The sequence below is a fragment of the Verrucosispora sp. WMMC514 genome (genome assembly GCF_027497295.1).
GTDB lineage: Bacteria > Actinomycetota > Actinomycetes > Mycobacteriales > Micromonosporaceae > Micromonospora > Micromonospora palythoicola.
This window is the reverse complement of the sequence record NZ_CP114906.1, coordinates 2,975,250-3,205,935: the sequence shown is the minus strand read 5'-3', so window position 1 is coordinate 3,205,935 and position 230,686 is coordinate 2,975,250. Positions and strand designations below refer to the sequence as shown.

Here is a 230,686-nt window from a genome sequence, read left to right as displayed (position 1 = left end):
GTCCGGCATGGCGACCACGGCGCACTCCCGTACGGCCGGATGAGCCAGCAGATGGTCCTCCACCTCGTCCGCGGCCACCTTGTCGCCACCCCGGTTGATCTGGTCCTTCACCCGGCCCTCCACCACCAGGTGCCCGCTGGGCAGCAGCCGGACCAGGTCGCCGGTGCGGAAGAACCCGTCGGCGGTGAAGGCGGTGGCGTTGTGTTCCTCCGCCTGGTAGTAGCCGCGCGGGGTGTACGGCCCACGGGTGAGCAGCTCCCCCACCTCGCCGTCGGGCACCACGGCACCGCTGGCGTCGACGACCCGGATCTCGTCGTCGGGAGAGAGCGGCCGGCCCTGGGTGGTGGCCACGGTCTCCGGTGGGTCGTCCAGGGCGGTCTGGCAGAGCAGCCCTTCGGCCATGCCGAACGACTGCTGCACCGCGCAACCGAGGGCCGGGCCGAACCGTCGGGCGGCGTCGGCACCGAACTTCGCGCCGCCCACCTGGACCAGCCGCAGGCTGGACAGATCCGACCCCGCGACCCCGGCCATCTCCAGCCAGAGCAGGGCCAGCGGCGGGACCAGCCCGGTCACCGTCACCCGCTCCCGTTCGATCAGGGGGAAGACGTCCTCGACGCTCGGCGACGGAGCGAGCACCACCCGGCCGCCGACGTGCAGGGTACCGAGCACGCCCGGGCAGGCCAGCGCGTAGTTGTGCCCTACCGGCAGCACCGCCAGATAGCTGTCGGCGGCGGTCAGGCCGGCGTTCTCGGCGCTGATCCGAACGTTGTAGCCGTAGTCCTGGTGGGTTCGGGGAATCAGCTTCGGCAGTCCGGTCGTCCCGCCGGAGAGCAGGAACAGCGCCACGTCCGCCGGGTCGGGGGCGGGCAGCGGCTCGGGCTCGGCGTCCACCGTGTCGAGGGCCACGAACTCCGCCGGCTCACCCACGACGAAGACGTGCTCCGGCCCGGCCACCCGACGGGCGAGTTCGCGGTGGTCGAAGCCGAGGTAGCTGTCCGGAATCACCAGCGCGGTCGCGTCACTCATGGCGCAGAGGTGGGCGAGTTCGCTCTCCCGGTGGGCGGGCAGCGCGAAGACCGGCAGCGCGCCGAGCCGGAACAGGGCATGGCACAGCGTCACGAACTCGATCACGTTGGGCAGTTGGACCACGACCCGGTCCCCGGGGGACAGGCCGGCCCGGCGCAGGCCCGCGGCCAACCGGTCGGCACGCCGGTCCAGCTCCCCGTAGGTCATCCGGCGGGCCGGCTCGACAAGTGCGACCCGGTCGGCGTCGGCCCTGGCCAGGGTCCGCAGCCGGGTGCCGAGCGGCTCCGGCCGCCAGTAGCCCCGCTCGGTGTACCGCCGGGCCAATTCCGGCGGCCAGGGTACGCACCCGGCCAGCATGTTCAGCTCCCTCCGGTCGTGGAGACGTGCCGGTCCAGCCAGTCGACAAGCGGTCCGAGCGCGTCCCAGCCGTCCCGGACGAGGCGTACCGCCGCCTCGCCGTCGATCCCGTCGGACACCCGGTGCACCCGGTCGGCGGCCAGCGACCGGTACCGCAGCAGCTCCACCCGCGGATGATCGGCCGGACAGCCGCGCGGTCTGGTCTTGAGCCGTTCCCCGATCAGGTCCCAGTCGTCGGCGGTGAGGTCGTCGACGATCCGTTGCAGCGCGGCGCCGGAGCGGGCGTCGTCAACCGCCTCGCGGTAGCGCTCGACCTGTTCGGCGGAGAGGCCGTGGTAGCCGCCGCCCAGTCGCAGCCCTTCGGCGTCGAGCTGCAGGTAGTAACCGACGCTGTCGGCCGAGCCGGCGGTCAACCCCTGGTACGTCTTGTACGGCGACTTGTCCTTCGCGAACCGGACGTCGCGCTGCGGTCGCCACACCTTGACCGCGCCGTACTTGTCGCCGAGCTCGGCGGCGAGCGCCTCCATCGGCTCACGAACGCACGAGTCGTACGTGTCCTTGTGCCGGTGCCAGTGGTCGCGGGTGTTGTGCTTCTCCAGGTCCTGGTAGAAGCGGAACGCCTCGGCCGGGAAGCCGCCGAACGTCTTGACGTCCGCGCTGCCCTGCTGTCGTCTGCTCATCGCTGGTTCACCTCCGTCGGGTCAGGCCCGCGAAATGGGCCACGAGTTCGTCCGCCTGTTTCCGGTTGAGCCGCGGGTCGCAGGCGCTTGTGTACCGGGGCTGCGCGACCCGCGCCGGTGACACCGGCGTGTCGACCGGAGCGGCGACGCACTCGGTCACGTCCTCCGGGGTCACCTCCAGGTGCAGCCCGGCCGGGTGCAGCCGGTGGGCGGCGAGGATCCGGACGAAGGCGGTCACCTCGTCGTGGATCGCCTCCACCGGGCGGGTCTTTCCGCCGGAGCGCAGCCGGTACGTGTTGCCGTGCATCGGATCGCACAGCCACACCACCGGTACCCCGTGCCGACGGACCGCCAGCACCACCTCGGGCAGGATGCGCCGGATCCGCTGTGAGCCGAGCCGGACGATGAACGACACCTTGCCGGGTCGACCCTGCGGGTTCAGTACCCGGCTCAGCCGGACCGCCTCGCCGGCGGTGATGGATGGTCCGATCTTGACACCGACCGGGTTGCTCAGCTCCGCCGCCCAGCGCACGTGCCAGCCGTGCGGTGCCCGGGTCCGGTCGCCGATCCACAGCAGATGCCCGGAGGAGGCGTACCGACCGGCCCTTCCGGGTCGCTCCAGCGCGGTCTCGTAGTCGCGCAGCAGCGCTTCGTGCGAGGTGAAGACCGGGGCGGGCACCTGACCCACGGCACCGGCCGGGTCCGGCCACTCCAGGTCGGGCACGGCCCGTCGCCGGAGCTGGCGCAGCACGACGGCAGCGCAGTCGTACCCGGTCAGCATCCGGTTCGGGTCCGGGGTACGGGCCACCCGGGTCGCCTCCGGCCGGTTGACCAGATCCCCCCGGTACGCGGGCAGCACCGTACCGTCGGGCAGCCGCTCCCACGCCGACGAACGCGGTTTCGCGTACTGACCGGCGATCCGCCCGACCGCCACCACCGGCAACCCGGAGCCTCGGTGCAGCAGCGCGGCGAGACTGGTCAACTGGGTCAGCCGGGCGGCGACCGGCTCCGGGGCGGCCTCGGTGAACCGCTCCGCGCAGTCGCCGGCCTGCAACACCATCGCCTCGCCCCGGGCCGCCCGGTCGAGCCGGCCGGCGAGGAGCTCGCACTCGGCTTCGGTGACCAGGCCGGACCGGCTGGCGAGGATCTCCCGGACGCCTGCCACCGCCGCCGGATCCGGCCACTGCGGCTGTTGCAACGCCTCCGGCTCGACGAGGGATCCGGTCACGGCGCGATCCGTTCGCCGGCCCAGCCGTCCCCGGTGCGCCGGTACCGCAGCCGTTCCGGGGCACCGGCCGGGCCTCCCTGCCAGAACTCGATCTGCTCCGGTAGCAGTCGTAGCCCGCCCCACTGCGTAGGCCTAGGTATCTCCTGTCCCGCGAAGCGCCGCTCGGTGGCCACGATCCGGTCGGTCAACGGCTCGTCGAGCACCGACCGTTGGTCGGTCGACCAGGCCAGCAGCTGCACCGGTCGGGGCAGCCGGCTGTAGTACTCGTCGCTGGCCAGCGGGTCCAGCCGCTCCACCGGCCCGTTGACCCGGACCTGCCGGGACGTCTCCAACCAGCCGAAGCAGAGTTCGGCGTACGGGTGGACGGCGAGATCGGTCGCCTTGCGGCTGCGGTAGCTGGTGAAGAAGACGAAGCCGGTGTCGACCCGGGCCAGGTCGACGTACCGCGCGGTGGGGCGTCCGTCCGGCCCGACCGTGGCCAGCACCACGGCTGCCGGGTCGGCGGGACATCGGGCAACCCAATCCGCGCGCCAGTCCTGGAACCGTCGCAGCGGGTCGATTCCGATCCACTGGGGATTGTCCGCCTGTTGCCTGGGTACTCGCCGTTCGACTCGCACCGTACCGTCCTCCTGTGTTTATGCTCCCGGTACCGGAAAGGGGGCAGATACTTGGATTCCCGGAATCAAGACCTGGTCCTGCGCCTGCGGGACCGGCATCAGGACATCGTCGAGCCCCAGACCTTCGAACTGCTGGGGCAGGAATGGGATCTCCTTCCCGGGGTCTACGCGCCACACCTGACCCCCTCCGCCGCCCTGTACGCCGAATGGCTCAGCTATCCCATCGGCGGATCGTTCTGTGAGATGGGCTGCGGTACCGGCTATCTCTCCGTCATCGCCGCGCAGCGCGGCTGCGCGGCGGTCACCGCGCTCGACATCAGTGCCGCGGCCGTGGAGAACACCCGGCGCAACGCCGAGCGACACGGCGTCGCCGACCGGGTGACCGCGCGGTGCGGCGACATGTTCCAGCCGCTGACCGAGGACGAACGCTTCGACCTGATCTTCTGGAACTCCAACTTCGTCGGTACCTCCCCCGGCGGATCGCCGGACGACCTGCTGGACCGGGCCTTCTTCGACCCGGGGTACGCGGCCCACACGGCGTTTCTGGGTACCGTCGGGCGGCATCTGGCACCCGGCGGGCGGGTCCTGCTCGGCTTCGCCGACCTGGGTGATCCGGCGATGCTCGGCCGAATCGCCGCCGAACACGGCTGGCGGCCGGTGACCCGCCGGTGTGCCGTCGGCGAGTACCCGGACGGCGAGCTGCGGTACGAGCTGATCGAGCTGCTCCGCTCGTGAGACCGCCGGCGCTGAGCCACCCGTCCACACGGGTGGCTCGGCGCGGTCGGCGGTCATCGCCGGCTGAGCCGCAGCGCCAACGGACCCAGCAGCAGCGTGGCGCCGAGCACCCAGGCCAGGGTCTGCAGCACCGGCACCAGGACCGGCCCTCCCGAGGAGAGACCGACCAACGCGGCGTGCGCGCAGCTCAACGGATTGGCCCGGATCACCGGCTGGGCCCACCCCGGGAACGCCGACAACGGCACCAGACAGGTGGAGACCAGCAGGAGCAGGGTGACCGGCGCGTTCAGGGCACTCGCCGCCGCCTCCGCGCTGCGGGCGGTCAGGGCCACCACCAGCGCCAACCAGAGAAAGATCAGCGCGAACAGCAGCACCACCAGCAGGAAGCCGACCGCCGCCGCGACGCCCTGCTCGAACCGGAACCCGAGGAGGTAGCCCGCCGCGACGGTCACCACGGTGACCAGCACGAACTTGACCACGTCGCCGGCCATCCGGCCGAGCAGTGGGGACATCCGAGCGATCGGCATGGTCCGCAGCCGCCCCTGGAATCCGCCGTGCACGTCGGCGTGGAAACCGACGGCCGTGCCCACGCAGCTGTAGGCGACGCTGAACAGCACGATCCCCGGGGCCAGCCGCGCGATGTACGGCTCGTCGGTCGCCCCACCGACCACCTCGCCGAACATCACCAGCAGCAACACCAGCAGGATCAGCGGAAAGGTGATGGCGTCACCGAGCAGCCGTGGGCTGCGCAGGAACCGGCGCAGGTTCCGACCGGCCAGGACCGACGCTTCGTACCCGACACTCATCGAGCCCTCCTGAATGCACGCGCGGCGGCCCACGAGAAGATCACCAGCAGTCCCGCCAGCCAGGCGACCGCCGGCCAGATCTGGCCCCAGGACGGCGTCGCCGAGGCGAGCGACCGCAGGGCCTCGATGACCACCGAGACCGGGGAGTACCTGATCACCGGCTCCAGCCAACCGGGGAAGGCGTCGGCCGGCACGAACGCGGTGGAGAGCATGATCAGGGCCAGGTACGGCAGGTTCAGCGTCGCCGCCACCGCCTCCGGATCGGTCGAGGAGAGGCCCACCGCGGTCGTCGCCGCGGTCAAGGTCAACGCGAACGCCACCGCGAGCAGCACGAAGCCGAGTACGGCCAAGGCTCCACCCTGGAACCGGAACCCCGCGACGTACCCGGTGGCACTGATCACCACCACCGCGAGCACCGCCCAGACCGCGTCCGAGGCGAGCCGGCCGACCACCACCGCCGCCCGGTTGACCGGCATCGACAGGCAGCGGGTGAGCATCCCCGAGGCCCGGTCGGCGGCGGAGGCGGCACCCGACGTGTTCGCCACCGTGAACATCCACTGCGCGACGATCGCCGGCGGCAGGAACTGGGCGTAGTCCAGCCCACGCTCGGCGAAGAGCCGGCCGAAGAGCAGCAGGAACCCGAAGACGAAGATCACCGGGAACACGCCGAACACGACGAGCATCTCGGCGTTGGCCCGCTGCCGCAGGTTCCGGCCGGCGAGTGCGGAGCCCTGGGCGACCAGGTTTCCGATGCCGTGCTCGGTGCCGGTCGCCGCCGTCATACCCCGGACCTCTCCGCGCTCGGCCGCTGCGTCCCGTCCGAGGTGAAGGCGAAGAAGACCTCGTCCATCGTGGGTTTGCGCAGGGCCACGTTCTCGGCCTCGATGCCCGCCTCCTCCAGCAGCCGGACCACGTCGGCGAGCGTCCGGGCACGAGGCGCCGGCACGACGAGCGCGCCGTCGCGCTCGGCGACCTCGCCCAGGCCGGAACGGAGTGCGGCGGCGGCAGCCTCCTTCTCAGGAACCGGCACCTCGATCTCGCACACCTGGCCGCCGACCCGCTCCTTGAGTTCGTCGGTGGTCCCCTCGGCGATCACCTTCCCGTCGTCGAGCACCACGACCCGATCGGCCAGGCGGTCGATCTCTTCGAGGTACTGAGAGGTCAGCAGGACGGTGCTGCCGCCGTCACGGAGCTGGCGGATGAGCTGCCACATCTCCTCCCGGCTGCGCGGGTCGAGCCCGGTGGTGGGCTCGTCGAGGAAGAGCACCGGCCGCTCGACCACCAGGCTGGCGGCCAGGTCCAGGCGACGGCGCATCCCTCCCGAGTAGCTCTTGACCGGCTTGTCGGCCGCCTCGGTGAGGCGGAACCGGTCGAGGAGTTCCTCGGCGCGCTGGCGGGCCCGGGTTCGGCCGAGCCGGAGCAGGCGACCGAACAGGACGAGGTTCTCCCGTCCGGTCAGCACCTCGTCGAGGGCGGCGAACTGGCCGGTCAGGGCGATCGACTCGCGGACCTGCCGGGGCTCTGCCACCACGTCGTGGCCGGCGACGGCCGCCCGGCCGCCGTCCGGCTCGACGAGTGTGGTGAGGCAGTTGATGACCGTGGTCTTGCCGGCTCCGTTCGAGCCGAGCAGGCCGAGCAGGGTTCCGCCGGGCACCGTGAAGGAGATGTCCGCCACGGCGACCTTGTCGCCGAACTCCTTGCGGAGGTGTTCGACCTCGATGCCGGGTTGTGTCACCGCTTCGTCCTCTCCGGGGCCGCCGGCCAGCGCGAGGGCCGGCACCGTCGTTGGTCTCAGCTCTCCTGGTTGGACATCGGCGTCTGCTGGTGGAACAGCAGCTTCCAGCCGTCCGCCTGGCGCTGCCAGAGGCTGGACATGTAGAGCCGGAAGGTGCCTCGGCCGCTCACCTCGGCGATCGCCCGATAGGTGATCACGGCGGTGTCGTCACTGACCGGCACGATCCGCTGCTCGTCGAGGGTGAAGCCGGTGAACGGCGAGGTGTTCCCGTCGATCTCGGCGACCAGGTCGTCACCGGTGGAGATCCCGTCGTGCTCCACCACGAGGGTCTGCGCGGTGACCAGTTGGCGGTAGAAGTCGCCGTTGGCCGACGAGATGGCCCGCCACCCCTCCTGCTCCAGGGCGAAGAGTTCCTTCTCCAGATCCTGCGTGATCGTTGTCATGATTTATCCTTTCGATAGTGTTTCCTCATCTATTTCACCGAATGTAGCCGGCGAAACCCAAAGAGCCGTTTTGATCTAAGTTGATCACGGCGTCGACGGCCACGCCGTCGCCAACGGAAAACGTGGTCGCACGTCCGCCAGGACCGCCCGGACCGCCGCGACCGGCCGTTCGGTGACGTAGAAGTGGTCACCGTCGAGCACCTGGGCGCGGAAGTCGCCACTGGTCTGCTCCCGCCAGGCGGCCGCCTCCTCGGGGCTCACCTCCGGATCACGGTCGCCGCAGAGCGCGGTGATCGGGGTCCGCAGCGGTGCCGCCGTGGCGGGCCGGTACCGCTCGATCAACCGGTAGTCGGCGCGCAGGCTCGGCAACACCATCTCCCGCAGCCCCGGCTGGGCGAGCAGGGACTCGTCGGTCCCCCCGAGCCGGCGCAGGTCCGCCAGGAGCGCGTCGTCGCCACCGGAGTGGACGGCGGTGGGATGCTGCCGATGCGGAGCGGGGCGGCCGGAGACGAAGAGCCGCAGCAGGGGACGCCCGGTTCGCTCCTCCAGCCGTCGGGTGACCTCGACGGCGACCGCCGCCCCCATGCTGTGTCCGAAGACGGCCATCGTCGGCCCGGCCATCGACGTCAGGGCAGCCGCGATCGGGTCGGCCAGTTCCGGCATGGTCACCGCGCACGGCTCGTCGGCGCGGTCCTGCCGGCCCGGGTACTGGACCGCCATCAGCTCCACATCCCTCGGCAGCAGCCGTGCCCACCTATGGTAAAAGCTCGCGGCCCCGCCGGCATGGGGAAGCGCCACCAGTCGTACCCGCGGCCGCCCGCCCGGCGCGTCCGCAGTGGTGAGCCGGCGCAACCAGCGCTGACCACTTGTGATCATCACGGGACTTCGACCTCCTTCGCGGACAGCGGTCGGGGCGCGGGCCCGTCGAGCGACTCCGGCGGGCCGAGACGGCGGCTCGCGTCCCGCCAGGCTCCCGCGACGGCGAGTTGGGGCTGCCCGATCGGGAGCGGGTCGGCACCGTCCCGGGCCGCGCGGTGCAACCCGGCCAACGCCCGGCCGGCCGCCGCCGGCCACAGCTCCCCCACGATGCTCCGGTAGCTGGGCGCCTCGGCCGGTCCGAGCGGGCTGGCACTGGGGTAGTCCAGGTGCTCACCCGGACTCTCGTCCAGCCGACTGCCGGCCTGTCCCTGCTCCGGAAAGTGCGGACGTGGGCTCCAGATGAGCGGGCCGTGGGTGTTCACCAGGGTCAGGTTCCCGCCCGACGCGCCGACACTGATCCGGTGCAGCAGGTGGGCGTGGTTGTCCGGGTCCCTCAGGTGCAGCTGGTTCTGCACCCGCAGGGTCACCGGCACCCCGTGCACCTCACCGACCAGGGTGGCGAACCCGCCGGCTGACGGCACCGGCTCCTCGAACGACCACGGACGAAGCCCGCCCAGCGCCAGCCGCAGGATGTCGAACAGGTGATAGAAGACCTGGAGCCCACAGGTCGCGTCGAGATGAAGCAGCGGCTGCTTGGCGGCGAGCGCCCGGGTCACGGCGATGAACCGCCGGACCGGCTCCACCTCCACGTAGTGGGTGCTGACCTGGTACATCACCCCGGCCCGGCGGGCGGTACGCAGCGCGCCGGTCAGCTCGTCCTGATGCACCGGCCCCTCCTGGAGAACATGGATGCCGCGCCCCATCAGCCGCTGCGCGAGTTCGGTGCCGGCACCGCCGTTCACCCCGGCGTAGACCGCGACCACCGCGAGGTCGACCTCCGGGGGGAGATCGTCCGGATCGGTGTAGAGCGGCACCCCGGACCGCTCGGCGCAGGCCACCGAGCGGGCGCTGCCACGGGCCAGCACACCGGCCAACCGCAGCGACGGCTCGGCACGTTCCAGGGCCCGCAGGTAGACCCGGCCGAAGCCGGTTCCGCAGACCACCACGTTCCCGGTCACAGCGCACCCTCCTCGACCGCCGCCGGCCGGTCGACAACCTCCAGCTGACGTACGCTCGGCGCGGCCGCCAGCCGCTCCATCACCCGGGCCGGATCGAGCACCTCGCCCGCGTGGTGCGAACCGGGCGGCACCTCACCGGCCAGGACCGCCCGGACGGCGAGGACCGCCGCCTCCGCGGTCAACCGGTAGCTGTCCGCCGCCCGCAGCGCCAGCGTCCGGGTCACCGGACGACCCTGCGCGGCCCCGTCGAGTTGCAGGACGATGAGCTGGTACGTCGACCTGCCGAAGGTCTCCAACTCGGCCGCCCGCACCAGTCGGTCCGCGGCCGGGTCGATGTCTGCGGGGTCCGCGGTGCTCAGTGCCCGCAGCGCCTGCTCCCCGTCGAAGACGTGGTACCAGCTCACCTCGGCGAGCCCGAGCGTGGCCGCCAGCCGCTCGGCCTCGGTACTGAGGAACGGATGCGCGGTGACCCGGCCCGGGAAGTACGGCAGCTCGACCCGGTCCAGCGGGGTCAGCGCACCCGGCACCCGGCGACCGCCCCGCCACGCGGCCAGCGACCGACCGGCACCTCCGACCATCCCGGCCACGTAGTCCCGCGCGGCGCCGGGAGTGAACCGGTCGCGCCCGCCGGTGTAGGCGGTCAGCCGGTCGAGCCGGTCGAATCCCGCGGCGGCCAGCGCCCGGGGCAGCACGAAGGTCAACCCCGGTGTCATCCCCGCGCCGACCACGACGCGGCGGCCGGTGGGCAGGCCGGGGTACCGGTGTTCGCCGGCCGCACCGACGTAGTCGGCCCCGGCGGCCACCGCCGCCCGCACCACACCGGCCTCGGCGCGGTACGCCGGGGCGGTGCAGTCGACGACGACCGCGCAGCCGGCCGCGAACTCGGCGAGGCGGTACCGGTCGGCGGCGTCCACTATGGCGGTAGCCTCCCGGGGTACGCCGGTTTCCCGGGCGACCTCGGTCAGCGGCCCGGGCCGCCGGCCGCCGAGGCGCAGCCGGACATCCGCCGCCGCCAGCAGCTCGACCACCGCCGACCCGACCGCGCCGTAACAGCCGAGCACCCCGACCACCGGGCTCGTCACCGCGCCTCCCGGTGTACCTCGGCCAACACGTCGGCGACCCGCTCGACGTGCGGTGGGCGCAGGCAGGAGAAGTGGTCGCCGGGGACATCCACCACGGAGAGATCGCCCAGACAGACGTCCCGCCAGTAGTCGGTCATGTCCCGCCGCAGCCAGGGCAGGAACCCGGTGTCCTCCCGCTCCCGCAGGAACGTGATGTCCCCGGCGTACGGCGTGGCCTCGTGTCGGGTCACCGCGCTCATGCTGTGCCGGTAGAGGTCGTAGAGACCGCCCAGTTCCACCGGGACGCTCGCCGCCTCGGACCGACCGGCCAACAGCCGCTCCACGGCGGCCAGTCGGCCCGGCTGCGGCGTCTGCCGCAGCGCCGCGAACTTCGCCGCGGCCCCGGTCAGGACCGGGTCACCGGTCAGCCCGTCCAGCGCCCCGGTCGGGACCCGGCCGGGGGTACGCGCCAGGACCTCCTGGAAGGCACGGGCGGTCGCCTCGTCATCCGGGTAGCCCAGCGCCTCGGTGTCCAGGTCGAGCAGCCGGGCGAAGACGTACTCCAGCACCAGCTCGTCCTCGATGGTGTGCGGCAGGCTGTAGCTGCTGATGATGGTGAGACTGGCTACCGTGGCACCGGACTCGGTGAGCTGCCGGGCGACCTCCAGGGCGAGCAGGCCGCCCATGCAGTAGCCGACGACGTGGAAGCGGGACGCGCCGGTCTCCAGCAGTCTGCGGGTGTAGTCGCCGGCCCGGCGCTCGACCAGCCCGACCGGATCCTCGCTCTGGTACGGGTCGTCGCCGGTCACCGCCAATCCGACCACCGGTCCAGAACCGCCCAGCAGGGGCACCAGGCTCCGGTACGCGGCCAGCGTCCCGACCCCGTCGTGCACCAGCACCCGCACCGCGTCACCTGGCGTGTCGACCAGCGGCAGCAGTGGAGAACGCCGCTGCGCCGGAGCGCCCGGATCGTCGACCGGGTGTCGTCTGTCCCGCAGGTACTCGGCGAGGGCGGCCACCGTGGGTCGGTTGAGGACCACCCGGAGCAGGGTGTCGTAGGGAACCTCGCCCGCCTCGGGCACCTCCTCGCGGAGCCGGCCGGCCAGCCGCGCGGTCAGCAGGGAGTCGCCGCCCAGCTGATAGAAGTCCTGGTCCCGGCCGACCCGGGGCACCTGGAGCAGGTCCGCCCAGACCGCCGCGATCCGCTGCTCCAACTCGTCGGACGGGGCGGCGTCCGCCGGCTGGGCGGCGGTGCCGTCCCGGACCACCCAGCTGGCCAGCGCCGCCGGGTCGACCTTGCCGTTGCCGGTCAGCGGCAGCGCGTCGACGACCTGCACCTGCGCGGGGAGCATGTATTCGGGTACCCGCTCGGCGCAGTGGCGCAGCAGGTCGGCCGGGCGGACGTCCGCCCGGTCCGCCTTGAACCGGGCGGCGAAGACGTGCTGGCCGAGCGGTTCGGTCACGTCGCCGGCACCGGGCAGGTCGAGCAGTAGGTCCGCGCCGGCCCCGGTGAGCAGTCCCCGCCACTGTGCCACGTCCAGGAAGGTCTGGTCCCGGCCGCGCCGCAGGTCGTCGTAGTCCCACTTGGCCGGATCCTTCTCCGGCATCATGAACTCCATCGACGTCATGATCTGCACGTTCTCCCGGGTGGTCTCGATGAAGACCAGCCATCCACCGGCAGCGAGCAGCTCACGGAGCCGGCCCAGCACCAGCGCCGCGTCCCGGGAGTTGTGCAGCACGTTGGCGCAGAGCACGACGTCGAAGCTGTTCGGCAGGTAACCCTGGGCCCTCGGATCGGTGTTGATGTCCAGCAGCCCGTACGACGCCCGGTCACCGAAGCGCTGCTGCGCCTCGGTGAGGAAGAACTGGGACACGTCGGTGAAGAGGTAGTCCACATCGGCGTCGGCGAGAGCCGGGATCAGCACCGTGCTGGTGCCGCCCACACCCGCGCCGACCTCCAGCACCCGCAGCGTCTCCGGCCGGCTCTCGGCCAGCTCGCGCAGCAGGCCCACCACCGCGTGGTTGACGTACCGACTGATCACGTTGTCGCGGTAGGCGGCGTAGGAGATGTCGAGGCGGCCCTCGGGGAAGAGCAGCGGCAGCGGGTCCAGTTCGTCGCGCAGCAGCCGCGGCAGCGACTCGGTGCTGGTCCGGAAGTAGTCGATCAGCTTCGCCGGATACTGGTCCTCCCGCTGCAACTCGTCCACAGCCGCCCAGGCGTCCCGCAGATCGTCCGCGCCGATCCGGCGGCAGGCGGCGTACCGGCCGTCGCGTTCGGTCAGCAACCCGGCCCGGACCAGGGCGTTGAGCCAGCGCCGGACCAGCCGGTGGTGCCGGGGAGCGGTCCCGGTCCGGTCGAGGATCTCCGCCGTGTCGTGGGTCTCCGCCGGCGACCGGAAGAGGCCCCGCTCCGCGAGCGCACGCAGCATCCCGAGCAGACCGGCCCGGTCCAGCCGGCGCATGAACTCGGCCAGCTCGGCCGCGTCGACGTCGTCGGTGGTCGCCTCGCCGGCGGTGGCCGCGGCGGCGAGCAGCCGGTGCCGCTCGTCGTCCGCACGGTCCGCGACTCCGGCCGCGGTCTGCACGAAGGCGACGAGCCGTCGACGCATCGCCTCCGCCCCGTCCACCAGCACATGCGCCGCCGCGACCCCCTCGGCGGTGGCCAGCGCCGCCTCGACCTCGGCCAGCTCGATCCGATGCCCCCTGATCTTGACCTGGCGATCCTGTCGACCGAGGAACTCCAGCGTCCCGTCGGGGTGGTAGGTCCCGACGTCTCCCGTGCGGTAGAGCCGGCCGTGCCGCGGATGGTCGACGAACCGCTCGTCGGTCCGCTCCGGGTCGCCGAGGTAGCCCAGGGCCAGGCCCGCCCCGCCGATGTGCAGCTCGCCCGGGACGTGATCCGGGCTGGGACGCTGCCAACGGTCCAGGACGTGGAAGCTCTGGTTGGTCAGGGGCCGGCCGTACGGGATACTCCGCCAGCCCGGGTCCACCTCGCCGATCGGGTGGAAGATCGACCAGATCGCCGCCTCGGTCGCACCACCGAGGCTGACCAGGCGCAGTCCGGGCAGCAGCTCCCGGGTCCGGTCGGGGAGGCCGACCGGAATCCAGTCCCCGCTGAGCAGGGCGAGCCGCAACGCGTCGAGGTCCGCCCGGGGCTCCACCGCCAGGTAGTCAGCGAGTAGCTGCAGCTGCGCGGGTACCGAGTTCCAGACGGTGACCCGGTGTTCGGCGAGCAGCTCCGCCCACTGCGCCGGGTCGCCCCGGCGGTCGGCCGCCGGCAGCACCAGTTGTCCGCCGAGGCCGAGAAGTCCGAAGAGGTCGTACACCGAGAGGTCGAAGCCGAGCCCCGCGAGGGCGAGCACCCGGTCGTCGGCGGTGACGGCGAAGCGGCGGTTGACATCGTGGACGGTGTTCAACGCCGCCCGGTGCGAGATCATCACGCCCTTCGGCGTACCGGTGGAGCCCGAGGTGTAGATCACGTAGGCCAGGTCGTCCGGGTGGCGGCCGGGATTCGGGACGTCAGCCGGGCCGGGGTCGACAGAGTCGACGAAGAGCGTGCCCGGCGGTGGCGGCGTCGGCGACCAGGACTGGCCCAGCACCCGCCGGACCCCGGCGTCGGCGAGGATCCGGTCCCGCCGGGCCGGCGGTTGGGCGGCGTCCAGGGGCAGGTAGGCGCCGCCGGCGAGCAGCACGCCGAGCACCCCCACCACCTGCTCCCAGCCCTTCTCCATCGCCAGGGCCACGATCTCCCCCGGCTGACAGCCGTCGGACCGGAGCGCGGCGGCCACTCCCGAGGCCCGACCGAGCAGCTCCCGGTAGGTCATGCCGCCGCCGGGTCCGGCCACCGCGACCCGGTCCGGGTACCGCCGGGCCGCCGCGACCACGTCGTCGGTCAGCAGCCCCTCGGGCAGTGGCCCGGCGGTGTCGTTGGCGGCGGCCCTGGACCGGTGCTGCGTGGACGGCAGGTCGACCGGGGACGGCAGCTGCCAGGCCTCCGGTTCGGTGGCGAGCCGGTGCAGCAACGCGGAAAGCTCGCCGAACATGTCGTCGACCACGCCATCGGGGAAGATCCCCTCGCGGACGTCCCACCGGACGGTCAGGGCACCCCGCTCGACCAGGGCCTGGGCGTCGATCCAGACCTGGGGGGTCTGGCTGCGGCCGTAGCCGACCCGGCCGCTCAACCCGGCCGCGGGTTCCGATTCGGACTCCTCGCCGAGGCCGAGGGTACTGGTGAAGACGACCGGCATCAGCGCCGCCGACCGGCCGCGTTCGCGGGCCAGTTCCCGCATCACCGACACGCCACTGAACTGACGATGGTCCATGTCTGCCCAGAGCCGGTCCTGTACCGCGCGGGCCCGCTCGGCGAAGCCGTGCTCCGGCGCGGTCTCCACCGCCAGGAGGCTGACCGTGGTGAAGTCACCGACCAGCCGCCCGATCTGCGGATGCACCGGCTCCCGGTTGAGCAGGGTCAGGTTGAGACAGAACCGGGGGTTGCTGCTCCACCGGCCGATCACCTCGGCGACCGCCGCGAGCACCACGGTCGAGGGGGTCAGCCGCTGCTCCCGGGCCGCCCGCTGCAGTGCCGTCCAGCGCTGCGCGGCAACGGTGGTCGACAGCCGACGGAACCGGCCCGGTGTCCGCTGATCCGGCCGGCCGGCAGGATCGGCGTCGCCGCGCTGCCGGACCGGCAGCTCCGGCGCCCCCGGTAGCTCAGGCAGGCGGTCCAGCCAGTAGGCCCGGTCCCGCTCGTACCGGCTCCCCTCCCGGCTGCCGCGCTCGGCGAGCAGGTAGTCCCGGAAGGTGATCTCCAGCTCCGGCAGCTCCACCCCGTCGTACGCCTGGTGCAGCTCGTCGAGGAGCACCTGGATGCTCAGGTAGTCGGCGATCAGGAAGTCCACCGACACGTGCAGGATGGTTCGATCGTCGGTACGGGTCAGTCGCAGCTCGAACAGCGGCCACTGGCGCGGGTCGTACGCCCGGTGGTCCAACTCGTCCCGGGTGGCGCGCAGCGCGGAACTCACCTCACCGGCTGCGGCACCCCGCAGGTCGGTCACCGCGATCCGGTACCGGGGCACCTCCGGCCGTACCTGCTGGTACCCGTCGAGGTCGAAGCCGGCGCGCAGCATGCCGTGGCGGCGTACCAACAGGTTCCACGCCTCCTCCAGCCGCGCCGGGTCGAGCGACTGGTACTCCATCTCGGCGTAGACCTGGCAGGGCACGTCGCCGTAGTCGAACGCGTCCCGCCGGCCGAGCAGGTACGCCAACTGCACGTCGGTGAGCGGGAACGGATCGTGCTGGTGCTCCGGATCGGGGGTCACGGTGGCGGTCTCCGCGTCCAGGCACGCCAGGACAGCCTCCCGGTTGGCGGTGAGCTGTTCCCGACGCTCCGGGGTGAGTACCCCTCTGGGCGCCCGGAAGCGGAGCTGTCCGTCGTCCGCCCAGAGCTGCATGCCGAGATCGCGCAGGTCGGCGATCAGCTCGGCGGGCGTCGGTGTGGTCGTCGAGCGGGTCATAGCGCGCCTTCCTCAAAACCATCGATCAGCCGTGCCGTCCCGGCGACGGTGGGAGCGGCGAAGAGCTGCCGCAACGAGATGTCCACCCCGAACCGATCGCGCAGCGCCGCGGCGAGCCGGGCGGCGAGTTGACTGTCGCCGCCGAGGGCGATGAAGTTCTCCTCCCGGCCCACGCCGGGCAGGTCCAGCAGGCGGGCCCAGATCGCCGCGACCGCCTCCTCGACCTGGCCCCGGGGCGGCTCGCCGGGCTCGACCGGTGCACCGTCCTCCTCGGCCAGCCTCTCCAGAGCGGACCGGTCGACCTTGCCGTTGGCCGTCAGCGGCAGCTCGTCCAGCAGGAGGCAGACGCCCGGCACCGCGTAGCTCGGCAGCCGAGCGGCGACGAACTCCTCAAGTCCGGCGAGGTCCTCGTCGCCCCGACCGGCCTCGGGTACGCCGAAGGCGACCAGTCGGGGCGGCCGGCCGACCGCGACGGCGGCGGCCGCGCTCAGCGCGGGGTAGGCGGCCAGCGCCGAGGTCACCTCACCCAGCTCGATCCGGTGCCCACGAACCTTCACCTGGTGGTCGGTTCGACCGAGGAACTCGAGCGTGCCGTCGGGCCAGTAGCGGCCCAGATCCCCGGTGCGGTACCAGCGCTCCCCGGCGTAGTCGACGAAACGTTCCCGGGTGCGTTCCGGGTCGTTGCGGTACCCGGTGGCCACTCCGGTGCCCCCGATCCACAGCTCACCCGGGACCCAGTCGGGGCAGTCCCGGCCCCGGTCGTCGACCACCCGGTACCGCTGGTTGCGCAGCGGCAGGCCGTACGGGACGGCGGTCCACGTCTGCGGCACCTCGGTCACCTCGATGGCGTTGGACCAGATGGCGGCCTCGGTGGCACCGCCGAGCGCCACGAACCGGCAGCCGTCGAACGCCGCCGCCACCCGGCCCGGCAGGTCGACCCCCACCCAGTCGCCGGAGACCAGCACCAGCCGCAGCCCCGGTGGCGGGGCCGGTGCGTCGCCGGAGAGCGCCACCAGCAGCATGTCCAGCAGCGCCGGGACGCTGTTCCACAGCGTCACCCGGTGCTCGCGGCACAGTCGCAGCCAGGCCCGGGGTTCCCGCCGCTCCCGTTCGGCGGGGAGCACCACGGCACCACCGGCGGCGAGCGGTCCGAAGATGTCGTACACCGACAGGTCGAAGTCGAGCGCCGAGACGGCGAGGACCCGATCCGTCTCCCGCACCCCGAACCGCTCGTTGACATCGTCGACGGTGTTCCCGGCCGCGCGGTGGGTGAGTTCCACGCCCTTCGGCTGGCCGGTCGAGCCGGAGGTGAAGATCACGTACGCCGGGGAGCCCGGGTCCAGCGGCACCGGACCGGCCGTCGCGGTGGCCCCGACCGCATCGGTGAGCGGCAGCGCCCGCACGGTCTCCGGCCAGTCCCGGGCGGCGGTGTCGGTGAGGACCAGGCGCACCCCGGCGTCGGCGAAGATCCGATCCCGGCGCAGCGGTGGCTGCTCCACCCCGCACGGCACGTACACCGCCCCGGCGGCCAGTACGCCGAGGACCGCGACCACCTGCTCCGGCCCTTTGGGCAGCGTGATCCCGACCGGGTCACCAGGGCGGACACCGTGCCCGACCAGCGCACCGGCCACCCGGAGCGCCTGTCCGGCCAGTTCGCCGTAGGAAAGCTCACCGCCCGCGCTGAGCAGCGCGACCCGCTCCGGGGCCTCGGCGGCCCGCCGGAAGAACGCGCTGTGCAGCAAGCCGTCGGGTACCGGTCCAGCCGTCGCGTTCACGTCGGCCCGCACGATCCGCTGCTCGGGCGGGATCAGCGCCGGCACCGGCACCTCCCAGCGGCCCTCGGCGAGCCACTCCAACAGGCGCATGTAGGCCGAGAACATCGCGTCCAGCACGCCCGCGGGGAACAGCTCCTCGACGGCGTCCCAGACCAGCAGCAGGCCACCGGCCCGCTCCACCACCTGGTGGTCCAGCCAGACCTGCGGGGTCTGCGAGATCCCCCAGACCCGTTCGGCGAACGAGGGCTCGACGACGACGTCGTCGGTGACCCCGAGCGTGCTGGTGAAGACCACCGGCATGCTGACGTCGAGGTTGCCCCGGCGCCGGGCCAGCTCCCGCATCACCCACACCGCCGAGACGTCGCTGTGCGCCAGGTCCTCGCCCATCCTCCGCTGCATCCGGCGGGCGGCGTCGAGCCAGCTCTCGCCCGGTTCGGGCTGGTAGCCCACGAGCAGCAACGAGGTGAAGTCACCGAGCACGGCATCGATGTCCGGGTGCACGTCCCGACGGTCGAAGAGGGTCACGTTGACGGTGAGGTCGCCCCGGGCGCTCCAGGCGCCGAGCACCTCGGCGAAGGCGGTGGCCAGCAGGGTCGAGCCGGTCAGCCCGTACCGCTGCGCCAGCTCCCGCAGCCGGCGCCACCGCGACTGTGGAAGCTGCTGCTCCCGCCGCAGGAAGCGGGGGCGCTGGACGGTGGCGGGGTCCCGGGCCAGCGGCAGGGCCGGCCCCTCGGGCAGGTCGTCGACCCGGCCCGACCAGTACGACTCGGACTCGGTCCGGCTGGTCTCGTCCGGCCCGGCGGTGAGCACGTAGTCGCGGAACGAGACGCCGACCGGCGGCAGCTCGGCGTCGGGCCGGCGGTAGAAGGTGTCCACCTCACGCATCAGGATCATCGCGCTGAGCGCGTCGATGAGGATGCTGTCGATGCTCACCGCGAGCCGGGTCCGGTCGCCGTAGCGCACCGCCCGGACATCGAACAGCGGCCAGCGGCCGGCGTCGAGGACCTGGTGCGACATCGCGTCCCGCTGCCGCGCGAGCACCTCCTCGGCGTCGCCGGGCCCGACCTCGACGACCGGGATCTCGAACCTCGGCACGCTGGGGAGGATCCGTTGCTCGCCGCTGGGCAGGAAGACCGCCCGGAGCATCTCGTGCCGCTCGATGACCCGGTTCCAGGCGTCGGTGAGCCGGTCCAGGTCGATCCCGGCGCCGTCGTACTCGGTGTAGAAGTGGCAGCCGACACCACCCAGGGCGAAGGTGTCCGTACGGCCGATCCAGTAGGCCCGCTGCACGTCGGTCGGGGGGAACGGGTCGTGCCGGTGCTCCGGATCGGACCGCAACGTCGGCGTCGGCCGCTGCGGGCCGCCGTGCCGGAGGTCGGCGGCGAAGCTGGCCAGCTCCGCGGTGCGGAAGAGCCGGCCGAGTTCGGCGCCGGCGAAGCCCGCGGCATGCAGCTTGGAGATCATCCGGGTGGCGAGCAGGCTGTCCCCGCCGAGCGAGAAGAAGTTGTCCCACCGGCTCACGGCGGGCGTGTCGAGCAGTTCCGCCCAGATCCTGGCTACCGTCTCCTCGATTCCGCCCCGGGGCGGCTCCACCGGCACCGGTGCGGTGACGTCCTCGACCCGGGCCGCGAGAGCCCGACGGTCCACCTTTCCGTTGCTGGTCAACGGCAGTTCGGTGACGCTGGTGACGCTGGCCGGGACCGAGTGGGCGGGAAGCCGCTCCCGGAGGAAGGCGAACAGCCCCTCCTCGCTCGCGGACGGCCAACCCTCCTCGGCATCGTCCACCGCCGCCTCCGGACGCGGAACGATGGTCGCGGCCAGGCGGGTCGGCTGGCCGACCGCGAGCACCACGGCGGCGGCCACCGCCGGATGGGCCAGCAGCGCGGCCTCGACCTCGCCCAGCTCGATCCGGTGGCCGCGGATCTTCACCTGGTGGTCGGTCCGGCCGAGGAACTCGAGCGTGCCGTCGGGCCAGTACCGGCCCAGGTCACCGGTGCGGTACCAGCGGGTGCCGGCAACGGTCACGAAGGAGCGCCCGGTCGCCTCCGGGTCCCCCCGGTAGCCGGTGGCGACCCCCAGGCCGCCGATCCACAGCTCGCCGGGGACCCAGTCGGGCCGGTCCCGGCCCTGCGCGTCGACGACCCGGTACCGCTGGTTCCTCAGCGGGCGGCCGTAGGGAATGCTCGGCCAGTGGGCGGGCACCTCGGTCACCTCGACGTGGTTCGACCAGATCGCCGCCTCGGTGGCGCCGCCGAGGGCGACGAACCGGCAGTCACCGGTGGCGGTGACGGTGCGTCCCGGCAGGTCGAGACCGACCCAGTCGCCCGAGACCAGCACCAGGCGCAGCTCCGGCAACGTCCGGGCCGGCCGGTCGGGGTCGCCGGCGGCCAGCAGCAGCATGTCCAGCAGCGCGGGGACGGTGTTCCAGACGGTCACCCGGTGGGTGCGGCACAGCTCGACCCAGCGGTACGCGTCCCGCCGCTCGTCCTCCGCCACCAGCACCAGCGCCCCGCCGACCGAGAGCAGTCCGAAGATGTCGTACACCGACAGGTCGAAGTCGAGCGCCGAGACGGCCAGCACCCGGTCACTCCGGTCCACGCCGAACCGCTCGTTGACATCGTCGACGGTGTTCCGAGCCGCGATGTGGGTGATCTCCACCCCCTTGGGCTCGCCGGTCGAGCCGGACGTGAAGATCACGTACGCCGGGTCGGTCACCGGCACCGGGAGGCAGCCGGCGAGGGGTTCCCGGGTCGCCGTCGTCGCGACCGGCACCAGCTCGGTCCCGTCGGGCCAACCGGCCACGTCGCCGTCGGTGAGCACCACCCGTACCGACGCCCGCCGCAGCATCCGGGCCCGGCGGGCCGGCGGTTGCTCCGGTCCGGCCGGCAGGTACGCCGCCCCGGTGGCCAGCACCCCGAACACCGCCGCGATCTGCTCCGGGCTCTTCGGCAGGGTCACGCCCACCACGTCGCCCCGACCGATGCCCCGGTCACGCAGGGCAGCGGCGATCCGCAGCGCGCGGTCGGCCAGCTCGCCGTAGCTGACCACGTGGTCCGCCGCGATCAGCGCGGCCCGACCCGGGTCGGCCGCCGCCCGGTCGAAGAAGTCCGCGTGCAGCGGGCGGTCCGGCACCCTCCCGTCGGTGGCGTTCGCCGCGTCGCGCACGGCGGACTGCGCCGCGGGCAGGAGCGCGGGGGCCGGTCCGTCCCACTCGTCGCGGGCCAGCCAGTCCAGCAACCGCAGGTAGCCGGCGAACATGTCGTCTAGTACGCCGGGCGGGAAGAGCTCCGCCACCGCGTCCCACACCAGGTAAAGGCCACCGTCGCGCTCGGTGACCTGGTGGTCCAGCCAGGCCTGCGGGGTCTGCGACAGCATCCAGCCGAGCCGGCCGAAGGTCCGTTGCACATCCTCGCCCACCAGGTCGCCCATGCCGATCGCGCTGGTGAAGACCACCGGCGCCGGAATGCGGTCGTCGGTCCGGGTACGCGCGAGATCCCGGAGCACCTCGACCCCGGTGTACGAGCTGTGTCCGATCCCGGCTCGCAGCTGTTCCTGCAGTCCGCGTACCCGCTGCCGGAACGAGCTGGGTTCGCGCAGGTCGACCTCGATCGGGAGCAGGTTGGTGAAGTCGGCGACGATCCACGCCACGTGGGGGTCGACGACCTCCCGGTCGAAGAGCGGCAGATTGAGCAGGAACCGCTGCTCGGCGCTCCAGGCGCCGAGCACCTCGGCGTAGGCGGTGGCGAGAACCATCGGCAGGGTGACCCCGTGCTGCCGGGCCAGCTGCTCCAGCCGCCCCCGCGCGGCCGGATCCAGCAGGTGGTCGCGTCGCTGGAACCGGGTCGTCTCGACCAGCGCCGGCTCGACGGCGAGCGGCAGTTGCGGACCGTCCGGCAGGTCGGGCAGGCGCTTGCGCCAGTACTCCCGGTCCCGCTCACGGGCCGGCCGGCGACGGCTCTCCTGGTGCGCCAGGTACGTCGGGAAGCCGTACGGCAGCGGCGGCAGGTCCGCCTGCGGGCCCGCCCGGTAGAGACGGGTCAGGTCGGCCAGGATGAGCTGGATGCTCAGGACGTCGGCGACGAGCAGGTCGAAGTTCAGATGCAGTCGGTGGCGCCCGCCGGGCAGCAGGCTGAGGCGCAGGTCGAACACCTCACCCAGGTCGACCGCGAGGCGCCGGTGCGCCAGTTGGTCCCGTTCCGCGGCCAGCGCCGCGTCGACCTCGGCCGCACCGGCGGTACGCAGGTCGTGCACCAGCAGACCGAGCCAGGCCGGTTCGCGCTGGATCTGCTGGGTGCCGTCGTCGAGGAACCGGGCCCGCAGCAGGCCGTGCCGGCGCAACAGGGCGCGGACGGCTTCCGCCAGCCGGTCCGGGTCGACGGGCGCGGTGCCGGCGGCTGCGCCGCCGTCGAACTCGACGTAGAAGTGGCAGCCGACCCCGCCGAGGACCTGGTCGTCGCGGCGGCCGATCCAGTAGGCGTGCTGCACCGGGGTCAACGGGAACGGCTCGGTCTCGTCGACCGGGTCGCCGCCGGCTGGCTCGGCCGATCCGGTCCCGGTCGCCGGCCCGGCTGCCGCGAGCAGCTCCCACCATCGGTTCAGTACCGGCTTCTCGACCAGCTCCGCGAAGGTCAGCTCGGTGCCGGCGCGCCGCCACTGGTTCACCAGTTGCATCGTGCGCAGCGAGTCGAGGCCGAACTCGACCAGGTCGACGTCCGGGTCGATGTCGGTCGGTTCGACCCCCAACAGGCGGGCCACGTCGGTGCGCATCGCCTCGGCGGTCAGGCCGGGACCGGCCTGCGTCGGGGCGGTCTCCGACCCCGGTCCGCCGCCGGCCACGGCGACGGACGGCGGCTCGCCGGTGCCGCTCGACGCGGATCGGTCGCCGCCGGGCCCGGCCTCGTGCCGGTAGGCCACGGTGAGCTCGCCGGCCCGGAGCCGCCGCAGCACCTCGTGGCGCCAGGAAGCGGTGCCATCGCTCGTACCGGCCGGCGGACCCGATCCGTCCAACTCGCCACCGGGCACCAGGCAGACGGTGCCGGGGGCCAGTCCGTGCCGATCCACCACCGCGCCCATGACCCGGCGTGCCAGCTCCGGTCCGCCGGCGCCGGCCGTTTCCAGAATGAGCGTCAGCTCCCCGCCGTACTCCGGCTGGACGGCGCAGACGTTTCCGGCGGCGGCCACGCACTCACGCACCGAAGCTTCGATCTCCCGTGCGTCATATCGCACACCGTGCAGCTCGATTGCGTAATCGCTGAAATTGACCTCGTGGTATCTGTACGACACCCGGCCCACGGTGCCACGGGATCGCACGCCACTCAACTCGAACAAGTGCGCGGAATCGCCTGTCTGCTACCACGCGAGGTACCCGAACGGGTACCAAGGAACACCTAAGTTCTCGACGCCGCGCGCCCTGCCGCGGAACGCTGGCACGGTTTCGAACAGGACACCTGCCGGCTCATAGCATATTCCTCGGGAGCGCACATCCCGATGGCAGATAAAAATTTGTCCCGACCACCGGGGTATCGCATCAGACACTTGCCGCCCATCTTCGGGGCGATCTACCGTCGAGATCGAATTGCATTCTTCTACGGATTTCCGCGCTCGTCGGCATTCCTCGGACTTCCGCACCCGCCAGCAGCAGAAAGGGCTCTCGCCATGAATCTCGCGGCCACCCTGGCACGGCGCTGCGCGGAACGCGGCTGGGCCGACCGCCCCGCCGTCCGCGAACCGGGCCGGACCTGGTCCCACGGGGCGATCCACGATCTGGCCGGCCGAGCCGCGCGGGTGCTGACCACCGAAGGGATCAGACCGGGTGACCGGGTGCTTCTGGCGCTGCCCGACAGCGCCGCCTGGGTGGTCTCGTTCCTGGCCGTGGCCCGGGCCGGGGCGGTCGCTGTCCTGGTCAACCCGGCGCTGGCCGCTCCAGAGCACACGGCGCTCGTCGCCGACTGCGCTCCGGCCCTCGTGCTCTGCCCCGAGTCGCTGGCGGACCGGTTCACCGTCCGTACGCTCTCCCCGAACCAGCTGCTCGATCGGGCCGGTCGGGTGAGTCGTGCCCCGGCGGTGCCGGTGGCCGGCAGCGATCCCCTGTACGTGCAGTACACCTCCGGCACCACCGGTGACCCGAAGGGAGCCGTCCATCGGCACACCGACCCGGAGGCGTACTACCGGTCCGCCGGGCTCGGAGTGGTATGCAGCAACGCCGACGACGTCACCCTCTCGATCTCCAAGCTGCACTTCGCCTACGGCTTCGGTAACGCCTTCGTCTTCCCACTGTTCTCCGGATCGTCGGCGGTGCTGCTGCCGGAGCGACCGAGTCCCGAGGCGGTCGCGGAGCTGGTCACCGAGCACCGGGTCACCCTGCTCTACGGGGTGCCCACGTCCTACGCCCAGCTCGTGGCGGCCCGTGACCGAGCCGCCTTCGGCAGTGTGCGGGCCGCGGTCTCCGCCGGTGAGGCGCTGCGACCGGACCTCGCGGTGCGGGCCGAGGAACTGCTCGGCGTCCCGCTGCTCAACCAGGTCGGCTCCACCGAGGCCGGGCACGCCTTCTGTGCGAACACGGTCGACGAGCACCGGATCGGCACGGTCGGACGCCCGGTCCCGGGCTATCGCCTCCGGCTGCTCGACAGCGACGGGGTGGCGGTGCCCGACGAGGTCGAGGGGGAACTCTGGGTCACCGGGGAGACCGTCATGACCGGGTACCTCAACCGGCCGCAGGAGACCGCCCGCACCCTGGTGGGCGGCTGGCTGCGTACCCGGGATCTGGCGGTCCGGCACGGCGACGGGACGTACGCCCTGCACGGCCGGGTGGACGACCTGGAGATGGTCGGTGGGATCACGCTGGCACCTCAGCCGGTGGAGCACCTCATCGAGGAGCATCCGACGGTCGCCGAGGCCGCGGTGGTCGCCCGGACGGACCGGACCGGTGCCTCCCGGCTGCACGCCTTCGTCGTGCCGGTGCCCGGCGCCGCCACCCCCACCGTGGACGAACTCGCTCGCTGGCTGGACGGCCGGGTGGCGCCGTTCAAGGTCCCCCGGGGCGTCACCCGCCTCGCCGCCCTGCCCCGCACGCCGACGGGGAAGCTCCGCCGCTTCGCCCTGCGGGAGCAGGACACTCGGGAGCAACGCGGCGCTGGTACGGCCACGCGGGAGCGCACCGGCGTCGAGCGGCCGGACGCACGCACCGCCGGTCGGGCAGGGGTGGCGTGACGGTGCGGACCCTGCTGATCGACAACTACGACTCGTACACCTTCAACCTCTATCAGTTGATCGCCCAGACCTACGGCGTCGAGCCCCACGTGCTGCGCAACGACAGCCCGCGGTTGACTTCGGAGTTCGCGCGGCAGTTCGATGGGGTGATCATCTCGCCCGGTCCCGGCCGGCCGCAGGTGCCGGAGGACATCGGCCGCTGCCTGGACGTCATCCGCCACAGCGGCCGGCCGGTGCTCGGCGTCTGCCTCGGCCACCAGGCCCTGGGCCACCTCTGCGGGGCCGCCGTCGGGCCGGCACCTCAGCCGCGTCACGGCCACCTGAGCCGGATACGGCATGACGGCGGGCTCTTCACCGGCCTGCCACAGAATTTCGTGGCCGTCCGTTACCACTCGCTCTGCGTCGCCGAACCGCTACCGGCCGACCTGGTCGCCGACGCCTGGGCCGAGGACGGGGTGGTGATGGGCCTGCGGCACCGCAGCCGTCCCTGGTTCGGGGTGCAGTTCCATCCCGAGTCGGTGAGCACCGAGCACGGCAGCCGGCTACTGCTGAACTTCCGCCGGCTGGTGGGCAGGGACGCCACAAACGGTTCGCGGCCGGTCGACACCGCCGGGCTGGGCACGGCGTCGAGCGACACCGACGGTCCGGCCAGCGGGTGGCTGCTGCGCCACCGACGGCTGCCCGCCGTCGCCCGGCGGAACGCGCCGCCACCGCAGCCCGCGACGGTCGACCCGGAGTGGGTCTTCCAGCGGATCGTCGGCGACCGGCAGTACGCCTTCTGGCTGGACAGCAGCCGGATCGTGCCCGGCGTGTCGCGGTTCTCGTTCCTGGGGCACCCGGGCGGACCGGACGGGGAGGTGCTGCGGTACGTCAGCACCACCGGCACCGTCGAGGTGCTCGACCCGACCGGCGTCCGGATCGGCGTCGAGCCGGGGGACATCTTCACCGTGTTGCAGCGCCGCCTCGACGAGCGCCGGATCGCGGATCGCGGTGAGTTTCCGTTCGACCTGCCGAGCGGCTACGTCGGTTACTTCGGTTACGAGGTGAAGGCCGACTGCGGCGCACCGAACCGACACGAAGCCGAGACCCCGGACGCGGTCTGGATGGCCGCGACCCGGATGGTGGCCCTGGACCATCAGACCGGTGAGATGTGGCTGCTGGCGCTCTGCCGCGCCACTGACGCCCAGATCGCGGCGGCGGACGGCTGGCTGGACAGCACGGCGGCCCTGCTGTGCACCGGACCCGTCGGCCACCACCCGGTCGACGACCGCGACGGACGCACCCGCCGGCCGGAGGAGCCGGACCGAGCCCGACCGAACGGCGGGCGGGCGGAGCCGGAAAGAACGACCGACCCGGAGCGCTGGCTGTCCCGGGGACGTGAGAGCTACCTGGCGGATATCCGTACCTGCCTGGATCTGCTCCGGGCCGGAGAGAGCTACGAGATCTGCCTGACCAACGAACTCCGGGCCCCGTACGACGGGTGCGGCATCGAACTCTATCTGCGGCAGCGCCGCCACAACCCGGCACCGTACGCCGCCTATCTCCGCCTGGGAGAGACGCAGGTCCTCTGCTCCTCGCCAGAGCGCTTCCTCAAGATCGATCCGTCCGGGACGGTCGAGGCCAAGCCGATCAAGGGGACCGCTCCTCGGGCCGCCGACCCGGAGCGGGACCATGCCCTGCGGGCCGAGCTGCGCGACTCTCCGAAGACCCGGGCGGAGAACCTGATGATCGTCGATCTGCTCCGAAACGACCTCGGGCAGGTCTGCGAGGTCGGCAGCGTCCATGTGCCCTCGTTCATGGTGGTCGAGTCGTACGCGACCGTGCATCAGCTGGTTTCCACGGTGCGCGGCCACCGCCTCCGGTCGGTCTCGCCGACCCGCGTCGTGCGGGCCTGCTTCCCCGGTGGCTCGATGACCGGAGCACCGAAGCCGCGGACGATGCGGCTGCTCGGTGAGATCGAGGATCGAGCGCGGGGGGTCTACTCCGGAGCGCTGGGATTCTTCGGCCTGACCGGCGGGGTGGACCTCAACATCGTCATCCGGACCGCGGTACTGCACCGGGGGATCCTGCGGGTCGGCGCCGGCGGCGCCATCGTGCTCGGCTCCGACCCGGACGCCGAGTACGACGAGATGCGGCTGAAGCTGAGCGCACCGCTGCCCGGCTGGACGGGCGAAGGAGAACAGCGCCTCGGAGGGAAGTGGCGTACCGCGAGTCAGCGCTTGGCGGGCAGCAAGCCCAGCTGGTAGGCCGCCGTGACCGCCTCCGTCCGGTTGGTGCAGTTCAACTTCGCGAGGATGTGACAGACGTGCCGCTTCGCCCCGTGCTCGGTGATCCCCATCGTCCCGGCGATCTGACGGTTGCTCAGCCCTCGGGCCAGCAGTTGCAGCGTCTCGGCCTCCCGGGGAGTCAACGCCACAGTGGCGGCGGGGCGCTGGTCCTCCCGCAACACCGAGAGCGCGACCCGGCCGAGCGCGAGCGGCATCGGCATCTCACCTCGCCACAGTTCGGCCAGGGCGTGGTTCAGCGACCGCCGATCAAGCTCTCCGGCCAGGATGAAACCGTCTGCCGCCAGCGGTACGGCCCGGTCGCGGAGCGCGTCACCGGCTCGGTTCAGGACCGCCAGGGTCGGAATGCCGGCGCCTCGGGCGGCGAGCACCAATTGGTCAACCGGGACGTCGTCCTCGACGACCAGGATCAGCAGGTCGGGCCGGTACCGCCGGAGCAGCACCAGCGCCTCATTCACCGTCGGCGTGACCCGGACACCGGTGACCACGTGCAGTTCACCGAGCAGCGCCTCCAGCCCTTTGCGCAGCACCTCCGGCCCCAGAGTGACGAGAACCCGTAGCCCGATCGGCGATGTCTTTGATCGCCGCTTGGCCTGCGCCATGCTGCCTCCTCCGCTGCGGTGCCCAGCCGCGGCCGCACGTCCGGCCTCTCAACCAGGATCGATGCCCACCGACGCAGCGTGCGGTGACCTCCAGACCCACACCCACCTCCGGTCGCCACGCCGACCGGCGCCGGTCAACCCGGCGCGCGGGAAACCGTTACCCCAAATCGGCGTCGCTGAATCATTCTCGACTGGCGACCATGCATCTTAGCTAAGCCTTCGGCAGATGCCGAAAAACGTCATTGGTGGCACTCAGGCGGGTTCTCGCATTCTTGGAGGAATCCGCCTTTGGCGACGTATGGAGCATCTGCTGGATTCGGATTGAGGATCGGCAGGTTGCCGCGTCCGAGTCGAATGCAAGGGACGAGCCGAGGTGGGGAAACACGCGAAGCCACCGGGCCCGCGCAACCGCCGCCGGCCGGCGTCAGGTGCGCAGCACGTTGGCGTAGATCAGCCAGGCCAGCGCGGACTTGGCCCCGAGGCTGAGCAGGATGTACGAGATCTCGCCGTAGCGGTAGTCACGCCATCGACCGCGCTGGTGGTACTGCAGTGCCATGTTGAGCGCGAAGCTGGCGAAGAGCAGGAACTGGACGATGATGATCGCCCACACGAAACCGGGGATCTCCGGCGGTTGCGCGACGTACACGGCGATCGCCAGCCAGGGTGCCAAGCCGACAAGTGTGCCGAACCAGAAGGCGCTCCAGTCGGCGCGTCCCGGTGTCTGCTGCCGCTCCATCAGCAGCCCGAAGAGAATCATCGCGGTGTTCGCGGCGAAGATTCCGATGACCGCCGCGAGATCGCGGATCCCGACGAACAGGCCGATCAGGACGATCATGATGGAGGCGCTGACCGAGTACTCGATCCAGCGGGCGTAGTTGGTCCGCCGGTCGAGGTTGCGCTCGTACCAGCGGTGCACGACCGGGGCGGCGGTGACGAGGTGGTCGAGCGCGGCGAGGAGCAGGAAGACCGCCACCGCCGGGCCGATGGCGATCCGGAAGGCCACCTCCGGGAGCGTGGCGTCCCGTAGCGTCACCGGGTCCGCCGTGAGGTACGACGCGGTGACCGGCAGCGACAGGTCGTTGCCGGCCACCCACATCCAGCCGCCTTCGGCGGCCAGGAGCAGGCCGACCAGCACGTTGAACCAACGTAGCCGCAGGTAGCGGTCGCGGCCGGCGGCGGCGTGGTGTCCCATGGGCGTCACCCCCTCAGCCGGAGGTGACGGAGGTCAGGCCACCGCGCGGCCGGGCCACGTCCTCCTCGATCGCGGCCTGGCAGTTCTCGGCGACGCTGATCTTGCGGGCGATCACCCCGATCAGCACCCCGTAGATCACCTTCGAGGTGATGTCGGCAAGCGTGTAGGTGATCTGCCGGGCCACCACCCCGTCGGCGGAGTCCCACATCGCCGGCATGAGATACGCCCCGGGGTAGAGCATCCAGGAGACGAGGATCAGCCACCACACGGCCCGGGCCGGCCCCCGGGCGGCGTGGGGCAGCCGACGCAGGTTGCCGAAGATCAGGCGGGCCACCAGGACGAGCAGGAACAGGAAGAAGACGGTGCTGACCAGACCCCAGATCCAGAACGGCCAGGCCCTGTCGACCTCGTGGAACTGACCCGCGTAACCCGTGTAGATCATGGCCAGGCCGGCGGCGACGAACATCGCCCAGGTGCGGTGGAAGCGCCGGCCGGTGACGCCGAGTACCACCAGCAACTGGATCAGCAGCACCGGGACGTCGATGGACCAGTTCATGTACCGGTAGCCGTTGGAGAACAGGGTGCCGGTACCCACGAACGCGCTCCCGTCCCAGGTGAACGCCGCCGACCACCGCTGTGACAGCACCCAGAGTTCGAAGAACGCGGAGATCATGACCACTGCGGAGAGCACCGAGGCGAGCCGGTACCGCGCAGCGATCCCGGACATGGTCAGCAGGAAATAGACGAGCCCGGCGGCCATGACGGCGTAACCGAGCGTCAGTACGTGCGACACCAGCGTGTACTGGATGACGTTGTAGCCGAACTCGTTCTCGAAGTTCATGCCGCTGACCCGCCTGTTCCGACCCGGATCGTCTCCGATCGCGGAGCCTGGCTGCCGCGTCGCCGGCGATCGGGGAGCGATTCCTCCTTTATGCCCTTAAATAGGCTGATAGTCATCCTAAGCTGACAGCAAGGGGGCGGTCCCTCGTTCCCGGAGAGCCGGGATTGGCCAGGGAGGTGCCGTGGGGTTCTGGCTGTGGTTCTACGTCGTCGCCATGGCGGCCGGCGTCGCGCTCTTCCGCTACTGGCGGGCCAACCCCAAGGGCGTCCCGCCGGTGGAGTACTCGATCGCCACGGCGATTCCGCTCTGGTCGGGGTTCTGGTACGTGGTGATGGCGGTGGGCGGCGGTCGGATCGAGGTCTCCGACCAGACGACCTTCTGGGCCCGGTACGCCGACTGGGTGGTCACCACCCCGCTGCTGCTGGTGGCCCTCTCCCTCACCGCGATGCACGCGTTGCCCCGCAAGCGTTGGGGCCTGGTCCGCGCGCTCGTCGCCGCCGACATCATCATGATCACAAGCGGGTTCCTGGCCGACCTGATGGAGAGCCGGGCCGGGCGGTACGGGCTCTACGCCGTCGGGGTGGTGGCGCTACTTGTGGTCTTCGGGCTGATCTGGGGACCGTTGCGGGCCACCGCCGCCCGTCAGCCGGCCCCCATGTCGCGGGTCTTCACCCAGGTGGCCCTGCTGCTCAGTGTGCTCTGGGTCGGCTATCCGCTGATCTGGATCCTGGGGCCGTCCGGGATCGGGCAGTTCGGGGAGACCACCGACACCGCCCTGTTCGTGATCCTGCCGATCCTGTCCAAGGTGGTGTGGAGCGCGGTCGACCTGGGTCTCCTGCGGCGCCTGTCCGACCGCCGCCTGCTCACCGTCGCGTGACACCGGCCGCCCGTCAGGTCGGTCGGTGGGTCCGCCGTCCGCCCGGCGACTGGCTGCTGCGCCGGGTCGGTCACACGGGCCCGATCGTCCTGGCCGGCCTCGCCTGCCTGGACCTGCTGGTACCGGAGGCGGGAGCCTGGGCGGGGACCGTCCCACTGCTCGTGGGCCTGCTGATCGGGCTGCCGCACGGCGCCGTCGACCACCTGGTACCGGCCTGGATCTCCGCACAGGCCCGCTCCCTGCGGATCACCGTGGGGCTGCTGCTCGGGTACGCCGGGACGGCCGCCGCCACGGTCGCGCTGTTCCTCTGGGCACCGGTACCCGCCCTGACCGGCTTCCTGATCCTCGCGGTGCTGCACTTCGGCACCGGTGACGTGGCGTACCGGGCCGAGCGGGAGGGGCCGGCACCGGCCCGTCCCGTCCTCGCCGTCCTGGCCTACGGCGGACCTCCGGTGGTGTTGCCGATCGCGCTGTGGCCAGGGACGGTCGACCCGCTGTTGGACGCGGTCGCGCCAGGGGCCGCCACCGCGTTCACGCCGGCCGGGCGGCTGATCGGGTTGTCCGTCGTACTCCTGGCGGTCGTGGTGACCGGACTACGCGAGCTGGCCGCCCGTCGTGGTGCGGATGTGACGGAACTCGGGATCCTCGTCGCGGCCTTCGCCCTGGTGCCACCGCCGCTGGCGTTCGGTGGGTACTTCGCGGCCTGGCACTCCGCCCGACATGTCGCCCGGTTGCTGCGCGCCGACCCCGCCAACAGCCACCACCTCGCCGCGGGGCGGCTGGGCGGTCCGGTCCGCCGGTTCGCCCGGCAGGCCACCCTGCCCACCGTCGCCGCCCTCGCCGGCCTGCTCGTCCTGGTGCACGTCAGCGCGTCGCCGACCGTCGGCCCCGCGACCGCCGGCGCCTCCCAGGAAGCGCCGTTCCAGCTGGTCTTCGCGGTGCTCGCCGGGCTCACCGTGCCGCACGCGGCAGTGGTCAACCGGCTCGACGCACGGGTGGCCGCCCGATGAACCGAACCGGTTGGCCGCGGCCCGATTCGGCGCGCCGGCTCGGGCCTCGACCCCGCGTCGAAGCCCGGGCATCTCGTCGCAGCCGGGCCATCATCCGGCGAGGCGGTCCCGGAGGAACGCGACGATCTCGGTCCGCGCCGATCTGGCCTGCGGTACCACGCCCGGCATGCTGAGGAACGCGTGTGTCGCTCCGGGGTGTTCGGTGAGCTGTGCGGGCGTCCCGGCCTCACGCAGCCGTCGCGCGTACGTGCGTCCGTGATCGGCCAACGGGTCGAGGGTCGGCACCACCACCAGTGCCGGAGCCAACCCGCTCAGGTCGTCGGCGAACAACGGTGACACCGCGCGAGGATCCGTTCCTTCCGGAGCGGCCAGCCGGCGGAACAGTTCCAGCTGCGGCACGGTGAGGGTCGGGCTGGTGGCGTGCTCACTCATCGAGGCGTAGTCGAACGCCGTCGAGGTCAGATCGACACAGGGATTGACCAGCACCTGTGCCCGTACCGTCAGGTCGGACTCCCGGGCGCGGATCGCGGCCAGCGCGGCCACCACCGATCCGGCGCTCTCGCCGAAGACGGCCACCCGGGTCGGGTCGATTCGCCACCGCGCGGCGTGCCGCACGACGTGGTTCAGCACGTCCCAGCCGTCGTCGACAGCAGCGGCCAGCGAGATTCCCGGTGCGACGAGGCGGTGTTCGACCGACACGACCACCGCGGGCAGTCGACAAGCGAGGTGGCTGTTGACCCAGTCGCTCTGCACGGCTGTACCCACGAATCCACCGCCGTGGACGTGGAGCACGAGCGGCAGGCCGGCCGGGTGGTCGGGTACGGACGACGACCGGTAGACCCGAACCTGGAGCGCCCGGTCGGGCAGCGTCAGCTGCTGCCAGTCGATCCCGGCCCTGCGGTCCGGAAAACCGGTGACCAACCGCGCCAGGCTGGAGGCCCGCCGGCGGTTCTCCGCGTCGCGGAAAGCGGCCAAGGCCTCGGCCGGCATCGTCGACCAGTCCGGCTCCTTCCGCAGGGCGTGCAGCAGCCGGACGCCCAGCGGCGGCCGCCGCATCTCGACCGTGTCGCTCATGGCTCCTCCTCGATCACGATTACGATACTTCGAGTATCGATACTAGGAGTAGCATAACTGGTTATCGTGTGACCATGGACCGAGCGACCACACCCCCCAGACCGGCCGGCCGTCCCCGCTCCAGCGTCGACGCCACGGTCTTCGCCGCCACGCTCGACACGGTCCACCAGCTCGGCTACGCACACGCCACCGTCGATCGCATCGCCGCCGCGGCAGGCGTCGCGAAGACCACGATCTACCGCCGCTGGCCGTCGAAGGGAGCGCTGATCACCGCCTGCCTCGTCGACGCGTTCGGCCCGGCGCCACTGACCGGCGCCAGCCGGAAGGAGATCATGTCGACGGCGATCCGCTGGGTCGCGGCGAAGATCGGTGAGCCCGGGATCGGCGCGGCGTTCGCGGGCGTGTTCACCGATGCCGTGAACGATCCCGCCCTGCGCCAGCTTCTTTCCGCACAGTTGCAGGACCCCTACCGGCTCGCGCTTCAGGAGACCCTCGGCGAGCCGGAGAACCGGGTGCTCTTCCTCATCGACGTGGTCGTCGGAACCCTGCTGCACCGGATGGGCATGACCGGCGAGCCGATGGTCGACGCCGACGTCGACGCCCTGGTCGAGATGGTCCTACGCACGCTTCGCTAGTGCGGTGGTGCTGGCGCGTCGCGGCCCGGCAGGGTGGTTCGCCAGGCCGCGACGAGGGCCGCCACGTCGGGGTACCGGTCGGCGGGTGTCGTGGCGGCGGCGCGTGCGGCTACCTGCCGCTGGAGTTGGGAGCCACGCCAGCCGACCGGGGAGTCGAGCAGGTGGTGGATGGTACGGCCCAGGGTGTGGACGGTGGTGCGCTGGTCGATGACGGCGCCGCGGACGAATTCCTCGGGTGCCATGTACCGGCGGGATCCGGGGAGCCGGTCGGCGTCGAGGGTGAACGGACCGGGACGGTACTCGTCGAGATCGATCAGGCGTATTCGACGGGCCTGGAAGTCGTAGTGGAAGCAGCCGTCGTAGAGGTCGACCGCGACGTAGCCGGCGGCCGTCACGGCCAGATGCGCGTCGAGGACGGTGTCGATCGCCGTTTCGACGTCGCGCCGGGGTAGCTGCTGGAACCGGTGCAGGGCGCTGCGGTCCGAGCCGCGGGTGGTGGCATGGTTCAAGACGTTGCCCTCGTGCCACGAATAGACCAGCACCGGCCCGTCGAGAACGTGCTCGGGGCGCACGATCGCCGGGTGGCGCACCGCGGCGTGGAACCGGACGGCCCGCAGCAGAGACTGCCGACTCCGGGCGCTGGTGGCTGTCTTGACGAACCACCGGCGTCCGGACGCCTCGACGCCGTAGGAGACGCACCCGGAATCCTGGGCGTCGAAGACAGCGAACGCGGACGCCAGCGGTAACTCCATCACGTACCGGGAGAGTAGGGCAGGTCCGCCACGATTGCCGGCCGGCTGGACCGCGGCTCACCCGGTCTCCGGGTCGCCGACCTGCGACGTCCCGCCCCCGTCGCGCAGCAGCGCGGCCAGAGCTGCCCGCGAGCTGACCCCCAGCTTGCGGTACACCCTGGTCAGGTGAGCCTCGACGGTCCGTTCGGTCACGTAGAGCCGCATCGCGGCGGCGCGGTTGGTATGGCCCTCGGCGACCAGGGCAGCGACCCGGCGCTCGGCCTGGGTGAGCTCAGGTCCGGCGATCAGGGCCCACCGCCGCTGTCCGGCTCCGTGCCGGCGCTGGGCGTTCACCACCTGCTGGCGTAACCACTCGGAGGGCGTGCGTTCGGCGATCACCCGGGCGAGGTTGATGTGTTCCCGGGCGGAACCGGTTTCGCGTAGCGCATCGAGACAGCCGGCCACCGCGAGATGGGCCTCGCCGAGCGACAGGTCAGCCTGCCGATCGGCGAAGAGCCGGACGGCTTCCCGGGCGGCGGTCAGTGCGCTGACCGGGTCCCGGCGCGCGAGCAGCACCTGCGCGGTGGCCAGGCGTGCCTCGGCCCGCCGGATCTCCAGACCGAGCGCGGCGGCGGCGACCTCCGCCCGCTGCGACCAGGCGTACGCCTCGTCGAGCAGGCCGCCGGCCAGCAGGAACTCGGCGTGCCCGGCGAGCCACTTGGGCTGCAGGTCCCGCCGGCTGAGTCGGCCCCGGCCCGGCTGCACGAGCGTGCCGGTCAGGTGTCGCGCCTCGGTGTGCCGCCCCTGAGCGAACCGGATGTGGGACAGCACGGCCAGTGCGGTGTCGCGCAGGGTCTGGTCGTGCCGGGCCTCCCGGACGGCTTCCTCACCGACCGCAGCGGCGGCCTGCGGTCCGGCCCGCCAGAGCAGCGCCATCGCCCGGTAGGTGAGTGCGATCGCCACCGCCGGCCGCGCGCCGACCGACCGACCGGCCCGTTCCGCCTCGATCGCCACGCTGATCGCCTCGTCCAGTCGCCCGCTACCGGCGGCGATCCGCGCCTGGCCGGCGAGGAGCCCGGGCAGCAGGTGCGCCTGGCCGTGTTCCCGGGCCAGTGCCACCGCCCGGGTGACGTGTCGCAGTGCGCCCTCCTTCTCCAGGACGACCCCCTGCACCCAGGCCAGCCATTCCGGGACGTCGAGGCAGCCGGCGAGGGCACGGTCGGACATGGCGTCGACGAGTGCCTCGGCCACGCGCAACTCGCCGGCGGCGACGTCGGTGGACCCGTGTTCGGCGGCTCGGGCGGCGAGGGTGGTCCGGGCCACCGCCGCCAACGGTGGGTCCGTTTCCGCTCCGGTCGCCGCCCGGATCTCGGTGACCAGCGGGTTCAGGTCGCCCCACCGGCCGCTTCGGGCGGCGAGTCGCCCCTGCGCCACGGACAGCCGGGGCCGTAGTCGCGGCAGCGTCGTGGTGTGCTCCCGCGCCAGCCTGGCCAGCGCCGGGGCACTGGGGCCGAGCCGATCCGCCAGGTCCGCCCGCAGGACTGCGGCGGCGAGCCGGGTCTCGGGGCCGGGCGACGCGTCGAGCGCCGTCTGCGTGAGGCGGAGTGCGCCGGTGAGATCGCCGGCCGCGGCCGTTGCCCGGGCCCTGGTCAGCAGCGCGTCACCGAACGCCACCGGATCGTCCGGAGGGGCCAGGGTGACCGCGAGGCGACTCACTCGGGCGGCCAAGGGCGGGTCGACGGTCACCAGCTCCCGGGCCACCTCGTGGACCCGGGTGAACCGGGAGGCGGCCGCGCCGGCCCGCAACAGGTGCCAAGCGCAGGTACGCGGGTCGGCACGGCGCTGGCGCAGTGCCGCGTCGGCACGCAGGTGCGCTTCGGACCGCCAGCCGGTGGGAGCATCCTGGTAGGCCGCCGCCCGGACCAGGGCGTGCCGCGGACGCAGGATGGCGTCGTCGGCCGCGTACCGGAGCAGGTCCATGCGGACGAGCCGGTCCAGCGCCTCGACGGTCGTCGTACGGCCGTGCTGCCCGACCTCCGCCACCAGGGCGGGGTCGGCCGCCTCGCCGAGAACGGCCACGGTGTGCAGGATCCGCCGGGTCGGCTGGTCCGCCAGGTCGATCTCGGGGCCGAGGAGCCCTGCCAGGCAGCGGGACGGGCCGAGTTCCACGACCCGTTCGAGCACGACTGTGCCGTCTGCGTCGACCAGTTCGGGGTGCGCGTCGAGGACCGCGAGCAGCCCGGGCAGTCGTGCACCGGCTGCCGCCAGCGTCGCGCGCCGGGTCGCCGGCAGCACGCGCGAAAGCAACGCCTCCGCCGCTGCCTCGGGGAGCGCGCCCAGTGGCACGGCCAGTTGTCGTATCCCCGCGCCGGTGCCCGTGACCAGGCGGAGCAGGCTTCGGGGTGCCTGTCGCGGCCGGTAGGCGCAGAGCACGGCCAGCCGTCCGGGGGGTGGTGTGTCCACCAGCAGGTGCCGCAGGGCGGCCAGCGCCGGCTCGGCCCGGTGGGCGTCGTCGAGGACGGCGACGACGGGACGGGCCCGACTGAGCCGGCCGAGGCGGGCGAGAGCCGCGGGCGTCCACCGGTGGGCGGTCAGGTCGACATGGAACACGCTCGGCAGTTGCCGGAGCAGGTGGGTCAGGAAGGCCGTCTTTCCGGCACCGGGATCACCGGTGATCTCGACGATCGTCGGCTGCCCCGGCACGAGCCCGGCCAGACCGGCACGGACCGCAGCGAAGTCGTCGTCCCGTCCCACCAACATGGACATTCGCTCACGATAGGTGACCCGGACGGGTGATCTACGTAAGGGCTTTCCCCAATGCTCCTGCCGGTACCTGCCCGCCACCATGTGCCGGGTTCCGCCGCCCCGGCGGAACTCCCAGCAACAGGCGAGGGTGAGGAGAACTGAGTGCCCAGAAATCGATGGCGCCGACTGATGGCGCCGGCGCTCGTGATGTCGTTGGTGGTGTCCGGGATCGCGGGGCAGGGCGTGGCCAACGCCCGCCCGACCGAGGACCGGGCCTCGGCAGGCGCTGCGGCGACGCCGACCGTGGGTACGACGGCGGACGGCGCGGCGCTGATGCGTGGTGTCTTCTTCCTGCAGGGCGAGGTGGGCCAGAAACTGGAGCGCCTGCCGTACGTCTCCATGGACGCCGAGAACCTGCGCAAGAACCGGTCTGCCGAGGCGGTGCAGGCGGTGACCCGGCTGATCGAGCAGGCCGAGGCGGCCCAGCCCGGACTGCTCGCCAGCTTCTCCACCGGCATGCGCAGCGGCGATCCGTACCAGGTCGAGGCCGCGCTGACCGAAGCCGGCTCGGCGTTGGAGGCGGCGTTGGGAGATCGGCCGATCCTGTTCAGCGATGACGACGAAGAGGACACCGACACGGCGTTCATGGTGGAAACCGCCGTCGCGGTGGTGAACGTCGGAACCGTCGCGGTGTCCCTGGCCGTGGCGGTCACGGTGGCCGCCGTACTCGTCGTGGTGGCGTTCCTCGACAGCCGGGAGCGGCCCCTGGGCGGCCGCGACCTGGAGACCGAACGGCTCATGGCCCTGTTCGCCACCGAGCTGCGCACCATCTGAACCGGTGCGGGTGGGACTCCCGTGCCCACCCGCGCCCCTTCTTCCGCGAGGAGATGACATGGCGGACAACCGGAACCAGGTGGTCGTACCCCGCCGCCCGGTGGTCTGGATCGGGCTGCTGGTGGGCCTGGTCGCTCTGTTCGACCTGCAGACGTTCCTACCGGGCAACGCGGTCACGCTGCCCGGCCAGCAGCAGGCCGCCCCGGCGTTCCGGGCGCTCCTGCCGCAGGGGTGGGCGTTCTTCACCAAGTCGCCCCGCTCCCCCGACCTCTCCGTCCACGCGATCCGGCCCGACGGCCGGTTGGACGACATCACCACCGCCGCGTACGCCGAGCCACGCTACGCCTTCGGGCTCGACCGGTCCGCCCGAGCGCAGGCCACCGAACTGGCCATTGTGGTCTCCCGGATCCCCGGATCGGTCTGGCAGCAGTGCCGGCAACCGACAGCCGCCTGCCTCGTCGAGGCGATGTCGACACCGGCCGCACCGGTCCGCAGCGGCGACGACACGCCCTCGGTCTGCGGCCCGGTCGTCATCGCCCGTACCGAGCCGGTGCCGTGGGCGTACCGGGACCTGGTCGCCGGCGAGTTCCGGTACACCCACGTCGTTCGCCTGGAGGTGTCATGCTGACCAGCCGCCCGTCGAGCATTTCCGTCGCGGTGCCCTGGGGGTCCTGGCTGGGGCTCGCCCGTACGCTGCTCGCCACCGCGACCGCCGCGACGCTTGTGTTCACTGACGCCGACGCGCTGTTCACGCCACTTCTCAGCCGGGGACCGGGGCCGCACTGCACCGGCCTGTCCGACATCGGCGCCTTCTGTCTGGCCGGGCCGGAGCACGCGAACCTGGTGCGGTGGGCGTGTGTGGCGGTACTGCTGGTGGTGGCGAGCGGGTGGCGACCCCGGTTCACCGCTCTGCCGCACTGGTGGATCGCCTTCAGCGTGAGCACCAGTGTGTCCATCCCGGACGGCGGCGAGCAGGTCAACCAGGTACTCACCCTGCTGCTGGTACCGGTCCTGCTGGCCGACCCGCGCCAGTGGCACTGGCAGCCGGCGCCCCCGGCGGACCGGGTGGTGCGCCCCGGCGGTCGGGGCGTGGTGCTGGTCGCCACGGCGGTGGTCCTGCTCTTCGCGATCCGTCTCCAGGTCGCCGGCATCTACTTCCAGGCGTCGGTGGCCAAGCTCAGCAAGCCGGAGTGGGCCGACGGCACGGTGATGTACTACTGGCTCAACCATCACAGCTTCGGCGCCCCCGGCTGGTTGCAACCGGTGACGGACGCGCTGGTGACCCGGCCGGTGCCGGTCGCTCTGCTGACCTGGACTCCGCTGGTGATCGAGTTCGCCCTGGCCGTCAGCCTGCTGCTGCGTCCGGCCGTACGGTGGTGGCTGCTGCCGTTCGGTGTGCTGCTGCACGTCGGCATCGCGGTGTTGATGGGATTGTGGAGCTTCTCGCTGGCCATGCTGGCGGCGCAGGTGCTGTTGCTCGTGCCGATGGGGGCGAACCTGCCTGGCTCCTGGCGGGCGGTGCGGAACCTGGTCGGTCACCGGGGCGCCCAGCAGCCGGGCGAGGATGCCCCGGACGTGGTTGTGGAGTCGACCAAGCGGCCGAAGAAGGACGAACCGGTCCTGGTGGGCCAGCCGACGCACTGAACACGGTTCCCGTACGAGGTCCTGATGCAGCTCCGCGCAGGCCGCATCGACTGCCGGTACGCTGCATCGGCGACCTCGGACCGGTCACCGTTCCCGACGGGTGCACACCGACGTTCCTCGGCACTGGCAGATGAAAGGCGACCCGACATCATGACGGCGCTACCAGGTGAACTGCCCGTTGCCGCGGATCCGCCGGGCACCGGCCAGGCAGCGGAGGATCTGCGGACGCTGTTCGGGGAGTCCATTGCCGTCTTCGCGGCGCTCGCGGGGCCGGAGCACCGGGTGGAGGCGGCCAATCCGGCGTTCGTCGCCGCTGTCGGCGAACAACGGGCCCGCACCGGCGTACCGCTCGTGGAGGTGCTGCCCGAACTGGCCGCGCAGGGCTTCGTCGACCTGCTCGACGAGGTCTACCGCACGGGTGAGCCCTACACCGGCCGGGACGCCCGGGTCGTGCTGGGCACCGGGCCGCACGCGCGGGAGGCGTACTTCGACTTCACCTACGAGCCGCGCCGGGACGCCGACGGCACCGTGTTCGGCATCCGCGTGATCGGTGTGGAGACCACCCAGGTCAAGCAGGCTCAGCGGCTGATGGCCGAGCACCGGGCCATGTTGGAGCAGATCGCCCGACAGGCACCGCTGACCGAGGTGCTCGACGGGATGGCGCGCTGCATCGAGAAGCTCGCGCCGCAGGAGATGCTCGTTTCCGTGCTGCTCGCCGACCCCGACGGTCGGCACCTGCGTCATGGTGCCGCGCCCAGCCTCCCCGACTTCTACAACGAGGCCATCGACGGGATCGCCACCGGTGAGGGCGTCGGATCCTGCGGCACCGCCGCGCACCGGCGGGAATCGGTGATCGTCACCGACATCGCCGTCGATCCCTTCTGGGCCGACTTCCGCGACCTGGCCGGGCGGGCCGGACTGGCCGCCTGCTGGTCCACCCCGATCCTGGCTCGCGACGGCAGCCTGCTGGGCACCTTCGCCATGTACCACCGCACTCCGCGCGTGCCGCAGGACACCGACTTGGCCCTCGCCCGGGTCTTCGCTGGCACTGCCGCACTTGCCATCGAGCGGCACCACATCGAGCAGGCGAAACTCGCCGCCGAGACGCGCGCGAAGGCAGCCCGTGACGACCTCGCCAAGGCGGTACGCGCGGAGCGGGAGCTTCGTGCCGAGGCCGAGCAGCGCGCCAGCGCCGCCGCTGAACTGAATACGCAGATGCGTGCCGCCGCGGCTGCGCAGGCCACCACCCCACACCCGGAGACCTGTCAACTCGGCGGCACCCAGGAGTGCACCGCACCGGCCGAGATCAAGATCGCCGATTCGTGGGGCGACTCGGCGTGGGGCTGTCCCCGCCATGTCGAGGAAGCCATCCTCAACGTGCGGACGGTCTTCATCGCCAGCGAGGAACTCGGCGGCCTGGCCGCGTACCTCAACCGCTGACCGCCGGGTATCAGGCCGCACGGCCAGGACTCGAACTACTCTGAGTCACCATTTCGACACACCCCTACCCGACCGGGTTCCGGGTCGCCAACACTCCTTTCATGGAGAGCAGTGGGCGTGAGCGCAGCGACGAGCGTTTCGAGAAGGTGGCCGAGGAGACCTCCGAGACGGTGACCCATGCGGCCAGCGTGCTGGAGGAGGAACTCGCGGCGGGCATTGCCAGCGCGCGGCGGCTGGAAGAGAAGCTGAGCGCCGACCGCCGGGTGGACCCGGAGGCGTTCGACGAGTTGGTGACGCGGGTCCGCACCGACGGGCACGCGCTCATCGACACCGTGGTCGCGCAGTTGAAGACCTCCGACGACCGGCGTGGTGAGGTGATCCGCCGGTACACGTCGGACGCGCACGACGCCCTCGACGGCGTGCTCAACCTCGCGCGGTTGGTGCCGGACATGGCGAACGGTCTGGTCGACCGGCTCACGCCGGAGGCCAGGCAGCAGCCCAGGCCCTCGGACAGGTAGCCGGACCACCGGCGTGACCGGCGGTCATGTCACCCAGATGCTGGAGCGCTATCGCGTCCTCGCGATCGACGCGCTCCTCGCGGGTGTGCCGTCGGGCGGACCGCACTACCTCTATGACCTGGTCAGCGAGTATCCGCGGCGGTGGGGCAAGGGGCTGCGGGCCGCCCTCTGCCTCGCCGCCTGCCGGGCCTTCGGTGGCGCTCCGTCGGTGGGGCTCAACGCGGCGGTGACGGTGGAACTGTTCCACAACGCGTTCCTGATCCATGACGACATCCAGGACGAGAGCGAGCAGCGGCGCGGAGCGCAGACCCTGCACGGCGAGTACGGGGTCGGTGTCGCCCTCAACGTGGGCAACATGACGAACCTGCTCGCGTTGCAACGGCTCGCCGCCAACCGTCGGGCCCTCGGCTCGGGGATCGCGTGGCGGCTGTTCGAGGAGACCCAGCTCATGCTGCGTCACTCGTTGGAGGGGCAGGCCATCGAGGTCGGCTGGATCCGGGACAACGTGTGCGACCTCGACGCGGACGACTACTACCGGATGTGCCTGAAGAAGACCTCCTGGTACACCTGCATCTACCCGTGCCGTACCGGCATCCTCGTCGCCACCGGTCAGCAGGACGCGATCGACGTGCTCGACCGCTACGGCTGGTATCTGGGTGCCGCGTTCCAGATCCAGGACGACGCGCTCAACCTCGTGGGGGACTTCGCCCGCTACGGCAAGGAGATCGCTGGCGATCTCTGGGAGGGCAAGCGGACGCTGATCCTCATCGACTTCATGCGGCGCTGCACCGGCGCCGAACGCGAGCGGCTGCTGGAGTTCCTGCGCCGGACCCGGACGCAGCGCACGGCCGCCGAGGTTCGGTGGTTGCACGGGCGGCTGCTCGCCTACGACTGCGTCGAGTCCGCCCGCCGCAGCGCCCGCGACCTGGCCGCCGCCGCTTATCGGGAAGGACGGCGGGCGTTGGGGCCGGCGGCCGAGACCGAGGACGGACGGTTCCTGCTCGGCCTACCCGAGTACGTCGTGGAACGCAGCCGGTAGCGAACGGATACTCAATCTGACGTCCCGGGCGGTGCCGTGCTCTGCCGGACCGTGAGGGACGTACCCAACTCCAGGCCGACCTGCGGTGCCCGCTCCCCGCGACCGAGCGCCAGTGCCAGCTCGGTGGCGGTGACGGCCATCTCGGTCAGTGGCTGGTGAACGGTGGTCAGCGGCGGATCGACCAGGTCCGCCAGGGGCAGATCGTCGAAGCCGACCACGCTCAGATCGGTCGGGATCCGCAGTCCCAGCTGCCGTGCCGCCTGGTAGACGCCGAACGCCTGCAGGTCGTTGGCCGCGAAGATCGCCGTCGGACGATCGGGCCGGTTCAGCAGGTCGAACGTGGCCGCCTCGCCACCCGCTCGGGACAGTTCGGCACGGACGATCAAGGACTGCTCCCCGCTCAGGCCGGCGGCGTCGCACGCGGAGCGGTATCCGTCCAGCCGGGCCCGGCAGCACAGGATCGGTTCCGGCGCGGCGATCATCGCGATCCGTCGGTGGCCCAGTCCGATCAGGTGACGGGCCGCGGACCGGCCACCGGCCCAGTTCGTCGCCCCCACGAACGGAACATCGTCCGGCAGTTCGACGGTGGGGTCGAAGACCACGAACGGGATGCCCCGAGCGCGCAGTTGGTGACGCTGCTCCTCGTCCAACTGCGCCACAGTCACCAGGCAGTCCGGGCGGCGGGAAAGAGTGTCGTCGATCCAGTACCGGATCGCGCTGCGGTGCGGCCCGAACTCGGTCAGGATGACTCCCACACCGTGCTGCCGGGCGACGCGCTCCACCCCACGGATGATCTGCACGCCCCACATGTCCTCGATCTCGTCGAAGACCAGTTCCATCATGTTGGATCGGGCGGACGGCGACGACCGGCGGTAGCCGTGCCGGCTGATCGCGGCCTCGACGCGGGCCCGGGTCTGTGCCGCCACGCCGGACCGGCCATTTATGACCTTGGAAACGGTCGGTACCGAGACGCCGGCGGACTCCGCGATCGCGGCGATCGTCACCGGCCGCAACGGATCGCCGAGCTGCGGCTTCAGGTCAGCGGGCTCGCTCGGCTCGGCGCGCGTCAACCTGGCCACCTTCTCACCGGTCCCTGGCGGCCGTGCCGGACCGCGTCGGCCATCGCCGGACGGCCGGGGCCGCCTCCTCGTTTCCGGGCGCAAGGATAACCGTTCAGTGCGATGCCGGGGGTGGCGCCGCCAGGCATACGGCGCCGTGATCGCCCCGATCCCGGGCCGCGGCGACAGGCATTCTCATTGACGGCGATCGAAGAAAGTTGTAACGTTTCGCGCGGAAACTTTCCAGGCCATGAGGCCGAAAGTTTCCGCGCGGGAGTTCCAGGGCTCGTCGCGGACGTCAGGGCAGCGTCCGCATGTCTCTCACCCTTCGTTGCGCGCGGCCGGGCAACCCATCGGTACGTCAATCGCCGCGCATTCCCGGCCGTGACGGCTCGAAGGCCCATGTCTTCGTACGCCATGCCCTGTGCTGGCAGCCCGTCCGCCGACAAGCACGAACCGGCGGAGCGGCCGGTCCACGACACGGGCGCCACTATGGCGAGGAGTTGCTGATGAGCTCGAAGAACAGACGAAGGACCCCCTGGCGTGCCGGCATGGTCGCCGGGGCGGTGACCGCGCTGATGATGGCAGGGACGATGGTGACCGGCAGCGCCCAGGCGGCGGCCGGCTGCCGGGTGGCGTACGAGGTCTCGTCCCAGTGGCCGGGCGGCTTCACCGCGAACGTGAACGTGACGAATCTCGGCGATCCGATCAACGGCTGGAAGCTGGCGTGGACGTTCCCCTCCGGCCAGCGGGTCACCCAGGCCTGGAACGCGACGGTCACCGCGTCGGGTAGCCAGGTCACCGCGACGAACATGAGCTACAACGCCGCCATCGGCACGAACGCCGCGGTCTCCTTCGGCTTCAACGGGTCCTGGACCGGGAGCAACACCGCACCGACCTCGTTCACGTTGAACGATGTCGCCTGCACCGGAGGCGTCGGTCCCTCGCCGACGCCCAGCCTCTCCCCCACCACGTCACCGTCGGTCACGCCGACGGCCACCCCACCGCCGGGGAACCGGATGGAGATGGTGGCGGCGATGCAGCCTGGCTGGAACCTGGGCAACACCCTCGACGCCATCCCGGACGAGACCGCCTGGGGCAACCCGTTGACCACCCGGGAGATGCTGCGCCACATCCGTGCACAGGGGTACCGGAGCATCCGCCTCCCGATCACCTGGAGCAACCACCACGGGCCGGCGCCGGACTACACCATCGACCCGACCTGGCTGAACCGGGTCCGCGAGATCGTCGACTGGTCCCTCGCGGAGGACCTCTACGTGATGATCAACCTGCATCACGACTCGTGGCAGTGGATCAACAGCTATCCGACCGACCACACGAACGTGATGAGCCGCTACCAGGCGCTGTGGAGCCAGCTCGCCACCGCGTTCCGCGACCACTCGGCGAAGCTGGTGTTCGAGAGCATCAACGAGCCGCAGTTCGCCGGCACATCGGGTGACGCCGAGAGCGACCAGGTGCTGCACGAGTTGAACCTGGAATTCGTCCGCCTGGTACGCCGGTCCGGCGGAGCCAACGCCACCCGCCTGCTGGTGCTGCCCACCCTGCACACCAGCGGCGAGCAGGCCCGGATGGACGCGTTGCTGGCCACGTTCGACGAACTCGACGACCCCAACCTCGTCGCCACCATCCACTTCTACGGCTGGTGGCCGTTCAGCGTCAACATCGCCGGCGGTACCCGCTACGACAGCAACGTCGAGCAGGACATCATCGGCAGCTTCGACCGGGCGTACAACACGTTCGTGTCCCGGGGCATCCCGGTCATCATCGGTGAGTGGGCCCTGCTCAGCTACGACTACACCCGGCCCGGGATCATCCAACGGGGTGAGCTGCTGAAGTTCTTCGAGGCGGTCGGCCATCACGCCCGCATCCGGCAGCTCACCACCATGCTGTGGGACGCGGGTTCGTTCCTGCACCGGCCGGAGCTGCGCTGGCGGGACCAGGGCATCTACGAACTGATGAAGGCGAGCCTGACGACCCGCTCCGCCACCGCGTCCACCGATCAGATCTACGTACCCCGCACGGGCGGCATCACCAGCAGGTCACTCACCCTCAACCTGAACGGCACCTCGTTCCAGAGCCTCTGGCACGGCGGCACCCGACTGACGAACGGCACCGACTACACCGTCTCCGGCAGCACGCTCACGCTGACCCGGACGGCCGTCACCCGGTTGGTCGGCAACCGGGCCACCGGCGTCAACGCCACCATCGAGGCCCGCTTCACCAGCGGCGTGCCGTGGCAGATCAGCATCATCAGCTACGACCCGCCGACCCAGACCGCAGCCAACGGTACGACCAGCGGCCTCACCATCCCCACCCAGTTCCGCGGTGACCAGCTCGCCACCATGGAGGCCGAGTACGCCGACGGCAGCGCCGCCGGACCGGCCAACTGGACCACCTACAAGGAGTTCTGGAGCAGCTTCCGGCCCGACTACGGCGCCAACACCATCTTCCTGACACCCGAATTCTTCGCCGAGGTCAACGACGGCGCCGTGACGCTCACCTTCCACTTCTGGAGCGGCACTCAGATCACCTACCGCCTGACGAAGTCCGGCAGCACGATCACCGGCAGTCCGGCCTGACCATGATGCGACGTGGCCGGTGCGGGTACGTCCGCACCGGCCACGACGGGCACCGCCGGGTTCAGCCGCCGAGGGTGGCAAGTTCCGAGACGACCACGTTCGTCAGTGCCCGGCCGTCGCGGCGGACCTGGCGCAGATACCACTTCTGGATCGGCGCGTGGGTGGACTTCGCGAACTGCCAGGGCCCACGGGGGCTGTTGAGCTGCCCGAGGCCGGCGATCGCGGCGTTGATCTGCTCCGGGGTGGGGTTCACACCCGCTGCGGCGATGGCCCGGTCCAGTACGGCCGCCGCGTCGTACGACGCCATCACGATCGAGGTGGGTACCCGCCCCGGGTAGGCCGCGTTCCAGGCGGCGACGAATTCCCGGTTGGCCGCGTTGTCGAGGTCGGGCGAGTAGTTCAGGCCGTTGTAGATACCCTCGGCCGCGTCGCCCTGCTCGACCAGGCTCGCCGGCTCGGTCACGAAGCCCGCCGCGTAGAGCGGCAGGTCGGCGACGGGGGATGCGGCGAACTGCTTGACGAAGGTGATGGCGTTCTGCGCGTCGAAGAAGCAGTAGACCGCGTCGGCGCCGGACTCGGCGATCTCGTCCAGGTACGGCCCGAAGTCCTCGGTGACCGGGAACGGGCTGAAGACGGCCTTGCCGCCGGGGTTGGCCAGCCGGCCACCGAGGTCGGTGAACGTGTCGACGAAGCCGCGCAACTCGTCGCGACCGCTCTGGAAGTCCGGCCCGATGGCATAGACCCGGCCCTGCCCCACCTCCTGCTTGACGAACGGCGCCATGGCCACGCCCGGCTCCACGGAGATCAGGTTGGTGTGCCAGATGTACGTCACGTCGGTCAGCGCCGGCCGCCCCAGGGCACCGACGAGCGGAACCTGGTGCTTGTCGATGAGCGGCAGGATGGCCGCCACGCTGCCGCCGTTGATGATGCCGGTGATAGCCGAGACGCGATCCTGCTCCAGCAGTTTCGTGGCGGACTCGACCGTCACGTCGCGTTCGTATCCCTCGTCGGCGACGATCAGCTCGGCCGGGTGGCCGCCCAACTGCCGGCCGCGCATGTCCAGATAGAGCTGGAAGCCGTCGCGCAGCTCGGAGCCGGGTGCCTCGAGCGACCCGGCCAGGGCGGTGATCATCCCGATCCGGATGGTCTGACGTTGCGGCTCCGATCCGCCGTCACAGGCGGTGGTGGCGGCGACCAGCACGCCGGTCAGCAGGGCCGCGACGAGCCGACGGGTGGGGTGGCTGGCGTTCACAGCATCCCCAGCAACTGGGACCGCACCGCCGGGGTCAGCACCTCACCCATCCGGTTCGCCAGGTCGGTCATCTCGTACGAGACCTGACCCACGTCGCAGACCGGGGACGCCAGCACGAGCAGCGAGGCCCCGTCGCTGAACGACATGCAGAACATGAAGCCGCCGTCCATCTGGGTCACATTGGAGATCACCGAGCCCGCCTGGAAGAACCGGGCAGCCCCGACGAGCAGGGCTATCAGTCCGCTGCCGGTGGCGGCGAGCTGATCCGCCCGGTCCCGGGGCAGGCTGTGGTTGTGCGCCAGGACCAGCCCGTCGGTGGAGATGGCGAGGGCATGACTGACCTCAGGAGTACGGTTCACGAAGTTCTGCAACAGCCAGCTCAGGTCGTTCGGGCTTGTCACGACGTCGCTCCAGATCGGGGAGGGGTGGACGGTCAGCGTCAGAAGGAGGTGGTGGACCGGCGTCCGGCGACGCCCTTGGCGTAGGCCGACATCGCCGCCGACACGGCGGCCGGGTCCAGCTTCCGCCGCGGGTCCGCGCTTGGTTGCTGTGCCTCGGGTACGAGGTGCGGCTGCGGGACCCGGCGCGGCAGACCGACCTGCGTGGCGGGCGCTGGAGTGGCGGTCGCCCACTTCTCACCGTCGTCGACCGGCCAGATGACGGCCACCGAGTCGCCGTCGAAAGCGGTCTTGAACCAGCCGTTCACCGTCGGCCCGGTCGGCGACCCGACCCCGATGGGCTGTGGCTGGGCTGCTGGCTGGAACAGCGGTGCGGGCACCGGTGGGGCGACCGAGCCGTTCGGTGCCGGCGCGCTCGCCCGTACCGCGCCCGCCGTGCCGACACCGGCCGGGATCCGCCCGGCGCTCGGCACCTGGTTGTCGGGACCGGCCACCGGGACGGTGGCGCGGCTCGTCGAGGCCACGGCCGGACGTCTCCCGGCGGCGGAGGGTCGGCCTCGGCCCAGTTCGGGCTCCGCCGGCGGCAGCTGCTGCGCCGGCCGGCGTACCACGATCGGTGCCGGCAGCGTGATCTCGGCTACCGTGCCGCCCGTCGGTCCGGGCCGCAGCTCGACCCGCACCCCATGCCGGGCGGCGAGCCGGGCGACCACGGACAGACCCATGGCCCGCACTCCCGACACGTCGACCGACGCCGGGTTGGCGAGCGCCGCGTTCAACTGCGCGCACCGCTGCGGGGACAGCCCGACACCCTGGTCCACCACCTGCACGATGGCCCGGTCCGAGAGCGCGTGCCCGGTGACCAGCACCTCCGCCTCCGGCGGGGAGTACCCGGTCGCGTTGTCCAGCAGTTCGGCGACCAGGTGCACGATCTCGTCAACCGCGTTGCCGGCGATCGCCAGCTCCTTGTCCACCGTGCCGATCCGGACCCGGGTGTAGTGCTCGATCTGGGACAGCGCGGCCTGGATCACGTGGTCGAGCGGGACCGGTTCCTGACGTACCCGGGAGATGCCGGAACCACCGAGCACCAGCAGGCTCTGGTTGATCCGGGCCATCCGGGTCGCGAGATGGTCCAGTTGGTACAGCTGCTGGAGACGTTCGGGGTCGGCCTCGTCGCGTTCCACGTCGTCGACCTGGGCGAGCATCGCGTCCACCAGCCGCTGCTCACGTCGGGACAGGTGGACGAAGATCTCCGCGATGTTGGCTCGCATCACCGCCTGCTCGCCGGCGATCCGGACCGCCTCCCGGTGCAGGGCCCGGGTCGCGGTGGCGACCTCGGCGATCTCGTCGGAACCGGTGATCCGGAACTCCGAGACGGATCGGTCCGCCACCTCGTTGGGCTGCACGCTGCCCGGTGGGGCCGCGCTGAGTTCCCGGACGACGGCCGGAAGCCGGTCGTACGCCACCTTGGTCACCGTGTTGCGCAGGGACCGCAGCCGGCGGGTGATCCGGCGCGCCACCACACCGGTGAGGACGGCGGTGAGCGCCAGGACCAGGAAGATGCCGACGCCCTGGAGCAGCGCGTCACGCAGCAGTTGCCCCCGCTCGGTCGACACCCGGTCGGCGACGGCGGCATCCACGTCGCTCTGGATCCGGAACATCTGGCTGACCCAGCCGTCCGTGGCCTCGACCCAGTCCTCCGCGTCGACGGTGAGCCGTCCGCCGGGAAGCGTCCGGCCCACCTGATCCTGGAGCCGTTGTGCGGCGACGACCTGAGGATCGGTGCCGATCTGCTCCCAGCTGGCCGCCCACCCTGGTTCGGCGAGGGCCAGGAAGGCGTTGGTGGCCTCGGCATACCGGGCCTGGGCACCGACGATCTCCTGCTGCCCGGCCGGGGTCAGTTCGCCTCCGGCGAGGCTGCGCAGCACGATCACCTGAAGCTGACCGATCGCCTCACCCGCCTCGGAGACCGCCACCGCGGCCCGGACGTCGTCGGCGATGTTTGTCGAGGTGTCGGTGGCCACCGACGCGCGGAAGGTGAGCAGGTCCGCGACGAGGATCCGGTAGCTGAAGGCGATCGCGGACAGGGTGGCCCGCGGGCTCGACCGGACCTGCTCGCGTACCGAGCCGAGCGCCGTCAGACCGGCGTCGATCCGTTGCAGGGCCGAGTTCTCGGCCGACACCTCGGCCCGGCGTCGTTGGAACTCGACGATCTCGGCGTCGGTCTTCGCCACCTGGTCGTCGAAGGTGGCGCTGGCGGCCTGACTCTGGGTGGTCACTTCGACCGCCGCGACCACCCGTTCGGCCTGCAGGGCGCGGGCCAGCGCACCAGCCTGGGTGGACAGTGTGACGACGTCGTGCACGGTGCCCGCGTTGAGCACCTGCCGGACGGTGCCCTCAAGGGCCAGGCCGGCGAACGCCACCACGGCGATCAGGGGTACGGCGACCAGCAGCCGTAGTAGGCGGACGATGCTGCCCCGGGCCAGCCACCCCCGGCGCGCTTCGGCATGGGTACGCACCGCGGCTGCCGCTGTAGCACGTGTCACCGGCGTACTCCGCCCCCTTGCCTCATCGACGTTGATCTCAGCAGGAACCGGCGTCCACGCCGGCTACATGGTGGAGGGTGGGCATGCCTGCCCACGTCAGAGCGCCATTCCTACCACGATGTATCGGTTCACCTCTAGATCCCTTATCGCCCGCCGACGGGTTGACTGACGTCTCGGACATGAACCGGAAGCACGACAGCGAAACTTGTTCGGCCAATCGTCGTGGACCAATGGAGGAAAGGGCGAGGCCAGATCTGTATTGATCTTGTTATAGAGGTGGCAAATACCCCCAGGGGGTATATGGTGAGGGTCGGGAGGCGATGACATGTCCCACGGCGACACCCAGCACCACCCGAAACAGCACGGGCACGGCGGGCACGACAAGCACGCCGGGCACGATCCGGCGGCGTTCCGCCGCAAGTTCTGGCTCAGCCTGGCGCTGACCGTGCCGATCGTGGCCACCAGCCACATGGTGATGGACTGGCTCGGCTACGAACTCGACTTTTCCGGAATCGGTCTGGTCGGGCCGGTGCTCGGCACGGTGGTCTTCGGCTACGGCGGCTGGCCCTTCCTCCAAGGGGCGGTGCGCGAGGTCCGGGACCGGGCGCCGGGCATGATGCTGCTGATCGCGATGGCGATCACGGTCGCCTACGTGGCGTCGCTGGCCACCTCGTTCGGCGCCTTCGACCTGGACTTCTGGTGGGAACTCGCGGCGCTGGTGACCATCATGCTGCTCGGTCACTGGCAGGAGATGAAGGCGATCGGCCAGGCCCGGGGTGCCCTGTCGGCGCTCGCCGCGCTGCTGCCAGACGACGCCGAGCGGCTCGACTCGGACGGGGCACCGCAACGGGTGCCGGTGACCGAACTGGGCGTCGGTGACGTGGTCCTGGTCCGTCCGGGTGCTCGGGTGCCGGCCGACGGCACCGTGGTCGACGGTCGCGCCGAGATGGACGAGTCGATGATCACGGGTGAGTCCCGGCCGGTGGCCCGCTCCACCGGCGACCGGGTGGTGGCCGGCACGGTGGCCACCGACGCGGCGCTACGGGTGCGCATCGAGGCGGTCGGGGAGGACACCGCGCTGGCCGGCATCCAACGGCTGGTGAGCGAGGCCCAGCAGTCCAGCGGCCGGGCGCAGGTGCTGGCCGACCGGTTCGCCGCCTGGCTGTTCTACATCGCCACCGCGACCGCCGTGCTCACCCTCGCGGTCTGGTCGCTGCTCGGCAATGTGGACCAAGCGGTCGTACGGACGGTGACCGTGCTGGTCATCGCCTGCCCGCACGCGCTCGGGCTGGCCATTCCGCTGGTCATCGCGCTGTCCACGGCGGTCGCCACGAAGGGCGGAATCCTGGTCAAGGACCGGTTGGCCCTGGAGCGGATGCGCACGGTCGACACGGTGCTGTTCGACAAGACCGGCACCCTGACCCGGGGCGAGCACGTCCTCACCGACGTCGCCGCCACCAGTGGCTCGACCGAACGGGAGGTACTCGCCATCGCGGCGGCGGTGGAGGCCGACAGCGAGCACCCCCTCGCCCGGGCGATCGTGACCGCCGCCGCCGACCAGGACCACCGGCGGGTGGCCACCGGCTTCCACTCGATGACCGGCCGTGGGGTACGCGCCGAGGTGGACGGGGTGACCTACGCCGTCGGCGGCCCGGCGCTGCTACGGGAACTCGACGTCGCCGTGCCGGACGACCTCGACGAGCAGCGGCACGACTGGTCACGTCGCGGCGCGGCAGTGCTCTACCTGCTGCGGCTCCACGACGACCACGCTGGCGTCCTCGGTGCCCTCGCGTTGGCCGACCAGGTTCGACCGGAGGCCCGGCAGGCCATCGCCGACCTTCGGGAGCAGGGCATCCGGAAGATCGTGATGATCACCGGGGACGCGCGGCCGGTCGCCGAGGCGGTCGCCGCCGACCTCGGATTCCGTACCGGGGAGGACGAGGTCTTCGCCGAGGTGCTACCGGCGGAGAAGGACGACACCGTGACGGGACTGCAGCGGCGCGGGCTGCGGGTCGCCATGGTGGGCGACGGGGTCAACGACGCACCTGCCCTGGCCCGGGCGAACGTGGGCATCGCGATCGGCGCCGGCACCGACGTGGCCATCGAGTCCGCCGGAGTGGTGCTCGCCTCCTCCGACCCGCGCGGCGTGAGCGGCGTGATCCGGTTGTCCCGGGCCACCTACCGGAAGATGCTCCAGAACCTGGCCTGGGCCGCCGGCTACAACGTGGTCGCGCTGCCACTCGCCGCCGGGGTCCTGGCCTGGGCCGGCGTGGCGCTGAGCCCGGCGGTCGCCGCCGTGTTGATGTCGGCCTCCACCATCGTGGTCGCGCTCAACGCCCAACTGCTGCGCCGGGTCGAGTTGCGCGCAGCGGATTGAACACCGAACAGGGCAGCTTCGTACAAGACCCCGGCACGGCGGCCGGCCCAGACTCGGCAACATGGAAACCACCACCGAGCCCGTACGCTTCGACACCAGGATCGCAGTCCTGCTCCGCGACGACCTGCCGACCTGGCAGCGACTGAACATGACCGCGTTCCTGGTCAGCGGCATCGGTCAGGCCGTGCCCGAGGTGATCGGCCAGCCGTACGCCGACGCCGACGACACGCCCTACCTGCCCATGTTCCGGCAGCCGGTGCTGGTGTTCGCCGGTACGAAGGAGACGGTGACCGCCGCCCACCAGCGCGCCGTGGCCCGTGGGCTGCCGCTGGCCGTCTTCACCTCGGACCTGTTCCGGACCGGCAACGACCGGGACAACCGGGCGGCCGTGCGCGCCGTCGGCCGCGACCACCTCGACCTCACCGGGCTGGCCGTGTACGGCCCGAAGAACGTGGTGGACAAGATCTTCAAGGGTGCCCGGATGCACCCGTGACCCCGCGATTGCGGGTGTACTGACCGGGATTGAAGCCGAGGATCCGCTTGAAGTGCCGACTCAGATGCGGCTGGTCGTGGAAGCCGGCCGTGGCGGCCGCCTCCCGGGGCGGTACCCCCTCGCGCAGCAGTCGACGGGCCAGGTCCACCCGTCGGGAGATCAGATACTGGTGCGGACCGATACCGAAGGCCGTGGAGAAGGCCCGCACGAGGTGGGTCGGATGGGCGTGTAGCAGACCGGCGGCCTCCGCCAGGGTCAGTCCCACCACGAAGCGCTCGTCGAGCAGGTCACGTAGCCGCCGGGCGATCCGTGGATCCCGCAGCGCCGTGACCACGGGCGTGCGGCGGGCAAGTCGCACCCGCAGCCGCTCGACAACGAGTGCGAGATGCACCTCGGCGGCGAACTCGTCACCCGCCTCGGCCAGCCGCGCGTGCAGCAGATCGATCCGCCGCCGCAGGGCTTCGTCGTCGAAGGTCGGCCGGTCCACCGCCCGACCGGCCAGGCGATCGTCGAACTGCCCGGGGTCGAGATAGAGCACCCGCTTGCGGAACCCCTGCGCGGTGGCCGGTGAGCCGTTGTGCGGCACGTTCGGCGGCAACAGCGTGACCACCCGCCGGAATGCGCCGTGCTCGTGGCGATCCAGGTCGTACCGGACGACTCCCTCGTCGACCACGAGCAGCGCCCAGCTGTCATGGGTGTGCATCGGGTAGGCGTGGTCGGTGAACCGCGCGTGCAGCACCTCGGTGATCCCGTCGATCGCGGGGGACCACGCCCGTACCTGCTGTCGCCGGGACACGGCGAAACTGTAGCCGCTCCGCCACCGGCCACCACCAGAGCGCAAGTGACCAGGGCAACTGCCGCTGGCGGAACTTCCGGGCCGCACCGGACGACAAACCTCATGACATCGATCTTCGAGGGGAACGTCATGCCCATCGTCCTGTCCCGTCGGGCCCTGCGCCCAGCTGTCCTGTTCACCGGGGCCGCACTCATCGTTTCCCTGGCCGCCTGCGCGTCGTCCGGGGAGTCGTCGACCACCCCGACGCCGTCCGCCAGCGCGTCCACCGTCGAGGCCGGCGCGCTGGGCGTACGCGATCCGTGGGTGAAGGCCGCCGACGAGGGGATGACGGCGGCGTTCGCCACGCTCGTCAACGACAGCGACACCGACGTCACGATCACCGGTGCCGCCAGCGAGGTGTCGCCGATGGAGCTGCACGAGATGGCGATGGCGGACGGGAAGATGGTGATGCGGGCCAAGCAGGATGGCGTGGTAATCAAGGCGAAGAGCGAGTACAAGCTGGAACCGGGCGGCGACCACCTGATGTTGATGGACCTCGCCAAGCCGGTCCGGGCCGGTGACGAGCTGACCTTCACGCTCACCTTCGCCGACGGGCGGACCCAGACGTTCCGCGCGGTCGCCAAGCCGTTCACCGGAGCGCAGGAGAGCTACGCCCCTGGGCATGGCGAGCCGATGCCGGACATGCCGACGAGCCACAGCCCGGCACCGTGAGGCCCATCAGCCGGCCGGTGAGCCGGCGCGGCCTGCTCACCGGCGGCGCGCTGGCGGCCGGTGGCACGGTGGTCGGGGCCGCCGCGGTGGCCGCCGCCCGCGGCGAGCCGGCGGGACGTCCGCCGGAGCGGACGCCGGTGGCGGAGGTCGGCGAGGCGGTCGAACCGTTCCACGGCGTACGGCAGGCGGGGATCGTCGACGAGCCGCAGGCACATGCCGCGTTCGTCGCCTTCACCCTGCGCCCCGGCACCGACCGGGCCGGCCTCGGGCGGCTGTTGCGACTGCTCTCCGACGACGCCGCCCGTCTCACCCAGGGCCGACCCGCGCTCGCCGACACCGAACCCGAGCTGGGGCTGCTGCCGGCCCGACTCACGGTCACCTTCGGTTTCGGCCCGGGCCTGTACGCCGCCGCCGGTCTCGACGACCGCCGCCCGCCCTCGGTGGTCGACCTGCCCGCGTTCCGCATCGACCGGCTGCAACCCCGCTGGTCCGGTGGGGACCTGCTGGTGCAGATCTGCGCCGACGACCCGATCACCGTGGCACACGCCCAGCGGGTCCTGGTCAAGGACAGCCGGCCCTTCGCCACCGTGCGCTGGGTCCAGCAGGGCTTCCGGCGGGCGGCCGGCGCCGAGCCGGGCCGGACCCAACGCAACCTCTTCGGCCAACTCGACGGCACCGCCAACCCGAAGCCCGGCGTACCGGTGGAGACGGCGGTCTGGGTCGCCGACGGGCCGGACTGGCTGCGTGACAGCACCACCCTGGTGGTGCGGCGGATCAGCATGAACCTGGAGACGTGGGACCTGCTCGGTCGCACCGACCGGGAACTGGCCGTGGGGCGGCGGCTGGACACCGGTGCCCCGCTGACCGGCACACGCGAACACGACGAGCCCGACTTCGCCGCCCTCGGCGCCGACGGGCTCACGGTCATCCCGGACTTCTCCCACCTCACCCGGGCGCACGTCACCGACGACCGGTTCCGGATCCTGCGCCGTCCCTACAACTACGACGGCGTGCCCGCCGCCGACGGAACGGCGGACAGTGGGCTGATCTTCGCGGCGTACCAGGCCGACATCGCCACCCAGTTCCTGCCCATCCAGCGGCGGCTCGCCGAGCGTGATCTGCTCAACGAGTGGACCACCCCGATCGGCTCCGCCGTCTTCGCCGTCCCGCCCGGCTGCCCGGAAGGTGGTTGGGTCGGTCAGCAACTGCTCGACTGACGAGGAGAATGACCGTCATGTCCCGCCACCCGCATCGGCCCCTCGCCGCCGCCCTCGCCGCCGCGCTGGCCGCCACCGCTCTGCTGCTCGGGCCGGTCTCCCCGGCGTACGCCCACAACGTGCTGCGCAAGGCCACTCCCGCACAGGACGCCACGCTGAAGAAGGCACCGACCAGGATCACCCTGGAGTTCCTGCAGAAGCTGAACCCGTCGTTCACCACGATCACCCTCAGCGACGCCGACAAGCAGCAGGTGACCACCGGCGAGCCGGAGGTCAGCGGCACCAAGGGCACGGTCACCATCGAGCCGCCGCTGGCCAACGGCGTCTACACCGTCGCGTACCGGGTGGTCTCCAGAGACGGACATCCGGTGCAGGGGTCGTACACATTCACCGTCGCCGACCCGACGGCCACCGCCGAACCGAGCCCCAGCCCGCCGACGAGCGAGCCGGCACCGACCCCGTCGGCGACCCCGAGCGCCGAACCGACCGCCTCGACCAGTCCGGTCGCGAGTGACTCCTCCGACGGTCCCGGCACGACGGCACTGCTGGCCGGCGGCGGGATCGTGCTGGCCCTGGTGGCCGCCGCGGCGGTGCTCCTGCTGCGACGCCGGTCCGCCGCCGGAGGCGACCCGGCGCGGTGAGCCCTACCGGAGGCGACCCGGCACGGTGAGGCCGCACCGGGCCTATCGGAGGCGACCCGGGCGGGCTCAGCGCAGCAGCACCGGTCCGGCGTCGATCCGGGTCCGGAACAGCGCGTACGGCTTGCGGCGTAGATCCCGGCCCCGCTGGAAACTCGGCTGCCGGTGCAACTGGTTCGCGGTGACGTAGAGGTGCCCGTCCACCGCCACCGACAGGGTGTCCGGCCAGAGCAGCCGAGGGTCGTGGACGACCGTCTCGTACTCGCCGTCCGGACGTCGCCGCAGCACCGCGTTGTGCTCGTACGCGGTGAGGTAGATCCGCCCGGCGTCGTCGGCCTCCAGGCCGTCGGAGCCGGTGCCCTTGTCGCCCTCGTGGATCACCGTCGCGGCGACCTCGTCCGCGCTGGCCGAGACGTCGGCGAGCCCGTCGGTGGCGATGCTGTACCACTGGCGCGAGGCCAACGGACAGTAGTGCAGCCGGGCACCGTCGGCGGAGATGGCTATCCCGTCCGCGCCGATCGTCAACGGACCCGGCGGCCCGTCGGCCGGTCGTTGCAGCAGCGGCCTGCCCTCCACCACCGGCCGGAAACGGGACAGTGGCTCCGCCTTGGTCGACCGATGGTCGTGCAGCCGTCGCCAGGAGGTCCCGGTGGCCAGGTCGACCACGATGATCCCGTTCGGCCCGGCGACCGCGGAGTCGGTGAGGTACGCGAGGCCCGCCGCGCCGCGCCGCAGGTCGAAGCGCACGTCGTTGAGGTACGTGGTGGGCAGCGCCACGTCCGGCGGAAAGGTGATCACCTGGGCGACGGTGTCGCTGCCCAGGTCGATCCGGACCAGTTTGGGGCCGCCCGGTCGCGTCGGTTGGAACATCGGGCTGCCGGTGTCGAGCACCCAGAGCCGGTCGACGGGGTCCACCACGACGCTCTGCACCGAGACGAAGGCACCCGGGTCGTCGTCGCCGGCCGGCCGGTTCCACCGCTCGTCCGGGTACGGCACCTCGGCGCCGTCGCGCAGCTCGACCACGGTGGCGGGCACCTCGTCGCCCCAGCGGGGAAAGTTGACGAAGATCCGGCCGGTGTGCGACACGCTGACGCCGGTGGGCATGGGCCCGGTGAAGGCGTGCACCAGTTCCAGCTCGCCGACGGGCTCGTCGGACACGGGCTCGCTCATCCGCTGCTCCTGCCGTCGGGTCACGTTTCGCCCGACCCGTGCCCGGGTCTCACCGGACGCGACCGGTGCAATCCCCGTTCCCGTCGTCGGACGAGGCAAACGTGACCGTGCGGCTGCTCCGCCCGGCCTGCGGGGCCGGGGGTCAGCCGGCGGCCGGGTGCGGACGTTGCCGGGGCGCGGGTGGGCGGTCCGTGTCCGCGTAGCCGGCGGCCTGGAGGGTGAACAGGTCGGCGTACCGACCACCGGCGGCGACGAGTTCGTCGTGGGTGCCCTGCTCGATCAGACGACCGTGATGCAGCACGAAGATCCGGTCGGCGTGCCGGACGTTGGCCAGCCGGTGCGTGATCAGGATGGTGGTGGCCCGGCCGCGCCGGTCGCGGATGGCCTGGAACAGCGCGTCCTCGGCCCGCGGATCGAGTGCCGAGGACGGCTCGTCCATCACCAGCAGCTCGGCGTCGCGGAGGAAACCACGAGCAGCGGTGATCCGCTGCCACTGGCCGCCGGAGAGGTCCTGCCCCTTGGCGAACGTGCGGTCGAGCAGCGTCTCGTACCCGTGCGGCAGCTCGCGGATCATCTCGTCGGCGACCGCCCGGGCGGCGGCGGCCTCGATCCGGTCCTGCCGGGCCTCGGTGTCGATGTCCCCGATGGCGATGTTCGTGGCGGCGGTGAACGGCCACTTGTGGTACTCCTGGGTGACCACGGCGATGCGACCACGCAGCTCGTCGCGGTCCAGCTCGGACAGGGGCCGCCCGTTCCAACGGATCACCCCGTCGCTGGGCGTGCGCAGGGCCGCGATCATCGCGGCCAGGCTGCTCTTGCCGGAACCGTTCTCCCCGACGAAGGCCACCGTCTGCCCCGCCTCCACGGTCAACGTCACACGATCCACCGCCGGGACGTCGCGATCCGGGTAACGCAGGCTCACCGCCTCCACGGTCAGCACCCGCAGCCGGTCGGGTGCCGTCACCACCGCCTGCTCCGGCAGGTAGGTGGCGGCGCGGGTCATGAACCCCGTGTAGTCGCGGAAGTGCTGGCCCTCGGTGTAGACGCGGTCCATCTGGAAGGTCACCACGCCCAGCGAACGTTGCGCCGCCTGCACCGCGATCACACAGGTCGCCGCCGCCGCGAGCGGGATCTGCCCGTCGATGAGCAGCAGGCCGAGCAGCACGTAGACCACGGCGGTGGCGACGCCCCCGATCATCGAGCCCACCGTGACCGTCGTGGTCACCCGACGCGCCAGGGCCAGCTCGATGTCGGTCTCCACCGCCATCACCCGGTCGTACTGGTCCAGCAGGAACCGGCGCAGTCCGTACGAGCGCAGTTCCGGTGCCGACGCCCGTTCGGCCATCAGCCGGTGCAGCAACCACATCCGACGTCGCCGCACCGAGCCGGCGATGTAGGTCTGGTACCGCAGGTGCCCTGCCCGCAGCGACGCCCACGCGTTCGGCACGGTCGCGACCAGCAGCGCCGGCAGCAGCAGCGGATGGATCACCACGACGGCCACGGTCACCGCGACCACCCCCACCAGACCAGCGAGCAGGTTCATCGAGGCGGGCACCAGATCCACGGCGGAGTCGGTGCCCCGGGAGGCCCGCTCCATGTCGTCGGCGAAGGCGTCCGCGTCGAAGGCCTCCAGTCGCACGGCCGTGGTCACCTCGAACAGCCCGCGCTCCACCTCCCGGCTGACCCTGGGCGTCAACCCGTTCAGCGCGTAACCGGTGGCGATCGCCATGCCGGAGCGCGTCGCCGTCGCGGCGGCCAGCACCGCGAGCGCCGGCAGCGCGGCCACCACCTTCTCCCCGGTCGGCCCACCGGCGAACAACTCGACCAGCACCCGCTGCGTCGCGAGCAGCCCGAACGCCGACATCACGCCGGCACCGACCGTCGCCACGGCGACCACCGAGGTGCGCAGCCGGTCGGCCCGCCAGCTGATCCGCAGGGCCGCCCAGATCAGCCGGGGCAGTTCGGCGAAGACGGCGAGCAGACCGGCCTGCGTCCGCGCCCGCATGCCCGTCTCCCACCACATTGCCCGCATCTCGGGGAGCACCGACTCCCCGGCCGTCGACCCGGCCTGCTCCGCTCGGTCACGACGCCGGGTCGACGTGGCGGCCATGGCACACCTCCTGGTCGGGGACACGTGGCCGCCGTCTTCCGGCCGGACGGTGGCACCGTGGCACGGAGCGGGACGGCCGCCAGTCGTAGCCGGGAGCATTCGACCAGCTACCTATAGTCACCGTCGATGCGACCGAGGTCCAGCCCTGTCGGCGCGCCGACCCGCCCGGCCGGTCCGGCCACCGTCCCTCGGCGAACTCCGGCAGTCGGCGGACATGCTCCGCGACGTCAGGCACCGCGCGGGGCGTACATGATGACGGCGACGCCGAGCAGGCAGATCGCGGCGCCGGTGAGGTCCCAGCGGTCCGGACGGAAGCCGTCGAAGATCATCCCCCAGGCCAGCGAGCCGGCGACGAAGACCCCGCCGTACGCGGCCAGGATGCGGCCGAAGTTCGGGTCGGGCTGGAAGGTGGCGACGAAGCCGTACGCGCCGAGGGCGAGCACCCCGGCGGCGACGAACCACAGCCCCCGGTGCTCCCGCCAACCCTGCCACACCAGCCAGGCTCCGCCGATCTCGGCGATCGCGGCCAGGGCGAACAGCAGGACGGAACGCAGCACGGTCACCCGCCGCACCCTACCGCCGCCGGCCGGCCACACCCCGGGTGACGTGCGGCGAGCGGCGTTATCCTCGGCACAAGGTGCCCGTTGAAGGCGCCCGGTGACGGTGGGGCCCGCCACCGGACCGTGCGGGACAACCGCGGCACCCGCCGCCAACGGTCCCTGCCAGGGTCCACGCGTACTGGTAGGGGGTGACCGTGGGAGCGCAGCGTCCACCCGTCGATCCGGATGTCGATCTCAGTGTTCCGCGTCAACGCGCGGAACTGCGGGGCGGGACGACCAGCCTGCTCGCCGCGATCGCCGTCGGCGGGATGGTCGGCGCGCTGGCACGATACGGGCTGACGGTGACCTTCCCGCACGCGCCGCGCGGCTTTCCCTGGGCCACCTTCGCCGTCAACGTCTCCGGCTGTCTGCTCATCGGGGCGCTGATGGTGCTGATCACCGAGGCTTGGACCGCGCACCGACTGGTCCGGCCCTTCCTCGGCGTCGGCGTGCTCGGTGGCTTCACGACCTTCTCGACGTACGCGGTCGAGGTGCAGCAGGCGGTGGCGGCCGGCGCGGCGCGCACCGGCCTGCTGTATCTCGCCGGTACCCTCGTCGCCGCCCTCGTGGCCGTCCGGCTGGGCGTGACCCTGACCCGGCTCGCGACCGGCGTGGACCGGAACCGGAGCGCCGGATGACCGTCCTCCTGGTGGCGCTCGGCGCCGCTGTCGGCGCGCCACTGCGCTACCTCGTGGACCGGGCGGTGCAGGCACGTCACGACTCCGTCTTTCCGTGGGGCACCTTCGTGGTCAACGTGGTCGGCTCGCTGCTGCTGGGTGTCCTGATCGGTGGGGCGGGCGCGGTGCCCGGTTCCCTGGTCGCCCTGCTCGGCGTCGGGCTGTGCGGTGCGCTGACCACCTACTCGACCTTCGGCTACGAGACGGTCCGGCTCTTCGAGGACGGCGCCCGTCTCCCCGCGCTGCTCAACGCCGTCGTCAGCGTCGTCGCCGCGCTCGGTGCCGCGTTCCTCGGGGTCACCCTCGCCGAGGCGATGTGGGCCTGACCCGGGGCGGTCTCGCGATGGCGGGGAGCGTGCCGGTGAACCGTTCAGCCGAGATTGTGGCGCAGTCGCTTGTCGACGGCGACCACGACCGCGGAGACCGCCCCGACGGCCAGGATGCGCAACCACACGTCAGGCCCGATCGGTGCCGTGCCGAAGATCGCGTTCATCGGTGGCAGGTACGTGATGGCGAGTTGACAGAGAGCCTGCGCGGCGACGCCGAGCAACAGCAGGCGGTTGGTGAAGAAGCCGAGCCGCCAGGCCGAACGGGTCAGTGACCGGCAGCTGAACAGGTAGAACGTCTCGACCACGACGAAGACGTTCATGGCAGCGGTGCGCGCTTGCGCGACGTCGGCGCCGTTGGACCGCTCCCACTGGAACACCCACCACGCGCCGGCCACCAGCAGCGCGGCCACCAGCAGGATCCGCAGCACCAGCGCACCGGTCAGCAGCGGCCGGGCCGGGTCGCGGGGCGGCCGACGCATGATGCCGCGTTCCTTCGGCTCGAAGGCCAGCATCAGGCCGAGCAGGACGGCGGTGGTCATGTTGATCCAGAGGATCTGGGTGGGCAGCAGCGGCAGGGTGGCCCCCAACACGATGGCGACCAGCACCACCAGCCCTTCGCCGAGATTCGTCGGCAGCGTCCAGACGATGAACTTGGTGATGTTGTCGAAGACCCCCCGACCCTCCTCCACCGCGGCCTCGATGGTGGCGAAGTCATCATCGGTCAGGACCATGTCGGCCGCCTCCTTGGCCACCTCGGTCCCGGAGCGGGCCATGGCGATGCCGATGTTCGCCTGCCGCAACGCGGGGGCGTCGTTGACCCCGTCGCCGGTCACCGCGACCACGTGGCCGCGTTGCTGCAGCGTCTCGACCAGCCGGAGTTTCTGTTCCGGGGAGACCCGGGCGAAGACGGCGGCCCGGTCCACCGCCTCGGCGAACCTCTCGGCGGGCAACTCGTCGAGATCCGTGCCGGTGACCACCCGGTCCGGCCGGTCGGCGTCGAGCAGCCCGAGCTGGCCGGCGATGGCGCCGGCCGTCGCCGCATGATCCCCTGTGATCATCTTGACGTCGATGCCCGCCGAGTGGCAGGCCCGTACCGCCGGGGCCGCCGCGCGGCGGGGCGGGTCGAGCATCGCCTGCAACCCGGTGAGGACCAGGGTGCCGGGCAGCGCCACCTCGTCGAAGCCGTCGTCCGGGCCGTCCGGGGGTCGTACGGCGGTGGCCAGCACCCGTAGCCCCTGGCCAGCCAGCTCCTCGGCGGCCCGCAGGGCGGCCCCGGCGCGGAGCGGCCGGATCTGCCCGTCGGCGCCCATCTCACCCCGACACATCGACACGATGCGCTCGACGCCGCCCTTGGCCAGGATCACCGTACGGCCCGTGGCGCGCTCGTCGTGCAACGTCGCCATGTACTGCCGCTTCGAGTCGAAGGGGATGGTGTCCCGGCGCGGATAGTCCGCCGACAGCCGACCGTGATCGATCCCGACCTTGGCCGCGACCACCTGCATCGCGCCCTCGGTCGGATCGCCGGCCAGCAGCCACTCGCCGTCCTGCTCGCGTACCCGTGCGTCGTTGCATCCGGCACCGGCCAGCAGGGACCAGCGCAGTGCCTCGCCGCCCCGGCCGTCGTCGCGGACCTCCCCGTCCGGCCGGTAGCCGGACCCGGTCACCTCGAATCCGGCGTCCGGGGTCCACAGCGCGCGGACCGTCATCTGGTTCTCGGTGAGGGTTCCGGTCTTGTCGGAGCACACGACGGTCGTGCTGCCGAGCGTCTCGATCGCCGGCAGCCGACGGAGCACCGCCCGCCGACGGGCCATCCGGGTCACCCCGATGGCCAGGGTGATGGTGACCGCCGCCGGCAGTCCCTCCGGGATCGCACCGACGGCGAGCGCCACGGCCGCCGTGAAGGTCTCGACCGCGTCCTGACCACGGAGCAGGCCGACCGCGAACGTCACCGCCGCGAGCACCAGGATGATCACGGTCAGCACCTTGCTGAACCGGGCCAGCTTGCGGGTCAGCGGGGTGGCGAGCGCCTCCGCGGTGCCGACCAGACGGTGGATCTGGCCGAGCTCGGTCTCGGCTCCGGTGGCCACCGCGATACCGGCACCGCCGCCCGCCGCGATGAGCGTGCCCGACCAGACCATGTTGCGCCGGTCGGCCACCGGGGTGCCCACCGGCAGTTCCGCCTCCAGCTTGTCCACCGGAACGGACTCACCGGTAAGCGCCGACTCGTCGACCCGCAGTTCGGCCAGCCGGACCAACCGCAGATCCACCGGCACCTTGTCGCCCGCCTCCAGCACCACCAGGTCACCGGGGACCAGGTCGTCGGAGGAGATCGCCCGCAGCTCACCGTCGCGGATCACGCGCGCCTCGGTACGCACCATCGAGCGCAGACTGTCCAGGGCCGCCTCGGCCCGCGACTCCTGGGCGTACCCGATCGCGGCGTTGATCAGCACCACCGCGAAGATCACCGCGGAGTCGACGTACTCCCCGAGGACCGCGGTGACCACGCCGGCCGCGATCAACACGTAGATCAGCGGGTTGTGGAACTGCCGCAGGATCCGGCGCAGCAGCCCGTCACCGCCGGCGGCGGGCAGCACGTTGGGCCCGTAGCGTTCCAGCCGCCGGGCGGCCTCGGCATCGCTGAGGCCACGCTGCGGATCCGTCTCCAGCAGCAGCACCACCTCGTGGGTGGACATGCCGTGGTGTTCGTTGGACCGCGACGTCCCCGCTGGCTGTTCGAGCGTCACCGTCACCCCGCCGACGATCAGAAGACCGGATCCGCGACCGCCGGCCCGGGTCGCCGCCCGCGTACCGACGGCCGGCCGGACGCCGCGCCCACCATCTTCCGGGACGGACTCCGTCCGGCAGGCCGGAACGCCCGATCACGCACCGCCGGCCGGCGTCGTTCAGTCGGCGGACCGCTCGGCCGGCTCGGGGCGCCCTCCGGTGTGCTCGGCCACGTCGGGCTCGAGAAGCCGTCGCAGGGCGGCGATCTCGGCGCGCAGGGCCGCCACGTCGTCGCCGGTGACCTCCGCCGGCTTGTCGGCGGAGGCCGACACGCGGTCGACGATCCAGGTCGCCAGCGACCCCGTGACGAAACCGATCAGGCCGATCCCACCGATCATCAGACCGAGGGCGACGAATCGGCCCGCGGTGGTCACCGGATAGAAGTCGCCGTAGCCGACGGTGGTGATGGTGACCGTCGACCACCACAGCGCGTCGTCGAAGGCGGTGATGTTGGCGTCCGGTGCGAGTCGTTCGGCGTCCAGCACGGCCAGCGCGGAGACCAGCACCAGCAGCGCCGTGGTGGCGGCGACGTAGACGGCCAGCCGGCCGCGCGCCCACACCTCGGTGCGGCGGTTGATGGTCAGCACCACCATGACCAGCCGTACCGCGCGTAGTGGTCGCAGCATCGGCAACGTCAGCACCACCAGGTCGAACAGGTGCTCCCGGAGGAACCTCCGCCGGTCCGGGGCCAGCCGCAGCCGCACGAGGATGTCGGCCCAGAACAGCACCCAGACGACGACCGTCGTGGCGGCGCAGGCCGTCCGCCACTGCGGACTGAGGCCCGGGTCGAGGATCGGTACCGCGTACACCACCAGGAACACCACCGACAGTACGGTGAGCGGTGCGGCGCTGACCCGCTCCCACGCCTGCAGTCGATCGGTCTGCGGTGCTGTCCCGCCGCTCATGAGCCGGCTCCCGTCTGCTCCGTCGTCGTACGCGTGACCGGGCCATGGTCGCGTAGTCGAGCACCGGTCCCCACAGGTGGTCCGCGGATCGTCCGGGCAGTGCGTCACCGTCACGCTCGGCATTCGTTGGCTGGTCACCCGGTAACGTGAGCGCGGGGACACACCGTGGCACGGGTTGCCGCCCGGCTGGTAGAGCCGGGCGTGCCGGCTGTGCGACCCGTGGGGGCGGGTGTCGGCGTCGTACCCCGCACCGGGCGCGAGCGTGAGGGAGCGGAAGCATGGGTCGACTGTGGCTGGGACGGGTTCCGGGATGACCCTGCAACAGGTCTACCTGCTGATGATCGCCGCAGCGGCGACGGTGCTGGTCAGCGTCACGGCCGCCCGGCTGGCCACCCGGGTCGGCGTGCCGATGCTGCTGGCGTACCTCGGCATCGGGCTGCTGCTCGGCGAGAACGGGCTCGGTCTTCGCTTCGACGACGCCGCCATGGCGCAGGCCCTGGGCACGGCGGCGCTCGCGGTGATCCTGGTGGAGGGTGGCCTGACCACCCGGTTCTCCGACATCCGGCCGGTGCTGGCGCCGGCGACCGCGCTCGCCACCGCCGGGGTGCTGATAAGCGTCGGGGTCACCGCCCTCGGCGCGCACCTGCTGCTCGACGTCTCGTGGCAGTTGGCCCTGCTGCTCGGCGCCGTGGTGTCGTCCACGGACGCGGCGGCGGTCTTCTCGGTGCTGCGTACCCTGCCGCTGCCCCGGCGGCTGGCCGGGCTGGTCGAGGCCGAGTCGGGGCTCAACGACGCGCCCACCGTCATCCTGGTCCTCGCCCTGAGCGCCACCGGGCTGACCGTCACCAGTCCGCTGGAACTGCTGGTCCAGATGATCTATCAGCTCGGCGTCGGTGGCGCGATCGGCATCGTGATCGGCATCGCCGGAGTGTGGTTCCTGCGCCGGCTCACCCTGCCCGCCTCCGGCCTCTACCCGATCGCCACCTTCTCCTGCGGCATCCTGGCCTTCGCCGCCGCGGGGCTCGCCCAGGCCAGTGGTTTCCTCGCCGCGTACCTGGCCGCGTTGCTCCTGGGCAACGCCCGGCTGGCGCACCGCCGGGCCACCGTGTCGGTGGCCGAGGGACTCGGCTGGATCGCGCAGATCGGCCTGTTCGTCATGCTCGGCCTGTTGGCCAACCCCAGCGAGCTGCCCGCCGCGATCCTGCCCGCCCTCGCCGTCGGCCTGGTGCTGCTGCTGCTCGCCCGGCCGATGTCGGTGCTGATCACCCTGCTGCCGTTCCGGATCCCGCTCCGCGAACAGGTGCTGCTGTCCTGGGCCGGCCTGCGCGGTGCCGTACCCATCGTGCTGGCCACCATCCCCGTCGTGGCCGGGGTCGGTGGCAGCGGGCAGCTGTTCAACATCGTGTTCGTGCTGGTGGTGGTGTTCACGCTGGTCCAGGCTCCGACGCTGCCGTGGCTGGCCAAGCGACTGCGGCTCAGCTCGGCCGGGATCGGCCCGGACCTTCAGGTCGAGTCCGCACCGCTGGACGCCATCGACGCGGACCTGCTGCACCTCACCGTCGAGGCCGAATCCCGGATGCACGGCGTGCACATCCGCGAACTGCGGCTGCCGCCGCCGGCCGCGATCACCCTGGTGGTCCGCGACGGCACCGCCTTCGTACCCGAGCCGGACACCCGACTACGCCGTGGTGACCAGTTGCTCGTGGTCACCACGCCACATGTCCGGGACCGTGCGGAACGTCGGCTGCGGGCGGTCGCCCGGGCCGGCCGGCTGGCCCACTGGCGCGGCGAGACCGGTGACCCGGAGCGGCCGGCCAGGACTCGGCGCCACCCGGACGTCCCCACGGCTCCCCTGCCTCCGGCACCACCGCCGGACACCGGTGACGAAGCACCGCCGGTCCTCGTCCGGTCGGCCGGCTGATCGGCCGCCGGCCGTCCGGTCAGGGCATTGACACAGGCCCTACGGTGAGGCTGGTGTGCCGGGAAGCCTGGTCGGCGGTCGTGTCCCTCATCCCACGGAGGCCGCCGTGCAGCCGCCCGCCATCCGCACCGAGCACCTGACCAAGCGCTACGGTTCGCTGCTCGCCCTCGACGATCTGAACCTGACGGTCACCGCCGGTGAGGTGTTCGGATTCCTGGGCCCCAACGGTGCGGGCAAGTCCACCACCATCCGGCTGCTGCTCGGCCTGGCTCGTCCGACCGCCGGTCAGGCGCAGATCTTCGGAACTCCCGCCGCCGCGGTGGCCCCGGCACACCAGCGGATCGCGTACGTGCCAGCCGATGTGACGCTGTGGCCGCAGCTGACCGGCGCGGAGATCCTGGAGCTGCTCGGTGCTACCGGCCCCGGCGTCGACGTCGCCTACCGCGACGAACTGGTGGCGCGCTTCGCGCTCGACCTGTCGAAGCCGGGGCGGGCCTACTCCACCGGCAACCGGCAGAAGGTGGCGCTGGTCGCCGCGTTCGCCACCCGCGCGCCGCTGCTCGTGCTGGACGAACCGACCGCTGGTCTGGACCCGCTGATGGAGCGCGAGTTCCGCCGCGCCGTGGTCGAGGCCCGCGACGCCGGAAGCACGGTGTTCCTCTCCTCCCACCAACTTGCGGAGGTGGAGGCCGTCTGTGACCGGGTGGGCATCCTGCGGGCCGGGCGCCTCGTCGAGGTCGCCACCATGCCCGAGTTGCGTCGACTGCACCGCACCGAGGTGCTGGTGCGGTTCGCCGGTCCGGTGCCCGAGTTGACCGACGTGGCAGGGGTCGACGGCGTTCAGGTCGACGGGGCCGCGCTGCGGTTCACCCTCACCGGGCCGCCCGGCCCGGCCCTGCGGGCCCTGGCGGCGGCGGACGTCACCACGCTCACCATGCGCGAGCCCACGCTGGAGGAGATCTTCCTCGACTACTACGGCGAGGAGGGCCGATGAGCGCCGTCGGAGCCGGCGACGCGGGTGCCGCCGTCACCCGGCTCGCGCTGCGTCAGATCCGCCGACCCGCGCTCGTCGTGTCCGCGGTGGCGGCCGGCGTCACCGCCGTCGTCGTCGCCGGGTACGAGAGCACGGCCGGCACCGCGCTCGACGCCGCCGCGTTGGCCACCCTCGCCGAGAACCCGGCGGTCCGCACTCTCTTCGGCGAACCGTTCGCGCTGGACACCCCCGGCGGGTTCACCGTCTGGCGGACCGGCACCGTACTGGCCGTCCTGCTCTCGGTGTGGGGGGTGCTCGCCACCACCCGGGTCACCCGGGGCGAGGAGGAGAGCGGCCGGTGGGACCTCCTGCTGGCCGGCCGGTTGGCGGTGCCGACCGTGCTCGGTCGACACCTCACCGTCCTGGCCGCCGCCGTGGTGACCGCCGGCGGCGCGGCCGGCGTCGTGCTCGTCGCCGCCGGCACACCACCGGGTGGCGCTCTCCGGTACGCGGCCGGTCTCGTGCTGGTCGCCCTCTTCGCCGTGTCGACCGCGTTGGTGAGTGCGCAGGTGATGCCGACCCGGGCCGGGGCGAGTGGGTCGGCCCTGGCCGTGCTCGGCCTCGGGCTGCTGGCCCGGATGGTCGGCGACGGCGTCGCCGCGCTGGGGTGGTTGCGCTGGCTGTCGCCGTACGGGCTGCTCGCCCTCGTCCGCCCCTATCACGACGACCGGCTGCTGCCGCTGCTCGTGCTCGCCGGGGCCGCGCTCCTGGTCGGTGCGGCGGCGATGACGCTGGCCGGACGTCGCGACGTCCGGGCCGGGCTGGTCGCCGCGCCGGCCGGCAGGCCGCCCCGCACCTGGCTGCTCGGCACGGTCGACGGTTTCGCGGTACGCCGGATGGTCCGCCCGCTGGCCGGCTGGTCCGCCGGGATCGGCGCGTACTTCCTGCTGATCGGCCTGCTGGCGACGTCGATGACCCGCTTCCTGGCGGACAATCCGCGCTTCGCCGAACTGGCCGCCCAGGCCGGCTTCACCGAGTTGAGCAGCGTACGCGGCTACACCGCGTCCCTGTTCGTCCTGCTCGCCGTGCCGGTCGGGGTCTTCGCCGCGTCCCGCCTCGCCGAGTTCGTGGCCGCCGAGACGGACGGCCGGTTGACGTCGCTGTACGCACAGCCGGTCCGCCGCAACCGGCTGCTGACCGCCGAGACGCTGGCCACCTTCGCCGGGGTGGCCGTCCTCGTCACCGTGGCGGCGACGGCGACCTGGCTCGGTGCCGCTCTGGTGAACGCCCCGCTGCCGCTGACCGCGGCCCTGGCCGGCACCTGGAACGTGCTGCCGGTCGTGCTGCTCTGCCTCGGTGCGGCGACACTCGCGCTCGGTTGGCTGCCCCGGGCCGCCGCGGCCGTCGGCGTGCTACCCGCGGTCGGCGGCTTCCTGCTCCACGTGCTCGCCGACAGCGTCGACCTGCCCGGATGGGTGGCCGCCGGCTCACCGTTCGCCCACCTGGCGGCGGTTCCGGCCGAGTCCCCCGGCTGGACGGCGGCGGGCGTCATGATCGTGGTCGCGATCGCCGCCGCCGCCCTCGGCCGGCTCGGCAACCGCCGCCGCGACCTGCTGGGATGACCACTGACCGGCGGCGGCCCGGCGGACCAACCGGCGAGCCTCGTCGCCTGGCACACCGGTGGCCCGCAGCATGTCGTTGGCGACGGTCCGCAACTGGGAGACCACGATCGTGCCGGAGAAGCCGATCTCCTGGCGGCATGCCTCACCGGCGTCGTGGACGGCCCGCAGCACCCGCTCCCGCGTCCGCACCGGCTCCCGCATCGACAGGAACTCCTCGTGCATCAGGCGCACGCCCTGCCCCACCTGCTCGACGGCGGTGGACAGGCCGGCCGGCACCGGTTCATGGTCACGCAGCGCGGTGAGAATGCGTCGGACCATCGTCCGGCTGTTGCGGAACGCCCGGTCCAGGTGCTCGGCCCCGGCGCCGTACGCGGCCAGCGCGCGGCGCCGCCGCCACCGCAGCGGGGAGAAGCGGACCACCTCCTCGGCCGCGGTCACCACGTCACCGACCTCCCGCAGTTGCCCCTCGGCGGACCGCATCTCGTCCAGTACCTCCCGCGCCCGGCGCGCGTCCCCTCGGGCCAGCGCCTCCGCGGCCGAGGTCAACTGCCGCGCGAAGGTGTCAAGCGCCGGCCCGGCTATCCGGCGCACGCTGCGGGTCGGGTTCATCGGGACGAGGACCAGCACCACCAGCAGCCCGGTCGCGCCGCCGACCAGGGCGTTCACCGTCCGGGGCAGGACGATGTCGGGCGTGCCCGGTGCGAGGGTGGCGATCAGTGCCGCCGCGCCGCCGGCCTGGGTCACCAGGGCACCGGTGCCGCGTACCGCCACCGCGACGAGCAGCGCACCGAACACGATCACGAACGTCTGCCAGGCGCCGGTGCCGACCGTCCCCACCAGCAGGTCGCCGATCAGGACCCCGACGATCACGCCGACGATCAGTTCGACGGCCCGCCGGGCCCGCCGGCCGATCGAGGTGGCGATGACAGCCACCGCGGCGATCGGGGCGAAGGTCGGGTCCGGGTTGCCGAGCACCCGCTCGGCGACCACCCAGGCGAGCGACGCGGCCAGACCGCCCTGGAAGGCCAGCAGCAGGTGCTGTCGCAGCCGGCCGTAGCTGCCCCTGCCGACGGCCGCGACGCGTCCCCGCAGGCTGCTCATCGAGTCAGCCGACGGGGTGGGCCATGGTTCCGGTGAGGGCCACCGTGCCCGGCAAGCGGGTGTCCTGCCGGAGGAACTGCACCACCACCGGCACCGGTGAGCTGAGCACGCAGCCGTACGGGCGATCGAGGCGGACGGCCTCCGGGTCGATCAGGTCGTTGATCCGTACGTGCCGGATCCGTCGGGCACCGACGGCGAACCGGTACGGCCCGACCGGTTCGGCGTCCTCGTAGTAGAAGGTGAGCGTCACCTCCGCCTCGGAGTCGGCGGTGTTCAGCACGCACAGCTTGTCGAAGCTGGTGAACTGCGGCTCGCCGCCGCTTCCGCCGAACGGCACGTGCCCTCCCGGCACCGCCCACACCTGGGACATCACGCCTCCTCCAGCAGTCGGGCCAGGTCGGGGGTGAGGAACACCCCGTCCGGGTCGAGGCGACGGCGGGCCACCTGGAAGTCGTCCCATCGGGGAAAGAGTGGGCGCAGGTCGCCAGCGGTCATCCAGTGCTTCTTGCCCCAGTGCGGTCGTCCGCCGTACTGCCGGAAGACGTCCTCCATGTCCCGGAAGTACTCCTCGTACGGCAGCGCGGCGTTGTGCAGGCAGGCGATGGTGGTGGTGGTGCGACCGTACGCGTTGCTGAGCCAGATGTCGTCGGCGGCGATGCTGCGGACCAGTACCCGCCAGCCGACGGTGCGTCGGTGTCGGCTCAGGATCCGGCGCCGGACTTCCGCGAAGCAGGCCGGAAAAGCCTCCGACGGAAGCATGTACTCGATCTCCTCGAAGCGCAGATCCCGGTGCTGCGGGATGGTGTCGTGGGTCGGCCCGACCTCCAGTTCCCGGGGCTCCTGCCACCCGTTCCACTCCGGCACCCGACGGGCCGCCCACGTCGACCGCGCGGCCACCCCGTCGACCCGGTTCATGGTGCGGATCTGGGTCAGGTCGCTGCGCGGGTACCAGTAGAAGTCGATGTTGCGGTTGGTGTGCTGCAACTCGGCCAGGTGGTCGAGGGTCCACTCGATCGGGGCGCACCAGGACCGTCGGCGCAACTCGTAGCTGGCCTCCAGGTTCAGGGTGAGCTGGGTCACCACGCCCAGGACGCCGAGGGAGAGCCGGGCGGCGGGCAGCAGCTCGGTGTTGCTGGTCGCCGAGACGTTCAGCACCTCGCCGGTGCCGGTGACGAGGCGTACCTCCGCCACCTGGGTGGAGAGGTTGCCGAAGCCGATTCCGGTGCCGTGGGTACCGGTGGCGGTGGCCCCCGCGATGGACTGGTAGTCCACGTCACCGAGGTTCTCCATCGCCAACCCGGCCTTGTAGAGCCCCTCACCCAGCTCCTTGAGCCGGCTGCCGCCCCGGACCGTGGCCTGGTCGCCGGCCTTGTCGATCACACCGGTCATCCGGTGCAGGCTGACCAGGGTGCCGTCGGTACGCACCAGCGGGCTCGACGAGTGGCCCGAGCCGACCGGGCGCAGCGTGTCTCCCGACTCACGGGCCCGCAACACCAGTTCACGTACCTCGTCCTCGTCGGCCGGCTCCGCGTAGCCGGACGGGGTGAAGGTCAGACTGCCGGACCAGTTGACGAACGGACGCGGCACCCCGGCAACCTCCTCACGACGGACGAACCGTGCGCTTACCCCTGGTCTGGTGGGGTAGTCCTGGGTATGGCGGCACTCGTTCTGACCGCGTCCACGCCCCGAATCGCCGGCGAGGTGCGCCGTGTCTGAGTGGTGGTATCTGGGGCTGGTGGCGGTGTTGTGGCTGGCCGTCGGTCTGGGCACGGCGGCGCTCTTCGTCACTCGTGGCGGGCACCGCAGCCCGCTCTGGTATCTGGTGGGTGCGCTGCTCGGGCCGCTGTTCGTACCGATCGCCGTCGAGCGGGGCCGGGCCCGTCCGCAAGTGGTCGACGTACGCCACCGACCGTCCGAGGCGGTCGGCACCGGGCTGCGCGTGCTGGTCGGCGTGGACGGTTCCGAACACTCCGACCGGGCGCTGCGTGCCATCGCCCGCGCCCTCACCGGAAGCACCAGTGAACTCGTGCTGGTCACCGTCACCAGCCCCGACCTGTCCGACGCCGAGTCCCGGCGGGAGCACGAGCGGGCCCGCCGCATGATCGACGAGCGGGCCGCCGGGCTGCCCGAGGGGCTGCCCCGGCCCACCACCGTGATCGTCACCGGCCATCCCGTCGACGCCCTGCTCACGGTCGCCGACGACCGAGAGGTGGACCTGCTGGTGGTCGGCCGACACGGACACGGGATCGGTGACCGCCTGCTCGGCAGCGTCGCCGAGGGCCTCAGCCACCGGTCGACGCGGGCCGTGCTACTCGGCAGCCTGCCCGGTCGGTGACGTCGACGAACGACCTCGCGCCGCACCGAGCAGCACCTGGGCGGCGCTGACCTCGGCGTCGGCCGGTTCCGTCGGTCCCGGCCGGGAACCATGCCGGCCCGGGGAGCGACTATTGGTACATGCGGTGTGAGCAGTGGCGGGAGATTCTGTCGGCGCAGTTGGACGGTGAGGTCACGGCGGACGAGCAGCGCAGGGTCGGCGAGCACCTGGAGACGTGCGCCGGTTGCCGGACCTGGCTGGACTCGGCGGCGAGGGTGACCCGCCGGGCGCGTACCCGGGTGGTGACCGCACAGCCGGATCTGACCGAGGCGATCCTCGCCGCCGCGCCGCCGCCAGAGCGAGGCCGACGCAGGCTCGCCCCCATCGGGATGCCGGGACGCCTGTGGCCGGCAGCCAGCCGGCGGCTCACCCTGGTCAACGCGCTGCGCGCCGCGCTAGGGCTGCTCGGCGCCGTGCAACTGGTGCTCGGGCTGGCGCAGATCGGCCGGACCGGGACCGCCGAGCACCTGCACTCCACCGGCCAGCACCTGTGGCACGAGTCCGCCGCCTGGAACGTCGCGGTGGGCGCGGGGTTCCTCTTCGTCGCGTTGCGCCGCACCTCGCCGTCGGGGCTGCTGCCGATGCTCGGCGCCTTCGTGGTGACCCTGGTGCTGCTGTCGGTCAACGACCTCGTCGCCTCGCAGGTCGAGGTGCAACGGCTGGTGAGCCACGGTTTCCTGGTGGTCGGCTACCTGATCACGGTGCTGCTGGCGCGTAGCTCCCGCCAGCCTGGCGAACCGGGCGACCGACACCAACCGGAGCGGTCCCGCTGGCGACTACGCCTCGACGAGGTCGACGAACCCGCCCCGCTGCGGCTGCTGCCGCCGTACTCGGCTCAGGCGCACCACGGGCCGGCCCGGGCCGGTAGCGGCGCCGGCAGCCGTGAACAGCGGCGGGTCGCCTGACGACGAACTACTCAACCGGCGGCACCAGGGCGGGCGGGCGGCGGCTCGACCGACCGGATCGCCGCGACCAGGTCCTCCCGGGCCCGGGCCACGCGGGACCGGATGGTGCCGACCGGCACGTCACACACCTTCGCGGCCTCGGCGTACGACAGGCCGAGCAGTTGGGTCGCCACGAACGCCTCCCGACGCTCGGGCGCGAGGCCGTCGAGCAGCCGACGCAGCACCACCTGCTCGTCCACCCCGGCGCGTACTCCGGTCGGCGTGCTCTCGGCGGCGGCCTGCCAGTCGCCGAGGTTCGCGGTCCGTGGCCGGCAGGTGGCGGCGCGCACCTGGTCCACCGCGACCCGGCGGGCGATGGCCAGCAGCCAGGTCCGTGCCGTGGACCGACCCGCGAACGACGGTAGTGCCCGCCAGGCCCGCAGGTACGTCTCCTGGACCAGGTCGTCGACCTCCCGGACGCCGGGCAGGTGGGACAGGAACCGCCGTACGTCGTGCTGGGTGGCCCGCACGAAAGCCGCCGCGGCGGCGTGGTCGCCCCGGCCCGCGGCAAGCGCATGTTCGCTGATGTCGTCGGTCACGGCTGTCATCGCCGTATTGGTCGGTCGAAACCGCCGGTTGGTTCCCGGCCGGGCCGACAACCGGAGGACCTGCGTCTGGGGCCTGCCCCGGACGACGCCGTAGACTGCACTGATGGGGCACCTCACGTGAGCGAGCGGAGTGCCGTGCTGACTGACCAACCGCCGCGATACCGGCACCTGTGCTGGGCCTACGACGACCCGGCCGGGTTCATGACCCATGCCGTGGAGTTCCTACGCGACGGGTTGGCGGCCGGCGAGCGGGTTTGGTTCGTCGTCTCCGGTCCCGCCGAGCCGGTCCGGGACCAGTTGCTCGGTACCCGGGACTTCGCCGACGCACTGCTGACGGGTGCCGCCCAGGTCCGCTCCCTCGACGGCGCGTACGGCCGCACGGCGACGATCGATCCGGCGAGCCAGGTGGCGGCCTACCGCAGCGCCACCCGGGAGGCGGTGGCCGACGGATACACCGGCCTGCGGGTGGCCGCCGACGCCACTGAACTGGTCCGCACCCCCGCTCAGCGCGACGCGTTCGCCCGTTACGAGCATCGGGTGAACGAGATGATGCGCACCGAGGCGTTCCGGGCCATGTGCGCGTACGACCGCTCGCGGCTGGGCGAGTCGGCGGTCGCCGAGCTGGCCTGCCTGCACCCGGAACACAACCTCGGCCAGCTGCTGTTCCGGTTGTACGCCGTACCGCTGAGCCAGGGACAGACCGCTCTCGCCGGTGAGCTGGACCCGTCCAACCATGACCTGTTCCGCACCGCGCTGGACCGCGCGGATCTGCGACCCGTCGAGGACGAACTGGTGCTGGACGCCCACGGGCTCCGCTTCCTCGACCACCGGGCGCTCATCCACCTGAGCGAGTACGCCCGGGACCGGCACGCGACCGTCGTGCTGCGGGCCGCCCGCCCCGGGGTGGCCCGGCTCGCCGCCCTGCTGGACCTGCCCGACGTGCGGGTGGAGGTGGCTAGGTGAGGACCGGCGCGGCCGCCGGGCGCACCGGCTACTTCCATGAGGCTGTCTGTTACGGCTCCGACGAGGAACTGCTGGCCGTCGTGGTGCCGTTCCTGGTCGGCGGCGTCGAGGCGAGCGAGCCCACGTTCGTCGCGCTCGGCGAACGCACCGGCAACCTGGTCCGCGCCGCGTTGCCCGCCGACACGAAGGTCGAGTTCCTGTCCGGCGGTGACGTCTACGGCCGGCCCACCGCCGCCATCCGGATGTACCGCCAGCTCCTCGCCGACCTGGTCGCCGACGGCGCCACCCAGATCCGGATCATCGGCGAGGTGCCGCCGCTCGGTCTCGGCCCCACCTGGGACTGGTGGGCCCGGTACGAGTCGGCGATCAACCGCGCGTACGACGACTGGCCGTTGTGGAGCATGTGCGCGTACGACACCCGGACCACCGCACCCGGCGTGCTGGCCGACGTCGCCGCCACCCACCCGTGCTTCGCCACCCCCGACGGGCGGCACGTGCCGAGTGGCGACTACCTCGCCCCGGAGACGTTCCTCCGCCAGGTGCGCCCGATGCCACCCGACCCGATCCAGGCGGCCCCGCCTCTTGTCGATCTGCTCGGCCCGACGGCGGCGCAGGCTCGCGCGGCCGTGCACCAGGCCGGCCAGGGCGGGCTACCGGACGACGAGTTCGACGACTTCGTCGTCGCCGTCAGCGAAACCGTCACCAATGGGCTGCGGCACGGTCGTCCCCCGGTCCGGTTCCGGCTGTGGGTGGGCGCGGACCGGATCGTGGCCACCGTCAGCGATGCCGGTACCGGGCCGCAGGATCCGTACGCCGGGCTGCTGCCGTCGGTCAACGGGACGCCGGGCGGGTTGGGCCTGTGGATCACCCACCAGTCCTGCAACCACGTCACCTACCATCGCGACGCCGAGGGGTTCACCCTGCGACTCACCGGCGGCCGGCCGTTGGGCGCCTGAGCACAGCGGAACGCCGGGCCGGCGTGAGCCGACCCGGCGTCCGTGCCGCGTACCTGACTACTTGCGGAACGCGTCCTTGATCTTCTCGCCGGCCTGCTTGAGGTTGGCGCTCATCTGGTCGCCACGACCCTCGGCCTCCAGCTGCTCGTCGTCGGTGGCGCGACCCACGCCTTCCTTGATCTTGCCACCGGTGTTCTCGGCAGTGTTGTTGAACTTGTCCTCGACGCCCATGTCAGCCTCCCGGGGGTGCCTGTCGCTACGTACAGTCAGGTACCCAGCAGGACGGCAACCAACCGGAAATTCAGGAAACCGCGCGGAACCGGCGCAGCCGGAGGCTGTTGGCCACCACGAACACCGACGAGAACGCCATCGCCGCCCCCGCGATCATCGGGTTGAGCAGCCCGGCGGCGGCCAGCGGCAAAGCCGCCACGTTGTAGGCGAACGCCCAGAACAGGTTGCCCTTGATGGTGCCGAGGGTGTTGCGGGCCAGCCGGATGGCGTCCACCGCGGCCAGCAGGTCGTCCCGGACGAGAGTCAGGTCCGACGCCTCGATCGCGACGTCGGTGCCGGTGCCCATCGCCAGGCCGAGATCCGCCCGGGCCAGCGCGGCGGCGTCGTTGACCCCGTCGCCGACCATCGCCACCACCCGGCCCTCGCCCTGCAACCGGGCGACCACCTCGACCTTCTCCGTCGGCAGCACCTCCGCGATCACCTCGTCGACGCCCACCTCGGCGGCCACCGCCCGGGCGACCGTGACGTTGTCACCGGTGAGCAGCACGGGTTTCAGGCCGAGCGCCCGCAGCCGCCGTACCGCCTCCGGGCTGGTCGGCTTCACCTGGTCGGCGACGGCGAGCAGGCCCCGGGCCCGGCCGTCCCAGCCCACCAGCACCGCCGTACGCCCCGCCGCCTCCGCGTCGGTCGCCGCCCCGGCAAGGTCGTCCGGTACGACCAGACCCCGCTCGCGCAGCAGCCGGCCCCGGCCGAGCAGCACCTGACGGCCGTCCACGGTGCCGGAGACGCCCAGTCCGGCCACGTTGGTGAAGTCGGTGACCGGCGGCAGCGCGCCGACCTCGGCGGCCCCGGCCACCACCGCCCGGGCGACCGGGTGCTCCGAGCCGCTCTCCAGGGCGGCGGCCAACCGCAGCACCTCGTCGCGTCGCTCGCCGCCGGCGGGGGTCACCGCGAGCAGACTCATCCGGCCGGTGGTCACGGTGCCGGTCTTGTCGAGCACCACGGTGTCCACCCGCCGGGTGGACTCCAGCGCCGCTGGCCCCTTGATCAGTACGCCGAGCTGTGCGCCACGGCCGGTGCCGACCAGCAACGCGGTCGGTGTGGCCAGACCGAGGGCGCACGGACAGGCGATGATCAGCACTGCCACGGCGGCGGTGAACGCGGCGGCCGGTCCGGCACCGGCGCCCAGCCACCAGCCGAGTGTGCCGGCGGCCAGCGCGATCACGATCGGCACGAAGACCCCGGAGATGCGGTCGGCGAGCCGCTGGGCGGCGGCCTTGCCGCTCTGCGCCTGCTCGACCAGGCGGGCCATCTGGGCGAGCTGGGTGTCGGCACCGACCCGGGTCGCGGTGACCACCAGTCGCCCACCGGCGTTGACGCAGCCGCCGATCACCGCGTCACCCGTTGCCACCTCGACCGGTACCGACTCGCCGGTGACCAGGCTGGCGTCGACCGCCGAGGAACCCTCCTCCACCGTCCCGTCGGTGGCGATCTTCTCGCCGGGCCGCACCACGAAGCGGTCGCCCACCACGAGCTGGTCCACCGGTATCCGGGTCTGCACGCCGTCACGGAGCACGGACACGTCCCGGGCGCCCAGTTCCAGCAGCGCCCGCAGAGCCGCCCCGGCGGTTCGCTTCGCCCGCGCCTCGAAGTAACGGCCGGCGAGGATGAAGGTGGTCACCCCGGCGGCGGCCTCCAGATAGATGTTGCCGGAGCCGTCGGTGCGGCCGATGTCGAAACTGAACGGATGGGTCATTCCCGGGGTGCCGGCGGTGCCGAGGAACAGCGCCCACACCGACCAGCCCAGGGCGGCCAGCGTGCCCAGCGACACCAGGGTGTCCATGGTCGCGGCGCCGTGCCGCAGGTTGACCAGCGCGGCCCGGTGGAAGGGCAGCCCGCCGTAGACCACCACCGGGGCGGCCAGGGTCAGCGACAGCCACTGCCAGTAGGTGAACTGCCAGGCCGGCACCATGGCCAACACGATCACCGGGACGCTCAGCGCCACCGAGACCCACAACCGGGTACGCAGGGCGGGCAGCGGGTCCACCGGTTCGGCGGCTGCCGGCCCGGCCGGGGTGGGCGGTGGCGGCAGGCTGGCCTGGTAGCCGGTCTTCTCGACCGTGGCGACCAGGTCGTCCGGGGTGACCGGGTCGGCGTAGGAGACCGTCGCCTTCTCGGTGGCGTAGTTGACGGTGGCCTGCACGCCGTCCATCCGGTTGAGCTTCTTCTCGATCCGGGCGGCGCAGGACGCGCAGGTCATCCCGCCGATGGCCAGCTCGATCAGGTGCGGCGCGGCGGTCAGGGGTCGGCTCGTGCTCATGGTTGGTCCCGTCAGTCGTGCCCGTGCCCGGGGCTGCCGTGCCCGTCCTCGGGTCCGGGGGTCGCGAGCCCGTCGGTCGGCGCGGCGGCACCGCCCGGGTCACCGACCCGCACCGTGAACTCGGCGGTACGCACCACGCCTCGGTGCCGGAAGTCGAGGTAGAGCCGGTACGTGCCGGCCGAGGGGAACTCGGTGGCGAAGCTGACCTGCGGTCCGGGGGCGGTCCGCCCGTCGCCCGGGGCACCCTCGGGGTGTACGTGCAGGTAGGCGAGGTCGCCCCGGCGCAGCGCGACCAGGTGACCGTACGCGCCGAGGTACGGCTCCAGATCGGTCACCGGCGCGCCGTCGCGGTTGACGGTCAACGTCAGCGTGGTGGAGTGCCCGGGCCGTGGGGTGCCGGCCAGGGTGACCGTGTAACCGTCGACGGTGGCGCTGCTCGCCGGAGCGGGCAGCTCTCGCTCGGTCAGCGCGCCGGGGACGGTCACGTCGACGCCGAGCGTCATGGGGTCACCGCCGGTCGGGGTGAAGTCCGCGAAGGCCCGCCACACCCCCGGGGAGTCCAGCGGCGAGGCGATCCGCCAGGTGCCGTCGGCGGCCAGCTCCGGATGGACGTGCCGGAAGCCGGACAGGTCGCGGCGGGCCACGATGAGGTGCATCCGTTCGTCGTGGCTGACGTCGTATCCGGTCACGGGGCGGCCGTCGGGGCCGGTGATCCGGAACGCGAATTCACCCGGCGGCGCGTCGACCGGCACCAGGGAGTAGCCGCGGTCTGAGACGAGCAGGCCGCCGGGCAGCTGCCCGGCCTCCCCTTCACCGTGCCCGACCGGCCCCGCCGCTCGGCCGGTGTCGCCCTCGGCGCGGACGTCACCCCCGTGACCGGCGCCCGCACTGTCGTGGTCGGCGGCGAGCACGTTCACCGGGCCGGTCAGCTGCCCCACCCCGTACGCCGCGCCGAAGACCGCCGCCAGGCCGAGCACGAAACCGCTCAGCCTCGTCGCCGTGTTCATGCTCGACTCCTCGGTTTCCGCCTGCCGGCCGGCTCAGGCGCCGACCAGCTCGTATCCGGCCTCGTCCACCGCGGCACGCACCGCGTCACCGGAGAGCGGTTGGTCACTGGTGACGGTCACCTGACCGGTGGCCAGGTCCACCTGGACGTCGCTGACTCCCTCGATCGCACCGATCTCGGTGCTGACCGCGTTGACGCAGTGCCCGCAGGTCATGCCCTGCACCTGGTACGTCGTGCTGACCATGCGACTCTCCTCACCAGCTCGCCAGGGTGGCCGAGCACCACCCGATACCCGTAGGGGGTATCTACGACATCGACCGTACCATACCCCCTGGGGGTAGGCTATCCTTGTCGGCATGAGCACACCCGCGCCGATCCGTGGTTACACCGCCAGCAAGGACCAACTCCTGGCCCGGCTGCGCCGCGTGGAGGGCCAGGTGCGCGGCATCGAGAAGATGGTCGACGACGATCGCTACTGCATCGACGTGCTCACCCAGATCTCCGCCATCCAGGCCGCGCTGGACAAGGTCGCCCTCGGTCTGCTCGACGGGCACGCCCGGCACTGCATGCACGAAGGTGCCGCCGAGGGACGCGCCGACGAGATGGCGACCGAGATGATGGCCGCCGTGGGCCGGCTCATGAAGCGCGGCTGATCCGACCCGCCGACATACCCTCGCGAACGGCGTCGCGAGTTCGGGCTGGTTACCATTCGCACACGATGGCCAGCCGAAATCCGTGCCGCGCGGCCCGAGGTCGCCGGCGGGCACCCGCCCCTGCCGCCGTCGCGAACCCCTCCACAGCTCACGGTACGCAGCCGCCCCGCCACCTTCCGGCCATTCGGGCTGCCCTTCGACACGGTCGTCCGGCGGCACTGAACCGTCTCGCCCATCGACACGTACTCAGCCCTGAAATCGTTGGGAGACACTGAATGGGCGCCGACCACACCCGTTCCGCTCCGCCCACCCCGCCCCGGGTGCGGCGGATCCTCGTCGTGACGGTGGTCCCCCTCTTCCTCGCCACCCTGGTCGCCGCGATCGTGCTCTGGCCCCGGGACGCCCCGCGTCCCGAGGCCACCGACGACGCCCCCCGCTACCACGGCACGGTCACCCGGGTGGTGAGCGAGCCCTGCCCGCCCAACCCGGTGGTGCCCGAGGGCACCCCGACGACCGCGGCGGGCCCCTGCGGCACGGTCACCGTGCGAGTGCAGACCGGCCCGGACGCCGGACAGGACGTGCAGACGCCCATCCCGGCCGGGCCGGGGGCACCCCGCGTCGACGTCGGCGACGACATCATCCTGGTCTCGCTCGTCGACCCGGAGGATCCGTCGGTCAGCACCTACAACATCGCCGAACACCAGCGCGGCAAGCCGCTGGTGTGGCTGGCCGTGCTCTTCGCCGCCGCCATCGTCGCCTTCGGGCGGCTACGGGGCCTGGCGGCGCTGGGCGGCCTGGCGGCCAGCTTCGCGATCCTGCTGACCTTCGTGCTGCCCGGCATCAGCGCCGGCCAGCCGCCGCTCGCGGTCGCCATCGTCGGCGCCTCGTTGATCATGTTCGTGGTGCTGTACCTGACCCACGGCATCTCCGCGCAGACCTCGGTGGCCGTGCTCGGCACGCTCGCCAGTCTGGTCCTCACCGGGCTGCTCGGGCTGGCCGCCACCGGGGCCACCCACCTGACCGGATTCGGCAGCGAGGACGCCACCACCCTGTCCATGTTCCGGGGGGATGTCGACCTGCACGGCCTGCTGCTGGCCGGCATCATCATCGGCTCGCTGGGCGTGCTCGACGACGTCACGGTCACCCAGGCCGCCGCGGTCAACGAGCTACGCCACGCCAACCCGAACCTCTCCCGCCGGGAGCTGTACCGCTCGGCCACCCGGGTCGGCCGAGCCCACATCGCGTCGGTGGTGAACACCATCGTGCTGGCGTACGCCGGCGCCTCGCTGCCACTGCTGCTCCTGCTGACCGCGGACTCCCGCGCGTTGGGCCAGATCGTGACCAGCGAGTTCCTCACCACGGAGATCGTCCGGAGCGTGGTGGCCACGCTCGGGCTGATCGCCGCGGTGCCGCTGACCACGGCGCTGGCGGCGGTCGTCACCACCGCCGGACGCGGCGAGGCTGGTGCCCGCACCGGCGAACCCACCCCCCTGGTCCCCCGGCCGGCGACGGACCGGGCCGAGGCGCTCCGCGCCCTGAGCACCCCACCCACCCGAAACACGTCCCCCGCCACCCCCTCGGGGTGGCCCGACCCGGACAGGAGCACGGACACCACATGGTGACACTCCTCAACGTGACCGCCCCTGCCGATGCGGCTCGAAACCGTGTCGCTGGTCACTCAAAGCGATTACGAAATGACGCATCTAGTCGGGTTCGGGGCGTAGAAGCACAGATGGACTGTCGGGTAACCTCACTGCCGGTCACCGCCGAAGGCGCGCAGCGGCGCCTGCGGTGCCACCGCCCAATCGCCCTCAGGCGAGCCGGGGACCCAGGTAGGTGGGGTGAATCCGCGAAAGCGGTAGGGGCCACTTCCGTCCCGAACCCGTCAGCTAACCCGGTCGGCGGTCGATGGAAGGGAAAACAGTGACGGCACCCCTACGCCGCTGGTTGACACCCGTGGTGGCCGTGTTCGCCGCGTTCGCCGTGTTCGCCGGCCCGATGCCGGCCACGGCCGCACCGAACGACCCCAAACCGGCGGAGCACGACGACGACCCGCCGATGCTCAACGATCTGATCGAGGCGACCACCCGGGACTACTCAAAGGCCAAGGCCAAGCTGGAGAAGTCCAAGAAACGCCAGCTCCAGCTGGCGGTCGAGGTCCGTGCCGCGCAGGCCGACCTGGACGCGCTCGCTCCGCAGGTCGCCGAGATCGCCACCCAGTCCTACCGGACCGGCCGGGTCGGCGCGATCGCCATGTTGTTGCAGAGCGGCGCACCGGACTCGTTCATCAACCGGGCCTCGGCACTCGACGAGCTGAACCTGGTGAACGACAAGAAGCTGGGCGAGGTCAACGCGATAAAGCTCCGCGCCGAGCAGGCCAAGCTCGCGCTCGACGCCGAGGTGCGCGAGCAGAAGAAGCTGACCAACGACATGGCGCGCAAGAAGAGCGAGGCGGAGAAGTCCCTCCGGCTGGTCGGCGGTGTCGGCCTGACCGGCGGACTGGTGGACGCCACCTCGCCGGTGGCCCGGATCGGGCCGAACCGGTCCTCGGACGGCGGGTGGAAGCCCGAGTCGTGCAGCCAGAACGACCCCACCACGTCGGGCTGCATCACGCCCCGGACGCTGCACATGTACAAGGAGGTCAAGCGGGCCGGGTTCAACCGGTTCGTCGGCTGCTTCCGACCGGGTGACAAGTTCGAGCACCCCAAGGGTCGGGCCTGTGACTGGTCGTTGCAGAACAGCGGCTTCAGCCCGTGGCACAACAACGACACCCGGATCTACGGCAACAACCTGGCGGCCTTCCTGGTCCGCAACGCCGACCGGCTGGGCGTCTACTACGTGATCTGGAACCGCCAGATCTGGTTCGCGGCGACGGAACGCTGGAGTTCCTACAGCGGCCCGTCCAACCACACCGACCACGTGCACGTGTCACTGCTCTGACCCCCCACGCGACGCACCGAGGGCCGTCCCGCCGACCGTGGCGGGACGGCCCTCGTCGTTCCGGACGTCGTCGGTCGCGGATCAGGGCGTGGTCGCCATCACGCCGGCCAGTTCGGCGGGTTCCGCGGCGACCGCCCGCACCTCACCGGCGGCCAGCCGGTACGACATGCCGACCACCGCGCACCGCCCGGCAGCCACCTCCGCCGCGAGGGTCGCCGAGGAGTCCAGCATCGTCTCGACGGTTCGCGCGATGTGGATGTCCACGATCTCGTCCAGCTCGTGCACCCCGGCGTCCTGCGCTCGGCGCAGGCTCGGCACCACCGCGTCGACCACGGCGCCCAAGTGCCCGGGGGGCGTGGTGTCGGTGGCCAATGCGTCGCGGGCCGCCTGGACGGCGCCGCACGAGTCGTGGCCCAGCACCACCACCAGCGGCGTACCCAGCACGGCCACCGCGTACTCCACGCTGCCCAGCACCTCCGGCCCGACGGTGTGCCCGGCGGTGCGGACCACGAAGAGGTCGCCCAGCCCGCGATCGAAGATGATCTCGGCGGCGAGCCGGGAGTCGGAGCAGCCGACGATCACCGCGAAGGGATGCTGCCCGGTCGCGACGGCAGCCCGACGCCCGGCGTCCTGATTGGGATGCCGCAGCGCGTCGGTGACGAATCGGCGGTTGCCGGCGAGCAGTTCGGCGAGGGCGCCCTGCGGGGCACCGGCATGATCCGCGCCGAGCGCCTCGCGGTCCGGACCGGGTTGCGTACCGGGCGTTCCGGGTCGACTCATCCAGCTGCACCTCATCTCTGGGAGGAATGCCTGGTCATCCCGGCCGGCGCTGGTCACGGGCTGCCATCACGGTCACACGCGGCATAACGCACGTCAAGCTATACGTGATATGTGTTTCATGCATCAGTCGACGCTTGCGCTCGGCCGGGCCGGTATCGGCGACGGCGCGAGCCGAGGTAGCCGAACGGCAGGTCATACGATGGCGGACATGGCGAGCACTGACGCACGGGAAAACGCGCGGAACTGGACGTTTCTCACGAACCACGCGCACGTCCTGCTCGCCATCGCCCGTAACCCCACCGCCCGGCTACGGGACGTCGCGACCGAGGTCGGCGTCACGGAGCGTGCCGCCCAGGCGATCGTCGCCGACCTGGAGGCCGGCGGCTACCTGCACCGCACCCGGGTGGGTCGGCGCAACGAGTACACCCTGAACCCCGCCGGACGGTTCCGGCACCCGGCGGAGGCCGACCACGAGGTCGGCGACCTGCTGGCCCTCTTCACCAAGGAGCAGGTCACCGGCACCGCCGAGGGGTGAGTCGACGGACCTCCTGATCGGACGACGTGGCGCGCTTCACCCACCCCGGACGAACGCGGCGCTGCGATCCCGCCGAAGGCGGGATAGGTTGGGTTCCGTGCCGTCTCCCGCGTTCGCCCGTCCACTGTGGCCGGCGACGCTGCGCGCACTGCGCGAGCTGACCCGACTGGCGCTGGCGTCGCTGGTGCTCGCCGTCGGTCTCGGCGGGGCCGTCGCGGCCGATCCGCCGGCCCGGTCCACCGCCGTGTCACCACCGACCGCCACCGTCGCCCTCGGCTCGCCGTCCACCGCGGTGCCGGCCGTCCGGCCCGCCGTCGAGCCCGCGCGGGCGGTCGACGCCGGCCAGTGGGGCGAGCCGACCACCAGTGCGCCGGCCCGGCCCGCAGGCACCGACGGCACATCGGCCGGGGCTGCCCAGGTCGACCACCGCGTCGCCCCGGTGCCCGCCGTCCGCGCGGGCGAGCCGACCCGGCGCGGCCCACCCGTCGGCTGACCGACGGCGGTCCGGCCGACCGATCGAGTCAGGTGACGCCGCCGCGCTGGCACGGACGCCAGGCGGACCAAGGCGGCCAGCCGACTCGCCGCGTCACTGCCACGGTGATCCCGGGACCATCCCGGCGAGCCCGATCCGGCCGGCCTGGAACGGCATCAGCCGCGCCCCGGGCACCTACCCCGCCGCCACGACCCGCGTCCACCACAGTCGACGACTCATCCCGACCGCGAGGTGTTGATGATGCCTACCGCCCTGTCCTCCGTCCTGCTCGACGCGCCCCGGGCCGCGGCCATCTGGCTGGGCCTGCTCGGCCTGGTGACCCTCGCCGTCACCGGCCTGCTGCTACGACCCCGACTCTTCCGCTTCGACGCCGGCGTCCGCATCCGCGAGGCCGCTCTGCCGATTGGGTCCGACCACGCCGAGCACCGACGTGACCAGGAGCGCTGGGCCGAGGAGGTCACGATCGCGGCGGACCGGGCCGACGCCACCGCCCGGCACCGGCGCGACGAGTGGCTCGCCGCACAGGACGAGGCCGAGCAGGCGTGGCGGTCGTACGAGGCGGCCGAGGCGGACGTACGCCGGCTCTCCCGCGCCGCCGGCATGCCGTTGCCGCAGACCGCCCGCACCCCCGCCGAGTACGCCGACCGGGAGCGCTGGCTGCACCGGGCCGCCCTGGACGCGTACTGGCGGCGGGAACTGTCGGTGGAGCAGCTCAGCGACGTCTTCGCGCATCGCGGCTGGGATCCCCGGTTGCACCCGGTGGAGCAGGAGTTGATGCTGCGCCGGGCGGTACGCGACCACCTCCTGGCCCGGCAGCGGGCGGCCCGGGAACGGGAGCAGGCCACCTGGCGGGCCGCGGAACTCGCCGCTGCGGCGGCCCGCAGCCTGCGCGAGGAAGCGGCCGCCGCCCTGGTGCCGGTGGTGGAGGAGCGCGAGTCGGTCCTGCCGCTGACCACACCCGGCGCCGCCGAGCAGACCCGGGAGATCCCGGCGGTCGTCGGCCGGGCACCGGTCGCCGCGTACTGAGTCGGGTCTCGCGAGCCGAACGCCCTCCGGGCCGGTCGTCGGCAACTAGTGTCGGAAGGACGTCGACCGGGTACCGACCACGCCGGACACTGAGGAGGGCCGACGTGGTCGCAAGCGATGACGGGAACCAGCCCGACAGGACGGCGGTGCGGGGCGCCGGACCACGCCAGACCTGGGCCGCCCTGCCCTGGCTGGTCCGATCCGCGGTGGTGTGGAGCGCCTGCCTGGTAGTGATCTCCGCCGGGCTCTACCTGCTGGCCCGGATCACGCTGCTGGTCACCCCGCTGGCCATCGCCGTGGCCGCGACCCTCTTCCTCGCCGCACTGCTCGATCCGGTGCAACTGGCGTTGCGTCGCCTGCGGCTGCCAGCCGCGCTCGCCGCCCTGCTCAGCGTCCTGCTCCTGCTCGGCATCCTGGGCGGCGTCGGCGCGCTGGTGTGGAGTCTGACCGCCGACCAGTTCAGCGAGTTGGGGGAGGAACTGCGTCAGGGGCTGGAGCGCACCCGGGACTTCGTCACCTCCACCCTGCCGGTCAGTGACCAACAGTTGGACAGCCTGCTCGCCCAGTTGCGCCAGGCGATCAGCCAGCAGCAGGTGGACCCGGTCGCCAGCGCCCGCACGGTGGCCGAGGTGGTCGGCTCGATCCTGCTCGCTCTGGTGCTGCTGTTCTTCCTGCTCAAGGACGGCCGGGAGATGTGGCGCTGGACGTTGCGCCGGGCCGCCGGGCCCAACCGGGACATCGCCGCCGAGGCGGGTCGCACCGGCTGGCACACCCTGGGCTCGTACAGCCGGGGCACCATGCTGATCGCGGCCATCGACGCCATCGGTATCGGCTTGGCGCTGGTACTGCTCAGGGTGCCGCTGGCGTTCCCGCTGGCGCTGATCACGTTCATCGGCGGGTTCGTGCCGATCGTCGGTGCCACCGTGGCCGGCGCGGTCGCGGTGCTGGTGGCCCTGGCCGCCAACGGGCCCACCACCGCCCTGCTCACCCTGGCCGCCGTGATCGCCGTCCAGCAGATCGAAGGCAACCTGCTGGAGCCGCTGGTGATGAAGCGCCAGGTACGGCTGCACCCGGTGGTGATCCTGGTCGCGGTGACCGCCGGCACCCTCATCGCCGGCATCGCGGGTGCCTTCGTCGCGGTTCCGATCGTTGCGGTCGCCTGGCGGGTCGTCGACAGCGTCCAGCGTCAACGGCAGGCTGCGGCGGACGGGTCCGATTCGGCGTCCGGCCCACCGGCGCCCGGCTCGCCGCCTTCGAAGAAGCCACCGGCCCGCCCGTCGACCGCCCCCTCGGGATCGTCGCCGGCCGGAGGCGATCCCGAACCTGCCTGAGGGTGTTTCAGGCGGAGGCGGGTTGCGGGTGCAGGTGGTCGTGGAACCAGTCGGCTGCCGCCTCGGCGACCTGGTCCAGCGTGCCCGGCTCCTCGAACAGGTGCGTCGCACCCGGAATCACGCGCAGCTCGGATCGGGACGTCAGTTGACCGAGCGCATGTTCGTTGAGCGTGATCACCTGCTCGTCGAGACCGCCGACAAGCAGCAGGGTGGCGGCGTGCACCTGGCCCAGCGCCGAGCCGGCCAGGTCGGGACGACCACCGCGGGACACCACCGCGCGTACCAGATCCGGTCGTCGCGCGGCGGCGACGAGCGCGGCGGCGGCTCCCGTGCTCGCGCCGAAGAGACCTACCGGGGCCGCCCCGAACGGCCGCTCGGTGGCCAGCCAGTCCACGATCCCGGCGAGACGGTCGGCCAGCAGGCCGATGTCGAAGCGCAGCTCGGCGGTGACCGCGTCCAGTTCGTCCTCGGCCGGAGTCAGTAGATCCACCAGGACGGTGCCGAGCCCCGCCCCGGTGAGCTGGTGCGCCACCGTCGCGTTGCGCGGACTGTGCCGGGAGCTGCCGCTGCCGTGCGCGAACAGCACCGCACCGGCGGGCTCCGCCGGCACCAGCAGGTCCGCTGGGAGCAGGACCCCGCCCGCCGGGATCGTCACCGCTTCGCCGCGCACGTCCATCTCGCCTCCCCCTGAGCTGTCTCGCCCGCCCGGATACCCGGCCCGACCGACAACAAGCCCCGGGCACGCGGCGAGTGGGTTTGCGCCGGAGGGCGGCGGGTAGCCGACGGGTGACCAGAGACGGACCGGCGTCACCGGCGCCGCCGACAGATCGCGAGGACCGTCATGGCGCATCACCAGCGCGAGCCCGTGCAGTCCGCCGCCGAACGTGACCGGCGGGAACAGGACGACCGGCGTGGACGGGACTGGGCGGACGACGCGGCCCAGGCGCGTTCGGCCGACGATCCCCGGGCGAGGACGCCCCACGACGCCACCGGTCGCCCTTCCCAGGGCGAGCCCATCTGACGACGCGGTAGCGGGTCAGGCCGGGTTCTCCGGCAGCCGGAGCAGGGGTGCCCGACCGGGCGCCTGCTCCGGCGTCGGTAGATCCGTACGCGGCGGCGGATTCGGTACGGTCACCGGCTCGTCGCAAGTGACGCGCACCGATTCACCGTGGTGACGCAGCTCGATGACCGCGTCCGGGGCGGCGTGGTGCAGGGCGTACGTCGTGTCGTGGCCGCGTACGTCGACCCGCAGCCGCATGCCGCACCACTGGAGCGAGAAGGACAGGGCGTTGAGCCGGCTGGACAGGCACGGCGCGAACGACAGCGTCCCGTCATGGTCCCGCAGGCCGCCGAATCCGGCGACCAGTGCGATCCAGGCACCCGCGAGCGAGGCCATGTGCACCCCGTCCCGGGTGTTCTCGTTCAGGTCGTGCAGGTCCATCAGCGCGGCCTCACGCAGGTAGCTGTGCGCCAGATCGGCGTAGCCGACCTCGGCCGCCAGCACCGCCTGGGTGCAGGCCGACAGTGACGAGTCGCGGACCGTACGGCGCTCGTAGTAGAGAAAGTTGCGCAGCTTCTCCTCGCTGGTGAAGGCGTCGCCCCGCCAGTGCATGGCCAACTCCAGGTCGGCCTGCTTGATCACCTGCTTGCGGTACAGGTCGAAGTACGGATAGTGCAACAGCAACGGGTACTTGTCCGGTGGGGTCTGCTCGAAGTCCCACTCCTGCAACCGGGTGAAACCCTCCACTTGCTGGTGGACGCGCAGCTCCTCGTCGTACGGGATGTGCATGGCCGCGGCGGCGTCCCGCCACGCGGCGGCCTCCTCGTCGGTCACCCGGAGGTGGAACGCCTCGTCGCGGTACCGCGACGCCGCCTCGGCGGCGGTCAGCAGGTTCCGCTGGGCCATCAGGTTCGTGTAGATGTTGTCGTTCTTGACGGCGGTGTACTCGTCGGGACCGGTGACCCCGTCGACGTGGAAGTTGCCGGCGCGGTCGTGGTGCCCGAGCGAGCGCCACAGCCGCGCGGTCTCCACCAGCAGCTCCAGCCCGATCTCCCGCTCCAGCTGCCGATCGCCGGTCACCAGCACGTAGCGCCGCAGCGCGTCGGCGATGCCCGCCGCGATGTGGAACGCGGCGGTGCCCGCCGGCCAGTACCCCGACGACTCCGGCCCCTCGATGGTGCGCCACGGAAAGGCGGCACCGGCCAGATTGAGCGTGCGCGCCCGTTCCCGGGCCTGCTCCAGCGTGGAGAAACGCCAGTACAGCGCGTCCCGGACGGCGGCCGGGTGGGTGTATGTCAGCACCGGCAGGACGAACATCTCGGTGTCCCAGAAGGCGTGCCCGTCGTACCCCGGGCCGGTGAGCCCCTTGGCCGAGATGGGCCGGCGCTCCGCCCGTGCGCCTGCCTGGAGCACGTGGAACAGGCCGAACCGGACCGCCTGCTGCACCTCCGGATCCCCGTCCACCACGACGTCGGCGGCGTCCCAGAACTCGTCCAGGTACTCCCGCTGCTCACGAACCAGTCCGTCCCAGCCGTCCAGCTTCGCCGCGGCCAACGCGGCGCCGACCTGGTCGCGCAGCGCCGGCAGGGAACGCCGACTGGACCAACCGTAGGTCAGGTACTTGACCACCTGGAGCTTCTGCCCTGGCTCCAGTACGCAGGCCACGGTGGTGCGGACCCAGTCCTCGTAGCCTTCGGAGCCGACGGACGTCCGGGCCGGCGAGGCCACCTCGTGGTCCATCGCGGCGGCGACCCGCAGCCCGGAGACCTTGGTCTGGTGGATGAGCAGCCCACCGGCGGGAGTGGTCAGCTCCTCCTCCGCCTGCAACGGCGACTCGAGCACGGCGGCGACCCGCGGGTCGCGGCTCTGCGGCGGCAACGTCTCGTTGGCCACCAGTTCCGACTGGATGATCAACCGCAGCGGCTCGTCGTCGGCCACCTCCACCTCGTAGCGGATCGCGGCCACCGAGCGCTGCCGGAAGGAGACCAGCCGGGTGGTGTTCACCCGGACCTCGCGTCCGGCCGGCGAACGCCAGTGCAGCGACCGGTGCAGGGTGCCGGCGCGCATGTCGAGGATCCGCTCGTGGGCGAGCACCTCGCCGTAGCGCACGTCGAGCGGCTCGTCGTCGACCATCAGTCGGATGAGCTTGCCGTTCGTGACGTTGACGATGGTCTGGCCGGACTCGGGGAAGCCGAACCCGGCCTCCGCGTACGGCAGCGGCCGCAACTCGTAGAACGAGTTGAGGTAGGTGCCGGGCAACCCGTGCGGCTCACCCTCGTCCAGGTTTCCGCGCAGGCCGACGTGTCCGTTGGACAGCGCGAACACCGATTCGGACTGGGCGAGCACGTCCATGTCCAGCCGGGTCTCCCGGACGTGCCACGGTTCGACCGGGTACGCCCGTTCCCGGATCACTCGGGCCGCCCGGTGTCGAGCAGGTCGGCGAGGTCGTCGACGACCACGTCGGCACCGTGCGCGCGCAGCTCGTCGGCGTGGCCGGCCCGGTCCACGCCGATCACGTACCCGAAGCCGCCGGCCCGGCCGGCTTCGACGCCGGCCAACGCGTCCTCGACCACGGCTGCCTTCTCCGGCACCACGTCGAGCAGTTTCGCTCCGGCGAGGAAGGTGTCCGGATACGGCTTGCCGCGCAGCCCCTCGGCTCGGGCGGTGAGGCCGTCCACCCGGGCCTCCAACAGCGGCTCGAGGCCGGCGGCGGCGACCACCTCGCGGCCGTTGGCGCTGGCCGTGACGACCGCCCGCCGCAGCCCCGCCGCGGCCACCGCCTTGAGGTACGCGACCGAGCCGGGGTAGACGTCCACCCCGATCGTGCGGATCCGCTCCAGCACCATGGTGTTCTTCTGGTTGCCGAGGCCGTACACGGTCTGGGCGCCCGGTGGATCCTCCGGTGCCCCCTCCGGCAGCGTGATGCCACGGGAGGCGAGGAAGGTCCGCACCCCGTCGAGACGCGGGCGACCATCGACGTACCGGTGATAGTCCGGCCCCGGATCGAACGGCCGGTACGGCTCACCGGTGGTGGCCGAGCGCCGGCGCAGGTAGTCGTCGAAGGTCTCGGTCCAGGCGGCATTGTGCACCCGGGCGGTCTGCGTGAGCACACCGTCGAGGTCGAACAGAACAGCGGTCACATGATCAGGCAGGCCGAGCATCGTATCAATCTATCCGCGGACGCGGACCGGCAAACACACTTCCGCTGATACCGGCGCGGCCCCGGGGTTGATCAGAGTCCGGCCGCGGAGTCGTACCGGCGGCGTAGATCGGCCATCTCGGACGGCTCCAGCGCCTCCTTCTCCGCCAGCTCCGCGTACTTGGCCGGGAACATCTGCCGCAGCCGGTCGATGAACCTGGTGTCCTCGGTCGCCTCGACCACCTGGATGTCCGCGGGTTCGGTGGACATGTCGATGATCACCGGGCCGGCCAGTTTGACCGCCCAGTCCCACGGGCGCCCCTGCTCGGCGACCCCGCAGAGGTGGAAGCCGTAGACCGTCCGCACGTCGGCGAGCACGGTGACCTCGGCCGGCTCGTAGCCGTAGACGTGCACTCCGCAGATCACCGCGGGCTTGGTCTCTTCCCCGTTCGCCACCTGCTGGATGTCGTGCCCGGCGTGGTTGTGCTGCTCCGGGTCCGCCTCCTCCAGCGTGGTACGCATCCAGTTCGTGATCTGCCCGTGCAGGTCCGGCGGCTCCGATTTCGACGTGGCCGAGTTGACCAGCACGACGGCACCTGTCGACACCACCAGCAGGATCGCCGCCGCCCACACGTAGCGGTGCCGGAACCACCTTGCGAAACTCTCCCGGGAAATCATGATCGTTTCTCACCTCGTCGCCGGTTCTGTGCGTTGCGGACCGCTGGGACGCCTCCGGCGCGTCGACGCTCGACCATCTCGGTCGACGCGAAGACAGCAGCCGGTGATACGACCGGTGGACCACCGTGCCCGGGTAGGTGTGACCGGTGAAGTTGGCCCAGGTGAGCGGCGCGCAGGCAGGTGCCCGAGCGATGCGCAACCGGCACTGGGTTGCTCCCGTGCTGGCCGTGCTCAGCGCGTTTGCCCCCGCGCTGCGGCGATATGAGTCATTCCAACACGCTTGGGCCCCATCCGGCAACATCGACGACCCTCGACGGTCTCGGCGCGGGACAGGCCCCAGCTTGCGGCATGTCGGGCGATCCTCGGGACAGCAGGGCCCGACATGCCGCATGTCGGGCCAGCTTGGCAGTCAGTTCGGGCGCAGGGTCCAGATGACGGTCATCTCCGAGGTCGGTTTGCCCTCCTCGGTGGCGATCTCCACGCGTACCGGAAACTCGGGTCGCTCGCCGGCCTCCAACTCCGCGACCACCTCGGCCGGCGCGCGGCCGAGCCGCGCCGTCGCCCGCACCGGGCCCAGGGCGAGCTTGCGGTACGCGATCTCCGCCCGCACCGCCAGCGGCGTGGCCCGGTCGAGCAGGTGACCGAAGGCAGCGAGCACGACCGCACCGGAGGCGGTCTCCCCGAGGGTGAACATGGCCCCGGCGTGCGGGCCACCGATGTGGTTGTGGGTGGCCGGCGAGTCGGGCAGCCGGACCACCGCCCGCACCGAACCCTCCGCCTCCGGGGCCACCTCGACGAATTCGAAGCCGAGCGTACGGGCGAAGGGCACCGCCTCGAGCATGCCGGCCGCCACCTGCCGCGAGTCGATAGTCATCCCATCAAGCTACCCGCCAGTAACTTCGTCCGGCAAGGAGCGATCCGTGGCAGCGCAGGCGGCCGACACGCCGACCCCGGCGCATCTGCACTGCCACGAATCGGGTCAGCTCCGTTTGGCGTACGCCAGGAAGGAGCGCCAGGCGTCGGGGGTGAGGGTGAGGGTCGGGCCGTGGGGGTGCTTGCTGTCGCGCACGCCAACCACACCGGGCAGGTTGTCGGCGACCTCGACGCAGTTGCCCTGGTTGCCGCTGCTGCGGCTGCTCTTGCGCCAGATCGCGCCGGTCAGGTCCATGATTCCGCCGCCTCCGAGATCATCTTGAGGGTGGCCCCGTGCGGCAGCGCCTCGGCCCGGACGGACTCCCAGTGCTGCCGCAGGGAGTTTACGTCCACAGTGCGCTCCACGATGGTGCCCTTCAACTGGTTGTCGAGGTAGGCGAGGTCGTCGCCCTCGGGCGGCGTGGCGATCACGAAGGCGCCGTTGAGCCCGGGATAGGCACCGACACCCCGGGGCACCACGTGCAGGTGCACCCGCGTCCGGTCGCCCACCGCCACCAGGTGCCGCAACTGCTCCCGCATCACCTTCGGGCCGCCGACCGGGCGCTCCAGCACCGTGTAGTCGAGCACCGCCACCAGCAGCGGCGGTCTCGGCCGGTCGAGCACCTTCTGCCGGTCGAGCCGGGCGGCCAGCGGCTGCTCGACCTGGTCGCCGACCAGGTGGCTGGCGCCCTCGTAGAGCGCGCGGGTGTAGTCCTCGGTCTGGAGCAGGCCGGGCACCACCAGCGGCTCGAAGCTGCACAGCGCGGTGGCCTCCTGCTCGATCGTCACCCACTCCCGGAACCACGGCATCAGGCTCTCCTTGAGGATCGCCTCCCGGATGCGCAGCAGCAGCCCTTCGCCGTGCAGCGCGTCGTCGCAGCGCTGGGTGAACTCCTCCCGGGGCGCGCGGCGGCACTGTTCGACCGAGGCGACCAGCGAGGCCGAATAACAGATCTGCTCGCCGAGCGCCTCCTGGGAGAGGCCGGCCTTCGTCCGCAGCCGGCGCAGCTCACCGGCGAACAGATCGAGCAAGGGCATCCGATCCATCTGCACACCTCTGCACGTGGGTGCCCGCCGTGTCGTACGGCTGGGCTGGTCGGGGGCGATCGCCTTCCGACGCTAGCGGTGTTCTCACCAGACTGTCACGTAGCGGATACCCCGAGTTGCGGCAGGCTGTGGGGTTTCCATAACCGGGGTCCGTCCGGCCTCCCCCGCCGAGACGGACCCCGGACCCAATAAGCGGCGAGTGGAGACAGTGGATCGGAGCGAGCGGACATGACCAGCCCTGTGCCGAACCGACCGGTGATCAGCCATCAACTACCGCAGCCAGGCGGCGGACCAGCCCCCGACCGCCCTCGGGCGTACCCGGTGCACGAGACGCCGCACACCCCGCTGCGTCCGCTGTGGTGTTGCCGGGCCTGCGGCCATCCGTGGCCCTGCTCGATGGCCCGCCTACTGCTCAAGGTCGAGTACGGCCGCAACGAGATCGGCCTCTCGATCTACCTCTCCGGCCTCTTCTACGAGGCCACCCGCGACCTCTACCGGCTCAACCCCCACGACGGCCCCACCCCACGGCAACTGTTCACCCGCTTCGTGGCCTGGTCCCCGTACCGCCGCCCGCTCCCCGCACCGCGCTGATCATGCAGTTGTGGCACGTGACAAAGGGCGTTTCTGCCGCATATCGAGTGCCCCAACTGCATGATCGACGGAGCGGGGGATCCGCGGAGCAGGGCGGGGGTCAGCGCCAGCCGACGTCGATGCGGTCGCCGCGCTCGTCGAAGAAGTGCAGGGCGTCCATGCGTACCTGGACCGCGAGCGGGTGGCCGGCGGTGACGGCGGGGTACGGGGCGAGCCGGACCGCGAGTTCGGCCGGGCGGCGGTGGTGCCGGCCCGGGTCGTGCAGCACGCTGGCCCGGGTGCCGTTCGTCGCCGGTGTCGTCGACTCGCCGGCCCGGCCGGTTATCCGCTGCATCACCTGGCCGAACCGGCGCAGGCCGCGCTGGCCGGGCGGCGCGTCCGCGTCCGCCGGGGCGCCGATGTCGTCCACCATGATGGCGGTCGCGCCGATGTCGAGGAAGGCGAGCGACTCGTGACCGTGGTGCTCCAGGTAGCGGATGCGGCCCTGGAGCACGTCGCCTGGGGTGTCCGGGGCGACCGGGGTGAGCGCCTCGGCCCGCATCCCGACCACGATCCGCTCGCCGTGGTAGTGCGCCACGGCCCGGCTGCGGATGTCGTCCCAGGGCAGGTAGAGCGCCTGTTCCCCGAGGGTGAGCGTGACGTAACGATCGAGGTGGACGTAGACCGACGCCTCCAGCAGGTTCATCCGGGGGCTGCCCAGGAAGGCGGCCACGTAGAGGGTCGCCGGTCGGCCGTACACCTGGGTCGGGGTGCCCACGTCCTGGAGCACGCCCTTGCGCATGATGGCGACCCGGTCGGCCATGGTCAGCGCCTCGGCCTGGTCGTGCGTCACGTAGATGGTGGTGACCCCCAGCTCGCGGGTCAGGCCGGAGATCTCCGCCCGCAGCTCCGCCCGCAGGCCGCTGTCCAGGTTGGACAGCGGCTCGTCCATCAGGAACAGCCCCGGCCGGCGGACGATCGCCCGGCCCATCGCGACCCGCTGCCGCTGGCCACCGGAGAGCTGGCTGGGACGTCGGGCCAGCACGTCACCGATGCCCAGTGCGCTGGCCACGTCGGTGACCCGCTCGCCGCGCGGGGTCGGCTCGACCCCGGCCAGCTTGAGCGGGAAGGCGATGTTGTCGTTGACGCTCATGTGCGGGTAGAGCGCGAAGTCCTGGAAGACCATGGCGATCTTCCGCTCCCGGGGCGGCAGGTCGTTGGCCAGTTCCCCGTTGAGCATCACCGCGCCGGAGGTCGGGTCCTCCAGGCCCGCGACCATCCGCAGCACCGTCGACTTCCCACAGCCGGACGGCCCGAGCAGCACCATGAACTCACCGTCCTTCACGTCCAGGTTGATGCTGTCGACCGCGACCGTGCCGTCGCGGAAAACCTTCGTGACGTCCTTGAGTGCGACGGTGGTCACCGTCTCCTCCCCACCTCGTCCACGGAATCCCGAATGACTGTGGCCAGGATCATGCGGATGGCACATCGGGTAAACGTGCCATGTTTGAATCGTGACAGACCTATTACGTTCCATCGATTAGCGGCGATTGTGCGGAACTTCCAACTCAGGCCGGGTTCTCCCCGAGGAACACCCGGCGCACCACCCGCTCGGCGGCGCGCCCGTCCTCCAGGGCGCAGAACCGCTCCCGGAAGCGGGCCCGGGCCCGCTCGGCGTCGGGTGCGCGCAGCGCACCCGAGCGGAACACGTCGAGCAGCTCGGTGAAGGTCCGGGCCACCGGTCCGGGCGGCTCGGCGACGATGTCCAGGTAGACGCCCCGGGTCAACCGGTAGGCGTCCCAGTCGGGCGCGTAGAGGACGATCGGCCGGTCCAGGACGGCGTAGTCGAACATCGCCGACGAGTAGTCGGTGACCAGCACGTCGGCGGCGAGGTACAGGTCCTCGACCCGGGGATGGGCACTGACGTCCAGGACGCGACCACGGGCCGCCGCAGGCGGTCGTTGCCGGTTCCGGTCCTGGAAGTAGTGACTGCGCATCAGCAGCAGGCCGGCGGGGCCGAGCGCGTCCAGGAAGCGCTCCGGGTCGAACGGCGGCCGGTACCGGGGCAGATGCTCCCGGTGGGTGGGCGCGTACAACACGACCTGCTCACCGAGGCCGGCGTCGAACTCCGCGCGCAGCCGCAGCACCTCCTCGGCGGTCGCGGTGACCAGCCGGTCGTTGCGCGGGTAGCCCACCTCCAGTGTGGTGTACCCGGCCGGATAGGCGCGTTCCCACATCTGGGTGGAGAAGCTGTTCGAGGTGACGCTGTAGTCCCACCGGTCCACCCGGCGCAGCAGGCCGGCGAAGTCCATCCCGCCCGCGCCCAGCGGATAGCGCTGCTGGTCCAGCCCCATCACCTTGACCGGGGTGCCGTGGTGGGTCTGCACGTGCACCGTGCCGGGTCGCTTGCGTACCGAGTCCGGGAAGTTGACGTTGTTTATCAGCCATCGGGCCCGCGCCAGCGTCCGGTGGTACGCGGGCGTGCCCGCGACCACGTACTCGACCCCCTCGGGCAGGGTGTGCACCCGGTCCCGCCGGACGATCCACACGCCCCGGATCTGCGGTGCCAGCCGGCGGGCCGCTTCGTAGATCGCGGCGGGATTGCAGGCGTAGCCGCGGTACCAGTACGCGGCGTAGACGGCCAGGTTGTCCTCGACCGGCCGGCGTCGCTCGGCCCGCTGGTACTGGCGCAGCGCCGCGTCGCGGGCCCGCCGCACGCCGAGCCGGGCCGGTGGCAGCACCCGTCGGCGGGTCCGGCCGGCCAGCCGACGGGCGGTTTCCCCCGCCCGACTCGCGGCTCGCAACGCGCTGAACGTTCGCCATCGGCCGGCCGCCACCAGCCGGTGCTTGAGCCCTTCGACCCCGCTCGGCACCCGGTGCCCGTCGAGCGGTCGGAACCGGGCGTGCTCGATGGCGACCCGGGCGAAGAAGGTCGGCCGTAGCTCCGGCCCGATCCGGTCACCGTTGCCGAGCACCACCAGGTAGTGCCACATCATCCGCTCGAAGATCGCCGGCCGCAGCTCCTCGGCCCCGAGCCGGTCGAGTTCCCGGAACACCCGGTGCCACTGCTCGAACACGTCGAAGTGACGCTCGCCGCGGGTTTTCGTGATCGCCCCGGCCCGCCGCTGCCGGTAGTTCACGCAGACCTGGTCCAGCACGCCGATCCGGTCGGCGGCCAGCAGCACCGGATAGCTGAACGAGACGTCCTCGTACCAGCCGGGTGCGAAGCGCAGCCCCACGTCGGCCAGGAACCGCCGGCGGACCAGCCGATTCCACGCGGTGTGCAGCAGGTTCACCGTCTCCGGCCGCTCGACCAGCCGGAACGTCACCGGCCCCGGCGGTACGGGGAAGACCTCGGCCATCGCGCTGCGGGTCACCGTGTCGTCCCAGTGCGCGCGTACGTGGTCGACCAGCAGCACGTCCGGCCGGGTCTGACGCAGTCGGGCGGCCACCTCGACCAGGCAGTCCGCCGCCAGCCAGTCGTCGCCGTCGACGAACCAGACGTATTCGCCGGTGGCCCGGTCCAGCCCGACGTTGCGCGCCGGTCCCAGCCCGACGTTGCGCTCCAGTCGTACGGCGGTCACCCGCTCGTCGCGTTCGGCGTACTCGGCGAGGATGTCACCGCTGCCGTCGGGCGAGCAGTCGTCGATCCCGATCACCTCGATGTCGGCGACCGGTTGGGCGAGGATCGAGTCCAGGCATTCCCGCAGGTAGCCCTGCACCCGATAGGCCGGGACGACGAAGCTGACAAGCGTCATCGTCCCGGCCCCTCCTCAGTGCGTCGCGCGACCTCCGGCACCCGCCGGCACCCGCGTGGCCCGGGCCGGCCGGACGAACCAGGCCAGCACCACGCTCGCCACGAAGAGCACCAGAAGGTAAGAACCGAGTGTAGTCAGACCAATACTCACGATTCCGGCGATCGTCGCCACTGCCAGCACCACCGATCGCCCCTCCCAGCCCAGGGTGGCCGCGTGCAGCGGCGGCGCCGGTTGCCGTTTCTCCAGCCGGGCGACCAGATCGTAGTGGTGCAGGGTGAGCACGAAGAGGTACCCGAAGATCAGCCAGAGGGGTGCTCCGCCGATCAGCCCGACCGCGATGGCGAACAGGAACTCGGCCGCCCGCAGCGCCGCCGGCACCAGCCAGTCCAGCGGCCCGTTGTGTGCCGCCCGCGCCCCGGCCGCGCCGACCAGCAGCACCACCAGCGCCACCGGCACCGCGACCGACGACACCGCCGGCAGGGCCGTCCACCGCCACCAGTCCGCCGAATCGATCTCCCCGGCCGCGTCGCCGGCCCCGAACAGGTCCACGGCCGGCGCCGGCAGGCGGAGCACCAGCCCGAGCAGGAGCAGGATCGCCGCGCCGAGCGCCGCCACCACCGCGAGCGCCAGCGGCCCCGGCCGCCGCAGCACCGGTAGCCGGGCGGCCAGCGGACCGTCGTCGCGGTGCAGGGTCGCGTCCAGCGTGTCCAGCACCGGCACCCACATCCAGCGGGCCCGCAGCGTACGCAGCCCACCGGTGTACGCGAACGCCAGCGCGCCCCAGGTCAGCACCGCCAACAGCGCGATCCGCTGGTCGAAGAGCGCCACGGCCAGCGAGATCAACGCCCACCGCTCTCCGATCGGGAAGACCACCGTGCGCTTGAGCCAGTACGACAACGAGCCGGTGTCCGCCTGCACCCGGGTCGACGCCGCGTTCAGCCGGTCGCCGATGCCACCGCCACCTCCACCGACGCTCTTCGGCCGGCGCGCCGCCTCGTCGTGCAGCACGCCGTACCACGCGTCGGTCAGGTGCCGCACGGTCTGCATGGTCATCGCGGCGATCGCGAGGGCCCAGCCGTACCGGAACCCGGCCTGGGTCGCGCCGAGGCCGAGCCCGGCGTAGACGAGGTACTCCTTCGCCCGGTCGGCCATGGTGTCCAGCCAGCCGCCCCAGGCGCTGAAGTTGCGGGTGTACCGCGCCAGCTGACCGTCCACGCAGTCCAGCACGAACCCGAGGTAGAGCAGCACCGCGCCGACCACCAGCAGCGGCCGGCCACCGGCGGCGAAGAGCGCCGCCGCGGCCACCGCGAAGGCCACCGACACCATGGTCACCGCCGTCGGGCTCAACCCCAACCGGGCACAGACCTTCGTGACGTACGGCGACCAGGTGCTGACGAAGTAGGTGGTGAAGAAGTCGTCCTTCTCCTTCACCGACAGCCGCAGCTCGGCCCGGTCCTCGTCGACGGCGGCCACCGCCGCCTCCGCCCGGCTCAGGCCGGCGGCCTCGTCGACCCGGTGCGCGACGAGCAGGCGTACCCGGTGCGCGAAGACCAGCGCACCCTGCCCGGTGAGGGCGGCGAAGAGCCGGTCCACGGCGGGCCCGGCCGCCCCGTCCGGCCGGTCGACCGGCCGGGCCGGTTCGAACAGGTCGACCGGGACGGCTCCGGCCGGTAGCCGACCGGCGGCAACCGCACGGGCGGCGGCCACCAGCGCGGGCACGTCCTCCCGGCCCACCCGGACCGCGCCGCCGAACGTGCCGGTGGCCGCGCCGCCCACCAACTGCTCGGCGCGGCCCGCCTCGACCACCTGACCGCGCTCCTCGCGCAGCACCGTCCGACCCTCGGTGGGCGGATCGGTGAGCACCAGCGCCACGGTCGGCCCGACCGGGCTGGTCAGCAGGTGCCGCAGGACGGCCGTGTGCGCGACCAGGTCGGCCCCGCTGACCACCACCGGGCCGTCGGCCGAGCCCGCCAGATCGGCCAGCTCGTCGAGGTCCGCGACCACCCGTACCTCGCTCGCGCCGGCCCGGCGCCACTGGCTGGCCAGCCGGTCACCAATCGTCTCGCCGGTACCGGTCGGCAGGCTCGCGGCCGGTGATGCGGCGGCGAGCACGATCGCGAGGGTCACCGGGGAACCGCGTCGTGGTACGCGGCCAGCGCCTCGGCGATCGTGCCGTCGACGCTCAGCCGGCCCGCGTCGAGGAAGAGCCCCCGACGGCAGAACCGGGTCAGATCCTTTTCGTTGTGTGACACCAGCACCAGAGTGCGCCCCTCCCCGAGCAGACGGTCGATGGTCGTGTAGCACTTCTTGCGGAACTCGGCGTCGCCGACCGCCGTCACCTCGTCCATCAGCAGGATCGGGTGCGGCAGGTGCGAGATGATCGCGAAACCGAGCCGCACCTTCATCCCGGACGAGTAGTGCCGCACCGAGGTGTCGATGGCGCGTTCCACCTGCTCACCGGCGAATGAGACGATCTCGTCGAAGTGCCGTTTCAGGTAGCCCGACGACAGCCCGTGCAGGCCGCCGACCAGGTACAGGTTCTCCCGCCCGGTCAGGTCGTTGGAGAAGCCGGCGGAGAGTTCCAGCAACGGCGCGACGTCGCCCGAGACCCGGATCCGTCCCTCGTCGGGGATCAGCACCCCGGCGATCAGCCGGAGCAGGGTGCTCTTGCCGGTGCCGTTGCGGCCGATCACCCCGACGGTCTCCCCCGGCGTGATTGAGAAGGAGACGTCGCGCAGCGGCCAGAACCGGCCGTCGGAGGCACCCCGCGTACCCCGGTGGATGAACAGCTCCCGCAGTCGCAGCTGCCGGCGGCGGTTGCGGACGAACCGGATGCCGAGGCCCTCCGCCTCGATGATCGGCTCACCCATCAGAGTTCCTTGAGCACGGCGGGTTCGAGCCGGCGGAACGCCCACCAGCCGGCCACGAGCAGCAGCAGGCTGGTGCCGATGGTGGTGGCGAGCAACCGGGCACCCGGGAACTCGTCCGGGTACCACACCGCATGGTGCAGCTGGAAGATGCCGACCAGAGGGTTGAGTTCGTAGCTCACCCGGAGCCAGCCCGGCAGGCCGGAGTCGCGGACCAGGCTCAGCGGGTAGATGATCGGCGTGGCGTAGAAGAGCACCCGGATGACCAGGCGCATGAACCGCTCCACGTCGCGCATCAGCACGTTGAACGCGGACAGCAGCAACGCCAGCCCGATCAGCAGGATCGCCTGCACCAGCACCGCGAGCGGCAGGGCGAGCAGCGACCAGCCCGGTTCGATCCGGCCCTGTGCCGCGTACCAGATCGCGATGGCGACGAGGATCGGCAGGCCGGCGGCGTACTCGGCGAAGCGGCCGACCACGCGGCCGATCGGGAAGACCTGCCGCGGCACGTTCATCGTGGTGATCAGCCGGGCCTGGCCGGTGAGCGCGTGGGTGGCCTCACTCAACGCCGAGCTGGTCCACATCCAGGCGAAGATCCCGGTGATCAGGAACAGCGGGTACGACCCGGCGGCCTCGCCGAGATGCCGGTTGGTGTCGCGGGAGTAGAGCACGCCGAAGACGAACCAGTAGATCGCGCCCATGCCCAGCGGCTCGATCAACGACCAGAGGTAGCCCAGCACCGACTGCTGGTACTTCACCGCGAGGTCGCGCCGGACCAGGATGCGCAGCGAGCCGCGGTGCGACCACAACGCCCCGACGCCAGAGGTCACCGCCGCCTCCCGCCTGCTGAACGGACGACAGGTTAGCAGCCGGCGAACGCCGCCCGACGAGCACTCAGCACTCGATCACGTTGACGGCCAGGCCACCGCGCGCCGTCTCCTTGTACTTGATTTTCATGTCGGCACCGGTCTCCCGCATGGTCTTGATGACCTTGTCGAGCGAGACGGCGTGCACGCCGTCCCCGCGCAGCGCGAGCCGGGCGGCGGTGATCGCCTTGATGCTAGCCACCGCGTTGCGCTCGATGCACGGGATCTGCACCAGGCCACCGACCGGGTCGCAGGTCAGGCCCAGGTTGTGCTCCATGCCGATCTCGGCGGCGTTCTCCACCTGGGCCGGCGTGCCGCCGAGCGCCTCGGCCAGGCCGGCGGCGGCCATCGAGCAGGCCGAACCGACCTCGCCCTGGCAACCCACCTCCGCGCCGGAGATCGACGCGTTCTCCTTGAACAGCACCCCGATGGCACCGGCCGCCAGCAGGAACCGCACCACCCCCTCGTCGGAGGCACCCGGCACGAACCGCGTGTAGTAGTGCAGCACCGCCGGGATGATCCCGGCCGCCCCGTTGGTCGGCGCGGTCACCACCCGACCACCGGCCGCGTTCTCCTCGTTGACCGCCAACGCGAACAGCGTCACCCAGTCCATCACGTGCAACGGGTCCGCACCGGCGCCGGCTACCGGGCCGGCGAGCACCCCACCGGTCAGCGGCGCGGCGGCGGGCGCCTCGGCGGTCGGGGCGGTGGCGTCGGCCTCCAGGCTGCGCCGGAGTTCGGCGGCGCGGCGGCGCACCTTCAGGCCACCGGGCAGGGTGCCGTCCCGGGTGCAGCCGCGCTCGACGCACTCCCGCATCACCCGCCAGATGTCCAGCAACCCGGCCCGGACGTCCGCCTCGGCCCGCCGGGACACCTCATTGGCGAGCATGATCTCGCTGATGGACAGCCCGGTCGCGGCGGTCACGTCGAGCAGCTCCGCGCCGGTGAGGAACGGGTACCGGACCGGCGTGCTGTCCGGCTTGATCCGGTCCGCCCCGGCCGCCGCCTCGTCCACCACGAACCCGCCACCCACCGAGTAGTAGGTACGCGTCCGCACCTCGGCCCCGCCCGCGTCGTACGCCGAGAAGATCATCCCGTTCGGGTGGTACGGCAACGACCGGCGACGGTGCAGCGTCAGGTCCCGTTCCGGGTCAAAGTCGATCTCGTGCGTACCCAGCAGGGGCAGCCGGTGCTCCGCCCGGATCCGGCCGACCCGCCCCTCGACGCTGTCCGTGTCGACCGTCTCGGGCGCCTCGCCAGCCAGGCCGAGCAGCACCGCCCGGTCGCTGCCGTGCCCGTGCCCGGTGGCGCCGAGGGAACCGAACAACTCGGCCCGTACCCGGGCGGTGTCGGTGAGCAGACCGTCGGCCTTGAGTCCGGCGACGAAGGTACGCGCCGCCCGCATCGGCCCCACCGTGTGCGAGCTGGACGGCCCGATACCCACACTGAACAGGTCGAACACGCTGATCATTACTGTGCCTTCTCGCCGTCGCCGGGGTTACCGGTCAGCGGCCGGTCGTGGTCGGCCCCGTGCTGCGGGAGCCGACCCGGTCGTGGCCGGTCTCCGGTGCGGTCCGGCCCTGGAGACGCCCGGGTGGGGGCGTCCGACCAGCGAGCCTACTACCCGGTCCGCGACCATGACCGACCTGCGCGCTGTCGAGCTGACGGCGCAGACGAATCACCCCCCGTGACGACGCGGACGGTTCGACGCGACAGCGTCCGCCGGAGTGAATCTGCTCCCCCCTCGGCGTCGCAGCCACTCCTGATCCCGACGGGAGGCGTCGCGTGGATCCCACGCGGGTAAGCACCTACGGGTCAGCGGGGTGGCCTTCCTCCTCCCGACCGAGGGCAGGGCGGCCATCCGTCCCTAGCGTTGACTTCAGCAGCGGCGGAACGCCGCAGAGGGGAAGTGACAAGAAATGAGCCGCAAACTCGTCCGGCCCCGCCAGGGGCGCATGCTCGCTGGCGTCTGCGCCGGCCTGGCCCGCCGGTTCGGCACCTCGGCCGGGATGATCAGGCTGCTGTTCCTGCTGTCGCTACTGCTGCCGGGCACCCAGGTGATCGTCTACCTGGCGCTCTGGATCATCATGCCCAACGAGGACCGCCACCTGGCCACCAGCCACTGACCCCCACCCACACACCCCCGCCCACCCACACCCCACCCCCGTGCCGTCGCGCCGTCATCGAGAGCGCAACTTCAGGGTTGTTGCTGTATCCGGCGCGCGGCAGGCGACAACAACCATGAAGTTGCTGCCGCCTGGCGGCGCACGGCGGGGTGGGGGTGGTCAGGGGGCGATGTAGGTGACGGTGACCTGTTCGAAGCCGAGCGAGCGGAGCAGCCCTTCCAGCATCTTGCGGGTGTTCTCCTCGGCGCGGGCGTTCAGGCCGCTGTCCCGGGCCGCCGCGGTGATCCGGTCCTCGGCCAGCCGGTAGACCTCCTGCTGCCGGTTCGGGTCACCGCCGATCAGGTCACCGACGCGGTTGAGCAGGCCGCGCTCCTCCGCGAAGACGTAGCTCTTCTCCAGATCGAGGTTGGTCTCGGCGAGTTGCGGTGCCGGCAGCTTGATCTCGACCGACTTGCCGTCGGCCGACTGCACGATCGCCCCCTCGGTGAGGGTGGTGAAGTCGACGTACGCCTCGACGCTGCCCGACCCGACGAACAAGGTCCGCTGGTTGAGCAGCCAGTCCGGCACGTTACGCCGGTCGTTCTGCAGGTCGACCACGACCTGGAAGTTGCCCTCGGCGGCCACGTAGCGGCTGAGGTCCTGCATCGACTCCAGCAGCGCGGGCTGGGTGCGGTCGGTCTGCTCCTTGGCGAACGGGTTGCGGAACTCGGGCAGGATCCCGGTGGTCTGCACGCCGAGCAGCACCACCACCGCGAGCGCCGCGGCGCCGAGCACCCAGAGCAGGGCGCGGACCGCTCCGCCGCCCGAGCGGGGAGCCGGCGGTGGTGTGTCCGCGTCGTCCGTGAGCACATCGCCCGACCGGTGGTCGGTAAACCTGCTGGTGGGCTCGTTGATGTCGCCGTCGCGTGCCATCGCCCTCACCGTCCTCGTCAGACGCCGTCTCTGGTGATGACGGTAAGCCCAACCTACGACAGCCGCTCGCCGAGCCCGTCAGATGAACCGGGCCAGGTTCAGGCGAACGCCGACACGCCGGTGAGCCGCTGCCCGATGACCAGCTGATGGATCTCCGAGGTGCCCTCGTAGGTCAGCACGCTCTCCAGGTTGTTGGCGTGCCGCAGCACCGGATAGTCCCCGGAGACCCCGTTGGCGCCGAGAATGGTCCGGCACTGCCGGGCGATCGCCAGCGCCTCCCGTACGTTGTTCAGCTTGCCGACGCTCACCTGCTCCGGGCGCAGTTTTCCGCCGTCGGCCAGCCGGCCGAGCTGAAGCGCCAGCAGGTAGCCCTTGTTCCACTCGACCGCCATGTCGGCGAGCTTCGCCTGGGTCAGCTGGAAACCGGCCAGCGGTCGACCGAACTGGGTACGGGTCGTCGCGTACGTCAGGGCGGTCTCCAGGCAGTCGCGGGCCGCGCCGAGCGCGCCCCACACGATGCCGTGCCGGGCCTCCGTGAGGCAGCTCAGCGGCGCTTTCAGTCCGGTCGCGTCGGGTAGCCGCGCGTCCGCCGGCAGCCGCACGCCGTCGAGGGAGATCTCCCCGGTCGACGAGGCGCGCAGCGACATCTTCCGGGTGATCTCCCGCGCCGTCACTCCCGGGGTGTCCATCGGTACGACGAAACCCCGCACGCCGGCATCGGTGCGTGCCCAGATCACCGCCACGTCGGCGATCGGCGCGTTGGTGATCCACATCTTGCTGCCGTCGAGCACCCAGTCGTCGCCGTCGCGGCGTGCCCGGGTGGCCATCGAGGCCGGGTCGGAGCCGTGATCGGGCTCGGTCAGCCCGAACGAGCCAATCGCCTCGCCGGCCGCCATCGCCGGCAGCCAGCGCTGCTTCTGCTCCTCGCTGCCGTAGCGCCAGATCGCGTACATGGCCAGCGAACCCTGCACCGAGACCAGCGACCGGACACCCGAGTCACCGGCCTCCAGTTCCAGACAGGCCAACCCGTACGCGACGGCCGTCGAGCCGGCGCAGCCGTACCCGGTCAGGTGCATGCCGAGCAGGCCGAGCTTGCCGAACTCGCGGGCCAGTTCGCGGGCCGGCACCTGGCCGGCCTCGTACCAGCCGGCGACGTGCGGACGGACCAGATCGTCGACCACCCGGCGCACGACGGCGCGGATCTGTCGCTCCTCCTCGGTCAGCGACCCATCCAGGTCGAGCAGGTCGACGGGGGTCACTCGACCGCCTCGGCGAGCACGAACACCCGGGCGTGGATCTGGTTGCGCTGCTGCAGCGCGGCACGCAGTGCCCGGTGCAGGCCGTCCTCCAGGTAGAGACCGCCGTTCCACTGCACGACGTGCGGAAACAGGTCACCGTAGAAGGTGGAGTCCTCGGCGAGGAGCTTGTCCAACGCCAGCTCGCGCTTGGTGGTGATGAGCTGGTCCAGGCGCAGTGGGCGGGGCGGAATCTCCGCCCACTGCTTGAGGGTCAGGTTGTGTTCCGGATAGGGACGCCCGTCCCGGACCGCTCTGAAGATCACGACGGACGCTCCCCTCCCCCGGCCGGGCCGGTACCGCGACACCGGGCCGGGTCGCGGTACGGCGCCGCGACCTGCGGCGCCGATGACCGTGCCAGCGTAGCCGGACCCCGCACCCCACGTTCTGTTCCCTGATGCCAGTTTCGCGACCGGTCGTCCGGTTCTCAACCGGACGAAACCACCGCTTCGGGTCAGCTCCACCGCCCCCGTCGGACGACCTCGTCCACCGGACGGCGTCCCCGACGCAGCGACGGTGACCGGTGGTCGGCCGCCCGATAACCGACAGTGAGGGCACCGATCGGGTGGTACGCCTCCGGCACACCGAACGCCTCCCGGTAGGACTCCAGTCGCTGCGGTGGGATGCCGAAGAAACAGGAACCCAGCCCCTCGTCCACGGCGGTGAGCATCATCAGCAGTGCGGCGAAGCCGGTGTCGACGAACCAGTAGGGCACCGGCCAACGATCAGTCGACCGGTCCGCCCAGCCCTTGTCGGGTTCCGCGTACCGCTCCAGGTAGACCGAGCGGTTGGCGTGCGGCACCACGATCAGCGGGGCCCGGCGCATCCCGGTCAGCCAGCGCTGCATCCCACCGCCCTCCGGGGTGCTGGCCGTCCAGAACCGCTCCCGGTCCTCCGGCGACTCCAGCACCAGGAAGCCCCAGCCCTGCGAGAACCCGGCCGACGGGGCGCGCACCGCGTGCTCCAGCAGCCGTTCCAGCACCTCCGGCGGGACCGGCCGGTCCGGGTCGTAGTTGCGCACCATCCGGCGTCGCCGGACCACCTCCGCGAACTCCACGCCGCACTCCTCACTTGCCCGCCCGGTCGACGACCGGACGTCAGACGCCGGGCCGGATGCCCCAGCTGCCGCGCCAGGTGTCGCCCGGTGCCAGGGTGATGAGATCCCGGCCCGACCGGAACGCGTCCGGCGGGCAGGTCATCGGCTCCACCGCCACTGACCGGCGGAACCGCTCGCCGGTCAGGGTGTCACCGGTGAAGACCTGCCACCAGCCGAACTGGTCGTCGGCCCAGATCCGCAGCCCGACCTCGGGGTCCGGCCCGGTCAGCGTCACCGAGGAGCCACCGTCGTCGTCCCGGTTCACCTGCCCGAAGGCGAGGTCCAGGACCGCGTCACCGATGCGCCGCGGCTCGGTGTAGTCGTACTCGGTGCCGGCCACCACGGCCGCGCCGACCGGCAGCAGCCGACCGTCCAGCAGCAGCCGGGTCCGACCGGGTACGCGCAGGGCGATGTCCTCCACGGACACCCCCGGCAGTCGCAGGTAGGGGTGCACCGAGAAACCGAAGGGCACCGCCTCGGTGCCGACGTTCGTGACCTCGTGCTCGGCGCGCAGCCCGTCGGCGCCCACGCTCCACCTGGTACGCAGCCGCAGCGGCCACGGATACCCGGGCTGCGGCAGCAGGTCGTAGCCGACCGTGACCTCGTCGGGTTTCTGCTCGATCAGGTGCCACGACGCCCAGTTCACCAGGCCGTGGATGGCGTTGTGCCGCTCCGGCTCGGTCAGGTTCAGCTGCCGGGACTGCCCGCCGAAGGTGTAGACGCCGTCGCGGATCCGGTTCGGCCAGGGTGCGAGCACCTGCCCCGCCGAGCCCGGGCACACCTCGTCGGTGGCGTACCCGTCGAGGTGCTCGACCCCGTCCTGGCGGTAGGCGCGGAGCCCGCCGCCCACCTCGACGATGACCGCCTCGTGACCGGCGGCCGAGATGCTCCACTGGGCTCCCGACAGGGGAAGCGGATCGCGGCTGTCCATGTCGCCAGACCCTAGCCGCCGGCGCCGTTGTCCGCTCGCCGCGGTCGGCGGCCGGCGTCGGGCTCGTGCCCGCCGTCCCCGGTCGGCGGCCGGTAGCGGGTCAGCGCCGGGAATGCCACGGCGAGCAGCACCGCGAGCACCGCCGCCGTGACCCCGCCGCCGACCCAGGCCACCCCACCGCCGAACCCGGCCGCCATCGCACCGGCCCGCAGGTCACCCAGGCGCGGACCACCGGCCACCACCACGGTGTTGACGCCCTGGAGTCGGCCGCGCATCCGGTCCGGCGCGTAGACCAGCAGCATCGACTGCCGTACCACCGAGCTGACCAGGTCGGCGGCGCCAGCCAGGATCAACAGCACGACCACCAGCCAGAGTTGACCGGCCAGTCCGGCCAACGCCACCGCGACGCCCCAGCCGACCACGGCCAGCACCAGCACCAGACCCTGCCGGCGGACCTGGCCGATCCAACCCGACACCAGGCCGGCGAGCAGCGAGCCGATCGCGATGGAGCTGTAGAGCCAGCCCACCGCCGCGCCACCACCGAACCGTTCGGTGGCCACCTCGGGGAAGAGGGCCCGAGGGAAGGCGAACACCATCGCGATCAGGTCGATGGCGAAGGAGAGCAGCAGCACCGGACTGGCGGCCAGGTACCGGACGCCGTCGACGATGCTGCGCAGCCCCGCCTGCCGGGGCACGCCGTCCGGGTCGGGTTCCGGTGGCATGGCCGGTAGCCGCAGAGCCGCCCAGACCAGGGCGGCGAGCAGCGTCGCGTCCACCGCGTACGCGACCGGCAGCGCCACCCCGAGATCCCAGATCGCCAGGATCAGGCCAGCGGCCAGCGGTCCGAGGACCGCGGTCGCCATCGCGGTGGTGAAGTTCAACGTGGTGGCCGCCGGCACCAGTTCGGCCGGCACCAGCCGGGCCACCAGCGCACCCCGGGCCGGCCCGGAGATCGCGAACGCCACCGAACTCAGCGCCACCAGGGCCAGCAGCAGGATCGGGCTGCCGACGCCGAGCAGCGCCTGGGCCAGCAGCCCCAGCACGGCCACCCAGAGCAGGACCGAGCCGCCCAGCAGCACCCGCCGCCGGTCGATGGCGTCGGCGACCGCGCCACCCCAGAGCCCGAAGACCAGCAGCGGTACGAAGGCGGCGACGCCGAGCAGACCGACCCAGAGGGAGTCCTCGGTGAGCGCGTACATCTCCACCGGCACCGCGACGGCGGTGAACTGGAAACCGAACATCGCGATGGCGTTGCCGAGCCAGAGCCGCCGGTACGCCGGCACCCGCAGCGGACGCAGGTCGATCGCCCAGCGGCGCTGCTCACGCGGCCGGTCGGTGCTGCTGACGGTCACGGTGCCAGCCGCTCCACGACCCAGCCCGCCTCGGTACGCCGGAACCGCAGCCGGTCGTGCAGCCGGCTGGCCCGGCCCTGCCAGAACTCCACCGAGTCCGGGCGCACCCGCAGCCCGCCCCAGTGCGGCGGCGCGGGGATCGGGTCCACGTCGGCGAAGCGCTCCGCCGCCGCCCGGTACGCGTCGTCGAGGGCGGCCCGGTCCGGCAGCACCGACGACTGGGCGCTGGCCCAGGCGCCGAGCTGCGAACCACGCGGCCGGCTGGCGAAGTACGCCTCCGTCTCGGCCCGGTCGAGTCGTTCCACCGGACCGGCGACGATCACCTGCCGCTGCATCGGAAACCAGGGGAACAGCAGGCTGGCATACGGGTTGGCGGCCACCTCGGCGCCCTTGCGGGAACCGTAGTTGGTGAACAGCACGAAACCCGCCGGGTCGTACCCCTTGAGCAGCACCGTCCGGGCGCTCGGCCGCCCGGCGGCGTCGGCGGTGCCGAACACCATGGCGTTCGGCTCCGGCAGTTCGGCGGCGACCGCGTCGGCGAACCACCTGTCGAACTGGGCGTGCCAGTCAGCGGCCAGTCCGCTCTCCGTCAGGCCGGACTCGGCGGCGTACTCGTGCCGCATCCCGGCCGGCACCGGTGTGTCCCCCATCACGCTCCCGCTCCTCCCCCGTGGGACCGGTACGCACCCGGCGACCAGCCCGTCCGGCCCAGTCTTGTCGATGCCGGATGGGGCCCGGCAAGCGGGATGTCGCCAGCAGCACATTGACAGCGTCTCGCGCACCCGGCCCCCAGCAGGCAAGATGTCACGAACACATCCCTGAGGGTCGCCTAAGGCGCTCACCCGGCCGGGGCCGGGGCACCGAGCCCGGGCGGGCGCACCGACCACACACCAGGAGTAGTGAGATGGCCGATTTCAAACCCGGACTTGAGGGCGTCGTGGCCTTCGAAACCGAGATCGCCGAGCCCGACCGCGAGGGCGGTGCGCTGCGCTATCGCGGGGTCGACATCGAGGACCTGATCGGCCAGGTCTCCTTCGGCAACGTCTGGGCGCTGCTCGTCGACGGTCGCTTCGGCCCGGGCCTGCCGCCGGCCGAGCCGTTCCCGGTGCCGGTGCACTCCGGCGACATCCGGGTCGACGTGCAGTCCGCCGTCGCCATGCTCGCTCCCTACTGGGGTTTGCAGCAGCTGCTGGACATCTCCGACGAGCAGGCCCGCGAGGACCTCGCCCGGGTTTCGGTCACCGCACTCTCCTTCGTCGCCCAGTCGGCTCGCGGCCTCGGCCTGCCCGCGGTCCCGCAGAAGGAGATCGACAAGGCGGAGACGGTCGTCGAGCGCTTCATGAAGCGGTGGCGCGGGGAGCCCGACCCTCGACACGTCAAGGCCGTCGACGCGTACTTCATCTCGGCCGCCGAGCACGGCCTGAACGCCTCCACCTTCACCGCCCGGATCGTCGCCTCCACCGGGGCCGACGCCGCCGCCTGCATCTCCTCGGGCATCGGCGCGCTCTCCGGCCCGTTGCACGGCGGCGCGCCGTCGCGGGTGCTGACCATGCTGGAGGCGGTCGAGCGCAGCGGCGACGCGGAGGGCTACGTCAAGGGGGTGCTCGACCGGGGTGAACGGCTGATGGGCTTCGGCCACCGGGTCTACCGGGCCGAGGATCCACGCGCCCGGGTGCTCCGCCGCACCGCCCGGGAGCTGGGTGCCCCGCGCTTCGAGGTCGCCGAGGCCCTGGAGAAGGCGGCCCTCGCCGAGTTGCAGGCCCGCCGGCCGGACCGGGTGCTCGCCACGAATGTCGAGTTCTGGTCGGCCGTGGTGCTCGACTTCGCCGAGGTACCGGCGCACATGTTCACCTCCATGTTCACCTGTGCCCGGATGGGCGGTTGGAGTGCGCACATCCTGGAGCAGAAGAAGCTCCAGCGGCTGGTCCGTCCCTCGGCCCGCTACGTCGGCCCCGGCACCCGCAAGCCGCACGAGGTCGACGGCTGGGACGCCGTCCCGCACGACGTCTGATCTGCCCCGACAGGGCCCCTCCGCCGGATGGTGGAGGGGCCCTTTTCCGACTCGCTCAGGCAGCAGGCCAGGTCAGGTGGCTGTGGCGGACGCCTCATGGTTCAGGATGGGACCAGCGCCCGGACCGGCGGCGACGGGTGCGAGGATGAAGTCCGGCAGCGCTGCCGGACGGGCTCCGACCCGGCAACGCCGTGCGACCGTGCACGCGTCCGCCGTCGGTCCACGCCCATTCTGCTCACCCGGGCCCCGACCCATGCGGAAGGATCTTGAACACCGTGGCTGACGCACCGACCATCCGGATTCCCGACGAGATCAAGCCCGCCGACGGCCGATTCGGCTGCGGGCCGTCCAAGGTCCGTCCGGCGGCGGTCTCCGCGCTCGCCGAGGTGACCACCAGCTACCTGGGCACCTCGCACCGGCAGAAGACCGTCCGCGACCAGGTGGCCCGGTTGCGCTCCGGCATCGCCCAGTTCTTCTCCCTCCCCGAGGGCTACGAGGTGATCATCGGCAACGGTGGCACCACCGCCTTCTGGGAGGTCGCCGCGTTCGGCCTGATCCGCGACCGCGCGCAGTTCGCCAGCTTCGGCGAGTTCGGCGCGAAGTTCGCCAAGGCCGTCAAGGACGCGCCGTTCCTCGGTGAGCCCACGGTCCGCAAGTCGGACGCGGGCAGCGCCCCGGCCCTGGTCGCCGAGGCGGGCGTGGACGTCTACGCCACCCCGCACAACGAGACCTCCACCGGCGTGGCGGTGCCGATCGGCCGGGTGGCCGGCGCGGACCCCGGCTCCCTGCTGCTGGTCGACGCCACCTCCGGTGCCGGTGGGCTGGAGGTCAACGTGGGCGAGACCGACGTGTACTACTTCGCCCCGCAGAAGTGCTTCGGCTCCGACGGCGGGCTCTGGCTGGCCCTGATGTCACCGGCCGCGCTTGAGCGGGCCGCCGAGGTCAAGGCCTCGGGGCGGTACATTCCGGCCTTCCTCGACCTGGTCACCGCGATCGACAACTCGCGGCTGGAGCAGACCTACAACACTCCGGCGCTGGCGACCATCTTCCTGGCCGCGGAGCAGACCGACTGGATGAACTCCCAGGGCGGTCTGGCCTGGGCGGCCAAGCGCACCGCCGAGAGCGCCGCGATCGTGTACGGCTGGGCCGAGCGCTCGTCCGTCGCCACGCCGTTCGTCACCGACCCGGCACTGCGTTCCAACGTGGTCGCCACCATCGACTTCGCCGACGGGGTGGATGCCGGTGCGATCGCCAAGGCGCTGCGCGCCAACGGCATCGTCGACACCGAGCCGTACCGCAAGCTGGGCCGCAACCAGCTGCGGGTGGCACTCTTCCCGGCTGTCGAGCCGGCCGACGTCGAGGCGCTCACCGCGTCCATCGACTACGTCGTCGAGCGGCTGTAGGACCGCCGACCCGGCCTCGCCACGGGCCCGGCACCCCGATCGGGGTGCCGGGCCCGCGCCGTGGGATGCCTCGGTCGGCCTCCGGCACCCGACTGATTCCGCACCACTTCGGACCGGGTACCACAGCACTGTCCGCCGTCGACAGCTGACCCGTCACACAGCGGCGGAGCAGGCGGATCCGCCGCTTGTCCGGGCGTGGCGTCTCCCGCCCGGGGACGGATGGGCGTACCGTGGAGCGCAACGCCCCGGGTGGCCGGCTCGTGGCGTACGGCCAGCGAAGCGGGACGGAGGCAACGCGATGCGCCCAGTACGCTTCGTCGCCCTCTCCGAGGACGGCCAGGCCCTGGTGCTCGCCGACGAGGTCGGGCGACTGCTCGCCCTGCCGTTGGACGAGCGTATCGCCGGAGCGCTGCACGCCGAGCCGGGCACGCCCACGCTCGCGGTGGCACCGGCCGCCGCCGACCCGGTGCCTTCGCTGTCTCCTCGGGACATCCAGGCCCGGATCCGCTCCGGTGAGTCCGCCGAGGACGTCGCCCGGATCGCCGGCGTCCCGGTCGATCGGGTGCTCCGCTACGCCGGGCCGGTGCTCCAGGAGCGCGCGATGCTCGCCCAGCACGCCCGGCGCACCCGGCTCAAGGGTGCCGAGAAGCCGACGCCACTGGCCGAGGTGGTCAACGGTCGGCTCGCCCAGCACGGGATCGACACCGAAAAGATCTCCTGGGACGCCTGGCGTCGCGACGACGGCACCTGGCGGATCGTCGCGACCTGGCCGTCCGGCAAGGCCACCGCCCAGGCGGTCTGGGATCTGGACAAGACCCGGCAGTCGGTCGCCCCGCACGACGACATGGCGCAATACCTGTGCGCCGAGCGCCCGACGCCGATCCTGGGCCAGGAGCCGGCACCGGAGCGGGGCGGCCACGCCCTGCCCGGCCCGTCGCGCGGCGAGCCGAGTCGCGGTGGACACGGGCTGCCCTCGCCCGCCGAGTCGGGTCGCGCGGGTCGTGACCCGATCCGCGCCGGCCGCGACGCGCTGCTCGCCTCCCTCGACCGGCCACTCGGTTCGACCACGGGCCGTGGGCTCGAACCGCGCACACCGGCCGCGCTCGCCGGCGGTCCGGACACGCAACGCCAGCGGGCGGTTGGCGGGGGCGCCGCGGCGCTGCTCGGCGGGGGTCAGGGCTCGGCTTTCGACGACGACGCGGACGCGCCCAAGGAGGTTCCGGCCGTGCCCTCGTTGGCGGTGCTGCGTCCACGCCGGACCAACGCGCCGGCCGCTGGTGCCACCGAGTCCGGCGAGGCCGGCGGCAAGCCGCGCAAGCGGCTGCCCAGTTGGGACGACGTCCTCTTCGGCACCGGCCCGGCGGCCCGCGAGTCCTCCTGACCCACCCGCACCGCACGCCGCGCCTCGCCGCACCTCCGTCGCCACGCCGATCTTGCACTTTCTGTCGGGACATCAGTCTGATAACGGACGTTTTAGCGACCAGAAGTGCAAGATCGGCGAGAGTCAGCGGGGCGTGCCGGGTTCAGAGGGGCCAGGCGGCGAGACGGTGGTAGCGCGACGGGGGTCCGGGCCGGCTCTGCACCAGCACCAGTTCCTCGGCCGGCCAGGGCGGGCCGAGGTAGTCGTGGAGGGTTGCCAGGTCCGCCTCGATGTCGGCGGGTGACAGCCGGTCACCCGGACGGGCGATGGTCAGGTGCGGCCGGAACGGCCTCTCGTCGCCGGGAAACCCGGCGGCAGTCAGTGCGGTCCGGACGGCACCGGCCAACGCTCCCAGACGGTTGACGTCGCCGTGCACGTCGACCCAGAGCACGGTGCTGCGGCCCCAGCCGAATCGACCACCGCCGCCCAGCCGCAGCACCGCCGGACCGTTGCACCCGGCGGGCGCCTCCGCCGCAGCACCACCGTGGGCAGCCTGCACGGCGCGTGGGAGTAGCTGCCGCAGCTCGGCCAGCCGTACGGGATCGACCTCGCCGAGGAAGGCGAGCGTCAGATGGGCCGTGGCCGGGTCGACCAGCCGGACGTTCGTGCCGACGGCCGAGGCCGCCGCCAGGCGCAACCCGGCCAACCGGGGGCTCAGGTGCGCGATGGCCTCGACCGGTGGGTAGATCGCGATGAAGAGCCGCACCTGTCACAGGATGGCAGTCAGTGGTTCCGCTCGGGTTGCTCGGGGCGGGTGGCCGGCAGCAGTAGGCCGGCGGCGTCCAACTCGGCCTCGACCCGTACCCGCTCGATCTGCCGGTCCAGGCCGGTCAACTCGGCGAGATGCTCGGTGATGCCCAACGCCCGGCAGGCCAGCCGGAGCCGACCGTCGTACGCGTCGAGCACGTCACTGTGCCACACCGCCGGTCTGCTGCCGCCGGCCCGATCCCGGCGCAGGCACCGCAGGTCGGCGGCGATCTGTTCCAGCGGTCGCCGGTCCAGCCGGTCGAGCGCGCCGAGGTCGATCCGGTCGGCGACCGCGACGGCGTCGGCGGCCTCGTTCAGCCGGGCGATCAGGCGTCGTTCGCGGCGCCGCTGCCGCCACTCGCCGTACCGGCAGGTCAACCGGTCGACGACCTCGTCGGCGCAGATGACGAGCGCGATCAGCACCGGCACGAAGACCACGGCGGCCAGCGCCACGGCCAGCAACAGTAGGCGTAGGATCTCCACCCATCGAAGCTATGCCGTTGCATAGCGTCAGGTAACCGATTTTCCGCATTCCACGCGTGCGGCGATTCGCTATCCAACCGCCGGTGAAGTCCCAGTGTTGGACCGACCGGGCAGCGGGCGCGGCCGGCCGTAGGAACTCGTCACATCTCGGTGACGTAGAAGCGGGGCAGCGGCAGGACGCGGAACCGCAGTCGGGCACCGGCCCGGCGTAGCTGCCAGGCCAGCGCCAGCAGCGCGGTGGTCAGCGAGAGCAGTCCACCGGCCCAGATGCTGGCACCGGCGCCGAAGGTCTCCGCGACCCAGCCGATGATCGGGGCGCCGACCGGGTTGGTGCCGAGGAACACCAGCACCCACAGCGCCATCACCCGTCCGCGGAAGGCGGCGTCGGTGCCGAGTTGCACCCGCTGGTTCGCCGCTTGGGCGAAATAGACCATGAAGAAACCGGTCGGCGGCAACAGGGCGACCACCATCCAGTACGCCGGGGCCAGCCCGACGAGCGTGCCGAAGGTGCCGCAACCGATCGCGGCGCCCAGCACCAGCCACACCGACGGTCTGCTCCGCCGCCCGGTCCCGGCCAGCGCACCGACCAGCGCGCCGGCCGCCAGCGTGGTGCTGAACAGGCCGAACGAGGCCGCCCCGGTGTTGAAGACCGTCTTGGCCAGCGCCGCCAGGGTCAGCTGGAAGTTGAACAGCGACATCCCGATCACCGACATCACCACCATCGGGAGCAGCAGGTCGGGACGGCGGGCGACGTAGCGCAGCCCGTCGAGCACGGTCGCCGCGGCCCGCTCGCCACGGGCCGGCAGCGGCTCCCGGTGCAGTTCGGCCGGCCGCATCCGGATCACCGTGACCAGCGGCGCGATCGAGCTGAGCGCGGTGACGAGGAAGACCGGCCCGACATCGAAGGCGGCGATGGCCAGGCCGGCCACGGCCGGACCGACGATCCGGGCCGAGTTGAACACGGCCGCGTTGAGGGAGAGTGCGTTGGGCAGCAGCGCCGTGCCGACCAGCTCGGAGACGAACGCCTGACGAACCGGGGTCTCCATCGCGTTGGCGACCCCGAGCAGGGCGGCGAAGACGAAGACGTGCCAGAGCTGGACCAGGTCGGTCAGCACCAGCAGGCTCATGACCAGCGACAGCACGGTCCAGAACGCGTTGGCGACGAAGAGCAGCAGCCGCTTGTCGTACCGGTCGGCGAGCCGCCCGGAGAGCAGGGTGAGCAGCAGCACGGGCGTGAACTGCAGCGCGACGACCACACCGAGGGCGGTGGCCGAGTCGCCGGAAAGCTCAAGGACCAGCCAGTCCTGGGCGATGAACATCATCCAGACACCGATCAGCTTGACCAGTTGTCCGAATGCGAAGAGCCGGTAGTTGCGGACCTGTAGGGACTGGAACATCGTGCTCAGTCTTGCCTGCACTCTTGGTGCGCCTCCTTGCGGTCGTACGCGTCGTCAACGACGGACGGCACGGCGCGGGGCGCACACCCGGTGCGCGGCGTCAGGCGCGGGAGATTCGTTGCAGGATCTCCGCGGCCCGGTGCAGGGTCTCCCGATCGGTGTCACTCAGCTCGGCCAGCCGGCGGGCCAGCCACTCGTCCCGGACCCGCTCGAACTGGTCGAGCACGGCCCGGCCCCCCTCGGTCGTCGCGAGGATGACCTGCCGGCCGTCGGTCGGGTGCGGGGTGCGCTGCACCAGGCCGCGCTCCTCCAGCTTCGCGACGATCTTCGTCATCGTCGGTGGCTGCACCCGTTCGACGTCGGCGAGTTCCCGCGGCGTGAGCGCGCCCGCCAGCCGAAGGCTGGTGAGCGCGGACAGTTGGGTGACCGTGAGGTCACCAACCGGCCGGGCCTGGCGGACCCGCCGGTTCAACCGGGTGATCGCATCACGCAACTGGAGGGCCAGCTGCGCCGGTGGCATGCTCTGAGCCGTCACCGTCCGCTCCGTCACGATAGTTAGCCTAACTAATTAGCTGACCGAGCCGCAGCGGATATGACCATGCTCACCCCGACGTTTCTCCTGCTCCAGGCCGGGCGCGGCGATCACGTCACGTGGATCACACGCGCCCGGCCCGGCGGCTGTCAGAAGAGCAGCGTCTCGATCGGACCGCGCAGGAAGTACACCACGAACAGCGCCGCCACCGCGTACAGCAGCGGATGGATCTCCCGGGACTTCCCCTTGGCCAGTTTGATCACCACGTACACGATCAGGCCCGCGCCGATCCCGTTCGAGATCGAGTAGGTGAACGGCATCAGCACGATGGTGAGGAAGGCCGGGATGGCGATCTCGTAGTCGGACCAGTCGATCGTCCGGACCGCCGTCATCATCAGGAAGCCGACCACCACCAGCGCGACGGACGCCGCCTCGAACGGGACGACCACCACCAGCGGCGCCAGGAACATGGCCAGCAGGAAGAGCACGCCGGTGACCAGGTTCGCCACCCCGGTCCGGGCGCCCTCCGCGACACCTGCGGCACTCTCGATGTACGACGTGTTGCTGGAGACGCTTGCCGCGCCACCGCTGGCCGCCGCGATCGAGTCGACGAGCAGGATCTCGCGGGTACGCGGCGGAGTGCCCTGCTCGTCGAGCATGCCGCCTTCCTGGCCGACGGCCACCATCGTGCCCATCGTGTCGAAGAAGTCGGTGATGAGCAGGGTGAAGATGAACATCAGCACGACCAGCCAACCGGCCCGCCCCCACGAGTCCAACACGTTGAACTGCCCGAGCAGCGACAGGTCCGGCACGTCGAACGGGTTGCTCGGCAGCGTCGGAACGTTGAGCGACCAGCCCTTCGGGTTCGGCACCCCGTCGACGAACGACGGACCGATGTCACCCACCGCCTCCACCAGCATGGCCAGCGCCGTGGAGGCCAGGATGCCGACCAGGATGGCGCCCTTGACCCGGCGTACCACGAGCACCAGGGTCACCAGCAGGCCCACCACGAAGACCAGCATCGGCCAGCTGACGAGTTTGCCGCCGATGCCGAGACCGACCGGCACGGTGGTGTTCGCCTCGTCCGGGATTCGCCGGACGAAGCCGGCGTCCACCAGGCCGATGATGGTGAGGAACAGGCCGATGCCGACGCCGATCGCGGTCTTCATCTGGGTCGGCACCGAACGGAACACGGCGGTACGCAGCCCGGTCAGCACCAGCACCGCGATGATCACACCCTCGATCACCACCAGGCCCATCGCGTCCGCCCAGGTCATCTCGGGCGCGATCTCGTACGCCACCAGGGCGTTGACGCCGAGGCCGGCGGCGACCGCCAGCGGGAAGCGGCCGACCACGCCCATCAGGATGGTCATCAGACCCGCGATCAGGGCGGTGGCCGCCGCGATCGCGGGGATAGGCAGGGTGTTGCCGTCACCGTCGACGGCACTGCCCAGGATGAGCGGGTTGAGCACCACGATGTACGCCATCGTGAAGAAGGTGGCCAGACCGCCGCGCACCTCCCGGCTGAGCGTGGAACCGCGGGCCGAGATCTCGAAGTACCGGTCGAAGCCGTTGCGCGGCTGGCGGGAATCGGGTGGGGTGCCGTTGTCGGGCGGCGCTACTGCCATCAGGAACCTCACAGCGGATCATCGGGTTGTCGCGCGCATCGTTGCAGATGACCGGGCTGACGGAAAGCAGGGTCACGTACGCTGACCGGGTGCCCACCCCGCCACCCCGCCCCGAGCCGCTCGACCCGCCGATGGTGCCGTTCGCCCTCGCCGGGATGGCAGCCTGGGCCGTCGCCGGACTGGTGCTGCTGCTCTTCCGCGACCGGCTGGTCGCCGGTGGCCACGAGAACTGGCTCTGGATCTGCCTGGCCGGGTTCCTGTGGGGCTTTCCCGGTCTCGCGGTGATGATGCGGCACGACGCCAACCGCCGCCGTCGTCGCGCCGCCGGTTGAGCCGTCAGCGGCCGGACATGGTCAGGAGTGCCCGTACGGCTCCGCCGGCTCGCCGCTGTCGACGGACCCGATGGCCCGGCTGACCGCCATCGGCTCCACCGCACTGTCGTCGTAGACGGTGGGCATCTCGTCGACCGCCGTGTCCGCCTCGACAAGCGTCTCCGAGTGGGCACCACAGCCGTGGTCGGCGCTGACCACCCGGCCGTCGTCGGGCGCGTAGAAGTTGCCGCAGACGCCGAAACACTGCCGCAGCTTGCCCGCGAGTGGCAGGTAGAAGCCGCAGGTGCCGCAGCGGGCGGCGGGCGGCGCGGAGGCGGAGATCGGCGCCGAGGGACCGTGATCACCGTCGTACCAGCGCTGGGCCGTCTCGATCCGGCCCTCCCGCGACATCACCCGGGGACGGCCGAGCCCCAACTCCCAGGCGGTCTCCTCGACCGCCGGGTCGTCGGAGAGCAGGTAGCCGGGTTGAAGTCGCTCGTCGTCGGACGGGGTCGGCAGCAGGTCGCCGGGGCCCAGGTCGCCGGGCTTGAGTCGCTCCTGCCAGGGCAGCCAGCCGGGGGCGAGCAGCGCATCCGGCCCGGGCAGCAGCACCGTCTCACAGAGCGTCACCGTACGACTGCGCGGAACCCGCGTCACGGTGACCGCCCACCGCCAACCGCGGTAACCGGCCAGCCGACACTCGAAGTAGTGCGTGACGAGTCGATCACCTTCGGCGACGACCTGGAGGTGATCGCCGACGTCGTCGGGGCTCACCTCGGTGATGCCGGCGCGCGCCACCTCGACGGCGGCGGCGCAGACCTGGTCGAGACGAGCGGCGCGGGCGGAGGCGGGCCTGGTCACCCGACCATTGTTCCCCATCGTGTGGGTCGACTGTGAGGCACTCCCCAGAGGTGTTCTCCGCGGTGGCGCAGCATCGCCCGCGCCGATGGGTCAGGATGGGTGCCATGCCGCTGTTCTCCCGCTCTGAGCGGTCCCTCCTCGGGCGGACCGTCGGCACCGGCATCCGCGCCACCCGGCTGATGCTGCGCGGCTCAGTGACCAGCGGTCGCTGGGTGACCCGCAGCGCCGCCCGGGCCCGGGCCCGGGGTGCCGGTGGGGAGACCGGCATGGTCCGCCTGTTCGACCTGCACGCGATCTCCTGCGCCGGTGACACGCTGATCGCCATCGGGCTGGCCGGGACGATCTTCTTCAACGTGCCGCTCGGCGAGGCGCGGAGCAAGGTCGCGCTCTACCTGCTGGTGACCATGGTGCCCTTCGCGATGCTCGCTCCCGTGGTCGGTCCGCTGCTCGACCACTTCCGGCACGGCCGGCGGTACGCCCTGGCCACCACCATGCTGGGTCGGGCGTTCCTGGCCTGGCTGATCTCCGACTACATCCACGGCTTCGGGCTCTATCCGGCCGCCTTCGGCGTGCTGGCGCTCTCCCGGGCGTACGGGGTGGCCCGTTCCGCGGCCGTACCCCGGTTGCTGCCGGAAGGGCTCGGCCTGTCCCAGGTGGGCGCCCGGGCCAGCGTCTACGGCACGGTCGCGGGAGCGCTGGTCGCCCCGATCGGCCTCGCCGCCTTCTGGTTCGGACCGCAGTGGCCGCTACGGGTCGCCTCGGTGATCTTCCTGGTCGGCATGGTGATCGCCCTCCGACTGCCGCCGAAGGCCGACTCCGAACCACCGGAACGGGTACCGCGACCGCTGCGGGCGCTGCGGCGTGGCACGGACGAGCGACCACTGGGCCGAGGCAGACCCGCCGGACGGTTGGTGATCTCGACCCTGGTCGGTGCGGCCACGCTGCGTGCGGTCTACGGTTTCCTGCTGCTGTTCCTGGCCTTCACCATCAAGGCGGGCGACCTGACCACCGTGGTGTTCGGACGTGACCTGGGGGACGAGGGATCACTCGGCCTGGTCGGCGGCGCGCTGGCCGTCGGCACCTTCCTGGCCACCGCGATCGGTACCCGGCTGCGCATCCACCGTCCGGCCGCCCTCCAGTCCAGCGGCATGGTGATCGTCGCCGGGGTGGCCGTGCTCACCGTGCTGAGCTTCTCGCTGCCGATGGTCGCCCTGCTCTGTGTGGTCACGGCCATGATGAGCGGCATCGCCAAGCTGGCCGTGGACGCCTCGATCCAGGAACGCATCCCGGAGCGGCTGCGGGCCAGTTCCTTCGCCCATTCCGAGACGGTGCTGATGCTCGCCTTCGTCGCCGGTGGCGGTCTCGGGCTCGTACCCTTCCACGGCCGGATCGGCATCGCCGTCGCCGCTGCCGTCGGTGCGCTCGCCGCCGCCCGAGGGCTGGTGATGGCCCGGCGGCTGCGGGGCGAGAGGCTGCACGGACGGCCGCTCACCGACGACGAGCTGGCCGCCGAGAAGCCGGCCGAGACGGACACCGCTGAGGCGGACAGCGGCTCTGAATCCACCCCCACGTCTCCGGCCCCCTTCCAGGGCGGGCGTGGTCCGGAGGAGCCGGGGCTGGCACCCCCCGGATTCCACATCTACCGGCCCTCCTCGACCGTCACCGGTTCCGGCGGCGACGACGAGACGCGCCGCAGCTCACCGGGTTCGCTCGCGTGAGCGGTCTGCTCGTGGTGACCGCCGTTCCCGCCGAGGCGGAGGCGATCCAGGCCGGTCTCGCCGACCCGACCGTGGCGGTGCTGCCGGTCGGAGTAGGCCCGGCGGTCGCCGGTGCGGCGACCGCCCGCCTGCTGGCGCTCGCCGAGCTGGCCGGCCGCCCGTACCGGGCAGTGGTCAGTGCCGGGGTGGCCGGCGGCTTCGCCGGCCGGGTCGCGGTCGGTGGCACCGTGCTCGGCAGCCGGGCCGTCGCCGCCGACCTGGGCGCGGAGTCGCCCGACGGCTTCGTGCCGATCGACGAACTCGGCATGCCGGCCGAACTGCTCGGCGGTGGTCCGGCCCTCGACGCCGATCCGGAGCTGCTGGCGGCCCTGCGCAGGGCGCTGCCGGCCGCGACCGTCGGACCGGTGTTGACCGTCAGCACCGTGACCGGCACCGCCGCCAGCACCGACGAGCTGGTCCGGCGCCACCCGGAGGCGGTGGCCGAGGCCATGGAGGGGTACGGCGTGGCGGTCGCCGCCAGCCAGGCCGGCGTGCCCTTCGCCGAGCTGCGTACCATCTCGAACCCGATCGGCCCCCGCGACCGCGACGCGTGGCGCCTGCGCGACGCCCTCACCGCCCTCACCGCCGCCGCCCCCGCCCTACGCTGACCCGCCAACCCCATCCCAAGATCTGCGCACCTTCAGCGATACTGCTGATTCTGGCCGAGTTCAGGCAGCAACTTCCGGGAAGTTGCCCGGATCTTGGATCGCTACCGGGCTGGCAGCGGGGCACGTGGACGGGGTTACGGTGGGGGTGTGGCGCTCTCGCTGGCGATCTCGCCCTGCCCCAACGACACGTTCGTCTTCCATGCCCTGGTGCACGGGCAGGTGCCCGGCGCGCCGCCGGTGGATGTGACGTACGCCGATGTCGACGTCACCAACACGGCCGCCGAGCGCGGCGCGTTCGACCTGGTGAAGGTGAGTTACGCGGCGCTGCCGTGGCTGCTGGAGGACTACCACCTGCTGCCCTGTGGGGGTGCGCTGGGTCGGGGCTGTGGCCCGTTGGTGCTCACCCGCGCCGACCGTGACGGCGGCCCGGACCGCGACGATCTCACCGGCGCCACGGTGGCGGTGCCGGGCGACCGGACCACGGCGTACCTGCTGTTCCGGCTCTGGTCGGCCGGGCGGACGCCGCAGCGCGTCGAGGTGGTGCCGTTCCACGAGATCATGCCGGGCGTGGCCGCCGGCCGCTACGACGCCGGACTGGTGATCCACGAGGCCCGGTTCACCTATCCGCGACACGGCCTCACCGCCCTGGTCGACCTGGGCGAGTGGTGGGAGTCCGACACCGGGCTGCCGATTCCGCTCGGCGCCATCCTGGCCCGCCGGGGCGTGGTCGATCCGCAGCAGGCCGCGGGCTGGATCCGGGACTCCGTCCGACGGGCCTGGGCCGATCCGGCGGCCAGCCGGGGGTACGTGCTGGCGCACGCCCAGGAGATGGAGCCCGACGTGGTGGACCGGCACATCGGCCTCTACGTCAACGAGTTCACCGCGGACCTGGGTGAGGCGGGGTTCGCTGCCGTCGAGGCGCTGCTCGGCCGGGCCGCCGACGCCGGGCTCGTGCCTCAGACCTCCAGCTCGCGGGCGACCGCGTGGACCAGCTGAGCGATCTTCTGCGCGGTCCGACGGTCCGGGAAGCGGCCCCGGCGCAGGTCCGGCTGGACCTTCGCCTCCAGCACCTTGATCATGTCCTCGACCAGGCCGTGCAGCTCCTCGGCGGGACGTCGGCGCAGCTCCGCCACGGACGGCGGAGCGTCCAGGAGCTTCACCCCCATCGCCTGGGTGCCCCGCCGGCTGTCCACCACGCTGAAATCAATGCGCTGGCCGCCCTTGAGTTCGGTGACACCCGCCGGTAGCGCGCCCTTCGGCAGGAACACGTCGCCACCCTCGTCACTGGTGACGAACCCGTATCCCTTGGCCGCGTCGTACCACTTCACTCGACCCGTAGGCACCTGAGAACCTCTGCTTCGCTTGAACCGTCTACTGCCTCAAGGCTAGCCGGATCATCCGGTCGAGCGCCGCCGGGAATCCGGTGAGATCCGCCAGCACCACCGCCGCCCCGGCGACCCGTAGTTCGTCCGCCGTACACGGGCCGGTGGCCACCGCGATGCCGGGCACCCCGGCCGCACCGGCGGCCACCATGTCCGCCACGTGGTCACCGACGTAGTGGGTCGCCCCGTGCGCCCGCAACGCGGTCGCCTTCTCCTCGGCGAACAGGTCACCGGCCAGCTCGTCCACGGCCAGCCCCAGGTGCTCCAGGTGCAGCCGGGCCAGCCGACCGATCTTGGAGGTGACCACCAACACCCGGCCACCCCGGTCGCGGACCGCGGCGAGCGCCGCCACGGCGCCGGGCAGCGGCACGGTCGGCGTGATCGCGTACGCCGGGTACAGCTCGCGGTAGACGGCCACCGCCTGCTCGACCTGCTCCGGCGGGAACCAGCGGGCGATCTCGGTGCGCAGTGGCGGGCCGAGCCGGGACACGGCGGCGTCGGCGTCGACGGACACACCGGTCCGCTCGGTCAGCGCGCGGTAGGTCGCGGCGATGCCGGGGCGCGAGTCGACGAGCGTCATGTCGAGATCGAACCCGACGGTCAACGAGGACATCCTGGAAAGCTACCCGGCCAGTCAGACCGGCCGGGACGTCCGATGGGCGAGACCGCCCCTCACCGGGCTAGCGTGGAACGACGATGAGCACCTCACTCGCCGACCACCTGCGGTCGCTGCCCGACGAGTCCCTCGCCGCGCTCCTTCAGCTCCGGCCCGACCTCGTCGTACCGGTCCCCGCCGACATGGCCGCCCTCGCCCTCCGGGCACAGTCCCGCGTCTCGGTGTCGCGGGCACTCGACGGGCTGGACCAGTTCACGCTCCAGATCATGGACGCCGCCCGGTTGACCCGTGACCCGGCCGACGGCACCACCTCGGTCGACGGGGTTCTCGCCCTGGCCACCACCGGCCCCAACCCACCCGCCCCCACCGCCGTCCGGGCCGCCGTCGACCGACTGCGGGCCAGGTTCCTGCTGTACGGCCCCGACAGCGCCCTGCATCTCGTCGGTGGCATCGACGAGATCTCCCCGTACCCCGCCGGGCTGGGTCGGCCGGCGGCGGAGCTGGACCCGCGTACGGCCGCGCTCTGCGCGGACCCGGCGAAGCTGCGGCGGACGCTGCTGTCCGCGCCGCCGTCGGCCCGGGCGATCCTGGACCGGTTGGCCGCCGGCCCACCGGTCGGCAGCGTGCCGCCCGGCGCGTTGCAGGCGCCGGCGGTCGGCGCGGACGACGACCTGCCGCCGGACGACACCAACGGCGGGGCACCGACCGGGTCCCCGGTGCGCTGGCTGGTCGACCACCGGCTGCTGGTGCGGGTCTCCGGCGGCAAGGGTGGCACCACCGGCATGGTCGAGCTGCCCCGGGAGATCGGGCTGCTGCTGCGCCGCGAGACCGGTCCGCTGGGTCCGCTGCGCAGCAGTCCACCCCGGGTGGCCGCCACGCCCCGCGAGCCGAAGGCCGCCGACTCCGCCGGGGCCGGGCAGACCATGGAGGTGGTACGCCACACCGAGGCGCTGCTGGAGCAGTTGGCCGCCGAACCGGCGCCGGTGCTGCGCTCCGGCGGCATCGGCGTGCGTGACCTGCGCCGGCTGGCGCGGGCCACCGGGTCGGACGAGTCGACCGCCGCGCTGCTGCTGGAGGTGGCGTACTCGGCCGGGCTCATCGGTGAGATGGAGTTGCCCGGCGTCGCCGGCCGGTACGGCGCCGACCAGCAGGTGCTGCCCACCGCCGGCTACGAGATGTGGCGGGCCGGTTCGTTGGCCCAACGCTGGGAGCAGCTGGCCCGGGCCTGGCTGACCATGACCCGGCAGGTCGGGCTGGTCGGGCAGCGGGACGACCGGGACCGGCCGATCACGGTGCTGTCGGCGGAGGCGGAACGGGCCGGAGCGCCGGCCGCCCGGCGGGCGGTGCTCGGCATCCTCGCGGATCTGGAACCGGCCAGCGCGCCAAGCGTCGAGGAGGTGCTGACGCTGCTGGACTGGCAGGCGCCGCGACGCAGCCGGGGCCGGGAGAACACGCATCGGGAGGTGCTTGCCGAGGCGGCCACGCTGGGCGTGACCGGGTTGGGGGCGCTCACCTCGTACGGACGGCTGCTGCTGGCCGAGGCGACGGCGAGCGAGCACGGCGCCACGGACGACCCGCTGGGGTTGCTGGCCGACGCCGAGGACGGCGGCGGCGCGGTCCGGTCCCTGGACGCGCTGCTGCCCGCCCCGGTGGACCACTTCCTGGTCCAAGCCGACCTGACCGTGGTGGTGCCCGGGCCGCCCGAGCCGACGCTCGCCGCCGAACTGGAGGTGGTCGCCGAGCCGGAGTCGGCCGGCGGAGCGAGCGTGCACCGGATCACCACGAGCAGTGTGCGACGTGCCCTGGACGCCGGCTACTCCGCTGACGACCTGCACGACCTGTTCCGTCGCCGGTCCCGAACTCCGGTACCGCAGGGGTTGACGTACCTGGTCGACGACGCGGCCCGCAAGCACGGTGGGCTGCGCATCGGCTCTGCCGGGGCGTACCTGCGCAGCGACGACGAGGCGTTGCTGGCCGAGGTGCTCGCCGACCGGCGGGTGGAGGCTCTGGCGCTGCGCCGGCTCGCGCCGACCGTGCTGGTGACCCCGTACCAGGGCGGCCGCCTGCTCAGCGTGCTGCGGGAGGCCGGCTACGCCCCGGTGGCCGAGGACGCCACCGGGTCGACGGTGCTCACCCGACCGAAGGCCCGCCGGGCACCCGCCAGGGTGTCGGTGGCGAACCGGGTGATCGACCCACTCGCCACCCCGCACCTGCCGCTGCCCCGTCTGCTCGGTGTGGTGGAGCAGATCCGGCGGGGTGACGCGGTGGCGCGGGCGGCCCGACGGGCGCCGGCGGTGGTGCGGGGCGCGGCGCCCGACGGACCGGTTCCCGCACACAATCACCACGACGCCCTGGCCGTGCTTCAGCAGGCGGTACGCGACAAGGCGCTGGTCTGGGTCGGCTACGTGGACGCGCACGGGGCAACCGCCTCGCGGCTGGTGCGACCCGTCTCACTCGGCGCGGGCTACCTGCGTGCCGAGGACGAACGCACCGAGATGCTGCACACCTTCGCGCTGCACCGGATCACCGCGGCGGTGCTGGAGAAGTGAGGTTCAGCGGCGGCTACGCCGCACCGACCCGACGATCGCCACGATCAGCAGCAGGGCGAAGCCCGTCCCGGCGGCCTCACCGACCGAGTCGATGAAGCCCTGCTGGAGCACCAGCCAGCCGAAGAGGAACCAGCCGAACAGGACGACGCCCACGACGGCGTACGCGACCACCGTGGCGGTGGAGACGGGTTCGGACGACTCCAGTTGCTCGCGCTCGGGGACAACTTCCTGGTCAACGGTCATCTGCCCTCCCCCGTACGGTCCGGCCCTCGCCGTCAAGGGTGTCACCCTTGGCGGCTGTCGGCCAGCACCATCGGGTGACGATCCGACTCGGCTCGTACCCCGCGGTGCCGGGTGCGCAAACGGTGTGGGGGGGGTGCCGGTGCGGTCCGGGCGCGCCGCTCGCCCCCGTTGGCTTCCACTGCGACGGGAACGGCCCCCGCTTTCCTGGCCCGTCCGGCCGTGGATCGAACGCGCTGCGCACCGGCACCGACCGGCTTGACGACCGCGAGGGCGTACGGTGGCCCGTCCTGGGACCCGGCGGGCCACCGACCTCGACAACTCGTCCCCTACTGCTAGACGCGCCAGAGCACCGGCGGGGTTGCGCCGGCTGAGCACTTTCTCGCCACCCGCCCGCGCGTGCAACACTGGATGGTCGCCCAGTGGCAGGTCAGCCGCCTGCCTCGGCGGCCGGGTCAGCCGTACGGACGAGAGGATTCGGCGTGAGTGGTGGACCGCTTATCGTGCAGTCGGACAAGACCCTCCTGTTGGAGATCGACCATCCCGACGCACAGGCCTGCCGGATGGCCATCGCCCCCTTCGCCGAGCTGGAGCGCTCGCCCGAGCACGTGCACACGTACCGGCTGACCCCGCTCGGGTTGTGGAACGCCCGTGCCGCCGGCCACGACGCCGAGGGTGTGGTGGACGCGCTGATCAAGTATTCGCGGTACCCGGTGCCGCACGCGCTGCTGGTGGACGTGGCCGAGACGATGGACCGGTACGGGCGGCTCCAGCTCGCCAACGACCCGGCACACGGCCTCGTGCTGCGCGCCCTGGACCGGGTGGTGCTGGTCGAGGTGGCCAAGAGCAAGAAACTGGCCGGGATGCTCGGCAACCGCATCGACGACGACACCATCGCGGTGCACCCCTCCGAGCGGGGGCGGCTCAAGCAGGCCCTGCTCAAGCTCGGCTGGCCGGCGGAGGATCTGGCCGGGTACGTCGACGGCGAGGCGCACCCGATCGAGCTGGCCGAGGCCGGCAAGGACGGTGGCAGGCCGTGGACGCTGCGGTCGTACCAGCGGGAGGCGGTCGAGGCGTTCTGGGCCGGCGGGTCGGGTGTGGTGGTGCTGCCCTGCGGGGCCGGCAAGACGCTGGTGGGTGCGGCGGCGATGGCCGAGGCGAAGGCCACCACGCTGATCCTGGTCACCAACACGGTCGCCGGGCGGCAGTGGAAGCGGGAGCTGATCGCCCGCACCTCGCTGACCGAGGAGGAGATCGGCGAGTACTCGGGTGAGCGCAAGGAGATCCGCCCGGTCACCATCGCCACGTACCAGGTGCTCACCTCGCGGCGCGGCGGCGCCTTCACCCACCTGGACCTGTTCGGTGCCCGCGACTGGGGCCTGGTCGTCTACGACGAGGTGCACCTGCTGCCCGCGCCGATCTTCCGCTTCACCGCGGACCTCCAGGCCCGCCGCCGGCTGGGCCTGACCGCCACCCTGGTGCGCGAGGACGGCCGGGAGGGCGACGTGTTCAGCCTGATCGGCCCGAAGCGGTACGACGCGCCCTGGAAGGACATCGAGTCGCAGGGCTGGATCGCCCCGGCCGAGTGTGTCGAGGTCCGGGTCACCCTGACCGACGCCGAGCGGATGGCGTACGCGACGGCGGAGGCGGAGGAGCGCTACCGGATGGCCGCCACCGCCCGCACCAAGCTGCCGGTGGTACGCGCCCTGCTCGACCGGCATCCGGACGAGCAGACGCTTGTCATCGGCGCGTACATCGACCAGCTTCACCAGTTGGGCGAGTATCTCGACGCCCCGATCGTGCAGGGCTCGACCACGAACAAGGAGCGCGAGCGCCTCTTCGACGCGTTCCGCACCGGGGAGATCCGCACGTTGGTGATTTCCAAGGTCGGTAACTTCTCCATCGACCTGCCCGAGGCGGCGGTGGCGATCCAGGTGTCCGGCACGTTCGGCTCCCGCCAGGAGGAGGCGCAACGGTTGGGCCGGGTGCTGCGCCCGAAGGCCGACGGCCGGCAGGCGCACTTCTACACGGTGGTCTCCCGGGACACCATCGACACCGAGTACGCCGCCCACCGGCAGCGCTTCCTCGCCGAGCAGGGGTACGCCTACACGATCGTCGACGCCGACGACGTCCTCGGCCCACCCCTACCCACCGTCGACTGACCGCATCCCCGTCGGCAAGATCCGCGCAACATCCCTGTTGTTGCTGCCTCACCTCGGGGCCGGCACAGCACCAACAGGGATGTTGCCGCATCGGGTCGTCCCTGCCTCGACGTGGTCAGAGCACGCGGGTGACCTGCTCGGCGGCGGCCACAGCGTCCCGGTCGGCGGGGTCCAGGTTGGCGCAGAGCAGCACCGTGGCGCCTGCGGAGAGTGGGGCGAGCAGCCACTTCAGCGGCTGGTCGTGCTCGGCGACGTCGACCAGCAGCCGGTCACCGACCCGCAGGTCGAGCTGCTCGGCCACCGCCCTGGCGATCGCACCCCACTCGGCGTAGCTGGTGCCGTCCGGGCTGGCCGCGTCGTTCGCGTGCAGCACGGGCCGGTCGGTCGGGGCGACGCCGTGCCGCAGCACCTCAACCGACCAGTCGAGCCAGCCGACCGGCACGTCGACCAGTGGCTGCGGCCCGGTGCCGACGAGATACCGGTGCAGCCCGTCCGGCACGTCCTCCAGCCAGTCGTCCAGGCGTTCCGGGGTGACCAGGACGGCGTCGTACGGTCGGTCGCCGCCGGGCTCCAGCACCGGCAGCCCGGCGGTGGCGCGCGGCCGGAACGACACCTCGAGCCCCACCGCCCAGGCCCCCAGGAGCACCGCGGCGGTACGCCAGTGCGGCGGCAGCAGCACCGCCACCCGGCTGCCCGGGGTCAGTCCGCAGCCGTCGCGCAGCAGCCCGGCGGCCCGCGCCGCCAGGTCACCGAGCGCGGCGGCGGTCAGGTCGTGCCGCGCGCCGCTGCGGTAATCGAGGTAGCTGAGCAGTGGCCGGTCCGGATCGGCGAGACCGGCGGCGGAAGGGACGGGTAGGGCAGTACGCATAGGTACGTCCTACTCCTGCCGCCCGGCCCTGTCGAGGCCGCCCTTTCCGGTCGGGTCGACGAAGACATGACTGACGGCATTGGTGGCGGGTGCCGCGTCACGGGGAGAGTCAGGGGCATGACTACTCACGGGGCAGAACGGGCGGCTCTCGACGGCGGCCGGCAGCCGATGCCGCGGCGACTCGTCCCGGTCGTGGCGCTGCTGTTCCTCGCCCCCTGGGCCGCCGAGTGCTCGTGGGGCGGCTTCGCCGGCACCGACATGCTGGGCGTCGTGGTGGTGCTGGCACCGATGTACGGGGGCGCGGCGGTGCTGATCCGGGAGGCGGCCCGGCGTACCGGCGGCGGCTGGCCGATGATCGTCCTGCTGGCAGCGGGGTTCGGGGTGCTCCAGGCGGGCCTGGTGGACCAGTCGCTGTTCAACCCGGACTACCTGGCCGACACCGAGTTCGCGGAGCTGAGCGCGGCGAACCGTACCCGCGTACCGGTGCTGGGCATCAGCGCGCAGGAGGCGATCAGCTTCGTCGGTAACCATGTCGCGTTGACCATCTGCGCGCCGATCGCCATCGTCGAGTCGTACCTCTCCCCGGCCCGCCGGCTGCGGCCGTGGCTGCGGGTGCCCGGCCGGGTCGTCGTGGCCGTGCTCTACCTGCTGGGCAGCCTCCTCGTCTTCGCCGACGACAGCGGACGCAAGGGATTCCTGGCCAGCCCCGGTCAGCTCGTCGGGGCGGCGGCGGTGGTCCTCGCCCTGGTCGTGCTGGCGGCCATGCCGCGTTGGCGGCGCCGGCCGCCCCTGGCTCACATCGCCGCACCCCGGCCATTCCGTCCCGGCCTGTTGGTCTTCCTCGTCTACCTGGGCGTCGCCATGCTCTCCGGCTGGATCGGCGTGGTCGTGTCGATAGTTGCCGTCGCCGCGCTGGTGGGGCTGCTCCTTCGCCTGTCGGGGCGCTCCGGGTGGGGTCAGGGACATGTGCTGGCCAGTGCTGCGGGAGCGCTCCTCGGGGCGGCCGTGCTGGCTTACCTGGTGCCCCCGTACGCACCGGCATCGCCCACCCAGGCCCTGCTCAGCGACGTGATCGTCAGCCTGCTCGCGCTCGCCATGCTCGGCGGCGGGTACGCGCGCCTGCGGCGGCACGGGTCGGCACCGGCCCACCCGGGCTGAGCGCGTCTGTGCGGAGGCCATGTTCTCCTCGAACACGTTCTGCGTGGCCGCCGCGAGCGTTGCCGGAGGCTGCCAGACTCATGGCGCAAGCGTCCGATGTCGACGTCGGATGCGGTCGGGCGGGAGGCTGGCGGATGAGGCGATCGACCCGACTACGGGCCGTACTGGTGATGCTCGCGGTGGGCGCGGTGCTGGCTCCGCCGGCCGCCGCGACGGCTGATCCGCTACCCACCGGCGCGGTCGTCGCGACCGTGTGGGCGAACCAGCCGGATGCGGCCGAGTACACGGTTGACAACGGCTGGAGCTGGTCCTCCACCGAGGGTGACATCGTCGTACGGCGGACCGGCACCGGGGCGTACACCGTCGAGTTGCAGCACGCCGCGACAAGCACCGGCGTCGCGCACGTGGTGGCGTACGGTGGCGGGCCGGTGCACTGCACGGTGGCCAGCTGGTACCGGAGCCTGCTGGGCGGCGACCATCTGCTGATCCAGGTACGGTGCTTCGGGGCGACCGGCGCACCGGTGGACAGCCGATTCGTGGCGACCTTCACCAACCGGCGGCAGATCCATCAGGGACGGTTGGCCTGGTTCACCACCGACCAGGCGACGCCGGTCGGTCTGCGTACCATCCCGGCCGGTCTGCGGTACGACTCGACGGGCGGAACGATCAGCTATGAGCGGCTCGGTACCGGTCACTACCGTTTCCGCATGAACCCCAACCCGGCAAGTGAGTCGGGTGCCCCGATCTTCCCGATGACGCACGTCACGGCGCTGGGCGGCAGCGCGGTGAACTGCCAGATCGACTGGCCGGACGGCCGGGAGGTGCGATGCGCCAACGCCGCCGGTAACGACGTCGACGCGCGGTTCGCGGTCACCTACGGCTCCCGGGTCGACCTGCTCGGCCACTCGGCGGGCCCACGGTTCGCCAGCGGAACCCTCTATGGCGACAACATCACCGGAGGGTTCATCAGCGGCGACAGCTACAACTCGACGCTGCCCGGCTACGGCGGCGCCAGCGGCACACTGACCGGCACCGGCCGCTACCAGATGACCTTCAGCGGCACCGGGACCGCGTTCGGCACCGCCTTCGTCAACGCCCACCTCGGCATACTTCCCGGCAGCCGGCCTCGCGGCCACTGCGTGCTCGCCGGCTGGGGACGATCCGGGGCGAACACGGTGGTCCTGGTGAACTGCTACGGCTGGCTCGGCGTACCGGCCAACCTGAACGCCCGGATCTCCTACACCACCTGGCCCGGGGGCACCGTCGTGTGAGCAGGGACGGTGGGGCTACCGCGGAAGTGCGGGGCCGCCGTCGAGCAGTGGGGCGAGCAGGTCGCCGTGCCGCTCGACCCGCTCCAGCACCTCACCGGCGGGGTACGGCTTGGTGGCCGGGCGTCGGCCCGCCGCACCGGCGGACACCTCGTCCCAGGTCAGCGGTGTCGACACCGACGGGACGGGCTGGGCGCGCAGCGAGTACGGCGCCACCGTGGTCTTCGCCGCGTTGTTCTGGCTCCAGTCGATGAAGACCTTGCCCGGTCGCAGGTTCTTCGCCATCTTCGACACCACCAGCTTCGGCTGTTCGCGTTCGAGTTCCTGGGCGACGCTCCGGGCGTAGGCCGACACGTCGTCGGCGGGCTGCGTGCCGGAGATCGGGCAGCAGAGCTGCATGCCCTTCTTGCCGGAGGTCTTCGGGTAGGAGTCGATGCCGTCGGCGGCCAACCGGTCGCGCAGCGTCAGGGCCACCTGGCAGCACTGCTTCAGTGCCGCCGGGGCACCCGGATCCAGGTCGATCACCATCAGGTCCGGGTGCGCGCCGACCTTCCACTGCGGGGTGTGCAGTTCCAGGGCGGCCAGGTTGGCCAGCCAGACCAGGGTTGGCAGGTCGTCGGCGACGACGTAGTCGATGGTCTCCCGACCCTTGGTGGAGCCCGGGGCGGGCAGCGTCTCGATGCGTACCCAGGACGGGGTGGCGGCCGGAGCGTTCTTCTCGAAGAACGAGCCGCCGGTCACGCCGTTCGGGTAGCGGATGCGGGTCAGCGCCCGGTCGGTCAGGTGTGGCAGCAGCACCGGGGCGATCCGGGTGTAGTAGTCGATCACTTCGCCCTTGGTGAAGCCGGCCGTCGGATAGAGCACCTTGTCCAGGTTGGACAGCTCCAGCGTGCGGCCCTGCACCTCGACCGGGAACCGGTCAGCTGGCATCGTCGACCTCCTCGGCCGGTTTGTCCGGGCGGATCCGCAGGATCCGGGGGAACCGCAGGCGCCCGTCCGGGGTGCGTTGGCCGTACTTGACCTCCACCACCAGCCGGGGAGTTACCCAGATCGCGCCCCGGGCATCCTCGCGGGGGACGTCGCCGCCGAACGGCGAGGCGGTGGTGCGCAGCGGCTCCAACTCGCGCAGCAGTTCCCGTTCGAGGGCGGCACCGATCCCACCACCGACCCGGCCCCGGTAGACGAGTCGACCGTCGGCACCGGGCACCCCGACCAGCAGCCCGCCGATCTTCCGCGCGCCGGGCCGCCAGCCGCCGACCACGAAGTCGCCGGTCACCTCCAGCTTGACCTTCACCCAGTCCGGCGAGCGCACCCCGGACCGGTAGACCGACTCGACCCGCTTGGCCATCACCCCTTCGAGGCCGTGCTCGCCGGCCGCCTCGTAGGTGGCCGGGCCGTCGGAGAAGACCGGTGGGACCGCCCACCGCGCCGCGCCCAGAGCCAGGCCGTCGAGGGCCTCCCGCCGCCGGGCGTACGGCCAGCCGGTGAGATCCTGCCCGGCCAACCGCAACACGTCGAAGATCATGTACGTGACCGGGACGGTTGCCGCCAGCCGGGCCGCCTTCACGGCGTTGCGCACGTGCATCCGCTCGGCCAGGGCGGTGAACGAGGGTCGTCCGGCCTGGTCGAACAGGACCACCTCGCCGTCGAGCAGTGCGTCGTCGACCTGCTCGCCGAGCGAAATCAACTCGGGATAGGCGGTGGTGATCTCGACGCCGGAGCGGGCGTACAGGCGTGGCCGTCCGCCGGCGATTTCGGCGAGCGCGCGTACCCCGTCCCACTTGAACTCGTACGCCCAATCGGGGCCGGCCGGAAGCTGCCCGGTCATCGCGAGCATCGGCTTGAGCGGCGCGCCGGGCACAGGCCGACTGTAGTAGCAGGCCGAACACCTCGCGTCCGGTTCGCTGTGATGCGAGCATGGTCGATACCGGGGAAGGGAGCGCAGCATGCGGGCCATCTGGAAGGGAGCCGTGTCGTTCGGCCTGGTTTCGATCGCGGTGAAGCTGTATTCCGCGACGGAGGAGAAGGACATCCGGTTCCACCAGGTGCACCGGGCCGACGGCGGACGGATCCGGTACAAGCGCACCTGCCAGGTCTGTGGCGAGGAGGTCAGCTACGACGACATCGCCAAGGGCTACGACATCGGTGGCGGGGAGATGGTCATCCTCACTGACGAGGACTTCGCCGACCTGCCGTTGAGCACCTCTCACGCGATCGACGTGCTGGAGTTCGTGCCGGCCGAGCAGGTCGACCCGATCCTCTACAACAAGGCGTACTTCCTGGAGCCGGAGGGCGCCGCGACCAAGCCGTACCTGCTGCTGCGGGACGCGTTGACCGATTCGGAGCGGGTGGCGATCGTCAAGGTGGCGCTGCGCCAGCGGGAGCAGTTGGCCACCCTGCGGGTCCGCGAGGGTGTGTTGCTGCTGAACACGATGCTCTGGCCCGACGAGATCCGTAAGCCGGACTTCGGTTTCCTCGACGAGGACCTGAAGATCCGGCCACCGGAGTTGGCGATGGCCACCTCGCTGATCGACTCGATGGCCGGGGACTTCCACCCGGACGAGTTCACCGACGACTACCGGGCGGCGTTGCAGGAGGTCATCGACGCGAAGGTGGAGGGCCGCGAGGTGGTCCAGCCGGAGGAGGTCGAGGAGGCGCCCGCCGCCGCCGTCGACCTGATGGCCGCGTTGAAGGCGTCCGTGGAGCGGGCCCGGGCGGCTCGCGGCGAGGCACCGGCCGGCGGGGGCGCCAAGCCGACACCGATCTCGTCGGCACGTTCCGCGCAGAAGAAGGCGGCGGAGAAGAAGACCGCCAAGGCACCGGCCAAGAAGGCACCCGCGAAGAAGACCGCCGAGAAGAAGGCCACCGCCAAGAAGGCCACGCCGGCCAAGAAGACCACGGAGAAGAAAGCCACCAAGAAGGCCACCCCGCGCAAGTCCGCCTGACCGCACCCTCGATCACCTGAATGCACCTTTCTGGGCGGGTTCGGCACCACCACCGACTCCGTGATCGTCATTTCCGTGCCGGTCGGCGCGGGCCATCGATGGTCGGAAGTGCGTCCGACACCAGGTACCGTGTGTCGGCGACGGCTGCCCGTGGCCGGACCCACCCCACACCTCTCAGCAGGGAGTCGAGGACGTGAGCGAGCAGGAGACCAAGGCGCGGCGGCGGCTGGCCGAGCAGTTGGCGGCTCAGAAGGCGGCCGAGGCGAAGCGCCGCCGGCAGGCCTGGGCCGGTGCGTTCGCCGGCATCGCCGTCGTGGCGGTGCTGATCACCGTGTTCGTGATCGTGGGCCAGCGCGGTGGTGAGGACGCCCCCGAGCAGGCCGCCGGTACGCCGTCCGCCCCGACCGAGGCGACCAACCCGCCGGCTGCGCCGCCCGCACCGCAGCTGCCGGAGGGCGCGGACCCGGCGCTGGGCAGCAAGCCGACGGTCACCGCCGGAGAGGGTGAGCTGAAGAAGCTGACCGTGACCCCGTTGATCGAGGGCACCGGGCCGAAGGTCAAGGCCGGCCAGTCGATCACCACCAATTACGTCGGCGTCTTCTACGAGAGCGGCGAGGAGTTCGACTCATCGTGGGAGCGGGGACAGCCCGCCACCTTCCCGATCGGGGTCGGGCAGGTCATCCCGGGCTGGGACAAGGGCCTGGTGGGCGTGACCGTGGGCAGCCGGGTGCAGCTCGACATCCCGGCCGAGGACGCCTACGGCGACGGTGGCGGCGGTCGCCCGGCCGGTCCGCTGCGCTTCGTGGTGGACGTGCTCGCCGCCGAGTGAGCCGCGGGGCGCCCACCCCCACCGGCACCGGACATCGATGCGGTTGACCACAGATGGCTTCCGGGTGGTCACCGACCGGCAGTAGGTTCGACGGGCGTCCCGGGTACCTCGCCCGGGACGCCTGTCGAAGCGAACCCGGAGGTGCACGTGACGGCAGTGGACGCCGACGGGCGGACCGCCCGATTGATGTGGACGCACTACGAACCGCTGCACGCTGTCACCTACTTCCATCCGCGCGCCCGCGCGGCCTACGAGGCGGCCGGGCTACGCGGCTACTGGCGGGGCTACTTCGCCGGTCGCGCCGCCCCGCTCGGGCCGACCGGTCCGGCTCCGGTGATCGCCGCCTTCTACAACTTCGCACCGCACATGGTGAGCCGGGCCGTGCCGGCGGTGTGGGAACTGGCCACCCCGGACCAGGCGCTGCGCGCCCGGCTGACCGGGGCGGTGCAGGCGCTCGCCGAGTTGACCTACGAGTTGCCCGAGCGGCATCTCGTGGAGGCCGCCGACCTGCTCGAGGCCGCCACCGACGGGCTCGGGACGGCCGGCCGGGTGCTCGGCGCGGCGAACGCGGGCCTGCCCCGGGGTGAGTACCCGCTGGCTCGGCTCTGGCAGGCCGCCACCACGCTGCGCGAACATCGTGGTGACGGGCACGTGGCCGCACTGGTCGCCGCCGACCTCGACCCGGTGGAGACCCTCGCCTGGCGGGTCGCGGTCGACATGCCGGCGGCCAACCTGCTCGGCCGGGGCTGGTCGGAGCAGGACTGGTCGCAGGCGCGTGACCGGCTCGCCGTCCGTGGCTGGCTGGACGCCGAGGGCAAGCCGACCGAGCGCGGCCGGTCGTCCTTCCAGGCGATCGAGGACGCCACCGACCTCGCCGCCACCCGCCCCTGGCTGACGCTCGGCCCCGAGCGCGCACACCGCCTCCGCGAACTGCTCGACCCGATCGCCCGCGCCGCCCATACGGTCATCCCGCCGGACAGCCCCATCGGTCTGCCACCCCTGGCGAGTTGACCAAGAAGTTCGGGTCTGACCTCTCCTCGATTCCTGACGCGAACTTCTTGATCGACGCCGCGGTGGGTGGGGGAAGATGGGGGTGTGACGGTGGATGGGGTGGTTTTCGACCTTGACGGTGTGATCGTCGACTCCGAGCCGGTGTGGGAGGAGGTTCGGCGGGCGTACGTGGCCGAGCACGGGGGTGTCTGGCAGGACGACACCCAGCGTCGGCTGATGGGGATGAGCACCGGCGAGTGGGCCCGCTACCTCAGCGACGAGTTGGGGGTGCGGCGCACCGCCGACCAGGTCGCCGCCGAGGTGGTCGAGGAGATGGCCCGCCGGTACGCGGCCCGGGTACCGGTGATCGACCGCTCGGTCGACGTGGTCCGCCGGATGGCCGCACGGTGGCCTCTCGGGCTGGCCAGCTCCTCGCCGACCCGGCTGATCGCCGCGGCGCTGGCCGCGACCGACCTGACCGACTCGTTCCGCAGCACGCTGTCGACCGAGGAGACCGAGCGCGGCAAGCCGGCACCGGATGTCTACCTGACCGTGGCCCGGCGGCTCGGCCTCGACCCGACCCGTTGCGTGGCGGTGGAGGACTCCTCCAACGGGGTCCGTTCCGCGGCTGCGGCCGGGATGGCGGTGGTGGCGGTGCCGCACGGGGCGTATCCGCTGGATCCGGACGCTCGGCGGCTGGCCGTGGCGGTGCTGGACTCGATCGACGAGTTGACCCCGGAGGTCGTCGACCGGCTGGGCTGAACCGACACCGGGCGGTCCCCCGCCCGCCTACGGTCGGTGACATGAAGGCGATGGTGTACGAACGCACCGGCGATCCCTCCGTGCTCCAGTTGGTCGAGCGGCCGGTGCCGGAACCCGGTCCGGGCGAGGTGCTGGTGCGGGTCGCGGTGTCCGGGGTGAACCCGACCGACTGGAAGTCGCGCCGGCAGGGCCCGCTGCCGGCCGGCTGGCAGATACCGGGCCAGGACGGCGCCGGAGTGGTCGAGGCGGTCGGCGAGGGGGTCGACCAGGAGCTGATCGGCGAGCGGGTGTGGGTCTGGGAGGCCGCCTGGCAGCGGCCGTGGGGGACCGCCACCGAGTACACGGTGGTGCCGGTCCGCCAGGCGGTACGCCTCGGCGACGCCTCCTTCGAACTGGGCGCCTGCCTCGGCATCCCGTTTCTGACCGCGCACCGGTGCCTGACCTCGGGTGAGTATCTGCCGGACACCCTGCGTCCCGGCGCGCTGAGTGACCACACGGTGCTGGTGCAGGGTGGGGCCGGGGCCGTGGGCAACGCGGCGATCCAGTTGGCGTCCTGGGCCGACGCCTGCGTGATCGCCACGGTCAGCAGCGCCGAGAAGGCCCAACTGGCCGCGGCGGCCGGTGCCTCACTGGTGGTGAACTACCGGGAACAGGACGTGGTGGAGGAGGTCCACAAGATCGCGCCCGACGGGGTGCACGGGATCGTGGAGGTCTCCCCCGCCCGCAACGCGGCCACCGACGTCCGGCTGCTGCGCCCGGGCGGGGTGGTCAGCGTGTACGCCAACGACGGCGGTGACGAGGTGACGTTGTCGGTCGGTCCGCTGATGGTGCCGAACGCCCGTTGGCAGTTCGTGCTGGTCTACACGATGCCGAAGGCGGCCAAGGCCCAGGCGCTGGTCGACGTCGCGGCCGCGGCCGCGCAGGGCGGGATCCGGGTGGGCGAGGAGGCCGGTCTGCCGCTGCATTCCTATCCGCTGTCGGCGGCCGCTGCCGCCCATCAGGCGGTGGAGGACTCGGTGGTCGGCAGGGTGCTGCTCAGCGCCCACGAATAAGCGGCTCGACCTGGGAGTTTTCGCCGTCCGCAGGACAGAGACGAACAAGTCTCGCAATACTGGCATTGCGGGTCGCCCCGCGAGGAACGGGCGGCCCCGGCGCGGTGCGAACGCCGGGGCCGCCCACCGGAGAGAGGTCTGTGCAGGCCACTACTCCCAATGGCGATGATGCGCCGAAAAACGTTACGGCGTGGCCAGTTCCCGCACATTCAGGTCGCCGTCGGCGTACCGGGAGCGCACCACCTTCTTGTCGAACTTGCCGACGCTCGTCTTCGGCACCGCCTCGACGAACGCCCACCGCTCCGGCAACTGCCAGCGCGCCACCGACCCGGCCAGGAAGTCCCGCAACTCCTCCGGGGTCGCCGAGGCACCCTCCCGGAGCACCACCGTGGCCAGCGGCCGTTCGTCCCACCGCTGGTCCGGCACGCCCACCACGCAGGCCTCCAGCACCGCCGGATGGGCCATCAACGCGTTCTCCAGCTCCACCGAGGAGATCCACTCGCCACCGGATTTGATCACGTCCTTGGCCCGGTCGGTGAGGGTGAGGTAGCCGTCCGCCGACAGCGTGCCCACGTCACCGGTACGCAGCCAGCCGTCGCGGAACTTCTCCGGGTCCGGCGCGTCGTCCCCGACGTACCGCGCGGCGATCCACGGCCCACGGACCTCCAGCTCACCGACGGAGGTTCCGTCGGCGGGCAGCGGTTCCCCGGCCGGGCCCACGACGCGGGCCCGCACTCCCGCCGGCACCCGGCCCTGGGTGTACCGGTAGCGCCAGGCCTCGTCACCGCTCGCCCCGGCCGGTGGGCGCGACACCGAGCCCAGCGGCGACATCTCGGTCATCCCCCAGGCGTGGATGACGTCGATGCCGTGCCGCTCGTCGAACGCGTGCATCAGCGACGGCGGGCAGGCCGAACCACCGACGATCACCTCCGTGAGCGAGGAGGTGTCGACGTCGTGGCTGTCCAGGTAGGCGAGCAGGTCGGTCCAGATGGTCGGCACCGCACCGGCCAGCGTCGGCCGCTCGGCGGCGATCATCTCGGCGATCGGCGCGGCCTGGAGGAAACGGTCCGGCATCACCAGCGACGCGCCGGAGAGGAACGCCGCGAACGGCAGCCCCCACGACATCGCGTGGAACATCGGCACGATGGCCAGTTCCCGGTCGGTCGGCCCGAGCCCGAACCCCTCCGGCATGCAGATCTGCAACGAGTGCAGGTAGATCGAGCGGTGCGAGTAGGCCACCCCCTTGGGGTTGCCGGTGGTGCCGGAGGTGTAGCAGAGGGCGGCGGCGTCGCGTTCGTCCACCTCGGGCCAGTCGTACACCTCCGGGCGGTCGGCCAGCAGCGCGTCCCAGTGGTGTACGGCGATCCGGTCGCCCGCCGCCGCCAGCAGCGGGGCGGGATCGCCACCGCCGACCACCACCACGTGTCGCACGCTTGTCATGCCGCCGAGGGACTTCGCCAGCAGCGGGATCAACGTCGCGTCGACCAGCACCACCCGGTCCTCGGCGTGGTTGGCGATGTAGGTGACCTGGTCGGGGAAGAGCCGGATGTTGAGCGTGTGCAGCACCGCACCCATGCTGGGCACCGCGAAGTACGCCACCAGGTGCTCGGTGTTGTTCCACATGAAGGTGGCGACCCGCTCGTCGCCGGTCACCCCGCACTCCGTCCGCAACGCGTGCGCGAGCCGGGCGGCGTCCCGCCCGACGTCGGCGTACGTGCTGCGGCGCGGCTCGGCGCCGGTCCACGTCACCACCTCGGCCGCGCCGTGCACGGTGGCGCCGTGTTCGAGGATCCGGGAGACCTGAAGGGGGGCGTCCATCATCGTGCTACGCATGGGTAACAAGTTAGTGTCGCCGGTCACACGTTGGGAACCCCCGTAAATTGTCCGGGTGAGCATCTCCTGGGCTGATTCGTACGTCGGGCAGCTACGCGCCCTGGCCGGCGACCGGACGCTGATGTTCGTCGGCGCGCGGGCCGTGGTGCGCGACAGCTCGGCCCGCATCCTGCTGATCCGCCGCTCCGACAATGGGCAGTGGGCACTGCCCGCCGGCGCGATGGAGCTGGGCGAGTCGATCGCGGACTGCGCCGTGCGGGAGGTACGCGAGGAGACCGGGCTGCGGGCGCTGCGGGTGAGCGCCTTCGCCCTCTACACCGGCCCGGACCGCACCCACACCAACATGTACGGCCACACCTACCAGATCTTCACCACCGCGTTCCGGGTGGAGGAGTGGGACGGGCGGCTGGCCCGGATCACCGACGAGACGAGTGACGCGGGCTTCTTCCACCGCGAGGCGATGCCCCAGCCGCTCTCGGCAAGTGTCCTGGAGACCCTGGCCGACCTGGACGTCTTCGAGCAGACCAACCGCCTGATCCTGAAGTGACCAGGCAGCACGGTGGCCCCGCCCGGACGGGCGAGGCCACCGAACGAGCGCTGTCGGCGGATCAGTGCCGACCCTCGGCGAACTCCTCGACGATCTTGGCGCAGAAAGCCGGCAGGTCATCGGGCTTGCGGCTGCTGACCAGCCCGTTGTCGGTCACGACCTGCTCGTCGACCCATTCCGCGCCGGCATTCACCAGGTCCGTGCGCAGGCTGGGCCAACTGGTCAGCCGCCGACCCCGCACCACGTCCGCCTCGACGAGCGTCCACGGCCCGTGGCAGATCACCCCGACCGGCTTGCCGGCGTCGAAGAACGACTTCACGAACCGGACGGCGTCGGAGTCGGTGCGCAGGAAGTCCGGGTTGGCCACCCCACCGGGCAGCACCAGCGCGTCGTACCGGGCGGGATCCGCGTCGGCCGCACTGACATCCACCTCGTACGTGGTGGAGGGGTCCAGGTGCTCGAAGGAGGTGATCTTCCCAGGCTTGATCGACACCAGCTCGGCGGTCGCACCGGCCTGCTCGACGGCCTGACGCGGCTGGACGTACTCGACCTCTTCCACGCCGTCGGTGGCCAGGAAGGCTATTCGCTTGCCCTGCAACGTCGCTGCCACAGTGTTCTCCTTTCCGGGGGTACGTCCGTATCCGTTCCCGGTGCCGACGTCACGAAACGCGGCCGGACGGTGGCCCACCGCACGTCGCCGTCAGCGGGTGCCCGGCCGGCAGGTTTGACCCCGCCGAGCGGAGGGGAACCGCCGGCATGGCACGAGCAGCAGCGGAACAGCTCCGGCTCGCCGACGTCGTGCAGAGCTGGCTCGGGCGTCCGGTCCTGGTGATCGGTGACGCCATGCTCGACGAGTGGCGGTTCGCCGACTCCGACCGGTTGTGCCGGGAAGCCCCCGCCCCGGTCCTCACCCTGCGCCGCCGTATCTCGGCGGCGGGTGGTGCCGCCAACACCGCCGTCAACATCGCCACGCTGGGCGGGCGCTCGGTGCTGGTGGCGCCCGTCGGGGCCGACGCCGCCGGTGACGAGCTGCACGACTGCCTCGACCGGGCCGGCGTCTGGGACCGCACCGTCAGCCAGCCGGGCCGCTACACCCCGGTCAAGCGTCGGATGCTGGCCGGCGACCAGATCCTGCTGCGGGAGGACTCCGGCGACCCGGACGACCCGCTCAGCGACCTGGGGGTGGACTGCCTGCTCACCGCCCTGGACTGTGCGACTGAGGAGCTGCGGGCGGCCAGTGGAGGCGAGAAACCGGCCCTGGTGGTCTGCGACTACGGTCTGGGCGCGCTGCCCGCGCCGGTACGCGCCTGGCTGGTCGAGCACCGGGACCGGTACGCCACGGTCGCGCTCGACGCCCACGACCTCGCCGACTGGCGGGGCCTCGCGCCGACCGTGGTGACCCCGAGCTTCGCCGAGGCCACCCGCCTGCTCGCCCGCGCGGGCATGGTCCGGCCGACCACGAACCCGGCGACGTCCGCTGACCCGGCCGGCACCGGCACCGGCGCCTCGCCGGCGGCCGGTGGCCGTGAGCTGCACCTGGAGCATCCCGAGGTCGACCCGGCCGACGGGCCGTCCGAACTGACCGTCGGCACGGCGCCGGGCGAGGCCGGGATGCGGCGTACCGACGGGCCCACCGGCGAGCCGACCCCGGGCGAGAGTCGGGTGGCGATGACCCGCGACGGGCTCAGCGTGACCGGCACCGGGGTGACCGTGAACGCCGAGGTCGGTGCCGGCGTGGACCGGGCCGTCCTGGCCGAGTCGCGGCTCGCCGAGCTGCGTGCCCACACCGGCGCGGCGGTGGTCGCGGTGACCCTGGACACCGAGGGCGCGGTGGTCGGCGGTGTCGACGGTGCGCCCGCCCGCAGTCACAGCACGCCCGTGCCCGCCAGCCACGCCGTCGGCGCCGGTGACGCCTACCTGGCGGCGATGACCCTCGCGCTGGCCGCCGACGCTCCGCTGTCCACCGCCGCGCACCTTGCCCAGCTCGCCGCGACGAGCACCGTCGCCGGCACCGGCACCTGCGTGTGCCGCCGCGAGGACCTGCTGGCCGCGTTGGGCCGACCGGCACCCGACGACCGGCAGGTACTCGTCGACACCGGGCACCTGACGGAGATCGTCGCCGAACACCGGCGGGCCGGCCGCTCGATCGTCTTCACCAACGGCTGCTTCGACGTGCTGCACCGGGGGCACGTGCGGTACCTGGAACAGGCCCGCGCCCTCGGCGACCTGCTGGTGGTGGCGGTCAACTCCGACGGCAGCGTACGCCGGTTGAAGGGTGCGGACCGGCCGGTGAACCCGATCGAGGACCGGGCCGCCCTGCTCGCCGCGCTGACCTGCGTCGACCACGTGGTGGTGTTCGAGGAGGACTCCCCGGCCGCCCTCATCGAAGCCGTCCGGCCGGACGTCTACGTCAAGGGCGGCGACTACCCGCCCGAGCTGGTGCCGGAGGCGCCGCTGGTGCAACGGCTGGGCGGCCAGGTACGCACCCTGGGGTACGTGCCGGACCGCTCCACGTCGGCGATCATCGACCGGATCCGCGCGTACGGGCAGGAGGGCGCGACCGGCGCGCAGGCCGCTCCCAAGCCGGCGGTGGAGACGTCCGGCGCGACCGGCACCGGAACCGCCACGACCGGTGCGGACGCGCCGCCGCTGACCGGCAAGGCGCCGTGAACCGACCCCTCGACGCCGGCACGCCCGCGCAGTTCCGCGTCGACCGGCTGGTCGACGTGCTCGTCCCGACCCGCAACCGGCCCACCGAACTCGCCGTCACCCTCGCCGGGCTCGCCGCGCAGGAGGGGGTGCCGGGATTCGGCGTGGTGGTCAGCGACCAGTCCGACGGCGACCCCGGATACCTCCACCCGGCGGCGGCCACCATGGTCCGGGCGCTGCGCCACCGGAAGCATCCGGTGCTACTGACCCGGCGACTGCCTCGACGCGGGCTCGCCGAGCACCGCAGCTTCCTGCTCGACGCCTCCGTCGCGCGGTACGTCCTCTTCCTCGACGACGACGTCTGGCTGGAACCGGGCACCCTGCGCCGGCTGGTGACCGCGATCGGCGAGCTGGGCTGCGGCTTCGTCGGCAACGGGGTGCACGGCCTGTCCTACCTGGGCGACGTCCGGCCAGACACGCACCGGCACTACCGGGAGTGGACCGGCCGACCGGTGCCGGAGCGGGTCCGGCCGGGCACGCCCGAGTGGGACCGGGCGCAGATCCACTCCGCGGCGAACCTGCTGCACGTGACGGCGTCACTGGCGCTCGCCGACGGTGACTGGCGGGCGTACCAGGTGTCCTGGGTCGGCGGCTGCGTGCTCTACGACCGGGCCAAGCTCGTCGACGCCGGCGGATTCGGCTTCTGGCGACGGGTACCGGCGCGGCACCAGGGCGAGGACGTCGCCGCGCAACTCGCCGTGCTGGCGCGGCACGGCGGTGCCGGCGTCCTGCCCAGCGGCGCCTACCACCTGGAGTCACCGACCACGGTCACCGAACGCGACGTGGAGGCGTGGGAGGTCGTCCTCGCCTCGCTGGAGCCGGACGCCTGAGCCGGCGCGATTCGTCAACGGAACAGCAGTTCGCGGGCGGCTTCCAACACCTCGGCCACCGGCACGTCGGTGACGAAGGAGTCGCGGTGCGGGCAGTCGCCGTCGCCCGGACGGTGCGGGTAGATGCCGGGGGTGCAGTCCACCCCGCAGACCGGGCAGTGCACCGTCCACGAGGTGATCGGCCGGTGCCGGCCCCGCGTCACGGGAGCGGTGGTGATCAGGTTGCCGACCCAGAAGATGCCGACGGTCGGCGTACCGACGGCGGCGGCCAGGTGCAGTGGCCCGGTGTCGTTGGAGACCACCAGCTCGCATCCGGCGTAGCAGCCGGCCAGCCCACCCAGGCTGAGCGTGCCGACCTGTGGTCGGACCGGTACCCCGGCGGTGGCCACCACCTGGTCGACCACCTCCCGCTCGGCAGAGGTGCCGGTGACGAGGATTTCGTACCCGTCGGCGTGCAGCGTCCGGGCCACCTCCCCGAAGCGGTCGGCGGGCCAGCGACGACGGGTGTCCGTCGCACCGGGATGCAACGCCACCCGGGGACGTTCCGACTCACCGAGCACGGTGCGCGCCTCGGTCCGGTCGGTCTCGGTGACCGCCAGCGCCGGGATGATCGTGGTGGCCGCGGCGCCCACCAGGGCCACCGCCTCCAGGTACCGGATCACCTCGTGCTGGTAGTAGACGTAGCGCAGCCAGCGCTCCAGCGGCGGCGCGTCCTCGGCCCGTAGGCCCGCGGTGAGCCGGGCGCCGAGCGCGGCCACCAGCGGATTGGAGTTGGCGCCGCCGCCGTGCAGTTGCAGCGCCAGGTCGAACCGCTCCGCGCGGGCGGCGGCCAGGAAGTCGACAGTGCTCGACTCGGGCTCGCCCTCGGTCGCCGTCCGGATCCCCGGCGCGGGCGGCACCACAAGTACCCGGTCGACCGGGCCCGGCCGGTCGCGCCACAGCTGCTCGTGCCAGGGCGCGCCGAGCAACACGATCTCCGCCTGCGGGTACGCGGCCCGCAGCGCCTCCAGCGCGGGCAGTACGAAGATGAAGTCACCGAGCGCGTTGGCGCGCAGCACGGCGATCCGGGCCACGTCCGGAACCCGGTCGGCGGCCCCTCCCAGCACGGCCGAAGCCACCGGGCGCGCTACCGGCCGGAATCGCCGGTGGCGACGTCCGGCTGGTGCAGTTCCCGGTCCGCCGCCGGGTCGACGCTAGGCACGCCACCGGCGGGGCCCGTCGAACGCGGTCCGGTACGACCGACGGTGATGGTGCGCGGCGCGGGCCGGTTCGCCCGGGGCAGCCGTACCCGCAGCAGACCGTGGTCCATCACCGCGTCGATCGCCTCGGGGTCCACCCGCGACGGCAATTGCACGCGGTACTCGAAGCCCCGGGTCTCGAACCCGCCGGGAATGCCGTGGTCGGCGTTGACCTCGGCCTCCGTCCGCGCCCGTACGCACAGCTCGCGGTCGTCCAGCTCCACCGCGACCTCCTCGGGGGCGACGCCGGGCAGCCGGACGACCACCTCCCAGCCGTCGCTGGTCTCGCCCAGCTCCACCTCGGGCGGCCCCGGACGGCCGCCGACCAGCCGGCTCAGCTCGGCCCGCAGCGACTGCAGCTCGCCCATCGGGTCCCAGCCCTGCTGGCCGCCCCGCCAACCGCGTCCCGGCCTGGTCATCGCGCGTCTCCCATCCGTTGACTGGCGGCCGCCGGCCGCAACGAGCTCGGCGCGTCGAGGTTGGCCTCCCGGTCGACCCCGACGCCGAGCCGGTCGACGAGTTCACCGCCCAGCCAGCCGCCGACCCCGAGAATGCCCAGCGCCACCACCTCGATGGCGATCAGTGCCCCGCCCGCCCCCCGCGAATCGGCGTTGAGCCGCACCACCCAGACGGCGGCGAAGAGCAGGATCGCCGCGAGGTTAGCGACAGCATGGGTGAGCGCCACCCGCTTCGCCCGGGTTCCGGAGGGGATCGCCAGCAGATCGAACGTGCCGGCCGCCGCCGCCAGCAGGCCGCCGATCAGACCGACGGTGAGGTTCCAGTACGCCACCTCGCCGAGGAAGTCCGGCCCGCCGACCGTGTCGATGACGTCGAAGAGCACGGCGGTGACCAGTAGGGCGAAGGGAAACATCACAAGCATCGGATGGACGGGGTGCCCCAGGATCTTGAGTCGACTCTCCATCTCCGGGCCTCCACTGTTGTTCGAAAGCGCTCTGTGGGCCGTACCCCCGGGCACCGGGGGACAAACCTGACGGTCGGGCGCGACTAGAGTGACCATGGCGGTTTCCCGCCCGGGTGCCGCCACCACGGTCAACTCCACGGGGAGGCACCCAGTGACGGTGGAGATCACATCCGCAGCCGAATTGACCGACCTGCTCGGCACCCCCGGCCCCCGCGCAGTCGCCAAGGAGCGCACCCAACTGCACGAGCGTGACCGGCAGTGACGCCACTACGGCCCCCGGTACGCCACCACCCTCTACACCTGACCCGCCCTCCGCCCGCACCGCCACCCCCGTTGCCCACCGCGACTCCCGGCCCGCAACTTCGGTGATGTTGCGGCCCGAGGTCCGCCAGACACGACAACATCCGCGAAGTTGCAGGCTGGGTTGCCCGGTCACCGGCGGCCTAGCTTCGGGGTATCACCGTGGTGCTGACGATGACACTGTTGACGACGGTCGCGGTGATGGTCCGGGTGACGGCCTCCGCCGCCGCACCGGCGCCCCAGTTGCCCTGCTCGAGTTCTTTCGCGCGTTTGATCACGGGCGTGGTCCACGGGATGTCGCGGTAGAACTGGGGAAGAGTTCCGCTGCCCGACAGCAGTGCCGCGAGCGCGGCCACCCGGGCCGACGGTTCCGCGCCGTCCACGAGGACCTGCCGGACCTCCTCCAGCAGGCGCGCCCGGCGTCCGGTGCCACCGTCGCGCAGCGCGGTCGTCCGGAACAGGCCGAGCATCTTACGATCCTCCCGCCGGATGTCGCCGCGTCCGATGAGCCGCTCCAACACCGGCTTGCGCAGTTCCGGGCCGATCGCGGCGAGCACCGTCTGGACGCCGCGGGGCTTCTCGGAGACGTAGTCCCACGCCGATCGGAGAAGCTCGTCCGACGGTGCACGCCCCTCGACGATGCTCACCTTGCGTCGGTCCGCCATCGTCACCCGGTCGGCGAGGGCGAGATCCGCGAGGACCGCCCCGGCGAGGACGTAGAAGAGGGTGTTCTCTCCGGCGATGGTGCCCGACCTCGGCTGGAACAGCAGGAGCAGCAGGTCCTCCACCAGAGTCGGTGAGCCGGGTTGCGACGTCTCTGCGGTCACGATCACTCCTTGTCGTATGTCTTCACGCGAGGTCTGATCGGGTGTCGCGCGCACCTCGGTGTCGCTCGCCGCCCTCAGCGGCGGGGTTCCCACTTGAACAGGCGGGTGGCCGCCACGACGGCGATCACGACCCAGCCCAGCGTCGGGGCCAGCAGGAGCAGGGAGTCCGTCACGGCGACGCCACCGTTCCAGGCGTTCATCACCATCTCGGTGGCGGAACCACCGGGCAGCAGCCGCTTGAGCAGGGCGAGATCCTCGGTGCCGCTGATGCCCACCCAGCTGGCCACGCCGATCACGCCGAGGGTGACGGGCAGGGTGGTGACCTGGGCGTGCTCGGGTGAGTTCGTCAGGCCGGCGGTGGCCAGACCCAGGCCGATCAGCATGGCCACGGTCGCGACGATCGCCACCACCAGCAGGGGTATGTTGGCCGGCCCGCCGGCGACCATGGCCAGGGCGGTCAGGATCGCCGCGACCTGCACCAGCGCGACGACGGTGGCGGGCAACAGCAGGCCGGCGAGAATGCCGGGGTCCCCGATGGCCGTGGAGCGCAACCGCTTGAGGAAGAGATTCTGCCGCCGGGACGCCAGGGTCGTCACGGTCGTGGCGTAGAGCCCGAACGCGGCCACGGTGAACAGCACGATCGCCGCGATGTAGCCGAGGCTGCCGAGTGCGGCGAAGGTCTCGTGCTGCCGGACGAAGTACGCGGAGACGACCACCGGGATGATGAAGCTGGTGACCAGCACCAGCCGGTTCCGGAAGATCTGGATCAACTCGCTGAAGGCGATGGGGAACACGGGAAGAATTCCTCTCGGGGAGACGGGTCAGCCGCTGATGGCGCGGAAGACGTTGTCGAGTCGGGTCGGTCCGGCCTCCAGGTCCCGCAGTTCCACCGCGTGGTCCTGCGCCCAGGCGAGCAGGAGGTGCAGGTCCTTCTGCAGCCCGAAGGTCTCGATCACGACCTTGCCGTCGCCGTCCCTGGCCGCCTGCAACGGCAGCGCCGGCACCGCAGGTGGCAGCGAGAAGCGGATGACGGCCGGCAGGGTGCGGGTCAGCTCGGAGACGGTGCCCTCCCGGTGGAAGGTGCCCTCGTGCATGAGCCCGATCCGGTCGGCGCGCTGCTGCGCCTCCTCCAGGTAGTGCGTGGTCAGCACGATCGTCGCGCCGTTCTCCCGGAGCCGGTCCACGGTCGTCCACAGGTGGTCGCGTGACTGGACGTCCAGGCCGGTGGTCGGCTCGTCCAAGAAGATCAGCTCCGGGGTGCCGTAGACGGCGGTGGCGAAGTCCAGCCGCCGCTTCTCCCCACCGGAGAGCTGTGACACCTTCCGGCCGGCCTTGCCGGTGAGATCGACGACGTCGAGCACCCGGTCGACGTCGTCGGTGCGCCGGGTCAGGGTGCCGATCAGCCGGACCGACTCACGAACCGTGAGGTCGGGGGAGAAACCGCTCTCCTGGAGCATCACCCCCATCCGGGGACGGACCACCCGACGGTCACCCGGCTGGTGCCCGAAGACGCGTACGGTGCCGGAGGTCGGCGTCCGGTGCCCCTCGATGGTCTCCAGGGTCGAGGTCTTCCCCGCCCCGTTCGTGCCGAGCAGCGCGTACAGTTCACCGCGCCGGACCTCGAAGGAAAGATCCTTCACGGCGTGGAAGTCGCCGTACTTGACGTTCAGCCGTTCGACTTCGATCACTGGTGTCGTGGACATGCCCCAATGACAGCAGCGGTCGCGGCGATCGTTCAGTGGCGCCACGTCATGGGTACATGTGACGTGGTGTCACTGCCAGCCCGGTCTGGACGTGGGAATACTGGCTGGGTGACCGCGAGACCGCCGGCCTTCACCAAGACGACGCAGAGGCGGCTGCGCCGGATCAATCTCCTCACGTCACTGCCGCCGGTCGTGTTCGCCGCGGTGGTACTCCTGGCCACCGACGCGCACACCTGGTGGCATCTCATCGTCCTGGCCCCGGGTGCCGTGGCGGCGGTGGTGGCCTTCGAACGCTGGACGGCGGACGACCTCGCCCGGGTCGCTCTACCCTGCACGATCGTCGGGGCTGTGGTGTGGCCGCTCGGGGCGCTGCTGACCGGCAGCCCCAACGCCTACTGGGGCATCTGCGCCGTGGGGTCTCTCGCCCTCCGCGAGGTACGACGCCGGGCCCTGGCAGCGGTCGGACTGTTCAGCTACGTCGCCGCCGTCGGCGCGATGCGACTCCTGGTCGATCAGGACGACGTCCGCGGCGTCCTGATCACCTACGTCCTCGTCCCGACGGGCCTCACCATCCTGGTGACCGTCCTGACGATCGTCGGCGAGCGCTTCTACGACCTCATCCGGGAGCTGGACCACGCCCGAGAGCGCGAAGCGGAGCTGGCGGTCATCCGGGAACGCGTCCGCTTCGCCAGCGATCTGCACGACATCCAGGGCCACACCCTGCACGTGGTCAAGCTGAAGATCGCACTCGCCCGGAAACTGGTGCGCCGCGACACCGACCGCGCCGAGAAGGAGCTGCGGGAGACGTACGCGCTGGTGAGCGACACCATCACCCAGACCAAGGAACTGGCGTACGCCCAGCGCCGACTCAATCTCTCGGCGGAACTCGAGAACGCGAAGAACCTGTTCGAGGCGGCGGGCATCCGGGTCCGGGTGACCCGGGAGGCCGAGGTGGATCCGCGCAGCAGCGAACTGCTCGGCCAGGTCCTGCGCGAGACCACCACGAACATCCTGCGACACGCACAGGCCACCCAGGTGCGGATCACGCTCTCCGAAGCCGGCATCTCGATCGTCAACGACGGCGTGAGCGGCGATACGCTGCCCGAACTCAGAGGGCTGTCCAACCTCCGGCAACGGCTGGCAGCCGACGGTGGCGAGCTGACCGTACGACAGCAGGACGGACGTTTCCTGACCGCCGTGAGATTCCCGGCCGCCCGGGCCGACGCGGTCACCGGCGGCGCTGCGGAGGATCAACGATGACCACCACCATCGTGCTCGCTGACGACGAGGCCCTGCTGCGCAAGGCGCTGGCGGCGCTGCTGCCGCTCGAAGGTGACATCGACATCGTCGCCGAGGCGACCAACGGCGAGACCGCCGTCGAGGCCACGTTGCGGCACCAGCCCGACGTGCTGGTCATCGACCTGGAGATGCCCGGCACGGACGGCCTCGGCGCCATCACGCAGATCCGCCGCGTCCGGCCCGAGCAGGTGGTCCTCATGCTGACCCGACACGCCCGGCCCGGCGTGCTGCGAAAGGCGCTGAAGCTCGGCGTCCAGGGTTTCGTCAGCAAGTCGGCCGAGCCGGCCCACATCGCCTCGGTCATCACCGACCTGCACGCGGGCAGACGGTGGATCGACCCCGACGTGTCCGCGCTCGCCATCGTCGACGACTGCCCGCTGACCGAGCGGGAACTCGACGTGCTGCGGGTGACGAGCGAGGGTTACTCGGTCGCCGACATCGCCGCCCGGCTGCACCTCGCCCAGGGCACCGTACGCAACTACCTCTCCAACGCCATGCAGAAGACCCAGACCCACACCCGCCACGAGGCCGCGCGCTACGCCCGCGAGCACGACTGGCTGTGACCCCTGAACCGCCAGCTTGGAGATGTCGGATGTTGAACCCGGTCCAGACACAGCGCATCGAGGGCGTCGTGGTGGCGGCCTTCGCCGTCGTGGTGACCGTCGCCGTCGGGTACGCGTGGTGGTGGCTGCTCGCCCTGTTCCTGATCTTCGACCTGTCCATGGTCGGCTACCTGCGCGGCCCACACGTGGGTGCCTTCTGCTACAACCTGGTGCACTCCTACGCGCTGCCGGCGCTGCTCGGCGCGGTCGCGGTGGCCCTCGCCGCAGTCCGGGAGCCGATCGACTGGCTCGGCGTCCTCGCCATCGCGTGGGTGTTCCACATCGCCGTCGATCGCGCCCTCGGCTACGGCCTCAAGACCACCGAAGGCTTCGAGCACACCCACCTCGGCTCGATCGGGAAGGCCAAGCGGTCCGCCGACTGATCAGCTCGGCGGTCGTCCCGCCTCGCCCGCCGCGCACCTTGAGCAGGTGCGCGGCGGACGACGCACCATCAGTCGAAGGTGTGTACGACGCCCGGCTGGACGTGGATCCCGTCGGCGAACTCGATGATGTCCTGCTGGGTCCAGCCGCGGGCGTCCCAGATCTGCACCAGCAGCCAGACGCCGTCGGGCTGCTTGACCAACAGGTTCTTGAGGCCGTCAGTGGTGCCATCGCCGTTATTGAGCACGCCCGGCTTGCCGCCGACCTCAACTTGCGTACCGGTCGGGGTGGAGTGGTCGCTCCCTGACCGCAGGGTGATGAGGATCTTGTCCACGTAGACGTTCGGGCTTTTGTTCGCCCCGTTCTCTGGAGCGATCGTCAGGGTGGCGGCGTCGCCGCCCTGGATCTCCCAGCCCGCTGGGACTTTGTCGATCGTAAAGCCTTGAGGCTGCTCGCCCTCGTAGGCCACCAGGCGGGTAGCCACGGCTTGGGCCGGAGCGTTGTCGGCAGTGGTGGTGGTCGGGCCGGCCTGGGTGCCGATGGTGACGGCGACGGCCAGCGCGACGACCGCGAAGGCTGAGGCACCGAGCGCGCGGGCGGACCGGCGGCGGCGCAGCGCCCGGCGGCCCCGGGCCAGGTCGGCGTCGGCCTCGGCGGCCGACGGCGCGACGGCTGGGCCGGCGATCCGGGCGAGCCGGTCGTGCAGATCCATCATCGGGTGACTCCTGTCAGGGAAGATTCGTCAAGGGCGGCCCGCAACCGGTCCAGGGCGCGGGCGGTCTGGCTCTTCACCGTTCCCTCGGAGCAGCCGAGGGCGTCGGCGGTGTCGGCTACGGAAAGGTCGTAGAAGTAGCGGAAAACCACTGCGGCGCGCATCTTCGGTGGCAGGTCACGAAGGGCCGCGCGCAGGCCGTCGTCGAGGTCGCCGCCGCTGCTCGGTTCGGCGCGGGGCCGGTCCGGAAGTTCCGCCACCGGGCGTTCGTGGCGGCGCCACCACCGACGGCGTTCGTCGGTGAGCGCGTTGACCAGGGTTCGGCGCAGGTAGCCCTCGATATTGTCCGCCCGTTGGAACGCCGGCCAGGCGACGTACAGCTTGGTCAGGGTGGACTGGACCAGATCCTCCGCCAGATGCGCGTCACCCGCGGTCAGCAGCGTCGCCGTGCGGACCAGCCCGGCGCGGCGACTGAGCACGAAGCTGTGGAACTGCTCGTCACGGTCAGATTTCACACACGCTCTCCTTCACTCTCACAGCCCCCTGACGATTCGCGGACGAACGGGGTTGCATGGCGGAGAACGAACGCCTCCACGGTTCCGGCAGCGCCTCGGAGCCGGAACAGCGGATGCTTGAGCCCGCCTCGGCGTCGATGACGCTGGACGGGTACGCCGGGCTGTTCGACGACGACCTGGACACGGCCGCCAATCGGCTGGATGAGGCGTCACGGCTCGGGGTGTGGACTGCCCGCGGACCGGCACCACCACCGGCGGCGGCCTGATCGACCTCGAAACGGGCAGAAGCCCAGGCCGTTGACCTGGGCTTCTGTACCGAGCCGCCTGACGGAATCGAACCGTCGACCTACGCATTACGAGTGCGTCGCTCTGCCGACTGAGCTAAGGCGGCAACGGTGGTCAAGTGTACGGCACGCGCCGCTGCGGGGCCGAGCGGGATTGGCCGCCGGGTCGAGCGAACCGGACGCCCGGGGCGTTTCCGGGGTCGTCGGGTCACTCGGGTCGCACTACGCTGCGGCGAATGACCGACGATCACACCTCTCGCGACGAACCGGGCGACGTCGGGCCGCCGTCCCGCGACCGGACGCCGCCGCCAGGGTCGTACGCCGGGGAGGCCGCCGGCGGTCGACAGGCCCGGCGACCCCGCAGCACGGATCCACTGGAGTTGGGCTTCACGCCCCGCAAGCCGGTGCCGTGGCTCGCGCCGTTCCTGCTGATCAGCACCGGGCTGCGGACGCTGCTGGCGATGCTGTTCGGTGCGTACCTGGACAAGCGGGAACTCCAGAAGGCGCTGGACGCGGAGATCTCCCGGCAGGTGGGGCCGGACGGTGGGCTCTGGCTGGACTACGTGGCCGACCTGGGTGACGGGTTCGACGCCACCTATTCGGTGGCCTACCTGCTCGCCCAGCGGGAGATCACGGTGGACGGGCACCGGCTGCCCCGGGCACAGACCCTGGTGATGGGGGGTGACCAGGTCTACCCGTCGGCGGAGTACGCGGCGTACGAGGACCGGTGCAAGGGTCCGTACCAGGCGGCGCTGCCGGCCACCCCGGCCGAGCAGCCGACGATCTTCGCGGTGCCCGGCAACCACGACTGGTACGACGGGCTGACCGCGTTCCTGCGGCTGTTCGTCCGTACCCGGGACCGGCACTTCGGTGGCTGGTGTACCGGCCAGTCCCGGTCGTACTTCGCCGTCGAACTGCCGGCCGACTGGTGGCTGCTCGGTCTCGACGACCAGTCCGGCTCGTACGTCGACGACCCGCAGCTCACCTACTTCGACGCGGTGGCGAAGCGGCTCGGACCGCAGAGCCGGGTGATCCTGGCGGTGCCGGCTCCGGCCTGGGTCAAGGCCGTCGACCGACCCACCGCGTACGACTCGATCGACTACTTCATCCGCACCATCGTCGCGCCCACCGGTGCCCAGGTCCGGCTGCTCATCTCCGGCGACCTGCACCACTACGCGCGGTACACCGGGCCGGACGGGCGGCAGCTGGTCACCTCCGGCAGCGGCGGCGCCTACCTGTACCCGACGCACAAGCTGCCCGAGCACATCCAGGTGCCACCGCCCGACACCCTGGCCCGCCGGTCCAGCCCGTCCCGGACGTACGAGTTGGCGGGCCGCTACCCCGACGCCGCCCGCTCCCGCCGGTACGGCTGGGGAATCTTCGCCCGGCTGCCGCGCCGCAACCCGGGCTTCTCGACGCTGCTGGGCGTGCTGCAGACCCTGCTGATGCTCTCCATGGCCGGGGTGGCCGATTTCCGGTCCGAGGCCTCCGAACAGCGGCTGTTCAGTGTGCCGCTGGTGATGATGGTGCTGGTCACGGTGCTTGCGGCGGCGATGTTCGCGAAACCGCCCAGTTCCAGCGGCAAGCGCCACGCCCGGCACTGGATCCTCGGCGTCGGGCATGGGCTGGCGCACGTCGGGCTGGCCGCCGCCGGCACCTGGGCCTGGCTCGCGTTGCCGTTCCACGACTGGTCCTGGCCGCTGCCCGCGGTGGCGGCGGCAGTGGTCTACCTGCCGGTGATCGGGCTGGTGGCCAGCCAGTTGGTGGCCGCGTACCTGCTGCTCGCGAGCGCCTTCGGGGTGAACGTCAACGAGCTGTTCGCCGGGCAGGGCATCGAGGACGCCAAGGGCTTCGTCAGGATGCGCATCGATCCCGACGGCACCCTAACCCTCTACCCGATAGCCGTCGACCGGGTAGCCCGGAACTGGCGAATCAACCCCGACCACTCCCCCGACTCCTCCTGGCTAACTCCCACCACCCCGCTGTCCCCCCGCCTGGCCGAACCCCCCATCACCCTCACCTGACCACCCCACCTGCCCTGTTGATCATGAGGTTGACGGCGATGTTGATCTCTGAAACTGCCGCTAACCTCATGATCAACGCCGGACCGGTGGGGGTGGGGGTCAGCGGGTGTCGTGGGCGCGGCGGGGGCCGCAGACGTCGGCGCGGGAGCAGCGGGAGCGGGAGCCGTCGGCGTCGAGGCGAACGGTGACCGCGTCTCGCGGGACGCTGTGGCCGACCACGCGGCCCTCACCCTCGGGCGTGGTGACCCGGGCGCCGATCGCCGGGGCGGATTCGGCGAACTTCGCGTACAGGGGATGTTCGTACTTGAGGCAGCACATCAGCCGACCGCAGGCACCCGAGATGCGCAGCGGGTTGAGCGGGAGATCCTGGTCCTTGGCCATCCGGATGGTGACCGGCTCGAAGTCGTTGAGGAACGTGGCGCAGCACAGATCCCGCCCGCAGGAGCCGATGCCACCCTGTACCCGGGCCGAATCGCGGGCCGAGAGCTGGCGCAGCTCCACCCGGCAGTGCAGGGTCGCGCCGAGATCGCGGACCAGGGAGCGGAAGTCCACCCGGTGCGGGGCGGTGAAGTAGATCGTGCTGCGTTCTCCGCCGCCATCGCCGTTGCCGAGCACATGGTCGACCGCCACCACCTTCATCGGCAGGCCGTGCTCGCGGATCAGCCGCTTGGCCGCTACCTTCGCCTCGGCCTTGCGCCGCCGCAGTTCCTCGTCGCGGCGCAGGTCGTCCTCCTGGGCGAGCCCGGCCAGCCGTGGGAAACCCGCCGTGTCGTCGGTGACCCACTGCGCCGCCCACACGCACTCCGCCACCTCGGGGCCGTCGTCGGTGGGCACCAGCACCTTGTCGCCCACCTGCGGTCTCAGCTCGCCCGGGTCCAGGTAGTAGAGGCGCCCGTAACGCTGGAAGCTGACCGCACAGAGCATGCCCATGGCCTCACCCTACGTCGGGTTGGCGGAAGCGCGCCGGGGCGATCGGCGGCGGCGTGCCCCCGAACCGCCAGCCGATGTCACGCCGCGCCGCCATCCACGATTGTCGACTCGACCGATGCCCCGCCCGGCCACCGGTACGACGATGCTGCCCGGACGGCTGAAACCTGCGTCACGGGCGGGACAAGACCGGGCCGAACGCGTTGAGTGGAGAGCAGACCTGCGGGGGGTGCAGGGAAGGTCACGGCGCCGCTGACGGGCCACCTTCGAGAGGCCCGCGAGCGGCGCCGTGTGCCCTGTGCGGGCGCGGGTGCCGGCACCGGAGACAACGCCGAGGGACGTCACCAGCCGACCCGGGTCGTCCGGCCGCCCGGTGGGCCACCACCGGTGTCCGGTCGGAACCGCGCGCCCCCCGGACGCCACGGAGACTCGGCCAGGCTCGGTGACCACTGCCGCAACAACGTCTCGACACCGTCGTACGCCACGCAGAGCACCGCCAGCACCCGGGCACCGATCTCGGCGGCGGCGACCGCACCCACTGCGGACCTGCCGGTCTGCGCCGTCGCCCGGCCGGCCGACGTGGCGGCGACGACGGCAACCGCCTCGGCCGAGCCGATCGCCTCGGCCAGTGCCCGAGCGGCGGCGAGCCGGCTGCCTTCCACCCAGTCGGCGAGCGCGTCGGCGTAGCCGGCGGTGGCTTCCAGCCGCCCGACCAGGCTCTCGGGCCCCTCGTCCAGGTGCCGCAGCAACGTCGCCCGCGACTGGCCGTACGCCGTGGCGGCCGAACCGGACCAGAGCACCGGGTCGGTCAGCGCGGCGCAGGCGTGGTCGTAACCGTGCACGTGCCGACGCACGGCGTGCCCGGCGGTGGCCAGCGGCCCCGGCCGCAGGTCGAGGAAGCCGCGCAGCGCGTCGCCGGGCAGCACCTGCATCCGGCGTAGCAACGGCCACACCCGGTGCCCCTCGGGAGCGCCGGTCGCGAGCAGCGTGTCGACCCGCTCCAGCAGATCGAGGCCAGGCTCGGCGAGCCGGTCGAGGAAGTCCATCACGCCTCACCGGCGAGCCGACGGCCGATGGCGGAGTCGGTGTCGGAGTAGCGGTCGGCGGCCTCGCGCAGTGCGGCGGCCACGGACGCCAGCTGGATGGCGGCGTTGTGCGCCTCCCGGGCCCGATCGCCGGTGGCGGCCACCCACTGCCGATGCAACGCCCGCCCGACCTCACCCGGCCGGCCGGGTGCGTCGGCACCGAACGCCACCTGCGCCGGATCCCCTGCGGTGACCGACCGGGAGAGCGCGGTGAGCGTGGCGCTCGCCTCGTCGAGGCGACCGGCCAGGGTGCGAAGGCTGTCCATCTCAGGCCCCCGCAAGCGGTCGGTAGGCGGTGAAGGTCTCGTTGTGCAGCTTCTCCCTCGCCCACTCCGCGGCGTCCGCGGCGGCGGTGACGGCGGCTCGTACCGAGTCGGCCACGTCCCGCGGCGCCCGGTTGTGCAGGGGGCCGAGGAACCGTACGTCGGTGATCCGGCCGCCGGCGGTGACCACCACCTCGACCAGACCGTCCGGTGAGCGGACGGTGACCTCGACCGTCGCCACGGCCTGGTCGAACTCGGCCTGGAGAGACTCGATGCGGCGGTAACGCCGGACCGCCTCCTCTATCCACGCCTCGTCGATCTCACCCCGCGGCATCGCCGGACTCCTCCCGGTTTCATCACTGTGCGTGCCGCCACCGTCACCGCGGCACACCGGACCGTACCGCACGCGAATTGCGCCTGTCGATGGTTGTGGACAACGGTCCAGCCACGGGCCGGCCGGTCCAGCCGTTCGCCGAGGTGTTGCCAGCCTGGCGGCGGTCAGCCCTTCCAGAGGGCGAGCATCATCGCCTCGACAGCGATCCGGGGCTTGACGTTGGCCTCGATCGCGGCGCGACAGGTGAGCACCGCCTCCAGCCGCCGCAGTGCCCCCTCCGCCTGCCAGCTACGGGCACCGGCCTCGGCCAGTTCGGCCGTGTCGGAGTGCACCGGCGTAACCGGTGCGCCCAGTGCCATGGTCAACGCGTCCCGGTAGAAGGCGGCGAGGTCCACCAGGGCCCGGTCCAGCGCGTCCCGCTGGGCCCGGGTCGCCCGTGACTTCTGGCGTCGTTCCAGGTCCTTCAGTTGACCGGCGGCTCCCCGGGCGGCACCGGCCGCACCCCGGCCGGTACCGCCGGCACCGAGCGCCGTCTCCAGCGCCGCGCGCTCCGCGGCGTCGGTCTCCGCGACCGACGCCTCGGCCTCAGCTTCGGCGGCCTCGATCAGCGCGGACGCCGCGTCGAAGGCGGCACCCACTCCGGTGAGCCGACGCGGCACCGCGAGCACCGCCTCCCGCCGGGCCCGGGCCTGCGGATCACGGGCCAGCCGCCGGGCCCGCCCCACATGGCCCTGCGTGGCGGCGGCCGTCCAGCGCGCCACGTCGGGAGCGATTCCGTCCCGGCGGACCAGCACCTCGGCCACCGCCTCGGCCGCCGGCTGCCGCAGCGGCACCACCCGGCACCGCGACCGGATGGTCACCGAGATGTCGTCCGGGTGGGTGGACGGCGCGCAGAGCAGGAACACCGTACGCGGCGGGGGTTCCTCCACCGCCTTCAACAGTGCGTTGCCGGCCGCCTCGGTCAACCGGTCGGCGTCTTCGATGATGACGACCTGCCAGCGCCCACCGGACGGGGTGCTGGCCGCCCGGAGCACCAGCGCCCGCATCTCGTTCACCCCGATGGAGAGCCCCTCGGGCACCACCAGCCGGACGTCGGCGTGGGTGCCGGCGAGGGTGGTGTGGCAGCCGGGGCACTCGCCACAGCCGGTGCCGTGCACACACTGCAGCGCGGCGGCGAAGGCCCGCGCCGCGACCGACCGGCCCGAGCCGGGCGGACCGGTGAAGATCCAGGCATGGGTCATCCCCCCGCCCGGATCAGCGCCGACGGCCGCCTCGGGTTCGCCGGTGGCGCGCAGCACGGCGGCGGCAGCCGCGGCGGCCCGCCGCAGCGTCTGCACCGCCTCGTCCTGCCCCACCAGGTCGGCGAAGGCGTCCGGCATCAGGTCCGCTCCGTCGTCACCAGCTCCGACGGGGATAACTCGGGCTGCACCGAGGTGTCCGGACCGTGCGCCGGGCCCGGGTGCTCGATCCCGTCGGCGTTGCCGAGCAGCTCCTCCACCCGGCGGGCGACCCGCTCGGCGATGTCCTCGGCCGAGCGGGCGCCGTCGAGCACCAGGTAACGCTTCGGGTCGGCGGCGGCGAGATCGAGGAAGGCGTAGCGGACCCGGTCGTGGAAGGCGATCGACTCGGCCTCCAGGCGGTCGGCGCTCTCCGCACGCGCGGCGACCCGGGACAGCCCGGTGCGCGGATCGACGTCGAGCAGCACCACCAGATCGGGCTTGAGCCCACCGGTGGCCCAGGAGGAGAGCCAGGACACCTCGTCGACCGGCAACGTCCGGCCGGCTCCCTGGTAGGCCAGGGACGAGTCGACGTACCGGTCGCTGATCACCACCGCGCCCCGGGTCAGCGCGGGCCGGACCACGGTGGCCACATGATGCGCCCGGTCGGCGGCGTAGAGCAACGCCTCGGCACGCGGTGAGGGTGCCTCGTCGGGTGTGGTGTCCAGCACCAGCGATCTGATCCGGGTACCGACGCCGGTGGCGCCCGGCTCCCGGGTGACCACCACGTCCCGTCCCTGGCCACGGAGCAACTCGGCCAGCTTGCCGAGCTGGGTCGACTTGCCGGCGCCCTCGCCGCCCTCGAAGACCACGAAGAGTCCGGCCGAGACGAACGGCTCGGCCGGCATCAGCGGACGGCCGCGGATCGACCCCCACAGGTCGGCCAGGACCGGCACGCCCTTCTTGTCGTCCATCTGCCCGAAGGCACTGATCCCGGCGAAGATGCCGGCCGCACCGGCGGCGAGCAGCAGCAGGCGGGTGGAGGAGACGGAGATGCCGAGGTCGGCGATGGTCAGCGTGCGGGAGCCACCGACACCGGCCAGCAGGCTGCCGAGCGCGATCGCCAGGATCAGCACGAGCCGGGTACCGATCTGCACCACGGCGAAGACCCGGCCGCGTACCTCGTCGGCGACCTCACCGCCGAGCAGGGTGGTGCCGGAGAGGAAGGCCATCCCGGCGCCGGCCCCGACGAAGACCGCGCCGACGAGCGCCATGGACAGGTGGATGGCGAAGGCCAGGGTCATCACCGAGGCGCTGGCCAGCACGATGCTCATGCCGAACCAGCGACGCCGGGACATCTCCCGCACGATCATCGGCCCGAGCCCGATGCCGATCGCCAGGCCGATGAAGATCGCGCCGAACAGCAGGTAGAACGCGGCGTCACCGGCACCGAGCGAGTCGGCGAAGAACCGGGCGGTGCCGATGACGATGCCGCCGCCGGCGAAGGCGCCGAGGATGCCGAGAACCAGCCCGCGCACCAGTGGGGTCTGCCCGATGAACCGCCAGCCCTCGGCGAACTGGCGCATCATGCTCTGCTCGGTGCGCTCCCCTTCGTCGGTCTGCCCCTGACTGATCTCCTTGATACCGAAGGCCACCACGAGGGCGGTGGCGAGCCGGGAGAACGCGTTGAACCAGAGCGCGAGTTGGGCCGGCTGGGCCCAGCCCGGCATCTCGCCGCCGGTGGCGCCCCGGATGATGCCGTCGAGCGCGGAGAGCACGATCGCGGCGAAGACCGGGGTCAGTCCGTACGTGGTGATCAGGGTGAGCTGGTTGGCCGTCTCCAGCCGGGCCCGGGGGATGAGGTTCGGTACCGCGGCCTCCTTGGCCGGGATCCAGAGCAGGGTGACCGTCTCGATCAGGAAGGTGGCGATCGCCGCCCAACTGACCACCCGCGCGCCGCTGGCGCCGGTCAGCGCGTAGAGCGGGATGGAGGCGAAGAGCACGAACCGCAGCAGGTCGCAGATGACCATCGTCCAGCGCCTGTCGAACCGGTCGGCGAGCACTCCGGCGACCGGGCCGAGCAGCAGCGCGGGCAACAGCCGGATGGCGATCACGCCACCGAAGGCCGCGCCCTTGGCGGTGCTTCCCTCCACCTGGGCGGCGGCGAAGACACTGGTGGCGAGCAGGCCGAGCCAGTCACCGAAGGAGGCCGCGCCGAGCACGATCCAGAGCCGACGGAACGGTCGGATGCGCAGCACCGAGCGGATCGCTCCGTACCCGGTCAGGTCGGGTTGCCCGGCGGGGCCTCCCGACGGACCCTGCGTCCCCGCCTTGCCCGGCTGGTTGGCGGCACCGGACTGGCCGGCGGCGTCGCGGCCGGCGGTGTCGGCGGGCTGGTCGGCTGTGCCGGCGGGCTGGTTGGCCGGCGACACGCCGGACGACTCGCCGTTGAACTCGCTTTCGATGGCCGTACCTCCACGTGCCGGCCCATCGCTGGGCACCCCCGGTGGAACACTCTAGACCCGGTAGGGACGTCCTCCCGTCCTGCACCGCCTGCTCGCCGAGCCTAGGCCGCCGTGGCCAGCCCGGCCCCAGGCAGCCAGGACACGAGGGTATTTCGCATTAACCGTTTCACAGTTAGCGTGCACACGTGGCCACCGACAGCGAGAATCTGCGCAACCGGCTGGACCGGGCGACCGCGCACCTCGACCCGCCGTACGCGGTGGTCGACCTCGGCGCCTTCGACGCCAATGCCGCCGCCCTCGTCGACCTGGCCGGCGGCAAGCCGTTGCGGGTCGCCAGCAAGTCGGTACGCAGCCGCGAGTTGATCGCCCGCACGCTGGCCCGACCGGGCTGGCACTCGGTGATGGCGTTCACCCTGCCCGAGGCGATCTGGCTGGTCCGCAGCGGGATCAGCGCCGACGTGCTGGTGGCGTACCCCACCGTCGACCGGGGGGCGCTCGCCGAACTCGGCGCCGATCCATTGCTCGCCGCCGCGATCACGCTGATGGTCGACGACCCGGACCAGCTGGACTTCTGCGACGCGGTGTCACCGTCCGGCCGCCGCGCCGAGCTACGGATCTGCCTGGACCTGGACGCCTCGTGGCGGCTGTTGAACGGGCGGTTGCACGTCGGTGTCCGTCGCTCACCGGTGCACAGCGCCCGGGCGGCCGGTCGACTGGCCGCCACCGTCGCCCGCCGACCGGGCTTCCGGCTGGTCGGGCTGATGTCGTACGAGGCACAGATCGCCGGCTTGGGCGACGCACCGCCCGGGCGGGCGGCGCTCGGCACCGCGATCCGGCTGGCCCAGCGCGGTTCGTACCGGGAGTTGCTGGTCCGCCGCAGCGCGGCGGTGGCCGCCGTACGCGAGCACGCCGACCTGGAGTTCGTCAACGGCGGTGGCACCGGCAGCGTGGCCGCCACCCGGGCTGATCCCGCGGTGACCGAGATCACCGCGGGATCGGGCCTGTACGGGCCGACGCTGTTCGACGCCTACCGCGCCTGGCGGCCCACCCCGGCGGCCTTCTTCGCCTGCGGGGTGGTCCGGCGCCCGACGCCCGACCTGGCCACCGTGCTGGGCGGTGGCTGGATCGCCTCCGGGTCCGCCGACCGCGCCCGACTTCCCCGTCCGTGGTTGCCGGCCGGGCTCAGCCTGCTCGGTGCCGAAGGCGCCGGCGAGGTGCAGACCCCGCTGACCGGCGCACCCGCCGCCCACCTGCGCATCGGCGACCGGGTCTGGTTCCGGCACGCCAAGTCGGGGGAGTTGTGCGAACGGGTGAACGAGCTGCACCTGGTGGACGGCGACCAGGTGGTGGCCACCGTGCCGACCTACCGGGGCGAGGGTCGAGCCTTCCTCTGACCGGCGCGCCGGCTGGCCGCGTCGGCGGTGGGGTGAGGTCGGCTCAGGCGGGTTGGGCCGCCGGCTGTGCGGGTTCCGCCTCGGTGACGATCTGGTCGTCGGCCGGCTTCGCCGGCTGCACCACCGGCCGGCGGCCGGCGTCACCCCGGGCGTCCACCTGCCGGTGCAGGTATTCCCGGATCAGCGCCTTCGCCTCGGTGAGCACCCGGTCGTCCCCGTCCGGCTTCCGCCGGAACGCCAGCTTGATCAGGGCGTCGGCCGCCTCCACCGCGATCTCCAGATGGAAGCGCAGGTCCGGCACGTCGGCCAGCCCGAACCGCTCGGTGAGCACCCGAGCCAGTTGGTCGGCGATCACCCCGTTGTTGTCCCGCTGCTCATCGAGCAGATGCAGGTCGACCACGTCGCCGAAGTGCAGGGTACGGAACCCGGGAACGGTGCGGTGCATCGTGATGTATTCATCGATCCCCGCATCGACCCCGTCCCACCAGTGGGTCAGGTCGTCCGAGGCGAAGCGTTCATCGAGCCGCTGGAGGTAGGACTCCATCGTGCGCAGCGTCAGCGCCTGCACGATCGCCCGCTTGTCCGGAAAGAACTGGTAGACCGACCCGATCGCCACCTCGGCCCGCTCGGCGAGCAGGGTGGTGGTCAGTCCCTCGTACCCCACCTCGTCGACGAGTTCGGCGCAGGCGTCCAACATCCGCTGGACCCGCGCGACACTACGACCCTGCACTGGTACTCGACGCAGTGGCCCGGTCGTGGCGGCTGAAGTGGACACTCGCCACCCCCTCTCGACGGATGAACATATCTGCACGTCACGAGTCCGTGACTACCGGTACAACGAGCGGACCTCGATTGCGGTGTTTACCAGGGACAACGTTCCTGATATGAATTCGGTTCATATTCATCTTTAGGAGCGGGCCGATGGTCGAGAGCACCGCCACCGAGACCGCCGCCTGGTCGAACTGGGCGGGTAACCAACGCGGCGCGGCCACCGCCGTACTGCGGCCGTCCTCGGTCGACGAGGTCGCCGAGCAGGTCCGACGTGCCGCCGAAGCCGGCGAGCGGATCCGCCCGGTCGGCAGCGGCCACTCCTTCACCCCGGTCGCGGTCAGCGACGGGCAACGGATGGACCTGACCCGACTCGCCATCGACGTACGCGTGGACGTCGATCGACGCCTCGTCACCGTACCGGCCGCGATGACCCTGCGGGAGGTGAACGCCCTACTCGCCGCGCACCGACTGGCCCTGCCCAACCTCGGCGACATCGACGCGCAGACCGTGGCCGGGGCCATCTCCACCGGCACCCACGGCACCGGTGCGGCCTACGGCGGCCTGGCCACCTTCGTCGAGGCGCTGACCCTGGTCACCGGCGCCGGCGAGGTGCTGCGTTGCTCCGCCGAGGAGCATCCGGAGGTTTTCGACGCCGCCCGCGTCTCGCTCGGCGCGCTCGGCGTACTCGTCGAGGTCACGCTGCGCTGTGTGGACGCCTTCGTCCTGCTGGCCCACGAACGTCCGGCGACGCTGGACGCCGTGCTGGCGCGGGTGCCCGACCTGGTCGCCGCCCATGACCACCTGGAGTTCTTCTGGTTCCCGTACACCGACCGGGTGCACCTCAAGACGAACGACCGGGTACCGCTCGACGACCGCCCGCTGTCCCGCTGGCGCGGTTGGCTGGACGACGACTTCCTGGCCAACACCGTCTTCGCCGGAGTATGCCGGCTCGGCCGGGCGCTGCCGGGCCTGGCACCGGGCATCAGCGCGATCTCCGCACGCGCGCTCGGCGAGCGCCGCTACACCGGTCGCTCCGACGCGGTCTTCTGTAGTCCCCGCCGGGTCCGCTTCCTGGAGATGGAGTACGCGCTGCCGCGCGCGGCACTACCCGACGCGCTGGCGGCGGTGCGTCGCATCATCGACGGGTTGCCGTTCAAGGTGCTCTTCCCGGTCGAGGTTCGCTTCGCCGCAGCGGACGACATCTGGTTGTCGCACGCCTACGGCCGGGATTCGGTGTACCTCGCCCTGCACCAGTACGTCGGCATGCCGTACGAGCCGTACTTCCGGGCCTTCGAGGCGGTGGCCACCGAGCTGGGAGGCCGGCCGCACTGGGGCAAGCTGCACTGGCTCGACGCGGCCTCGCTCGCCCCCGCCTACCCCCGCTGGACCGACTTCCAACGCATCCGCGCCCGCCTCGACCCCCACCGCACCCTCACCACCCCCTATCTGGCCACCCTCCTCGGCTGAACCACCGCGAATCTTGGTCCGAATCCGCCCCTCTGGGGGCACTTCCGCACCAAGATCCGCCGGCTATCCACAGGGGCAGCGCGTTGAGAAGGTGCCCGGCAGGGTGGTGGCATGGGGAGTCGGGGTGCAGGACCAGTGGAGGGGCCATCCGTTCAAGGCGGATCAGCGGGGCGCGGGGTGGGACCGGGGCAGCGACGAAACGAGCGAGCGGTCCAGCGGGCACACCAACGCCGGCGTGGACGGGATTTGAGGGCTGGCTGGCGAAACGCTTGGGAGCGTAATCCGGGTTCGACATCCCGGCGAGGATGGGGGTCGGTCCCGCCAAGGGACGACGCGGATGAGCTGACCTGGTTGCTGTTCCACCAGGAGCAGGTGCTCAGCCTCGATCAGGCCCGCCAGCACCTGTCGCCGAAGGCGATCCGGCACCGGGTCACGTCCGGTCGTTGGCGGCAGGTGCATCGAGCCGTTTACGTAACGCACAACGGTCCTTTGACACCTACACAACTTCCGTGGATCGCCGTTCTGTCCGCCGGTCCGGCGGCGATGCTCGGTGGGTCGAGCGCCGCCCGGGCATGGGGCCTGCGCAGACATGACGACGGATTCGTGCACCTGCTCATACCGGCCGGACACCGGCCGCGTGCGATGCCACCCGGTGTCCAGGTGCATCGCACCACCATTCTGGCCGACGAGGACGTTCTCCACGTCGGGCAACCACGTCGGACGATGCCGGCTCGGTCGATCGTGGACGCCGCGCAATGGGCGTCAGATGACCATGAGGCGTGTGCCATCATCGCGGCCGGATTCCAGCAGCGCCTCGTCGGCGGCGACGATGTCCAGCGCGTACTCGATCGCCTTCCCCGCGCCCGGCGGCGCAGCCTGATCCGGCGGACGGCCGTCGACGCGGCCGGTGGCGCTCACTCCCTGCCGGAGTTGGAGTTCCTCGCCCTCGTCCGGCGCGCCAGATTGCCCGAGCCGACCCGGCAGGCGGTCCGGCGGGATGCCGCTGGCCGGCGCCGCTACCTGGACGCGCTGTTCGAGGAGTGGGGAGTGCTCGTGGAGATCGACGGCGGCCAGCATCTCCATCCGGCCACCGCATGGGCGGACATGCGCCGGCAGAACGACCTGTGGCAGCGCGGCGACCGGGTGCTCCGCTTCCCGGCCTGGGCCATCCGCCACGCACCCACCCAGGTCATCACCCAACTCCGCACCGCCCTGAGAGCGGCGGGTTGGCACCCCTGACGACGCAGATCTTGGTCCGCCAGCGCCCCTCCAGGGGCGGTTTCGGACCAAGATTCGGCGCGGTCAGTCGGTGGTGCGGGCTTTCGCCGGGGTGGACTTGGCGGCGGGGGTTTTCTTGGCGGTTGCCTTGGTGGCCTTCGTCGCCTTGGTGGCGGTCGCCTTGGACGCCGTCGTCTTGGTGGCCTTCTTCGCCGTTGTCTTCTTGGCCGGGGCCTTCTTGGCGGCGGCCTTCTTCTTCGGGGCCGGACCCTTCGCCCGCTTCTCGGCGAGCATCTCGGAGGCCTCCTCCAGGCTCAACGCCTCGGGGGTCTGGCCGCGTCGCAGCGAGGCGTTGGTCTCCCCGTCGGTCACGTACGGACCGAACCGGCCGTCCTTGATGACCAGGGGCATCTCGGTCAGCGGGTCGTTGCCCATCTCCCGCAGCGGCGGGGCGGCGGCCCGGCGCTGGCGGGTCTTCGGTGCGGCCAGCAACGCCAGGGCCTCGTCCAGCGTGACGGTGAACATCTTGTCTTCCGAGTCCAGCGAGCGGAACTCGTCACCACGCTTGACGTACGGGCCGTAGCGGCCGTTGTTGGCGAACACCTCCGCGCCGTCCGGGCCGACCCCGACCAGCCGGGGCAGGCTGAGCAGCTTGAGCGCCTCATCGAAGGTGAGCGAGTCGGGCGACTGCGAGCGCAGCAGCGACGACTTGCGCTCGCCGCTGGCCACGTACGGGCCGAACCGACCGGACTTGAGCAGGATCGGCTCCCCGGTCGCCGGGTCGTCGCCCAGCTTGCGTTCGCCCCCCCCGCCGAGGAACAGCTCGTGCACCTTCTCCGGGGTCAGCTCGTCCGGCGCCAGCCCCTCCGGGATCGGCGCCCGGTCGCCCGGGCTGGTGCCCTCCTCGCCCTCCGCGGCGGGTGCCTGCTCCTCGCCGGGCACCCGACGTTGCAGGTACGGCCCGTACCGGCCGACCCGCACCACCACCTCACGCCCGTCGTCGTCGGTGAACAGCGGGATCGAGTTGACGCTGCGCGCGTCGATCTCGCTGAGGTTCTCGGTGACCAGCTTCTTCAGCCCGCCCGCGTGCGCGATGGCCTGGTCGCCGGTGCCGTTGCTGCTGCCGAAGTAGAAGGCGGTGAGGAAGTCGACGGCGGCGTGGTCGCCACCGGCGATCTCGTCCAGCTCGTTCTCCATGCTGGCGGTGAAGTCGTAGTCGATCAGCCGCGGATAGTGCCGTTCCATCAGCCCGATCACCGCGAAGGCCAGGAAGGACGGGATCATCGCCTGGCCGCGCTTGACGACGTACCCCCGGTCCTGGATCGTCTGCATGATCGACGCGTAGGTCGACGGGCGGCCGATGCCCAGCTCCTCCAGCGCCTTGACCAGCGACGCCTCGGTGTAGCGGGCCGGCGGCTGGGTGTGGTGGCCCTGCGCGGCCAGTTCGTCGGCGGTCAGCGGCTGGTCCTTGACCAGGTTCGGCAGCCGCCGTTCGGCGTCCTCGGCCTCGGCGTTCTCGTCGTCACTGGACTCGACGTACGCCCGCAGGAAGCCCGGGTCGGTGATGGTCTTGCCGGTGGCGCCGAAGTCGGCCTCCTCGCCGCCGGAGGTGGTCGCCCGGATCCGCACCGAGACGCTGGAGCCGACCGCGTCGGTCATCTGCGAGGCGATGGTGCGCCGCCAGATCAGCTCGTAGAGCTTGAACTCCTCGGCCGACAACTCCTTGGCCACGTCGCCCGGGGTCCGGAAGTTGTCTCCCGCCGGGCGGATCGCCTCGTGCGCCTCCTGCGCGTTCTTCACCTTGCCGGTGTAACGACGCGGCTCCGGCGGCACACTGCGCTCGCCGTACAGCTCGACGATCTGCCGGCGGGCCGCGGCGATGGCGGTCTCCGACAGGTTCACCGAGTCGGTACGCATGTAGGTGATGTAGCCGTTCTCGTAGAGCCGCTGCGCGGTGCGCATCGTCTGCTGCGACGAGAACCGCAGCTTCCGGGCCGCCTCCTGCTGGAGGGTCGAGGTGATGAAGGGGGCGTACGGACGGCGGCGGTACGGCTTCTCCTCGACCCGGGTGACGGTGAACGGTCGATCCGCCAGGCGGGCGGCGAGCCCCCGGGCCCCACCCTCGTCGAGGTGGACCACACCGGCGCCGGGCCGGACCCGGCCGGTGGTCGGCTCGAAGTCCTTGCCGGTGGCGATCCGGTCGCCGTTCAACGCGACCAGGGTGGCGTTGAAGGTGCGGGGCCCCTCGCCCGGGTTGGTCACGGCGAGGGTGGCCAGGATGTCCCAGTACTCGGCGGTGCGGAAGGCCATCCGCTGCCGTTCCCGCTCGACCACGATCCGGGTGGCCACGGACTGCACCCGGCCCGCCGAGAGCTTCGGCATGACCTTCTTCCACAGCACCGGGGAGACCTCGTAGCCGTAGAGCCGGTCGAGGATGCGCCGGGCCTCCTGGGCGTCGACCAGATCCCGGTCGATCTCCCGGGGGTTGGCCACCGCCGCCTGGATCGCCGGCTTGGTGATCTCGTGGAAGACCATCCGCCGGACCGGCACCTTGGGCTTGAGGGTCTCCACCAGGTGCCAGGCGATCGCCTCGCCCTCGCGGTCCTCGTCCGTGGCCAGGAAGATCTCGTCGACCTCCTTGGCCAGCTTGGTCAGCTTGCTGATCTGCTGCTTGCGGTCGGCGGAGACGACGTAGAGGGCGTGGAAGCCGTTGTCGACATCGACGCCGAGCCGGGCCCACGGCTCACCCTTGTAGCGGGCGGGCACGTCGGCGGCGTTGCGGGGCAGATCACGGACGTGCCCGAAGCTGGCCTCCACGACGTACCCCGGGCCCAGGTAGCCCGAGATCGTCTTGGCCTTCGCCGGAGACTCGACGATGACCAGACGGGTGGTTCCAGCGTTGCTCGGCACGTCTGTTTCGACCTCATTCCCACTCAATGGCCGCGCCTGGCCGGCTCGGGGCGCACTCGTCCCACCGGTACCCGGCGGTCCGGATGTCCAACGTAACGCGCCGTCCGTGTTTCGGGTTTCGCGGGCGGCAATCCGCCCCGGACGATCCGTGGTCACGCCAGACGGCGTCACCGTACACCCTGGGTAGGGTGTCGAGCGGGCCGCTGTGACCATGGCAGCCCCTCGGTTGAGGTCAAACCCGGCCGATTCTCCCTGTGTTCCCCGACACCCGGCTGTCTCGGATCGGACAGCCACGCCGACCGTCAGACCCGACTCGGCCAGGCCGTGGGCGGGCTCGCGGACGGGCGCTCACCGACCAGTTCGGCCAGCCGACGGGTCCGGTGGCGGCCCGCGATCCGGTACGCGGGACCACCGGGTCCGCTCGTGACCAGCTCACCGGTCAGCCCGGCGGTGGCCAGGGCGGCACCGACGGCAGCCCACCGGACCGGATCGTCACCGCCGAGATGGAGCAGGAAGTCGGGCGGATCGGCCACCCCGGCGGCGGCGAGCCAGAGACGCAGCCGCCGGCCGTCGAGCTGGAAATTCGGTGGCGGATGCTGCGTCGGGCCGCGCAGCCAGGCCGCCGCGAGCGGGACGATCGTCCGGGTGTACGCGGTCCGCACCGCGTAGCGCTGGTCCTCGGTGGGCGCCCAGCTGCTGCGGACACCCCGCTGGGCCAGCTCGGCGACGAGCACGTGCACCCGCCACGCGGCCGCCACCACCACCGACAACCGGGCCGTGCCGCCCATCCGGTGCACCTCGCCCGGTCCGGCGAGCAGCCCGGCGAGGTCGGCCACGGAGGGCTCACCGGTCTCCGCGCCGAAGAAGACCAGTTGCCGGTCGCGGCCGGTCGCGTCGGCCGGCACCGGTGACGGGTCGTCCGGAGAGCCGTCGTCGGCCGGCGCGTCGACCAGGGCGGGCCGGCGGCCGGTCGGCCCGCGACGGCGCGTCGGTGGTGGCTCGGCGGGCGGCGGGAAGGACACCGGCAGCGGTTGCGCCGCCGGTGTCTCGCCGGAACCGCTCAACGGCATTCGGGTACCTCGTCGAAGGCGCGCTTCAACTCCTCGGAGTCGAGCCGGCTGGTGTCCAGCGCGCTGGCGTCGTACTCCTGCTGGAGGGTCTCCACCGCGTCGCGGACACCGTCGTAGAAGGCGCTGGCCTCGCCGGTGCCCAGGCCGTCGATGGTGGTCCGGGCCCGGCCGTAGGCGTCCCGCATCGACGCGAGCGAGGCGCGGAAGCCGGCGGAGACCTCCTCGCCGTGCTCCACCTCGGGCACGCCGGCCTGCTCCACCTTGCGCCGGGCGGTCTCGCTGGCCTGCTCGGCGCCGCCGAAGAGCCGGACCAGGTTCTCCTTGGCCTGCGCCGGGGTGGTCTGCGCGGTCATCTGCTGGTCGGTGCTGTTGGTCAACTTGCTGATCTCGGCCCGCCAGGGGGTCAGCGCCGAACAGACCGAGGCGGCCCAAGCGCGCGGACTGGGGCCGCTGGAGCCGCAGGCGGCCACCAGCATCAGCGTAGCCAGGACCACCGTGAACTTTCCGGCGGCTGCCGCCCGGCACGTACGCATGCGTTGCAGCGTACGGCTTCTCCTCCCGGTCGGCACCGGTCATCGGTACCGGGGTCCGTGGAGGCGACCGGTCCCCGGCCGGCAGACGTTGCCGACCGGGGACTGGTGTGCCCGACGCGTCAGGCCTTGATCTCCTCCGGACGCGGGTCCGCGCTGCCGGAACCGCTGTCGGCGTCGTCACCCATCGCGATGCTCTTGCGCTTGCTGAACACCACAGCCGCGACGACGATCAACGTCGCCACGAGCGCGATGGTGACCCGCAGGCCGACGTTACGGTCGTCGCCCACGCTCCACGCCACCACGGCCGGCGCGATCAGCAGCGCCACCAGGTTCATCACCTTGATCAGCGGGTTGATCGCCGGGCCGGCGGTGTCCTTGAACGGGTCACCGACGGTGTCGCCGATGACGGTCGCGGCATGCGCCTCGGAACCCTTGCCGCCGTACGCGCCGTCCTCGACCATCTTCTTCGCGTTGTCCCAGGCACCGCCGGAGTTGGCCAGGAAGACCGCCATCAGCGTGCCGGCACCGATCGCACCGGCCAGGTACGACGCCAGCGCACCGGGCCCGAGGCCGAAGCCGACCGCGATCGGCGCCAGGATGGCCAGCAGGCCCGGGGTGAGCAGCTCGCGCTGCGCGTCGCGGGTGCAGATGTCGACGACCTTGCCGTACTCCGGACGCTGGGTGCGGTCCATGATTCCGGGCAGCTCGCGGAACTGTCGGCGGACCTCCATCACCACGGCACCCGCCGAACGGGAGACCGCGTTGATGGCCAGACCGGAGAAGAGGAACACCACCGCCGCGCCGATGATCAGGCCGACCAGGTTCTGCGGGTTCGACACGTTCAACGCGTTGAGGATCTCGGCACCGACGTCGGTCACCCCCGCGTCGGCGTACGCGGTGCGCAGCGTGTCGGTGTAGGAGCCGAACAGCGCGGTCGCGGCCAGCACCGCCGTGGCGATCGCGATGCCCTTGGTGATCGCCTTGGTGGTGTTGCCGACCGCGTCCAGCTCGGTGAGCGTACGAGCGCCGTGCTCGTCGATGTCGCCGGACATCTCGGCCACACCCTGGGCGTTGTCGGAGATCGGGCCGAAGGTGTCCATCGCGACGATCACGCCGACGGTGGTGAGCAGGCCGGTACCGGCCAGCGCCACGGCGAACAGCGAAAGGGTGATGGACCCGCCGCCCAGCAGGAAGGCGCCGAAGACACCACCGGCGATGAGCAGCGCCGAGTAGACCGCCGACTCCAGGCCGACGCTGATGCCGGCGAGGATGACGGTCGCCGGACCGGTCTGCGAACTCTTGCCGATGTCCTGCACCGGACGCTTGTTGGTCTCGGTGAAGTAGCCGGTCAACGCCTGGATGGCGGCGGCCAGCACGATACCGATGATCACCGCGCCGATGACCACGCCGCGCGGGCCGAAGAGCGGGTCGCCGCCGTTCACACCGAGGGTGGTCCGCCAGTCGTCACCGAGTTGCGCCGCCCACGTCGGCTGAAGGTAGGCGAAGGTGGCCACCGCGACCAGCACCGCCGAGATCAGCGCGGAGAGGTAGAAGGCCCGGTTGATCGCGGTCAGGCCGTTGCGGTCGGAGGCGCGCAGCCGGGTGATGAAGACGCCGATGATGGCGACCAGCACCCCGATCGTGGAGATGATCAGCGGCAGCACCAGGCCGTCGGTGCCGAACGCGGCCCGGCCCAGGATCAGCGCGGCGACCAGGGTGACCGCGTACGACTCGAACAGGTCGGCGGCCATGCCGGCGCAGTCGCCGACGTTGTCGCCCACGTTGTCGGCGATGGTGGCGGCGTTGCGTGGGTCGTCCTCGGGGATGCCCTGCTCGACCTTGCCGACCAGGTCGGCGCCGACGTCGGCGGCCTTGGTGAAGATGCCGCCGCCGACCCGCATGAACATGGCCAGCAGTGCGGCGCCGAAGCCGAAGCCCTCCAGCACCGTCGGCGCGTCACCCCGGAAGATCAGGACAACGAGCGCGGCACCGAAGAGACCGAGACCGACGGTGAGGAAGCCGACCACGCCACCGGTCCGGAAGGCGATCTTCATGGCCGACTCCCGGCCACCTTCACGCTCCCGGGCGGCGGCGGCCACCCGCAGGTTGGCCCGGGTCGCCAGCCACATGCCCGCGCCGCCGATGAAGGCGCTGAACAGGGCACCGACCACGAAGAAGAGCGAGCGACCGATCTTCACCGCGACTTCGCTGCCGTCGGTGTTGTGCACCGGTAGCAGGAACAGCAGAACCACGGCGATCACCACGAAGATCGCCAGGGTCCGGAACTGCCGGAGCAGGTAGGCCGAGGCGCCCTCCTGCACGGCCCCGGAGATCTCCTGCATGTTGGTGGTGCCCTTGCCGGCGGCCAGCACCGTCTTCGTCAACGCGGCGGCGAAGGCGAGCGCGACCAGCGCGATCACCGCGGCGATGACGACGTACGTGACATTGGCTCCGGTGAGGGAGATCCCGCCGCCCTCGGCGGCCAAGGTGTCGGACATCTGTGTCCTCCTGTGCCGAACAACGCGCCGGCCGGTGGAGACGCACCGTCCGGCGCCTGGATGCGAATTCGCAAGCGCGCGCCGATCCACCCGGCGAACCAGCGACTCCACGCCCATCTGTGCTGGCTGCCGGGTGGATCACTTGCTGACAACCCGCGTACTCTAGCCGCCCCCAGTGTTCGAGGTCACACCGAGGTGGCGGCGGGTCTGGATGATCTCCGTCGCTGTGTTATGAACCGAAATCTGATATAGGGACCGGTCCATGGTGATCCGGTCGGCGGGTCCGCGCGAGGTCAGCGGTTGACCGGCCAGACCATCCGTACCTCGGTGCCGACACCCTCGTCGACGGGGCGGACCTGAAGATCCTCGACGAATCCGGCGAGCAGGGCGAAGCCCACTCCGGTGGTCAGGTCGTCCTCGTTGAGCGACTCGTTGGCCAACTGGTCGGCGTCGAGGGCGGCAAGACCGATGCTCGCCTCGATCGGTGCCCGGTCCACCACCCGCACCGCGTACGTCCCCGAGTCGGACATCTCCACCAGCACCGGCTCGGCGAGGCCGTACTGACGGTGCAGAGCGACCGCCCGGGTGCACGCCTCGCCGATGGCCAGGCGGACCTCGTCGAGCAGATCCTCGCGAACGCCAGCGCGCCGGGCCACCGCGACGCCGACCAGGCGGGCGGTACGCACGTGCACCGGCGCGGGCGAGAAGGAGAGCCGGACGGTGGCCATCACTGACCGGCGCCGGTCGCCGCTTCGACCGTCGGGTACAACGGGAACACCTGGTCCAGCGCGGTGATCCGGAAGATCTTGAGCAGCGGCTCCTTGTCGCAGACCAGGGCGAAGGTGCCGTCCGCGGTACGCAGCCGCTTGAGCGCGCCGACCAGCACACCCAGCCCGGTGGAGTCGAGGAAGTCCACCCGACCCAGGTCGACCACCACGTGCCGGGCCCCGGCGTCGATCAGTTCCAGGAGCCGTTCGCGCAGCCGGGGGGCGGTGTAGACGTCCACCTCACCGCCGACCTCGAGCACCGTGTGCTCACCCACGGTGCGGGTCGCCAGCGACAGCTCCATCCGTCCTCCTCAGGCAGCCGTAAACTCTCTTGGCATCTAACCACTACCCCGGAGTCGGGCCGACGACTCACCGGGGCAGCCCATCCGTACCCGGCACGCCGATTTCCCAACACCCGAACACCAGTGCGAGAGTGCAGGACGTGACCTCGGCAGCCACCGTATCCGCCGGCAGCGGCCCCGAGCGCCCGACCGACGCCGTTACGGCCGGCCCACCGCTCGCGTCGCCCGGGGAGTTGCTGCGCCGGTTACGCCAGCGGCATCCCGCCGATCCGGTCACCCACGTCGAGCGGGTGCCGCCCCGGATCGGGGTACCGGCACCGTGGCCGTCCTGGGCGCCGGAGGAGCTGCGCGCGGCGTACGCCCGGCGCGGGGTGACCACGCCGTGGCGGCACCAGGCCGAAGCGGCCGGCCTGGCGTACGACCGCCGACACGTCGTGGTGGCCACCGGCACCGCGTCCGGCAAGTCCCTGGCGTACCAGCTGCCGGCGCTGGCCACGCTGCTCGCCGACCCGCGCGCCACCGTGCTCTACCTGACACCGACCAAGGCGCTGGCCGCCGACCAGTTGCGCGCCGTCGCCGCGTTGGAGATCGAGGGCGTCCGCCCGGCCTGCTACGACGGCGACACCCCGCGGGCCGAGCGGGAGTGGATCCGGCGGCACTCCCGGTTCGTGCTGACCAACCCCGACATGCTGCACCACGGCATCCTGCCCGGCCACGCCCAGTGGTCCGGCTTCCTGCGCCGGCTGGCGTACGTGGTGATCGACGAGTGCCACGTCTACCGGGGCGTGTTCGGCTCACACGTCGCCCACGTACTGCGCCGGCTGCGCCGGCAGTGCGCCCGGTACGGACGCGCCGACGGACCGACGTTCGTCCTGGCGTCGGCGACGTCGGGCGATCCGGCCTCGGCGGCCGGCCGGCTGACCGGCCTCCGAGTGACCGCAGTCACCGAGGACACCTCACCGCGCGCCGGGGTCACCTTCGCCCTCTGGGAGCCGCCGCTGCTCCCGCCGGACCCGTCGACCGCCGGGTCCGGCGAGCCCGGGCCCGAGCTGACCCAGGTACGCCGGTCGGCGCTGCGGGAAACCGCCGACCTGCTCGCCGACACCGTCGCCGCCGGGGTACGCACGCTGGCCTTCGTCCGCTCCCGCCGGGGCGCCGAGGTGGTGGCGACCAGCGCCCGGCGCAGCCTCGACGAGGCGGTGCCGGGGCTCGGTGACCGGGTGGCCGCGTACCGGGCCGGCTACCTGCGCGAGGAGCGTCGCGAGTTGGAGCGGGCGCTGCTGCACGGCGAGCTGCTCGGGCTGGCCTCGACCAACGCCCTGGAGCTGGGAGTCGACCTGATCGGGCTGGACGCGGTCGTGATCTGCGGTTATCCGGGCACCCGGGCGTCGCTGTGGCAGCAGGCGGGCCGGGCCGGGCGCTCCGGCCAGGAGGCCCTCGCGGTGCTGGTGGCCCGGGACGACCCGCTGGACACCTACCTGGTGCACCATCCGGAGGCGGTCTTCGGGGCACCGGTGGAGGCGACGGTGCTCGACCCGGCCAACGCGTACGTGCTCGGTCCGCAGCTGGCCTGCGCGGCGGCGGAGGCCCCGTTGACCGCGGCCGACCTGGAGCTTTTCGGCGACGGCACCAAGGAGGCCGTGGCGGCGCTGGTCGAGGCGGGCGCGCTGCGCCAACGGCCGACCGGCTGGTACTGGCGGCATCGGGAACGGCCCGAGGTGGATCTGCGCGGCGACGGTGGCGCCCCGGTCTGCGTGGTGGAGGCGGCGACCGGCCGGCTGCTCGGTACGGTCGACGGCGGCTCAGCGCACTTCCTGCTGCACCCCGGCGCGGTCTACCTGCACCAGGGCGCGTCGTACGTGGTCGACTCGCTCGACCTCGACGACGGGTGCGCGCTGGTGCACCCGGAGGAGCCGGACTGGTCCACGCACGCCCGCGACGTCACGTCACTGTCGGTGGTCTCGGTGCGTTCCTACGTGGACGCCGGCCCGGTCGGGCTCTTCCTCGGCGAGGTGGACGTGACCAGTCAGGTGGTCTCCTACCAGCGGCGACGGATCGCCACCGGCGAAGTGATCGACACCCGCCCGTTGGACCTGCCGGCGCGCGAGCTGCGTACCGTCGCGGTCTGGTTCACCCTCTCCCCCGGGTCGCTGATCGACGCGGGGGTGCCGCCGGCCGACGTGCCGGGAGCGCTGCACGCGGCCGAACATGCCGCCATCGGGCTGCTGCCGCTGATCGCCACCTGTGACCGGTGGGACATCGGCGGGCTATCCACGGCGGTGCATCCGGACACCGAGGCCCCGACCGTCTTCGTCTACGACGGCCATTCGGGGGGTGCGGGCTTCGCGGAGCGGGCGTACGGCATGGCCGCGTCCTGGCTCCGGGCCACCCGCGACGCGATCGCGGAGTGCGGCTGCGAGACCGGCTGCCCGTCCTGCGTGCAGTCACCCAAGTGCGGCAACGGCAACAATCCGCTGTCCAAGCCGGACGCGATCCGGGTGCTCGACGTGGTGCTCACCAATCTGCCGCAGTGACCGGCCGGGTATAAAAACCGGGGCCGCCGGGCAATGATGGTGGGAGCGCTTCCATAGAGCGTTGTGCTTGCCGTTCACCGTCAGTGCCAGCATGGAGGAGAGGCCGTGGCCGACACCATCGCCGAGACCGTCGACCTGCTCTACACCATCGATCAGGAGAAGCTCGACGTCAACCAGCAGATCGCGCTGGGGACCGCGCTCGCCACCCTGGCCCAGGCCGAACGGCTGGATCAGATCAACGAACGTCTGCGCACCATCCATCTGCTGTTGACCACCATGACGCACCGGTCGGGCGTGGACGGCGTCCGCTGACCGGCGGACCCTGCACGCAGCCGTTGTCCGACTGTGCGACACTCCGGCGCACCACAATCGAGGAGTTCTCATGCAGCTCGACAGCTTGCAGGCCCAGCAGCAGTTCCACATCCGTCAGCGGGTGCGGTTCATGGTCAACCAGTACGAGGTGCACAGCGTCGCGCCGGACGGTTCCGAGGGCGGGCTGCTGGCGTTCGCCCAGCAGAAGCGGCTCGCCTTCAAGGAGCAGGTGACGATCTACACCGACGAGTCCAAGCAGCAGCCGCTGCTCGGCTTCAAGGCACGCCAGCGCCTGGACCTCGGTGCCACGTACGACGTCACCGACCACGCCGGCAACCCGATCGGCCTGTTCCGGAAGGACTTCGCGCAGTCCCTGCTCCGCTCGACCTGGCACGTCGAGCAGGGCGGTCTGCCCAACGTCACCGGCCAGGAGCGCAGCATGCCGGTGGCACTGCTGCGCCGTTTCGTCGAGTCGCTGTCCTGGCTGCCGTACCACTTCGACTTCGTCGCGGACGGGCAGCCCGTCTTCTCGGTGGTCAAGAAGTGGGGTCTGCGCGACCGGTACGTCGTCGAGATCCAGAACCCGCAGATCGACCGTCGCCTGGTGATCGCCATGGCCGTCGCCCTCGACGCCCTGCAGGGCCGCTGACGCCGATCCTGACCTCGGCGATCCATCTGGCCCCGGGCCGGCCCGCTCGACCACCACGCCGAGCGGGCCGGCCCACCACCGCCCCAACCGCTCGCGGCCGGTACCCGGTCAGCCGCGCAGCGGGCCGGCCCGGCTGGTGGCCCTGGCAGTCCGGGTCATTCCCGGCAACGGGCTCACCATCACCTCCGTGGTGACCAGCACGTCCAGCCCGTCGATCCGGCACCACACCAGCCGGGCAGCGTTCGCGGCGACCAGCTCCGCCGCCCGGGCGCACGCCACCGGCGCGTCCTGAAGGACCCGTGCCGCACCCGCGAGGGCACCGAGATCGGCGGCCACCAGCGCCTGCTGACGCGCCACCCGGGCGGCTCCCACCCCCGCACCGAACAGGCCCGCCACGACGAACAACAACCCCACCCCCAGCAGGCAGATCGTGGCTCCACCCCGCTCACCACCCCGGGCCGCCGGCCACCACCAGCGGGGCGATGGACTGGGCGGCAAGGTAGCCGGTGGCCGGCGGGCCGGCAGACCGGTCCGTGGCGCGAACCGGCCGCACCAACGGCCGAAACCACTCAGCGCCCCCGCGCCCGGACTTCCCCGCCGGGCCGGCCCGCCCGGCTTCCTGCCGAGCGGTAGCTTCCACCCGGCACACGGTCCACGGGAACGCAGGCCGCGTCCCTGGGGGGCGGCGGCCGGGCGAGCTGCGACGGCGCTCACGGGTGTGGCTCCGGCGCACCCGGTTCGACCGCCGCGACCGCCGTGGCCACGACGCTGATCGCGGGCAGGTCGGCGCCGAGGGCGCGGACGGAGGCGCGGACCGTCACCCGGACGAGGTCGCCGTCCGAGACGACGACCACCTCGGCACCGGCCGGGGCCTGCCGGCGGCCGGCGGTGGCGCCCGGCTCACCCCGGGAGGCGGCGAGCGCCGCCTCCCGGGCCGCGTCCAGGCACGCCGCCTTGGTGCTCACCGCGTTGATCGTGGTCAGCCCGGTGAGCAGGAGCAGCACCAGCGCCGGCAGGCCGGCCGCCATCTCGGCCGTGAACGATCCCCGGTCGTGGCCGGCCGGCCGGCGCCGGGTCACTTCAGGGCCCGGTCGATGACGGCCGTCAACGCGGACTGCACACCGTCGGAGGTCAGCACCTTGAGCAGGACGCCGCCGAAGGCCACCGCGGCGAGCGTTCCGACCGCGTACTCCGCGGTGTTCATTCCGGCGTCCCCGCGAAGGCGGGCGAGGATTCTGCGCACGTGTTCGTCCTTTCTCGTTGGGTTTCACAGCACGTCGCCGAGGACAGCGACGATCACCGGCACCAGACCGGCGAGAATGAAGGCCGGCAGAAAGCACAGGCCCAGCGGCAGCACGATCAGCACGCCGGCACGGCGCGCAGCCGCCTCGAGCGCGACGGCGCGATCAGCTCGCAGGTCGTCGGCGAGCCGGGTGAGCGCCCCGGCCAGGGCGGCGCCACTGCTCGCCGAGCGGATCGCGGCGGTGGCCACCCGGTGCGCGCCCGGCACCTCCGCCAGATGTGCCCACGCCTCGTGGGGCCCACCGCCGAGTTGCAGCGTCCGGCCGACCCGGGCGAGTTGTCGGCCCAGCGGCCCGCCCAGCGCGTCGGCCACGGCGAGCAGCGAGCGTTCCACGGGTGCCCCTGCCCGCAGCGCCGCCGCCAGCAGGTCAGCGGCGAGCGGTAGGTCGGCGGTGGCACGCAGCCGGCGACGACGCACGGTCGGCGGCTCGATCCGGCGGAGCAGCCGGTCGAGCAGCACCGCCGTGGGCAGCGCCGCCACCGGTCCGGCCCAGCCCTCGATCAGCACCGCCGCCGCCAGGCCGGACAGCCCGGCGGCCAGCCGGACGACGTCCAGTCCCCACCGATTCGTATCCCGCGACGGGGTCGTCGAGGCCGGTGCCGAGGCTTCGTCAGGTGACCCGTCGCGCTGGGCGGCCGGTCTCCCTCCGCGGGACGTCGTCCACCCGGGCAACGACCGCCGGAACCGCTGACCCACCCGGCCGGACCTCGACTGTCCGGACAGCCGACGCAGCCGGCGTCGGGGCCGGTACCGGCCGACCGCGAGCCCAGCGACCAGTACGACGCCGGCCAGACCGCCGGCGACCAGCTGCGTCCCGGACATCAGCTGCTCCCGGCGGAGGTGGCCGAGAGTCGCTCCGCCCAGAGCAAGCCGATCACCTGAAGGCCCACGGCGGCGACCGCGCACGCACCACCGACCGGAGTGTGCAGCAGCACCTGGAGGGGATCCACCCCGATGCCGTAGCCGAGGCCGATCCCGCCCAGCGGCAGGGCGGCCAGCAACCAGGCGGTCGCCCGGGCACCCGACGCCTGGGCCGTGGCCGCCGCCAGCCCTCGGTCCGTCGACCGGGCGTCGGCCTCGATCCGCTCCACCAGATCGGCCAGGGGCGCCCCCGTACGCTCGGCCAGCCGTACCGCGGCCCCGGCCAGTCGCCCGAGCCGATCCTCGGCGGGACCGGGCATGGCCGGACGCGGTAGCTGCTCGGACCCGACGGGCCGGCAGTCGTCGGCGACGGTCTCACCCGGCGCGACCGGGTGGGCCGCCGGCGTGATGCCCGACAGCGAGTTCGTCAGCACCTGCGCGGCCACCGGCACCGGCAGACCCACCCGCAGGTCCCCGGCCAGGGCGCACAACTGATCCAGCCGCTCCCGGCGGTCGCGGACGGCCCGGCCCTGGGTCACCCGGCGGCGCATCGCCCGCACACCCAGTACGCCGTAGCCGGCCAGGGCCACCGCCGCCACCGGACCGGCCAGCAACTGACCGATCCCCGCGCCGAACAGGCAGGTCAGCACCAGAACTAGCCGCGGTGTCGCCACTGACGCCGCCGGTCGCGTCGCCCGAGGTGCCCGCTGATCGGTCTGCGCGCGATGCTCGAGCGGTATTCGCAGGTCGGCCGGTACCCGATGGCCGGTCTGATCGTGGTGGCCGGTCTGATCGTGGTGGCCGGTCTGGTGACGGTGGTCGATGTCGCCGCTGGCGGTCTGATCCTCGTCCGACAGCCGTATGCCGGTTCCCCGTGCCGTCCGCTCCGCGACGGCGGATGCCCCTCCCGGTACGACAGCACCGGCTACACCACCGGGCCGCCCCGGCCGCCGACTTCCGCGCGGCCCCGGCGGACGGGAGGGGGTCGGTACTGTTGGCGGCCCTGACCTGGGCCAGCCGATCGGGGACCCCGCTGGCCTCGACGGCTGAGCTGCACGCCACGCAGGCGCCGCCTCCGTTGTCGCCGGCCACCCGACACCGGTCGGCTCCGGGCTGCGCCAACCCCGGCCACGCAGGCTCTCGCCGTCCCGGTGACCACCCGCCTCACGCAGGGCGACGATCCACGCGACCAGCGGATCGTCGGCCGCCTTCCCGCCGTCCCCGGACCCGGACAGGGCACGTCGCCCGCGCATCCGGTGGGTCAGGGCGACAAGGACCGGCAACACCGACATCGCCCACCACCACGCGCCACTCATGACGACACCGCCGACGCGGGCCAGGGCTCGCACAGAATCGGCGGCACCGGCACGTCGCGGTTGCGGATCAGCGTGCCGAGCGCCCGGGCCGCCAGCCCGATCCCCCGACCACGAATCCACGCGGGGACCGCGGTGACCAGCCGCTCGGGTCCTTCCGGCAACAGCAGGCAGATGGAGTCCAGCATGCGGCCCTGCGGGGTACGGCGAATCTGGAACACCACCTGAAGCGCCGCCGCCACCTGGGCGTGCAGCGCCGGACGGGGCAACCCGCCGAGCAGCCCGAGCGCCTCCAACCGGGCCGGTACGTCCGACGGAGTGTTGGCGTGCAGCGTCCCCGCCCCGCCCTCGTGACCGGTGTTCAGGGCGGCCAGCAGGTCGACCACCTCCGCGCCCCGGCACTCGCCGACCACCAGCCGGTCCGGTCGCATCCGCAGCGCCTGCCGGACCAGCTCGCTCAGGCCGACGGCACCCGAGCCCTCCACGTTGGCCGTTCGTGTCTGCAGGCCCACCACGTGCGGGTGCACCGGTCGCAACTCGGCGGCGTCCTCGACCAGCACGATCCGCTCGGTCGTCGGCACCAGACCGAGCAACGTGTTCAACAGGGTCGTCTTGCCGGAGCCGGTGCCGCCGATCACCAGATAGGCGAGCCGGGCCGCCACCACGGCGGCGAGCACCGGCGCCACCGGCCGGGCCACCGCGCCCTGGGTCACGAGTTCGTCGAGGGTGAACGGCCGCTGCCGGAAGGTACGCAGCGACAGGTAGGGCCCGTCGGTCGCCACCGGCGGTAGCACCGCGTGCAGCCGCGTACCGTCGGCCAGCCGGGCGTCGACGCACGGATAACCGTCGTCCAGCCGACGACCGGCTCCGGCCGCGAGCCGCTGCGCGAGTCGACGGACGTCGTCGGGCGTGCCCACCGGCACCGGTACCTGGTGCAGACCCTGCCCCCGGTCGACCCACACCCGCGCCCCGTTGACCAGTACGTCGGTCACCTCGGGGTCGGCCAGCAGCACGGCGAGCGGGCCCGCGCCCACCAGGTCGTCACGGACCCGGTCGGCGATCCGCAGCAGGGCGTTGTCACCGAGCACGGCGGCGTCGGGCTCGGCGCGTACCGCGGAGACGATCGCGGCCGGGGTCACCGGCGCGGTCGTCGCGGCGATCCGCTGCCGTACCCGGGCCGCGAGGTTCTCCCCGGTCATGCCGCACCCGCCGCAGGCTGTCCGGTGAGTTCGGTGACGATCCGCTGGCAGAGCTCGGCCAGCGGGCCGCGCCCACCGGCCGCCGGGGCTTCACCCCGCTCCAGCCCACGGCACAGCCCCGGTTCGGGCCGTAGCGAGCCGGCCAGCGGCAGGCCGAGTGCTCTGGCCACCTCGGTTGCCCGCAGCCGGCCGGGAGCGGGCCCCCGGACGATGACCGACAGGTCACGACAGTGCGGGGCGACCGCCGTGACCACCCGGGCCGCGGCAGCGGTCGCCCGCAGTTCGGCGGGTACGACCACGAACGCGCGGTCGGTGGCCTGAAGCGCAGTCACCGCGGCGTCGTCGAGTTGCCGGGGCAGGTCGACCACCACGAGGTCCCGGCTCCGCCGGGCGGCGTCCAGGGTGGCGGCCACCGCCTCGGCCGGCACCGCGATCAGGTCGCCACGGTCCCAGGAGAGCACCACCAGATCGCCCCGGCTGGGCAACGCGCGGACCAGGGCCGGTGCGTCGACCCGTCCGTCGGCACCGGTCAGCGCCGGCCAGCGCAGCCCTTCCAGCTGCTCCCAGCCGAGCACGAGATCCAGGCCACCGCCGAGCGGATCGGCGTCGAGCAGGAGGGTACGCAGCCGTGCCCGGGCGGCGGTGACGGCGAGTCCACCGGCGAGGATGCTGGCACCGGCGCCACCCCGACCACCGACCACCGCGACCATCCGGGCGTGCGCCGGGGCCCCGCCGTCGCTGACGCAGTCGGCGAACCGGTCCACCAGCCACGGCTCGGCCGCCGGCAACACGGCGACGTGTTCTGCGCCGAGCAGCTCGGCCACCTGCCAGCCGGACTCGACGTCGCCGGACCGTCCCACCAGGACGAGTCGGCTTCGTCGGGGTAGCCGCGCCCGCAGGCAGGGCTGTGCCTGGTCGCTGCCGACGAGGACCAACGGGGACGGCCGCCAGCGGGTGCGGGCGGCCGCCGGATCGGCGGCGACCTCCACCTCGACGCCGCCCGCGGCAGCGAGCCGAAGCAGGTCGTCGAGCAGGTCACCGTCCGAGGTGACGACCAGCGGCAGGCGCCGGTCCGGCGGGACGGAGGTACGGGATGGCATCGCGGCCTCCAGGCGGTCGGCGCGGGTTCACTGGGTCGAACCCTGCCGCCACGGCCACCCCGGCTGCCGCCCCGGACGGCGGTCCTGTGGACAACGAAGCGTTCTGTGGACAACGCCCACAACGGCGTTGATCTGTTATACGGACGGGCCGCCATCGCACCTGTCTCGACCCGCACCACCCATGGCGGGACGTGACGCGCACCACGCATAATCGACGTCCTGTGCCGTCGGCCGAACGGCATTGCTCGCCGGATCGAGGTCATGACTCAGTCGCCAGATCACGAACAGCCCCGTGTCGAGCCGAGGCTGCGGGTCGGCCCCTGGCTGTTCGACCCGCGTTCCCGCGCCAGGCAACTGTCGGCGCGTCCGGTTCCGCGCGCACTGCCGCCGGCACCGGTCGCAGGCGACGGCCGACCGGTCACCGAACCCCCGCCCGTACGCGAACCGACCGTCGCCTTCGAACCCGCCCGCCGCGCTTCCGGCCGAATGTCGCACCGGCTGATGCTCGCTGGCCTCGCCGCCGCCGTGCTCGGTCTCCTGGTCACCACGCTCTGGCCGGCGGCCGAACCCCCGACCGTCGCGGCGCCGGACGTGCCGTCGGACTGGATCCCACCGCAGCCAGGCGGCCCGGGATCCAGTCTGGAGGGTGTCGCCTCCGCCGATGCGCTGTCGCCATCCGCACCGGCAGCCTCGTCGTCCGTCGGCGGGGTCTCCTCCTCCCGGCCGCAACTCAGCCGGCGGGCGACACCGGTCCCGTCGGCCACCCGTCCTGCCTCACCGACCGTGCCGCCCAGGCCGAGTGCCCGACCGACCCCCACGCCGAGCCGGTCGGCAGGCCCGCCACCGACCACCCGACCGCCCGAGCCGGCGCAGCTGACCCCGCTACCGGCGTGGCGGGAACATGGTCTGCGCTCGGTCAGCGGCGGCAGCGAGACGAGCATCGAGTTCGTCAACCTCCGCTCACGATCGGTGATCGTGTACTGGCTGGACCACCGCGGGCACCGGAGGCAGTACGCCGTGCTGCACCCGGATGAGTCGTACCGGCAGCACACGTACGTCGGTCATCCCTGGGTGGTGACCGACCGGCGTGGTCGCGCCCTGGTCTGCTTCGAACCGACGCGTACCTCCGGCCGAGCCGTGATCAGGTGACCCTGGTGCGACCGACTGCCATGCGTAGCGCCCGGTGAGGCTGTCCGCTGGGTGACAGCACCATGGCGGAGCGGCGGGACGCGCCTACGCTTGGCGCACCTTTCGCCGGCCACGCTCCGGAGGGAGCCGTCCCATGCCATCCATCCTCGCCACAGCACTGCTCACGGCCGCCCTGACCGCCGCACCTACAGCCGCCGTGTCCCCAGCCCGCACCGACTACCGCGCGGTGGACCTCGGCACACTCGGCGGCGACAGCAGCTACGCCACCGCCATGAACGACCGCGGTGACGTGGTCGGCCGGGCCCAGGGCGCGGACGGCGTCTACCGCGGATTCCTCTGGCGCAACGGCCGGATGATCAATCTCGGCGACTTCAGCCCGACCGACGTCAACGACCGGGGTCAGGTCGTCGGCGTCCGCGACGACGGCTCCGGCGCGTACGTCTGGCATCGCGGCGTGCTGCGGCCGCTGGGCGGCCAGTCCGGCCGGCCCGTGGCGATCAACGACCGCGGCCAGGTCGTGGGCCACACCGACGCCGGCCCTGTCCTGTGGACGAACCGCCGTCCCCGGCCATTGCCTCTCGACGACGTGTCCGACATCAACGAGCGCGGCCAGGTCGCCGGCGGGGTGTCCGTGCCAACCGGCTTCCACGCCGCCCGGTGGCACCGTGGCCGGGTCACCGACCTCGGCGCTGGCCCCTTCAACCGCAGCAACACGTACGCCCTCAACGACCGTGGCTGGATCATTGGCTGGCAGTTCTCGGCGGAGCAGTCCGAACGCGGCATCCTCTGGCGACACGGACGCGCCCTGGACGTCGGTACCCTCGGCGGCAGCTTCACCCGGCTGCGGGCAATCAACAACCGTGGCGAGATCCTGGCCAGTTCCCAGGCCACCGACGGAAGCGAACGCCCGGCGCTGTGGCGGCGCGGCGTGCTGCACGACCTCAGCCTCGCCGGGATCAGTACGGCGGGCGAGGTCGTCGACCTCGATGACCGTGGCCGTATCGCCGCCTCGGTCCGCCCGGTCTGGGGTGTGAGCCGCGCGGTCGTCTACCACCCGCGTTGACGGAACCAGTCCGGGCTACTGCGGTGACGCTGGGCTAGACCGAACCGTCTTCAGCCTGCGCTGGGCGACCAGGACATAGGCCGCAGTAGGACCAAGCACAGCACCCGCGCCGCCCCCGCACGCCAGCAACGTGCCGGCAACCGTCGGCTTGTCGGTAAGTACCGCGATGCCGGCCATGTAGAGCATCGCCAGCACTGCGGCGACGGCGAACGAGACAAGCAACTTCACGGACAGCCGTCCGCCTATCGAGGCGATCTCACCGGTCCAGCCCGCCGGCACGAACAGCAGCGGCACCAGGGCGATGCCCAGACACGCCATCGAAGCGCACAGTACCGGCCCGGCGAGCGGCCCGCCCAGATCCCCAGTGGTGCTGGCCGCGTAGACGAGCAGTCCGGCATAGATGACGGGCGTCTGCGCCACGAACACCAACCAGGCGACAAAGGCACCGGCGGCGTGATGGCCAATCGTTCTGCTCATGGCACCTCCCCGTGCGACAGCTTCGCGAGGGTATGCCACTCGACAGACACGGCTTTACCTGGGCCGCGACGGGAGGGAAAGGGACGACCCCCGTCGGGGGGAGACGGGGGTCGTCGGAGGTTCGGCTCCGGGGGGGTCGAGCCGAACCCGCTCAGCGGTCACGGGGGGTGCAACCGCCGAGAGTCTGCCGGTTGTACGAGATATGAATGCCTGTGCTGTAACCAAGTCTGCCTGAGCGGACCTGTGTACGTCGAGTGGTGTAGCGTCCACTCCCTGCGAAATCCTGTTCGCTGGGTGTGACCACGGTCACTGTTCGCAGGCGGGTGGGGGTCGGCCCGCAGGTCCGAGCGCTCTTCAGCCCCCGGGCACCCGCCGACGATAGACCATCGGGCTAGACTTTCGCGCCGTGGGCCGAAGTGCCGCTTTCTTCGATCTGGACAAGACCGTCATCGCCAAGTCGAGCGCCTTGGCGTTCGGCAGGCCGTTCTACCGGGACGGCCTGATCACTCGGCGTGACGTGGTCAAGTCGGCGTACGCGCAGCTGATGTTCCGGCTGGGCGGCACCGACGAGCAGACCATGGCCCGGACCCGTGACTATCTCGCCACCCTGTGCAAGGGGTGGCCGGTGGAGCAGGTCCGTCAGATCGTCGCGGAGACGCTGCACGAACTCATCAACCCTTACGTGTACGCGGAGGCCGCCGCGCTGATCGAGGAGCATCAGGCCGCCGGCCGGGACGTGGTGCTGGTTTCCGCCTCGGGCGAGGAGATGGTGCGCCCCATCGGCGCGCTGCTCGGGGTGACCGACGTGATCGCCACCCGGATGGGCGTGGTCGACGGCCGGTACAGCGGCGAGGTCGAGTTCTACGCCGCCGGGCCCAGCAAGGTCGAGGCGGTCAGCGAACTCGCCACCGCCCGGGACTACGACCTGGCCGACTCGTACGCCTACTCCGACTCGTACAGTGATCGCCCCTTGCTGGAGTGCGTGGGGCATCCGTCGGTGGTCAACCCGGACCGGCAGCTGCGCCGGCTGGCCGTCGAGAACGCCTGGCCGGTGCTCGAGTTCCGGCACCCGGTGCCGCTGGGCCGGCGACTGCGCGAGCGGCCCGCCGTGCCGGTCGCCGCGGCGGCGCTCGGCGTCGGTGTCGGGGTGGCCATCGGCATCGCCTGGTACGGCCGGCATCGCCGCACCCGCGCCTCCGCCTCGCCGGCCTGACCGCGCACCCTCGGGCTCCCCTACCGACGCCGAAGCCAGGAGGCCGCACCCCGGCAGGCGACGCCGAAGCCAGGAGGCCGCACCCCGGCAGGCACGGTCAGCGGCACCACCAGCGGACGGATCGGCGGTACGCGCTCAGGAGGCCAGGATCTCGTCGCCGATCGCGGTGAGCTGGTCGGCGCCCACCTCGACGGCCGACATGTAGTGACGGAGCCAGGATCGCAGTCCGTCCGGGGTGCCGGTGGCGAAGGCACCGGCCGCGCCCACGTACTCCGGTTCGCGTTCCCGGTGCCCGACATCGACAGCGAGCAGGCCGCGTGGGTCGAATCCGGTGGAGAGCAGCACGAGACGGGCCGCGCCCCGGGCGACCACGCCCGACGGACCGGCGAACGGGCGCAGGTTGAGCAGTTCACCGTGTACGACCGCGGCCAGCACGAGCGGAGTGACCCGGGTGCCGCCGGCCACCAGGGCGGCCAGGGCGTCGAGCCGGGCGGCCACCACCGGATCGTCGACCGGGCGGCCCAGCGCGGTCTCGGCGACCACCTCGCGGGCGGCGAGCACGTGCAGCTTCGCCAGCACCTGCCGGGGGGCCTTCGGCCAGAGTTCACTGAGCCCGGGCAGGGCGCCGGCCACCCGCAGCGCACCCTGGAGCACCGGTTCGGTGACGGTGCCGGCGCGTACCGTCTCCCGCTCGTGGTGGTGGCCCTCCAGCCCGGCGCTGGCCACCGCGGAGCGCAGGCTCACCTCGGCGGCGACCTGGCCGCCGTGGCGCCGCAGCGCCCGGTGGCCCAGTGCCTGGTCGAACCGGTCGCGGGCCCGCTCCACGGCGGCGGCGATGTCGGCGAGGTCGAGCAGCGGCGCGAGCGGATCGGCGGTCACCCCGACACGTTAGCGACGATGCCTGTCGCCCCGGGCGCGAGTCACCGGCAACGCGATCCCCGCCACCCCGTGCCGGCCGTGAGGAGTCGACCTGCCCTGCACCTCGGCGCGTCGGAGGGGCCGTTGAGCGACGGGCGCGTCGGGGATCGGTCGCCTCGCTCGGCCGCCGCGACTAACCTGCCCGGGAGAGACCCAGGTCACCCGAACGACGAGGAGTCACCGCATGAGCGAGCGTCAGCGAGCGAATCATCAACGCGGCGCGCTGGTGCCTCATGCTGGCACGGAGCGAAGCGGAGTGCCGGCATGAGCGAGGCATTGGCCAATCTGCTGAACGAGACGCGCCAGTTCCCGCCGCCGGCCGAACTCGCCGCCGACGCCAACGTCACCGCGGACGCGTACGCCGAGGCGGCGGCCGACCGGCTCGCCTTCTGGGAGCGCCAGGCGTCCCGGCTGGCGTGGACCAGGCAGTGGGACGAGGTGCTGGACTGGTCCCGGCCGCCGTTCGCGAAGTGGTTCGTCGGCGGGCAGTTGAACGTGGCCTACAACTGTCTCGACCGGCACGTGGAGGCTGGCCGGGGCGACAAGGTGGCGATCCACTGGGAGGGCGAGCCCGGCGACAGCCGCACCATCACCTACGCCGACCTGCACCGGATGACCTGCCAGGCGGCGAACGCGCTCACCGACCTCGGGGTGACCGCCGGTGACCGGGTGGCGATCTACCTGCCGATGATCCCGGAGGCCGCGGTCGCGATGCTGGCCTGTGCCCGGATCGGCGCCACGCACAGTGTGGTCTTCGGCGGCTTCTCCGCCGACGCGCTCACCAACCGGATCCAGGACGCCTCGGCGAAGGTCGTCATCACCGCCGACGGCGGGTACCGGCGCGGCAAGCCGTCCGCGCTCAAGCCGACCGTCGACGAGGCGGTGGCGAACTGCCCGTCGGTCGAGCACGTCCTGGTGGTCCGGCGCACCGGCGAGGAGGTCGGCTGGTCCGGCCGGGACCACTGGTGGCACGAGACGGTGGAGCAGGCGTCGGCCGAGCACACCGCGCAGCCGTTCGACTCCGAGCACCCGTTGTTCATCCTCTACACCAGCGGCACCACCGCCCGCCCGAAGGGCATCCTGCACACCACCGGCGGCTACCTGACCCAGGCGGCGTACACCTCGTACGCGGTCTTCGACCTGAAGCCGGACTCCGACGTCTACTGGTGCACGGCGGACATCGGCTGGGTGACCGGTCACTCCTACATCGTCTACGGCCCGCTCGCCAACGGGGTGACCCAGGTGATGTACGAGGGGACCCCGGACACCCCGCACAAGGGCCGCTTCTGGGAGATCGTCGACCGGTACGGGGTGACCATCCTCTACACGGCACCGACGTTGATCCGCACCATGATGAAGTGGGGCGAGGAGATTCCGGCCGAGTACGACCTCTCCTCGCTGCGGCTGCTCGGTAGTGTCGGCGAGCCGATCAACCCCGAGGCCTGGATGTGGTACAGGCAGCACGTGGGGCGGGGCGAGCTGCCCATCGTGGACACCTGGTGGCAGACCGAGACCGGCAGCATGATGATCTCACCGCTGCCCGGGGTGACCGCCGCCAAGCCGGGCTCGGCGATGACTCCGCTGCCGGGCATCGTCGCGGACGTGGTGGACGACCAGGGTCAGTCGGTGCCCAATGGCGGTGGCGGTTACCTCGTGCTGCGGGAGCCGTGGCCGTCGATGCTGCGCACCATCTGGGGAGACGACAACCGGTTCATCGAGACGTACTGGTCGCGGTTCGGCGCGGGTGCCGGTGGCGACGGCCCGTGGATCTACTTCGCCGGTGACGGCGCGAAGAAGGACGACGACGGGCACGTCTGGCTGCTCGGCCGGGTCGACGACGTGATGCTGGTGTCGGGGCACAACATCTCCACCACCGAGGTGGAGTCGGCGCTGGTGTCGCACCCGTCGGTGGCGGAGGCGGCCGTGGTCGGCGCCACCGACCCGACCACCGGGCAGGCGATCGTCGCGTTCGCCATCCCCCGGGGCAGCACCGAGATCTCCGGCGAGGCCGGTGAGCAGCTCATCGCCGATCTGCGCAACCACGTGGCGAAGACGCTCGGCCCGATCGCCAAGCCCCGGCAGATCATGCTGGTGCCGGAGTTGCCGAAGACCAGGTCCGGGAAGATCATGCGCCGGTTGCTGCGGGACGTGGCGGAGAACCGGTCGCTGGGCGACGTGACCACGTTGCAGGATTCCTCAGTGATGGACCTGATCGCCTCCGGCATGAGCGGCGGCAAGTCCGACGAGGACTGACGACAGGCGTACGCCCGAAGGGTGGCGGTCCGGCATCGGACCGCCACCCTTCGTCATGTTCCCGCACGTCAACCGGGGTCGGGATGTGACAGTGAAAACGCCTACCAACAAAAAGGTGCAACAAATTTTGGCCACAACTCTTCTCACCAGCCTCGGGAGTGCCTAGGTTCACCACTGGCCCCATTCACGGGGGCCTCTTTCACCGACCCGCAACCCCCGACGGGTCGGTTCCCTCAATCCGGAGGTACCACGTGCGGAAAGTCGCAGTGGGTCTGCTCGGGCTCTCCTTGACGGCGACAGGACTGACGGTCGGCACATCCGCCGCCGCCGCGCCACAGCCGGAGAACCCGGCGGCCGCCCCGTCCATCGCGGAGCCCGCCCACGCCGAACACGACCTGCCGAACCCGCTTGAGGCCAAGCGCCGCGCCCTGCGCCAGGAGGGCCTCAGTGAGGTGCTCTCGGGCCGAGCCAAGGCCGAACGGATCAACGGCAGCACGGTGGTCAAGGTCGGTGAGCGGGCCGCCCGCGGCGGTGCGGCCGGTCGCAACGCCAAGACCACCAAGCGCGGCCGAGGCCCCACCGAGAAGCAGTACGTCGAGCTGTCCCGGGAACAGACCGACCAGATCTTCGTGATCCTCGCCGAGTTCGGCAACGACCGGCACCCGAACTACCCGGACCAGGACACCGACCCGGACATCCCCGGCCCGACGAAGTTCGACGGTCCGCTGCACAACGAGATCCCCGAGCCGGACCGGTCGGTGGACAACTCCACCGTCTGGCAGCCGGACTACGACGCCGACCACTACCGGACGCTCTACTTCGGCACCGAGCCCGGTGACGAGTCGGTCAAGCAGTACTACGAGGCCCAGTCCTCCGGCCGGTACAGCGTCGACGGCGTGGTCACCGACTGGGTGAAGGTCCAGTACAACGAGGCGCGCTACGGCCGCTCCAGCGGCTACCCCTGCGAGGGGATCGTCTGCAACAACGTCTGGGCGCTGGTGCGCGACGCCGCCAACCAGTGGGTCGCGGACCAGAAGGCGGCCGGGCGGATCGACGAGGAGATCGCCGCCGACGTGCGGGCGATGGACGAGTGGGACCGCTACGACCACGACGGTGACGGCGACTTCAACGAGCCGGACGGCTACATCGACCACTTCCAGATCGTGCACGCCGGTGGCGACATGGCCGACGGCGACCCGATCCAGGGCGAGGACGCCATCTGGAGCCACCGCTGGTACGCGTACGCCTCCGACCAGGGTCGCACCGGGCCGTCGAACTTCCCGGCGGGCGGTACCCAGATCGGCGACACCGGCGTCTGGATCGGCGACTACACCATCCAGCCGGAGAACGGCGGTCGCAGCGTCTTCTACCACGAGTACGCCCACGACCTCGGCCTGCCGGACGACTACAACGTCATCAGCGGCGGCGACAACAACAACGAGCACTGGACGCTGATGGCCCAGAGCCGCCTCGGCGCCAAGCACGACGGTGGCATCGGCGAGCGCGGCGGCGACCTCGGCGCCTGGAACAAGCTCCAGCTCGGTTGGCTCGACTACGAGGTGATCGTGGCCGGGCAGAAGCGGACGCTGACCCTCGGCCCGCAGGAGTACAACACCAAGCAGGCCCAGGCCGCCGTGGTGGTGCTGCCCGAGCGGGAGTACACCTTCGACAACGGCGCGCCGTTCGAGGGTGACAAGCAGTTCTTCTCCGGCAACGCGGACGACCTCAACAGCACCATGACCCGCACGTTCGACCTGACCGGTAAGTCGACGGCGACGCTGTCGATGAAGGGCCGCTACAGCATCGAGGCGGACTACGACTACCTGTTCTTCGAGACCTCGGTCGACGGCGGGCAGACCTGGACGTCGCAGAACGGCACGGTCGACGGCGAACCGTTGAAGGAGATCTCCCCCGGCCGGTTCGCGCTGGACGGCAGCTCCGACGACGAGTGGGTCGACATCGAGATTCCGCTGGACCAGGTGGCCGGGGACAGCGTCGCGTTCCGGTTGCGTTACCAGACCGACGGCGGTGTCTCCGAGGGCGGCTTCTTCGGTGACGCGGTCACCCTCACCGCCGACGGCGAGACCGTCTTCACCGACGGTGCGGAGTCCGACGGGGACGGCTGGACGTTGGCCGGCGGGTTCGAGGTGGTCGAGGCGACGTACACGCGGAGCTTCGCGAACTACTACATCGCCGGCACCCGGCAGTACATCTCGTACGACAGGTACCTCAAGACCGGCCCGTACTTCTTCGGGTACCAGAACACCAAGCCGGACTACGTGGACCACTACGCGTACCAGGAGGGGCTGCTGATCTCGTACTGGAACACCCGGTGGGCGGACAACGACACGTTCGCGCACCCGGGCGAGGGCCGGAACATGATCATCGACGCCCACCCGCGGCCGATCTACAACCTGACCGGGCAGCCCTGGCGGGCCCGCATCCAGGTCTACGACGCGCCGTTCAGTCTCAAGAAGGCGGATTCGTTCACGCTGCACCTCAACAGCCAGCCGCAGTACATCCGGGGGCAGGCCGCGCAGCCGCTGTTCGACGACACCAAGAAGTACTGGTTCCCGGAGCTGCCGAACCACGGCGTGAAGCTCCCGGCCACCGGCACCAAGATCAAGGTGTTGAAGCAGAACGGGATCTACACCAAGGTCCGCTTCTCCTGATCCGGCAGACCGACGACGTGGTGCCCCGGGCAGGTCAGCTGCCCGGGGCACCACCCCTTTCCGCACCGGCCACGACCGGAGGGGAACCGTCGCGTCGCCGCTCACGTCATACCCACGTGCCCACCACGATCCGTACCCGAGCTTCGGCGGCCGGCCTCGTCGCGCTGCTGGCCCTCGCCGGGTGCGGCGAGCCGGACGGAGGCACCGTGACCGCCGACCAGCGACCCACCGCGACAGCCGACCCCACCGGGGCGGGCGACACCACCGCCGACAGTGCCACCGGGCAGCCTCCCGTCGGGCGCACCGGCGGAACCCGGTCGCCCACCGAACCGCCGCTGATCGGCAAGCCGACCGCACCACCGAGCCATCCCACCGAGCTACGCAAGGCCAATGTCCTGGCCGGCCGGCTCAGTCGGGGTGGCAGCGGGCCCTGCTACACCCTGGTCACCGACGACGGCCGGGAGTACGCGCTGCACGGCACCGACAAGGGCACCTTCGCCACCGGCACCTGGGTCCGGGTGACCACCGCCCCGGCGACTGCCGAGGTGGACTGCGGCCCCGGAATCCCGGTCAGCATCCTCAAGATGAGCCAGGTCGGTTGACCGTCGGCGCCGTCGTGTCGGATCGGCCGGGCCACCGCGGCGACGGCACCGGCCAGGCGAGCGGCATCGGGGCCCTAGGCTGTCGGGCATGACCGAGCAGCGTGACGAGGCCGTCGACGAGTCCTGCGTACTCACCGAGGGGCCGTGGACGCACCGGTTCGTGGGTGCCAACGGCAGCCGCTTCCACGTCGTGGAGGCCGGTACCGGGCCGATGGTGCTCTTCCTGCACGGCTTTCCCGAACACTGGTGGGCCTGGCACCGGATGCTGCCGGCGGTCGCCGACGCCGGTTTCCGCGCCGTCGCGATGGACCTGCGGGGCTACGGCGCCAGCGACAAACCACCCCGGGGGTACGACGGCTACACCCTCGCGGCCGACGTCGCCGGCCTGATCCGGGCGCTCGGCGAGCGCTCGGCCACCCTGGTCGGCACCGGCGCCGGCGGCATGATCGCCTGGACCGCGGCGTCGTTCCACCCCAACCTGGTGCGGCGCCTGGTGGTGCTCGGCGCCCCGCATCCGCTGCGGCTACGGGCCGCCATCTTCGCCGACCCACGCGGTCAGTTCGCCGCGTCGACCCCGGCGCTGCGATTCCAGCTGCCCCGGTACGAACACCTCCTCACCCGCGACAACGGCCGCGCGGTGGAGGAGATCCTGCGCCGCTGGGGCGGGCACCGCTGGGTCACCGGCGCGGACTTCGCCGACTACGCACGGCGCTACCGGGAGGGCATGCGGATCCCGCAGGCCGCCTTCTGCGCGCTGGAGGGCTACCGGTGGGCGTTCCGGTCGGTACTGCGGCTGCACGGCTACCGGTTCGTGAAGCTGATGCAGCGACCGCTCGCCGCGCCCACCCTGCAACTGCACGGGGCGCGGGACGTGGCGGCGTTGCCGCGTACCGCCCAGGGCTCCGGGCGCTACGTCAGCGCGCCGTACGAGTGGCGGCTGCTCGACGAGGTCGGGCACTTTCCCCACCTGGAGATGCCGGAACTGGTGCTCGGCGAGGTCCTCCGCTGGGCGAAGTCCTGAGCCCGCTCGGCGGCCTCAGACCCGCTGCTCGCGGACGTCGGTGACCTCGCCGACCGGGGCCCATCCCTGGTAGACACCGAAGTCGAAGGCCTCCAGCCGCATCGCCTGCGCGACCGGCCACCGGCCACCGGTGTACTCGACCCGCAGCCACCCGTCGTGCTTGGCCAGCACGATGAACGGCTGCCCCTTCCAGGTGCAGGTGGTACGGACGTACACCAGTTCCTCGATCTCGCCGGCCGGTACGACCCGGACGTGCCGGCCGGGGCATACCTCGGTGAAACCCTCGGTCGCCTCCGGCTGGTACAGCCGGACCTCGCCGCCGTCCGGGCTGGCCGGGAACTCCCGCCCGCGCCAGCGCGCCACATAGCCGTCGCGCATCACCGCTCACCGACCTCGCGCCAGGAGAGCGTGTCGGCGTCGAGCACGGCGACGGGTCGCTCGGTGCCCGCAGCGTCGATACGGACCAGTTGAGCGCCGTGCGGCAGCCGGACACTGTCCACCTTGAACTCGGCCAGCACGTCGCTGCCCTCACCGGGGGCGAAGCCGTTGCCGCGGAACGGTGGCCGTTCGATGACCCAACCCTCCATCGCCCGCATGGCCGCCTCGTTCTGCCCGCCGTACGGGATGCGGTACAGGCTCGGCCGGTACGCCGGCCAACGGAGCACGTAGATCTGTTCGGCGTCCGGTGCGAAGGGCGACTCGGGGTGGTTGAGGCCGAGCGCCTGGTAGAGGGCGGCCGGGGTGGTGAGATGCGCCAGCTCGCTCGCCCGGTGGACGAACCCGGAGACCCGGTCGTAGCCCCGTTCCAGGTAGTAGCCGAGTTGGCTGGGTGCGATCGCCTTCTGCATCACGATCGGCCGGGTCAGGTCACCCGCCGGCGCCGCCTGCCGTGGGCTGCTCGCCGGTGCGGGGGCCTCGACGTTCGGCTCGGGCTCACCCTCGGCGTCGTCGCCGAGGCCGAGCTCGGCGGCCCAGTTGGCCAGCCCGACGATCTGCTCACCGGGCAGTTTCGCACCCACCGGGGTGCCCGGGTTGACGGCGAACGACCAGGAGAGGTCGGGCCACTTCCGGATGAGCTGGACGAAGCGGACCTGGACCGTCTCGGCCGCCGGATCGGTGTGGTCGGCGAGGCGCTGCGGAGAGGTGTAGGCCACCACGAAGGTCTGCCCGTCCAACTGCACGGCCGGCCAGACGAAGCCCGGATCGCCGGGACGGCTACCAGGGGCGGAGTCGGCCGCCACCGGCAGAAGAACCCGGGCCAACAGCAATGTGGACAGGAAGGTGTCCGTGCTGCCGGCCTCCGCGGCACCGTACAGGTCCTCCTCCACCTCGTTGGCAGGTTGGAATGGCGGACCGGCGGGCGCGGTGGGCGCACCGGACGTGGGCGCGGTCGGCCCACCGGACGTGGGCGCGATGGGCGCACCGGACGTGGGCGTCGGAGCCGAGGACTCGGACGCCGCGGACGGCGTCCCGGACACCGGCGTGAACAGCGACGGGCTCTGCACAGCCGGGCCGGGCGGGCGGGCGGCCGGCGCCGCCACTGCGACGCCGGCGTCCGTCTGGTCCTGGCGCGGTGGCGCCGGAGCGGCCGTCGGGGCGGCGACCGTCGACTCGGGCGTCACCGTCTGGACCGGGACGGTCGGCTCGGGCGGTGCTGCCGGCACCGCCTCCGTCGGCTCCGCTGCCGCCACCGTCGGCTCCGGCCGGGGGGCCGGGAAGCGTACCGTCGGCTCGGGATCGACAGCCACCCGCTGGGGATCGACAGCCGTCGGCTCGGGATCGGCGACCGTCGGATCCGGTCGGCCCGCCACCTTCGCGTCCTCCGCTGCCGGACGAACCGACGCCGCACCCACCCCGGTCGCGGACCGGTCCCCACCGCCGGTTGGCCCGCCAGGCTGACCTGCGTGTCCGTTGCTGAGGGTGAGGTCCCGGGCCTCGATGATGGTGCCCTCTATGACGATCGGGGTAAAGCCGCGGCGCGGCGCGGGCGGAGCGGAGACCGGCTCGGCCGCCGAGGTCGGTTGTTCCTCCTCCGGCTGACGACGGGGCAGCGCCTCGGTCGGGTCGCCGCCACCGGCGGTCGGATCGCCGCCACCCGGAGCCGCCCAACCGGCGGGGGTGCTCACCCGCAGCGGCCGAACCGGCCCGTCGGGCGGTGGCAGCGGCTGGGTCGTCTCCTCGTGCGGGACGGGACGGGTCCGGGTGGTGGCCTGGTCGTCCTCGCTGAACACGAAAGCGCGGGTCGGCCCGTCGGAAGGCTGTTCGCCCGCCGGTCCCCGGCGGGGGAACGGTTGACCGCCCCGGAACCGGGACGGTGGTGCTGCCCGGTCGACAAGGCGGTCACCGCGATGCGGCGAGCGACCGTTCGCCGGCTCGAAGAAGGATCGCTGACCCGTCGGCTGGGAGCCGGCCGGATCGCCGTTGGTGGACGTACCGGACCGGTCCGGCGCGGTGGGCCATCCGGGCCCGCCCGACGTCGGTTCCTCCGTACGGCCCGGTGCCGGCCGCCGTGGCGAGGCGCCGCCCACGGTGCCGGGGCCGTCGGGTCGGGCAGCACCCAGACCACCGGGCCGCTGGGCGTCGGCACGTCCCATCCCGCTGCTGTCGGCCGGTGCCGGGCGGGCAGCGGTGCCGGGTGACCGGTCGGCGAGGTCCGGGCGGGGGCGGGCGACCGTGCTCGACGTCGCTGGCGGCACCTCGGGAAGGTGGAAGGCCGCCGGCACCACCGGTGGTGCCGGGGAGAGCTGTGTCGGTCGGACCGGACCCGGCGATCGCGGTGGGGCGGGTGGGTTCGGCGTTGCCGGGGCGGGTGGGTTCGGCGTGGCCGGGGCGGATGACGCCGAGGCGGCGTCGCGGGCCCGGTTCAGCGCCTCCACACGTTCCAGCCGGGCGCGGGCACCCACCGTACGGCCGGGTAGCCGGACATCGCCTCGGGACAGCTGGGAGACGTACCAGGCGGGCAGGTAGCCCTCGATGGGCAGGCCCGGGTTCACCGCCAGCCACCACTCGTGGTTCGGCCAGCTCGCGGCGAGTTCCGCGTATCCGGTGCGTCGGCTGGGCCCGGCGTGCTCACCGAGGCAGGCCCGCATCGCCTCGGCGGAGGTGAACGCCAGCACGTGCGTCCGGCCGCCGGTTGTCCACGTGCCCCAGCCAACCGGAGTCCGCCCCGCGGCCGCCTGTGCGGAGACCGGCAGCAGCAGCTCGACACCGGACAAGATCCGGAAGTAAAGCTGCTGGTCATTGCCGTGCAGCGCGTCTCGCATCGCCGCCTCGGCCCCGGTGGCCGGCTCCCAGTCGGTCACGGCCACCCCTCCTCCCGGGCACAGCCATAGGTGTCGGGTACAACCTACAAGGTGATTGCAAGATCACAATCTCAGGCCATCGGTGGCCCGCCCGGTTCACCAGCAACCGATAACATCCCGTTCCGGTGTCGACACGATACGGAGGCAGTCGATGTACCGGACGCGCGGTGTGCGCCGGCGAGGTGATCGGCGCCCCCCTGGCCTCCTTCGGACGGGTCTGGCCGCAGTATTGCTGGCCAGCCCGATGACGGCCGTCGCGATGACCCCGGCCCGCGCCGCGCCGGCCTGCGCTTCGCCACCGGCTCCGGCCCGACCGACCTCCGCGGCCCCCTGGGCGCAGCAACGGTACGCCCCGGACCGGCTCGACCGACTGGCCACCGGCTCCGGAGTGACCGTGGCGGTGGTCGACTCGGGCGTGGACCGAGCGCATCCGCAACTCGCCGGGCGGGTGCTCGCCGGGACCGACCTGCTCGATGCCGGCGGCGACGGCGGCCTGGACTGTGTCGGGCACGGCACCGGCGTGGCGAGCATCATCGCCGCGGCGCCCAGCGACGGGACGGCCTTCCAGGGGCTCGCACCCAAGGCCCGGATCCTGCCGATCCGGGTCAGTGAACAGCAGGTCGTGGACGGGCGAGGGACGGGACGCACCGCGACGCCCCGGGATCTCGGCCGGGCCATCCGCTGGGCGGTCGACCAGGGCGCCACCGTGGTCAACCTCTCCGTGGTGCTCTACGCCGACCATTCCGCGGTCCGCGCCGCGGTCGGGTACGCGCTCAGCCGGGACGTGGTCGTGGTGGCTGCCGCCGGCAACGGATCCCCCGATGGCCAACGACGCCCCTACCCGGCCACCTACGACGGGGTGCTCGGGGTCGGCGCGGTCGGCGCGGACGGGCGGCGGGCCGACTTCTCGCAGACCGGCACGCACGTGGATCTCGTCGCTCCCGGTCTCGACGTGCTGGTCGCCGCGCCCGGGGGCGGTCACCGCAGTGCCGCCGGCACCAGCTACGCGGCACCCTTCGTCGCCGCCACCGCCGCCCTGCTGCGCCAGTACCGCCCCGACCTCGGCGCCCTGGAGGTGGCTCGGCGGATCGTCGCCACCGCCGATCCGGCCCCCGGCGACGGATACGGCGCGGGGGTGCTCAATCCGTACCGGGCGGTGACCGAGACCGGGGCGGTGCCGAAGCACGCGCGACCGGTGACCGGGCTGGCCGACGACCGGCCCGATCCGGCGCTGCTGGCGCAGCAGGACCGTCGACGCGACGCCCGGAACCGGGCACTGCTGCTCACCGGCGCGGGCCTGCCGCTCGTCGCCGCCGTCGTGCTGGCGGCGGCGGTGGTGCCCCGAGGGGTACGCCGACGGTGGCGTCCAGCCGACCACGGCCACGACACGGGGTGACGCCGGTCGGCGTCACCCCGTGGACTGTGCGCGGCGGTTCACTGGAAGAGGCCGGTGTTCCGCTTCTCCGTGTCGAGGTAGTCGGCCGCGGACTCGTCGACCGCGAGCTTGATGTCCCGCAACATGGCCTGGAGGTCCTGCGAGGCGTTCCGCCACCGTGCCTGCCGCTGCTCGTAGGCCTGCTGTGCCTCGCCGGACCAACTGGCCACCAGCGGTGCCGCGTCGCGCTCCAACTGACCGAGCTGCGCGTCGAGCGTGTTCAGCGCTCGCTGAATGTCCGCGCTGGCCTGTTGCAGCGCGGCGAAGTTGACGACCAGCACACCGTGCTCCATCGGATTCTTCTCCCTGCGTCGTGGGCTAGAGCGGCAGTTGGATGCCGCCACGGTTGGTGGCCGCCACCCGGGCAGCCGCCTCGGCGTCCGACGCGTCGTACCGGGTGCCGGCGGTGCGGATCGCCCCCGCCGTCTCCCGCAGCGCCTGCTGAAGCCCGGCCTGGTCCTCCGCCCACTTCCGTTTGACCTGCTCGAACGACCGGCCACCAGCCCCTCGCCAGGCCTGCTGGAGGATCTCCAGCTGGACCAACAGTCCACTGAGCATCGACTGCAACGACTGGTCGGTCTGCTCGAACTTCGCCGCGGTCTGCTGCATCACCGCGGCCTCTGCCTGGGTCTGGGACACCTTGGACGTCACCTCGTCTCCTCGATCGTGGCTGGCCCTGCGGCGGAAACGCACCGCCCACGACGCCGGAGGGGAAGCACGACGCGGGATGGGCCAACGAGAACTCGTCGCTGAGAGTAGCGACACGGTCGCGGTTCTGCTACCCCACCTCGCTCCCCTGTGGATAACGCGCTCGGTCGCCGGTAACTACCATGGGCGTCGTCGATGTCGCCATCGGTGACGGTCGAAGGGAGGCGCCGTGGCGGTGACCCTCACCCCGACGCGTCCGGACGCGGCCGGCCGCCAGCCCTCCGGCGACCCGTCGTCCGGATCCGCCCGTCGGATCCGCCCCACCGGGCCACGGCGACCGCCCGGGCGTCGGTGGCGATCGGCCCCGCTTCGGTCCGGGCAGATCGTCACCACCCAGGTGGTGGCGGCGGCGATCGTCGTGGTGGCGGGCCAGGGTCATCTGGCGACGGCCGCCACGACACTCGCGGCGGCCGTGCTGCTCACCGTGACCTGGAGTCGGGTCCGCCGACGGTGGCTGCACGAGTGGCTGGTCATCGGCGTCGGCTTCCTGGCCCGGCGGCACGCCGCCAGACCCGACGACGGCCCCACCGAGCTGCTCGATCTGGTGAACCCCGACACCGTGATCCGTCGCGTCGAGCTGGGCGACGGTTCCCTCGCGGTGCTGGACGACCCGGGCGGCCTGGTGGCGCTGTTGGAGATCGGCGATCCGGCCGACCTGCTCGGTGACCGCGAGCAGCCGCTACCGTCGCCCGCGTCGCTGCTCCCGGCGGAGACCGACCCGGGGCCGCCGGTACGCGTACAGCTTCTCCTGACCGGTACGCCGGCACCGGCGGTCGGTGCCGGCGGCGGTGCGGCGGCCGTCTCGTACCGTCAGCTCACCGACGGACAGCTGGCCGGGCGGGAACGGGCGGTGCTGGCGGTGCGGGTGTCGCGGGCGCGCGGCTGGCCGGAGGAGACGCTGCGGCACGCCCTCGCGGGCACCGTGCGGCGGATCGTCCGGCGGCTGCGACCGTTGGCCGTGCGCCCGATGGGCGAGCAACCGATCCGGCGGGTGCTCGCCGAGTTCGCCCACCACGACGGACGTCCGGTCCGGGAATCCTGGCAGGCGGTCCGCTGCGGCGACCTACTGCAGACCACCTTCTGGTTGAGCCGCTGGCCGGGCGGGCAAGCGGCCACATTCGTGCCCCGGCTGTGGACGTTGCCGGCCACCGCGATCACGGTGTCACTGCCCGCCGGGACGGAGCGACCGCCGGCGAGCGGGCTGCTCGTGCGACTGGCCGCGGCAACACCCGCCGAGTTGTCCGACGCGGCCCGGCAGTTGCGGCGGACGGCGGTCGCCGAGGGCGTGACGGTGGAACGGCTCGACGGCCGGCAGTTGGACGCACTCGCCGGAACGCTGCCGTTGGCCCGGCCCGGGACACCGCTGCTGACCGGTGCCGGGAATCCGAAGCGGGTGGCGCGGTACGGCGCCGTGGACCTGGTGCGGGAGGTGCCGTTCGGCGGTGCCGGGTTGGTGCTCGGCGTCAACCGGCACGGCGACGCCGTCACGGTCCGGCTGTTCCGGCCGGAGAGCACCCGGCTGATGATCGTCGGTGGGGTGTCCGTCGCCCAACTGGTCGCCGTGCGCGCGATGGCGCTCGGTGCCCGCGTGATCGTCCAGACGGCCCGGCCGCACGCCTGGGCTCGATTCGTCCGGGACACCGGTGTGCCGGGTGGGCCTGTTTCGCTGGTACCGCCGGGCCGCCCGGTCACCGGAGCGCCCGGCACGCCGCTCGCCCCGGTGCTCGTGGTGCTGGACGCCGCACCGCCGGCCGGTCCCCGCCCGGGCACCGCCTGGCACACCACGTTACTGGTCCGCGACGTGCTGACCCCCGCCGACGCGGACGCGTTGGGCCGGGTTGACCTGGCGGTGTTCCAGCCGCTCAGCCGGGCGGAAGCCAGCGTAGCCGGCAACGCGCTGGGGCTGGGCGACGCGGCGGAGTCGCTGACCCGCAGCCGGCACGACATGCTCGCCGTGGTCAACCGACGCGCCCTGCGGTGGGCACTGCTCGCCCGCACCCCGATCGAGACGCAGCTCATCGACGCCCGAGCCATCGACCGAGCAGGATGATCTCGCGGGTTCCCCCCGTGCGCCCGCCGTGGCACCATGCCCGCCATGGGTTTTCTGAAAGGTCTACTGATCCGGGTCGGCGCCACGGCGGTGGCCTTCTGGCTGGCCACACTGCTCATCCCCGGCATCTCGCTCGACACGGAATCGATCTCCGAGACGATCCTGACCCTGATCCTCGTCGCGGTCATCTTCGGGGTCGTCAACGGAGTGCTCCAGCCGATCATCAAGACCGTCGGCTGCGGTTTCTACCTGCTCACCCTCGGTCTGATCGCACTCGTGGTGAACGGTCTGCTGTTCCTGCTCACCGGCTGGATCGCGGATCAGGCGGGGCTGCCCTTCGACGTCGACGGCTTCTGGCCGGCCGCGGTGCTGGGTGCGCTCTTCGTCGGGATCGTCACCTGGATCCTCGGCGCCATCCTCGACCGCGACTGACCGCGACACCGACCCTGCCGGTGGTCACCGCCCGACGGTGGCCACCCCGGCAGGGCGGTCGCGCCGGCCATATCGCGGGAATTGGCTGCGGAAACGGCCATCCGGAGGCACTAGCTTCGACCGGGTGTTCACTATCTGCCGCGTCGACGGCTACACGATCAGCACCGATCCGGCCCGGCTCGACCTGGATCTCGTACACGGCTGGCTCAGCCGGGACGCGTACTGGGCGCTCGGGCGGGACCGGGAGACGGTGACCCGGGCGTTCGCCGGCTCCCTCGGCTTCGGCGTGTACCGGCCGGCGGACGGCCGGCAGGTCGCCGTCGCCCGGGTCATCACCGACCGGGCCACCTTCGGCTACCTCTGCGACGTCTACGTCGACCGGGCTGAGCGGGGTCGCGGGCTGGGCACCTGGCTGGCGGGCGCGGTCCGCGACCACCTGGCCGAGTTCGGCGTACGCCGGATCCTGCTGGCCACCAACGATGCGCACGGGGTCTACGCGAAGGTCGGCTTCGACCCCGTACCCGCCGACCGCTGGATGGAACTCGACCGGCGCGACCAGGCCGTGAGTCCGCTCACCAGCAAGGATCGACAACCCGGTACGCCCCTTACGGTGGAGCCGTGACGTCGCTCCGCCTCGGCTACCTCTACGGTCTCGGTGCGTACCTGCTGTGGGGGTTCTTTCCGCTCTACTTCAAGCTGCTCCGCCCGGCCGGTCCGCTGGAGATCCTGGCCCACCGGGTGGTGTGGTCCGTCGCCTTCGTCGCGCTGCTGCTCGTCGCGCTGCGCAACGTCGGCTTCCTGCGGTCCCTGCTGCGCCGGCCCCGGACCCTCGCGGGGATCGGTGCCGCCGCCACGCTGATCGCGGTCAACTGGTTCACCTACATCTACGGCGTCAACTCCGACCGGGTGGTGGAGACCGCCCTCGGCTACTTCATCAACCCGCTGGTGGTGGTCCTGCTCGGGGTGCTGGTGCTGCGCGAGCGGCTGCGCCCGGCGCAGTGGTCGGCGCTCGGCGTCGGTGCCCTGGCCGTGGCCGTGCTCACCGTCGACTACGGTCGGCTGCCGTACCTCGCGCTCATCCTGGCGTTCACCTTCGGTGGATACAGCCTGGTGAAGAAGCGCCTCGGCCTGCCCGCGGCGGAGGGTCTGTTCGTCGAGTCGGCTGTGCTGTCGCTGCCGGCGCTGGGCTACCTCGGCTGGCTCGCCGCCACCGGTGACGCCGCGTTCGGCCACGTCTCGGCCGGGCACACGGCCCTGCTGGTGCTCGCCGGGGCGTTGACCGCGATCCCGCTGCTGCTCTTCGCCGGTGCCGCCAACCGGCTGCCGCTGACCGCCCTCGGGATGCTCCAGTACGTGGCGCCGATCCTCCAGCTCGGCTGCGGCGTACTGATCTTCCACGAGCCGATGCCGCCGGCCCGGCTGGCCGGCTTCGCCCTGGTCTGGCTCGCGCTGATCGTCTTCACCGCCGACGCCGTGCGCCAGGCACGGCACACCCGGCGGCTGCGTCTGGACGCCGCCGTGCCCGCCACGGCGGCGATCGCCACCAGCCGCTGAGGTCTCCCGCCGCTGAGCTTCCGGCTCAGCGGACCTCGTAGGCGAGCACCGGAGTGCCGTCGGCACGGATCAGTTCCAGCCGGACCAGCTCGGCGTTGGTGAACCGGGTCGCCCCGGTGATCCGCAGGTCGTCGCCGGGGGCGGCGAGCCAGGAGCCGATCTGCTCCTGCGAGCCGTCCCCGGCGTGCGCCACCAGCCGGAAGGCGTTCGCCTTGCCGTACCCGGCCCGCTCGTCGTAGCCGCAGTGCATGGTCACCTCGGTGCCCCAGTCGGTGCCGGTCAGCCCGATCTCGGCATGCACCGGCACCGTGCCGGCGACCGGCTGCATCTGCACCATCCGCACCTGGGTTCCCGGCCCGGTCGGCACCTGCCCGGGCAGCATGGTGGCCGCCCCGAAGCCGACCACCAGGGCGAACGCGGCGGCGGCCAACCCGATGACCGCGTACCGCAGCCGACCGGCCTGCCGCTCACGACGTCGGCGCTCCCGGGCGACGTTGAGCAGCTCGGGCACCCGGGGGTTCTCCGGCGGTGGGAGGAACTGTTCCAGGCTGGCCGGATCCAACCGGCCGAGCAGGCCGGGCAGCACGGCGATCTCGGAGACCGACTGCTGACAGGCCGGGCAGTCGGCGAGATGCCGTTCGTAGGCCACCCGGTCGGCTGGGGAGAGCGCGCCCAGCACGTACGCCCCGTCGTCGTACGCGAACTCGCAACGGTTCATCCGGTCACCCCCATCTCGGCCAGTACCAGCCGCAGGGAGCGCAGCGCGTAGTGGGTGCGGGACTTCACCGTGCCCGGCGGAACCCCCAGCCGCGACGCCGCCTCGGAGACCGACCGTCCCTGGTAGAAGCACTCCACCAGGACATCGCGGTGCGAGGGACTGAGCCGGTTGAGGGCCTCCGCCACCGTCCACGCCTCGACGGCTCGCTCGGTTTCGTCGACGACCTCCGGCGGCTCGGGAAGTTCGTCGGTGTAGATCTCGCCGACCCGGGTGGACCGCCGCCGCCAGGCGTCGATCGCCAGGTTGCGGGCGGTGGTGAAGAGCCAGGCGCGCACCGAACCACGCCGGGGGTCGAGCGACTCCGGATGCCGCCAGGCCCGCAGCAGCGTCTCCTGCACCAGGTCCTCGGCGCGCTGCCGGTCGCCGTTGACCAGCCGCAGCGCGTGCGCGTACAGCGCCTCGGCATGCTCGTCGTGCAGGGCGCGCAGCAGGTGGGCGTCGTGGTCGCTGATGGTCTTCTCCTCGCTCTCGGCGCGAGCGGGCGCGGTGTTACGACCAGAGATACGTGCTGTCACGCCGAACGGTTCATTCCCAGCTCAACCTGGGATTCCCGGGGATGGAGTTCATCGCTGGTTCACATCGACGCCGACCCACGCTCACCGCGCCGCCCTAGCGTCCGGCGGGTACGCGTCGGTGACCTGCACCGACGTGCACCGACCCTCAGGAGGATCCTCCCCATGAGCGACCGTCCCCGGCTGCTCCCGCTGCTGGGCACCCCTCGCCACGGCAGCCGCGACGCCATGACCTGCCTGTACCGCTGCGGCAACGCCTGTGACCATCCGGTACCCAACACCTCCGACAACGCGTACTTCGGTGACGTGGTGAACGCCGAGGTCAGCCGCCGCGGCGTGGTCCGCGCCGGGGCGGTCGGCGCCCTGGTGCTCGGTTTCAGCGGCGCCGCGGCCGGCGCGCTGGCCGGTGCGGCCCCCGCCGCCGCGGCCCCGGTCCCCCCGGTGCCGCCGGCCGGTCAGCCGGCGGCGGCCGGCCGACGTCCGGGCAGCGGTGCCCTGAGCTTCAAGCCGATCCCGCCGAACACCCTCGACACGTTCGTCGTACCGAACGGCTACGACCACGCCGTCGTCATCCGCTGGGGTGACCCGGTGGTGCCCGGTGCGCCGGAGTTCAACCTGCGCCGGCAGACCGCCGCCGCGCAGGCCAAGCAGTTCGGCTACAACAACGACTTCGTCGGCGTGCTTCCGTTGGACAAGCGCGGCAAGCGGGCGCTGCTCGTGGTCAACCACGAGTACACCAACGAGGACCTGATGTTCCCGGGCTTCACCAGCCAGGATGCGCTCAGCGTCGAGCAGGTGAAGGTGGCGATGGCCGCACACGGCATGTCCGTGGTGGAGATCGAGCGGGTCGCCGGCACCGGCCAGTGGCAGGTCGTCGACTCCGGCCGCCGGCCGTACAACCGTCGCGTCGACGCGCTGAGCAGCAAGTTCGAGCTGACCGGCCCGGTCGCCGGCTCGTCGTTCGTGAAGACGGCCGCCGACCCGAAGGGCCGTACGGTCATCGGCACGCTCAACAACTGCGCCGGCGGCGTCACCCCCTGGGGCACGGTGCTCTCCGGTGAGGAGAACTTCAACCAGTACTTCGTCGGCGGCGACGCGGCGCCGGAGTCCGAGAAGGCCCGGCTGGCGCGCTACGGGATCAGCACCACCGCCCGCTACCCGAGCGGCAGCCGCAAGTGGGACCGGGCCGCGGAACGCTTCGACCTCGCCAAGCACCCGAACGAGGCGAACCGGCACGGCTGGGTCGTGGAGATCGATCCGTTCGACCCGGAGAGCCGCCCGCGCAAGCACACCGCGCTCGGCCGGTTCAAGCACGAGGGCGCGAACGTCATCGTCGCGCGCAACGGGCACGTGGTCGCGTACATGGGCGACGACGAGCGCTTCGACTACCTGTACAAGTTCGTCTCGGACAAGAAGTTCATGAAGGGTGACTCCTGGGTCGCCCGCAAGCACAACCTGACGCTGCTGGAGTCGGGCACCCTCTATGTCGCCAAGCTCGACCAGACCAGCGCCGGTGAGATCGACGGCTCCGGCACCCTGCCCAGCGACGGTGCTTTCAACGGCCGGGGCCGCTGGATCAAGCTGGTCAGCGGCAACCGCTCCTACGTGGACGGGATGACCGCCGCCGAGGTGCTGACCTTCACCCGGTTCGCCGGGGACAAGGTCGGTGCGACCAAGATGGACCGTCCGGAGGACGTCGAGCCGAGCCTGCTCACCGGCAAGGTGTACGTGGCGTTGACCAACAACTCCAACCGTGGGGTCGGCAGCAACCCGGCGCCGGACGAGGCCAATCCGCGTACCGCCAACCGGCACGGGCAGATCCTGGAGCTGGTCGAGGACCGGGGGGACAACACCTCCGACACGTTCACGTGGTCGCTGCCGATCGTCTGTGGCGACCCGGCGGACCCGTCGACCTATTTCGCCGGGTACGACAAGACCAAGGTCTCGCCGATCTCCTGCCCGGACAACGTGGCGTTCGACGCCACCGGCAACCTCTGGATCTCCACCGACGGCAACGCGTTGGGCAGCAACGACGGCCTCTTCGCCACCGCGACCGAAGGCCCCGAGCGCGGCCACCTCAAGCAGTTCCTGACCGTGCCGGTCGGTGCGGAGACCTGCGGTCCGTTCATCACCGAGGACAACCGCTCGGTCTTCGTGGCCGTACAGCACCCGGGTGAGATCACCGGTGCCACGGTCGACAACCCGGCCTCCACCTGGCCCGACGGCGATTACGCCAAGCCGGGCGTGGTGGTGACCTGGCGGCTGGACGGCGGACCGGTCGGTAGCTGACCCCGCCCCGGCACCGCGCCGGCCGCCGATCCGACGGCCCTCTCCCCACCAGGGAGGGGGCCGTCTCGGCGGGCGGCGACGGTCAGTTGTCGGCGGCCAGGCCGTCGGCGATGGTGCGGGCGGCGGTCAGCAGTTTCGTCCGGACCACCCGGGCGGAGGTCATCATCTCGCTGGCCGGCAGCGCACAGGCGAGCACGGTCCGCCGTTCCATGTCCTTGTCCGGGCTCACCAGGACGGCGGCGCAGGCCACGCCCTGCCGGAACTGGCCCAGCTCCAACTGCATCCCGCGCCGCTCCCCCGCCGACAGGTCGGCCTCGAAGGCCTCAGGGGTGGTGAGGGTGGCGCTGGTGAACGGACGCATCCCGTACTCGCGCAGGTAGCGGTGGCGCTGTTCGGCGGTGAGCGTGGCGAGCAGGGCCTTGCCGAGTGCGGTGGCGTGGGCGCCCTCGTCGAACCCGGGAACGAGATCCTCCAGGTACGGCGACCGGTTGCCCTCCGCCACCGCGGTGATCGCCACCTGGCCACCCACGAACCGGCCCAGAAAATGACTCCAGCCGGTCTCCAGGGCGGCCCGACGCAGGCTCTCCCCGATCGCCGGTGAGCCGCGGAACGCGGAGACCAGCTCGCGGTAGCGGTCGGCCACCTCCAGCCCCACGATGTACGTGCCGTCCTCCCGACGGATCACGTAGCCCTCGTACGCGAGGGTGCGAACCAGGTGGTACGTGGTGGCCACGGTCAGCTCACAGCGACGGGCGATCTGTTTGACCGTCAGGCCCCGTGGGGCACGACCGACCGACTCGAGCACTCGAAGCGCGCGGGAGACACTTCGGATCAGGTCCGAAGGTTCCGCCAGGGGGTCACGCACAACCACCTCCGCCACCGGGGACTTACACCATATGAAAAAGCGGCCCGCCGCGAAACGCCTGATCGGGTGGATGATCCAAGGTTCCCGAACACTCGATGTGAAGTTCACCTCACTTTCCGTCGCCGTGATGCGGCTGGCGTAGGTTGGCCGCACCATGACCCACATCGCCCCTGCGCATACCTCGGCAACCGCCGCACGACCCATCCGGGCCAGTGCGGTCGCGGTCATCGTCACGATCGTCTGCGTCCTGCCGGTCTTCCTGGTCGGCGGCCTCGCCGTGCAGATGCGGGAGGAGTTGGGCTTCTCTCCCGCCGGCCTGGGACTTGTCGTGGCGGTCTACTTCGGCGTCGGTGCCCTCGCCTCGGTGCCCTCGGGCGCGCTCGTGGAACGGTGGGGCGCGGCCGTGGTGGCCCGCGCCGGCATCGGGGTGTCCGCCGGCGCCCTGCTGGCCGTGGCGGTGGTGGCCAGGTCGTATCCGGTGCTCGTTGGTCTGCTCGCCCTCGCCGGCACCGCGAACGCGCTCGGCCAACTGTCCAGCAACGCCCTGCTCGCCCGGCACGTCCCGCCCCGCCGGCAGGGCCTGTCGTTCGGCGTCAAGCAGGCGGCCATCCCGGTCTCCACACTGCTCGCCGGCGTGGCGGTACCCACCCTCGCGCTGACCGTCGGTTGGCGTTGGGCCTTCGTGGCGGCGGCCGGTGCGGCACTTGCCGCGCTGCCCGCCGTATCCGCACAGGACGCCCAGCCGGCCCGGCGGCGCACCGGACGGACCGGCGGCGCGAGGCCCGGACTGATCCTGGTCGGGGTGGCCGCGACCCTGGCCGCGGGGGCGGCGAACGCCCTGGGCACCTTCGTGGTCGACGCCTCGGTGGACCGGGGTCTCAATCCGGGAATGGCCGGGCTCACCCTGACCCTCGGCAGCGCGGTCTGCGTCGCGGCCCGGATCGGAATCGGCTGGTTGGCCGACCGCCGCACCGGCGGACACGTCGCGGTGATCGCCGGTCTGCTGGTGACCGGCGCGCTGGGGCTGGGCCTGCTCGCCGCGGCCGGCCCCGGCCCGCTGGTGGTCGGCGTGGTGCTCGGCTTCGGTCTCGGCTGGTCCTGGCCCGGGCTGATGAACTTCGCGGTGGTCCAGCTGCATCCGCAGGCACCGGCCGCCGCCACCTCGATCACCCAGACCGGGGTGTACGCCGGCGGCTGTGTCGGCCCGCTCGCCCTGGGCCCGCTGGCCGCCGCGGCCGGCTACCCCGCGATGTGGCTGGCCGCCGCCGCCGCGATGCTGGCCGCCGCCGCCCTCATGCTCACCGCCACCCCACTCCTCGCCACCCCCCGCTGATCCCCCGCGCCCGCGCCCGCCCCCGTCACGGTGACCAAGAGGTTTGCGTCTGGATCCGCCCGGACGGCGACCAGAACTTCTTGATCAACCCGATGGTGGGTGGGGTCGGTGGGGATGGGTCAGCTGGTGCGGTCGGCGATGTGGTCGCAGAGGGATTCGAGGGCGCGACGGGCCGGGCCGGCGGGCAGGGGTGCCAGTTGGGCGCGGGCGTCCTCGGCGTAGCTGCGGACGGTCTCGCGGGCGCGCTTGAGCGCCGGACTCTCGCGAAGCAGGCCGAGCGCCTCGGCGTGCAGGGCGTCGTCAGTCAGCGGCCCGGTGGCCAGGATCTCCCGCAACCGCACGGAGGCGGCGTCCGCGTCGTCGCCGGCGAGGGCGTAGAGCACCGGCAGGGTGGGCACGCCCTCCCGCAGGTCGGTGCCCGGTGTCTTGCCCGACTCGGTCGACTCGCTGGCGATGTCGAGCAGGTCGTCGGAGAGCTGGAAGGCCACCCCGATGGTCTCGCCGTACCCGGCCAGCGCCGCCACCTGCTCCGGGGCGGCCCCGCTGAACTGCGCCCCGAAATGCACGCTCGTGGCGATCAGGGAGCCGGTCTTCTCGGCGATCACCCGCAGGTAGTGCGCCACCGGATCGTCACCGGCCCGTGGGCCGATGGTCTCGGCGATCTGCCCGTGCACCAGCCGGGCGAACGTACGCGCCTGCAGGCGTACCGCCTCGGGACCAAGCTCGGCCGCCACGTCCGCGGCCCGGGCGAAGAGGTAGTCGCCGACCAGAATCGCGACCGAGTTGGTCCACCGGGAGTTGGCGCTGGGTGCGCCACGGCGCACGGACGCCTCGTCCATCACGTCGTCGTGGTAGAGCGTGGCCAGGTGGGTCAGCTCCACCACCACGGCCGCCGAGACGACCTCGGCGCGGGACGGGTCGCCGAACTGGGCGCCCAGGGCCACCAGCAGCGGCCGGAACCGCTTACCGCCGGCCTCCACCAGGTGCCGGGCCGCCTCGGTGACGAACGGGTCGGCGCTGGCGATGCTCGCCAGCAACTCCGCCTCGACCGCCGCCAGCACGCCGAGGACGGACTCCTCACTGCGCGAATCGGCGAGGTGAAGGCCGAGCGCGCCGAACTGAGCCGCGCCGGAACGGCTCCGGCGACCACCGGAGCCGGTGACACCTGAACCCTCGCCACCCCTAATCACCACGCCTCCAACCATGCCACACACGTTCGACCTGCACCGGACCGGGGATACGCGACGAGGGCCGGCCCACAGCGCGTGGTCCGGCCCTCGATCGGCAGGTCAGCCGTTACCGAACGAAGTCGGCGGCCGAGGAGGCGAGGTCGAGCAGCGGCGCTGGGGCCACACCGAGTACCAGCGTGGCGAGCACCCCGATCACCAGGGCGGCCGAGGTGAGCCCACCGGGCACAGCCACCGTCGGCGTCGCGTCACCCGGCTCGGAGAGCCACATCAGCACCACGACCCGCAGGTACGGGAAGGCCAGCACCATGCTGGTCAGCACGCCCGCGATGACCAGCCAGACCTGTCCACCGTCCAGCGCCGGACCGAACACCGCGAACTTGCTGGTGAAGCCGCTGGTCATCGGGATGCCCGCGAAGGCCAGCAGGACGAAGGTGAACACGGCGGCGTAGACCGGCGAGCGTCGCCCCAGCCCGGCCCAGCGGGACAGGTGGGTCGCCTCACCGTCGGCGTCGCGCACCAGGGTCACCACCGCGAACGCGGCCAGCACCGTGAAGCCGTACGCGACCAGGTAGAACATCGTGCCGGAAAGCCCACCGCTGCCCGGTGCGAGCACACCGACGAGCAGGTAGCCGGCGTTGGCGATGGACGAGTACGCCAGCAACCGCTTGATGTCGGTCTGCGTCACCGCGAACAGCGCGCCGACCAGCATGGTGAGCACCGCCACCGCACCCAGCACCGGGGTGAAGTCCCACCGGGCCCCCTCGAAGGCCACGTGGAACACCCGCAGCAGGGCACCGAACGCGGCGACCTTGGTGCAGGCCGCCATGAAGCCGGTCAACGGCGTCGGAGCACCCTGGTAGACGTCCGGCGTCCAGACGTGGAACGGAGCGGCCGCCGCCTTGAACAGCAGACCGATGGCGACCAGCGCCATACCGGCGAAGAGCAGCACCGGGCTGGCCGTCGAGTTCGCCACGGCCGCGTTCACGGTGGCGAAGTCCACCCCGGCGACCCGGTCGCCCAGGCCGGCGGTGAAGCCGTAGATCAGCGCCAGGCCGAACAGGAAGAAGGCCGAGGCGTACGCACCGAGCAGGAAGTACTTCATCGCCGCCTCCTGGCTCAGCAGCCGCCGGCGACGGGCCAGCGCGCAGAGCAGGTAGAGCGGCAACGAGAACACCTCGAGCGCGATGAACATGGTCAGCAGGTCGTTCGCCGACACGAAGATCAGCATGCCGCCGATCGCGAAGGTGGTGAGCGGGTACACCTCGCCCGCGCCACCGGCGTTCTCCGCCTGCCGGCGGTCCTCCGGCGAGTCGGCGGTCACCGCGGCCTGCGCGACGAACGCCCCGCCCCGCTCGACCGCCCGCTCGCCGAGCAGCAGCAGCGCCACCGCCGACAGCGCGAGGATCGCGCCCTGGAGGAACAGCGTCGGCCCGTCGACGGCGATCACCCCGATGGTGATCACCCGCTTGTCGGCGTTGACCACCACCATGGTCAGCGCCGCGAGCACCGCCAGCAGCGCCAACGGCAGCTGTACGGGGTGCCGCAGCCGCCGGGGCACGAACGCCTCGACCAGCACCCCGACGACCGCCGCGCCCAGCATGATCAGGATCGGCGCGATCGCCGCGTAGTCGATCGGCGGCAGTTCAAGCTCAGTCACAGGACCAGCCTTTCGTTCGCGACTGCGGGGCTCGCAAGCTCACTCCTCGCGCTCACGGAGCCAGCCTTTCGTCTCGCGACTGCGGGGCTCGCAAGCTCACTCTTCGCGCTCACGGAGCCAGCCTTTCGTCTCGCGACTGCGGGGCTCGCAAGCTCACTCCTCGCGCTCACCGGCTCGCCTCCTGGACGGTGTCTGCCGACGGGGCCGGGTCGGTCCGGCCGACGTCCTGCATGGTCGCCTGGATGGCGGGGTTGATCACGTCCGTCACCGGCTTCGGGTAGAAGCCGAGCACCACGATCAGCGCGATCAGGGGGGCCACGACGACCTTCTCGCGCAGGTTGAGGTCGCGCTTCATGCCGTCGATCTCGGTCAGCGCCGGGTTCAGGGTGCCCTGCGTGGTGCGCTGCACCATCCACAGCACGTACGCCGCCGCCAGGATGATGCCCAGCGTGGCGATCACGGCGACCGGCTTGTTCACCGTGAACGTGCCGATCAGCACCAGGAACTCGGAGACGAACGGCGCGGTGCCGGGCAGGGCCAGCGAGGCGAGACCGGCGAAGAAGAGCACGCCGGCCAGCACCGGCACCAGCTTGCCCGCGCCACCGAAGTCGCTGACCAGCGCCGAGCCCCGGCGCGCGATGAGCATGCCCACCACCAGGAAGAGCAGCCCGGTGGCGAGGCCGTGGTTGACCATGTAGAGCACCGCGCCGGTGCCCGCCTGGGTGGTGAAGGCGAAGATGCCCACGCCGATGAAGCCGAAGTGGGCGATCGAGGTGTACGACACCAGTCGCTTGAGGTCGTTCTGCCCGACGGCCAGCAGCGCCGCGTAGATGATCCCGATGACCGCCAGGGCCAGCGCCCACGGCGCGAACCACTGGGCGGCGTCCGGGAACAGCGGCAGGCAGTACCGCAGGATGCCGAAGGTGCCGACCTTGTCCAGCACGCCGACCAGCAGCGCGGCGGCACCGGCCGGCGCCGCGCCAACGGCGTCCGGCAGCCAGGTGTGGAACGGGAAGAACGGCGCCTTGATCGCGAACGCGACGAAGAACCCGAGGAAGAGCCAGCGCTCGGCGCCGGTGGAGATGTCCACCTGCGACAGCGCCACCCAGTCGAAGGTCTTGCCGCCGACCACCCACAGGCCGATCACGGCGGCCAGCATGAACAGACCACCGACGAGCGAGTAGAGGAAGAACTTCACCGCCGCGTACTGCCGCTGGTGGCCGCCGTAGCTGCCGATCAGGAAGTACATCGGCACCAGCATGACCTCGAAGAACACGTAGAACAGGAAGACGTCGGCGGCGGCGAAGACACCGATCATCGTGCATTCGAGGACGAGCAGCAGCGCGAAGTAGACCGGCACCGACCGTTTCGAGGACTCCGCGTCGTGCCAGGACGCCAGGATCACCAGCGGCACCAGCACCGCGATCAGCATCAGCATGACCAGCGCGATGCCGTCGGCGGCGAAGGTGAAGTTGACCCCCCAGTTCGGGATCCACGGGTACGACTCGCGGAACTGGAACCGGTCGCCACCGACCTGGAAGGTCACCCACATGACCACCGACAGCGCCAGCACCAGCAGCGACCAGCCGAGCGCGACCTGCTTGGCCAGCGTCGGCCGGCTGCGCGGCAGGAAGGCGACGACCACGGCGCCGACAAGCGGCGCCACGGTGAGCACCGAGAGGAACGGGAAGTCGGACATTATGCGGCCTTACCTCCGTCGTCACTGTGCGGTCCGCCGGCGACGGCCGCCTGTGAGGCCGACAGCCTCAAGAGGTCGATCACGCGAACCACCCCGCCTGTACGGCCAGGAAGGCGGCCACCACCAGCAGCGCGCCGGTCAGGATCGAGGTGGCGTACGACCGGACGAAGCCGGTCTGCAACCGCCGGAGTCGGCCCGATCCGCCACCGACGCCCGCGGCCAGGCCGTTGATCAGCCCGTCGATGCCCCGGTTGTCGAGGTAGACGAGCGCCCGGGTGAGGAAGATGCCCGGCTTCTCGAAGACCGCCTCGTTGACCGCGTCGGTGTAGAGGTTCTTGCGGGCGGCGGTGACCAGCACCCCGGCCGGCTGCGGCGCGGTCGCCGTCCCGTTGCGGAACAGGAACCAACCCAGCCCCGCACCGAGCACGGTGACCCCCTGCGCCAGGAAGAAGATCGCCAGGTGCGGCAGCACGCCGTGATGTTCCTCGGTCTCGGCGAGACCGGCGGTGGTGGTCAGCCAGTCCGGTACAGAGGTGGCCAGCAGGGCACCGCCACCCAGCGAGCCGACGGCCAGCAGGATCAGCGGGATGGTCATCAACGCTGGCGACTCGTGCGGGTGCTCGATGTCCTCGGTCCACCGCTTGGGCCCGTGGAAGGTGAGCACGAACAGCCGGGTCATGTAGAACGCGGTCAGTCCGGCACCGAGCAGCGCGGCCCCGCCGAACAGCCAGGCAGTCCACCCTTCCCGAGCGAACGCCGCCTCCACGATCGGCTCCTTGGAGAAGTAGCCGGAGAAGGGGATGATGCCGATGATCGCCAGCCAACCGGCGCCGAAGGTCAGCCAGGTGATCTTCATGTACTTCGCCAGACCGCCGAAGCGACGGATGTCCACCTGATCCTTCATGCCGTGCATCACCGAGCCGGCACCGAGGAACATGTTGGCCTTGAAGAAGCCGTGCGCCAGCAGGTGCACGATGGCCAGCGCGTACGCCGCGCCGCCCAGCCCGACGCCGAGGAACATGTAGCCGATCTGGCTGACCGTGGACCAGGCCAGCACCCGCTTGATGTCGTCCTTGGCGCAGCCGATGATCGCGCCGATGAGCAGGGTCAGCGCGCCTACGCTCACCACCACCAGCTGCAACGTGGCGTTGGCCGAGAAGATGATGTTGGAACGGGCGATCAGGTAGACACCGGCGGTGACCATCGTCGCGGCGTGGATCAGCGCCGACACCGGGGTCGGGCCCTCCATCGCGTCCGGCAACCACGCCTGGAGCGGGAACTGGCCGGACTTGCCGGCCGCGCCGAGCAGCAGCAGCACGCCGAGCACCAGTACGGTGCCGCCGGCCAGCGCGCCGATCCCGTTGAACACCTCGTCGTACTGGGTGGTGCCGAGGGTGGCGAACATGATGAAGATCGCGATCGCCAGGCCGGCGTCGCCGACCCGGTTCATCAGGAACGCCTTCTTACCGGCGGTGGCCGCGGCCGGCTTGGTGTACCAGAACGAGATCAACAGGTACGACGCCAGACCGACGCCCTCCCAGCCGAAGTACAGCATCACGTAGTTGTTGCCGAGCACCAGCAGCAACATGGCCGCGATGAACAGGTTGAAGTACGCGAAGAAGAGCCGGCGGCGTTCGTCGTGCGCCATGTACTCGACCGCGTACAGGTGGATCAGGAAGCCCACACCGGTGATCAGCAGGACGAAGACCCCGGCCAGCGGATCGAACAGCAGACCGAAGTCCACGCGCAGGCCGCCGACCGCGATGAAGTCCCAGAGGCTCAGCTCGACCGACCTGTTCTCCAGGCCGCGCAGGCCGAGGAAGTAGCTCAGGCCGAGCAGGAAGGCGGCACCGACCGCGGTCACCCCGAGCCAGTGCCCCCAGCGGTCGGCCCGCCGACCGAGCAGCAGCAGGATCGTGGCGCTGACCAACGGGATGGCCACCAGCAGCCAGACGCTGCTCAGCAGCCCGTCCGCCGTCGCGTACGAGACGGTCTCGGCCGGAGCAGCCTGGGCGTACGTCATGATTTCGTCCACCGGTGGGCCCCTCTAGTACTTCAGCAGGTTGGCGTCGTCGACGCTGGCGGAGCGTCGGGTGCGGAAGATCGCCATGATGATGGCCAACCCGACCACGACCTCGGCCGCCGCCACCACCATCACGAAGAACGCCATGATCTGGCCGTTGAGGTCACCGTTCATCCGGCTGAAGGTGACCAGCGCCAGGTTGGCCGCGTTGAGCATCAGCTCGACACACATGAACAGCACGATCGCGTTGCGCCGGACCAGCACCCCGGCGGCGCCGATGGTGAACAGCACCGCGGCGAGGACCAGGTAGTAGTTCGGCTCGACCGAGAAGAAGTCACTCATTTCTCAGTGCCCTTCAGCGTGGTCTCCTCGGCGGTCAGCTCCCGCACCGGCAGGACGTCCGGCGTGCTGCGGTCGCTCAGCCGGCCGTCCGGCAGGCGGGCCGGGGTGGCGACCGACGAGGAGGTGGCGAAGACACCCGGGCCGGGCTTCGGGCCGGGGTAGTTGCCCGGCGCGAAGCGGGCCTTCATGGTGGCCACCTGGTCGCGCTTGTCCTCCTTGCGCCGCTCGACGTGCGCCAGGATCATGCCGCCGATGGTGGCGGTGATCAGCAGCGCCGCGGTGAGTTCGAAGGCGAACACGTAGTCGGTGAAGAGCAACCGGGCGATGCCCTCCACGTTGCCGCCCGCGTTGGCCTGCTCCAGGCCGAGCGGGGCGCTGCCCTGCGTGGCCCGGTAGACCCCGCTGCCGAGCAGGCCGGCGAAGCCGAGCCCCAGCCCGATGGCGGCGAGCCGCTGGCCGCGCAGCACCTCGATCAGCGAGTCGGATGCCTCCCGGCCGACGAGCATCAGCACGAACAGGAAGAGCATCATGATCGCGCCGGTGTAGACGATGATCTGCACCATGCCGATGAACGGCCCCGCCTGGAGCACGTAGAACACCCCGAGGCTGAGCATGGTCAGCACCAGCCACAGCGCCGAGTGCACCGCGTTGCGGGCGACGACCATGCCGATCGCACCGGCCAGCGCGAGCGGAGCGAGGATCCAGAAGGTCACCGCCTCGCCGCCGGAGACCGCACCGGAGGCGGCGAGCAGCGTCGAGGTGCTCATGCCGACTCCCCCTTCTCCGCCTCGGCCCGCGCCGCGGCCTGCTCGGCACCGGGGAAGGTGACGCCCGGGTGCTCGTCGACCTGGTAACGCCCCGGTCCCATCGGCGAGCGTTCCGCCCCGGCGGAGGTGCCCGGGTTGGTGAGGCTGCCGACGTAGTAGTCCTTCTCGCTGTCGCCCAGCCGCATCGGGTGCGGCGGCTGCTCCATCCCCGGCAGCAGCGGTGCCAGCAACTGCTCCTTGGTGAAGATCAGGTCCTGGCGGTTGTCCCGGGCCAGCTCGTACTCGTTGCTCATGGTCAGCGAGCGGGTCGGGCAGGCCTCGATGCACAGTCCGCAGAAGATGCACCGCGCGTAGTTGATCTGGTAGACGCTGGCGTACCGCTCGCCCGGCGAGAACCGTTGCTCGTCGGTGTTGTCGCCACCCTCGACGTAGATCGCGTCCGCCGGGCAGGCCCAGGCGCACAGCTCACAGCCGATGCACTTCTCCAGCCCGTCCGGGTGCCGGTTGAGGATGTGCCGCCCGTGGTAGCGGGGGGCCGGCGTCGGCGGGGTGAAGGGGTAGTCGGTGGTGACGACCTTCTTGAACATGTGCGAGAAGGTGACCCCGAAGCCCTTGAACGTTCCGGTGATCGCGCCCACGTCACACCTCCTCAGAGTCCTGGCCGGCGGGGGCGTTGGCCGGCTCCCGCTCGGCGACCATGCGCCGGGTACGCGGGCTCGGTGGTACCTGCAGATCCAGCGGGGGCAGCGGGAAGCTGCCCGGCGGCCGGTTGTCGACCTGCTCGACGAGGGTCGGCTTCGGTGCCGCCTTGCGGCTCGGCCAGAACAGCGCGGCGAGCAGCACGATGCCGGCCGGGATGCCGATGGCGTACAGCCGGCTCTGGGTGTCCCAGTCGTCGATGGTGCGCAGGCCGGCGAGGACCACGATCCAGACCAGGCTGATCGGGATGAGCACCTTCCAGCCGAAGCGCATCAGCTGGTCGTACCGCAGCCGGGGCAGCGTGCCACGCAGCCAGACGAAGACGAAGACCAGCAGGATGACCTTGCCGAAGAACCAGAGCAGCGGCCACCAGCCGGAGTTGGCCCCCGACCACGCGGTGATCGGCCACGGCGCGTGCCAGCCGCCCAGGAAGAGCGTCACGGTGAAGGCCGACATGGTCACCATCGCGACGTACTCGCTGAGCATGATCAGCGCGAACTTGAGCGAGCTGTACTCGGTCATGAAGCCGGCCACCAGCTCCGACTCCGCCTCCGGCAGGTCGAACGGCGGCCGGTTGGTCTCGCCGACGATGGAGATGAAGAAGACGATGAAGCTGGGGAAGAGCAGCAGCGCGTACCAGCCCGGCGTCGGGATGTCGGCGCCGAACAGGCTCAGCTCGGTCGTGCTGCCCTGGGCGGCCACGATCTCGCTCGTGGACATCGTGCCGGCGAGCATGAACACCGCCACGATGGACAGCCCCAGCGCCACCTCGTACGAGATCAGCTGGGCAGCGGACCGCAGGCCGCCGAGCAGCGGGTAGGTCGAGCCGGACGCCCAGCCGGCGAGCACGATGCCGTAGACCGCCATCGACGAGAGAGCGAGCACCACCAGCACCGCGACCGGCACGTCGGTGACCTGCAACGGCGTCTGGTGGCCGAAGATGCTCACCATCGGGCCGAACGGGATCACCGACAGCGCGGTGACCGCGCAGATCACCGAGATGGCCGGGGCGAAGAAGTAGATGACCTTGTCCGCCGACTTCGGGAGGATGTCCTCCTTGAAGGCCATCTTCAGGCCGTCGGCCAGCGTCTGCAGCAGACCGAAGGGGCCGAGTTGGTTCGGGCCGGGCCGCACCGCCATCCGCCCCACCACCCGCCGCTCGAACCAGACACCGAGCAGGGTGCCGAGCAGGGCGACGACGAAGGCGAAGACGATCTTGCCGAGGATCAGCCACCACGGGTCGTGGCCGAAGTCGCTCAGCGACGGCGCCTGGGCGAGCGGGTTCATGCGACACCCCCGGAGGAGTTGAGGAGCGGGCCCGGACGGCCGGCCGCGTCGGCGGCGACCGGCTCGGTCGTGCCGGGCGCGGAGATCCGCACCACCGCGCCGGAGGTCGCGCCCAGGCTGCGCCGCACGGTCGAGCCGGGCGAGTTGGTGGGTAGCCAGACCACGCCGTCCGGCATCTCGGTGATCGCCGCCGGCAGGGTGAGCGCACCCCGCTCGGTGCCCACCGTGACCGGGTCGCCGTCGGCGACGCCGAGCGCCTCCGCGCTGCCCTTGCCCAGGCGGACCACTGGCGGACGGGCGGTGCCACCCAGGTGCTCGTCGCCGTCGGTGAGGCTGCCCAGGTCGACCAACTGATGCCAGGTGGCCAGGACCGCCTCGCCCGCGCCCGGCTGCGGCACCGACCCCGGCTGCACCGTGGGAGCGTCCGGGCGGCTCACCCGGGTCGCCGGCAGGCCGCCCAGCTCACGCCGGACGGTCAGCACGTCCCCGGTGCCCAGCCGCACGTCCAGCTGGGCGGCGAGCGCGTCGAGCACCCGCCCGTCGGTCATCGCGGCGGTGTTCAACACCGCGTCGAACGGGCGCAGCCGGCCTTCCCAGTCCAGGAAACTGCCGGCCTTCTCGACCACCGGTGCCACTGGGAGGACCACGTTCGCCCGGCGGGTGACGGCGCTGGCCCGCAGCTCCAGGCTGACCAGGAACGGCACCGCGTCCAGGGCCTGCTCGGCCAGCCGCGGGTCGGCCAGGTCCGCCGGATCGACGCCGGCCACCACGAGGGCACCGAGCTGACCCGCGGCGGCGGCGGCGAGGATGCCGTCGGTGTCCCGGCCGGCCTGGCTCGGGATCACCCCGGCCGGGATGTCCCAGGCCTCGCCCAGCTCGGCGCGGGCGGCCGGCTCGGTGACCAGGCGACCGCCGGGCAGCAGGTTCGGCAGGCAGCCGGTGTCGACCGCGCCACGGTCACCCGCGCGCCGCGGCACCCAGGCCAGCTTCGCCCCGGTACGCGCGGCCACCTCGGCGGCGGCGGACAGGCCACCCGGTACGGTGGCCAACCGCTCGCCGACGATCAGGATCGCCCCTTCGGCGCTGAGCGCCTCGGCGACCGTGGCGTGCTCGGCGAGCACCCCGGCCTCCTCGCCCGGCACCACCCGGGCCAGCTTGGCGCCGAGCTTCTCCAGGCCACGGGTGGCGAACGGGGCGATCGCGTACACCTTCAGCTTGTTCTTCAGGTACGCCTTGCGCAGCCGCAGGAAGAGGATCGGGCACTCCTCCTCCGGCTCCAGGCCGACCAGCACCACCGCCGGTGCGTTCTCGACGTCGGTGTAGGTGACGTCGGTGCTGCCGGCGACCGTACTGGCCAGGAAGTCGGCCTCCTCCCGGGAGACCGGGCGGGCCCGGAAGTCGATGTCGTTGGTGTGCAGCGCGACCCGGGCGAACTTCGCGTACGCGTACGCGTCCTCCACGGTCAGCCGACCACCGGTGAGCACGCCGGCACCCTGGCCGGTGTCCCGGGCGGCCCGCAGCCCTTCGGCGGCCACGCTGAGCGCCTCGCTCCAGGACGCCTCCCGCAGCTCGCCGGTGTGCTCGTCGCGGACCAGCGGGGTGGTGAGCCGGTCGACGGCGCGGGCGTACTGGAAGCCCCACCGCCCCTTGTCGCAGTTCCACTCCTCGTTGACCTGCGGGTCGTCCCCGGCCAGCCGGCGCTGCACCTTGCCGCGGCGCCAGTCGGTGCGCTGGGCGCAGCCCGCCGAGCAGTGCTCGCAGACGCTCGGGCTGGAGACCAGGTCGAACGGCCGGGCGCGGAAGCGGTACTGGGTGCCGGTGAGCGCGCCGACCGGGCAGATCTGCACGGTGTTACCGGAGAAGTACGAGTTGAACGGGACGTCGCCGTCCTCGCCCTCGGTCCCGTAGTCCTCGTCCCGGTAGATGTTGATCTCCTCGGCGGAGGAGCGGTTCATCAGGTCGATGAACTTGTCGCCCGCGATCTCCTCGGAGAACCGGGTGCACCGCTGGCAGAGCACGCACCGCTCCCGGTCGAGCAGCACCTGGGTGCTGATCGGCAGCGGCTTCGGGTACTCCCGCTTGTGCTCGTGGAACCGCGAGTCGGTGCGACCGGTCGACATCGCCTGGTTCTGCAGTGGGCACTCGCCGCCCTTGTCGCACATCGGGCAGTCGAGCGGGTGGTTGACCAGCAGCAGCTCCATGATCCCCTCCTGCGCCTTCTTGGCGACCGGAGAGGTGAGCTGGGTACGGACCACCATGCCGTCGGCGACGGTCTGGGTGCAGGAGGCGACGGGTTTGCGCTGCCCCTCCACCTCCACCAGGCACTGCCGGCAGGCGCCGGCCGGGGCCAGCAGCGGGTGGTCGCAGAAGCGGGGGATCTCGGTGCCCATCTGCTCGGCGACCCGGATCAGCAGCGCCCCCTTGGGGGCGGTGACCTCGACGCCGTCGATGGTGAGGGTGACCGTCTCGGTCGGCTTGGCTACGTCCGTCACAGTGCTCGCCTTTCGCTCGCGGCTGCGGGGCTCGCTCCGCTCACTCCTCGCACTCGCATCAGTGGGCTCCCACCAACTGCTTGTCGGACAACTTCGGCGCGGTCCGTCCCTCGATGTAGTCGAGGTAGTCCTGCTTGAAGTACTTCAGCGACGAGGTCACCGGGCTGGTGGCGCCGTCACCCAGACCGCAGAACGAGCGGCCGAGGATGTTGTCGCAGGTGTCGAGCAGGGTGTCCAGGTCGTCCTGGGTGCCCTGGCCGGCCAGGATGCGCCGGTAGACCCGGACCATCCAGTAGTTGCCCTCCCGGCACGGGGTGCACTTGCCGCACGACTCGTGGTGGTAGAACTCCAGCCACCGGTAGGTCGCGTAGACCGGGCAGTCCTGGTCGGAGAAGATCTGCGTGGCCGTGGTGCCGAGGATCGAGCCGGCGGCGGCCACCCCCTCGAAGTCCAGCGGCACGTCCAGGTGCTCGGCGGTGAGCAGCGGGGTCGACGATCCGCCCGGGGTCCAGAACTTCAGGTTGTGACCCGGCTGCATCCCGCCAGCCAGCTCGATCAGCTCGCGCAGCGTGATGCCGAGGCCGCACTCGTACTGACCGGGGTTGGCGATCCGGCCGGAGAGCGAGTAGATCATCGGACCGGCGGACTTCTCCGTGCCCATCGACTTCCACCAGTCCGCGCCGCCCAGCACGATGTACGGCACGCTGGCGATGGTGCCGACGTTGTTGACCACGGTGGGGCTGGCGTACAGCCCGTGGGTCGCCGGAAACGGCGGGCGCAGCCGGGGCTGCCCCCGGAAGCCCTCCAGGGAGTCCAGCAGCGCCGTCTCCTCACCGCAGATGTACGCGCCGGCACCCGAATGGACCACCAGGTCCAGGTCGAAGCCCGAGCCGAGGATGTCCCGCCCCAGGTAACCCTTGGCGTACGCCTCGTTCACCGCGTTACGCAGCCGGCGGGCGGCGTGCACGGCCTCGCCCCGGATGTAGATGTAGGCCCGGTTGGCCCGGATCGCGTACGAGGCGATGATGACGCCCTCGACGAGCGAGTGCGGGTCGTGGGTCATCAGCGGCAGGTCCTTGCAGGTGCCGGGCTCACCCTCGTCGGCGTTGACCACGAGATAGTGCGGCTTGCCGTCGCCCTGCGGAATGAAGCCCCACTTGAGACCGGTGGGGAAGCCGGCGCCGCCGCGACCGCGCAGCCCGGAGTCCTTCACCAGCTGGATCAGGTCGTCCGGGTGCGCCTTGATCGCCTTGCGCAGCGCCGCGTAGCCGTCCAGCTTCTCGTAGGTGTCGATCCGCCAGGCGTCCGGAGACAGCCAGCGCTTGGTGAGCACGGGCGTCAACTTGGCCAGGGTCTGCGGCGCGGGCGTGGTCACTTCTGAGCCCCCTTGTCGTGCGCGGAATCCCGGCCACCGCCGTTGGATTCCGCTTCCCTGAGGTTGCGCTCCTGCGCCCCGGTGTCGTCACCGGCCGGCTTGCCGTCGCCCGCCGGCTTGTTGGCCGCCGCCCCCGCGGCCTCGGCGGCCCGGGCGTCGCCCGCCGCGGGCGGCTGCCCGTCGACGGGGGCCTTGGTGCCGGGCGCGTCCGGGACGGCGGTCTTCGCGTCCGGCTGCCGGGTCTCGGCGGTACGCACCTGCGGCGACTTGCGGTCCGGCGCCGGAACGTCGGGTGCGGTGCTGCCGGTCGGTGCGGCCTTCGCCGGGGTGGCCGGTGCCGGCTTGTCGCCCGCCTTGCCGCTGCGGATCGGGGTGTTCGGGTCGAAGCCCGGTGCCGAGATGCCGTGCTGCTGGGCCAGTCGCAGACCGCGCAGCGTCGGCTCGCCCGGCACCCCGTCGGCGACGGCGCCCTCCCGCTCGTCGGCGAAGCCGGCGAGCTGGACCGCCATCTCCTTCAGGGTGCAGAGGCGGGCACCACGGCTCGGCGTGGGCCGGCCACCGGCCCGCAGCTCGTCGACCACCCCGACCGCGGTCTGCGGGTCGACGCCGTCGAAGAAGTCGTAGTTGACGGTCATCACCGGGCCGTAGTCGCAGGCGGCCAGGCACTCGGCGTGTTCCAGGGTGATTGTGCCGTCGGCGGTGGTCTCGTCGTGTCCGACACCCAGGTGCTCGACCAGGGTGTCGTAGACCTCCTGGCCACCGAGCACGTTGCACATGGTGTTGGTGCAGACGCTGACCAGCCAGTCGCCGGTCGGCCGGCGCTTGTACATGGTGTAGAAGCTGGCCACCGCACCGACCTGGGCCTTGTTGAGGCCGAGCACCTCGGCGCAGAACGCCACGCCGGCCGGGGATACGTAGCCCTCCTCGGCCTGCACCAGGTGCAGCAGCGGCAGCAGGGCCGAGCGGGACCGGTCCGCCGGGTAGCGGGCGATGATCTCCCGTGCCCTGGTCCGCGTCTCGTCAGTGAAGACAGTCATCAGCGTCGCCTTCCGTTCCCGACTGCACCGGCGTCTGCCCGCGACTGCGGGGCTCGCTCCGCTCTCTCCTCGCGCGGGCGGATGGGGCTCGCAAGCTCACTCCTCGCGCTCACCGGTCACATCCGCCCATGACGGGGTCCAGCGAGGCGCCGCCGGCGATCACGTCGGCGATCAGGCCACCCTCGGCCATCGCCGGCAGGGCCTGGAGGTTGACGAAACTCGGCTCCCGGTAGTGCACCCGGTACGGCCGGGTCCCGCCGTCGGAGACCGCGTGCACGCCAAGCTCGCCGCGCGGCGACTCGACCGCGACGTACACCTGACCCGGCGGCACCCGGAAGCCCTCCGTCACCAGCTTGAAGTGGTGGATCAGGGACTCCATCGACTGGCCCATGATCTTCGCGACGTGCTCCAGCGAGTTGCCCATGCCGTCGACGCCGATGGCCAGCTGCGCCGGCCAGGCGATCTTCTTGTCGGCCACCATCACCGGCCCGGGCTTGAGCCGGTCCAGCGCCTGCTCGACAAGCTTCAACGACTCGCGGATCTCGGCCAGCCGGACCAGGTAGCGGCCCCAGACGTCGCCGTCGGGGTGGGTCGGCACGTCGAACTCGTACGTCTCGTAGCCGCAGTACGGCATGGTCTTGCGCAGGTCCCACGCCAGGCCGGCGGAACGGAGCACCGGGCCGGTGACGCCGAGCGCCAGGCAGCCGGTCACGTCGAGCACCGCCACGTTCTGCGTCCGCTCCAGCCAGATCGGCTGGCCGGAGAGCAGGTTCTCGTACTCCTTGAGACGCTTCGGCATGAGCGTGAGGAAGTCGCGGATCTTGACGATCGCCTCGTCCGGCACGTCCTGGGCGACGCCGCCCGGCCGGACGTACGCGTGGTTCATCCGCAGCCCGGTGATCAGCTCGAAGATCTCCAGGATGTACTCGCGCTCCCGGAAGCCGTAGAGCATCATGTTGATCGCGCCGAGCTCCATCGCCGTGGTGGCCACCCAGACCAGGTGCGAGGAGATCCGGTTCAGCTCCATCATGAGCACCCGGATGGTGGTGGCCCGCTCGGTGATCTGCTCCTCGATACCGAGCAGCTTCTCGACGGCCAGCGAGTACGCCGTCTCGTTGAAGATCGGCGAGAGGTAGTCCATCCGGGTCACGAAGGTCGAACCCTGGACCCAGTTGCGGTACTCCAGGTTCTTCTCGATGCCGGTGTGCAGGTAGCCGACGACCGAGCGGGCCTCCCGGACCGTCTCGCCCTCCAGCTCCAGGATCAGCCGGAGCACGCCGTGCGTGGACGGGTGCTGCGGGCCCATGTTGACGACGATGCGACCCTCGTTGATCGGGTCGACCCCCGACACCACGTCGTCCCAGTCCCCGCCGGTGACGTTGAAGACGCGGCCCTCAGTGGTCTCGCGTTCGGTGGCGTAGTTGGACGTCATTGGTAAGACCTCCGCTTGTCGGGCGGCGGGATCTCGGCGCCCTTGTACTCCACGGGCACACCGCCGAGGGGGTAGTCCTTGCGCTGCGGGTGACCCTCCCAGTCGTCCGGCATGAGGATCCGGGTCAGCGCCGGGTGGCCGTCGAAGATGACGCCGAACATGTCGTACGTCTCCCGCTCCTGCCAGTCGGCGGTCGGGTAGACCGCGGTGACGCTGGGCAGGTGCGGTTCCTCGGCGCTGACGGCGGCCTCCAGCCGGACCTGCCGCCGGTACGTCATCGAGGTGAGCTGGTAGACGACGTGCAGTCGGCGGTCGTCGGCACCCAGGTAGTCCACGCCGGACACCGACGAGCACAGCTCGAAGCGCAGCGCCGGATCGTCCCGCATCACCTGGCAGACCTCGGCGATCCGCTCGGGGCGGATGTGCAGGGTCAGCTCGCCCCGGTCGACCACCACCTTCTCGATCGCCTCGCCGAACGCCGGGTACGCCTCCTCCAGCGCGTCCCGGACCTCGTCGAAGTAGCCGCCGTACGGCCGCGGTGAATCCTCGACCGTGCGGTGCTGCCGGACCAGTCCGCCGAATCCGGAGACGTCGCCACTGCCCTGGTTGCCGAACATGCCCCGGCCGGCCGGCGCGGCCGGCGGGAACTCGGCCGGCGCGCCACTCGTCGCTCCGGCCGGTGTCACCGGGACCGGCACGCCGCCGGTGCTGGGCTTGTCGTCAGTCACTTGATCCCCCGGTACGGCTGGAGGTGGTTCTGGGCCTTCATCCAGTTCTCGATCCGCAGTTGCTCCTCGCGGCCCTCGCGGACGGCCTTCGTCCACTCCGCCCGCCGGGCCTTGTCGCTGCGGTACGACGACGGCATCGAGCCGTACGGCACCACCGGCACGTCACCGCGTGCCTCGCGGGCGGCGAGCATCTTGCGACCGTTCGGGCCGAGTGGCTCGTGGCCGATCTTCTCGCGCAGCTTGAGGATCGCGTCGATCAGCATCTCCGGCCGGGGTGGGCAGCCCGGGAGGTACATGTCGACCGGTACGACGTGGTCGACGCCCTGCACGATGGCGTAGTTGTTGAACATGCCGCCGCTGCTGGCGCAGACGCCCATGGAGAGCACCCAGCGGGGCTCGGCCATCTGGTCGTAGATCTGGCGCAGCACCGGGGCCATCTTCTGGCTCACCCGGCCGGCGACGATCATCAGGTCCGCCTGCCGGGGCGAGGCCCGGAAGACCTCCATGCCCCAGCGGCCCATGTCGTAGTGCGGACCACCGGCGGCCATCATCTCGATCGCGCAGCAGGCCAGGCCGAACGTGGCGCCCCAGACCGACGACTTGCGCGACCAGTTGACCAGCTTCTCCACCGAGGTGAGCAGGACGCCGGCGGGGAGTTTCTCCTCGATACCCATAGCGGTTCCTCCCTCAGTCCCAGTCCAGGCCGCCGCGTCGCCACTCGTAGGCGTACGCGACGAAGACGGCACCGATGAACACCAACATGGCGACGAACCCGAAGACCGGCAGGATGTCGAAGGAGACAGCCCACGGGTACAGGAAGATCATCTCCACGTCGAAGACGATGAAGAGCATCGCCGTCAGGTAGAACTTGACCGGAAACCGGCTACCGCCGATCGGCTGCGGGCTAGGCTCGATCCCACACTCGTAGGCTTCCAGCTTGGCCTTGTTGTAGCGGTGGGGGCCGGCGAACCGGGCGGCGGCTATCGAGAACAGCGCGAAACCCGCGGCGAGGGCGAACAGCCCGATGATGGGTACGTAAGGCGAGAGCGACATTTCTTCTCCTGCTCGTCCTTCCCTGCCCTCGGTGGTTGGCGAAATTCACACTATTCACATCCCACCCCGCGCCCTTCGGCGGGGGTGGACCTTGCCTGCTCCGCGCCCCTACACGGCGGGCGCGACCCGGGTCATCGCATTGATCACCCGGTCCATCGCGTCACCGCCACGCGGGTCGGTGAGGTTGGCCAGCAGCTTGAGCACGAAGCGCATCAGCGTGGGATGGGGCATGCCGTGCTTCGTCGCGACGCGCATGATCTCCGGCCGACCGATCAACTTCACGAAGATCCCGCCCAGCCGGTAGTAGCCGCCGAACCGGGTCTTCAACTCCTGCGGGTACGCCATCAGGGCCCGCTCCCGCTCCGCGCCGGCCGGCCGGGCGAGCGCCTGGACCGCGACCTCCGCGGCCAGCTCGCCGGACTCCATGGCGTACGCGATGCCCTCGCCGTTGAACGGGTTGACCATGCCGCCGGAGTCGCCGACGAGCATGACCCCCCGGGTGTAGTGCGGCACCCGGTTGAACCCCATCGGCAGGGCGGCACCGAGGATCGAGCCCTCGGCGTTGGTCTC

Annotated in this window: 203 protein-coding genes, 1 tRNA gene, 3 pseudogenes and 1 riboswitch (2 of these 208 only partly in view); of the genes and pseudogenes, 81 read left to right on the top strand and 126 right to left on the bottom strand. The window is 71.8% G+C overall.

Annotated elements, in window-relative coordinates; all coding sequences use genetic code 11:
- The 4 genes in view from O7597_RS14460 to O7597_RS14445 are tightly spaced (at most 7 nt apart) and all read right to left on the bottom strand, a layout consistent with a single transcriptional unit that may run on beyond the window.
- Nucleotides 1-1,383 carry the 5' portion of a (2,3-dihydroxybenzoyl)adenylate synthase gene (locus tag O7597_RS14460; RefSeq protein ID WP_281582945.1) on the bottom strand. The gene continues 252 nt to the left of window position 1, outside the view, so 1,383 of the gene's 1,635 nt are visible here — the first part of the coding sequence; the start codon lies at nt 1,381-1,383; its stop codon lies beyond the left edge, outside the window.
- A 2-nt stretch (nt 1,384-1,385) separates the two neighbouring features.
- Nucleotides 1,386-2,063, bottom strand: a complete 678-nt coding sequence (locus O7597_RS14455; protein WP_281582944.1) for a DUF2461 domain-containing protein — start codon at nt 2,061-2,063, stop codon at nt 1,386-1,388.
- Nucleotides 2,064-2,070: 7 nt separating this feature from the next.
- Nucleotides 2,071-3,291 (bottom strand): 3-deoxy-7-phosphoheptulonate synthase, encoded by a 1,221-nt coding sequence (locus O7597_RS14450; protein ID WP_281582943.1) that lies wholly within the window; start codon nt 3,289-3,291, stop codon nt 2,071-2,073.
- Entirely contained in the window at nt 3,288-3,908 is a 621-nt protein-coding gene (locus O7597_RS14445) for a pyridoxal 5'-phosphate synthase (RefSeq protein ID WP_281582942.1), read from the bottom strand. Before O7597_RS14445 ends, O7597_RS14450 begins: the two co-directional genes overlap by 4 nt.
- A 51-nt stretch (nt 3,909-3,959) precedes the next feature.
- Here O7597_RS14445 and O7597_RS14440 point away from each other — a divergent pair, with 51 nt between their 5' ends.
- A complete protein-coding gene (locus O7597_RS14440; RefSeq protein WP_269740105.1) occupies nt 3,960-4,643 on the top strand; it encodes a methyltransferase domain-containing protein in 684 nt (227 codons plus the stop codon).
- A gap of 53 nt (nt 4,644-4,696) precedes the next feature.
- On the opposite strand, the gene O7597_RS14435 is transcribed toward O7597_RS14440, so the two are convergent.
- The 9 genes from O7597_RS14435 to O7597_RS14395 form a co-directional block, all read right to left on the bottom strand.
- Entirely contained in the window at nt 4,697-5,449 is a 753-nt protein-coding gene (locus O7597_RS14435; RefSeq protein WP_281582941.1) for an ABC transporter permease, read from the bottom strand.
- Entirely contained in the window at nt 5,446-6,231 is a 786-nt protein-coding gene (locus O7597_RS14430) for an ABC transporter permease (RefSeq protein WP_281582940.1), read from the bottom strand. Before O7597_RS14430 ends, O7597_RS14435 begins: the two co-directional genes overlap by 4 nt.
- The gene (locus tag O7597_RS14425; RefSeq protein WP_281582939.1) at nt 6,228-7,184 is read right to left on the bottom strand and encodes an ATP-binding cassette domain-containing protein; all 957 of its coding nucleotides are present in this window, start codon (nt 7,182-7,184) and stop codon (nt 6,228-6,230) included. Before O7597_RS14425 ends, O7597_RS14430 begins: the two co-directional genes overlap by 4 nt.
- A gap of 56 nt (nt 7,185-7,240) precedes the next feature.
- Nucleotides 7,241-7,627, bottom strand: a complete 387-nt coding sequence (locus tag O7597_RS14420; RefSeq protein ID WP_269740109.1) for a nuclear transport factor 2 family protein — start codon at nt 7,625-7,627, stop codon at nt 7,241-7,243.
- 84 nt (nt 7,628-7,711) lie between these two features.
- Nucleotides 7,712-8,503, bottom strand: a complete 792-nt coding sequence (locus O7597_RS14415) for an alpha/beta fold hydrolase (RefSeq protein WP_281583256.1) — start codon at nt 8,501-8,503, stop codon at nt 7,712-7,714.
- The gene (locus O7597_RS14410) at nt 8,503-9,564 is read right to left on the bottom strand and encodes a Gfo/Idh/MocA family oxidoreductase (protein ID WP_281582938.1); all 1,062 of its coding nucleotides are present in this window, start codon (nt 9,562-9,564) and stop codon (nt 8,503-8,505) included. The genes O7597_RS14415 and O7597_RS14410 overlap by 1 nt, the downstream gene beginning before the upstream one ends.
- Nucleotides 9,561-10,646 (bottom strand): saccharopine dehydrogenase NADP-binding domain-containing protein, encoded by a 1,086-nt coding sequence (locus O7597_RS14405; RefSeq protein WP_281582937.1) that lies wholly within the window; start codon nt 10,644-10,646, stop codon nt 9,561-9,563. The genes O7597_RS14410 and O7597_RS14405 overlap by 4 nt, the downstream gene beginning before the upstream one ends.
- Nucleotides 10,643-16,138: a non-ribosomal peptide synthetase gene (locus tag O7597_RS14400; protein WP_281582936.1), complete on the bottom strand. Its 5,496-nt coding sequence runs from the start codon at nt 16,136-16,138 to the stop codon at nt 10,643-10,645. Before O7597_RS14400 ends, O7597_RS14405 begins: the two co-directional genes overlap by 4 nt.
- Nucleotides 16,135-23,139, bottom strand: coding sequence for a non-ribosomal peptide synthetase (locus O7597_RS14395; RefSeq protein WP_281582935.1), 7,005 nt, complete (start codon nt 23,137-23,139; stop codon nt 16,135-16,137). The genes O7597_RS14400 and O7597_RS14395 overlap by 4 nt, the downstream gene beginning before the upstream one ends.
- Nucleotides 23,140-23,568: 429 nt before the next feature.
- On the opposite strand from O7597_RS14395, the gene O7597_RS14390 reads away from it, so the two are divergent.
- Nucleotides 23,569-25,122, top strand: coding sequence for an AMP-binding protein (locus O7597_RS14390; RefSeq protein WP_269740114.1), 1,554 nt, complete (start codon nt 23,569-23,571; stop codon nt 25,120-25,122).
- A complete protein-coding gene (locus O7597_RS14385) occupies nt 25,119-27,368 on the top strand; it encodes a chorismate-binding protein (RefSeq protein WP_269740115.1) in 2,250 nt (749 codons plus the stop codon). Before O7597_RS14390 ends, O7597_RS14385 begins: the two co-directional genes overlap by 4 nt.
- Here O7597_RS14385 and O7597_RS14380 read toward each other — a convergent pair.
- The 3 genes from O7597_RS14380 to O7597_RS14370 all read right to left on the bottom strand — a co-directional run bounded on the left by O7597_RS14380 (nt 27,335) and on the right by O7597_RS14370 (nt 30,042).
- On the bottom strand, nt 27,335-28,009 hold the full coding sequence (locus O7597_RS14380; protein ID WP_269740116.1) for a response regulator transcription factor: 675 nt from the start codon (nt 28,007-28,009) through the stop codon (nt 27,335-27,337). The two genes, O7597_RS14385 and O7597_RS14380, sit on opposite strands and share 34 nt — an antisense overlap.
- Before the next feature lie 424 nt (nt 28,010-28,433).
- On the bottom strand, nt 28,434-29,201 hold the full coding sequence (gene heR / locus O7597_RS14375; protein WP_269740117.1) for a heliorhodopsin HeR: 768 nt from the start codon (nt 29,199-29,201) through the stop codon (nt 28,434-28,436).
- A 13-nt stretch (nt 29,202-29,214) separates the two neighbouring features.
- A complete protein-coding gene (locus tag O7597_RS14370) occupies nt 29,215-30,042 on the bottom strand; it encodes a bacteriorhodopsin (protein WP_269740118.1) in 828 nt (275 codons plus the stop codon).
- A gap of 181 nt (nt 30,043-30,223) precedes the next feature.
- On the opposite strand from O7597_RS14370, the gene O7597_RS14365 reads away from it, so the two are divergent.
- Together O7597_RS14365 and O7597_RS14360 are read left to right on the top strand one after the other, a co-directional pair.
- Complete coding sequence (locus O7597_RS14365) at nt 30,224-30,919, top strand: bacteriorhodopsin (RefSeq protein WP_269740119.1); 696 nt, start codon at nt 30,224-30,226, stop codon at nt 30,917-30,919.
- Nucleotides 30,916-31,929 (top strand): Brp/Blh family beta-carotene 15,15'-dioxygenase, encoded by a 1,014-nt coding sequence (locus O7597_RS14360; protein WP_269740120.1) that lies wholly within the window; start codon nt 30,916-30,918, stop codon nt 31,927-31,929. The genes O7597_RS14365 and O7597_RS14360 overlap by 4 nt, the downstream gene beginning before the upstream one ends.
- A 90-nt stretch (nt 31,930-32,019) precedes the next feature.
- On the opposite strand, the gene O7597_RS14355 is transcribed toward O7597_RS14360, so the two are convergent.
- Nucleotides 32,020-33,003, bottom strand: coding sequence for an alpha/beta hydrolase (locus O7597_RS14355; RefSeq protein WP_281582934.1), 984 nt, complete (start codon nt 33,001-33,003; stop codon nt 32,020-32,022).
- A gap of 74 nt (nt 33,004-33,077) precedes the next feature.
- On the opposite strand from O7597_RS14355, the gene O7597_RS14350 reads away from it, so the two are divergent.
- Nucleotides 33,078-33,638 (top strand): TetR/AcrR family transcriptional regulator, encoded by a 561-nt coding sequence (locus tag O7597_RS14350; RefSeq protein WP_269740122.1) that lies wholly within the window; start codon nt 33,078-33,080, stop codon nt 33,636-33,638.
- On the opposite strand, the gene O7597_RS14345 is transcribed toward O7597_RS14350, so the two are convergent.
- Both O7597_RS14345 and O7597_RS14340 read right to left on the bottom strand, forming a co-directional pair.
- Nucleotides 33,635-34,390 (bottom strand): serine/threonine protein kinase, encoded by a 756-nt coding sequence (locus tag O7597_RS14345; RefSeq protein ID WP_281583255.1) that lies wholly within the window; start codon nt 34,388-34,390, stop codon nt 33,635-33,637. The two genes, O7597_RS14350 and O7597_RS14345, sit on opposite strands and share 4 nt — an antisense overlap.
- Before the next feature lie 57 nt (nt 34,391-34,447).
- Nucleotides 34,448-37,135 carry a LuxR family transcriptional regulator gene (locus O7597_RS14340; protein ID WP_281582933.1) on the bottom strand — a complete coding sequence of 896 codons (2,688 nt, stop codon included), beginning with the start codon at nt 37,133-37,135 and terminating at the stop codon, nt 34,448-34,450.
- Nucleotides 37,136-37,276: 141 nt separating this feature from the next.
- Between O7597_RS14340 and O7597_RS14335 the strand changes: the two genes are divergently transcribed.
- The 6 genes from O7597_RS14335 to O7597_RS14310 all read left to right on the top strand — a co-directional run bounded on the left by O7597_RS14335 (nt 37,277) and on the right by O7597_RS14310 (nt 42,589).
- Nucleotides 37,277-37,948 carry a hypothetical protein gene (locus O7597_RS14335; RefSeq protein ID WP_281582932.1) on the top strand — a complete coding sequence of 224 codons (672 nt, stop codon included), beginning with the start codon at nt 37,277-37,279 and terminating at the stop codon, nt 37,946-37,948.
- A 58-nt stretch (nt 37,949-38,006) separates the two neighbouring features.
- Nucleotides 38,007-38,576: an SdpA family antimicrobial peptide system protein gene (locus O7597_RS14330; RefSeq protein ID WP_269740125.1), complete on the top strand. Its 570-nt coding sequence runs from the start codon at nt 38,007-38,009 to the stop codon at nt 38,574-38,576.
- The gene (locus O7597_RS14325) at nt 38,570-39,592 is read left to right on the top strand and encodes a sporulation-delaying protein SdpB family protein (RefSeq protein WP_269740126.1); all 1,023 of its coding nucleotides are present in this window, start codon (nt 38,570-38,572) and stop codon (nt 39,590-39,592) included. The genes O7597_RS14330 and O7597_RS14325 overlap by 7 nt, the downstream gene beginning before the upstream one ends.
- 150 nt (nt 39,593-39,742) lie before the next feature.
- Nucleotides 39,743-41,032, top strand: coding sequence for a GAF domain-containing protein (locus tag O7597_RS14320; RefSeq protein WP_281582931.1), 1,290 nt, complete (start codon nt 39,743-39,745; stop codon nt 41,030-41,032).
- Nucleotides 41,033-41,133: 101 nt separating this feature from the next.
- Nucleotides 41,134-41,550 carry a hypothetical protein gene (locus O7597_RS14315; protein WP_269740128.1) on the top strand — a complete coding sequence of 139 codons (417 nt, stop codon included), beginning with the start codon at nt 41,134-41,136 and terminating at the stop codon, nt 41,548-41,550.
- A gap of 13 nt (nt 41,551-41,563) precedes the next feature.
- Nucleotides 41,564-42,589, top strand: coding sequence for a polyprenyl synthetase family protein (locus tag O7597_RS14310; protein WP_281582930.1), 1,026 nt, complete (start codon nt 41,564-41,566; stop codon nt 42,587-42,589).
- Nucleotides 42,590-42,600: 11 nt separating this feature from the next.
- Here O7597_RS14310 and O7597_RS14305 read toward each other — a convergent pair whose 3' ends face one another.
- Nucleotides 42,601-43,659: a LacI family DNA-binding transcriptional regulator gene (locus tag O7597_RS14305; protein ID WP_281582929.1), complete on the bottom strand. Its 1,059-nt coding sequence runs from the start codon at nt 43,657-43,659 to the stop codon at nt 42,601-42,603.
- 497 nt (nt 43,660-44,156) lie between these two features.
- Here O7597_RS14305 and O7597_RS14300 point away from each other — a divergent pair, with 497 nt between their 5' ends.
- The gene (locus tag O7597_RS14300; RefSeq protein WP_348650802.1) at nt 44,157-46,247 is read left to right on the top strand and encodes a cellulase family glycosylhydrolase; all 2,091 of its coding nucleotides are present in this window, start codon (nt 44,157-44,159) and stop codon (nt 46,245-46,247) included.
- A 61-nt stretch (nt 46,248-46,308) separates the two neighbouring features.
- Here the strand turns inward: O7597_RS14300 and O7597_RS14295 are convergent, their stop codons facing one another.
- From O7597_RS14295 to O7597_RS14285, 3 genes are read right to left on the bottom strand one after another with little or no spacing between them, the layout of a single operon-like run.
- Nucleotides 46,309-47,499, bottom strand: a complete 1,191-nt coding sequence (locus O7597_RS14295) for an ABC transporter substrate-binding protein (protein WP_269740131.1) — start codon at nt 47,497-47,499, stop codon at nt 46,309-46,311.
- The gene (locus tag O7597_RS14290) at nt 47,496-47,900 is read right to left on the bottom strand and encodes a roadblock/LC7 domain-containing protein (protein WP_099847772.1); all 405 of its coding nucleotides are present in this window, start codon (nt 47,898-47,900) and stop codon (nt 47,496-47,498) included. The genes O7597_RS14295 and O7597_RS14290 overlap by 4 nt, the downstream gene beginning before the upstream one ends.
- A 38-nt stretch (nt 47,901-47,938) precedes the next feature.
- Entirely contained in the window at nt 47,939-50,440 is a 2,502-nt protein-coding gene (locus O7597_RS14285; protein ID WP_281582928.1) for a nitrate- and nitrite sensing domain-containing protein, read from the bottom strand.
- Between the two features lie 325 nt (nt 50,441-50,765).
- Between O7597_RS14285 and O7597_RS14280 the strand changes: the two genes are divergently transcribed.
- Nucleotides 50,766-52,817, top strand: a complete 2,052-nt coding sequence (locus tag O7597_RS14280) for a copper-translocating P-type ATPase (RefSeq protein ID WP_281582927.1) — start codon at nt 50,766-50,768, stop codon at nt 52,815-52,817.
- Between the two features lie 61 nt (nt 52,818-52,878).
- Nucleotides 52,879-53,310: a DUF2000 domain-containing protein gene (locus tag O7597_RS14275; protein WP_281582926.1), complete on the top strand. Its 432-nt coding sequence runs from the start codon at nt 52,879-52,881 to the stop codon at nt 53,308-53,310.
- On the opposite strand, the gene O7597_RS14270 is transcribed toward O7597_RS14275, so the two are convergent.
- Nucleotides 53,285-54,106: an AraC family transcriptional regulator gene (locus O7597_RS14270; RefSeq protein WP_281582925.1), complete on the bottom strand. Its 822-nt coding sequence runs from the start codon at nt 54,104-54,106 to the stop codon at nt 53,285-53,287. The genes O7597_RS14275 and O7597_RS14270 overlap by 26 nt on opposite strands.
- Nucleotides 54,107-54,235: 129 nt before the next feature.
- Between O7597_RS14270 and O7597_RS14265 the strand changes: the two genes are divergently transcribed.
- Genes O7597_RS14265 through O7597_RS14255 form a run of 3 tightly spaced genes read left to right on the top strand, consistent with a single transcriptional unit; the run spans nt 54,236 to nt 56,675 of the window.
- A complete protein-coding gene (locus O7597_RS14265) occupies nt 54,236-54,817 on the top strand; it encodes a copper chaperone PCu(A)C (protein WP_281583253.1) in 582 nt (193 codons plus the stop codon).
- 17 nt (nt 54,818-54,834) lie between these two features.
- Nucleotides 54,835-56,034 carry a Dyp-type peroxidase gene (locus O7597_RS14260; protein ID WP_269742666.1) on the top strand — a complete coding sequence of 400 codons (1,200 nt, stop codon included), beginning with the start codon at nt 54,835-54,837 and terminating at the stop codon, nt 56,032-56,034.
- Between the two features lie 17 nt (nt 56,035-56,051).
- Nucleotides 56,052-56,675: a copper resistance CopC family protein gene (locus tag O7597_RS14255; RefSeq protein WP_269740136.1), complete on the top strand. Its 624-nt coding sequence runs from the start codon at nt 56,052-56,054 to the stop codon at nt 56,673-56,675.
- Nucleotides 56,676-56,741: 66 nt separating this feature from the next.
- Here the strand turns inward: O7597_RS14255 and O7597_RS14250 are convergent, their stop codons facing one another.
- From O7597_RS14250 to O7597_RS14240, 3 genes are all read right to left on the bottom strand, one after another.
- Entirely contained in the window at nt 56,742-57,842 is a 1,101-nt protein-coding gene (locus tag O7597_RS14250) for an L-dopachrome tautomerase-related protein (protein ID WP_269740137.1), read from the bottom strand.
- A gap of 142 nt (nt 57,843-57,984) precedes the next feature.
- Entirely contained in the window at nt 57,985-59,952 is a 1,968-nt protein-coding gene (locus O7597_RS14245) for an ATP-binding cassette domain-containing protein (RefSeq protein WP_269740138.1), read from the bottom strand.
- 227 nt (nt 59,953-60,179) lie between these two features.
- Nucleotides 60,180-60,515, bottom strand: a complete 336-nt coding sequence (locus O7597_RS14240) for a YnfA family protein (protein WP_164446363.1) — start codon at nt 60,513-60,515, stop codon at nt 60,180-60,182.
- 191 nt (nt 60,516-60,706) lie between these two features.
- On the opposite strand from O7597_RS14240, the gene crcB (O7597_RS14235) reads away from it, so the two are divergent.
- Together crcB (O7597_RS14235) and crcB (O7597_RS14230) are read left to right on the top strand one after the other, a co-directional pair.
- Entirely contained in the window at nt 60,707-61,189 is a 483-nt protein-coding gene (crcB, locus tag O7597_RS14235; protein WP_269740139.1) for a fluoride efflux transporter CrcB, read from the top strand.
- On the top strand, nt 61,186-61,554 hold the full coding sequence (crcB, locus tag O7597_RS14230) for a fluoride efflux transporter CrcB (RefSeq protein WP_269740140.1): 369 nt from the start codon (nt 61,186-61,188) through the stop codon (nt 61,552-61,554). The genes crcB (O7597_RS14235) and crcB (O7597_RS14230) overlap by 4 nt, the downstream gene beginning before the upstream one ends.
- A gap of 44 nt (nt 61,555-61,598) precedes the next feature.
- On the opposite strand, the gene O7597_RS14225 is transcribed toward crcB (O7597_RS14230), so the two are convergent.
- Nucleotides 61,599-64,250 (bottom strand): HAD-IC family P-type ATPase, encoded by a 2,652-nt coding sequence (locus tag O7597_RS14225; RefSeq protein WP_269742667.1) that lies wholly within the window; start codon nt 64,248-64,250, stop codon nt 61,599-61,601.
- 210 nt (nt 64,251-64,460) lie between these two features.
- Nucleotides 64,461-65,246 carry a potassium channel family protein gene (locus O7597_RS14220; protein WP_269740141.1) on the bottom strand — a complete coding sequence of 262 codons (786 nt, stop codon included), beginning with the start codon at nt 65,244-65,246 and terminating at the stop codon, nt 64,461-64,463.
- Between the two features lie 310 nt (nt 65,247-65,556).
- On the opposite strand from O7597_RS14220, the gene O7597_RS14215 reads away from it, so the two are divergent.
- Nucleotides 65,557-67,167: a potassium/proton antiporter gene (locus O7597_RS14215; protein ID WP_269740142.1), complete on the top strand. Its 1,611-nt coding sequence runs from the start codon at nt 65,557-65,559 to the stop codon at nt 67,165-67,167.
- Between the two features lie 106 nt (nt 67,168-67,273).
- Entirely contained in the window at nt 67,274-68,161 is an 888-nt protein-coding gene (locus O7597_RS14210; protein ID WP_269740143.1) for an ABC transporter ATP-binding protein, read from the top strand.
- A 1,466-nt stretch (nt 68,162-69,627) separates the two neighbouring features.
- On the opposite strand, the gene O7597_RS14205 is transcribed toward O7597_RS14210, so the two are convergent.
- The 3 genes from O7597_RS14205 to O7597_RS14195 are packed head-to-tail and all read right to left on the bottom strand — an operon-like array spanning nt 69,628 to nt 72,450.
- Nucleotides 69,628-70,863 carry an FUSC family protein gene (locus tag O7597_RS14205; protein ID WP_269740144.1) on the bottom strand — a complete coding sequence of 412 codons (1,236 nt, stop codon included), beginning with the start codon at nt 70,861-70,863 and terminating at the stop codon, nt 69,628-69,630.
- 4 nt (nt 70,864-70,867) lie between these two features.
- Complete coding sequence (locus tag O7597_RS14200) at nt 70,868-71,233, bottom strand: sensory rhodopsin transducer (protein ID WP_269740145.1); 366 nt, start codon at nt 71,231-71,233, stop codon at nt 70,868-70,870.
- A complete protein-coding gene (locus O7597_RS14195) occupies nt 71,233-72,450 on the bottom strand; it encodes a D-arabinono-1,4-lactone oxidase (protein ID WP_281582924.1) in 1,218 nt (405 codons plus the stop codon). The genes O7597_RS14200 and O7597_RS14195 overlap by 1 nt, the downstream gene beginning before the upstream one ends.
- 121 nt (nt 72,451-72,571) lie before the next feature.
- Here O7597_RS14195 and O7597_RS14190 point away from each other — a divergent pair, with 121 nt between their 5' ends.
- Both O7597_RS14190 and O7597_RS14185 read left to right on the top strand, forming a co-directional pair.
- Nucleotides 72,572-73,198, top strand: coding sequence for a universal stress protein (locus O7597_RS14190; protein WP_269740147.1), 627 nt, complete (start codon nt 72,572-72,574; stop codon nt 73,196-73,198).
- A 119-nt stretch (nt 73,199-73,317) separates the two neighbouring features.
- Nucleotides 73,318-74,142 carry a zf-HC2 domain-containing protein gene (locus O7597_RS14185; protein WP_269740148.1) on the top strand — a complete coding sequence of 275 codons (825 nt, stop codon included), beginning with the start codon at nt 73,318-73,320 and terminating at the stop codon, nt 74,140-74,142.
- Nucleotides 74,143-74,153: 11 nt separating this feature from the next.
- On the opposite strand, the gene O7597_RS14180 is transcribed toward O7597_RS14185, so the two are convergent.
- Nucleotides 74,154-74,720 carry a sigma-70 family RNA polymerase sigma factor gene (locus tag O7597_RS14180; protein ID WP_269742668.1) on the bottom strand — a complete coding sequence of 189 codons (567 nt, stop codon included), beginning with the start codon at nt 74,718-74,720 and terminating at the stop codon, nt 74,154-74,156.
- A 126-nt stretch (nt 74,721-74,846) separates the two neighbouring features.
- Between O7597_RS14180 and O7597_RS14175 the strand changes: the two genes are divergently transcribed.
- Entirely contained in the window at nt 74,847-75,692 is an 846-nt protein-coding gene (locus O7597_RS14175) for an MEDS domain-containing protein (protein ID WP_269740149.1), read from the top strand.
- Nucleotides 75,689-76,648: a sensor histidine kinase gene (locus O7597_RS14170; protein ID WP_269740150.1), complete on the top strand. Its 960-nt coding sequence runs from the start codon at nt 75,689-75,691 to the stop codon at nt 76,646-76,648. The genes O7597_RS14175 and O7597_RS14170 overlap by 4 nt, the downstream gene beginning before the upstream one ends.
- Before the next feature lie 57 nt (nt 76,649-76,705).
- Here the strand turns inward: O7597_RS14170 and O7597_RS14165 are convergent, their stop codons facing one another.
- The 4 genes from O7597_RS14165 to O7597_RS14150 all read right to left on the bottom strand — a co-directional run bounded on the left by O7597_RS14165 (nt 76,706) and on the right by O7597_RS14150 (nt 80,449).
- Nucleotides 76,706-76,879 (bottom strand): CsbD family protein, encoded by a 174-nt coding sequence (locus O7597_RS14165; RefSeq protein WP_269740151.1) that lies wholly within the window; start codon nt 76,877-76,879, stop codon nt 76,706-76,708.
- A 70-nt stretch (nt 76,880-76,949) separates the two neighbouring features.
- Complete coding sequence (locus O7597_RS14160) at nt 76,950-79,199, bottom strand: heavy metal translocating P-type ATPase (RefSeq protein WP_269740152.1); 2,250 nt, start codon at nt 79,197-79,199, stop codon at nt 76,950-76,952.
- Nucleotides 79,200-79,210: 11 nt separating this feature from the next.
- Nucleotides 79,211-80,206 carry a hypothetical protein gene (locus tag O7597_RS14155; protein ID WP_269740153.1) on the bottom strand — a complete coding sequence of 332 codons (996 nt, stop codon included), beginning with the start codon at nt 80,204-80,206 and terminating at the stop codon, nt 79,211-79,213.
- A gap of 33 nt (nt 80,207-80,239) precedes the next feature.
- Nucleotides 80,240-80,449, bottom strand: a complete 210-nt coding sequence (locus O7597_RS14150) for a copper ion binding protein (protein WP_269740154.1) — start codon at nt 80,447-80,449, stop codon at nt 80,240-80,242.
- Between the two features lie 112 nt (nt 80,450-80,561).
- Between O7597_RS14150 and O7597_RS14145 the strand changes: the two genes are divergently transcribed.
- The 3 genes from O7597_RS14145 (at nt 80,562) to O7597_RS14135 (ending at nt 83,798) form a co-directional block, all read left to right on the top strand.
- Nucleotides 80,562-80,858 (top strand): metal-sensitive transcriptional regulator, encoded by a 297-nt coding sequence (locus O7597_RS14145; protein WP_099847797.1) that lies wholly within the window; start codon nt 80,562-80,564, stop codon nt 80,856-80,858.
- A gap of 275 nt (nt 80,859-81,133) precedes the next feature.
- Nucleotides 81,134-82,480: a YibE/F family protein gene (locus tag O7597_RS14140; protein WP_281582923.1), complete on the top strand. Its 1,347-nt coding sequence runs from the start codon at nt 81,134-81,136 to the stop codon at nt 82,478-82,480.
- Nucleotides 82,481-82,646: 166 nt separating this feature from the next.
- Nucleotides 82,647-82,778, top strand: a riboswitch (cyclic di-AMP (ydaO/yuaA leader).
- A 3-nt stretch (nt 82,779-82,781) separates the two neighbouring features.
- Nucleotides 82,782-83,798 (top strand): hypothetical protein, encoded by a 1,017-nt coding sequence (locus tag O7597_RS14135; RefSeq protein ID WP_269740156.1) that lies wholly within the window; start codon nt 82,782-82,784, stop codon nt 83,796-83,798.
- 81 nt (nt 83,799-83,879) lie between these two features.
- Here O7597_RS14135 and O7597_RS14130 read toward each other — a convergent pair whose 3' ends face one another.
- Complete coding sequence (locus tag O7597_RS14130; RefSeq protein ID WP_281582922.1) at nt 83,880-84,578, bottom strand: carbonic anhydrase; 699 nt, start codon at nt 84,576-84,578, stop codon at nt 83,880-83,882.
- A gap of 199 nt (nt 84,579-84,777) precedes the next feature.
- On the opposite strand from O7597_RS14130, the gene O7597_RS14125 reads away from it, so the two are divergent.
- The 4 genes from O7597_RS14125 (at nt 84,778) to O7597_RS14110 (ending at nt 87,963) form a co-directional block, all read left to right on the top strand.
- Nucleotides 84,778-85,113 (top strand): helix-turn-helix domain-containing protein, encoded by a 336-nt coding sequence (locus O7597_RS14125; protein ID WP_269740158.1) that lies wholly within the window; start codon nt 84,778-84,780, stop codon nt 85,111-85,113.
- Between the two features lie 97 nt (nt 85,114-85,210).
- Complete coding sequence (locus tag O7597_RS14120) at nt 85,211-85,606, top strand: hypothetical protein (RefSeq protein WP_281582921.1); 396 nt, start codon at nt 85,211-85,213, stop codon at nt 85,604-85,606.
- A gap of 240 nt (nt 85,607-85,846) precedes the next feature.
- Nucleotides 85,847-86,632: a hypothetical protein gene (locus tag O7597_RS14115; protein ID WP_281582920.1), complete on the top strand. Its 786-nt coding sequence runs from the start codon at nt 85,847-85,849 to the stop codon at nt 86,630-86,632.
- Nucleotides 86,633-86,736: 104 nt separating this feature from the next.
- Nucleotides 86,737-87,963, top strand: a complete 1,227-nt coding sequence (locus tag O7597_RS14110; RefSeq protein ID WP_281582919.1) for an AI-2E family transporter — start codon at nt 86,737-86,739, stop codon at nt 87,961-87,963.
- Nucleotides 87,964-87,970: 7 nt separating this feature from the next.
- Here the strand turns inward: O7597_RS14110 and O7597_RS14105 are convergent, their stop codons facing one another.
- Nucleotides 87,971-88,639, bottom strand: a complete 669-nt coding sequence (locus tag O7597_RS14105) for an alpha/beta fold hydrolase (RefSeq protein ID WP_281582918.1) — start codon at nt 88,637-88,639, stop codon at nt 87,971-87,973.
- Nucleotides 88,640-88,804: 165 nt separating this feature from the next.
- Here O7597_RS14105 and O7597_RS14100 point away from each other — a divergent pair, with 165 nt between their 5' ends.
- On the top strand, nt 88,805-88,984 hold the full coding sequence (locus O7597_RS14100; protein ID WP_164446387.1) for a hypothetical protein: 180 nt from the start codon (nt 88,805-88,807) through the stop codon (nt 88,982-88,984).
- A 15-nt stretch (nt 88,985-88,999) separates the two neighbouring features.
- Here O7597_RS14100 and O7597_RS14095 read toward each other — a convergent pair whose 3' ends face one another.
- The 6 genes from O7597_RS14095 to O7597_RS14070 all read right to left on the bottom strand — a co-directional run bounded on the left by O7597_RS14095 (nt 89,000) and on the right by O7597_RS14070 (nt 94,739).
- A complete protein-coding gene (locus O7597_RS14095; protein ID WP_281582917.1) occupies nt 89,000-91,375 on the bottom strand; it encodes a glycosyl hydrolase family 65 protein in 2,376 nt (791 codons plus the stop codon).
- Nucleotides 91,372-92,124: an HAD-IA family hydrolase gene (locus O7597_RS14090; RefSeq protein ID WP_281582916.1), complete on the bottom strand. Its 753-nt coding sequence runs from the start codon at nt 92,122-92,124 to the stop codon at nt 91,372-91,374. The genes O7597_RS14095 and O7597_RS14090 overlap by 4 nt, the downstream gene beginning before the upstream one ends.
- A 71-nt stretch (nt 92,125-92,195) precedes the next feature.
- Nucleotides 92,196-92,780, bottom strand: coding sequence for a hypothetical protein (locus O7597_RS14085; RefSeq protein ID WP_164446390.1), 585 nt, complete (start codon nt 92,778-92,780; stop codon nt 92,196-92,198).
- Nucleotides 92,781-93,189: 409 nt separating this feature from the next.
- The gene (locus O7597_RS14080; RefSeq protein WP_164446391.1) at nt 93,190-93,654 is read right to left on the bottom strand and encodes a DUF4442 domain-containing protein; all 465 of its coding nucleotides are present in this window, start codon (nt 93,652-93,654) and stop codon (nt 93,190-93,192) included.
- Between the two features lie 105 nt (nt 93,655-93,759).
- Nucleotides 93,760-93,948 (bottom strand): DUF397 domain-containing protein, encoded by a 189-nt coding sequence (locus tag O7597_RS14075; RefSeq protein ID WP_281582915.1) that lies wholly within the window; start codon nt 93,946-93,948, stop codon nt 93,760-93,762.
- On the bottom strand, nt 93,939-94,739 hold the full coding sequence (locus O7597_RS14070; protein WP_281582914.1) for a helix-turn-helix transcriptional regulator: 801 nt from the start codon (nt 94,737-94,739) through the stop codon (nt 93,939-93,941). The genes O7597_RS14075 and O7597_RS14070 overlap by 10 nt, the downstream gene beginning before the upstream one ends.
- A 255-nt stretch (nt 94,740-94,994) precedes the next feature.
- Here O7597_RS14070 and O7597_RS14065 point away from each other — a divergent pair, with 255 nt between their 5' ends.
- On the top strand, nt 94,995-95,330 hold the full coding sequence (locus tag O7597_RS14065) for a hypothetical protein (RefSeq protein WP_281583252.1): 336 nt from the start codon (nt 94,995-94,997) through the stop codon (nt 95,328-95,330).
- A gap of 100 nt (nt 95,331-95,430) precedes the next feature.
- On the opposite strand, the gene O7597_RS14060 is transcribed toward O7597_RS14065, so the two are convergent.
- The 6 genes from O7597_RS14060 to O7597_RS14035 form a co-directional block, all read right to left on the bottom strand.
- Nucleotides 95,431-96,732, bottom strand: a complete 1,302-nt coding sequence (locus tag O7597_RS14060) for an ABC transporter ATP-binding protein (protein WP_281582913.1) — start codon at nt 96,730-96,732, stop codon at nt 95,431-95,433.
- Between the two features lie 145 nt (nt 96,733-96,877).
- The gene (locus O7597_RS14055; protein ID WP_281582912.1) at nt 96,878-99,067 is read right to left on the bottom strand and encodes a bifunctional glycosyltransferase family 2 protein/CDP-glycerol:glycerophosphate glycerophosphotransferase; all 2,190 of its coding nucleotides are present in this window, start codon (nt 99,065-99,067) and stop codon (nt 96,878-96,880) included.
- A 15-nt stretch (nt 99,068-99,082) separates the two neighbouring features.
- Entirely contained in the window at nt 99,083-101,149 is a 2,067-nt protein-coding gene (locus tag O7597_RS14050) for a DUF5941 domain-containing protein (protein WP_281583251.1), read from the bottom strand.
- Nucleotides 101,150-101,190: 41 nt separating this feature from the next.
- Complete coding sequence (locus tag O7597_RS14045) at nt 101,191-101,937, bottom strand: ABC transporter ATP-binding protein (RefSeq protein WP_269740167.1); 747 nt, start codon at nt 101,935-101,937, stop codon at nt 101,191-101,193.
- Complete coding sequence (locus O7597_RS14040; RefSeq protein ID WP_281582911.1) at nt 101,937-102,764, bottom strand: ABC transporter permease; 828 nt, start codon at nt 102,762-102,764, stop codon at nt 101,937-101,939. Before O7597_RS14040 ends, O7597_RS14045 begins: the two co-directional genes overlap by 1 nt.
- A gap of 64 nt (nt 102,765-102,828) precedes the next feature.
- Entirely contained in the window at nt 102,829-104,271 is a 1,443-nt protein-coding gene (locus O7597_RS14035) for an L-serine ammonia-lyase (protein ID WP_281582910.1), read from the bottom strand.
- Between the two features lie 448 nt (nt 104,272-104,719).
- Here O7597_RS14035 and O7597_RS14030 point away from each other — a divergent pair, with 448 nt between their 5' ends.
- Nucleotides 104,720-104,926, top strand: coding sequence for a PspC domain-containing protein (locus O7597_RS14030; RefSeq protein ID WP_164446398.1), 207 nt, complete (start codon nt 104,720-104,722; stop codon nt 104,924-104,926).
- A gap of 159 nt (nt 104,927-105,085) precedes the next feature.
- Here the strand turns inward: O7597_RS14030 and O7597_RS14025 are convergent, their stop codons facing one another.
- The 7 genes from O7597_RS14025 to pdxH all read right to left on the bottom strand — a co-directional run bounded on the left by O7597_RS14025 (nt 105,086) and on the right by pdxH (nt 111,162).
- Nucleotides 105,086-105,838: a DUF4230 domain-containing protein gene (locus O7597_RS14025; protein ID WP_269740170.1), complete on the bottom strand. Its 753-nt coding sequence runs from the start codon at nt 105,836-105,838 to the stop codon at nt 105,086-105,088.
- Between the two features lie 98 nt (nt 105,839-105,936).
- The gene (locus O7597_RS14020) at nt 105,937-107,097 is read right to left on the bottom strand and encodes an acyl-CoA dehydrogenase family protein (RefSeq protein ID WP_269740171.1); all 1,161 of its coding nucleotides are present in this window, start codon (nt 107,095-107,097) and stop codon (nt 105,937-105,939) included.
- The gene (locus O7597_RS14015) at nt 107,094-107,399 is read right to left on the bottom strand and encodes a type II toxin-antitoxin system VapB family antitoxin (protein ID WP_093404142.1); all 306 of its coding nucleotides are present in this window, start codon (nt 107,397-107,399) and stop codon (nt 107,094-107,096) included. Before O7597_RS14015 ends, O7597_RS14020 begins: the two co-directional genes overlap by 4 nt.
- Before the next feature lie 188 nt (nt 107,400-107,587).
- Complete coding sequence (locus tag O7597_RS14010; RefSeq protein WP_269740172.1) at nt 107,588-108,190, bottom strand: nitroreductase family protein; 603 nt, start codon at nt 108,188-108,190, stop codon at nt 107,588-107,590.
- Between the two features lie 40 nt (nt 108,191-108,230).
- Nucleotides 108,231-109,160 (bottom strand): aldose 1-epimerase family protein, encoded by a 930-nt coding sequence (locus O7597_RS14005; protein ID WP_269740173.1) that lies wholly within the window; start codon nt 109,158-109,160, stop codon nt 108,231-108,233.
- An 11-nt stretch (nt 109,161-109,171) separates the two neighbouring features.
- Complete coding sequence (locus tag O7597_RS14000) at nt 109,172-110,512, bottom strand: MFS transporter (protein WP_281582909.1); 1,341 nt, start codon at nt 110,510-110,512, stop codon at nt 109,172-109,174.
- On the bottom strand, nt 110,509-111,162 hold the full coding sequence (gene pdxH, locus O7597_RS13995; RefSeq protein WP_281582908.1) for a pyridoxamine 5'-phosphate oxidase: 654 nt from the start codon (nt 111,160-111,162) through the stop codon (nt 110,509-110,511). Before pdxH ends, O7597_RS14000 begins: the two co-directional genes overlap by 4 nt.
- A 254-nt stretch (nt 111,163-111,416) precedes the next feature.
- On the opposite strand from pdxH, the gene O7597_RS13990 reads away from it, so the two are divergent.
- The 3 genes from O7597_RS13990 (at nt 111,417) to sepH (ending at nt 115,307) form a co-directional block, all read left to right on the top strand.
- Nucleotides 111,417-112,523 (top strand): citrate synthase 2, encoded by a 1,107-nt coding sequence (locus O7597_RS13990; RefSeq protein WP_093404137.1) that lies wholly within the window; start codon nt 111,417-111,419, stop codon nt 112,521-112,523.
- A 275-nt stretch (nt 112,524-112,798) separates the two neighbouring features.
- Entirely contained in the window at nt 112,799-113,926 is a 1,128-nt protein-coding gene (gene serC, locus O7597_RS13985; protein ID WP_269740176.1) for a phosphoserine transaminase, read from the top strand.
- A 298-nt stretch (nt 113,927-114,224) separates the two neighbouring features.
- Complete coding sequence (gene sepH / locus O7597_RS13980; RefSeq protein ID WP_269740177.1) at nt 114,225-115,307, top strand: septation protein SepH; 1,083 nt, start codon at nt 114,225-114,227, stop codon at nt 115,305-115,307.
- Between the two features lie 142 nt (nt 115,308-115,449).
- On the opposite strand, the gene thpR is transcribed toward sepH, so the two are convergent.
- The 5 genes from thpR to O7597_RS13955 form a co-directional block, all read right to left on the bottom strand.
- The gene (thpR, locus tag O7597_RS13975; RefSeq protein ID WP_269740178.1) at nt 115,450-116,052 is read right to left on the bottom strand and encodes an RNA 2',3'-cyclic phosphodiesterase; all 603 of its coding nucleotides are present in this window, start codon (nt 116,050-116,052) and stop codon (nt 115,450-115,452) included.
- Nucleotides 116,053-116,069: 17 nt separating this feature from the next.
- Nucleotides 116,070-116,576, bottom strand: coding sequence for a hypothetical protein (locus O7597_RS13970; protein ID WP_269740179.1), 507 nt, complete (start codon nt 116,574-116,576; stop codon nt 116,070-116,072).
- Nucleotides 116,577-116,716: 140 nt separating this feature from the next.
- Nucleotides 116,717-117,994 carry an MFS transporter gene (locus tag O7597_RS13965; RefSeq protein WP_281582907.1) on the bottom strand — a complete coding sequence of 426 codons (1,278 nt, stop codon included), beginning with the start codon at nt 117,992-117,994 and terminating at the stop codon, nt 116,717-116,719.
- Nucleotides 117,995-118,073: 79 nt separating this feature from the next.
- Complete coding sequence (locus O7597_RS13960) at nt 118,074-118,523, bottom strand: MarR family transcriptional regulator (RefSeq protein ID WP_216592721.1); 450 nt, start codon at nt 118,521-118,523, stop codon at nt 118,074-118,076.
- A 131-nt stretch (nt 118,524-118,654) separates the two neighbouring features.
- Nucleotides 118,655-120,133 carry an NCS2 family permease gene (locus O7597_RS13955; protein ID WP_269740181.1) on the bottom strand — a complete coding sequence of 493 codons (1,479 nt, stop codon included), beginning with the start codon at nt 120,131-120,133 and terminating at the stop codon, nt 118,655-118,657.
- An 89-nt stretch (nt 120,134-120,222) separates the two neighbouring features.
- On the opposite strand from O7597_RS13955, the gene O7597_RS13950 reads away from it, so the two are divergent.
- Nucleotides 120,223-120,465 carry a DUF2530 domain-containing protein gene (locus O7597_RS13950; RefSeq protein ID WP_269740182.1) on the top strand — a complete coding sequence of 81 codons (243 nt, stop codon included), beginning with the start codon at nt 120,223-120,225 and terminating at the stop codon, nt 120,463-120,465.
- 21 nt (nt 120,466-120,486) lie between these two features.
- Here O7597_RS13950 and O7597_RS13945 read toward each other — a convergent pair whose 3' ends face one another.
- The gene (locus tag O7597_RS13945) at nt 120,487-121,323 is read right to left on the bottom strand and encodes a DUF3027 domain-containing protein (protein ID WP_269740183.1); all 837 of its coding nucleotides are present in this window, start codon (nt 121,321-121,323) and stop codon (nt 120,487-120,489) included.
- 86 nt (nt 121,324-121,409) lie between these two features.
- Here O7597_RS13945 and O7597_RS13940 point away from each other — a divergent pair, with 86 nt between their 5' ends.
- The 3 genes from O7597_RS13940 to O7597_RS13930 all read left to right on the top strand — a co-directional run bounded on the left by O7597_RS13940 (nt 121,410) and on the right by O7597_RS13930 (nt 124,666).
- On the top strand, nt 121,410-123,023 hold the full coding sequence (locus O7597_RS13940; protein ID WP_281582906.1) for an MFS transporter: 1,614 nt from the start codon (nt 121,410-121,412) through the stop codon (nt 123,021-123,023).
- A complete protein-coding gene (locus O7597_RS13935; RefSeq protein ID WP_269740185.1) occupies nt 123,020-123,670 on the top strand; it encodes a futalosine hydrolase in 651 nt (216 codons plus the stop codon). Before O7597_RS13940 ends, O7597_RS13935 begins: the two co-directional genes overlap by 4 nt.
- Nucleotides 123,671-123,817: 147 nt before the next feature.
- Entirely contained in the window at nt 123,818-124,666 is an 849-nt protein-coding gene (locus O7597_RS13930) for a 1,4-dihydroxy-6-naphthoate synthase (RefSeq protein WP_281582905.1), read from the top strand.
- Here the strand turns inward: O7597_RS13930 and O7597_RS13925 are convergent.
- Nucleotides 124,627-125,013 (bottom strand): cold shock domain-containing protein, encoded by a 387-nt coding sequence (locus O7597_RS13925; protein ID WP_099847833.1) that lies wholly within the window; start codon nt 125,011-125,013, stop codon nt 124,627-124,629. The two genes, O7597_RS13930 and O7597_RS13925, sit on opposite strands and share 40 nt — an antisense overlap.
- Before the next feature lie 28 nt (nt 125,014-125,041).
- Entirely contained in the window at nt 125,042-125,665 is a 624-nt protein-coding gene (locus O7597_RS13920; protein WP_269740187.1) for an HAD family hydrolase, read from the bottom strand.
- 83 nt (nt 125,666-125,748) lie between these two features.
- On the opposite strand from O7597_RS13920, the gene O7597_RS13915 reads away from it, so the two are divergent.
- On the top strand, nt 125,749-128,217 hold the full coding sequence (locus tag O7597_RS13915) for a helicase-associated domain-containing protein (RefSeq protein ID WP_281582904.1): 2,469 nt from the start codon (nt 125,749-125,751) through the stop codon (nt 128,215-128,217).
- A gap of 3 nt (nt 128,218-128,220) precedes the next feature.
- Here O7597_RS13915 and O7597_RS13910 read toward each other — a convergent pair whose 3' ends face one another.
- Nucleotides 128,221-128,460 (bottom strand): hypothetical protein, encoded by a 240-nt coding sequence (locus O7597_RS13910; RefSeq protein WP_269740189.1) that lies wholly within the window; start codon nt 128,458-128,460, stop codon nt 128,221-128,223.
- A gap of 479 nt (nt 128,461-128,939) precedes the next feature.
- Between O7597_RS13910 and O7597_RS13905 the strand changes: the two genes are divergently transcribed.
- Nucleotides 128,940-130,619 (top strand): DNA repair helicase XPB, encoded by a 1,680-nt coding sequence (locus tag O7597_RS13905; RefSeq protein ID WP_269740190.1) that lies wholly within the window; start codon nt 128,940-128,942, stop codon nt 130,617-130,619.
- A gap of 115 nt (nt 130,620-130,734) precedes the next feature.
- On the opposite strand, the gene O7597_RS13900 is transcribed toward O7597_RS13905, so the two are convergent.
- Nucleotides 130,735-131,487, bottom strand: coding sequence for a TIGR03089 family protein (locus O7597_RS13900; protein WP_281582903.1), 753 nt, complete (start codon nt 131,485-131,487; stop codon nt 130,735-130,737).
- A gap of 117 nt (nt 131,488-131,604) precedes the next feature.
- On the opposite strand from O7597_RS13900, the gene O7597_RS13895 reads away from it, so the two are divergent.
- Together O7597_RS13895 and O7597_RS13890 are read left to right on the top strand one after the other, a co-directional pair.
- Nucleotides 131,605-132,645, top strand: coding sequence for a hypothetical protein (locus O7597_RS13895; protein ID WP_281582902.1), 1,041 nt, complete (start codon nt 131,605-131,607; stop codon nt 132,643-132,645).
- Nucleotides 132,646-132,779: 134 nt separating this feature from the next.
- The gene (locus O7597_RS13890; protein WP_281582901.1) at nt 132,780-133,916 is read left to right on the top strand and encodes a hypothetical protein; all 1,137 of its coding nucleotides are present in this window, start codon (nt 132,780-132,782) and stop codon (nt 133,914-133,916) included.
- A 15-nt stretch (nt 133,917-133,931) separates the two neighbouring features.
- Here the strand turns inward: O7597_RS13890 and ligD (O7597_RS13885) are convergent, their stop codons facing one another.
- Nucleotides 133,932-134,843 (bottom strand): non-homologous end-joining DNA ligase, encoded by a 912-nt coding sequence (gene ligD, locus O7597_RS13885; protein WP_281582900.1) that lies wholly within the window; start codon nt 134,841-134,843, stop codon nt 133,932-133,934.
- Complete coding sequence (gene ligD, locus O7597_RS13880) at nt 134,833-135,774, bottom strand: non-homologous end-joining DNA ligase (protein WP_269740195.1); 942 nt, start codon at nt 135,772-135,774, stop codon at nt 134,833-134,835. The genes ligD (O7597_RS13885) and ligD (O7597_RS13880) overlap by 11 nt, the downstream gene beginning before the upstream one ends.
- An 85-nt stretch (nt 135,775-135,859) precedes the next feature.
- Here ligD (O7597_RS13880) and O7597_RS13875 point away from each other — a divergent pair, with 85 nt between their 5' ends.
- The 5 genes from O7597_RS13875 (at nt 135,860) to O7597_RS13855 (ending at nt 140,491) form a co-directional block, all read left to right on the top strand.
- Nucleotides 135,860-136,858 (top strand): Ku protein, encoded by a 999-nt coding sequence (locus O7597_RS13875; RefSeq protein WP_281582899.1) that lies wholly within the window; start codon nt 135,860-135,862, stop codon nt 136,856-136,858.
- A gap of 193 nt (nt 136,859-137,051) precedes the next feature.
- Nucleotides 137,052-137,687 carry an FKBP-type peptidyl-prolyl cis-trans isomerase gene (locus O7597_RS13870; RefSeq protein ID WP_281582898.1) on the top strand — a complete coding sequence of 212 codons (636 nt, stop codon included), beginning with the start codon at nt 137,052-137,054 and terminating at the stop codon, nt 137,685-137,687.
- A 186-nt stretch (nt 137,688-137,873) separates the two neighbouring features.
- Nucleotides 137,874-138,698: a hypothetical protein gene (locus O7597_RS13865; RefSeq protein ID WP_269742670.1), complete on the top strand. Its 825-nt coding sequence runs from the start codon at nt 137,874-137,876 to the stop codon at nt 138,696-138,698.
- An 84-nt stretch (nt 138,699-138,782) separates the two neighbouring features.
- Complete coding sequence (locus O7597_RS13860; RefSeq protein ID WP_281582897.1) at nt 138,783-139,439, top strand: HAD family phosphatase; 657 nt, start codon at nt 138,783-138,785, stop codon at nt 139,437-139,439.
- Nucleotides 139,440-139,480: 41 nt separating this feature from the next.
- On the top strand, nt 139,481-140,491 hold the full coding sequence (locus O7597_RS13855; protein ID WP_269740199.1) for an NADPH:quinone reductase: 1,011 nt from the start codon (nt 139,481-139,483) through the stop codon (nt 140,489-140,491).
- Between the two features lie 183 nt (nt 140,492-140,674).
- Here O7597_RS13855 and O7597_RS13850 read toward each other — a convergent pair whose 3' ends face one another.
- On the bottom strand, nt 140,675-142,324 hold the full coding sequence (locus O7597_RS13850; RefSeq protein ID WP_269740200.1) for a long-chain fatty acid--CoA ligase: 1,650 nt from the start codon (nt 142,322-142,324) through the stop codon (nt 140,675-140,677).
- 55 nt (nt 142,325-142,379) lie between these two features.
- Here O7597_RS13850 and O7597_RS13845 point away from each other — a divergent pair, with 55 nt between their 5' ends.
- Nucleotides 142,380-142,871, top strand: coding sequence for an NUDIX domain-containing protein (locus O7597_RS13845; RefSeq protein ID WP_269740201.1), 492 nt, complete (start codon nt 142,380-142,382; stop codon nt 142,869-142,871).
- 61 nt (nt 142,872-142,932) lie between these two features.
- Here O7597_RS13845 and O7597_RS13840 read toward each other — a convergent pair whose 3' ends face one another.
- Nucleotides 142,933-143,481 (bottom strand): type 1 glutamine amidotransferase domain-containing protein, encoded by a 549-nt coding sequence (locus O7597_RS13840; protein ID WP_269740202.1) that lies wholly within the window; start codon nt 143,479-143,481, stop codon nt 142,933-142,935.
- A gap of 146 nt (nt 143,482-143,627) precedes the next feature.
- On the opposite strand from O7597_RS13840, the gene rfaE2 reads away from it, so the two are divergent.
- Together rfaE2 and O7597_RS13830 are read left to right on the top strand one after the other, a co-directional pair.
- Nucleotides 143,628-145,541: a D-glycero-beta-D-manno-heptose 1-phosphate adenylyltransferase gene (gene rfaE2, locus O7597_RS13835; RefSeq protein ID WP_269740203.1), complete on the top strand. Its 1,914-nt coding sequence runs from the start codon at nt 143,628-143,630 to the stop codon at nt 145,539-145,541.
- Entirely contained in the window at nt 145,538-146,410 is an 873-nt protein-coding gene (locus O7597_RS13830) for a glycosyltransferase family A protein (RefSeq protein WP_269740204.1), read from the top strand. Before rfaE2 ends, O7597_RS13830 begins: the two co-directional genes overlap by 4 nt.
- A gap of 14 nt (nt 146,411-146,424) precedes the next feature.
- Here the strand turns inward: O7597_RS13830 and O7597_RS13825 are convergent, their stop codons facing one another.
- The 3 genes from O7597_RS13825 to O7597_RS13815 are packed head-to-tail and all read right to left on the bottom strand — an operon-like array spanning nt 146,425 to nt 148,570.
- Nucleotides 146,425-147,528, bottom strand: coding sequence for a glycosyltransferase family 9 protein (locus tag O7597_RS13825; protein WP_281582896.1), 1,104 nt, complete (start codon nt 147,526-147,528; stop codon nt 146,425-146,427).
- Between the two features lie 8 nt (nt 147,529-147,536).
- Complete coding sequence (locus O7597_RS13820; RefSeq protein WP_269740206.1) at nt 147,537-148,067, bottom strand: Hsp20/alpha crystallin family protein; 531 nt, start codon at nt 148,065-148,067, stop codon at nt 147,537-147,539.
- Nucleotides 148,064-148,570: a DUF2231 domain-containing protein gene (locus tag O7597_RS13815; RefSeq protein WP_269740207.1), complete on the bottom strand. Its 507-nt coding sequence runs from the start codon at nt 148,568-148,570 to the stop codon at nt 148,064-148,066. Before O7597_RS13815 ends, O7597_RS13820 begins: the two co-directional genes overlap by 4 nt.
- Nucleotides 148,571-148,721: 151 nt before the next feature.
- On the opposite strand from O7597_RS13815, the pseudogene O7597_RS31760 reads away from it, so the two are divergent.
- A pseudogene (locus O7597_RS31760) lies at nt 148,722-148,829 on the top strand (pyridoxamine 5'-phosphate oxidase family protein); the annotation flags it as partial.
- Between the two features lie 184 nt (nt 148,830-149,013).
- On the opposite strand, the gene O7597_RS13810 reads toward O7597_RS31760, so the two are convergent.
- From O7597_RS13810 to O7597_RS13800, 3 genes are all read right to left on the bottom strand, one after another.
- Nucleotides 149,014-149,697 carry a GPP34 family phosphoprotein gene (locus O7597_RS13810; protein WP_269740208.1) on the bottom strand — a complete coding sequence of 228 codons (684 nt, stop codon included), beginning with the start codon at nt 149,695-149,697 and terminating at the stop codon, nt 149,014-149,016.
- Between the two features lie 74 nt (nt 149,698-149,771).
- Nucleotides 149,772-150,491 carry an ABC transporter permease gene (locus O7597_RS13805; RefSeq protein WP_269740209.1) on the bottom strand — a complete coding sequence of 240 codons (720 nt, stop codon included), beginning with the start codon at nt 150,489-150,491 and terminating at the stop codon, nt 149,772-149,774.
- Between the two features lie 27 nt (nt 150,492-150,518).
- A complete protein-coding gene (locus tag O7597_RS13800) occupies nt 150,519-151,400 on the bottom strand; it encodes an ABC transporter ATP-binding protein (RefSeq protein ID WP_269740210.1) in 882 nt (293 codons plus the stop codon).
- Nucleotides 151,401-151,508: 108 nt separating this feature from the next.
- On the opposite strand from O7597_RS13800, the gene O7597_RS13795 reads away from it, so the two are divergent.
- Genes O7597_RS13795 through O7597_RS13785 form a run of 3 tightly spaced genes read left to right on the top strand, consistent with a single transcriptional unit; the run spans nt 151,509 to nt 153,684 of the window.
- Entirely contained in the window at nt 151,509-152,660 is a 1,152-nt protein-coding gene (locus O7597_RS13795) for a histidine kinase (RefSeq protein WP_269740211.1), read from the top strand.
- On the top strand, nt 152,657-153,262 hold the full coding sequence (locus O7597_RS13790; protein ID WP_269740212.1) for a response regulator transcription factor: 606 nt from the start codon (nt 152,657-152,659) through the stop codon (nt 153,260-153,262). The genes O7597_RS13795 and O7597_RS13790 overlap by 4 nt, the downstream gene beginning before the upstream one ends.
- A gap of 29 nt (nt 153,263-153,291) precedes the next feature.
- Nucleotides 153,292-153,684, top strand: a complete 393-nt coding sequence (locus O7597_RS13785; RefSeq protein WP_269740213.1) for a DUF4260 domain-containing protein — start codon at nt 153,292-153,294, stop codon at nt 153,682-153,684.
- 68 nt (nt 153,685-153,752) lie between these two features.
- On the opposite strand, the gene O7597_RS13780 is transcribed toward O7597_RS13785, so the two are convergent.
- Nucleotides 153,753-154,397: a hypothetical protein gene (locus O7597_RS13780; RefSeq protein ID WP_269740214.1), complete on the bottom strand. Its 645-nt coding sequence runs from the start codon at nt 154,395-154,397 to the stop codon at nt 153,753-153,755.
- Nucleotides 154,394-154,909: a SigE family RNA polymerase sigma factor gene (locus tag O7597_RS13775; protein ID WP_269740215.1), complete on the bottom strand. Its 516-nt coding sequence runs from the start codon at nt 154,907-154,909 to the stop codon at nt 154,394-154,396. Before O7597_RS13775 ends, O7597_RS13780 begins: the two co-directional genes overlap by 4 nt.
- A gap of 56 nt (nt 154,910-154,965) precedes the next feature.
- Here O7597_RS13775 and O7597_RS13770 point away from each other — a divergent pair, with 56 nt between their 5' ends.
- Nucleotides 154,966-155,175 carry a hypothetical protein gene (locus tag O7597_RS13770; RefSeq protein WP_269740216.1) on the top strand — a complete coding sequence of 70 codons (210 nt, stop codon included), beginning with the start codon at nt 154,966-154,968 and terminating at the stop codon, nt 155,173-155,175.
- A 52-nt stretch (nt 155,176-155,227) separates the two neighbouring features.
- Here O7597_RS13770 and O7597_RS13765 read toward each other — a convergent pair.
- Nucleotides 155,228-155,300: transfer RNA gene (locus O7597_RS13765), tRNA-Thr, on the bottom strand.
- Between the two features lie 129 nt (nt 155,301-155,429).
- Between O7597_RS13765 and O7597_RS13760 the strand changes: the two genes are divergently transcribed.
- Nucleotides 155,430-157,217, top strand: a complete 1,788-nt coding sequence (locus tag O7597_RS13760; RefSeq protein WP_269740217.1) for a metallophosphoesterase — start codon at nt 155,430-155,432, stop codon at nt 157,215-157,217.
- A 99-nt stretch (nt 157,218-157,316) separates the two neighbouring features.
- Here O7597_RS13760 and ricT read toward each other — a convergent pair whose 3' ends face one another.
- The 6 genes from ricT to tmk form a co-directional block, all read right to left on the bottom strand.
- Nucleotides 157,317-158,147 carry a regulatory iron-sulfur-containing complex subunit RicT gene (gene ricT, locus O7597_RS13755; protein WP_269740218.1) on the bottom strand — a complete coding sequence of 277 codons (831 nt, stop codon included), beginning with the start codon at nt 158,145-158,147 and terminating at the stop codon, nt 157,317-157,319.
- Nucleotides 158,148-158,485: 338 nt separating this feature from the next.
- Nucleotides 158,486-159,190 (bottom strand): hypothetical protein, encoded by a 705-nt coding sequence (locus tag O7597_RS13750; RefSeq protein ID WP_281582895.1) that lies wholly within the window; start codon nt 159,188-159,190, stop codon nt 158,486-158,488.
- Complete coding sequence (locus tag O7597_RS13745; RefSeq protein WP_269740220.1) at nt 159,190-159,495, bottom strand: hypothetical protein; 306 nt, start codon at nt 159,493-159,495, stop codon at nt 159,190-159,192. Before O7597_RS13745 ends, O7597_RS13750 begins: the two co-directional genes overlap by 1 nt.
- Before the next feature lies 1 nt (nt 159,496).
- Nucleotides 159,497-159,826, bottom strand: coding sequence for a YbaB/EbfC family nucleoid-associated protein (locus tag O7597_RS13740; protein ID WP_269740221.1), 330 nt, complete (start codon nt 159,824-159,826; stop codon nt 159,497-159,499).
- A 164-nt stretch (nt 159,827-159,990) separates the two neighbouring features.
- Nucleotides 159,991-161,205, bottom strand: a complete 1,215-nt coding sequence (locus tag O7597_RS13735) for a DNA polymerase III subunit delta' (protein ID WP_269740222.1) — start codon at nt 161,203-161,205, stop codon at nt 159,991-159,993.
- Nucleotides 161,205-163,301, bottom strand: coding sequence for a dTMP kinase (gene tmk, locus O7597_RS13730; protein ID WP_269742671.1), 2,097 nt, complete (start codon nt 163,299-163,301; stop codon nt 161,205-161,207). Before tmk ends, O7597_RS13735 begins: the two co-directional genes overlap by 1 nt.
- A gap of 392 nt (nt 163,302-163,693) precedes the next feature.
- On the opposite strand from tmk, the gene O7597_RS13725 reads away from it, so the two are divergent.
- Complete coding sequence (locus O7597_RS13725) at nt 163,694-164,902, top strand: amino acid deaminase/aldolase (protein WP_281582894.1); 1,209 nt, start codon at nt 163,694-163,696, stop codon at nt 164,900-164,902.
- A 43-nt stretch (nt 164,903-164,945) separates the two neighbouring features.
- Here the strand turns inward: O7597_RS13725 and O7597_RS13720 are convergent, their stop codons facing one another.
- Nucleotides 164,946-165,599 carry a TetR family transcriptional regulator gene (locus O7597_RS13720; RefSeq protein WP_281583250.1) on the bottom strand — a complete coding sequence of 218 codons (654 nt, stop codon included), beginning with the start codon at nt 165,597-165,599 and terminating at the stop codon, nt 164,946-164,948.
- A 224-nt stretch (nt 165,600-165,823) separates the two neighbouring features.
- Here O7597_RS13720 and O7597_RS13715 point away from each other — a divergent pair, with 224 nt between their 5' ends.
- Nucleotides 165,824-167,140, top strand: a complete 1,317-nt coding sequence (locus O7597_RS13715; RefSeq protein ID WP_281582893.1) for a D-arabinono-1,4-lactone oxidase — start codon at nt 165,824-165,826, stop codon at nt 167,138-167,140.
- 660 nt (nt 167,141-167,800) lie between these two features.
- On the top strand, nt 167,801-168,379 hold the full coding sequence (locus O7597_RS13710) for a DUF559 domain-containing protein (protein ID WP_269740225.1): 579 nt from the start codon (nt 167,801-167,803) through the stop codon (nt 168,377-168,379).
- 63 nt (nt 168,380-168,442) lie between these two features.
- On the opposite strand, the gene topA is transcribed toward O7597_RS13710, so the two are convergent.
- The 6 genes from topA to O7597_RS13680 all read right to left on the bottom strand — a co-directional run bounded on the left by topA (nt 168,443) and on the right by O7597_RS13680 (nt 176,438).
- Nucleotides 168,443-171,268 (bottom strand): type I DNA topoisomerase, encoded by a 2,826-nt coding sequence (gene topA, locus O7597_RS13705; RefSeq protein ID WP_281582892.1) that lies wholly within the window; start codon nt 171,266-171,268, stop codon nt 168,443-168,445.
- 302 nt (nt 171,269-171,570) lie between these two features.
- Nucleotides 171,571-172,338: a hypothetical protein gene (locus O7597_RS13700; RefSeq protein WP_281582891.1), complete on the bottom strand. Its 768-nt coding sequence runs from the start codon at nt 172,336-172,338 to the stop codon at nt 171,571-171,573.
- Nucleotides 172,329-172,871 carry a hypothetical protein gene (locus tag O7597_RS13695; RefSeq protein ID WP_164446458.1) on the bottom strand — a complete coding sequence of 181 codons (543 nt, stop codon included), beginning with the start codon at nt 172,869-172,871 and terminating at the stop codon, nt 172,329-172,331. The genes O7597_RS13700 and O7597_RS13695 overlap by 10 nt, the downstream gene beginning before the upstream one ends.
- A 119-nt stretch (nt 172,872-172,990) precedes the next feature.
- Nucleotides 172,991-175,369 carry a sodium-translocating pyrophosphatase gene (locus tag O7597_RS13690; RefSeq protein ID WP_164446459.1) on the bottom strand — a complete coding sequence of 793 codons (2,379 nt, stop codon included), beginning with the start codon at nt 175,367-175,369 and terminating at the stop codon, nt 172,991-172,993.
- 293 nt (nt 175,370-175,662) lie between these two features.
- Nucleotides 175,663-176,097 (bottom strand): ATP-binding protein, encoded by a 435-nt coding sequence (locus O7597_RS13685; RefSeq protein ID WP_164446460.1) that lies wholly within the window; start codon nt 176,095-176,097, stop codon nt 175,663-175,665.
- Complete coding sequence (locus O7597_RS13680) at nt 176,097-176,438, bottom strand: STAS domain-containing protein (RefSeq protein WP_099847876.1); 342 nt, start codon at nt 176,436-176,438, stop codon at nt 176,097-176,099. Before O7597_RS13680 ends, O7597_RS13685 begins: the two co-directional genes overlap by 1 nt.
- A 140-nt stretch (nt 176,439-176,578) precedes the next feature.
- Here O7597_RS13680 and O7597_RS13675 point away from each other — a divergent pair, with 140 nt between their 5' ends.
- The 3 genes from O7597_RS13675 (at nt 176,579) to O7597_RS13665 (ending at nt 179,933) form a co-directional block, all read left to right on the top strand.
- Entirely contained in the window at nt 176,579-178,972 is a 2,394-nt protein-coding gene (locus O7597_RS13675; RefSeq protein WP_281582890.1) for a DEAD/DEAH box helicase, read from the top strand.
- Nucleotides 178,973-179,077: 105 nt separating this feature from the next.
- Nucleotides 179,078-179,284, top strand: coding sequence for a hypothetical protein (locus O7597_RS13670; protein WP_164446462.1), 207 nt, complete (start codon nt 179,078-179,080; stop codon nt 179,282-179,284).
- Nucleotides 179,285-179,354: 70 nt separating this feature from the next.
- Nucleotides 179,355-179,933, top strand: coding sequence for a hypothetical protein (locus O7597_RS13665; protein ID WP_269740230.1), 579 nt, complete (start codon nt 179,355-179,357; stop codon nt 179,931-179,933).
- Nucleotides 179,934-180,041: 108 nt separating this feature from the next.
- Here O7597_RS13665 and O7597_RS13660 read toward each other — a convergent pair whose 3' ends face one another.
- The 7 genes and pseudogenes from O7597_RS13660 to ssd all read right to left on the bottom strand — a co-directional run bounded on the left by O7597_RS13660 (nt 180,042) and on the right by ssd (nt 185,709).
- Entirely contained in the window at nt 180,042-180,431 is a 390-nt protein-coding gene (locus O7597_RS13660) for an Rv3654c family TadE-like protein (protein WP_269740231.1), read from the bottom strand.
- A gap of 212 nt (nt 180,432-180,643) precedes the next feature.
- A complete protein-coding gene (locus O7597_RS13655; RefSeq protein ID WP_269740232.1) occupies nt 180,644-181,012 on the bottom strand; it encodes a TadE family type IV pilus minor pilin in 369 nt (122 codons plus the stop codon).
- Nucleotides 181,009-181,137, bottom strand: a complete 129-nt coding sequence (locus O7597_RS13650) for a DUF4244 domain-containing protein (protein ID WP_205808979.1) — start codon at nt 181,135-181,137, stop codon at nt 181,009-181,011. The genes O7597_RS13655 and O7597_RS13650 overlap by 4 nt, the downstream gene beginning before the upstream one ends.
- Before the next feature lie 63 nt (nt 181,138-181,200).
- On the bottom strand, nt 181,201-181,791 hold the full coding sequence (locus O7597_RS13645) for a type II secretion system F family protein (RefSeq protein ID WP_269742672.1): 591 nt from the start codon (nt 181,789-181,791) through the stop codon (nt 181,201-181,203).
- A 266-nt stretch (nt 181,792-182,057) separates the two neighbouring features.
- A pseudogene (locus O7597_RS13640) lies at nt 182,058-182,375 on the bottom strand (hypothetical protein); the annotation flags it as partial.
- Nucleotides 182,376-183,409: 1,034 nt separating this feature from the next.
- On the bottom strand, nt 183,410-184,609 hold the full coding sequence (locus O7597_RS13635) for a TadA family conjugal transfer-associated ATPase (RefSeq protein ID WP_269740234.1): 1,200 nt from the start codon (nt 184,607-184,609) through the stop codon (nt 183,410-183,412).
- A complete protein-coding gene (gene ssd / locus O7597_RS13630; RefSeq protein WP_269740235.1) occupies nt 184,606-185,709 on the bottom strand; it encodes a septum site-determining protein Ssd in 1,104 nt (367 codons plus the stop codon). Before ssd ends, O7597_RS13635 begins: the two co-directional genes overlap by 4 nt.
- Before the next feature lie 261 nt (nt 185,710-185,970).
- On the opposite strand from ssd, the gene O7597_RS13625 reads away from it, so the two are divergent.
- Nucleotides 185,971-186,858 carry a hypothetical protein gene (locus tag O7597_RS13625; protein ID WP_269740236.1) on the top strand — a complete coding sequence of 296 codons (888 nt, stop codon included), beginning with the start codon at nt 185,971-185,973 and terminating at the stop codon, nt 186,856-186,858.
- 133 nt (nt 186,859-186,991) lie between these two features.
- Nucleotides 186,992-187,921 carry a hypothetical protein gene (locus tag O7597_RS13620; RefSeq protein ID WP_269740237.1) on the top strand — a complete coding sequence of 310 codons (930 nt, stop codon included), beginning with the start codon at nt 186,992-186,994 and terminating at the stop codon, nt 187,919-187,921.
- Between the two features lie 15 nt (nt 187,922-187,936).
- On the opposite strand, the gene O7597_RS13615 is transcribed toward O7597_RS13620, so the two are convergent.
- Nucleotides 187,937-188,398: a hypothetical protein gene (locus O7597_RS13615; protein WP_281582889.1), complete on the bottom strand. Its 462-nt coding sequence runs from the start codon at nt 188,396-188,398 to the stop codon at nt 187,937-187,939.
- Between the two features lie 406 nt (nt 188,399-188,804).
- On the opposite strand from O7597_RS13615, the gene O7597_RS13610 reads away from it, so the two are divergent.
- A complete protein-coding gene (locus O7597_RS13610; protein ID WP_164446469.1) occupies nt 188,805-189,611 on the top strand; it encodes an HAD-IB family hydrolase in 807 nt (268 codons plus the stop codon).
- A gap of 135 nt (nt 189,612-189,746) precedes the next feature.
- On the opposite strand, the gene O7597_RS13605 is transcribed toward O7597_RS13610, so the two are convergent.
- Nucleotides 189,747-190,490, bottom strand: coding sequence for an oxidoreductase (locus O7597_RS13605; protein WP_281582888.1), 744 nt, complete (start codon nt 190,488-190,490; stop codon nt 189,747-189,749).
- Nucleotides 190,491-190,793: 303 nt separating this feature from the next.
- On the opposite strand from O7597_RS13605, the gene acs reads away from it, so the two are divergent.
- From acs to O7597_RS13585, 4 genes are all read left to right on the top strand, one after another.
- On the top strand, nt 190,794-192,782 hold the full coding sequence (gene acs, locus O7597_RS13600) for an acetate--CoA ligase (RefSeq protein WP_281582887.1): 1,989 nt from the start codon (nt 190,794-190,796) through the stop codon (nt 192,780-192,782).
- Between the two features lie 266 nt (nt 192,783-193,048).
- Nucleotides 193,049-195,454, top strand: coding sequence for an immune inhibitor A domain-containing protein (locus tag O7597_RS13595; RefSeq protein ID WP_281583249.1), 2,406 nt, complete (start codon nt 193,049-193,051; stop codon nt 195,452-195,454).
- Nucleotides 195,455-195,570: 116 nt separating this feature from the next.
- Nucleotides 195,571-196,056, top strand: coding sequence for a DUF5818 domain-containing protein (locus O7597_RS13590; protein ID WP_269740241.1), 486 nt, complete (start codon nt 195,571-195,573; stop codon nt 196,054-196,056).
- An 88-nt stretch (nt 196,057-196,144) separates the two neighbouring features.
- Nucleotides 196,145-197,077: an alpha/beta hydrolase gene (locus O7597_RS13585; RefSeq protein ID WP_269740242.1), complete on the top strand. Its 933-nt coding sequence runs from the start codon at nt 196,145-196,147 to the stop codon at nt 197,075-197,077.
- A gap of 15 nt (nt 197,078-197,092) precedes the next feature.
- Here the strand turns inward: O7597_RS13585 and O7597_RS13580 are convergent, their stop codons facing one another.
- Together O7597_RS13580 and O7597_RS13575 are read right to left on the bottom strand one after the other, a co-directional pair.
- The gene (locus O7597_RS13580; protein WP_269740243.1) at nt 197,093-197,458 is read right to left on the bottom strand and encodes a hypothetical protein; all 366 of its coding nucleotides are present in this window, start codon (nt 197,456-197,458) and stop codon (nt 197,093-197,095) included.
- Nucleotides 197,455-200,379 (bottom strand): SseB family protein, encoded by a 2,925-nt coding sequence (locus O7597_RS13575; RefSeq protein ID WP_269740244.1) that lies wholly within the window; start codon nt 200,377-200,379, stop codon nt 197,455-197,457. The genes O7597_RS13580 and O7597_RS13575 overlap by 4 nt, the downstream gene beginning before the upstream one ends.
- Before the next feature lie 244 nt (nt 200,380-200,623).
- Between O7597_RS13575 and mycP the strand changes: the two genes are divergently transcribed.
- Nucleotides 200,624-201,775, top strand: coding sequence for a type VII secretion-associated serine protease mycosin (gene mycP / locus O7597_RS13570; RefSeq protein ID WP_269740245.1), 1,152 nt, complete (start codon nt 200,624-200,626; stop codon nt 201,773-201,775).
- Nucleotides 201,776-201,813: 38 nt separating this feature from the next.
- Here the strand turns inward: mycP and O7597_RS13565 are convergent, their stop codons facing one another.
- On the bottom strand, nt 201,814-202,107 hold the full coding sequence (locus O7597_RS13565; protein WP_269740246.1) for a WXG100 family type VII secretion target: 294 nt from the start codon (nt 202,105-202,107) through the stop codon (nt 201,814-201,816).
- 25 nt (nt 202,108-202,132) lie between these two features.
- The gene (locus O7597_RS13560) at nt 202,133-202,453 is read right to left on the bottom strand and encodes a WXG100 family type VII secretion target (protein WP_269742674.1); all 321 of its coding nucleotides are present in this window, start codon (nt 202,451-202,453) and stop codon (nt 202,133-202,135) included.
- A 238-nt stretch (nt 202,454-202,691) separates the two neighbouring features.
- Here O7597_RS13560 and eccE point away from each other — a divergent pair, with 238 nt between their 5' ends.
- From eccE to rarD, 4 genes are all read left to right on the top strand, one after another.
- Nucleotides 202,692-204,572 carry a type VII secretion protein EccE gene (gene eccE / locus O7597_RS13555; protein ID WP_281582886.1) on the top strand — a complete coding sequence of 627 codons (1,881 nt, stop codon included), beginning with the start codon at nt 202,692-202,694 and terminating at the stop codon, nt 204,570-204,572.
- 45 nt (nt 204,573-204,617) lie between these two features.
- Nucleotides 204,618-205,004, top strand: a complete 387-nt coding sequence (locus O7597_RS13550) for a phage holin family protein (protein ID WP_164446481.1) — start codon at nt 204,618-204,620, stop codon at nt 205,002-205,004.
- A gap of 124 nt (nt 205,005-205,128) precedes the next feature.
- Nucleotides 205,129-205,626, top strand: coding sequence for a GNAT family N-acetyltransferase (locus O7597_RS13545; RefSeq protein ID WP_281582885.1), 498 nt, complete (start codon nt 205,129-205,131; stop codon nt 205,624-205,626).
- Nucleotides 205,623-206,558 (top strand): EamA family transporter RarD, encoded by a 936-nt coding sequence (rarD, locus tag O7597_RS13540; protein ID WP_269740249.1) that lies wholly within the window; start codon nt 205,623-205,625, stop codon nt 206,556-206,558. Before O7597_RS13545 ends, rarD begins: the two co-directional genes overlap by 4 nt.
- 25 nt (nt 206,559-206,583) lie before the next feature.
- Here rarD and O7597_RS13535 read toward each other — a convergent pair whose 3' ends face one another.
- Together O7597_RS13535 and O7597_RS13530 are read right to left on the bottom strand one after the other, a co-directional pair.
- On the bottom strand, nt 206,584-207,276 hold the full coding sequence (locus tag O7597_RS13535; protein WP_269740250.1) for a zf-HC2 domain-containing protein: 693 nt from the start codon (nt 207,274-207,276) through the stop codon (nt 206,584-206,586).
- Nucleotides 207,273-207,788 (bottom strand): sigma-70 family RNA polymerase sigma factor, encoded by a 516-nt coding sequence (locus O7597_RS13530; RefSeq protein ID WP_164446784.1) that lies wholly within the window; start codon nt 207,786-207,788, stop codon nt 207,273-207,275. The genes O7597_RS13535 and O7597_RS13530 overlap by 4 nt, the downstream gene beginning before the upstream one ends.
- Nucleotides 207,789-208,013: 225 nt before the next feature.
- Between O7597_RS13530 and O7597_RS13525 the strand changes: the two genes are divergently transcribed.
- The gene (locus tag O7597_RS13525; protein ID WP_281582884.1) at nt 208,014-210,137 is read left to right on the top strand and encodes a PhoX family phosphatase; all 2,124 of its coding nucleotides are present in this window, start codon (nt 208,014-208,016) and stop codon (nt 210,135-210,137) included.
- Nucleotides 210,138-210,219: 82 nt separating this feature from the next.
- Here the strand turns inward: O7597_RS13525 and O7597_RS13520 are convergent, their stop codons facing one another.
- On the bottom strand, nt 210,220-211,002 hold the full coding sequence (locus tag O7597_RS13520) for an IclR family transcriptional regulator C-terminal domain-containing protein (RefSeq protein ID WP_269740252.1): 783 nt from the start codon (nt 211,000-211,002) through the stop codon (nt 210,220-210,222).
- A 154-nt stretch (nt 211,003-211,156) separates the two neighbouring features.
- Here O7597_RS13520 and O7597_RS13515 point away from each other — a divergent pair, with 154 nt between their 5' ends.
- Nucleotides 211,157-212,335 carry an MFS transporter gene (locus O7597_RS13515; RefSeq protein WP_281582883.1) on the top strand — a complete coding sequence of 393 codons (1,179 nt, stop codon included), beginning with the start codon at nt 211,157-211,159 and terminating at the stop codon, nt 212,333-212,335.
- Nucleotides 212,336-212,454: 119 nt separating this feature from the next.
- Here O7597_RS13515 and O7597_RS13510 read toward each other — a convergent pair whose 3' ends face one another.
- The 16 genes and pseudogenes from O7597_RS13510 to O7597_RS13435 all read right to left on the bottom strand — a co-directional run.
- Nucleotides 212,455-213,540, bottom strand: coding sequence for a polyprenyl synthetase family protein (locus O7597_RS13510; protein WP_269740254.1), 1,086 nt, complete (start codon nt 213,538-213,540; stop codon nt 212,455-212,457).
- 91 nt (nt 213,541-213,631) lie between these two features.
- Entirely contained in the window at nt 213,632-215,182 is a 1,551-nt protein-coding gene (nuoN, locus tag O7597_RS13505; protein WP_269740255.1) for an NADH-quinone oxidoreductase subunit NuoN, read from the bottom strand.
- A 166-nt stretch (nt 215,183-215,348) separates the two neighbouring features.
- Complete coding sequence (locus tag O7597_RS13500; protein ID WP_281582882.1) at nt 215,349-216,881, bottom strand: NADH-quinone oxidoreductase subunit M; 1,533 nt, start codon at nt 216,879-216,881, stop codon at nt 215,349-215,351.
- 79 nt (nt 216,882-216,960) lie between these two features.
- The gene (gene nuoL / locus O7597_RS13495; RefSeq protein ID WP_269740257.1) at nt 216,961-218,904 is read right to left on the bottom strand and encodes an NADH-quinone oxidoreductase subunit L; all 1,944 of its coding nucleotides are present in this window, start codon (nt 218,902-218,904) and stop codon (nt 216,961-216,963) included.
- A gap of 24 nt (nt 218,905-218,928) precedes the next feature.
- Nucleotides 218,929-219,246, bottom strand: coding sequence for an NADH-quinone oxidoreductase subunit NuoK (gene nuoK, locus O7597_RS13490; RefSeq protein ID WP_013731028.1), 318 nt, complete (start codon nt 219,244-219,246; stop codon nt 218,929-218,931).
- Nucleotides 219,243-220,013, bottom strand: a complete 771-nt coding sequence (locus O7597_RS13485) for an NADH-quinone oxidoreductase subunit J (RefSeq protein ID WP_269740258.1) — start codon at nt 220,011-220,013, stop codon at nt 219,243-219,245. The genes nuoK and O7597_RS13485 overlap by 4 nt, the downstream gene beginning before the upstream one ends.
- The gene (gene nuoI, locus O7597_RS13480) at nt 220,010-220,651 is read right to left on the bottom strand and encodes an NADH-quinone oxidoreductase subunit NuoI (RefSeq protein WP_093404032.1); all 642 of its coding nucleotides are present in this window, start codon (nt 220,649-220,651) and stop codon (nt 220,010-220,012) included. Before nuoI ends, O7597_RS13485 begins: the two co-directional genes overlap by 4 nt.
- Before the next feature lies 1 nt (nt 220,652).
- Nucleotides 220,653-221,999 carry an NADH-quinone oxidoreductase subunit NuoH gene (gene nuoH / locus O7597_RS13475; RefSeq protein ID WP_269740259.1) on the bottom strand — a complete coding sequence of 449 codons (1,347 nt, stop codon included), beginning with the start codon at nt 221,997-221,999 and terminating at the stop codon, nt 220,653-220,655.
- Nucleotides 221,996-224,491: an NADH-quinone oxidoreductase subunit G gene (locus O7597_RS13470; protein WP_269740260.1), complete on the bottom strand. Its 2,496-nt coding sequence runs from the start codon at nt 224,489-224,491 to the stop codon at nt 221,996-221,998. Before O7597_RS13470 ends, nuoH begins: the two co-directional genes overlap by 4 nt.
- Before the next feature lie 58 nt (nt 224,492-224,549).
- Entirely contained in the window at nt 224,550-225,866 is a 1,317-nt protein-coding gene (nuoF, locus tag O7597_RS13465; protein ID WP_164446495.1) for an NADH-quinone oxidoreductase subunit NuoF, read from the bottom strand.
- Nucleotides 225,863-226,909 (bottom strand): annotated as a pseudogene (gene nuoE, locus O7597_RS13460) (NADH-quinone oxidoreductase subunit NuoE); the annotation flags it as partial. The pseudogene nuoE and the gene nuoF, both read right to left, overlap by 4 nt.
- A gap of 103 nt (nt 226,910-227,012) precedes the next feature.
- Nucleotides 227,013-228,335: an NADH-quinone oxidoreductase subunit D gene (locus tag O7597_RS13455; RefSeq protein ID WP_269740261.1), complete on the bottom strand. Its 1,323-nt coding sequence runs from the start codon at nt 228,333-228,335 to the stop codon at nt 227,013-227,015.
- Nucleotides 228,332-229,063 carry an NADH-quinone oxidoreductase subunit C gene (locus tag O7597_RS13450; RefSeq protein ID WP_269740262.1) on the bottom strand — a complete coding sequence of 244 codons (732 nt, stop codon included), beginning with the start codon at nt 229,061-229,063 and terminating at the stop codon, nt 228,332-228,334. The genes O7597_RS13455 and O7597_RS13450 overlap by 4 nt, the downstream gene beginning before the upstream one ends.
- Nucleotides 229,060-229,737 carry an NADH-quinone oxidoreductase subunit B gene (locus O7597_RS13445; protein ID WP_119578786.1) on the bottom strand — a complete coding sequence of 226 codons (678 nt, stop codon included), beginning with the start codon at nt 229,735-229,737 and terminating at the stop codon, nt 229,060-229,062. The genes O7597_RS13450 and O7597_RS13445 overlap by 4 nt, the downstream gene beginning before the upstream one ends.
- 13 nt (nt 229,738-229,750) lie before the next feature.
- Entirely contained in the window at nt 229,751-230,116 is a 366-nt protein-coding gene (locus tag O7597_RS13440; protein WP_093404019.1) for an NADH-quinone oxidoreductase subunit A, read from the bottom strand.
- 108 nt (nt 230,117-230,224) lie between these two features.
- On the bottom strand, nt 230,225-230,686 hold the end of the coding sequence (locus tag O7597_RS13435; protein WP_281582881.1) for a geranylgeranyl reductase family protein. It continues 813 nt past the right edge of the window; only the last 462 of its 1,275 coding nucleotides appear in the window; its start codon lies beyond the right edge, outside the window — the gene reads right to left on this strand; it ends in the stop codon at nt 230,225-230,227.

Excerpts from the sequence above, each read along its gene's own strand:
- O7597_RS14455 (WP_281582944.1), bottom strand. The coding sequence starts at position 2,063 with ATGAGCAGACGACAGCAGGGCAGCGCGGACGTCAAGACGTTCGGCGGC.
- O7597_RS14435 (WP_281582941.1), bottom strand. The coding sequence starts at position 5,449 with ATGAGTGTCGGGTACGAAGCGTCGGTCCTGGCCGGTCGGAACCTGCGC.
- O7597_RS14430 (WP_281582940.1), bottom strand. The coding sequence starts at position 6,231 with ATGACGGCGGCGACCGGCACCGAGCACGGCATCGGAAACCTGGTCGCC.
- O7597_RS14420 (WP_269740109.1), bottom strand. The coding sequence starts at position 7,627 with ATGACAACGATCACGCAGGATCTGGAGAAGGAACTCTTCGCCCTGGAG.
- O7597_RS14415 (WP_281583256.1), bottom strand. The coding sequence starts at position 8,503 with ATGATCACAAGTGGTCAGCGCTGGTTGCGCCGGCTCACCACTGCGGAC.
- O7597_RS14400 (WP_281582936.1), bottom strand. The coding sequence starts at position 16,138 with ATGACCCGCTCGACGACCACACCGACGCCCGCCGAGCTGATCGCCGAC.
- O7597_RS14390 (WP_269740114.1), top strand. The coding sequence starts at position 23,569 with ATGAATCTCGCGGCCACCCTGGCACGGCGCTGCGCGGAACGCGGCTGG.
- O7597_RS14380 (WP_269740116.1), bottom strand. The coding sequence starts at position 28,009 with ATGGCGCAGGCCAAGCGGCGATCAAAGACATCGCCGATCGGGCTACGG.
- heR (WP_269740117.1), bottom strand. The coding sequence starts at position 29,201 with ATGGGACACCACGCCGCCGCCGGCCGCGACCGCTACCTGCGGCTACGT.
- O7597_RS14370 (WP_269740118.1), bottom strand. The coding sequence starts at position 30,042 with ATGAACTTCGAGAACGAGTTCGGCTACAACGTCATCCAGTACACGCTG.
- O7597_RS14355 (WP_281582934.1), bottom strand. The coding sequence starts at position 33,003 with ATGAGCGACACGGTCGAGATGCGGCGGCCGCCGCTGGGCGTCCGGCTG.
- O7597_RS14350 (WP_269740122.1), top strand. The coding sequence starts at position 33,078 with ATGGACCGAGCGACCACACCCCCCAGACCGGCCGGCCGTCCCCGCTCC.
- O7597_RS14345 (WP_281583255.1), bottom strand. The coding sequence starts at position 34,390 with ATGGAGTTACCGCTGGCGTCCGCGTTCGCTGTCTTCGACGCCCAGGAT.
- O7597_RS14340 (WP_281582933.1), bottom strand. The coding sequence starts at position 37,135 with ATGTCCATGTTGGTGGGACGGGACGACGACTTCGCTGCGGTCCGTGCC.
- O7597_RS14330 (WP_269740125.1), top strand. The coding sequence starts at position 38,007 with ATGGCGGACAACCGGAACCAGGTGGTCGTACCCCGCCGCCCGGTGGTC.
- O7597_RS14325 (WP_269740126.1), top strand. The coding sequence starts at position 38,570 with ATGCTGACCAGCCGCCCGTCGAGCATTTCCGTCGCGGTGCCCTGGGGG.
- O7597_RS14320 (WP_281582931.1), top strand. The coding sequence starts at position 39,743 with ATGACGGCGCTACCAGGTGAACTGCCCGTTGCCGCGGATCCGCCGGGC.
- O7597_RS14315 (WP_269740128.1), top strand. The coding sequence starts at position 41,134 with ATGGAGAGCAGTGGGCGTGAGCGCAGCGACGAGCGTTTCGAGAAGGTG.
- O7597_RS14300 (WP_348650802.1), top strand. The coding sequence starts at position 44,157 with ATGAGCTCGAAGAACAGACGAAGGACCCCCTGGCGTGCCGGCATGGTC.
- O7597_RS14280 (WP_281582927.1), top strand. The coding sequence starts at position 50,766 with ATGTCCCACGGCGACACCCAGCACCACCCGAAACAGCACGGGCACGGC.
- O7597_RS14275 (WP_281582926.1), top strand. The coding sequence starts at position 52,879 with ATGGAAACCACCACCGAGCCCGTACGCTTCGACACCAGGATCGCAGTC.
- O7597_RS14265 (WP_281583253.1), top strand. The coding sequence starts at position 54,236 with ATGCCCATCGTCCTGTCCCGTCGGGCCCTGCGCCCAGCTGTCCTGTTC.
- O7597_RS14255 (WP_269740136.1), top strand. The coding sequence starts at position 56,052 with ATGTCCCGCCACCCGCATCGGCCCCTCGCCGCCGCCCTCGCCGCCGCG.
- O7597_RS14250 (WP_269740137.1), bottom strand. The coding sequence starts at position 57,842 with ATGAGCGAGCCCGTGTCCGACGAGCCCGTCGGCGAGCTGGAACTGGTG.
- O7597_RS14245 (WP_269740138.1), bottom strand. The coding sequence starts at position 59,952 with ATGGCCGCCACGTCGACCCGGCGTCGTGACCGAGCGGAGCAGGCCGGG.
- crcB (WP_269740140.1), top strand. The coding sequence starts at position 61,186 with ATGACCGTCCTCCTGGTGGCGCTCGGCGCCGCTGTCGGCGCGCCACTG.
- O7597_RS14225 (WP_269742667.1), bottom strand. The coding sequence starts at position 64,250 with ATGTCCACCCACGAGGTGGTGCTGCTGCTGGAGACGGATCCGCAGCGT.
- O7597_RS14220 (WP_269740141.1), bottom strand. The coding sequence starts at position 65,246 with ATGAGCGGCGGGACAGCACCGCAGACCGATCGACTGCAGGCGTGGGAG.
- O7597_RS14215 (WP_269740142.1), top strand. The coding sequence starts at position 65,557 with ATGACCCTGCAACAGGTCTACCTGCTGATGATCGCCGCAGCGGCGACG.
- O7597_RS14205 (WP_269740144.1), bottom strand. The coding sequence starts at position 70,863 with ATGAGCAGCCTGCGGGGACGCGTCGCGGCCGTCGGCAGGGGCAGCTAC.
- O7597_RS14200 (WP_269740145.1), bottom strand. The coding sequence starts at position 71,233 with ATGTCCCAGGTGTGGGCGGTGCCGGGAGGGCACGTGCCGTTCGGCGGA.
- O7597_RS14185 (WP_269740148.1), top strand. The coding sequence starts at position 73,318 with ATGCGGTGTGAGCAGTGGCGGGAGATTCTGTCGGCGCAGTTGGACGGT.
- O7597_RS14165 (WP_269740151.1), bottom strand. The coding sequence starts at position 76,879 with ATGGGCGTCGAGGACAAGTTCAACAACACTGCCGAGAACACCGGTGGC.
- O7597_RS14160 (WP_269740152.1), bottom strand. The coding sequence starts at position 79,199 with ATGAGCACGAGCCGACCCCTGACCGCCGCGCCGCACCTGATCGAGCTG.
- O7597_RS14155 (WP_269740153.1), bottom strand. The coding sequence starts at position 80,206 with ATGAACACGGCGACGAGGCTGAGCGGTTTCGTGCTCGGCCTGGCGGCG.
- O7597_RS14150 (WP_269740154.1), bottom strand. The coding sequence starts at position 80,449 with ATGGTCAGCACGACGTACCAGGTGCAGGGCATGACCTGCGGGCACTGC.
- O7597_RS14145 (WP_099847797.1), top strand. The coding sequence starts at position 80,562 with ATGAGCACACCCGCGCCGATCCGTGGTTACACCGCCAGCAAGGACCAA.
- O7597_RS14140 (WP_281582923.1), top strand. The coding sequence starts at position 81,134 with ATGGGCGCCGACCACACCCGTTCCGCTCCGCCCACCCCGCCCCGGGTG.
- O7597_RS14130 (WP_281582922.1), bottom strand. The coding sequence starts at position 84,578 with ATGAGTCGACCCGGAACGCCCGGTACGCAACCCGGTCCGGACCGCGAG.
- O7597_RS14125 (WP_269740158.1), top strand. The coding sequence starts at position 84,778 with ATGGCGGACATGGCGAGCACTGACGCACGGGAAAACGCGCGGAACTGG.
- O7597_RS14115 (WP_281582920.1), top strand. The coding sequence starts at position 85,847 with ATGCCTACCGCCCTGTCCTCCGTCCTGCTCGACGCGCCCCGGGCCGCG.
- O7597_RS14105 (WP_281582918.1), bottom strand. The coding sequence starts at position 88,639 with ATGGACGTGCGCGGCGAAGCGGTGACGATCCCGGCGGGCGGGGTCCTG.
- O7597_RS14100 (WP_164446387.1), top strand. The coding sequence starts at position 88,805 with ATGGCGCATCACCAGCGCGAGCCCGTGCAGTCCGCCGCCGAACGTGAC.
- O7597_RS14090 (WP_281582916.1), bottom strand. The coding sequence starts at position 92,124 with ATGCTCGGCCTGCCTGATCATGTGACCGCTGTTCTGTTCGACCTCGAC.
- O7597_RS14085 (WP_164446390.1), bottom strand. The coding sequence starts at position 92,780 with ATGATTTCCCGGGAGAGTTTCGCAAGGTGGTTCCGGCACCGCTACGTG.
- O7597_RS14080 (WP_164446391.1), bottom strand. The coding sequence starts at position 93,654 with ATGACTATCGACTCGCGGCAGGTGGCGGCCGGCATGCTCGAGGCGGTG.
- O7597_RS14075 (WP_281582915.1), bottom strand. The coding sequence starts at position 93,948 with ATGGACCTGACCGGCGCGATCTGGCGCAAGAGCAGCCGCAGCAGCGGC.
- O7597_RS14070 (WP_281582914.1), bottom strand. The coding sequence starts at position 94,739 with ATGGATCGGATGCCCTTGCTCGATCTGTTCGCCGGTGAGCTGCGCCGG.
- O7597_RS14055 (WP_281582912.1), bottom strand. The coding sequence starts at position 99,067 with ATGACGCTTGTCAGCTTCGTCGTCCCGGCCTATCGGGTGCAGGGCTAC.
- O7597_RS14045 (WP_269740167.1), bottom strand. The coding sequence starts at position 101,937 with ATGGGTGAGCCGATCATCGAGGCGGAGGGCCTCGGCATCCGGTTCGTC.
- O7597_RS14035 (WP_281582910.1), bottom strand. The coding sequence starts at position 104,271 with ATGATCAGCGTGTTCGACCTGTTCAGTGTGGGTATCGGGCCGTCCAGC.
- O7597_RS14030 (WP_164446398.1), top strand. The coding sequence starts at position 104,720 with ATGAGCCGCAAACTCGTCCGGCCCCGCCAGGGGCGCATGCTCGCTGGC.
- O7597_RS14025 (WP_269740170.1), bottom strand. The coding sequence starts at position 105,838 with ATGGCACGCGACGGCGACATCAACGAGCCCACCAGCAGGTTTACCGAC.
- O7597_RS14005 (WP_269740173.1), bottom strand. The coding sequence starts at position 109,160 with ATGGACAGCCGCGATCCGCTTCCCCTGTCGGGAGCCCAGTGGAGCATC.
- pdxH (WP_281582908.1), bottom strand. The coding sequence starts at position 111,162 with ATGGGGGACACACCGGTGCCGGCCGGGATGCGGCACGAGTACGCCGCC.
- O7597_RS13990 (WP_093404137.1), top strand. The coding sequence starts at position 111,417 with ATGGCCGATTTCAAACCCGGACTTGAGGGCGTCGTGGCCTTCGAAACC.
- sepH (WP_269740177.1), top strand. The coding sequence starts at position 114,225 with ATGCGCCCAGTACGCTTCGTCGCCCTCTCCGAGGACGGCCAGGCCCTG.
- O7597_RS13955 (WP_269740181.1), bottom strand. The coding sequence starts at position 120,133 with ATGGCAGTAGCGCCGCCCGACAACGGCACCCCACCCGATTCCCGCCAG.
- O7597_RS13945 (WP_269740183.1), bottom strand. The coding sequence starts at position 121,323 with ATGGGGAACAATGGTCGGGTGACCAGGCCCGCCTCCGCCCGCGCCGCT.
- O7597_RS13940 (WP_281582906.1), top strand. The coding sequence starts at position 121,410 with ATGCCGCTGTTCTCCCGCTCTGAGCGGTCCCTCCTCGGGCGGACCGTC.
- O7597_RS13920 (WP_269740187.1), bottom strand. The coding sequence starts at position 125,665 with ATGTCCTCGTTGACCGTCGGGTTCGATCTCGACATGACGCTCGTCGAC.
- O7597_RS13915 (WP_281582904.1), top strand. The coding sequence starts at position 125,749 with ATGAGCACCTCACTCGCCGACCACCTGCGGTCGCTGCCCGACGAGTCC.
- O7597_RS13910 (WP_269740189.1), bottom strand. The coding sequence starts at position 128,460 with ATGACCGTTGACCAGGAAGTTGTCCCCGAGCGCGAGCAACTGGAGTCG.
- O7597_RS13900 (WP_281582903.1), bottom strand. The coding sequence starts at position 131,487 with ATGCGTACTGCCCTACCCGTCCCTTCCGCCGCCGGTCTCGCCGATCCG.
- O7597_RS13895 (WP_281582902.1), top strand. The coding sequence starts at position 131,605 with ATGACTACTCACGGGGCAGAACGGGCGGCTCTCGACGGCGGCCGGCAG.
- O7597_RS13890 (WP_281582901.1), top strand. The coding sequence starts at position 132,780 with ATGAGGCGATCGACCCGACTACGGGCCGTACTGGTGATGCTCGCGGTG.
- ligD (WP_281582900.1), bottom strand. The coding sequence starts at position 134,843 with ATGCCAGCTGACCGGTTCCCGGTCGAGGTGCAGGGCCGCACGCTGGAG.
- O7597_RS13875 (WP_281582899.1), top strand. The coding sequence starts at position 135,860 with ATGCGGGCCATCTGGAAGGGAGCCGTGTCGTTCGGCCTGGTTTCGATC.
- O7597_RS13865 (WP_269742670.1), top strand. The coding sequence starts at position 137,874 with ATGTGGACGCACTACGAACCGCTGCACGCTGTCACCTACTTCCATCCG.
- O7597_RS13855 (WP_269740199.1), top strand. The coding sequence starts at position 139,481 with ATGAAGGCGATGGTGTACGAACGCACCGGCGATCCCTCCGTGCTCCAG.
- O7597_RS13850 (WP_269740200.1), bottom strand. The coding sequence starts at position 142,324 with ATGCGTAGCACGATGATGGACGCCCCCCTTCAGGTCTCCCGGATCCTC.
- rfaE2 (WP_269740203.1), top strand. The coding sequence starts at position 143,628 with ATGGCACGAGCAGCAGCGGAACAGCTCCGGCTCGCCGACGTCGTGCAG.
- O7597_RS13820 (WP_269740206.1), bottom strand. The coding sequence starts at position 148,067 with ATGACCAGGCCGGGACGCGGTTGGCGGGGCGGCCAGCAGGGCTGGGAC.
- O7597_RS13815 (WP_269740207.1), bottom strand. The coding sequence starts at position 148,570 with ATGGAGAGTCGACTCAAGATCCTGGGGCACCCCGTCCATCCGATGCTT.
- O7597_RS13800 (WP_269740210.1), bottom strand. The coding sequence starts at position 151,400 with ATGTCCACGACACCAGTGATCGAAGTCGAACGGCTGAACGTCAAGTAC.
- O7597_RS13790 (WP_269740212.1), top strand. The coding sequence starts at position 152,657 with ATGACCACCACCATCGTGCTCGCTGACGACGAGGCCCTGCTGCGCAAG.
- O7597_RS13785 (WP_269740213.1), top strand. The coding sequence starts at position 153,292 with ATGTTGAACCCGGTCCAGACACAGCGCATCGAGGGCGTCGTGGTGGCG.
- O7597_RS13780 (WP_269740214.1), bottom strand. The coding sequence starts at position 154,397 with ATGATGGATCTGCACGACCGGCTCGCCCGGATCGCCGGCCCAGCCGTC.
- O7597_RS13770 (WP_269740216.1), top strand. The coding sequence starts at position 154,966 with ATGGCGGAGAACGAACGCCTCCACGGTTCCGGCAGCGCCTCGGAGCCG.
- O7597_RS13760 (WP_269740217.1), top strand. The coding sequence starts at position 155,430 with ATGACCGACGATCACACCTCTCGCGACGAACCGGGCGACGTCGGGCCG.
- ricT (WP_269740218.1), bottom strand. The coding sequence starts at position 158,147 with ATGGGCATGCTCTGTGCGGTCAGCTTCCAGCGTTACGGGCGCCTCTAC.
- O7597_RS13750 (WP_281582895.1), bottom strand. The coding sequence starts at position 159,190 with ATGGACTTCCTCGACCGGCTCGCCGAGCCTGGCCTCGATCTGCTGGAG.
- O7597_RS13745 (WP_269740220.1), bottom strand. The coding sequence starts at position 159,495 with ATGGACAGCCTTCGCACCCTGGCCGGTCGCCTCGACGAGGCGAGCGCC.
- O7597_RS13740 (WP_269740221.1), bottom strand. The coding sequence starts at position 159,826 with ATGCCGCGGGGTGAGATCGACGAGGCGTGGATAGAGGAGGCGGTCCGG.
- O7597_RS13735 (WP_269740222.1), bottom strand. The coding sequence starts at position 161,205 with ATGCCGGACGCCTTCGCCGACCTGGTGGGGCAGGACGAGGCGGTGCAG.
- O7597_RS13720 (WP_281583250.1), bottom strand. The coding sequence starts at position 165,599 with ATGTTGGACGCCTGCGCCGAACTCGTCGACGAGGTGGGGTACGAGGGA.
- O7597_RS13715 (WP_281582893.1), top strand. The coding sequence starts at position 165,824 with ATGGTCGAGAGCACCGCCACCGAGACCGCCGCCTGGTCGAACTGGGCG.
- O7597_RS13700 (WP_281582891.1), bottom strand. The coding sequence starts at position 172,338 with ATGCCGTTGAGCGGTTCCGGCGAGACACCGGCGGCGCAACCGCTGCCG.
- O7597_RS13695 (WP_164446458.1), bottom strand. The coding sequence starts at position 172,871 with ATGCGTACGTGCCGGGCGGCAGCCGCCGGAAAGTTCACGGTGGTCCTG.
- O7597_RS13690 (WP_164446459.1), bottom strand. The coding sequence starts at position 175,369 with ATGTCCGACACCTTGGCCGCCGAGGGCGGCGGGATCTCCCTCACCGGA.
- O7597_RS13685 (WP_164446460.1), bottom strand. The coding sequence starts at position 176,097 with ATGGCCACCGTCCGGCTCTCCTTCTCGCCCGCGCCGGTGCACGTGCGT.
- O7597_RS13680 (WP_099847876.1), bottom strand. The coding sequence starts at position 176,438 with ATGGAGCTGTCGCTGGCGACCCGCACCGTGGGTGAGCACACGGTGCTC.
- O7597_RS13665 (WP_269740230.1), top strand. The coding sequence starts at position 179,355 with ATGCAGCTCGACAGCTTGCAGGCCCAGCAGCAGTTCCACATCCGTCAG.
- O7597_RS13650 (WP_205808979.1), bottom strand. The coding sequence starts at position 181,137 with ATGAACACCGCGGAGTACGCGGTCGGAACGCTCGCCGCGGTGGCCTTC.
- O7597_RS13635 (WP_269740234.1), bottom strand. The coding sequence starts at position 184,609 with ATGACCGGGGAGAACCTCGCGGCCCGGGTACGGCAGCGGATCGCCGCG.
- ssd (WP_269740235.1), bottom strand. The coding sequence starts at position 185,709 with ATGCCATCCCGTACCTCCGTCCCGCCGGACCGGCGCCTGCCGCTGGTC.
- O7597_RS13625 (WP_269740236.1), top strand. The coding sequence starts at position 185,971 with ATGACTCAGTCGCCAGATCACGAACAGCCCCGTGTCGAGCCGAGGCTG.
- O7597_RS13620 (WP_269740237.1), top strand. The coding sequence starts at position 186,992 with ATGCCATCCATCCTCGCCACAGCACTGCTCACGGCCGCCCTGACCGCC.
- O7597_RS13615 (WP_281582889.1), bottom strand. The coding sequence starts at position 188,398 with ATGAGCAGAACGATTGGCCATCACGCCGCCGGTGCCTTTGTCGCCTGG.
- acs (WP_281582887.1), top strand. The coding sequence starts at position 190,794 with ATGAGCGAGGCATTGGCCAATCTGCTGAACGAGACGCGCCAGTTCCCG.
- O7597_RS13585 (WP_269740242.1), top strand. The coding sequence starts at position 196,145 with ATGACCGAGCAGCGTGACGAGGCCGTCGACGAGTCCTGCGTACTCACC.
- mycP (WP_269740245.1), top strand. The coding sequence starts at position 200,624 with ATGACGGCCGTCGCGATGACCCCGGCCCGCGCCGCGCCGGCCTGCGCT.
- O7597_RS13565 (WP_269740246.1), bottom strand. The coding sequence starts at position 202,107 with ATGGAGCACGGTGTGCTGGTCGTCAACTTCGCCGCGCTGCAACAGGCC.
- O7597_RS13550 (WP_164446481.1), top strand. The coding sequence starts at position 204,618 with ATGGGTTTTCTGAAAGGTCTACTGATCCGGGTCGGCGCCACGGCGGTG.
- O7597_RS13535 (WP_269740250.1), bottom strand. The coding sequence starts at position 207,276 with ATGAACCGTTGCGAGTTCGCGTACGACGACGGGGCGTACGTGCTGGGC.
- O7597_RS13525 (WP_281582884.1), top strand. The coding sequence starts at position 208,014 with ATGAGCGACCGTCCCCGGCTGCTCCCGCTGCTGGGCACCCCTCGCCAC.
- O7597_RS13515 (WP_281582883.1), top strand. The coding sequence starts at position 211,157 with ATGACCCACATCGCCCCTGCGCATACCTCGGCAACCGCCGCACGACCC.
- O7597_RS13510 (WP_269740254.1), bottom strand. The coding sequence starts at position 213,540 with ATGGTTGGAGGCGTGGTGATTAGGGGTGGCGAGGGTTCAGGTGTCACC.
- O7597_RS13500 (WP_281582882.1), bottom strand. The coding sequence starts at position 216,881 with ATGTCCGACTTCCCGTTCCTCTCGGTGCTCACCGTGGCGCCGCTTGTC.
- nuoL (WP_269740257.1), bottom strand. The coding sequence starts at position 218,904 with ATGACGTACGCCCAGGCTGCTCCGGCCGAGACCGTCTCGTACGCGACG.
- nuoK (WP_013731028.1), bottom strand. The coding sequence starts at position 219,246 with ATGAGTGACTTCTTCTCGGTCGAGCCGAACTACTACCTGGTCCTCGCC.
- O7597_RS13485 (WP_269740258.1), bottom strand. The coding sequence starts at position 220,013 with ATGAGCACCTCGACGCTGCTCGCCGCCTCCGGTGCGGTCTCCGGCGGC.
- nuoH (WP_269740259.1), bottom strand. The coding sequence starts at position 221,999 with ATGAACCCGCTCGCCCAGGCGCCGTCGCTGAGCGACTTCGGCCACGAC.
- O7597_RS13455 (WP_269740261.1), bottom strand. The coding sequence starts at position 228,335 with ATGACGTCCAACTACGCCACCGAACGCGAGACCACTGAGGGCCGCGTC.
- O7597_RS13445 (WP_119578786.1), bottom strand. The coding sequence starts at position 229,737 with ATGGGTATCGAGGAGAAACTCCCCGCCGGCGTCCTGCTCACCTCGGTG.
- O7597_RS13440 (WP_093404019.1), bottom strand. The coding sequence starts at position 230,116 with ATGTCGCTCTCGCCTTACGTACCCATCATCGGGCTGTTCGCCCTCGCC.